This is a genomic window from Pseudomonas sp. B2M1-30 (assembly GCF_025447575.1).
In the GTDB taxonomy this organism is placed as follows: domain Bacteria; phylum Pseudomonadota; class Gammaproteobacteria; order Pseudomonadales; family Pseudomonadaceae; genus Aquipseudomonas; species Aquipseudomonas botevensis.
In genome coordinates, this window is the sequence record NZ_JAOEJT010000015.1 from 1 (window position 1) to 181,345 (window position 181,345).

124 protein-coding genes, 2 tRNA genes and 1 other RNA gene are annotated in these 181,345 nt (G+C 62.3%); 68 read left to right on the plus strand and 59 right to left on the minus strand.

Annotated features, from left to right (window positions below; all coding sequences use genetic code 11):
• Position 1: 1 nt before the first annotated feature.
• Together N8H74_RS24175 and gltX are read right to left on the minus strand one after the other, a co-directional pair.
• Positions 2–77: transfer RNA gene (locus N8H74_RS24175), tRNA-Ala, on the minus strand.
• A gap of 203 nt (positions 78–280) precedes the next feature.
• The gene (gltX, locus tag N8H74_RS24180) at positions 281–1,762 is read right to left on the minus strand and encodes a glutamate--tRNA ligase (RefSeq protein WP_262150882.1); all 1,482 of its coding nucleotides are present in this window, start codon (positions 1,760–1,762) and stop codon (positions 281–283) included.
• A 230-nt stretch (positions 1,763–1,992) separates the two neighbouring features.
• Between gltX and N8H74_RS24185 the strand changes: the two genes are divergently transcribed.
• Entirely contained in the window at positions 1,993–3,042 is a 1,050-nt protein-coding gene (locus tag N8H74_RS24185) for an HlyD family secretion protein (RefSeq protein WP_217830584.1), read from the plus strand.
• A gap of 49 nt (positions 3,043–3,091) precedes the next feature.
• The gene (locus tag N8H74_RS24190) at positions 3,092–4,582 is read left to right on the plus strand and encodes an MDR family MFS transporter (protein WP_217830631.1); all 1,491 of its coding nucleotides are present in this window, start codon (positions 3,092–3,094) and stop codon (positions 4,580–4,582) included.
• 59 nt (positions 4,583–4,641) lie between these two features.
• On the opposite strand, the gene uvrB is transcribed toward N8H74_RS24190, so the two are convergent.
• On the minus strand, positions 4,642–6,657 hold the full coding sequence (uvrB, locus tag N8H74_RS24195; RefSeq protein WP_262150884.1) for an excinuclease ABC subunit UvrB: 2,016 nt from the start codon (positions 6,655–6,657) through the stop codon (positions 4,642–4,644).
• Positions 6,658–6,995: 338 nt separating this feature from the next.
• Here uvrB and N8H74_RS24200 point away from each other — a divergent pair, with 338 nt between their 5' ends.
• The 3 genes from N8H74_RS24200 to N8H74_RS24210 all read left to right on the plus strand — a co-directional run bounded on the left by N8H74_RS24200 (position 6,996) and on the right by N8H74_RS24210 (position 8,647).
• A complete protein-coding gene (locus N8H74_RS24200; protein ID WP_217830586.1) occupies positions 6,996–8,192 on the plus strand; it encodes an amino acid aminotransferase in 1,197 nt (398 codons plus the stop codon).
• 108 nt (positions 8,193–8,300) lie between these two features.
• Positions 8,301–8,501 carry a hypothetical protein gene (locus tag N8H74_RS24205; RefSeq protein WP_217830587.1) on the plus strand — a complete coding sequence of 67 codons (201 nt, stop codon included), beginning with the start codon at positions 8,301–8,303 and terminating at the stop codon, positions 8,499–8,501.
• A gap of 70 nt (positions 8,502–8,571) precedes the next feature.
• Positions 8,572–8,647 (plus strand) — tRNA-Asn (locus N8H74_RS24210).
• Positions 8,648–8,766: 119 nt separating this feature from the next.
• Here N8H74_RS24210 and N8H74_RS24215 read toward each other — a convergent pair.
• A complete protein-coding gene (locus N8H74_RS24215) occupies positions 8,767–10,287 on the minus strand; it encodes a nucleobase:cation symporter-2 family protein (RefSeq protein ID WP_217830588.1) in 1,521 nt (506 codons plus the stop codon).
• Positions 10,288–10,543: 256 nt separating this feature from the next.
• Here N8H74_RS24215 and N8H74_RS24220 point away from each other — a divergent pair, with 256 nt between their 5' ends.
• Together N8H74_RS24220 and N8H74_RS24225 are read left to right on the plus strand one after the other, a co-directional pair.
• Entirely contained in the window at positions 10,544–10,828 is a 285-nt protein-coding gene (locus N8H74_RS24220; RefSeq protein ID WP_217830589.1) for a BrnT family toxin, read from the plus strand.
• Between the two features lie 3 nt (positions 10,829–10,831).
• Positions 10,832–11,167 (plus strand): BrnA antitoxin family protein, encoded by a 336-nt coding sequence (locus N8H74_RS24225; RefSeq protein WP_262150887.1) that lies wholly within the window; start codon positions 10,832–10,834, stop codon positions 11,165–11,167.
• Between the two features lie 3 nt (positions 11,168–11,170).
• Here the strand turns inward: N8H74_RS24225 and N8H74_RS24230 are convergent, their stop codons facing one another.
• Together N8H74_RS24230 and xth are read right to left on the minus strand one after the other, a co-directional pair.
• A complete protein-coding gene (locus tag N8H74_RS24230) occupies positions 11,171–11,998 on the minus strand; it encodes an arylamine N-acetyltransferase (RefSeq protein WP_262150889.1) in 828 nt (275 codons plus the stop codon).
• 99 nt (positions 11,999–12,097) lie between these two features.
• Positions 12,098–12,892, minus strand: a complete 795-nt coding sequence (gene xth, locus N8H74_RS24235; RefSeq protein WP_217830592.1) for an exodeoxyribonuclease III — start codon at positions 12,890–12,892, stop codon at positions 12,098–12,100.
• A 122-nt stretch (positions 12,893–13,014) separates the two neighbouring features.
• Between xth and N8H74_RS24240 the strand changes: the two genes are divergently transcribed.
• Positions 13,015–13,602 (plus strand): GNAT family protein, encoded by a 588-nt coding sequence (locus N8H74_RS24240; RefSeq protein WP_262150891.1) that lies wholly within the window; start codon positions 13,015–13,017, stop codon positions 13,600–13,602.
• A 5-nt stretch (positions 13,603–13,607) separates the two neighbouring features.
• Here N8H74_RS24240 and N8H74_RS24245 read toward each other — a convergent pair whose 3' ends face one another.
• Together N8H74_RS24245 and N8H74_RS24250 are read right to left on the minus strand one after the other, a co-directional pair.
• The gene (locus N8H74_RS24245; protein WP_217830594.1) at positions 13,608–15,050 is read right to left on the minus strand and encodes a mechanosensitive ion channel family protein; all 1,443 of its coding nucleotides are present in this window, start codon (positions 15,048–15,050) and stop codon (positions 13,608–13,610) included.
• Between the two features lie 138 nt (positions 15,051–15,188).
• The gene (locus tag N8H74_RS24250) at positions 15,189–16,055 is read right to left on the minus strand and encodes a pirin family protein (protein ID WP_262150894.1); all 867 of its coding nucleotides are present in this window, start codon (positions 16,053–16,055) and stop codon (positions 15,189–15,191) included.
• Between the two features lie 230 nt (positions 16,056–16,285).
• On the opposite strand from N8H74_RS24250, the gene dkgB reads away from it, so the two are divergent.
• Complete coding sequence (gene dkgB / locus N8H74_RS24255) at positions 16,286–17,089, plus strand: 2,5-didehydrogluconate reductase DkgB (protein ID WP_262150896.1); 804 nt, start codon at positions 16,286–16,288, stop codon at positions 17,087–17,089.
• Between the two features lie 4 nt (positions 17,090–17,093).
• On the opposite strand, the gene N8H74_RS24260 is transcribed toward dkgB, so the two are convergent.
• The 7 genes from N8H74_RS24260 to N8H74_RS24290 form a co-directional block, all read right to left on the minus strand.
• Complete coding sequence (locus N8H74_RS24260) at positions 17,094–20,306, minus strand: transporter substrate-binding domain-containing protein (protein ID WP_262150898.1); 3,213 nt, start codon at positions 20,304–20,306, stop codon at positions 17,094–17,096.
• 9 nt (positions 20,307–20,315) lie between these two features.
• Positions 20,316–20,942, minus strand: coding sequence for a response regulator transcription factor (locus N8H74_RS24265; RefSeq protein ID WP_262150900.1), 627 nt, complete (start codon positions 20,940–20,942; stop codon positions 20,316–20,318).
• 130 nt (positions 20,943–21,072) lie between these two features.
• Positions 21,073–21,492, minus strand: a complete 420-nt coding sequence (locus N8H74_RS24270; RefSeq protein ID WP_262150914.1) for a chemotaxis protein CheY — start codon at positions 21,490–21,492, stop codon at positions 21,073–21,075.
• A gap of 124 nt (positions 21,493–21,616) precedes the next feature.
• Positions 21,617–22,333, minus strand: a complete 717-nt coding sequence (locus N8H74_RS24275) for an MgtC/SapB family protein (RefSeq protein WP_262150916.1) — start codon at positions 22,331–22,333, stop codon at positions 21,617–21,619.
• Between the two features lie 81 nt (positions 22,334–22,414).
• On the minus strand, positions 22,415–25,114 hold the full coding sequence (mgtA, locus tag N8H74_RS24280; RefSeq protein WP_217830600.1) for a magnesium-translocating P-type ATPase: 2,700 nt from the start codon (positions 25,112–25,114) through the stop codon (positions 22,415–22,417).
• A 588-nt stretch (positions 25,115–25,702) separates the two neighbouring features.
• Entirely contained in the window at positions 25,703–27,040 is a 1,338-nt protein-coding gene (locus N8H74_RS24285) for a SidA/IucD/PvdA family monooxygenase (RefSeq protein ID WP_262150919.1), read from the minus strand.
• 134 nt (positions 27,041–27,174) lie between these two features.
• Entirely contained in the window at positions 27,175–27,657 is a 483-nt protein-coding gene (locus tag N8H74_RS24290; RefSeq protein ID WP_279309419.1) for a sigma-70 family RNA polymerase sigma factor, read from the minus strand.
• Between the two features lie 320 nt (positions 27,658–27,977).
• Between N8H74_RS24290 and N8H74_RS24295 the strand changes: the two genes are divergently transcribed.
• The 3 genes from N8H74_RS24295 to N8H74_RS24305 are packed head-to-tail and all read left to right on the plus strand — an operon-like array spanning position 27,978 to position 32,526.
• Positions 27,978–29,150 carry an efflux RND transporter periplasmic adaptor subunit gene (locus N8H74_RS24295; RefSeq protein ID WP_262150921.1) on the plus strand — a complete coding sequence of 391 codons (1,173 nt, stop codon included), beginning with the start codon at positions 27,978–27,980 and terminating at the stop codon, positions 29,148–29,150.
• Positions 29,151–31,124, plus strand: a complete 1,974-nt coding sequence (locus N8H74_RS24300; protein WP_217830603.1) for a MacB family efflux pump subunit — start codon at positions 29,151–29,153, stop codon at positions 31,122–31,124. It begins immediately after the preceding gene.
• A 7-nt stretch (positions 31,125–31,131) separates the two neighbouring features.
• Positions 31,132–32,526: an efflux transporter outer membrane subunit gene (locus tag N8H74_RS24305; RefSeq protein WP_262150923.1), complete on the plus strand. Its 1,395-nt coding sequence runs from the start codon at positions 31,132–31,134 to the stop codon at positions 32,524–32,526.
• Positions 32,527–32,648: 122 nt separating this feature from the next.
• Here N8H74_RS24305 and N8H74_RS24310 read toward each other — a convergent pair whose 3' ends face one another.
• Entirely contained in the window at positions 32,649–34,268 is a 1,620-nt protein-coding gene (locus N8H74_RS24310; protein WP_262150924.1) for a PvdJ/PvdD/PvdP-like protein, read from the minus strand.
• A gap of 184 nt (positions 34,269–34,452) precedes the next feature.
• Between N8H74_RS24310 and pvdM the strand changes: the two genes are divergently transcribed.
• The 5 genes from pvdM to N8H74_RS24335 all read left to right on the plus strand — a co-directional run bounded on the left by pvdM (position 34,453) and on the right by N8H74_RS24335 (position 42,422).
• Complete coding sequence (gene pvdM / locus N8H74_RS24315) at positions 34,453–35,823, plus strand: pyoverdine-tailoring dipeptidase-like protein PvdM (RefSeq protein ID WP_262150926.1); 1,371 nt, start codon at positions 34,453–34,455, stop codon at positions 35,821–35,823.
• The gene (locus N8H74_RS24320) at positions 35,820–37,100 is read left to right on the plus strand and encodes an aminotransferase class V-fold PLP-dependent enzyme (protein ID WP_262150928.1); all 1,281 of its coding nucleotides are present in this window, start codon (positions 35,820–35,822) and stop codon (positions 37,098–37,100) included. The genes pvdM and N8H74_RS24320 overlap by 4 nt, the downstream gene beginning before the upstream one ends.
• Before the next feature lie 39 nt (positions 37,101–37,139).
• Positions 37,140–38,048 (plus strand): formylglycine-generating enzyme family protein, encoded by a 909-nt coding sequence (locus tag N8H74_RS24325; protein ID WP_262150930.1) that lies wholly within the window; start codon positions 37,140–37,142, stop codon positions 38,046–38,048.
• A gap of 145 nt (positions 38,049–38,193) precedes the next feature.
• On the plus strand, positions 38,194–39,843 hold the full coding sequence (locus N8H74_RS24330) for a cyclic peptide export ABC transporter (protein ID WP_262150932.1): 1,650 nt from the start codon (positions 38,194–38,196) through the stop codon (positions 39,841–39,843).
• A 116-nt stretch (positions 39,844–39,959) separates the two neighbouring features.
• A complete protein-coding gene (locus N8H74_RS24335) occupies positions 39,960–42,422 on the plus strand; it encodes a TonB-dependent siderophore receptor (RefSeq protein ID WP_262150933.1) in 2,463 nt (820 codons plus the stop codon).
• Positions 42,423–42,576: 154 nt separating this feature from the next.
• On the opposite strand, the gene N8H74_RS24340 is transcribed toward N8H74_RS24335, so the two are convergent.
• The 4 genes from N8H74_RS24340 to N8H74_RS24360 form a co-directional block, all read right to left on the minus strand.
• Positions 42,577–43,536, minus strand: coding sequence for an alpha/beta hydrolase (locus tag N8H74_RS24340; RefSeq protein ID WP_262150935.1), 960 nt, complete (start codon positions 43,534–43,536; stop codon positions 42,577–42,579).
• A gap of 66 nt (positions 43,537–43,602) precedes the next feature.
• Positions 43,603–58,674 (minus strand): non-ribosomal peptide synthase/polyketide synthase, encoded by a 15,072-nt coding sequence (locus N8H74_RS29290; protein ID WP_279309420.1) that lies wholly within the window; start codon positions 58,672–58,674, stop codon positions 43,603–43,605.
• Complete coding sequence (locus N8H74_RS24355; protein WP_262150937.1) at positions 58,674–71,087, minus strand: non-ribosomal peptide synthase/polyketide synthase; 12,414 nt, start codon at positions 71,085–71,087, stop codon at positions 58,674–58,676. Before N8H74_RS24355 ends, N8H74_RS29290 begins: the two co-directional genes overlap by 1 nt.
• 187 nt (positions 71,088–71,274) lie before the next feature.
• Positions 71,275–72,012 carry an alpha/beta fold hydrolase gene (locus tag N8H74_RS24360; RefSeq protein ID WP_262150939.1) on the minus strand — a complete coding sequence of 246 codons (738 nt, stop codon included), beginning with the start codon at positions 72,010–72,012 and terminating at the stop codon, positions 71,275–71,277.
• A gap of 130 nt (positions 72,013–72,142) precedes the next feature.
• On the opposite strand from N8H74_RS24360, the gene N8H74_RS24365 reads away from it, so the two are divergent.
• The gene (locus N8H74_RS24365) at positions 72,143–73,279 is read left to right on the plus strand and encodes a cupin-like domain-containing protein (protein ID WP_262150940.1); all 1,137 of its coding nucleotides are present in this window, start codon (positions 72,143–72,145) and stop codon (positions 73,277–73,279) included.
• 27 nt (positions 73,280–73,306) lie between these two features.
• Here N8H74_RS24365 and N8H74_RS24370 read toward each other — a convergent pair whose 3' ends face one another.
• Positions 73,307–74,479, minus strand: coding sequence for an MFS transporter (locus tag N8H74_RS24370; protein ID WP_217830616.1), 1,173 nt, complete (start codon positions 74,477–74,479; stop codon positions 73,307–73,309).
• Between the two features lie 171 nt (positions 74,480–74,650).
• On the opposite strand from N8H74_RS24370, the gene N8H74_RS24375 reads away from it, so the two are divergent.
• The 4 genes from N8H74_RS24375 (at position 74,651) to N8H74_RS24390 (ending at position 78,700) form a co-directional block, all read left to right on the plus strand.
• Positions 74,651–75,451, plus strand: coding sequence for a glucose 1-dehydrogenase (locus N8H74_RS24375; RefSeq protein ID WP_262150942.1), 801 nt, complete (start codon positions 74,651–74,653; stop codon positions 75,449–75,451).
• Positions 75,444–77,270 (plus strand): glycoside hydrolase family 15 protein, encoded by a 1,827-nt coding sequence (locus N8H74_RS24380; protein ID WP_262150944.1) that lies wholly within the window; start codon positions 75,444–75,446, stop codon positions 77,268–77,270. Before N8H74_RS24375 ends, N8H74_RS24380 begins: the two co-directional genes overlap by 8 nt.
• Before the next feature lie 308 nt (positions 77,271–77,578).
• Entirely contained in the window at positions 77,579–77,968 is a 390-nt protein-coding gene (locus tag N8H74_RS24385; RefSeq protein WP_262150946.1) for a hypothetical protein, read from the plus strand.
• A 72-nt stretch (positions 77,969–78,040) separates the two neighbouring features.
• Positions 78,041–78,700 (plus strand): hypothetical protein, encoded by a 660-nt coding sequence (locus N8H74_RS24390; RefSeq protein WP_262150948.1) that lies wholly within the window; start codon positions 78,041–78,043, stop codon positions 78,698–78,700.
• Between the two features lie 18 nt (positions 78,701–78,718).
• On the opposite strand, the gene N8H74_RS24395 is transcribed toward N8H74_RS24390, so the two are convergent.
• Positions 78,719–79,702: a GlxA family transcriptional regulator gene (locus tag N8H74_RS24395; RefSeq protein ID WP_262150950.1), complete on the minus strand. Its 984-nt coding sequence runs from the start codon at positions 79,700–79,702 to the stop codon at positions 78,719–78,721.
• Positions 79,703–79,790: 88 nt separating this feature from the next.
• On the opposite strand from N8H74_RS24395, the gene inhA reads away from it, so the two are divergent.
• The 3 genes from inhA to N8H74_RS24410 all read left to right on the plus strand — a co-directional run bounded on the left by inhA (position 79,791) and on the right by N8H74_RS24410 (position 83,058).
• Complete coding sequence (gene inhA / locus N8H74_RS24400) at positions 79,791–80,477, plus strand: isonitrile hydratase (protein ID WP_262150952.1); 687 nt, start codon at positions 79,791–79,793, stop codon at positions 80,475–80,477.
• A 121-nt stretch (positions 80,478–80,598) separates the two neighbouring features.
• Positions 80,599–81,390, plus strand: a complete 792-nt coding sequence (locus N8H74_RS24405) for a CPBP family intramembrane glutamic endopeptidase (protein ID WP_262150954.1) — start codon at positions 80,599–80,601, stop codon at positions 81,388–81,390.
• 102 nt (positions 81,391–81,492) lie between these two features.
• On the plus strand, positions 81,493–83,058 hold the full coding sequence (locus N8H74_RS24410; protein ID WP_217830624.1) for a PAS domain-containing methyl-accepting chemotaxis protein: 1,566 nt from the start codon (positions 81,493–81,495) through the stop codon (positions 83,056–83,058).
• 76 nt (positions 83,059–83,134) lie between these two features.
• Here the strand turns inward: N8H74_RS24410 and N8H74_RS24415 are convergent, their stop codons facing one another.
• Positions 83,135–83,494 carry a DUF6124 family protein gene (locus N8H74_RS24415; protein ID WP_262150956.1) on the minus strand — a complete coding sequence of 120 codons (360 nt, stop codon included), beginning with the start codon at positions 83,492–83,494 and terminating at the stop codon, positions 83,135–83,137.
• Positions 83,495–84,504: 1,010 nt separating this feature from the next.
• Positions 84,505–85,206: an alpha/beta family hydrolase gene (locus N8H74_RS24420; RefSeq protein ID WP_262150958.1), complete on the minus strand. Its 702-nt coding sequence runs from the start codon at positions 85,204–85,206 to the stop codon at positions 84,505–84,507.
• Positions 85,207–85,301: 95 nt separating this feature from the next.
• Here N8H74_RS24420 and ccoN (N8H74_RS24425) point away from each other — a divergent pair, with 95 nt between their 5' ends.
• The 15 genes from ccoN (N8H74_RS24425) (at position 85,302) to hemN (ending at position 99,899) form a co-directional block, all read left to right on the plus strand.
• Complete coding sequence (gene ccoN, locus N8H74_RS24425; RefSeq protein ID WP_262150959.1) at positions 85,302–86,726, plus strand: cytochrome-c oxidase, cbb3-type subunit I; 1,425 nt, start codon at positions 85,302–85,304, stop codon at positions 86,724–86,726.
• 10 nt (positions 86,727–86,736) lie between these two features.
• A complete protein-coding gene (ccoO, locus tag N8H74_RS24430; protein WP_008082031.1) occupies positions 86,737–87,345 on the plus strand; it encodes a cytochrome-c oxidase, cbb3-type subunit II in 609 nt (202 codons plus the stop codon).
• 3 nt (positions 87,346–87,348) lie between these two features.
• Positions 87,349–87,546 (plus strand): CcoQ/FixQ family Cbb3-type cytochrome c oxidase assembly chaperone, encoded by a 198-nt coding sequence (locus N8H74_RS24435; protein ID WP_217830628.1) that lies wholly within the window; start codon positions 87,349–87,351, stop codon positions 87,544–87,546.
• The gene (ccoP, locus tag N8H74_RS24440; protein WP_262150963.1) at positions 87,543–88,496 is read left to right on the plus strand and encodes a cytochrome-c oxidase, cbb3-type subunit III; all 954 of its coding nucleotides are present in this window, start codon (positions 87,543–87,545) and stop codon (positions 88,494–88,496) included. Before N8H74_RS24435 ends, ccoP (N8H74_RS24440) begins: the two co-directional genes overlap by 4 nt.
• Positions 88,497–88,977: 481 nt before the next feature.
• Positions 88,978–90,420: a cytochrome-c oxidase, cbb3-type subunit I gene (ccoN, locus tag N8H74_RS24445; RefSeq protein WP_262150965.1), complete on the plus strand. Its 1,443-nt coding sequence runs from the start codon at positions 88,978–88,980 to the stop codon at positions 90,418–90,420.
• Positions 90,420–91,028: a cytochrome-c oxidase, cbb3-type subunit II gene (ccoO, locus tag N8H74_RS24450; protein ID WP_007905434.1), complete on the plus strand. Its 609-nt coding sequence runs from the start codon at positions 90,420–90,422 to the stop codon at positions 91,026–91,028. The genes ccoN (N8H74_RS24445) and ccoO (N8H74_RS24450) overlap by 1 nt, the downstream gene beginning before the upstream one ends.
• Positions 91,029–91,034: 6 nt before the next feature.
• Positions 91,035–91,220, plus strand: a complete 186-nt coding sequence (locus N8H74_RS24455) for a CcoQ/FixQ family Cbb3-type cytochrome c oxidase assembly chaperone (protein WP_003175465.1) — start codon at positions 91,035–91,037, stop codon at positions 91,218–91,220.
• On the plus strand, positions 91,217–92,200 hold the full coding sequence (gene ccoP, locus N8H74_RS24460; RefSeq protein ID WP_262150968.1) for a cytochrome-c oxidase, cbb3-type subunit III: 984 nt from the start codon (positions 91,217–91,219) through the stop codon (positions 92,198–92,200). Before N8H74_RS24455 ends, ccoP (N8H74_RS24460) begins: the two co-directional genes overlap by 4 nt.
• Positions 92,201–92,416: 216 nt before the next feature.
• Entirely contained in the window at positions 92,417–92,614 is a 198-nt protein-coding gene (locus N8H74_RS24465; protein ID WP_262150970.1) for a hypothetical protein, read from the plus strand.
• A gap of 267 nt (positions 92,615–92,881) precedes the next feature.
• On the plus strand, positions 92,882–94,297 hold the full coding sequence (gene ccoG / locus N8H74_RS24470; protein ID WP_217834823.1) for a cytochrome c oxidase accessory protein CcoG: 1,416 nt from the start codon (positions 92,882–92,884) through the stop codon (positions 94,295–94,297).
• Positions 94,298–94,308: 11 nt separating this feature from the next.
• The gene (locus N8H74_RS24475; RefSeq protein ID WP_217834822.1) at positions 94,309–94,848 is read left to right on the plus strand and encodes a FixH family protein; all 540 of its coding nucleotides are present in this window, start codon (positions 94,309–94,311) and stop codon (positions 94,846–94,848) included.
• 189 nt (positions 94,849–95,037) lie between these two features.
• Positions 95,038–97,488, plus strand: a complete 2,451-nt coding sequence (locus tag N8H74_RS24480; protein WP_262150973.1) for a heavy metal translocating P-type ATPase — start codon at positions 95,038–95,040, stop codon at positions 97,486–97,488.
• 22 nt (positions 97,489–97,510) lie between these two features.
• Complete coding sequence (gene ccoS / locus N8H74_RS24485; protein ID WP_217834041.1) at positions 97,511–97,723, plus strand: cbb3-type cytochrome oxidase assembly protein CcoS; 213 nt, start codon at positions 97,511–97,513, stop codon at positions 97,721–97,723.
• Entirely contained in the window at positions 97,716–98,399 is a 684-nt protein-coding gene (locus N8H74_RS24490; protein WP_262150974.1) for a sulfite exporter TauE/SafE family protein, read from the plus strand. Before ccoS ends, N8H74_RS24490 begins: the two co-directional genes overlap by 8 nt.
• Before the next feature lie 117 nt (positions 98,400–98,516).
• Positions 98,517–99,899, plus strand: a complete 1,383-nt coding sequence (gene hemN, locus N8H74_RS24495) for an oxygen-independent coproporphyrinogen III oxidase (RefSeq protein WP_262150975.1) — start codon at positions 98,517–98,519, stop codon at positions 99,897–99,899.
• On the opposite strand, the gene N8H74_RS24500 is transcribed toward hemN, so the two are convergent.
• On the minus strand, positions 99,896–100,378 hold the full coding sequence (locus N8H74_RS24500; protein WP_217834044.1) for a hypothetical protein: 483 nt from the start codon (positions 100,376–100,378) through the stop codon (positions 99,896–99,898). The two genes, hemN and N8H74_RS24500, sit on opposite strands and share 4 nt — an antisense overlap.
• 155 nt (positions 100,379–100,533) lie before the next feature.
• On the opposite strand from N8H74_RS24500, the gene fnr reads away from it, so the two are divergent.
• Together fnr and N8H74_RS24510 are read left to right on the plus strand one after the other, a co-directional pair.
• Positions 100,534–101,268 (plus strand): fumarate/nitrate reduction transcriptional regulator Fnr, encoded by a 735-nt coding sequence (gene fnr, locus N8H74_RS24505; protein WP_217834038.1) that lies wholly within the window; start codon positions 100,534–100,536, stop codon positions 101,266–101,268.
• Positions 101,269–101,346: 78 nt separating this feature from the next.
• The gene (locus N8H74_RS24510) at positions 101,347–101,895 is read left to right on the plus strand and encodes an adenine phosphoribosyltransferase (RefSeq protein WP_217834037.1); all 549 of its coding nucleotides are present in this window, start codon (positions 101,347–101,349) and stop codon (positions 101,893–101,895) included.
• 97 nt (positions 101,896–101,992) lie between these two features.
• On the opposite strand, the gene N8H74_RS24515 is transcribed toward N8H74_RS24510, so the two are convergent.
• From N8H74_RS24515 to dnaX, 5 genes are all read right to left on the minus strand, one after another.
• Positions 101,993–103,141, minus strand: coding sequence for an acyl-CoA dehydrogenase family protein (locus N8H74_RS24515; protein ID WP_262150976.1), 1,149 nt, complete (start codon positions 103,139–103,141; stop codon positions 101,993–101,995).
• A 97-nt stretch (positions 103,142–103,238) separates the two neighbouring features.
• The gene (gene recR / locus N8H74_RS24520; RefSeq protein WP_262150977.1) at positions 103,239–103,841 is read right to left on the minus strand and encodes a recombination mediator RecR; all 603 of its coding nucleotides are present in this window, start codon (positions 103,839–103,841) and stop codon (positions 103,239–103,241) included.
• Positions 103,842–103,907: 66 nt separating this feature from the next.
• Positions 103,908–104,942 carry an NADP-dependent oxidoreductase gene (locus N8H74_RS24525; protein ID WP_262150979.1) on the minus strand — a complete coding sequence of 345 codons (1,035 nt, stop codon included), beginning with the start codon at positions 104,940–104,942 and terminating at the stop codon, positions 103,908–103,910.
• Between the two features lie 232 nt (positions 104,943–105,174).
• Entirely contained in the window at positions 105,175–105,513 is a 339-nt protein-coding gene (locus N8H74_RS24530) for a YbaB/EbfC family nucleoid-associated protein (RefSeq protein WP_217834033.1), read from the minus strand.
• A gap of 68 nt (positions 105,514–105,581) precedes the next feature.
• Positions 105,582–107,666 (minus strand): DNA polymerase III subunit gamma/tau, encoded by a 2,085-nt coding sequence (dnaX, locus tag N8H74_RS24535; RefSeq protein ID WP_262150981.1) that lies wholly within the window; start codon positions 107,664–107,666, stop codon positions 105,582–105,584.
• Positions 107,667–107,811: 145 nt separating this feature from the next.
• Here dnaX and N8H74_RS24540 point away from each other — a divergent pair, with 145 nt between their 5' ends.
• Positions 107,812–108,561 carry a transporter substrate-binding domain-containing protein gene (locus tag N8H74_RS24540; protein ID WP_217834031.1) on the plus strand — a complete coding sequence of 250 codons (750 nt, stop codon included), beginning with the start codon at positions 107,812–107,814 and terminating at the stop codon, positions 108,559–108,561.
• Between the two features lie 13 nt (positions 108,562–108,574).
• On the opposite strand, the gene N8H74_RS24545 is transcribed toward N8H74_RS24540, so the two are convergent.
• The 7 genes from N8H74_RS24545 to N8H74_RS24575 all read right to left on the minus strand — a co-directional run bounded on the left by N8H74_RS24545 (position 108,575) and on the right by N8H74_RS24575 (position 120,049).
• Positions 108,575–110,545 carry a hypothetical protein gene (locus N8H74_RS24545; protein ID WP_262150983.1) on the minus strand — a complete coding sequence of 657 codons (1,971 nt, stop codon included), beginning with the start codon at positions 110,543–110,545 and terminating at the stop codon, positions 108,575–108,577.
• Positions 110,546–110,826: 281 nt separating this feature from the next.
• Positions 110,827–110,923: signal recognition particle sRNA small type (ffs, locus tag N8H74_RS24550), an RNA gene on the minus strand.
• A gap of 111 nt (positions 110,924–111,034) precedes the next feature.
• Positions 111,035–112,201 (minus strand): putative zinc-binding peptidase, encoded by a 1,167-nt coding sequence (locus N8H74_RS24555; protein WP_262150985.1) that lies wholly within the window; start codon positions 112,199–112,201, stop codon positions 111,035–111,037.
• A gap of 80 nt (positions 112,202–112,281) precedes the next feature.
• On the minus strand, positions 112,282–114,639 hold the full coding sequence (gene ligA, locus N8H74_RS24560; protein WP_262150987.1) for an NAD-dependent DNA ligase LigA: 2,358 nt from the start codon (positions 114,637–114,639) through the stop codon (positions 112,282–112,284).
• 128 nt (positions 114,640–114,767) lie between these two features.
• Complete coding sequence (zipA, locus tag N8H74_RS24565; RefSeq protein WP_217834027.1) at positions 114,768–115,640, minus strand: cell division protein ZipA; 873 nt, start codon at positions 115,638–115,640, stop codon at positions 114,768–114,770.
• Between the two features lie 258 nt (positions 115,641–115,898).
• The gene (smc, locus tag N8H74_RS24570; RefSeq protein WP_262150989.1) at positions 115,899–119,387 is read right to left on the minus strand and encodes a chromosome segregation protein SMC; all 3,489 of its coding nucleotides are present in this window, start codon (positions 119,385–119,387) and stop codon (positions 115,899–115,901) included.
• A 2-nt stretch (positions 119,388–119,389) separates the two neighbouring features.
• Positions 119,390–120,049, minus strand: coding sequence for a GntR family transcriptional regulator (locus N8H74_RS24575; RefSeq protein WP_217834025.1), 660 nt, complete (start codon positions 120,047–120,049; stop codon positions 119,390–119,392).
• A 266-nt stretch (positions 120,050–120,315) separates the two neighbouring features.
• Between N8H74_RS24575 and xdhA the strand changes: the two genes are divergently transcribed.
• The 4 genes from xdhA to guaD all read left to right on the plus strand — a co-directional run bounded on the left by xdhA (position 120,316) and on the right by guaD (position 126,449).
• Complete coding sequence (gene xdhA / locus N8H74_RS24580) at positions 120,316–121,770, plus strand: xanthine dehydrogenase small subunit (protein WP_262150991.1); 1,455 nt, start codon at positions 120,316–120,318, stop codon at positions 121,768–121,770.
• Positions 121,763–124,162, plus strand: a complete 2,400-nt coding sequence (gene xdhB / locus N8H74_RS24585; protein WP_262150993.1) for a xanthine dehydrogenase molybdopterin binding subunit — start codon at positions 121,763–121,765, stop codon at positions 124,160–124,162. Before xdhA ends, xdhB begins: the two co-directional genes overlap by 8 nt.
• Positions 124,163–124,261: 99 nt before the next feature.
• Positions 124,262–125,119: a xanthine dehydrogenase accessory protein XdhC gene (xdhC, locus tag N8H74_RS24590; protein ID WP_262150995.1), complete on the plus strand. Its 858-nt coding sequence runs from the start codon at positions 124,262–124,264 to the stop codon at positions 125,117–125,119.
• 25 nt (positions 125,120–125,144) lie between these two features.
• On the plus strand, positions 125,145–126,449 hold the full coding sequence (gene guaD, locus N8H74_RS24595; RefSeq protein WP_217834021.1) for a guanine deaminase: 1,305 nt from the start codon (positions 125,145–125,147) through the stop codon (positions 126,447–126,449).
• 94 nt (positions 126,450–126,543) lie between these two features.
• Here the strand turns inward: guaD and N8H74_RS24600 are convergent, their stop codons facing one another.
• Entirely contained in the window at positions 126,544–127,308 is a 765-nt protein-coding gene (locus N8H74_RS24600) for a GntR family transcriptional regulator (RefSeq protein WP_217834020.1), read from the minus strand.
• 257 nt (positions 127,309–127,565) lie between these two features.
• Between N8H74_RS24600 and N8H74_RS24605 the strand changes: the two genes are divergently transcribed.
• The gene (locus N8H74_RS24605; RefSeq protein ID WP_262151000.1) at positions 127,566–128,756 is read left to right on the plus strand and encodes a benzoate/H(+) symporter BenE family transporter; all 1,191 of its coding nucleotides are present in this window, start codon (positions 127,566–127,568) and stop codon (positions 128,754–128,756) included.
• A 69-nt stretch (positions 128,757–128,825) separates the two neighbouring features.
• Here the strand turns inward: N8H74_RS24605 and N8H74_RS24610 are convergent, their stop codons facing one another.
• On the minus strand, positions 128,826–129,167 hold the full coding sequence (locus N8H74_RS24610) for a YggL family protein (protein ID WP_217834018.1): 342 nt from the start codon (positions 129,165–129,167) through the stop codon (positions 128,826–128,828).
• A 234-nt stretch (positions 129,168–129,401) separates the two neighbouring features.
• Between N8H74_RS24610 and dacB the strand changes: the two genes are divergently transcribed.
• Entirely contained in the window at positions 129,402–130,862 is a 1,461-nt protein-coding gene (gene dacB / locus N8H74_RS24615; protein ID WP_217834017.1) for a D-alanyl-D-alanine carboxypeptidase/D-alanyl-D-alanine-endopeptidase, read from the plus strand.
• A 94-nt stretch (positions 130,863–130,956) separates the two neighbouring features.
• Here dacB and N8H74_RS24620 read toward each other — a convergent pair whose 3' ends face one another.
• Together N8H74_RS24620 and rlmKL are read right to left on the minus strand one after the other, a co-directional pair.
• Positions 130,957–133,341 (minus strand): diguanylate cyclase, encoded by a 2,385-nt coding sequence (locus tag N8H74_RS24620; protein WP_217834016.1) that lies wholly within the window; start codon positions 133,339–133,341, stop codon positions 130,957–130,959.
• Between the two features lie 145 nt (positions 133,342–133,486).
• Positions 133,487–135,757: a bifunctional 23S rRNA (guanine(2069)-N(7))-methyltransferase RlmK/23S rRNA (guanine(2445)-N(2))-methyltransferase RlmL gene (gene rlmKL / locus N8H74_RS24625; RefSeq protein ID WP_262151003.1), complete on the minus strand. Its 2,271-nt coding sequence runs from the start codon at positions 135,755–135,757 to the stop codon at positions 133,487–133,489.
• A 529-nt stretch (positions 135,758–136,286) separates the two neighbouring features.
• Here rlmKL and N8H74_RS24630 point away from each other — a divergent pair.
• A complete protein-coding gene (locus tag N8H74_RS24630; protein ID WP_003223300.1) occupies positions 136,287–136,502 on the plus strand; it encodes a ribosome modulation factor in 216 nt (71 codons plus the stop codon).
• A gap of 151 nt (positions 136,503–136,653) precedes the next feature.
• On the opposite strand, the gene N8H74_RS24635 is transcribed toward N8H74_RS24630, so the two are convergent.
• Positions 136,654–137,673, minus strand: a complete 1,020-nt coding sequence (locus N8H74_RS24635) for a quinone-dependent dihydroorotate dehydrogenase (protein ID WP_217834014.1) — start codon at positions 137,671–137,673, stop codon at positions 136,654–136,656.
• Positions 137,674–137,905: 232 nt separating this feature from the next.
• On the opposite strand from N8H74_RS24635, the gene N8H74_RS24640 reads away from it, so the two are divergent.
• The 8 genes from N8H74_RS24640 (at position 137,906) to cobA (ending at position 149,583) form a co-directional block, all read left to right on the plus strand.
• Positions 137,906–139,117, plus strand: coding sequence for a CmpA/NrtA family ABC transporter substrate-binding protein (locus N8H74_RS24640; RefSeq protein ID WP_262151005.1), 1,212 nt, complete (start codon positions 137,906–137,908; stop codon positions 139,115–139,117).
• 15 nt (positions 139,118–139,132) lie between these two features.
• Complete coding sequence (locus N8H74_RS24645) at positions 139,133–139,708, plus strand: ANTAR domain-containing protein (protein ID WP_217834012.1); 576 nt, start codon at positions 139,133–139,135, stop codon at positions 139,706–139,708.
• Positions 139,709–140,023: 315 nt separating this feature from the next.
• Positions 140,024–141,235 (plus strand): nitrate/nitrite transporter, encoded by a 1,212-nt coding sequence (locus N8H74_RS24650; protein WP_262151007.1) that lies wholly within the window; start codon positions 140,024–140,026, stop codon positions 141,233–141,235.
• A 7-nt stretch (positions 141,236–141,242) separates the two neighbouring features.
• Positions 141,243–142,913 (plus strand): bifunctional protein-serine/threonine kinase/phosphatase, encoded by a 1,671-nt coding sequence (locus N8H74_RS24655; protein ID WP_262151009.1) that lies wholly within the window; start codon positions 141,243–141,245, stop codon positions 142,911–142,913.
• Positions 142,914–143,327: 414 nt separating this feature from the next.
• Positions 143,328–145,781: a nitrite reductase large subunit NirB gene (gene nirB, locus N8H74_RS24660; RefSeq protein ID WP_217834009.1), complete on the plus strand. Its 2,454-nt coding sequence runs from the start codon at positions 143,328–143,330 to the stop codon at positions 145,779–145,781.
• Entirely contained in the window at positions 145,778–146,095 is a 318-nt protein-coding gene (gene nirD, locus N8H74_RS24665) for a nitrite reductase small subunit NirD (protein ID WP_262151011.1), read from the plus strand. The genes nirB and nirD overlap by 4 nt, the downstream gene beginning before the upstream one ends.
• Positions 146,095–148,806, plus strand: a complete 2,712-nt coding sequence (locus tag N8H74_RS24670; protein ID WP_262151012.1) for a nitrate reductase — start codon at positions 146,095–146,097, stop codon at positions 148,804–148,806. Before nirD ends, N8H74_RS24670 begins: the two co-directional genes overlap by 1 nt.
• Positions 148,807–148,818: 12 nt before the next feature.
• Positions 148,819–149,583, plus strand: coding sequence for a uroporphyrinogen-III C-methyltransferase (cobA, locus tag N8H74_RS24675; protein WP_217834006.1), 765 nt, complete (start codon positions 148,819–148,821; stop codon positions 149,581–149,583).
• Between the two features lie 76 nt (positions 149,584–149,659).
• Here the strand turns inward: cobA and N8H74_RS24680 are convergent, their stop codons facing one another.
• The 8 genes from N8H74_RS24680 to ppsA all read right to left on the minus strand — a co-directional run bounded on the left by N8H74_RS24680 (position 149,660) and on the right by ppsA (position 157,839).
• The gene (locus N8H74_RS24680) at positions 149,660–150,709 is read right to left on the minus strand and encodes an OmpA family protein (RefSeq protein WP_217834005.1); all 1,050 of its coding nucleotides are present in this window, start codon (positions 150,707–150,709) and stop codon (positions 149,660–149,662) included.
• A 107-nt stretch (positions 150,710–150,816) separates the two neighbouring features.
• Entirely contained in the window at positions 150,817–151,407 is a 591-nt protein-coding gene (sigX, locus tag N8H74_RS24685) for an RNA polymerase sigma factor SigX (protein WP_011333251.1), read from the minus strand.
• Positions 151,408–151,497: 90 nt separating this feature from the next.
• Positions 151,498–152,322: a mechanosensitive ion channel domain-containing protein gene (locus N8H74_RS24690; protein WP_065259736.1), complete on the minus strand. Its 825-nt coding sequence runs from the start codon at positions 152,320–152,322 to the stop codon at positions 151,498–151,500.
• Between the two features lie 2 nt (positions 152,323–152,324).
• Entirely contained in the window at positions 152,325–152,573 is a 249-nt protein-coding gene (locus N8H74_RS24695; protein ID WP_085700244.1) for a CrfX protein, read from the minus strand.
• A gap of 63 nt (positions 152,574–152,636) precedes the next feature.
• Positions 152,637–153,632: a zinc transporter ZntB gene (locus N8H74_RS24700; protein WP_217834004.1), complete on the minus strand. Its 996-nt coding sequence runs from the start codon at positions 153,630–153,632 to the stop codon at positions 152,637–152,639.
• Positions 153,633–153,656: 24 nt separating this feature from the next.
• Positions 153,657–154,148 carry a ribonuclease E activity regulator RraA gene (gene rraA / locus N8H74_RS24705; protein ID WP_217834003.1) on the minus strand — a complete coding sequence of 164 codons (492 nt, stop codon included), beginning with the start codon at positions 154,146–154,148 and terminating at the stop codon, positions 153,657–153,659.
• A gap of 226 nt (positions 154,149–154,374) precedes the next feature.
• Entirely contained in the window at positions 154,375–155,364 is a 990-nt protein-coding gene (locus tag N8H74_RS24710; RefSeq protein ID WP_262151022.1) for a lysophospholipase, read from the minus strand.
• A 99-nt stretch (positions 155,365–155,463) separates the two neighbouring features.
• Positions 155,464–157,839 (minus strand): phosphoenolpyruvate synthase, encoded by a 2,376-nt coding sequence (ppsA, locus tag N8H74_RS24715; RefSeq protein WP_217834001.1) that lies wholly within the window; start codon positions 157,837–157,839, stop codon positions 155,464–155,466.
• A 174-nt stretch (positions 157,840–158,013) separates the two neighbouring features.
• On the opposite strand from ppsA, the gene N8H74_RS24720 reads away from it, so the two are divergent.
• Entirely contained in the window at positions 158,014–158,832 is an 819-nt protein-coding gene (locus N8H74_RS24720) for a pyruvate, water dikinase regulatory protein (RefSeq protein ID WP_217834000.1), read from the plus strand.
• Between the two features lie 110 nt (positions 158,833–158,942).
• Here N8H74_RS24720 and prpD read toward each other — a convergent pair whose 3' ends face one another.
• From prpD to N8H74_RS24750, 6 genes are all read right to left on the minus strand, one after another.
• Positions 158,943–160,427, minus strand: coding sequence for a 2-methylcitrate dehydratase (gene prpD, locus N8H74_RS24725; RefSeq protein ID WP_262151024.1), 1,485 nt, complete (start codon positions 160,425–160,427; stop codon positions 158,943–158,945).
• Between the two features lie 294 nt (positions 160,428–160,721).
• Complete coding sequence (gene prpF / locus N8H74_RS24730; protein WP_262151026.1) at positions 160,722–161,912, minus strand: 2-methylaconitate cis-trans isomerase PrpF; 1,191 nt, start codon at positions 161,910–161,912, stop codon at positions 160,722–160,724.
• 54 nt (positions 161,913–161,966) lie between these two features.
• Positions 161,967–164,561, minus strand: a complete 2,595-nt coding sequence (acnD, locus tag N8H74_RS24735) for a Fe/S-dependent 2-methylisocitrate dehydratase AcnD (protein WP_262151028.1) — start codon at positions 164,559–164,561, stop codon at positions 161,967–161,969.
• A gap of 61 nt (positions 164,562–164,622) precedes the next feature.
• Entirely contained in the window at positions 164,623–165,750 is a 1,128-nt protein-coding gene (gene prpC, locus N8H74_RS24740; protein WP_262151030.1) for a 2-methylcitrate synthase, read from the minus strand.
• A gap of 70 nt (positions 165,751–165,820) precedes the next feature.
• Entirely contained in the window at positions 165,821–166,711 is an 891-nt protein-coding gene (prpB, locus tag N8H74_RS24745; RefSeq protein WP_217833995.1) for a methylisocitrate lyase, read from the minus strand.
• Positions 166,708–167,430, minus strand: a complete 723-nt coding sequence (locus tag N8H74_RS24750; RefSeq protein WP_217834043.1) for a GntR family transcriptional regulator — start codon at positions 167,428–167,430, stop codon at positions 166,708–166,710. Before N8H74_RS24750 ends, prpB begins: the two co-directional genes overlap by 4 nt.
• A 289-nt stretch (positions 167,431–167,719) precedes the next feature.
• Between N8H74_RS24750 and N8H74_RS24755 the strand changes: the two genes are divergently transcribed.
• The 4 genes from N8H74_RS24755 (at position 167,720) to pabB (ending at position 172,379) form a co-directional block, all read left to right on the plus strand.
• The gene (locus N8H74_RS24755) at positions 167,720–168,256 is read left to right on the plus strand and encodes an ATP-dependent zinc protease (RefSeq protein ID WP_011333239.1); all 537 of its coding nucleotides are present in this window, start codon (positions 167,720–167,722) and stop codon (positions 168,254–168,256) included.
• Positions 168,257–168,261: 5 nt separating this feature from the next.
• On the plus strand, positions 168,262–169,797 hold the full coding sequence (locus N8H74_RS24760; RefSeq protein ID WP_217833994.1) for an inactive transglutaminase family protein: 1,536 nt from the start codon (positions 168,262–168,264) through the stop codon (positions 169,795–169,797).
• Positions 169,797–170,783 (plus strand): alpha-L-glutamate ligase-like protein, encoded by a 987-nt coding sequence (locus tag N8H74_RS24765; protein WP_217833993.1) that lies wholly within the window; start codon positions 169,797–169,799, stop codon positions 170,781–170,783. The genes N8H74_RS24760 and N8H74_RS24765 overlap by 1 nt, the downstream gene beginning before the upstream one ends.
• A 252-nt stretch (positions 170,784–171,035) precedes the next feature.
• On the plus strand, positions 171,036–172,379 hold the full coding sequence (gene pabB / locus N8H74_RS24770) for an aminodeoxychorismate synthase component I (RefSeq protein WP_262151034.1): 1,344 nt from the start codon (positions 171,036–171,038) through the stop codon (positions 172,377–172,379).
• An 85-nt stretch (positions 172,380–172,464) separates the two neighbouring features.
• Here the strand turns inward: pabB and thrH are convergent, their stop codons facing one another.
• The gene (gene thrH, locus N8H74_RS24775; RefSeq protein ID WP_217833991.1) at positions 172,465–173,082 is read right to left on the minus strand and encodes a bifunctional phosphoserine phosphatase/homoserine phosphotransferase ThrH; all 618 of its coding nucleotides are present in this window, start codon (positions 173,080–173,082) and stop codon (positions 172,465–172,467) included.
• Between the two features lie 163 nt (positions 173,083–173,245).
• Between thrH and N8H74_RS24780 the strand changes: the two genes are divergently transcribed.
• The 3 genes from N8H74_RS24780 to N8H74_RS24790 all read left to right on the plus strand — a co-directional run bounded on the left by N8H74_RS24780 (position 173,246) and on the right by N8H74_RS24790 (position 176,805).
• Positions 173,246–173,980: a phosphoadenylyl-sulfate reductase gene (locus N8H74_RS24780; RefSeq protein WP_262151036.1), complete on the plus strand. Its 735-nt coding sequence runs from the start codon at positions 173,246–173,248 to the stop codon at positions 173,978–173,980.
• Positions 173,981–174,481: 501 nt separating this feature from the next.
• Complete coding sequence (locus tag N8H74_RS24785) at positions 174,482–176,023, plus strand: NCS1 family nucleobase:cation symporter-1 (RefSeq protein ID WP_262151038.1); 1,542 nt, start codon at positions 174,482–174,484, stop codon at positions 176,021–176,023.
• 53 nt (positions 176,024–176,076) lie between these two features.
• A complete protein-coding gene (locus tag N8H74_RS24790) occupies positions 176,077–176,805 on the plus strand; it encodes an aspartate/glutamate racemase family protein (protein WP_217833988.1) in 729 nt (242 codons plus the stop codon).
• A gap of 64 nt (positions 176,806–176,869) precedes the next feature.
• Here N8H74_RS24790 and N8H74_RS24795 read toward each other — a convergent pair whose 3' ends face one another.
• Positions 176,870–177,793 (minus strand): LysR family transcriptional regulator, encoded by a 924-nt coding sequence (locus N8H74_RS24795; RefSeq protein WP_262151041.1) that lies wholly within the window; start codon positions 177,791–177,793, stop codon positions 176,870–176,872.
• Between the two features lie 126 nt (positions 177,794–177,919).
• Between N8H74_RS24795 and N8H74_RS24800 the strand changes: the two genes are divergently transcribed.
• On the plus strand, positions 177,920–178,666 hold the full coding sequence (locus N8H74_RS24800) for a 3-oxoacyl-ACP reductase family protein (protein ID WP_262151042.1): 747 nt from the start codon (positions 177,920–177,922) through the stop codon (positions 178,664–178,666).
• Positions 178,667–178,750: 84 nt separating this feature from the next.
• Here N8H74_RS24800 and N8H74_RS24805 read toward each other — a convergent pair whose 3' ends face one another.
• Positions 178,751–179,446: an HAD-IA family hydrolase gene (locus tag N8H74_RS24805; RefSeq protein ID WP_217833985.1), complete on the minus strand. Its 696-nt coding sequence runs from the start codon at positions 179,444–179,446 to the stop codon at positions 178,751–178,753.
• Between the two features lie 248 nt (positions 179,447–179,694).
• Between N8H74_RS24805 and N8H74_RS24810 the strand changes: the two genes are divergently transcribed.
• On the plus strand, positions 179,695–181,345 hold a 1,651-nt coding region (locus N8H74_RS24810; protein ID WP_262151045.1), incomplete at its 3' end, for a DUF6531 domain-containing protein.

Below are 181,345 nucleotides of genomic sequence, written 5' to 3' on the forward strand. Positions count from 1 at the left end.
TTGGTGGAGCTAGACGGGATCGAACCGTCGACCTCTTGCATGCCATGCAAGCGCTCTCCCAGCTGAGCTATAGCCCCTCATCGTTGATGTCATCGCTGAGGACGGGGCGAATCTTAAGGGCGTATCGAAAGCCTGTCAAACTTATTTTTCAAAAAATTTAAAATTTTTTGTCGGCATAACAATCACTTACCACCCTCCCCCCGAAAATCCGGGGGGAAAACGCCGAAGGGCAGGATCAAAAGATCCTGCCCTTCGGTGCTTACTGCAGAGTCAGATGCAATCAGGCGATGTTGCCCAACAGCTTTTCCCACTCTTTGTTTTCTTTCTTCGACACGCCGCCCAGCAGGTCAATCGCCTGGCGCAGACGGAAACGGGTCAGGTCCGGGCCCAGGATTTCCATCGCATCGAGCACCGAAACGGAACTCGCCTGGCCGGTGATCGCCGCGAACATCAACGGCATCGCATCACGCAGTTTCAGCTCCAGGGATTCGACCACCGCCTGAATCGTCGCGGTGATGGTGTCCTTCTCCCACTGCCGCAGGCTTTCCAGCTTCCACAGGATCAACTGCATCAATTGCCGAACCTGATCGCCGGAGAGTTTCTTCGACTCGAACAGCTTGGCATCCGGGTTCACGCCCCCGGCGAAGAAGAACCCGGCCAGCGGTGCAACCTGGCTGAACGTTTCGACGCGACCCTGAACGTGCGGCGCGATCTTCATCATGTATTCGGCGTTGAACGCCCACTTCTGTACCCGCGCGGCGAACTCTTCCACCGGCAGGTCACGCAGCCACTGGCCGTTGAGCCACGACAGTTTCTCGATATCGAAAATCGGCCCGCCCAGGGACACGCGGCTGAGGTCGAAGTTGTCGACCATTTCCTGCAGCGAGAACTTCTCGCGCTCGTCCGGCATCGACCAGCCCATGCGGCCCAGGTAGTTGAGCATGGCTTCCGGCATGAAACCCATGCGCTCGTAGAACGTCACCGAGGTCGGGTTCTTGCGCTTGGACAGCTTGCTCTTGTCCGGGTTACGCAGCAGCGGCATGTAGCACAGGGTCGGTTTTTCCCAACCGAAGTACTCGTAGAGCAAGATCAGTTTCGGCGCCGACGGCAGCCATTCTTCGCCACGCAGCACATGGGTGATGCCCATCAGGTGGTCGTCGACCACGTTGGCCAGGAAGTACGTCGGCAGGCCGTCGGTCTTCATCAGCACTTGCATGTCCATGCGATCCCATGGGATCTCGACATCGCCACGCAGCATGTCCGGCACCACGCAGACGCCCTCGCTCGGCACTTTCATGCGGATCACATGCGGCTCGCCAGCGGCCAGGCGGCGCGCGACTTCTTCCTTGGACAGCAGCAGCGCACGACCGTCGTAACGCGGGGTTTCGCCGCGAGCCATTTGCTCGGCGCGCATCTGGTCCAGCTCTTCAGCGGTGCAGAAGCACGGGAAGGCGTGGCCCAGGTCGACCAGTTGCTGGCAATACTTCTGGTAGATATCGCCGCGCTCGCTCTGCCGGTACGGACCGTGCGGGCCGCCGACGTCCGGGCCTTCGCTCCAGTCGATGCCGAGCCAGCGCAGGGCGTCGAAGATCTGCTGTTCGGACTCGCGGGTCGAACGCAACTGGTCGGTGTCTTCGATCCGCAGGATGAACTCACCGCCATGCTGCTTGGCAAAGCAGTAGTTGAACAATGCGATGTAAGCGGTACCTACGTGGGGATCCCCGGTAGGCGATGGCGCGATGCGAGTGCGGACGGTGGTCATGGCATGTCTCGAAAAGAATGAAAAGCAAAGAACAATCAAGCGGCGAATGGTAACAGGCGACACCCGCCCCGCTCCAGCGGACAGGGCATTTAAGCCAAGTTTGCGTCTGTAACGCCCGTTGGCCGTGGTGAATGGCCGAATATCAGCGCATGGCATTTACCGCTTGTCGGCTGTATGCCAGATTCCCCGCCTGATAACTTTCCTTACAATTCCTCGACTACAGTTTGCCCATGCCTGCCCAACTCAAGCGTCGCCTGTCCATTTTCCTGCTGCTCGTCCTGCTGATTGCCGGGGGCTTTTTCGCGCATTGGTTTTTCAAGGGGCGCTTTTATGAAAGCACCGACAACGCCTATGTCCAGGGTGAAATCACCCGCGTGTCGAGCCAGTTGAGCGCGCGGATCGATGAAGTGCTGGTGCAGGACAACCAGCACGTCGAAAAGGGCCAGTTGCTGGTGCGTCTCGAAGGCAATGACTTCAGCCTGGCGGTAGATCGCGCCAATGCCGCCCTCGCCACCCGCGAGGCCGAGCGCCAGCAGGCGCAAAGCAAACTGACCCAGCAAGCCAGCCTGATCGCCGCCAGCGATGCGCAAGTGGCGACCACGCAAGCGACCCTCGGTCGCTCGCAGATCGACCTGTCCCGCGCCCAGACCCTGCGCAAGCCCGGCTATGTGTCCGAGGAGCGCGTGACCACCCTCTCTGCCGACGCCCATATTGCCCGCTCACAAGTCGCCAAGGCTCAGGCTGACGCGCAGAGCCAGCGCCAACAGGTCAACGCCCTGACCGCCGAAATCAAACGCCTCGACGCACAGATCGCCAACGCCCGCGCCGACCTCGCGCAAGCCCGACTGAACCTGACCCGCAGCGAAATCCACGCGCCGATCAGCGGCCTGATCGGCCAGCGCGCGGCGCGCAATGGTCAGGTGGTGCAAGCCGGCGCATACCTGCTGTCGATCGTTCCGGACGAAGATATCTGGGTGCAGGCCAACTTCAAGGAGACCCAGATCGGCCGCATGCAGCCAGGGCAAAAGGCCGAACTGGTGTTCGACGCCTATGGCGACACCCCGATCGAAGCTCGGGTCGACAGTCTGTTCGCCGCCTCCGGGGCGCAGTTCAGCCTGCTGCCGCCAGACAATGCCACCGGCAACTTCACCAAAGTCGTACAACGGATTCCGGTAAAACTGACGTTCAAGGCTGACAACCCGCTGCACGGCAAGATTCGTCCGGGCATGTCGGTCACCGCCACCGTGAATATCAAAGACGCCCCAGACAATGGCCGGTGATGCGCTGATCCGCCCGGTCGGCGAACCGACGCGGCGGGACTGGATCGCGGTGATGAGCGTGATGCTCGGCGCATTCATGGCAGTGCTCGACATTCAGATCACCAACTCCTCGCTCAAGGATATTCAGGGCGCGTTGTCGGCCACGCTGGAGGAAGGCTCGTGGATTTCCACCTCCTACCTGGTGGCGGAAATCATCATGATTCCGCTGACCGCGTGGCTGGTGCAGTTGCTGTCGGCGCGACGGCTGGCGGTGTGGGTGTCGCTGGGCTTCCTGATTTCCTCGCTGCTGTGTTCGATGGCCTGGAGCCTGGAGAGCATGATCGTGTTCCGCGCCATGCAGGGTTTCACCGGCGGCGCGCTGATCCCGCTGGCGTTCACCCTGACGCTGATCAAACTCCCCGAACACCACCGCGCCAAAGGCATGGCGATGTTTGCCATGACCGCCACCTTCGCCCCCTCCATCGGCCCCACGCTGGGCGGCTGGCTCACGGAAAACTGGGGCTGGGAGTACATCTTCTATATCAACATCCCGCCGGGCCTGATCATGATCGCCGGGCTGATGTACGGCCTGGAGAAGAAAGAAGCGCATTGGGAACTGCTGAAAAGCACCGACTACACCGGCATTCTCACTCTGGGCGTCGGCCTCGGATGCTTGCAGGTATTTCTTGAGGAGGGCCACCGCAAGGACTGGCTCGAATCCAACCTGATCGTGACGCTGGGCAGCATCGCGCTGCTGAGCCTGATCACCTTCGTGATCGTGCAGTTTTCCAAGCCCAATCCGCTGATCAATCTGGGCATCCTGCGCAATCGCAATTTCGGCCTGTCGAGCATTTCCAGCCTCGGCATGGGCGTCGGGCTGTACGGCTCGATCTACCTGCTGCCGCTTTATCTGGCGCAGATCCAGAACTACAACGCCCTGCAAATCGGCGAAGTGATCATGTGGATGGGCGTGCCGCAGTTGTTCCTGATTCCGCTGGTGCCGAAACTGATGAAATTCGTCTCGCCGAAATGGCTATGCACTATCGGCTTTGGTTTGTTCGGGCTGGCGAGTTTTTCTTCGGGGGTGCTCAACCCGGATTTCGCCGGGCCGCAGTTCAACCAGATCCAGATCATCCGCGCCCTGGGTCAGCCCTTGATCATGGTGACCATTTCGCTGATCGCCACCGCTTACATCCTGCCGCAGGACGCGGGTTCGGCGTCGAGCCTGTTCAACATTTTGCGCAACCTCGGCGGCGCCATCGGCATCGCCCTGCTCGCGACCTTGCTGGATGCGCGAACCAAGACCTACTTCGATTATCTGCGCGAGGCGGTGGTGCCGACCAATCCACAAGTGGCCGAGCGGCTGGCATCGATGGCGGACCGCTTTGGCAGCGAGAATGCGGCGCTGGGCAAACTCAGCGAGATCGTGCATCAGCAGGCGCTGATCATGGCCTACAACGATGCGTTTCATTTTGTCGGGATTGCGCTGGGGGTCAGCATGCTGGCGGTGTTGCTGACCAAGAAGCTGCCGGCGGGATTGAAGGCCGGGGAAGCGCACTGACCGAGATTGCGGCCTCTTCGCAGATTTACCCGCGAAGAGGCCCGCTCAGGCGCTGAAGATCAAACGTTCAACAACCGCTCGCGAAGTTTGGCAATCTCGTCGCGCATCTGCGCCGCCGCTTCGAACTCCAGATCCCGCGCCAACTGGTACATCTTCTCTTCCAGGGCGCGAATCCGTTTGGTGATCTCGCTGGGCGAGCGCAATTCGGCTTCGTATTTGGCGTTTTCCTCGGCAGCCTTGGCCATGCCTTTGCGCTTCTTGCTGCGCGAGCCAGGCACGGTGGCGCCTTCCATGATGTCGGTAACGTCTTTGACCACACCCTTGGGGACGATGCCGTTGGCTTCGTTGAAAGCGATCTGCTTCTCGCGGCGACGCTCGGTCTCGCCGATCGCCCGCTCCATCGAGCCGGTCATGTTGTCGGCATACAGAATCGCCCGGCCATTGAGGTTCCGCGCCGCACGGCCGATGGTCTGGATCAGCGAGCGCTCGGAACGCAGGAAACCTTCCTTGTCCGCGTCGAGAATCGCCACCAGCGACACCTCGGGCATGTCCAGGCCCTCACGCAGCAGGTTGATCCCGACCAGCACATCGAAAGTGCCCAGGCGCAGGTCGCGGATGATCTCGACCCGCTCCACGGTGTCGATGTCCGAGTGCAGATAGCGCACGCGCACGCCGTGGTCCGCCAGGTAATCGGTGAGGTCTTCGGCCATGCGCTTGGTCAGCGTGGTGACCAGCACCCGCTCCTCGACCGCCACCCGCTTGTTGATTTCCGAAAGCAGATCGTCGACCTGGGTCAGCGCCGGGCGCACCTCGACCTGCGGGTCGACCAGCCCGGTCGGGCGCACCACCTGCTCGATCACCCGTCCGGCGTGTTCGGCTTCGTAGTTGCCCGGCGTTGCCGAGACGAAAATCGTCTGCGGGCTGACCCCCTCCCACTCGTCGAAACGCATGGGCCGGTTGTCCAGCGCCGATGGCAGACGGAAGCCGTACTCCACCAGCGTTTCTTTGCGCGAGCGGTCGCCCTTATACATTGCGCCGACTTGCGGGACGCTGACGTGGGACTCGTCGATCACCAGCAAGGCGTCGGCCGGCAGGTAATCGTAGAGCGTCGGTGGCGCCGCGCCCGCCGGGCGTCCCGAAAGGTAGCGCGAGTAGTTTTCGATGCCGTTGCAGTAGCCGAGCTCGAGGATCATCTCCAGGTCGAAACGGGTGCGCTGCTCCAGACGCTGGGCCTCGACCAGTTTGTTGCTGTTGCGCAGGTATTCCAGGCGCTCCTGCAACTCGACCTTGATCCCTTCGATGGCATCGAGCAGGGTTTCCCGGGGTGTCACATAGTGACTCTTCGGATAGAACGTGAAACGCGGCAGTTTGCGGATGACCTCGCCGGTCAGCGGGTCGAACGCGGAAATGCTCTCCACCTCGTCATCGAACAGCTCGATGCGGATGGCTTCGAGGTCGGATTCGGCCGGATAGATGTCGATCACATCACCGCGCACCCGGAAGGTGGCGCGGGCGAAATCCATGTCGTTGCGAGTGTATTGCAGGTCGGCGAGGCGCCGCACCAGCGCACGCTGATCGAGTTTGTCGCCGCGATCGACGTGCAACACCATCTTCAGATAGGTTTCCGGACTGCCCAGGCCGTAGATGCACGACACCGTGGTGACGATGATTGCGTCCTTGCGCTCGAGCAACGCCTTGGTCGCGGACAGGCGCATCTGCTCGATGTGGTCGTTGATCGACGCATCCTTCTCGATGAAGGTGTCGGACGATGGCACATAGGCTTCGGGCTGATAGTAGTCGTAGTAGGAAACGAAGTATTCGACGGCGTTGTTCGGGAAGAACGACTTGAATTCGCCGTACAACTGCGCCGCCAGGGTCTTGTTCGGCGCCAGCACCAGCGTCGGCCGCTGCACCTGGGCGATCACGTTGGCAATGCTGAACGTCTTGCCCGAACCGGTCACGCCGAGCAGCGTCTGGTGCGCCAGACCGGCTTCAATGCCTTCGACCATCTGGCGAATGGCTTCCGGCTGATCGCCGGCGGGAGCGAAGCGGGTGACGAGCTGAAATTCGGACATAAATACCTCTGGGGGTCGCAACGCTCCGGTTCAACCGGCAGGCCACGGAAAAGACCGATAACGAGCGATGTCGCCCGAGGAAAAATCAGGATTGTGCTGAATGTGGAGCCGATTGCCTGCTCTTTCAAGGCAAACGTCCTACATCCGGTAAAGTCTCTGACATATTCAATCGACTAACGGTCGAGAAATAATCGGAAAAACTTACCGTAAAAGCCGATTCGCCTGTCGCCATGCGTCGCAGATGGCCTCTATACTAGCTCCCCGTTTGTGCACCGCTCTAGTGCATTCGGCTGGAGCGCGACACGTCCCTCCATACTCCATTCAGAGCCGCCGCAAAAATGAGCCTGTTCTCCGCTGTCGAAATGGCACCCCGCGATCCAATCCTGGGCCTCAACGAAGCATTCAACGCCGATACCCGTACCGACAAGGTCAACCTGGGTGTAGGTGTCTACTGCAACGAAGAGGGGCGAATTCCACTCCTGCGCGCCGTGATCGAGGCCGAAACCATTCGTGCCGCTCAGCACGCTTCCCGTGGCTACCTGCCGATCGACGGCATCGCCGCCTACGACCAGGCGGTGCAGAAGCTGCTGTTCGGCAATGATTCGCCGCTGCTGGCTGCCGGTCGTGTCGTCACCACTCAGGCGGTCGGCGGAACCGGCGCACTGAAGATCGGTGCAGACTTCCTCAAGCAACTGCTGCCGAACGCCGTTGTGGCGATCAGCGACCCGAGCTGGGAAAACCACCGCGCGCTGTTCGAAACCGCCGGTTTCCCGGTGCAGAACTATCGCTACTACGACGCCGCCACCCACGATGTGAACCGTGCCGGCCTGCTCGAAGACCTCAACGCCCTGCCGAACGGCTCGATCGTTGTGCTGCACGCCTGCTGCCACAACCCGACCGGTGTCGACCTGAGCCCGAGCGACTGGAAAAACGTTCTGGAAGCCGTGCGCGCCAAAGGTCATGTGCCGTTCCTCGACATGGCCTACCAGGGCTTTGGTGACGGCATCGCCGAGGACGCCGCTGCCGTGCGTCTGTTCGCCGAGTCGGGCCTGACCTTCTTTGTTTCCAGCTCGTTCTCCAAATCGTTCTCGCTGTACGGCGAACGCGTCGGTGCGCTGTCGATCATCAGCGAGTCGAAAGAAGAAAGCGCCCGTGTTCTGTCGCAAGTCAAACGCGTGATCCGCACCAACTACTCCAACCCGCCGACCCACGGTGCAAGCATCGTCGCCGCTGTGCTGAACAGCCCTGAACTGCGCGCGCAATGGGAAGCGGAACTGGCGGAAATGCGTCTGCGGATTCGCGGCATGCGCGAGCAAATGGTCGATCTGCTGGCGCAAAAAGCCCCGCAGCGTGACTTCAGCTTCGTCGGTCGTCAGCGCGGCATGTTCTCCTACTCCGGCCTGACCGTTGAACAGGTTCACCGCCTGCGCAACGAATTCGGCATCTACGCCCTGGACACCGGCCGCATCTGCGTCGCCGCACTGAACCAGAGCAACATCAAAGTGGTCACGGATGCGATCGTTCAGGTCATCTGATCCGCTGCAGTGATGAAAAACGGGAAGCCTTCGGGCTTCCCGTTTTTATTTGTCCTCTAGACTGCATGCATGCACCAATGCGTCAGCCCAAGAAATGGTGAGAACCCCATGAAAAACGATGACCTGCGCGCCGACCGCGATGAGCTGGACTATTATTCACCCCGCACCTCGGGCAAACGCGAAAAGAGCCTGGTGCTGCAAGTCGCGGCCGGGGTATTTCTCGGCGGCCTCGCCCTGTGGCTGGTGCAACTGGCCGCCACCGCGCTCTACGCCAAACTGCTGATGGGCACGTTCACCTTCGGTGGCTGAAGCGTTGCCTGCAAAAAGTTTCCCGGCAATGCTTGACTAGTCGTTTCAAATCAGTAAGATACGCACCAATTCCGCAATAGCTCAGTTGGTAGAGCAAGTGACTGTTAATCACTGGGTCCCTGGTTCGAGTCCAGGTTGTGGAGCCAAATAGCAAAGCCCCTGAATCGAAAGATTCAGGGGCTTTTTTGTGGGCGATCGAAAACCGGGCGCCCAACAAAAAGGCCGGTCTGTTTGCAGACCGGCCCTTTTTCATTCCATGCCGCGATCAGACATGCTCGCTGCTTTTCGCATGCGCCCTCGGCGCGCCATGTTCATGCTCGGAATCCACTTCGATCACCGGCACTTCATTACCGTCGCAGTCATGCAGTTTACCGTCGCTGAAGTAATCGCCCTCACGCAGCGCCGCCAGATCCCGATAACGCAGGGTCCGCTCCTCCGCCGCCGCGAAGACCGATTGCTGGTCCGAGTTGCCGGCAGTGAAATGGTTGAACGCCAGGTTCAGCAAGATCGCCATGATCGCCGAGGAACTGATGCCCGAATGGAAAATGGTCGCGAACCAGCTCGGGAAGTGATCGTAGAAATTCGGCGCCGCAATCGGAATCATGCCGAAACCGATGGAGGTGGCAACGATGATCAGGTTGACGTTGTTGCGGTAGTCGACCTTGGACAAGGTGCGAATTCCGCTCGCCGCCACGGTGCCGAACAGCACGATACCGGCGCCGCCGAGTACCGAAGTCGGCACTGCCGCGATCACCCGGCCCATGAAGGGCAGCAGGCCGAGGATCACCAGGAACAGGCCGCCGGTCGCCACCACATAGCGGCTCTTGATCCCGGTCACCGCCACCAGCCCGACGTTCTGGGCAAAGGCACTCTGGGTGAAGGAACCGAAGATCGGCGCGATCATGCTCGACAGCATGTCCGCCCGCAGGCCGTTGCCCAGGCGCTTGGAGTCGACCTTGGTGTCGATGATTTCACCGACCGCCAGAATGTCCGCCGAGGTTTCCACCAGGGTCACCATGACCACGATGCACATCGACAGGATCGCGGCGAAGTGGAAGGTCGGCGTACCGAAATGGAACGGTGTCGGGAAGCCGAACATCGGGCCTTGGGTGACGCTGGAGAAGTCCGCCATGCCAAGGAACACCGCCAGCACGGTGCCGATCACCATCGCCAGCAGAATCGACAGGCGCGAGATGGTCGCACTGCCGACCTTGCTCAACAGCAGCACCAGCACCAGCGTGACCGCTGCCAGACCGATGTTCTGCATGCTGCCAAAGTCGGGAGCGTGGCTGTTGCCGCCCATCGCCCAGCGCGCGGCCACCGGCATCAGCGTCAGGCCGATGGTGGTGATCACAATGCCGGTCACCAGCGGCGGGAAGAACTTGGTGATCCGCGAGAACACCGGGGTGATCAGCAAGCCGATCAGCGACGCGGCAATCACCGCGCCCAGCACCGACTGGAAGCCGCCCTCCCCGCCACTGCTGACAATCGCCACCATGGTCGCGACGCCGGAAAACGAAACGCCCTGTACCAGCGGCAACTGACAGCCGAAAAACGGTAGACCCAGGGTTTGCAGCAACGTGGCCAGTCCCCCCGCAAACAATGAAGCAGCAATCAACAGACCGATGTCCGCCGGCGACAAGCCGGCAGCCTGGCCGATGATCAGCGGCACCGCGACGATACCGCCATACATGGTCAAAACATGTTGCAGGCCGTAAGCCATATTCGCGCCGACCCCGAGGTTTTCGTCCTCGGGCCGTTGGTGTGAAACATGGGGCGTTTTCATGGTTGGGGGATTCCCTGGTTTTTGTTATGCGCACACTGTATTCAACAGTCGTGACAAATGTCTATAGAGTTGTATACAACTTGTCAGTCACATAATGGATAGGTAGCCACTCAAGCTTTCTATCCCGGCCCTTCCAGCCCCACAAATCCGGCAACACATCCCTGCCGGCCACTGCCGCATATCCCACTAGGCTGAAGTGCTCATAGCGACCAGCGGTCAAGTCGTCCTTCTTTTACATACATATAAAATATGCATAATGAAGTCATTCAACATTCAATACGACAGAAGCAAAAACGCGGCCAACAAGCTCAAGCACAAAGGCATCAGCCTCGCCGAGACAGAACCGGTGTTTCATGACGAACGTGCCCTCACCCTCGAGGACAACGATCACGACGAACAACGCTGGATCACCCTCGGCCTTGATGCCAAGGGTCGCTTGCTGGTGGTTGCCTACAGTTATCGGGATCCCAATGTCGTACGCATCATTTCCGCGCGCGCCGCTACCCCCAGCGAGCGGCGCCAGTACTATCTGGAGGCTTGATTCATGAAGGACGAGTTTGATTTCACCGACGCCAAACGCGGAGCCGTTGCCCCCGCCAAAGGCAAGACCCGCATCACCATCATGCTCGACGACGCCGTCATCGAGGCGGCCCGTACCGTGGCCGAAAGCGAGGGATATGGTTACCAGACGGTCATCAACAACACCCTGCGCCATGCCCTGCTCGACACCGGCGACCTGGCCGAGCAGGCTGATCAGGGCACTCATTTGGGGCAATTCAAGAAAGGCATCACCGCCACCGACCTCAAGAGCCTTGAGAAAAAACTGTCGGCGGCGATCAATGAAATCCGGCGGGTGCTGGAGCCGGATGTGAAGCCCTAGGCTTCAGGCAGGCTGGATCAGCCGGGCAAGCGCCGGTCGGGCTTGTGGCCGGTTTGGCACACGCAAATCGAACTCACGCTCGAGCAACTGGATCAACTCGTCGACATCCGTCACCTCACGCCGCTCGCTCTCGGCGCCCATGCGGTGGATCGCGAAACTGCCATTGTTCAACGTGCGCCGCCAGCCGTCGCCGGTGCGCGCGACCATCAAACGCTGGGTAAACGTTGAGTCCGCGTGGGTCGAGACGTACCAGTTGCCAAGGGTGTAGTCGATGTCTTCCTGGCGCTGCAGATCGAACAGGTACATCGGCCGCCATTCCCCCGCGACCCTGGCCCGCAGCATGTAGCCGTCCGGTTGCACCTCGATGCGATAGGGTTCATGCGGGGTTGACTGCTCGGCGTCGGTATCGAGCAGCAGCGGCGCGGTCGGCACCATGCCGCCGAAGCCGACGTCGGTGATGTAGCGCACGCCGTCGATGTTCACCAGGGTCAACCGATGGGTGCGGGCCGTCCAGCTGCCCTCGGGCTGGTTCATGACCACCCGACCGCTGATTCCCCGTGCCTCGAAACCCAGTTCCAGCAGCAACGCCAGAAACAGGTTGTTGAGTTCATAGCAGTAGCCCCCTCGCCCACCGTGCAGGACTTTCTGCTCCACGGACGGCAAGTCGATCAGCACCGCTTCACCGCTGATGGTCGACAGGTTCTCGAAGGGAAAGACGCCGGTGTGGCGCAACTGCAACCGGCGCAGGGTGTCGAGGGTCGGCGCGGGTGGTGCGTCGAATCCCAGGCGTTGCAGGTACAGGTGCAGATTCGTCAGGCGTGGCTCGCTCATTGCTCGGTCCTTATCCATGGGGCCGCGGATCACTCCGCCGATGATCGCCATGTATACGGGATCCGCCGCCCGGATCGACAATTGATTTCGCCAATCGTCCTAACGTTTCTTGCGCGAGCCGATGCGAATCCACGTCGGCGCATGGTCGCTGGCGTGCGGTTCATTGCGTACCCAGGCATCCACGCCCGCCTCATGCAGATACGGACTCAGCGCCGGATTGAGCAACAGATGGTCGATCCGCAGCCCGGAATTCTTCTGCCAATGCTGACGGAAATAGTCCCAGAACGTGTAGAGCCGGTCTTGCGGGTACAGATGCCGCAACGCATCCGTCCAGCCCTGATCCAGCAAGCGCTGATAACATGCGCGACTTTGCGGTTGCAGCAGCGCGTCCTTGAGCCAGGAGCGGGTGTTGTAGATGTCCAGATCGGTCGGCACCACGTTGTAATCGCCGGCCAGCACCACCGGATGGTCACTGCCTTGCAGATCCCTGGCGTAGGTGATCAGACGCTCGAACCAGGCCAGTTTGTAATCGAACTTCGGCCCCGGTTGCGGGTTGCCGTTGGGCAGATACAGACAGCCGACCAGAACCCCATGCACCGCTGCTTCCAGATAGCGGCTGTGGGTGTCGTCGGGATCGCCCGGCAGCCCCCGGCGACTTTCCAGCGGTTGCGCATCACGCGCCAGAATCGCCACGCCGTTCCACGACGCCTGGCCGTGCCAGAGGGCACCGTAGCCGGCCGCTTCCAGCTCGGCGACAGGAAAGGCGCTATCCACCGACTTGAGTTCTTGCAGACAGGCAATGTCCGGTTGCTCGCGCCCGAGCCATTCCAGCAGGTTCGGCAGACGGGCGCGCAAGCCGTTGACGTTGAAGGTGGCGATCCGCAGGTTTTTCATCGTCGAAGGCTCCTGCCCGTGGGATGTAAAAAATCTGACCTTGCGGTGGCGGCGCGGGTTGCATTGGATCCGCCCGTTACGGCGTAATGAGTCCTCGCCTGAATTGCCGAGAGCCACATCCCATGCAAACCACACTGGAAAGCCAGGGCATCCTCCTGCGTCCCCTGCAATATGCTGACGCCAGCGCCCTGCTCGACGCGGCCTCCGATGGTGAGCTGTGGAAGCTCACGGTCACCGTGGTGCCCTCCGCGACCACCCTCGACAGCTATTTGAAAAAGGCCCTGGACGGCCGCGAGGCGGGTACGGTGATGCCGTTTGTCATCGTGTTGAAAGACACTGGCGAAGTGATCGGTTCGACCCGCTTCTGGAAGATCGACCCACTCAACCGCAAGCTGGAAATCGGTAGCAGCTGGATCTCCGCGCGCTGGCAGAAAACCTTCGTCAACACCGAAGCCAAGTACCTGATGCTGCGCCATGCGTTCGACGTGCTCGACTGCGTGCGCGTGCAATTCACCACCGACGAAAACAACCAGAAATCGCGCAACGCCATCCTGCGTCTCGGCGCACAGCAGGAAGGCATCGTCCGGCATGAGCGGATCATGCCGGACGGCCGCAAGCGCAATTCCGTGCGCTTCAGCATCATCGATGACGAATGGCCGCAGGTGCGGCTTGAGCTGGAGCGCAAACTCGCGGGCTACCCGCGACGCTGAACGCCCTAGGCGCGATGACGCAGCCAGTGCAAAAAGCCTTTTTTCGCCACGACCACCGGCGCTTCCTGGGTCAGGGACTGGGCCTTTTGCAAGCGGAAGTCGAGCAACGCCTTCATCGCATCATTGATGTCGTGACGAGCATCCAGACACGGCTTGAGGTAGGACTTCTCGATGCGGTACAGGGCACAGAAGGTCTTGGCCGTGAAATCGGCGGGCACCGAGGAATCCGAAAGAATCCCGGCCTCGCCGATCACTTCACCCGGCCCCATGCGCCCGGACTCCAGCGGTTTGCCGTGGACCTTCAATGTCACCGAGATCACCCCGGACTCAATGATGAACAAATGATCGCTGACCTCCCCGCCCGCCAGGATGAGCTGGCCAGCGCGGAAGGTTTGCAGGGTCATGTTCTGGCTGAAGGTTTCCTTTTCTTCCTGACGCAGGGTGGAGAAAATCGGCGAGCTGTCCAGCAGCGCTCGTGGCCGCGAAAGGTTGCTCGAGGCGCCGGGTTCATCGCTCGACAGCAGGTTGACCCCGGACGCCTGCAAATGCCGGTAAGCCAGATCGAACAGTTGATTGCGCACCACACGCTTTTCGCCCATCGAGGCGACGAATCCGCTGATTTCATATTCCGCGCCGGCACTGCTGGAGTTTTTCAGTGCGACACTGGGCGCCGGGTGGTCGAGCAACTGGCGGCAGCCTTGCATCGCTCGCTCCAGCGCATCGATTACCGAATTTGGCCGCGTATGCGGACTGACCTGCACGCTGATGGCGACGCCAAACATATTGCTCGGCCGGCTGAAGTTGATGATCTTGGCCTTGGCCGCCAGCGAGTTGGGAATGACCGCCATGCTGCCCTGACTGGTTTGCAGGCGCGTGGCGCGCCAGTCGATATCGGTCACCCGGCCTTCGGTGCCATCGATGGAGATCCAGTCATCCAGCTGATAGGGCTTGGTGGTGTTCAGCACGATCCCGGAAAACACGTCGCTCAGCGTGCTCTGCAGCGCCAGACCCACGATAATCGCCAACGCCCCGGACGTCGCCAGCACGCCTTTGACCGGCAGTTCCAGCACATAGGCCAGCGCCGCGATGATCGCGATCAGGAAGATCACCGCACCGAGCAGGTCCTGCAACAGCCGCCCGGTATGCCCGACCCGCTGCATCATCACCGCGCCGATCAGCACCGTCAGGGTGCGCGCGCCGAACAGCCACCAGCCGATCTGCAGCCCGGTCGCCGCCAGGTGCAGCGGCACGTTGTCAGCCCACGGTGGCGCCTCCATCGGGTTGAGACCCTCGTTGAACAGCAAAACGCTGAACAGGATGAAGATCACCACCCGCACCAGGTGCTTCCATTTGCTGCCCTGGGCGCTGATCAGACGCCACAGAACGAGATCGACGAGGATCAGGATCATCGCGCAAATCAGCGGATGTTCGGTGAGAAAGGACAACATCAAACGACTCCGACAGAGGCCAATCGCGAGAAGATCGCACAGATTGGCTCAGTGTAGGAGCAATTGATTTCAGGAGATGAAGGGGCTCTCGAAAAGACCCGAAAAGCCCACTCTCACAAGGGAGTGGGCGTGACGCTATCAGACGGGCATGCGACCGAAGCGACCGGACTGAAAGTCCGCGAAAGCCTGGTGGATTTCCTGCTCGGTGTTCATCACGAACGGGCCATGCCCGACGATCGGCTCGTCAATCGGCTCGCCGCTGAGCAACAAGACCATCGCGTCCTCACTGGCTTCAAGGGTCAATTGACGGCCATCGCGTTCGAACAGCACCAGTTGGCCCACCTGCACCGACTCTGAACCATTGACCTGCACCGTCCCTTTCAACACCACCAGCGCGGTGTTGCGGCCTTCGTGCAGATCCAGGGTCAGCAACTTGCCGGCGTTGAGGCGCAGATCCCACACATCGATCGGTGTGAACGTCCTGGACGGGCCTTTGCGGCCGTCGAACTCACCCGCGATCAAACGCAGGCGACCGGCGCCACCCTTGAGCGCGATGCTCGGGATGTCGCGATCGAGAAGGGTCTGGTAACCGGGCGCGGCCATTTTGTCCCTGGCCGGCAGGTTGACCCACAACTGGACCATTTCCAGATTGCCGCCAGTCCGGGCGAAATCATCGGAGTGGAATTCCTCATGCAGGATCCCGGACGCCGCCGTCATCCACTGCACGTCACCCGGACCGATGGTGCCGCCACTGCCGGTGGAGTCGCGGTGCTGCACTTCGCCTTCGTAGACAATCGTCACGGTTTCGAAGCCGCGATGCGGATGCTGGCCCACGCCCCGTCGCTCGGTGGTCGGCGTGAACTGCGCAGGCCCGGCATGATCGAGCAGCAGGAACGGGCTGATGTGCTTGCCCATCGAATCGTAGGAAAACAGTGTGCGCACCGGAAAACCATCGCCGACCCAATGGCCGCGAGGGCTGGTGTAAATGCCAAGGATGTTTTTCATGCGGGCTCCTGGAATGAGTTTGGACATGCATTGATATTAAATCCGTAATCTATTCGACACTAGACCACTGAAACCGGCTTAATCGTCTCACCAGTAGAACGATCACCTGGCGCTCGCGCCCACCCGATTCGTGACTTGCACTCAACAGTGCTTTGCCCAACCAGCGGTTTTTCTCACGGAAACAGATGCGGATACTGCTGCCCATTCCCACTGCAATCCTGGAGTCACGCATGTCTGTTCCCGCTTTCGGTCTTGGTACGTTTCGACTGCAAGGCCAGGTGGTCATCGATTCGGTGAGCACCGCCCTCGAACTCGGCTACCGGGTCATCGACACCGCACAGATCTACGAAAACGAAGCCGAAGTCGGCCAGGCCATTGCGGCCAGCGGCATTGCCCGCGAAGAGTTGTTCATCACCAGCAAGATCTGGATCGCCAACTTCGCCGGGGACCAGTTGATTGAGAGCCTCAAGGAAAGCCTGCAAAAACTGCGCACCGACTATCTCGACCTGACCCTGATCCACTGGCCGTCGCCGGAAGATCAAGTGCCGGTGGCAGAATTCATGGGCGCCCTGCTGGAAGCCAAACGCCTGGGCCTGACCCGGCAGATCGGCATTTCCAACTTCACCATTGATCTGATGAAGCAGGCGATTGCCGCCGTTGGCGCCGAGAACATCGCCACCAATCAGATCGAGCTGCACCCGTACCTGCAAAACCGCAAGGTCGTCGAGTTTGCCCAGCGTCATGGCATCCAGATCACCTCGTACATGACCCTGGCTTACGGCGAAGTACTGAAGGATCCGCTGATCGAGCAAATCGCCCAGCGTCTGCAAGCAACCCCGGCGCAAGTCACGCTGGCGTGGGCCATGCAATCGGGCTACGCGGTGATCCCGTCGTCGACCCGGCGCGTCAACCTGCACAGCAACCTCGGCGCCACCGCCCTGACCCTGAGCGATGCCGACATGGCGCTGATCGCCACCCTCGAGCGCGGCCATCGCCTGACCAGCCCGAAAGGCATTGCGCCGGCGTGGGACTGATCGTCTAGCCCTGCAACCGCTGCGCGAGGTCGGACATGGCCACGCGCAGCCTCGCTGCCGCTGTCGCCAGCGCTCCGCCCTCGGCGTCACGGCACGCCACTTCAAGCTCCCGGCAGGCAGCCACCACCCGCGCCGCGCCGATCATCTGCGCACCGCCCATGACGTGATGGGCCAGTTCGCCCAACCCTGCCCGATCCTCTTGCTGATTAAATGCATCCAGTCGTTGCAGGTCGCGGTGCAAGTTGCTCAGCACCTCCTCCAGCAAACGCGGAATCAGTTCCGGGTCAGCGGTTGCCAGTTGCTCCAGTCCCCGAAGATCGAGATCGGCAAACGGCGGCTTTGGCTCGTTTGCGCCGTGGTGCGCGATGCCGTTCAAGGCCTGACGCAGATCCTCCAGGCGGATCGGTTTGAACAGGCAGCCATCCATGCCCGCCGCCAGGCAACGACTCTTTTCTTCGGCCTGGGCATTGGCGGTAAAACCGAGCATCAGGCAGCGCGCCCGCCCCGTCGCCGCCTCCTGCTCGCGCACCGCTTGCGCCAGTTGATAACCGTTGCGGCGCGGCATGTTGCTGTCCGTGATCAGCACATCGAACGAGCCCTCGCGCCACAGCGCCAGCGCCTCGTCACCATCGCCCGCCTCGACGGTGAGGTGGCCGAGTTCGTGCAACTGGCGGCACATCAGCAAACGGTTCACCGGGTGATCGTCCACCACCAGTACGTTCAGCGTCCGGGCCGAAGCAACCGGCTCAAGAACCGGTTCGGCATCACGTTCCAGTGCGGCCAGCACTGGCAGTTCGATGCCCATGACCACTTGAGTTCCACATCCCGGCTCGCTGTCCAGCGCCAGATGCCCGCCCATCATTTCCCACAACGTCCGGCTGATCGCCAGGCCCAGACCGGAGCCGCTGCGCACGGTCTGTGAGTCGCCGCCGACCTGGACGAACGGGCTGAACAACCGCTGACGGTCTTCGGCGCTGATGCCGATGCCGCTGTCCTGAACCGTGATCGTGACACCGATGTGCCCGGCCTTCAGCGCCGTCACCCGCAACAGCAGGCTCACTTCGCCCTCGTCGGTGAACTTGATGGCGTTGCTCAGCAGATTCGACAGAACCTGCTTGAACCGCGTCGGATCGAGCAACACATCGACGTCGCTGCGGGCATCCAGCTCGACGTACCACAACAGCAGTTTGTGCCGCGCCAGGCCCTCGAACACCCGCCCCACCGACGCCACCAGTTCCCGCAGATTGACCCGTTCGGGCGCGAGGGACAGATGCCCCGACTCGATCCGCGCGATGTCGAGAATGTCACCGATCAACCCCAGCAATTGCTGACCGGCCGAGGACGCCACCTCAATGGCCTGGCGATCGGTCACTCCTTCCCCGGCACGTTTGAGGGCCAGTTCGAGCATGCCGAGCAAGGCGTTCATCGGTGTGCGGATTTCATGGCTCATGGTCGCCAGGAATGTCGACTTGGCGCGATTGGCCTCGTCGGCCGCCTCCTTGGCCTCCTGCAATTTGCGCATCCATTGCTGGCGCTGACGGATCTGCCGGCGTTGAAAAGCGATCCAGCCCAGCGCCAGCAACAACAACCCCGCGGCACTGGCAAAACCCTGAAGGATTTGCCGGCGATGACGCTGCCAATAGCTGTCGTTGACGATCAACTGCTGGCTCCAGCGTGAGACCAGGTCGTCCATTTCCTGCGGGGCGATGCTCAACAACGCCTTGTTCAGGATCGAATGCAGTTGCGGCGCATCCAGCGACGTCGCCATCGCCACCCGCGCCGGTTGATCGCCCACGGTACTGACGATGCGCAGGCGATCGCGGTAATGCCGGTCGATCAGATAACGCGCCACCATCAGTGAACTCAAGGTTGCGTCCGCCTGGCCCTTGAGTACCCGCTCCGTGCCGTCCGCCGGACTCGGCACCTCGACCAACTGGAGGTGCGGCACCTGCTGCAACAGATAATCGCGCAACCCGTTGCCGCGATAGAGCGCCAGCCGCTTGCCTGCCATGTCGTCCAGGCTGCGCGGCGCCTGCGCTTTCGAATCGGTGACCAGCACGAACGGGGTATTGAGGTAGGTCCGGGTGAACCGCATTTCGAGTTCGCGCGCGCTGCTCGGCGTCAGCACCGGCAGCACATCGAGTGCCCCGGCCTTGAGCTGCTCGATCTGGCGATCCAGCGATTGCCCGCGCACCACCTCGAAGCGCAGCCCGCTGCGCTGGCTGATCAGGTTGAGCAGTTGCGCGGTCAGGCCACTGAACTGGCCATCGGCGTCATGGAAGGTCAGCGGCGCAAAGTCATCGATGGCCCCCACTCGCACCACCGGATGCCGCTCCAGCCACGCTTGCTCGCTGGCGCTCAGGCTGACTTGCGATTGCCCGAGGATGTCGGCGCGACCGGCGCTCCAGCGCAGCTCCATGGACAGCCGCTGCTGCATCGGAATCGCCAGCAGCGCCTTGTCGACCAGGCGTTTCAGGCGCTCATTGCTGCGAGCCAGGGCAAAGGCAAACGGATTGGCGTCCAGCCCGGAAGGTCCGGCCAGTTGCAGATCGTTGCGAAAATGGGTGTTGATCAGGTAGCTGGCGCTGATGAAGTCGCCGAGGTACAGGTCATTCGCGCCGAACGCCACGGCGCCGAGGGCATCGAGGATTGACGGGTAACGGACCCAGATCGCGCCGGGATACGCCTTCTGCACGGTTGCCGCCGGCAGGTAATCCTCGACCATGGCGATGTGTTTGCCTGTCAGGTCCGGGGGCAACGCTTCGTTGAGCCGGGTCACCCACATCGGCTGATCCTCGGCGTAGGCCCGGGACAGCATCAGCTCGGGATCGGCAATCTCGAAGTTGTTCGAGGTGCCGAGCAGATCCAGATTGCCGGTCTTGAGCGCGGCCATGGCGCTCTCGCGATCCGGGTAGTGCCAGACCTCGATCCCAACCTTCAATACCTGCGCCAGCGCTTCGGCGTATTCGGCGGTGAGGCCTTCCAGCTCATGCTGGTTGCGGGTCAATTCGAACGGTGGATAGTCAGGCCCCGAGACGCCGACGCGCAGTCGGGGATGGGCGCTCAACCACTGGCGATCCTGCTCGTCGAGACGGATCTGCACATTCTCCAGCGGAGCGCGGGTCATCACCTCCAGCCTCTGCACCGACCCGGCCGCCGGCACCCCAACACTGGCGAGCATCAGCAGCAACGAGAAAAGCAGCCCTGGCAGACTCATGCACGGCCCTCAGATCAGCTGGTTGCGCTTGGCCAGTTCTCGCAACAGCACCAACGAACCGATACCCAGCTTGATCATCAAGCGGGTTTTGTAGGTGCTGATGGTTTTGTGACTCAGGTGCATTTCTTCGGCGATGTCTTTATTGGCCTTGCCTTGAGCCAACTGCACCAGGATGTGCAATTCCCGATCGGAGAGCTGATCGATCAACTGCTGCTCGTTACTTTGCACGGCGTATTTTCCCGCGTGGGGCTCACTCGATTCGGGGAAATAGGTGTAACCGGCGCGAACGGCCTTGATCGCGTTCTGCAGTTGTTGCAGATCGGCGGACTTGGTGACGTAGGCCATCGCCCCGGCCCGTCGGCACCGCGCGAGGTAATGCGCGGAGTCCTTGGAAGTGAACACCACCACCTTGCAACTCAACCCGATGGCCCGGATACGCTCCAGCGAATCCAGCCCGCTGTTTGCGCCCAGCTCCAGGTCGAGCACAACCAGCGCCGGCGCATGCTGGCGGATCATCGGCACCACGTCGACACTGCTCGACACCATATGGACTTGCTTGTAACCGTGTGTTTTCAGAACCCCCTGGAGGGTGATGGCGACCACCGGATGATCTTCGACGATCATTGCAATTTCCATGACCACTCCCGAGGCGAATACATGACGAGGACGCCGCCGCTCGGGTTCGAACGGGGCGCGACAGTGGCTGCGCCACGACTGTTACACGGAAAACGAGGCAAAACACCTGTCAGATCTGACAGGTGCGCAATCAACCGAATTGTGCTTGGGTCCGCCATTGCGATAACGGCGCACAGGCGTCGGAGCTGGCCGAATGCTCGACCGCCGCCATCAACCGCTCGATCGCACACACCGATGGCAACGTCGCGCGGCTGGCGTGCACGTTGTCCTGGAGAGGCCCGCAAACAGGATCGTTGTAGATCAGGGCGTGACGGACGTGCAGGCTATCGAGCAGAAATTCATGCAGATTCAGCCTGTTCGCCGCCAGATCGGCGTTGACCACCACCCCGTCGAACGGCTCGCAGCTGTAATCGATCAGCATCAGAAACTCATCAAGACTCTGCACCGGCGCGATGCGGTAGTAGTCGAGGCGATTGAACATCCGTTCGATCTTCATTCGGTGAAAATGCTGCGGATCGGCGATAAGAATCCGCAGAGTTTTGTTGATCATCGTCGCTGTCCGTTGGGTGCTTGCCGAGTGCAGCAAGACTACCCAAGCGATGCCGCAGGCTCTGTAGGACAATTCCGAAAAATTGGGCCGCCTATCAGGATCAAGTACGTCACCCCACTACGTCTTACTCCGTCGTACTCGGACTCCAGAACGCCTGCATCACCAGCGCCGACGTGGAGATTCGCGCCACCAGTGCATCCAGCTCATCACCGTCCACCGACGTGGTCGCCAGCGTCGCTTCGATCTCCACTTCTTCGGCGCCGAAGGCATGCACATCGACATCGCTGGCCGGGTAGTTGCTGCGTTCCAGTTCGGCCTCAAGCAAGGCCAGCACGGCTTTCTGCTGCGAACGCCGGGCGATCACGTAGACGATATTGGTGACCTCCGCCGAAACCACATCCAGCGGCTGGCGGTTGATGTTGTTGACGATCGGTCGCAGCAAGGTATTCGCGGCGAGCACGAACAGCGTGCCGAGCACGGCTTCGGCCAGCAGGTCGGCACCGGCGCAGGCACCGACCGCCGCCGACGTCCAGAGCGTCGCGGCGGTGTTGAGGCCGCGCACGTTGCCTTCTTCGCGCATGATGACCCCGGCGCCGAGAAAGCCGATGCCGGACACCACGTAGGCGACCACTCGCACCGCGCCTTCGGCGCCGCCGAGCCGGTTGGCCATGTCGACGAAAATCGCCGCGCCGACCGCCACCAGCACATTGGTGCGAAGCCCCGCCGTGCGTTGTCGGTACTGGCGCTCGAAGCCGATCAGACCGCCGAGAATGAACGCCGCGCTGAGGCTGACCAGAGTGTCGAGCAGCGAGGCCAGGTTGAGGTTGTTGATGGCTTGCATGATCAACTCCTTGAAAATACCCCTCCGGTTGTGGGAGCGGGCCTGCCCGCCCCCACAGGGAAACAGCAATGTGCTGCGGTTTTATTGCCAGCCGAACCGGCGGATGTAGAACCCCTTCACCGCCTGGGTCAGCGCCATGTACGCCAGCAGGATCACCGGCAGGAACACGAAGTACAGCGACGGCAGCGCCTGCAGTTTGAAGTAGTGCGCCAGCGGCCCCATCGGCAGGAAGATGCCGATCGCCATGATGATTCCGGTCATCACCAGCAGCGGCATGGCTGCACGGCTTTGCAGGAACGGGATCTTCGGCGTGCGGATCATGTGCACGATCAGCGTCTGGGTCAGCAGCCCGACCACGAACCAGCCGGACTGGAACAGGGTCTGGTGATCCGGGGTGTTGGCGTCGAACACGTACCACATCAGAGCGAACGTGGTGATGTCGAAGATCGAGCTGATCGGCCCGAAAAACAGCATGAACCGGCCGACATCCCCTGGCTGCCAGCGTTGTGGCTGCTTGAGCATCTCGTCGTCGACGTTGTCGAACGGAATCGCGATCTGCGAGATGTCATACAGCAGGTTCTGCACCAGCAGATGCATCGGCAGCATCGGCAGGAACGGAATGAACGCACTGGCGACCAGCACCGAGAACACGTTGCCGAAGTTGGAACTGGCGGTCATCTTGATGTACTTGAGCATGTTGGCGAAGGTGCGCCGCCCTTCGAGCACGCCCTCCTCCAGCACCATCAGGCTCTTTTCCAGCAGGATGATGTCCGCCGCTTCCTTGGCAATGTCCACCGCGCTGTCCACCGAAATACCGATGTCGGCGGTGCGCAGCGCCGGTGCGTCGTTGATGCCGTCGCCCATGAACCCGACCACATGCCCGTTGCCCTTGAGCACCCGCACGATGCGCTCCTTGTGCGACGGCGTCAGTTTGGCGAACACGTTGGTGGTTTCCACCGCCACGGCCAGTTCCGCATCGCTCATGCGCTCGACGTCGTTGCCCAGCAGCAGGCCTTGTTGTGCGAGGCCGACTTCGCGGCAGATCTTCGCGGTCACCAGTTCGTTGTCGCCGGTCAGCACTTTCACCGCCACGCCATGCTCGGCCAAGGCCTTGAGCGCTGGCGCGGTGCTTTCTTTTGGTGGATCGAGAAACGCCACATAGCCGATCAGTGTCAGTTCCTGCTCATCGGCCAGGCTGTAGGTGTCGCGGCCCTCGGGCATCGACCGCGCCGCCACCGCCACCACACGCAAGCCTTCAGCGTTGAAGGCTGCGGTGACCTGACGGATCCGCGCCAGCAATTCATCGCTCAAGGCTTCATCGACTTCGCCATGACGGACCCGGCTGCACACCGCCAGCACTTCTTCCACCGCGCCTTTGCAGATCAATTGATGGGGCTGGCCGCTGCCTTCGACCACCACCGACATGCGCCGACGGTTGAAGTCGAACGGAATCTCGTCGACCTTGCGAAACGCCGTGCCGACTTTCAGTTCACGATGGATTTCCACGTGCTCCAGCACCGCCACGTCGAGCAGGTTTTTCAGGCCGGTCTGGTAGTAGCTGTTCAGGTAAGCCATTTCCAGCACGTCATCGGAGTCCTCACCCCAGACGTCGACGTTGCGCGCCAGGAAGATCTTGTCCTGAGTCAGGGTGCCGGTCTTGTCGGTGCAGAGCACGTCCATGGCGCCGAAGTTCTGGATCGCATCGAGGCGCTTGACGATGACTTTCTTGCGCGACAGGAACACCGCGCCTTTGGCCAGGGTCGAGGTGACGATCATCGGCAGCATTTCCGGGGTCAGGCCCACGGCAATCGACAGTGCGAACAGCAGCGCCTCGGTCCAGTCCCCTTTGGTGAAACCGTTGATGAACAACACCAGCGGCGCCATGACGAACATGAAGCGAATCAACAACCAGCTGACTTTGTTCACACCTTGCTGGAACGAAGTCACCGCGCGATCGGTCGCACCGACCCGCTGTGCCAGCGCACCAAAATAGGTGCTGTTGCCGGTGGTAAGAATCACCGCGACGGCGGTGCCCGAGACCACGTTGGTGCCCATGAACAGGATGTTTTCCAGCTCCAGCGGGTTGCGCGTGTCGCGATCCAGTTGGCGAGGGAATTTTTCCACCGGCATCGATTCGCCGGTCATCGCGGCCTGGCTGACGAACAGGTCCTTGGCGCTGAGTACCCGGCAATCGGCGGGAATCATGTCACCGGCCGACAGCACGATCAGGTCGCCCGGCACCAGTTGCTTGATCGGCAGTTCGGCACGCGGTACGTCCCGGCGCATCACAGTGGCGGTGTTGCTGACCATCGCCTTGAGTGCGTCGGCGGCCTGATTGGATTTGCTCTCCTGCCAGAACCGCAGCAGGGTCGAGAGCACCACCATCGAGAAAATCACCACGGCGGCCTTGAGGTCTTCGGTCAGCCAGGAGATCACCGCCAGCAGGGTCAGCAGCAGGTTGAACGGGTTCTTGTAGCAGTGCCACAGGTGGGTCCACCACGGCAGCGGCTGCTCGTGCTCGACTTCGTTGAAGCCGTATTGCGCACGCAGGGCTTCGACTTCGCTGTCGCTCAGGCCATCCGAATGCGTGCCGAGACTGGACAGCAGCACACCGCTGTCGCAATGGGCGGCGTCGACCAGAGTGTTGGCCAGTGATGGCGGCACTTCACGGCTGACCGTGGTGTCGCTGATGCTTTCCAGCAACGCCAACCGGCGAAAGTGCCGGGCGATGTGCCGGGTGCGCAGGAAGCCTGCGAAAAATTCCTTGAGCGTAAGTTTCATGGCTGCTACCCCTCTGGTCAGCCGGGAAACCGTCAAGCAGGTACGTCCGCGCCTGCGCCACCGGAGCAACCGGCAGGCCAAGGCTCGGCGCGCCGGTCAGAAAAGACAGGCGTGTCGACAGGCTGCGATCACGACGATGAAGTCGAGATCACGCTGTGTTTCAGTGTCGATGAGAAGGACGTCGGGACAGGGTCGTCATTGACCATGATCGGGATGCCGCTGCTCGCTGTTCGGCGAGACAACGGCACAAAGGAATGCGCGTTATCTTGCCGAGAATCTGCCGGTTACCGAGACCGGCCGACAACTGTCACTCGAACAAGTACCCACTGTGGGTCTCCGCTATTGATGAAAACGCGCGAAGCTTACGCCCCGGTATCAGGAGAGTAAACCCGCAAAAGGAAGTGTGACGGGGAATGTCGGGGTTCTTCAGGAAGGGTTCAGGTTCGGGATTTTTCGCGGCGTTTAATGGCTTCTTCGCAAGCAGGCTCGCTCCCGCAATGGGGCTCTGCTGAACATAAATTTCGTGTTCACCAGAGTCCCTGTGGGAGCGAGCTTGCTTGCGAAAGCGATGTATCAGGCGACGAATGTTTAGCTGGCCGTCGCCAGCAGCAGGTCCGCCACCGAACGGCTGTGCCCGCGCGGTTTGACATGCTCGTACAGCGAACCGGCGATTTCATCGGCACGGATCGGCAGGATCGACAGCAGCGTATCGCTCAGACCGTGGCTGGCCTGGCAGAAGCCCTGCATGTACAGACCGGCCTTGCAGCGCTCGTCGGTGATCAGTTTGTAGTTGCGGTCGACTTCGAAGTCGCCCAGGTACTCTTCCAGCGGCGCCAGCAGTTTGCGGTGAGTCTGACGCTCGTAACCGGTGGCCAGCACCACGGCGTCGTAGTGACGCACGCTGACTTCGCCGGTGGCGGTGTTGCGGATCGCCAGCTCGATGCCGCGTTCGGTGGCCGTGGCTTTCTCGACGGTGGTCAGGGTGCGGAACGCATGACGGGCCACGCCGGAAACCTTCTGGCGATAGAAAATGCCGTAGATGCGCTCAATCAGATCGATGTCCACCACCGAGTAGTTGGTGTTGTGGTACTCGTTGACCAGACGCTCACGCTCGCTGCTGTTCTGCTGGAAGATCAGGTCGGTGAATTCCGGCGAGAACACTTCGTTGACGAACGGGCTGTCGTCCGCCGGCTTCAGCGCCGAACCGCGCAGGATCATGTCGACCTGCACCGACGGGAACGAGTCGTTCAGGTCGATGAACGCTTCCGCCGCGCTCTGGCCGCCACCGATGATCGCGATGCTCATGGGCTGGTTGTTGACGCAAGGCTGCTTGGCCATCTCGGCCAGGTACTGCGAGTGGTGGAACACCCGGCCATCGTCCTTGAGCGCCTTGAACGCTTCCGGAATACGCGGCGTGCCGCCGGCGCTGACCACCACCGAACGGGCGGTACGGACGAATTGCTGGCCATCGCTGCCACGGGAAATCACCCGCAGCGCTTCGACCTGATGGTTGTGCAGCACCGGCTCGATGGTCAGCACGTCTTCGCCGTAACGGCTCTGCTCGGTGAACTGCCCGGCGACCCAGCGCAGGTAGTCGTTGTACTCCATGCGGCACGGGTAGAAGGTGCCGAGGTTGATGAAGTCCACCAGACGACCGTGCTGCTTGAGGTAGTTGACGAACGAGTACGGGCTGGTCGGATTACGCAGGGTCACCAGATCCTTGAGGAAGGAAATCTGCAGCTCGCTCTGGGTCGACAGCGTATTGCCGTGCCAGCTGTAGTTGGCCTGCTTGTCGAGGAACAGCACATCCAGTTCGCCCTGGCTCGGGCCGCGCTCTTGCAGCGCGATGGCCAGTGCCAGGTTCGAAGGGCCGAAACCGACGCCGATCAGGTCGTGAACGATGGGCGATGCAATTGCCTGTGTCATTTCCAGTGTCCTCTGGATGAACCCCCGAGCAGCGCGGAGGAAGAGCTTGGGTGACCGGCCGGCCCTGAAGCAGGACAGCAGGTCGTCTGTTGAGTAGGAACGAGGACAGTGAAATAAAATTTAACGATGACGGCTCAATGGGCATCCCATTGTTTGATACGCACGCGGCAATGCTTCATCGCATTGACGATGTGCTTTTCCACCAGCGCCTTGGAAATCCCCAGTTGCGCGGCGATCTCCGGGTGTGACAGGCCTTCGATCTTGCGCAGCAGAAAACTGTCGCGGCACAGCGGCGACAGTTCGGCCAGGGCACGCTGGAGCATGTCCAGGCGCTGACCGTGATCGAGGGTGCTGTGGGGTGACGGGGTGAAATAGCGCTCTTCATTGTCGAGCACTTCCAGGGATTCGGACTGACGCAGGGCGTTGCGCCGATGGTCGTCGATCACCAGGTTCAGGGCGGTGCGATACAGAAACGCGCGGGGTTGCTCGATCGGCGTTTCGCTGGAGCGCTCCAGCACACGCAGATAAGCGTCATGCACCACATCTTCGGCAACCTGACGGTTGCCGAGCTTGGCGTTCAGGAAGCACACCAGCTCGCGATAGTAGTTTTCCAACATGACTCCCGGCCGCATGGGTGCGGTTTCTGTCCTTGAGCCTGATATCCGGCCGCCTGTTGGGCAGTAGCAAGATAGTGGCAACTTGAGGTGCGTAATTTATAGTAATTCTCATATAGATTTAAAGTGGTGTTTGTCGTTGCCCGACAAATAGTGCTGCTCTATACCTGTAACATCGTGTGTCCCGGCTTAAATTCCCTTCTGTGTTCATCGTTTACAGGACAGCTCCCCGTGTCTGTCGCCCCCGCGACAGCGTTCAACGCTGCCCGATCCCCACACGCATCGCTGAATGACGGGCCGATTTCCACTGGCCGGAACCCTGCATGAAACGTCCCCGCCCCGCCCGACGCGCCCTGCTCGCCTCCCTTTGCGTGATCCCTGTCATTGCTGTTGCCGCCTGGCAAGTCATGCCGCCCGGCCGGGACAAGTTCGCCACCGTGCAGGTGAGTCGCGGCGACATAGAAAGCAGCGTCACCGCGCTGGGCACCCTGCAACCACGACGCTACGTGGACGTCGGCGCCCAGGCCTCCGGGCAGATTCGCAAGATCCACGTCGAAGTCGGCGACGTGGTCAAGGAAGGCCAGTTGCTGGTGGAGATCGACCCGTCCACGCAGAAGGCCAAACTCGATGCCGGGCAGTTCTCCATCGAGAACCTCAAGGCGCAGTTGCAGGAACAGCAGGCCCAGCACGAGCTCGCGAAACAGAAGTATCAGCGCCAGCAAAACCTGGCCGCCGGTGGCGCCACCCGCGAAGAAGACGTGCAGACCGCCCGCGCCGAACTCAAGGCGACGCAAGCGCGCATCGACATGTTCCGCGCACAGATCCGCCAGGCCGAAGCCAGCCTGCGCAGCGATCAGGCCGAACTCGGCTACACCCGCATTTATGCACCGATGGCCGGCACCGTGGTCGCTCTCGATGCCCGCGAAGGCCAGACCCTCAACGCCCAACAGCAAACCCCACTGATCCTGCGCATCGCCAAACTGTCGCCGATGACCGTGTGGGCCGAGGTTTCCGAAGCCGACATCGGCCACGTCAAACCGGGCATGACCGCTTACTTCACCACCCTCAGCGGTGGTAACCGGCGCTGGAGCAGCACCGTGCGGCAGATCCTGCCAGTGCCGCCCAAGCCGCTGGATCAGACCAGCCAGGGCGGCGGCAGCCCCGCCAGTTCGAGCAAAAGCGGCAGCGCCCGCGTGGTGCTGTACACCGTGTTGCTGGATGTCGACAACGCCGACAACGCACTGATGGCCGAGATGACCACCCAGGTGTTCTTCGTCGCCAACCAGGCGAAAAACGTGCTCACCGCTCCGGTCGCCGCCCTGCAAGGCACCGCCGTGGCGGATCGCCAGACCGCGCAGGTGATCGCCGCCAATGGCGACATCCAGTCACGCGAAGTGCAGACCGGCATCAGCGACCGCTTGAAGGTGCAGATTGTCGAGGGCCTGAACGAAGGCGATCACCTGTTGATCGGCCCGGCCGACGGCAGCGGAGGCTAAATGCAAACGCCCCTGATCGACCTGCACGACATCCGCAAATCCTACGGCGGTGGCGACGCGCCACAAGTGCATGTGCTGCGCGGCATCGACCTGTCGATTCACGCCGGGGAGTTCGTGGCGATTGTCGGCGCGTCCGGCTCCGGCAAATCGACGCTGATGAACATTCTCGGCTGCCTCGACCGGCCAACGTCCGGCGAGTACCGCTTTGCCGGCGAAAACGTCGCCGGCCTCGACAGCGACGAACTGGCCTGGCTGCGCCGCGAAGCGTTCGGGTTCGTGTTCCAGGGCTACCACCTGATCCCGTCCGGCTCGGCCCAGGAAAACGTCGAGATGCCGGCCATCTACGCCGGCACGCCCGCCGCCGAACGCCACGCCCGCGCCGCCGCGCTGCTTGAGCGCCTCGGCCTGGCCTCACGTACCGGCAACCGCCCGCATCAACTGTCCGGCGGTCAGCAGCAACGGGTGTCGATTGCCCGGGCGCTGATGAACGGCGGCCACATCATCCTCGCCGACGAACCCACCGGCGCCCTCGACAGCCACAGCGGCAAGGAAGTCATGGCGCTGCTCGACGAACTGGCGAGCCAGGGTCATGTGGTGATCCTGATCACCCACGACCGCGAAGTGGCGGCGCGGGCCAAACGCATCATCGAGATCCGCGACGGCCTGATCATCAGCGACAGCGCCCGGGACAATCCCGAGGCCCAGACCAGCGCCAACCCCGGCGCCCTGCAAGCGGTGGATCTGCGCAAGCGCCTGACCGACGGCGCGCAAGCCACCGGCGCCTGGAAAGGCGAGCTGGTGGACGCCCTGCACGCGGCGTGGCGAGTGATGTGGATCAACCGCTTCCGCACGGCCCTGACCCTGCTCGGCATCATCATCGGCGTGGCCTCGGTGGTGGTCATGCTCGCCGTCGGCGAAGGCAGCAAGCGCCAGGTCATGGCGCAGATGGGCGCCTTCGGCTCGAACATCATTTACCTCAGTGGCTCGGCCCCCAACCCGCGCACGCCGCCCGGTATCGTCACCCTCGATGACGTCGCGGCGCTCGCCAGCCTGCCGCAGGTCAAACGCATCATGCCGGTCAACGGCGCCGAGGCCGGCGTGCGTTTCGGCAACCTCGATCACCTGAGCTACGTCGGCGGCAACGACACCAATTTCCCGAGCATTTTCAACTGGCCCGTGGTGCAAGGCAGTTACTTCACCGAGGCCGACGAACAGAACGCCGCCGCCGTCGCGGTGATCGGCCACAAGGTGCGCACCAAACTGCTCAAGGACGTACCCAACCCCATCGGCCAATATGTGCTGATCGAAAACGTGCCGTTCCAGGTAGTCGGGGTGCTTGCGGAAAAAGGCGCCAGCTCCGGCGACTCCGACAGCGACAATCGCATCGCCGTGCCCTACTCCGCCGCCAGCGTGCGTCTGTTCGGCACGCGCAATCCGGAATACGTAGCGATCGCCGCCGCCGACGCGCGCAAGGTCAAGGAAGCCGAGCACGCCATCGAACAACTGATGCTGCGCCTGCACAACGGCAAGAAGGACTTCGAGCTGACCAACAACGCGGCGATGATCCAGGCCGAGGCACGCACGCAAAACACCCTGTCGCTGATGCTCGGTTCGATTGCGGCGATTTCGCTGCTGGTGGGCGGCATCGGCGTGATGAACATCATGCTCATGACCGTGCGCGAGCGCACTCGCGAGATCGGTATCCGCATGGCCACCGGCGCCCGTCAGCGCGACATCCTGCGTCAGTTCCTCACCGAAGCGGTGATGCTCTCGGTGGTCGGCGGGATCGCCGGGATCGCCCTGGCGCTGATCGTCGGCGGCGTGCTGATTCTCAGCGAAGTGGCCGTCGCGTTTTCCTTGATGGCGGTGCTCGGAGCCTTTGGCTGCGCCCTCGTCACCGGTGTTGTCTTCGGCTTCATGCCGGCCCGCAAAGCTGCCCGGCTCGACCCGGTCACGGCCCTTACCAGTGAATGATCGATCTATGAAACCGCGCCTCAGTTTGTTGACCGTGTGCCTGTTGCTCAGCGCCTGCGGCAGTCCCGTTCAGCGTCCCGACAGCGGCCTGCAACCGCCCGCCACCTGGCAATCGCCCCACGGCGCCAGCGTGGCCCGCATCGACCCGCAATGGTGGAAACAGTTCGGCAGCGCTGAGCTTGATCGCCTGATCGAACAGGCCAGGGTCGGCAGTTTCGACCTCGCCGCGGCCATGGCCCGAGTGCGTCAGGCCCAGGCCGGCACGGTGATTGCCGGCGGTTCGCAACTGCCGGAGGTCAAGGGCGGGGCCAATGCCAATCGGCAGAAACTGTTGCGCGGCAACGGCTACAGCCAACTCGACGCCGACAGCAGCAACAAGGCTGTTGATTATTTCGACGCCAACCTGAGCGCCAGCTACGAAATCGATTTCTGGGGCGGCAAACGCGCTTCCCGCGACAGCGCTCAGTTCGCCCTCCAAGCCAGCGAATTCGACCGCGCGACCGTGGAGCTGACCCTGCTCAGCAGCGTCGCCAATACCTATGCGCAAGCCCTGTCGCTGCGCGAGCAGAGCCGCATCGCCGAACTGAACCTGGCCAACGCGCAAAACGTGCTGACACTGGTGCAGACCCGTTTCGACTCAGGCTCGGCCACCGCGCTGGAACTGGCCCAGCAAAAAAGCCTGGTGGCCGCGCAGCAACGGCAGTTGCCGCTGGTGCAACAACAGGCGCAGGACGCCTTGATCAGCCTCGCCGCCCTGCTCGGCCGGCCGGTGCAGGAACTGGCGGCCAGCGCCGAACCGTTCGATCACTTGCAGTGGCCGACCATCGCCGCCGGCGTCCCCAGCGACCTGCTCAACCACCGCCCGGACATCGCCCGCGCCGAAGCCCAACTGGCGGCGGCCGAGGCTGACGTCAAAGTCGCCCGCGCCGCGATGCTGCCCAGCGTGACCCTGACCGCTCAGCTCGGCTCTGGCGCCAATCAGTTCGACGACATGCTGCGCAGCCCGTTCTACAACCTCACCGCCGGGCTGGTCGCGCCGATCTTCAACAACGGGCGCCTGGGTGCCGAGCGCGACAAGGCCACGGCCCGTCAGGAAGAACTGCTGGAAACCTATCGCGGCGCGATCATCAACGGTTTCGCCGATGTCGAAAAAGCCCTCAACGGCATTCGCGGACTCGACGCGCAACGGCAGTGGCAGAGCGAAGAGTTGCGTCAGGCGCAGACCGCTTTCGACATCGCCCAAAGCCGTTATCAGGCCGGCGCGGCGGACTTGCTGACCGTACTGGAAACCCAGCGCACGCTGTATTCAGCGCAGGATCTCAACGTGCAATTGCGCCTGTCGCGGTTGCAGGCGAGCGTGGCCCTGTACAAGGCGCTTGGCGGTGGGTGGCAGGCGTTGTAATCGCAGCGACCCGCTGTCCGCATTCGCGAGCAAGCCCGCTCCCACAATAGACCGCGTCCCTCCATGCGGGATGCAATCTTTTGTGGGAGCGGGCTTGCTCGCAAATCAACGATAACCCGGTATCAGGCCGGGCTCTGTTTGGCCTTCAGATTGCGCGCATACCAGGGCCGCTGTGGCACCCGACGGAACAGCGCCTCGAGCTTTTTCTCGTCCTCGCCGAAGGTGATGCGCAGCGCCAGTTTCATGGTTTCCGGGTCCATCTCCACCGACTTGCCGACCTGTAACCCCGGCGTGGTGCTGCACCCATGAGTGGTCGGCCCCAGCCACGGATCCGCCACCTCGACCCAACGCCCCGGCGCAAACCACTTCACGCCATTGACCTCAAGGCGCGTGACCTGGCCCGGATGGAAACGCTCGTGGGCGCGGAACCAGTCTTCCACGCGGTCGTCGATCCAGCCGTGGAAATGCCAGAACACCGGGTTCACATGGGAAGAGAACGGGTCGCCGAGGAAGTCGTTTTCCGGTGCGAACCAGCGCGCGGCGAAGTCGTCCAGGTCACGGGCCAGCGGCACCGGCTGGCCGTTGGACGGATCGCGCGGCACTGAGGCCCAGCGCATGTGCAGCCAGTCGTGCAGACCCAGCTCCACTTCCGAGCCGAACTGGCCCAGGGTCAGCTTCGACAGATACTGCGGATCGCGATACTGCGACTCCCAGACCTCGAAATTGCTCTGATAGGTTTCGGCAGTCTTGATGTCGCTGACCCACTGGGTGTATTCGTCATCGCCCTCGGCCAGCCAGGTCGGCGGCAGCGACGTGCCGTCGTGGTTGTCGAAATAACGGGCGAACCCCGCGCGGTCGCGCACCAGTTCCGGTTGCGGCAACGGGAAGAATTCCCAGGACGGCAGATCCTGCATCGAGCGCGCCGTGCCGAGCATGTGCCGGTGCATGAAAAAGAAGTCGATGCCCGAACCGTTGCGATCCTTGCGCGCGCCCCGGGCGTCACGTTCCTGATCGCGCGGGCCGGGTTGCCAGCCGAGGCCGCGCAAGGCGTTGCGCTTGTCTTCGGACAGGGTGTGCCATTTGTCCCGGGTCGCATGCCAGACCTGGTGAAACAGGCGATGCTCAGGCGAAACCAGCCACGCCAGCAACGTCGAGTTCAGCGGGGTACGCTGGCGCGCTTCCGGGAACAGGCATTTGACCGCGATGAAACGGTGATCCTGCGCCGGCAACGCCAGCGAGCGATCCAGACGCTGCACGGTGCCGCTGAGCGTACCGCTGCCGGCGTTGCCGAAATCGGCCCAGACCTCGTCGAGGATCATGTTCAGTTCATAGTCGACGCTGCCGCCGGCACCGAGCAGTCGCCAACTGAGTTTCGAAGCCTCGGCCGCGGCCAGATCGCCGAGAATTCGGTAACGAGGTGTTTCGTCAGAGCGCAAACGCTCCGGCGTGTCGAGAAAGCCGCACACGCCCCGGCCTTTCTGGCCGATGTCGATGAACACTTCCAGGCCCTGGGCCGGCAGCCCATCAAGGCCGGCGTCGCGGCCCACGAAGCGAATCTTCCAGACGCCACGCAACGCGTTCGCCAGGTGCTGCCCGGCCACGTCGGCGACGTCGAACGACGCCTCACCGGGGGTGATCGTCGGGTCGGGCTTCGTCCATTCGCGATGCCCGAAATACGCTGCAGGTACGGCAGCGCCGGTCAGCGCCAGGCCTGCCATGAACCATCGTCGAGAAATCCTCATTGCCCTACCTGTGTCAGCCCTGGAGCAGGCTTTATCCAAGCTAGAACGTTTGTTGCCGGGGCAAATTTAGCGATTTTCCGTGGCAATCGGGCGCGGCCTAAATTTCCTCGCCAATCACTCGTTCTTCCCAGATAGCAAAGGCCTCTGCGCCTGCACCTCGACGGCGAACCTGACTGAGATGGCAATGACAAAACCACGTTCGAAAAAGGCTCTTTTCATCGGCCTGCCACTGGCCCTGGCGATCAGCGCCGGTGTCGGTTTCGCAGTCTGGGATATCTGGTTCAAGGACAATCCCGGCTATCCGCTCAAAGTCATGCAACAGGCCGAAGAGCTGCACGAACACATGCTGTCGTTCGACAGCCACATCACCATCACCCAGAACTTCGGCACCACCGGCAATGAGATCGACAAGGACGGCAGCGACCAGTTCGACCTGGTCAAGGCCAATCGCGGACGGCTGTCGGGCGCGGCGCTGACGATCTTCGGCTGGCCGGAAATCTGGAACGGCGCCAACGCCCCGCACAAGCCCACCGCCGGTTTTGTCGACGAGGCACGCAACCAGCAGGAAGTCCGCTACAAGATCATCTCCGGCATGGTTCGCGACTTCCCCAATCAGGTCGGCATCGCCTACACCGCCAACGATTTCCGCCGCCTGCACGGTGAAGGCAAGTTCGCGATTTTCATCAGCATGCTCAACGCCTACCCGCTGGGGCATGACCTGAACCAACTGGACCTGTGGACCGCTCGCGGCATGCGCATGTTCGGCTTCAGCTACATCGGCAACAACGACTGGGCCGATTCGTCGCGTCCGCTGCCGTTCTTCAATGATTCGCCGGACGCCCTCGACGGCCTCTCGGACATAGGCAAGCAAGCGGTCAAGCGCCTGAACGATCTGGGCGTGATCATCGATGTGTCGCAGATGTCGACCAAGGCCCTCGAGCAGGTCGCGCAACTGAGCCGCACGCCGCTGGTGGCCTCGCACTCGGCGCCACGGGCCATGGTCGATATCCCGCGCAACCTTTCCGACAAGGAAATGCAGCTGATCAAGAACAGCGGCGGCGTGGTGCAGATCGTCGGCTTCTCGCAATACCTGCGGCCGCTGACCCAGGGCACCCAGGACAAACTCAACGAACTGCGCAAACGCTACGACCTGCCGCCACTGCCGAACCTCGCCGTGGCGTTGATGCCGGGCGACCCGATCATCTCCGCTTGGTCCGAGCAGAAGTTCGGCGAGTATGCCGGCCAGCTCTACGCGATCCTCGAAGGGGAACCGAAGGCCAGCCTCAAGGACCTGGGCGACGCCATCGATTACACGGTGCGCAAGATCGGCATCGACCATGTCGGCATCAGCTCGGACTTCAACGAAGGCGGCGGCGTCAAAGGCTGGGAGAACGTCGGCGAGATCCGTAACGTCACCGCCGAACTGCTGTCGCGCGGTTACTCCGAAGCGGACATCGCCAAGCTCTGGGGCGGCAACTTCCTGCGGGTCTGGGATCAGGTGGAAAAATCCGCGAAACCGGCGCTGGCCTCTAACCGGGATACCGCCAAGCCATGAGCAGCCGTCGCGACTTTCTGAAACAGGCGGGGATCCTCGCCGCTGCATTGCCGCTGGGCGCCAGCCTGCCGAACGTCGCCAGCGCTGCATCCGCCGCACCGTTGCCGCGCAACAAGTGGGCGCAATTGCAGCAGCTGTTCGATCAGGATCCGGCCTACCTGCATTTCTCCAACTTCCTGGTCACCACCCACCCCAAACCGGTGCGCGAGGCGATCGCGATGCACCGCGCGGCCCTCGACAAGAACCCCGGGCTGGCGATGGATTGGGACCTGGGCGTCACTGAAAAACGCGAAGAAGAGGTGCGCGTCTGGGCCGGCAAATACGTGCAGGCCGACGCCCGGCAGATCGCCCTGACCGGCAGCACCACCGAAGGCCTGGCGATGATCTACGGCGGCGTCCAGGTGCGCGCCGATCAGGAAATCCTCACCACCGAACACGAGCATTACGCGACCCACACCATCCTCGAACTGCGCACCCAGCGCGATGGCACCCAGGTGCGCAAGATCCGTCTGTTCAACGACCCGCAAAAAATCAGCAAGGATGAACTGCTGGCCAACATCGACCGCAGCATTCGCCCGCAAACCCGGGTGCTGGGCATGTGCTGGGTGCATTCGGGCAGCGGCGTGAAGCTGCCTCTGGCCGACATCGGCGCCATCGTCGACAAGCACAACCGTGGCCGCAGCGAGGCTGACCGGATCATTTATGTGGTGGACGGTGTACACGGTTTCGGCGTCGAGGACGTGAGCTTTCCGGCGATGAACTGCGACTTCTTCATCGCCGGCACCCACAAATGGCTGTTCGGCCCGCGCGGCACCGGGATCGTGGTCAGCCGCACGCCCGAGCTGAAATACGTCACGCCGATCATCCCGACCTTCTCCGAGGCCGAGCACTTCTCGACCACCATGACCCCCGGCGGCTATCACGCCTTCGAGCACCGCTGGGCGCTGACCGAAGCCTTTAAGTTGCACCTGCAACTGGGCAAGGCCGACGTACAGGCGCGGATTCACGAGCTCAACAGCTACCTGAAAAAACACCTGCAACAACGCCCGCAGATCGAAATGGTCACGCCGCTGAGCCCGGAGTTTTCCGCTGGTTTCACCTTCTTCCGGGTCAAGGGCAAGGACAGCGACAAAGTTGCCGCGCACTTGATGGCCAACAAGGTGGTGGCCGATGCGGTACACCGCGACGTCGGCCCCGTGATCCGCACCGCGCCGGGACTGCTCAACGACGAAGCGCAGATCGACCGCTTGCTGGCGGTGCTCGATCAGGCGCTGTGAGCCCCGGCGATTGCCTTTTTCCTTTTAACGAGACTCGAAATGAACAGTGAATTGCCTCGTTTTGCCCTGAAAACCCTGCCGGCACTGATGCTCGCCGCCCTCGCCGCCAGCCTGCTGCCAAGCGCCGCACAAGCGGCCACCCCGCCGGCACCGGGCAAGGTGTTCAAGGATTGCAAGGACTGCCCGGAAATGGTCGTGCTGCCCACCGGCACGTTCACCATGGGTACTCCGGAAGACGAAGTCGGCCGCGAGCCGGACGAAGGCCCGATGCATCCGGTGACCTTCGCCAAACCGCTGGCGATCAGCCGCTTCCAGGTACTCAAGGGTGAGTGGTTCGCCTACCTCAAGGACACCGGCTACCAGATGCCCGACGGCGATGACCGTCCGGGCCGCGCATGCAAGGCCGGAATTCCGGACTACGCCGGCAGCGACCCGCGCAAGCAGTACACCGACCGGCATCCGGCGGTGTGCATGGACTTCGCCGAAGCCAACGCCTACGTGGCGTGGCTGTCGAAAAAGACCGGCAAGCAATATCGCCTGGTGAGTGAATCCCTGCGTGAGTACGCAGCCCGTGGCGGCACCACCGGACCGTTTCCTTTCCCGTTCGACGAGGGCAAGGAATACAGCATCGCCAAGCACGCCAACACTTACGGCGCCGCCGACGGCTACAACTTCACCGCGCCGGCGGGCAGCTTCCCGCCCAACGCCTTTGGTGTGTACGACATGCACGGCAACATCTATGAATGGACGGCCGACTGCTACAACGAAAACTACGAAGGCGCCCCCAGCGACGGCAGTGCCTGGCTGACCGGCAAGTGCGAATTCAAGCGCATTCGCGGCAACGACTGGGGGGAAGCGCCGGTGTTCTCGCGCTCCGGCAACCGCAATGCGCTGGTGCCCGGCGATCGCGGTGACTGGATCGGCTTCCGGGTTGCCCGCGATCTGTAAGCCCCGCACGCGGTTAAATTAACCACCCCGCCAGTCGTTTTACAGAGGGCGCGATCCGTTGCGACGCGCCACCGCCCTCTACGTCACCCAGGCGAAGCCCGCGACCGATGCCGGGCTTCGCCGCTCTTTCAAGCAGGGAACCTCCATGAGCAAACCAACACGCGGGGTGATCAATGAATTGTTCGCCCTGCTCAAACCCTTTCGGCTGATCGTCGCCGGTTCGATCCTGCTCGGCATGGTCGGCGGTCTGAGCGTCACGGCGTTGCTGGCGACGATCAACAACGCGCTGCACGCCGAAGGCGACCTGACCAGCACCGTGGTCGCCGCGTTCGCCGGCCTGTGTCTGCTGGCCCTCGCCAGTTCGATCTTCTCCGACATCGGCACCAACTACGTCGGCCAGCACATCATCGCCAAGCTGCGCAAAGAGCTGGGCGAGAAAGTCCTGTCGGCGCCCATCGAACAGATCGAACGCTATCGCAGTCATCGGCTGATCCCGGTGCTGACCCATGACGTCGACACCATCAGTGACTTTGCTTTCGCCTTTGCGCCACTGGCCATCTCCATGACAGTGACCCTTGGCTGCATGGGCTATCTGGCGGTGCTGTCGTGGCCGATGTTCCTGATGATGGCGGTGGCGATTCTGATCGGCACGGTCATTCAGTACATCGCCCGAGGGCGCGGCATGCAGGGTTTTCTCAAGGCCCGTGACTACGAGGATGAACTGCAAAAGCACTACAACGCCGTTGCCGAAGGCTCCAAGGAACTGCGCATCCACCGCCCGCGCCGGCATCGGATGTTTGTGTCTGGCATCGAAGGCACCGCCGACAGAATCTGTGAGACTCAGGTGCGCTCGGTGAACATCTTCGTCGTCGCCAAAACCCTTGGCTCGATGCTGTTTTTCGTGGTGATCGGCCTGGCCCTGGGCTTGCAATCGTTATGGCCGAGCGCCGACAAAACCGTGATGAGCGGTTTCGTGCTGGTGCTGCTGTACATGAAGGGCCCGCTGGAACACATCATCGGTACGCTGCCAATCGTCAGCCGCGCGCAAATCGCCTTCCGCCGCATCGCCGACCTTTCCGAACAATTTTCCTCGCCCGAGCCGCACCTGCTGCTCAACGATCAAGGCAACCGGAAAACCCCGGTACAGAGCCTGGAACTGTCCAACGTTTCCTACAGCTTCCCGACCGTCGAAGGCGCCGTGCCGTTTCGCCTGGGGCCGGTGAACCTGAAGATCGAACAGGGCGACATCATCTTCATCGTCGGCGAAAACGGCTGCGGCAAGACCACCCTGATCAAACTGCTGCTGGGCCTGTACGCGCCACAACAGGGTGAAATCCGCCTCAACGAGCAACTGGTCGACGCCGCCAACCGCGATGACTATCGCCAGTTGTTCACCACGATCTTCGCCGACTATTACCTGTTCGACGATGTCGTGCAGGGCGACACGCACATCCCCGATGATGCCAACAAATACCTGGAACGCCTGGAGATCGCGCACAAGGTCAGCGTGCGCGACGGCACGTTCACCACCACCGATCTGTCCACCGGCCAGCGCAAGCGTCTGGCGTTGATCAATGCATGGCTGGAAGAGCGCCCGGTGCTGGTGTTCGACGAATGGGCAGCCGACCAGGACCCGACGTTCCGGCGGATCTTCTACACCGAGCTGCTGCCGGACCTGAAGCGTCTGGGCAAAACCATCATCGTCATTTCCCACGACGATCGTTACTTCGATGTTGCCGACCAACTGGTGCGCATGAACGCCGGCAAAGTGGTCACCGAGCTGCAACCCGCCTGATTGTGAAAAATTCGTAAAAAAGTGCGTTGAGTCTTTCCGGTTTTCGGAAGGCTCAACGTCTTACTTACAGTTAATAGAAATAGTTCTCAGTCAACACTTTGAAGAGTAGAAGAACAATGCCCGCACCGCACGGACTCCACCCGCTCGCCAAGGCTCTGCTGATCCGCCGTTCCCTTCGCACCACCCTTCCCGCTCTTTGCGCCATGGCCTTCACCTTGCCGATGATCGGTCAGGCGCAGGCTGCGGCCGTGGCGATCAATATTCCTGCTCAGTCGCTGGGGAGCGCCTTGCAGGAATTCGGCCGCCAGACCAACCTGCAAGTGCTGTACAGCACCGATGACGTCAGCGGCCTGCGCAGCAGCGCCGTCAGTGGCAACCTGGAACCGACTGCCGCCATCGCGCAGTTGCTGCAAGGCACCGACATCGCCTACAGCGTCCAGGGCAACAACGTCACCCTGCGTTCGCGCTCCGCCAGCGGCGCCGCGCTCGACCTGGCGCCGACCAATATTTCGGCGACCCAGGAATCGGCATGGGGTCCGGTTGACGGGATCGTCGCCAAGCGCAGCGCCACCGGTTCGAAAACCGACACCGCGCTGAAGGAAATCCCGCAGACCATCAACGTCGTCACTCAAGACGAAATCAAGATGCGCGGTTCGCAATCGGTCACCGAAGCCCTGCGCTACACCGCCGGCATGACCGGCGGCGGCTTCTCCGACCGGGTGAAGATCTTCGACGAACCGACCTCGCGCGGCTTCTCGCCCACTCCGCTGTACCTCGACGGCCTGCACCTGCCTTACGGCGGCGGCAGCACCGGCGGTTCGCTGCAGATCGACCCGTACAGCCTGGAGCGCATCGAAGTGCTCAAAGGCCCGGCGTCGGTGCTGTACGGCCAGAACCAGCCTGGCGGTATCGTCAACATGGTCGGCAAGCGTCCGACCGCCACGCCACTGCACGAAGTCATCATCGGCGGCGGCAGCTATGACCGCAAATACGGCGCCTTCGACCTCGGCGGCCCGCTCGACGACCAGGGCGAGTTTCTCTATCGCCTGACCGGTGTGGTCAGCGACAGCAACTCGCAGATCGACTACGCCGACCAGAACCGCATGATGCTCGCACCCAGCCTGACCTGGCTGCCGAACGACCGCACCAGCATCACCGTCTACGGCCAGTACCAGAAAGACCGCGACACCCCGGAAGCCCAGGGTCTGCCGGCTGACGGCACGGTTCACCGCAGCGCTTCCGGCCGCATCAGCCGCAGCCTGTTCATAGGCGAGCCGGGCGTGAACAAGTACGACCGCGAACAGTTCGTGGTCGGCTACGAGATCGCCCACGAACTCAACGACGTCTGGACCCTCAAGCAGAACGCGCGCTACGCCGACGTCAACGACCGTTACGTCGCGCCGCTGCACGGCTATTCGTTCGAGCCGAACCCGAACACCGGCATCGACGACGGCAGCTACCAGACCCGCTTCGGTGTGGACTGGGCGCAGCACAACTCGGTCTACGGCATCGATAACATCGCCCAGGCCAAGTTCAAGACCGGCGAGCTGGACCACACCCTGCTGCTGGGCGTGGACTACTACCACTTCAACTCCAAGTTCCTCGGCCGCTATGACCGCACCGGTCCGGCCATCGATCTGTACAACCCGGTGTATGGCAGCGAATTCAACTTCCGCCAGCCTTACAAGTGGGATAACACCGTCAAGCAGACCGGCCTGTACACCCAGGACCAGATGCGCTGGGACCAGTGGTTCCTGACCCTGGGCGGTCGTTATGACTTCGCCGAGACCATCAACAAGGAACCCCTGGGCGGCAACCACTCGAGCATCAAGGACGAGAAGTTCACCGGCCGCGCGGGCTTCGGCTACGAGTTCGAAAACGGCATGACGCCGTACGTGAGCTACGCCGAATCGTTCCTGCCGCAGACCGGCGCCGACACCAACGGCCGTCCGTTCGAGCCGACCGAGGGCAAGCAGTACGAAGTCGGTATCAAGTACGAGCCGAAATCCATCGACGGCTTCATCCAGCTGTCGGCGTATCAGATCGACCAGAGCAACATGCTCACCAACGACCTCACCAACCCGGGTTTCAGCAACCAGAGCGGTTCGGTGCGTTCGCGCGGCGTGGAGCTGGAAGGCAAGGTCAACGTCACCCAGAACCTGCGTGTGCTGGCAGCGGTGTCGCGTAACCAGATCAAATGGCGCAGCGTCAACGACGGTCGCGAGGGTCGCACCCTGGCCATGAGCCCGCCGCTGACCGCTTCGGCGTGGATCAACTACGACTTCGACATCTCCACCTCGCTGGCCGGTCTGGGCATGGGCCTGGGTGCACGCTACGTGCGCAGCAGCTACGGCTCGGACTACGAGGAAGATTCGTTCCAGATCCCGTCCTACACCGTGTATGACGCCATGGTCTCCTACGACCTGGAAAAATCGCCGTTGCACGTCAAAGGCGTGAAAGTGAAGATGAACCTGGAAAACCTCACCGACGAGAAATACGTCGCCAGCTGCAACAGCACCCTGGACTGCTACTACGGCGAAGGCCGGACCATGACCGCCGACGTGACCTACAACTGGTAACACGCTCAGCGTCAGACAAAACGCCGGCTTCTGCCGGCGTTTTGCTTTTCCCGCGATGGCGGGTGGTGCCTGATCCGACACCACGGCACTCAACACCCGCGCCCAATAAAAAAGGCCGCGATCAGCGGCCTCTTTCGTTCCCTCGACACACCCGTCACCCCGCCGCAAACACCTCCACCAATCGCTCGGCAATGTGCTGCTGCGCTTCTTCGGCTTCATCGACGATCGCGCCCATGCGCATGAAGTCGTGAGTCATGCCTTCATAGACCTTCAGCTCCACCGCCACTCCCGCTGCCTGCAAATGCCGGGCATACGCCACGCCCTCGTCGTGCAGCGGATCGCACTCGGCCAGCACCAGCAGCACTGGCGCCACATCGGCCGAAACCTCGGCCAGCAACGGCGAGAAACGCGGATCGAGACGATCGCCCGCCTCGCGCTGGTAGTGGTTGTAGAACCAGTTCAGCGATTCTTTCTCCAGCAGATACCCCTCGGCAAAACGCTCGATCGACGGCGTGCTGCGGCTGGCGTCGGTGACCGGATAAATCAGCACCTGCAAGCGCGGCTGCACTGGCGCATTCACCAGTTGCGCGGCCAGCACCGTTGCCAGGCTGCCGCCGACGCTGTCACCGGCAATCGCCAGGCGTGCGGCGTCGATACCCAGATCCGCCGCGCTGGCGACCAGCCAGTCCCAGGCGTCCTGTGCGTCGTCCGCCGCCGTCGGGAAGCGGAACTCCGGCGCCAGGCGATACGCCACCGACAGCACCACGCAGTCGGCCATCGAGGCCAGGGCGCGGCACAGCGAGTCGTGGGAATCGAGGCTGCCGACCACGTAGCCGCCGCCATGGAAATACAACAGCGCCGGACGCCCGGCGCCGGCCTGCAAGGCGTGGTTGCTGTAAATCCGCGCGTTGAGCAACGAGCCGTCGCGCACCGGCAGTTGCAACTCTTCGACCACTTCCAGCTCTTCACCACCGGCGTCCATCAGCAGCGACGACTGATCGAACTGCTCCCGCGCCTGTTCCGGGCTCAGCTCATGCATGCCCACGCGTTTACCGCTGGCCCGGCCGTTGCCGACCAGTTGCAGAAATGCGGCGATATCAGGATTCAACGACATTCAATTTCTCCAAACCATTCGGGCGCCTCAGGCGCCCGAATGGTGTTTCCGGTTACAGAACAGGTTTCAGGACATGACTACTGATTCAACGATCTCGCCGAGCATTTCTTCAGCCTCGGACAGGAAAGTTTCATCTCGCGGGATCTGGAAGTGCCCGCAATCGAGCCATTCGCCCCCCATGCCCGGCTGTTCGAGTTGCGCCGCCAGTTCGACAGCCTCCTCTTCACGGCCCAGGGTCCACCAGCAGATCGGCTCGACCGCCAGCGGCGGGCAACGGTCGAGTTGCAGCGACAGTTGCTTGAGCCGGCGTGCCACGCTGAACACATGGGCCAGTTCGTCGGCCCCCAAGGCAACGTAGGTCGAAGCCCCACGCTCGGCGCCCATCGCGGCGTTGAACACGGCACGCAGGTTCTGCGCGGTTTCCTCGCCCTCGATGGTCACGTGCGCAGCAGCCTCCGGCAGGGTCACCCGCAGGAAGTCGCGCAGGTCCGCTTGCCAGTCATCCACCGCCCCGGCGTTGATCGCAGCCGACGCCACGAAACTGTCCACCAGACCGACGAATTTCACCTGCTGACCGGCCTGTTCCAGTTGCGCGGCCATCAACATCGCCAGCGTACCGCCCAGCGACCAGCCCAGCAGGTGATACGGCCCCTGCGGCTGTTTCTCACGGATCTGCGCCACGTAGTCGCTCGCCATGCTTTCCAGCGAGGTATCGCTGAAAGCCGGGTCGAGCAACATCCGCGACTGGATCGCCAACACCTGGCGCCGCCCGCTCAAACGACGGGCCAACGGCTCGTAGTCGAACACCGTACCGAAGCCAGCATGAATGCAGAACAGCGGCGCCCGGCCCTTGACCTCGGCGTTCATCGCCAGCAACCCGGAGGACTTTTCAGCGCTGCCCTGTACGCTGGCGACCAGTTCGGCAATGCTCGGTTTCTGCATCAGGTCGCGCAGTTTCAGGCTCAGCCCCTGAGCCTTGAGCACACGGCTGCGGGCCACCACTTGCAGGCTGAGGATCGAATCACCGCCCAGCTCGAAGAAGTTGTCGGTGAGGCCGACGCGCTCGACTTTCAGCACGTCCTGCCAGATTTTCGCCACGGCTTTTTCCAGATCGGTGCGCGGCGCCACGTAATCCTGACGCTGTTCGGCGCCCGGATCCGGCAAGGCCTTGCGATCGAGTTTGCCGTTCGGGGTCAGCGGCATGCGCTCGAGCAACATCAGGTGCGCAGGCACCATGTAGTCCGGCAGGCTGGCCTTGAGTTGCTCGCGCAGGCGTTCGCACAAACCGTCCGTCACGGCGTCGGCGCTGGCCAGCACGTAGCCCAGCAGTTGCTTGCCGCTGACGCCTTCGCGGGCGACAACCGCCGCATCGCGCACGCCCGGTTGTTGCTTGAGGCGCGCTTCGACTTCACCCAGCTCGATACGGAAACCACGGATCTTCACTTGATGGTCGATCCGTCCCAGGTAGTCGACGGTGCCGTCGGCGCGCTGGCGCACCAGGTCGCCGGTACGGTACAGGCGACTGCCGTCGTTGCTGAACGGGTTCACCACAAAGCGCTCGGCGGTGCCGCCGGCGCGTCCCAGGTAACCACGGGCCAGCGCGCCACCCAGATACAGTTCACCGGCAATCCCCACCGGCAAGCGGTTGAGGTCGCTGTCGAGCACGTAACCGCTGCGCTCGCCGACCACGCTGCCGATCGGCGCATAGGCCGCGCCGCACTGATCGTCGGCACCGGCCTTCCAGATCAGCGGCGTGACTACAGTCTCGGTCGGGCCATAGCCGTTGATGATGTAGTGCGGCTTGAGCGCGCGTTTGGCCAGTTCGAAACTCGCCACCGGCACCGCGTCACCGCCGAAGCAGTAGATCCGCACCGGCGGCGGGTTGCCGTGCTGTTCGGCGTGCTCGGCCAGTTGCTGCAAGTAAACCGGCGGGAACGCGGCCACGGTCACGCCCTGTTCGTGCATGGCCTGATAGGTCTGCTCGGCGGTCCACAGGCTGTCGTCGCGGATCAACAGGCGTGCGCCGTGGGTCAGCGTGGTCAGCCAGCGTTCATGGGCGCCGTCGAAGGCGAACGACATGAAGTGCAATTCGCAGTCGGCCGCGCTCATTTCGTAACGCTGACCAATCGCCTGGCAGTGCATCGCCAGCGGCCCGTGAGCCACACCGACGCCTTTGGGCTGACCGGTGGAACCGGAGGTGTAGATGACATACGCAAGGTTGCCCGGCTGCACCGTGACATCCGGTGCACTGCCCGGCTGAGCGCGCAGATCCAGTTGATCCAGCTCCAGCACATGCAGATTGTCCTGCGCCGGCAGCACCTGGCGAAGGCTCGAATCGCTGAGCAACAAGGCGATACCGGAATCGCGCATGAGATAGCTCAGGCGCTCACGCGGATAGGTCGCGTCCAGTGGCACATAGGCACCGCCGGCCTTGAGCACCGCCAACAGCGCAACGATCATGTTTTCGCTGCGCGGCAGTGCCACGCCGACCCGCACTTCCGGGCCGACGCCTTCGGCGATCAGCGCATGGGCCAGGCGATTGGCCCGGGCGTCGATCTGCCCGTAGCTGAACGCCTCGCCATTGAAGATCAGCGCGGTTTGCTCGCTGGCCTGGGCGGCCCATTGGGCAATGCGCTGATGCACCATCGGCGCTGGCGATTGCACCGCGACCACGCTGGAATCCGCCACCTGCGCGGTCGGCAGGCCGATGCGCCCCAGCGGTTGAGCGGCGTCCTGCGCAAGCGCTTGCAGCAGCCCTTCCATGTTGCTGCGGATGCCTTCCACGGTCGCCCGGTCGAAGTGCTCGCGCAGGAACATGTACTCGATCACCAGCCCTTCTTCGAGCGTGACCATCAGGTCCATCGGGAAGTTGGTCAGACCGGCGCTGTTGCTCTCGCCGAACTTCAGCGAATCGTCGCGCCACTCGCGCAGCGCCTGATCGATCGGGTGGTTCTCGAACACAATGATGCTGTCGAACAGCGACTGCCCGGCGCGTCCGGCCCAGCGCTGCACGTCGGTCAGCGGCGTGTACTCACGCTCGCGCATCTCCAGGTTGAAGTCCTGCAAGTCACGCAGCCACTGGCCGACCGGTTGTTCGGCCGGCACGTCCTTGATCACCGGCAAGGTGTTGATGAACAGACCGAGGATCGATTCCGATGCCGGCAGGCTCGCCGGACGCCCGGCCACGGTGGCGCCGAACGCCACGCTGCGCTGGCCGCTGTAGCGGCTGAGCAACATCAGCCACGCGCCCTGCACCAGGGTGTTAAGGGTGATCTGCTGGGATTGCGCGAAAGCCTTGAGCTGTTCGGTGCGCGACTCGCCCAGACGGCTGTACAGCGCTTCATGACCGCGCCCTTCGCCCGTGCGGGCCACCGCGTCGGCCAGGTAAGTCGGCTCGTCGAGCAGGCTCAGATGCTGACGCCAGAAACCTTCGCTGGCGTTGGCATCCTGCTGTTGCAGCCAGTTGATGTAGCGACGGTACGGCACCGCCTCGGCAAGCGGCTGGCCGGAATACTGGCTGAGCACTTCACCGATCAACTGCGAACTGCTCCAGCCGTCGATCAGGATGTGGTGATAGGTCCAGATCAGTTGGTAGCTGTCCTCGCCCACACGCACCAGCGTCAGGCGTTGCAGCGGCGGACGATCCAGGTCAAAGCCCTTGGCTCGCTCGCCATCGGCCAATGCCTGCAAGGCTTGCTCGGAATGATCCTGCGCGCGCCAGTCGAGCAGGCTGATCGGCAGTTGCGGATCGGCAAGCACGAATTGCAGCGGCTCGGCCATGTCCTGCCAGAGGAAACCGGTGCGCAGGATGTCGTGGCGACGGCTCACCGCCTCCCACGCCGCCTTGAAGCGCAGCGGCTCCAGACCCTGCACCGGAATGCTCACCTGGTTGATGTACAGGTCGGCTTCCGGCGAGTTCAGGCCGAGGAACAACATGCCCTGCTGCATCGGCGACAAGCGGTACAAGCCGTCCAGTTGCCCTTCCGGCAATGGCAGCTCGGCGATTTGCGCTTCGCTCAGGCCGTGCAGCGGCATGTCGATCAATGCCGCCACCGGTGCCTGGGTGCCTTCGATGGCCTGGGCACGCTGGGCCAGTTGCTGGATGGTCGGTTGCTGGAACAGGTCTTTCGGACTCAGCTCGATGCCCTGATGACGGGCGCGGCTGACCACCTGAATCGAGATGATCGAGTCGCCACCCAAGGCGAAGAAGCTGTCGGTGGTGCTGATCCGCTCAAGGCCCAGCACCTCTTTCCAGATATCCACCAGCGTCTGCTCGGTGGCGTTGGCCGGTTCGACATGTTGCTGCGAAGTCGCGAATTCCAGGGCCGGCAGACGCTTGCGATCAAGCTTGCCGTTGGGGCTGAGCGGCATCTGCGCCAGCCACATCCGGTGTGCCGGCACCATGTAGTCTGGCAGGCTCGCGCCCAGCCAGGTCGAGAGACTGTCGTGCAGCTCATTGCGCAGCGACTCGGACGCCTCGAGGGTCGCCGGATCGCTCGGCACCAGGTAAGCCACCAGTTGCTGGCTGCCCAATACGTCGCGGGCCACCACCACCGCTTCACGGACGGTGGCGTGCTCCATCAGGCGTGCTTCGATTTCGCCCAGCTCGATGCGCAGGCCACGCAGCTTGACCTGATGGTCGATGCGTCCGACGTACTCGATCACGCCGTCAGCGCGATAGCGCGCCAGGTCGCCGGTGCGGTACAGGCGCTCGCCGGCACCGAACGGGCTGGCGACGAAACGCTCGGCGCTCAGCCCCGGACGGCGATGGTAACCACGGGCCAGACCGACGCCACCGAGGTACAGCTCGCCGGCCACGCCCACCGGCAGCGGATTGAGGCCGCTGTCGAGGATGAAGGTCGAGAGGTTGGCAATCGGCTGGCCGATCGGCACGCCATCACGACCTTCGTCACGGCAGGTCCAGTGGGTCACGTCGATGGCCGCTTCGGTCGGGCCGTACAGGTTGAACAGATCGGCCTGCGGCAGTTTGGCGAACACTTGCACCTGGGCATCCACCGGCAGCGCTTCACCGCTGCAGACGATGCGGGTCAGGCCGGTGCAGCTCGATACGTTGGCGTCTTGCAGAAAGGCCTGCAGCATCGACGGCACGAAGTGCAGCGTGGTGACGCGCTCGGCGTTGATCAGCGCAATCAGTTTCGCCGGATCGCGATGATCGCCCGGTGCCGCGACCACCAGTCGCGCCCCGGTCATCAGCGGCCAGAAGAACTCCCACACCGACACGTCGAAGCTGAACGGCGTCTTCTGCAACACCGTGTCGCCGGCCTCCAGACCGTAGGCCTGCTGCATCCACATCAGGCGGTTGGTCAGGGCACGATGGGCGTTGCCCGCGCCTTTCGGCATGCCGGTGGAACCGGAGGTGTAGATCACATAGGCAAGGTTGCCGGCGTCGTACTCGACTGACGGATTGTGTGTCGGCAAGCCAGCGAAATCAGCACCGGACGGCTCCAGGCACAAGGTCTGCACGCCCTCGGGAATCGGCAGGCTGTCCAGCAGGTGCGGCTGGGTCAGCAACTGGTCGATGCCGCTGTCGGCGATCATGTAGCTCAGGCGATCGCGCGGGTATTCCGGGTCCAGTGGCACGTAGGCGCCGCCGGCCTTGAGGATCGCCAGCAGGCCGATGACCATTTCCAGACTGCGCTCGACCGCGATCCCCACCAGCACATCCGGGCCGACCTGACGGGCAATCAGGCCATGGGCCAACTGGTTGGCGCGTGCATTGAGTTGCGCGTAGCTCAGGGTCTGACCGGCGAACACCAGCGCCGGAGCGTCCGGGGTGCGCAAGGCCTGGGCCTCGATCAGGCTGTGGACGCCCTGCTCCAGCGGGTAATCGATACCGGTGGCGTTCCACTGCTCGACCGTCAACTGGCGGTCGGCGGTGTCCAGCAAGTCCAGCGAACCGAGGGTGGCTTCGCCCGACTGCACGATTTGCTGCAACAGGTTGTTCAGTTGCGCGTTCAACTGCTCGATCACCGAATCGGTGAACTGCCCACGCTGATAGCTGAAGTGCAGCGACAACTCGTCGCTGACGTTCACCGCCAGGGTCAGCGGGTAGTTGGTCTGCTCGTGGTTGTTGACCTCGCCGAAGCGCAATTCCTGCGGCGCGCCCTCTTCCAGGGCCTGGGACACCGGGTAGTTCTCGAACACCAGGATGTTGTCGAACAGCGCTTCGCCGCTCTGCCCGGCCCAGCGCTGGATGTCGAACAACGGCGTGTGTTCGTGTTCACGCAGGGCAATGTTCTGCGCCTGCACGCTCTGCAACCACTGACCGACGCTGTGTTCCGAACGCGGGCTGGCGATCACCGGCAAGGTGTTGATGAACAGGCCGATCTGCTGCTCGACGCCTTTGAGATCGGTCGGACGCCCCGCCACCGTGGCACCGAACGCCACGCTTTCCTGACCGGTCAGGCGTTGCAACAGCAACAGCCAGGCGGCCTGGAGCAGGGTGTTGAGGGTGACTTTCTGCTGACGGGCAAAATCGCCCAGGCGTCGGGTCTGCTCGGCGTCGATGAAGCAATAGCGCTCGCCATGACCGTCGCGGGACTCGTTGCTGCGTTGGGCCTGAATCGCCTGGGCCAGACGCGTCGGCTCTTGCAGGTTCGCCAGTTGCGCGGTCCAGTAGTGTTCGCTGACCTTGCTGTCCTGGCGTTGCAGCCATTCGATGTAATCGCGATAACGCCCGGCCAGCGCCGGCAGGGTTTCCCCGGCATAACGCTGGAGGACTTCGCCGAGCAACTGCGAGTTGCTCCAGCCATCCATCAGAATGTGATGGTTGGTGTAGATCAAGTGGCAACGCTGGTCGTCGAGACGCACCACGACCATGCGCAGCAACGGGCCGTGGCTCAGATCGAAACCTTGCGCCTGCTGCTCGGCGGCCAATGCGTCGAGCGCCGTTTGCGCGTCGTTGCGCTCACGCCAGTCGAGCACGCTGAACGGCATTTCCAAGTGTTTGTGGACCACTTGCACCGGCCGCGCCACCTGGCCTTGCCAGACGAAACTGGTACGCAGGATATCGTGGTTATCCACCGCTGCCTGCCACGCCTGCTGGAAGCGCTGCGGATCGAGGCCTTCGACGTCGAGACGAACCTGGTTGATGTAATCGCCGGTCGCTTGTTCATAGAGGCTGTGGAACAGCATGCCCTGCTGCATCGCCGACAGCGGGTAGACATCGGCAATCTGCGCCGCCGCCATTGGCAGGCTGTCGAGTTGCGCCTGAGTCAGGCCGGCCAGCGGGAAGTCCGACGGGGTCAGGCCTTCGACGCCCGGCGTCAGGCAGTGGCCGATCAGCGCCGCGAGTTCCTCGGCGTAATCCTCGGCCAGCGCTTCAATCGTGGCGCTGTCGAAACGCTCGCTGCTGAAAGTCCAGCCGACGCTCAACTCGCCGCCGTAGACCTGACCGTTGAGGGTCAGCCAGTTGCCCAGCGGCGCGTCCGGGCTTTGTTCCAGACCGGCATTGTCCGGCGCTGGCGTAAACAACGCGCCGTCGTCGGCCTCGAAACTGCCGTCGAACTGGCCGAGGTAGTTGAAGGTGATGCGCGGGCTCGGCAAGGCACGCAGACTGCTTTGCGCCTGGGCATCGCCCAGGTGACGCAGCGCGCCGAAGCCAATGCCCTTGTTCGGAATCGAGCGCAGTTGTTCCTTGATCTGCTTGATCGAATCGCCCGCCTCTGCGGCCGAGGTCAGGCGTACCGGGAACAGGCTGGTGAACCAGCCGACGGTACGGGTCAGGTCGACGCCGTCGAACAGCTCTTCGCGGCCGTGGCCTTCGAGTTGAATCAGCGTCGACGACTGGCAGCTCCAGCGCCCGATCACCCGTGCCAGTGCGGTCAGCAGCAGGTCGTTGACCTGGGTGCGATACGCCGCCGGGGCTTCTTGCAGCAGTTGTCGGGTCAGCTCTGCGTCGAGACGCGTGGAAACGGTTTGCGCCAGACGATTCTGTTGGCCAGCGTCGACACGCTTGCACGGCAGATCGGTGCTGACATCGCTCAGGCAGGCCTGCCAATACGCCAGCTCAGCCTGCAACGCCGGGCCGTTGGCGTAACGCTGCAAATGCTCGCTCCAGTCCTTGAAAGCGCTGGTCTTGGCCGGCAGGTTCAGCGACTGACCGTTGACCGCCTGTTGATAAGCGGTTTGCAGGTCTTCCAGGAGAATCCGCCACGACACGCCGTCCACCGCCAGGTGATGGATCACCAGCAACAGACGCTGGCTGCCGTCGGCCATATTGGCCAGCACCGCGCGCAGCAACGGGCCGTTTTGCAGGTCGAGGCTGCGCTGGGCGCGATTGCCGAGGGCTTCGAGGGCGGCGGCATCGGCCACGTCTTCCTGCCAGAGCAAGGTGTGCGGCAGATCCTCGACGGCGCGGTGTTCGGCCTGCCAGACATTGCCGTTCTGGCTGAAACTCAGGCGCAGGGCGTCGTGATGAACCATCAGCGCCCGCAGCGCCTGCTCGACTTTTTCAGCGTCCAGCGGCTGGCGTGGCTGGAGCAATACCGACTGGTTCCAGTGGTGCCGCTCAGGGATTTCATCGTCGAAGAACTGCTGCTGGATCGGCAGCAGCAACGCCGCGCCGCTCACCGCTTGCTGGTCGATGCCCGACTCGTCCTCGCCGATCTGCGCTACCAGCGCCAGACGTTGCACGGTCTGGTGCTGGAACAGGTCTTTGGGGTTCAGGCGGATGCCGGCCTGACGGGCGCGGCTGACCACCTGGATGGAGATGATCGAATCGCCGCCCAACTCGAAGAAGTTGTCGTTGAGGCCCACTTGCGGCAGCTTCAGGACGTCTTGCCAGATCGCCGCCAGACGCTGTTCCAGATCGCTTTGCGGGGCCTGATAAGCCTGTTGTGCCTGACTCGCGTCCGGTGACGGCAAGGCGTTGCGGTTGAGCTTGCCGTTGGCGGTCAGCGGCAGTTGCGTGAGCAGCAACAGGTGCGCCGGGATCATGTGATCCGGCAGGTTTTCCTTGAGCGCGGCACGCACGCCGTCACGCCATTCGGTTTGCTGCGCGGCAGGGGTGTCGAGCAACGCAGCATCCGCCGGCACCAGATACGCCACCAATTGCTGGCCGCTGAGGCCCGGCTGTGCCAGCACCACGGCCTGACGCACGGTCGGCAGCTCCAGCAGTTGCGCTTCGATCTCGCCGAGCTCGATGCGGAAACCGCGAATCTTCACCTGATGGTCGATCCGCCCGATGTACTCGATCACGCCATCGGCGCGGTAGCGCGCCAGGTCACCGGTGCGGTACAGACGACCGCCATCGGCGGCGAACGGGTCGGGAATGAAGCGCAACGTGGTCAGGTCGGGACGGTTCAGATAACCCCGGGCCAGACCGGCGCGGCCGACGTACAACTCACCGATGCAACCCTTGGCGACCGGGTTCAGGTCACCGTCGAGCAGATACCACGACAGGTCCGGAATCGGCTCGCCGATCGGGCTGCTTGCCTCACGTTGCAGATCGGCCATCGACAGCGGCCGGTAGGTCACGTGGACCGTGGTTTCGGTAATGCCGTACATGTTGATCAGCTGTGGCGCGCGGTCGCCGAAGCGCTCGAACCACGGACGCAGGCTCTTGACCTCCAGTGCCTCACCACCGAACACCACGTAACGCAGGGCCGGTTGCGCCGCCGCGTGTTCCGCGGCGCACGCCACTTGCATCAGTTGCTTGAACGCCGACGGCGTCTGGTTCAGCACGGTGATGCCTTCACGGCAGAGCAAGGCGTAGAAGTCTTCCGGCGAGCGGCTGACCTCGTAGGGCACCACCACCAGTTTGCCGCCGTACAGCAGCGCACCGAAGATCTCCCAGACCGAGAAGTCGAACGCGTAAGAGTGGAACAGGCTCCAGACATCCTGCGGGCCGAAATCGAACCAGGCGTCGGAGGCCTTGAACAGCCGCAATACGTTGTGATGGGCGAGCAAGGTGCCTTTCGGCTGCCCGGTGGAGCCCGAGGTGTAGATCACGTAAGCCAGGTTGTCCGGGCTCATGCTCACTTGCGGGTTGCTGTCGCTGTAGCCTTCGAGGCCGTCGCCGTCCTGATCGAGCATCAGGCTGCGCACTGACTCCGGCACCGGCAGACGCCCGAGCAAATGACTCTGGGTCAGCAGCAGACCAATCCCGCTGTCGCCGATCATGTAGGCCAGGCGGTCTTGCGGGTAGGTCGGATCGAGCGGCACGTAGGCGCCGCCAGCCTTGAGAATGGCGAGCAGGCCGACGAGCATTTCCAGACTGCGCTCAACCGCGAGGCCGACGCGCACATCCGGGCCGACACCGCTGGCGATCAGTTGGTGAGCCAACTGGTTGGCGCGGCTGTTGAGCTCAAAGTAGCTCAGGGTCTGTTCGCCATAGGTCACGGCCAGCGCCTGAGGTGCGCGCGCGGCCTGCGCTTCGATCAACTGATGCAGGCACACTTCGCTCGGGAAATCGGCCACGGCCGGGTTCCACTGCAACAAGGTGGCCTGACGCTCGGCAGCGTCGTGCAACGGCAGTTCGGCGATGCGCTGCCCGCTGTCGGCCACGATGCCGTGCAGCAGGTTCGTCCAGTGCTGCGCCAGACGCTCCATGGTGGCGGCGTCGAACAGATCGGTGGCGTAGGTCAGCTCGGCCCAGACGTTGTCCGCCGATTCGAAGGTATCGAGGGTCAGGTCGAACTGCGCGGTGTGCGAAACCCAGCTCAGGCCTTCGATCTCGATCAGCGGCAGACGTGTTGCGCCACGGCTCTGACGGGCCTGGCTCTGGTGGTTGTGCAGCACCTGGAACAGCGGGCTGTGGCTCAGGCTGCGCTCCGGCTGCAAGGCATCGACCAGTTGCTCGAACGGCAGGTCCTGATGGGCCTGGGCGCCGAGCACGCTGTTCTGCACTTGCTGCAACAGGCTGCGGAACGTCTGCTGGCTGTCGAACTCGGCTTTCAGCACCTGGGTGTTGACGAAGAAGCCGATCAGGCCTTCGGTCTCGACCCGGTTGCGGTTGGCGACCGGTACGCCGACGCGAATGTCGGTCTGGCCGCTGTAGCGATGCAACAGGGTCTGGAACGAGGCCAGCAACAGCGCGAACAGCGTCACGCCTTCGCGCTGTGCAAGCTGCTTGAGGTCAGCGGCGAGTTCCGCACTCAGCCGGATGTCTTGACGCGCGCCACGGTAGCTTTGCTCCGGCGGACGCGGACGGTCGGTCGGCAGCTCGAGCAACGGCTGGTCGCCATCGCCCAGTTGCGCGGTCCAGTAGCTCAGTTGACGCTCGCGCTCACCGGCCTCCATCCATTGGCGTTGCCACACCGCGTAGTCGGCGTATTGCACCGGCAGCGCCGGCAAATCGACGCGCTGGCCCTGACTGAACGCGGCATACAGCGCCACCAGTTCATCGACCATGATCCCCATCGACCAGCCATCGGAAACGATGTGATGCAGGGTGATGACCAGCGCGTGGTCATCGGTCGCCAGACGCAGCAATTTCACCCGCAGCAGCGGGCCATGTTGCAGATCGAACAGGTGCAGGGTTTCAGCGGCAACCCGTGCTTGCAGCGCGGACTCGTCCAGCGCACCATCGACCGTTTCAACCGCCAGCTCCAGCGCCATTTCGGCCTGGATCACTTGCAGGGTCTGGCCCTGGTCTTCGACAAAGCAGGTACGCAGGGATTCGTGACGGGCGATCAGCGCATTGAAGCTGCGCTGCAAGGCCGGCAGATCCAGCTCGCCGCGCAGACGCAGAGCGGCCGGTACGTGATAAGCGGTGCTGGTCGGCTCCAGTTGCCAGAGGAACCACTGGCGTTCCTGAGCGTAGGACAGCGCCAGCGGTTGCAGACGCGGCAAGGCAACGATCGGCGGCTCGCGATGGGCCTGCTCGACGCCGAGGGCTGCGACGAAATCCGCCAGGGTGCTGTGTTCGAACAGGGTGCGCAGCGGCACCTGCACGTTCAGCGCCTGACGTACTCGCGAGACCACTTGGGTCACCAGCAGCGAGTGGCCGCCGAGTTCAAAGAAGTTGTCGCTCAGGCCGACCCGTTCCAGTTTCAGCACCGCTTGCCAGATCTCGGCGACGGTGTGCTGGGTGACGGTCTGCGGTGCGATGTAAGTGGACTGCAACTGGCTGGCGTCGGGTGCCGGCAAGGCCTTGCGATCGACTTTGCCGTTCGGCGTCAGCGGCAGTTGCGCGAGGAACAGCAGGTGCGCCGGCACCATGTATTCCGGCAGCTCGGCCTTGAGGCTGGCCTTGAGCGCGGCGCGCAATTCGGCTTCGCCGTCGGCATCGAGCGTTGCGTCATTGGCCGGCACCACATAGCCGACCAGTTGCGGGCCGGTCGGGCCGTCCTGGGCAACGACCACGGTTTCGCGCACGCTGTCGAGCGCCAGCAGGCGCGCTTCGATTTCCCCCAGTTCGATGCGGAAACCGCGAATTTTTACCTGATGGTCGATCCGCCCGATGTACTCGATCACGCCTTCGGCACGGTAACGAGTGAGGTCGCCGGTGCGGTACAGGCGCTCGCCGGTTGTCGAGAACGGGTCCGGCACGAAGCGCTCGGCGGTCAGCGACGGACGCTGGAAGTAACCACGGGCCAGGCCATCGCCACCGATCAGCAATTCGCCCGGCGCACCGAGCGGATTGAGTTCCAGGTCACTGCCAAGGATGTACAGCGCGGTGTTGTCGATCGGCTTGCCGAGGAACGGCCGGCTGTTGTCCACGCTCAACGGATGCAGCGCCGACCAGATGGTGGTTTCGGTCGGGCCATAGAGGTTCCAGACCTTTGGCGAGCGCGCCAGCATGCGTTGCGCCAGTTCCTGGGGCAGCGCTTCACCGCCGCAGAGGAAGGTACGACCGTCGAGGATCGCCGCGTGTTCGTTGTCGAGCAGCATGCGCCAGGTCGACGGTGTGGCTTGCAGCATGCTCACGGCATGGCGGGCGATCAGTTCGAGCACCGCTTGCGGGTCCTGATGCACGTCCTTGCCGGTCAGCACCACGGCAGCGCCGGCCAGCAGCGGGCCGTAGATTTCCAGGCCGAAAATGTCGAACGAGAACGTCGTCAGCGACAGCGTGCGATCGGCAGCGGCGATGCCCGGTTGCTCGACCATGCTCGCGACAAAGTTGCTCAGCGCCGCGTGGCGCACCATCACGCCTTTCGGCTTGCCGGTGGAGCCGGAGGTGTAAATCGTATAGGCCAGGTGTTCGCCGTTCAGCGCCACGTCCGGGGTGCTGGTCGGGTACGCCGTCAGCCAGTCGTGCGGCTGATCCAGCAACAGTGTGGCGAGGCTCGCCGGGATCGGCAGTTGTGCCTGCAAATGCGCTTGGGTCAGCAGCAGTTCGATGCCGCTGTCCTCGATCATGTAGGCCAGGCGATCTTCCGGATAAGCCGGGTCCAGCGGCACGTAGGCGCCGCCGGCCTTGAGGATCGCCAACAGGCCGACGATCATTTCCACGCTGCGCTCGACGGCGATGCCGACCAGCCGATCCGGGCCGACGCCCTGCTCGATCAGCTTGTGCGCGAGCTGGTTGGCGCGGGTGTCCAGGGCGGCGTAAGTCAGCACCTCGTCAGCGACGATCAGTGCGATGGCGTCCGGGGTCCGGGCGGCTTGCAGGGCAATGCGTTGCTGCACGCACGGCGCTGGGGCGGCGTGATCGACCACCCGGCGCCAGTCCTGCAACAACACTTGATGCTCGGTGTTTTCCAGCAGCGGCAATTCGCCGATACGCTGGGTCGGCGCGGCCACCAGACCGTGCAGCAGGTTCAGCCAGTGGCGCGCCAGACGCTCGATGGTTTCCGCCTTGAACAGGTCGGTGGCGTAGGTCAGTTCCGCCGCCACGCCATCACTGGATTCGTAAGTGCCAAGGGTCAGATCGAATTGCGCGGTACGGCCTTCCCAGACGATGTCCTCGACGCTCAGTTGCGGCAATTGCACCTGGCTCTGACGCTGGGTCTGGTCGTTGACCGCCTGGTGGTTGTACATCACCTGGAACACCGGGCTGTGGCTCAGGCTGCGCTCCGGTTGCAGGGCTTCGATCAGTTGCTCGAACGGCAGATCCTGATGCGCCTGGGCAGCCATCGCCGACTGCTTGACCTGGGCCAGCAACTGGTTGAACGGCAGTTGCCCGTGGACCTCGGCACTCAGCACCTGGGTGTTGACGAAGAAGCCGATCAGGCCCTCGGTTTCCACCCGGTTGCGGTTGGCCGTCGGCACGCCGACGCGGATCTGCGACTGACCGCTGTAGCGATGCAACAACGCCTGGAACGAGGCCAGCAGCACCATGAACAGACTGGCGCCTTCACGCTGGGCCAGTTGCTTGAGGCCTTCGGCCAATGCGCCTGGCAGCTCCAGATCCAGACGCGCGCCACGGAAACTCTGCACCGCCGGGCGCGGGTGATCGATCGGCAACTCCAGCACCGGTTGCTCACCGCCCAGGGTCTTGGTCCAGTACGCCAGTTGCCGCTCGCGCTCGCCGGCTTCCAGCCAGTGCCGCTGCCAGATCGCGTAGTCGGCGTATTGCACCTCCAGCGGCGGCAGGCTCAGGGTCTGACCGCTGGTGTCGGCGGCGTAATGCTGGATCAGCTCGCTCACCAGCACCTGCATCGACCAGCCATCGGAAATGATGTGGTGCTGGATCAGCGCCAGGACGTGATCGTCGTCCGCCACCTTGAGCAGCGACACGCGCAGCAGCGGGCCTTGTTGCAGGTTGAACGGCCGCGCGGTTTCGCCCTCCACGAAGGCCTTGATCGCGGCCTCCACGGCGGCGTCATCCAGACCCGGCGCCAGCGACTCGACCGCGATGCTCAACGGCATCTGCGGATGAATCAGCTGGCAGGTTTTCTCGTCCTGCTCGACGAACGTGGTGCGCAGGCTTTCGTGCCGCGCAACCAGGGCGTTGAAGCTGCGCTCCAGCGCCGCGACATCCAGCCGGCCCTTCAGGCGCAGGGCGCTGGGGATGTGGTACGCGGTGCTGTGCGGGTCCATCTGCCAGAGGAACAACTGGCGTTCCTGGGCGTAGGACAGCGGGATCGCCTCGAATCCGGAGCGAGTCTCTGGAATCGGCAGGTTGGCCGGCGAGACGCCCTCTTCGAGCATCTTTTCCAGGTAGAGCTTACGTTTGTCCAGCGGCAGAGTGATAAAGCGCTTGGCAATCCTCAAAGCAACACTCGTGTCCATCAGACTTCCTCCATATCGTCAAGCAGGGCTTCCAGCTTGTTCAGTTTCTGGTCATTGATTGCCCCGCCCTGCGTATCGAGATGAGCGACGAAATCGCCCAGGACGGGGTGCTGGAATAACAGTTGCGGCGTCAGTGTCAGGCCCAGCTCAAGCGCCATGCGCGACACGACATTGACCGCCAGCAACGAGTGCCCGCCCAATTCGAAGAAGTGATCATTCAGACCGACCTGTTCCACGGTAAGCACCTGTTGCCAGATCGCCGCGACCTGCTGCTCAAGCTCACTCTGCGGCGCGACGTACGCGGCCTGCATCTGGCTGGCATCCACCGCCGGCAGCGCCTTGCGGTCGAGCTTGCCGTTGGGAGTCAGGGGCAACTGCTCGAGGAACAACAGGTGCGCGGGAATCATGTAGTCAGGTAACGAAGACTTGAGGCCAGTCTTTAGTCCGTCGCGCAGTTGGCGCTGCGCCTCACCGTCAAACAGGTTCAGTTGCGGGGCGACCACATAGGCCACCAGTTGCGCGCCGCCCTCGGCCTCGACCGCCAGCACCGCCGCTTCGCTGACCGCCGGTTGCGCCAGCAGCCGCGCTTCGATTTCGCCCAGTTCGATACGGAACCCCCGGATCTTCACCTGATGGTCGATCCGCCCCATGTACTCCAGCTCACCGTCCTCGCGCTGACGGATCAGGTCGCCGGTGCGGTACAGCCGCTCGCCGTTGCCGGCAAACGGATTCGGCACAAACTTCTCGGCGGTCATCGCCGCCCGTCCGAGGTAGCCACGGGTGACCCCGGCGCCCGACAGGTACAGCTCGGCCGCAACGCCCTGGGGCACCGCTTGCAGATCAGCGTCCAGCAAGTGGCTGGCGCTGTGTTCGAGCGCCCGGCCGATGCGCGCCTGACCACCGGCGCGGCGGCGAGTCCAGGTCGAGTACGTGGTGTCTTCCGACGGGCCGTACAGGTCGTAGACGTGCTCGACGCTCGACTGCTGGTACAACGCCTCCACCAGGCCTTGCTTGAGCGGTTCGCCCGCCAGGTTGATGATCCGCACGCTCGGCGGAATCTGTCCGGCCCGTTGCAGCGCGGCAATCGCCGACGGCACGGTATTGATCAGGCGCACCTGATCCCGCGCCGGCAATTGCGGCAGTTCCAGGGCGTTGCGGGCGATGACCAGCGAGCCGCCGTTGGCGAGGGTGACGAACAGCTCCCACACCGACAGGTCGAAGCACACCGAAGTCGATGCCAGCACACCTTGAATGTCAGCACGGCTGTAGACCCGCGCCGACCAGTCGATCAGCGCCATGACGTTGCGATGAGCAATCGCCACGCCTTTCGGTTTGCCGGTGGAACCGGAGGTGTAGATCACGTAGGCGAGGTTGTCCGGGGTCACCGCCGTGTGTGGCGCGTCCAGCGGATAAGCGTCCAGCGCAACCTGATCCATCAACAGCACTTGAGTGTCGGCCGGAACCGTCAGGGTCGCGGCGACGGCCTGCTCGGTCAGCAACACCCGCGCGCGGCTGTCTTCGAGCATGTAGGCAACGCGATCGGCCGGGTAATCCGGATCCAGCGGCACGTAGGCACCACCGGCCTTGAGCACCGCCAGCAAAGCGATGAGCAGTTGCTCGGAACGCGGCATCGCCACGCCCACCCGCACTTCCGGGCCGACACCGAGAGCAATCAACTGGTGCGCCAGACGATTGGCCCGGGCATCCAGAGCGGTATAGCTCAGTTGTTTGTCCGCGAAGGTCACGGCCAGCGCCTCCGGGGTCGCGGCGACCTGACGGGCAATGCTCTGATGGATGCACAGCTCGGTGACGAAAGCGCTATCGACCGACGAGCGATCCGTTTCGATCAGGCTCAATTCGCTGAGCGAGCGCTCACCCGCGTCGCACATCTGCTCCAGCAGACGCTGCAAGTGCGCGCCCAGTTGCGCGACGCTGGCGTCGGCGAAACTGTCGCGCTGGTAGCTGAAATGCACCGACAGCTCGGCGCCCAGATGCACCAGCAGGGTCAACGGATAGTTGGTCTGCTCGTGATTGACCACCGGGCCGAATCGCAGGCCTTGTGGCGCGCCTTGTTCCAGCGCCTCGGCAATCGGGTAGTTCTCGAACACCATCAGGCTGTCGAACAGCGCGTCACCGCCCTGCCCGGCCCAGCGCTGGATGTCCGCCAGCGGCGTGTGTTCGAACTCGCGCAGCGCCAGGTTCTGCGCCTGCACGCCTTGCAGCCAACTGGCCAGACTCTGCTGCGCACGCGGCGCGGCGATCACCGGCAAGGTGTTGATGAACAACCCGATCTGCTGCTCCGCCCCCGGCAGGTCCGCCGGACGCCCGGCGACGGTGGCGCCGAACGCCACGCAGTCCTTGCCGGTATAACGCTGCAACAGCAGCAGCCACGCGGCTTGCACCAAGGTGTTGACCGTGACTTTCGAGGCACGGGCGAACTCGCCCAGACGTTGCGTCAGACCGCTGTCCAGCACCTGGAAGTGATCGCCATAACCGACACTCGGCAGCGCAATGCTCGGCCGTGCGATGGCATCGGCCAGACGGGTCGGCTCTTGCAGGTCACTCAACGCCGCCAGCCAGAACGCTTCGGCGACCGCCGCGTCCTGACCTTGCAGCCAGGCGATGTAATCGCGATAACGGCCCGCCGGACGCGGCACCGCTTCGCCGCTGTAGTGTTGCAACACTTCGCCGAGCAACTGCGCGCTGCTCCAGCCGTCCATCAGGATGTGGTGGTTGGTGTAGATCAGGTGATGCCGCTCGGCACCCGTGCGCACCAGCACCAGACGCAGCAACGGCGCACGGGTCAGGTCCAGGCCCTGCGCGCGCTCTTCGTCGGCGAGGGTTTGCAGGGCGGCATCGAGGTCGCTGCGCTCGCTCCAGTCAAGCACGCGGAACGGCACGTCGAGCTGACGCTGCACCACTTGCACCGGTTGCTCCAGATCGCCCTGCCAGACGAAACCGCTGCGCAGGATGTCATGGGCATCCACCACCGCTTGCCACGCCGCGCGGAAGCGCTGTGGATCGACGCCATCCACGTCGAGGCGCATCTGGTTGATGTAGTCGCCGTTGCCGTGTTCGAGCAGAGTGTGGAACAGCATGCCTTGCTGCATCGGCGACAGCGGGTAGATGTCATCGATGAGTTGCGGTTGCGGCGCCAGCACATCGAGCTGGGCCTGGGTCAGCTTCGCCAGCGGGAAGTCCGACGGGGTCACGCCACGGTGGGCACTGTCGCAGCAATGGGCGATCAGGGCAGTCAGCTCTTGCAGGTAATCGTCGGCCAGACGTTGAATGGTCGCCGGGTCGAACATCTCGCGGCTGAAGGTCCAGCTCAGATCGAGTTCGCCGTTGAACACCTTGCCGTCGAGGGCCAGCGGGCTGCCCAACGGGCCTTGCAGGTTGACCTCTTCACCGCCGGACTCACTGGTCGGCGCAAACAAGGCATCCGCCTCGCCAGCGAAACTGCCGTCGAACTGACCGAGGTAGTTGAAGGTCAGGCGTGGTTGCGGCAGCGCTTGCAGCGCGGCCCGCGTCGAATCATCGCCCAGATGCGCGAGCGCACCGAAGCCGATGCCTTTGTCTGGAATCGCCCGCAGTTGCTCCTTGATCTGTTTCAGCGAGTCAGCGAGGTCGGCGGCCGGGGTCAATTTTGCCGGGAACAGGCTGGTGAACCAGCCCACGGTGCGGGTCAGGTCGACGCTGTCGAAGAGGTCTTCGCGACCATGACCTTCGAGTTGCACCAGAACGCTGTCGTCACCGGTCCAGCGCACCATCACCCGCGCCAGCGCGGTCAGCAGCAGGTCATTGACCTGAGTGCGATAGGCCGCCGGGGCGTCCTGCAACAGTTGACGGGTCAGGGCCTTGTCCAGCGGCGTGCGGATCGCCTGGGCCTGGCAATGCTGCTGGCCGCCCTGTGGGTTGTCGCACGGCAACACGTTGGACGCGCCGTGCAATTGTTGCTGCCAGAAACCCAGCTCGGCTTGCAAAGGCGCACTGGCGGCGTAGTTCTGCAGAGCCTCGGTCCAGGCCTTGACCGCACTGGTTTTGGCCGGTAATTGCAGCGCCGCGCCGGCCTGAATCTGCCGATAAGCGCTTTGCAGGTCTTCGAACAGAATCCGCCACGACACGCCATCGACCACCAGGTGATGGACCACCAGCAACAGCCGCTGACTGCCATCGGCGAGGTTCGCCAGCACCGCACGGATCAGCGAGCCGCCGCTCAGTTGCAGGCTGCGCTGGGCCTTGTTGCCCAACGCCTCCAGCGCGGCGAGGTCGGCGACCTCGGCTTGCCACAGCACCACTTCGCCCGCTTGCGCGGCGACATCGCGGTACTGCGCCGACCAGCCTTGCGCCTGTTCGGTGAATTCCAGGCGCAGGCTGTCGTGATGAGCAATCAATGCATCCAGTGCCTGCTCCAGCACTTGTGGATCGAGCGGCTGATGGGTCTTGAGCATCACCGACTGGTTCCAGTGATGACGGTCAGGAATCGGCTGGGCGAAGAACCATTGATGGATCGGCAACAGCGCGGTTTCGCCCGTCACCGGCTGCTGATCGATCAACTGCAGCGGCGCGCCGGTCTGCACCACCTTGGCCAGCGCCTGGATGGTCTGGTGCTGGAACAGGTCTTTGGGGGTGAAGCGCAAACCGTGCTGACGAGCGCGGCTGACCACTTGAATCGAGATGATCGAATCGCCGCCCAGCTCGAAGAAGTTGTCGCTCAGACCCACGCGCTCAAGCTTCAGCACGTCCTGCCAGATCGTCGCCAGTTGCTGTTCCAGCGCGGTTTGTGGCGCCACGTAGCTTTGCTGCAACTGACTGACATCAGGCTTGGGCAGGTTCTTGCGATCCAGCTTGCCGTTCGGCGTCAGCGGCATGCGCTCCAGGGTCAGCACGTAGGCCGGGACCATGTGCGCCGGCAGCGTCGCCTTGAGTTGCTCGCGCAGTTGTTCGGCGAAATCGGCCTGTTGCGAGTCGCCGACCACATACGCCACCAGGCGTTTGCTGCCGGCGCTTTCCTGGGCGACGACCACCGCTTCGCGCACGCCGTCGAGGGCTTGCAGGCTGGCTTCGATTTCGCCCAGTTCGATACGGAAACCACGGATCTTCACCTGGTTGTCGATACGCTCCAGGTAATCGAAAGTGCCGTCGGCACGCTGACGCACCAGGTCGCCGGTGCGATACAGCACGCCACCGCTGCGGCTGAACGGATCGGCAACAAAACGCTCGGCCGTCAGCGCCGCGCGGTTCAGGTAACCACGGGCCACGCCGCTACCACCGAGGTACAGTTCACCGGCCATGCCTTGGGGCAACAGGTTCAGATCGGCGTCGAGAACGTAAGCGCTGCGATCACCGATGCGGCTGCCGATCGGCGCATAGGCCGCGCCGCACGGCACGTCACGCCCGGCCTTCCAGATCAGCGGGGTGACCACGGTTTCGGTCGGGCCGTAGCCGTTGATGATGTACTCGGGATTCAACGCCCGTTTCACCCGTTCGAAACTGGCATTCGGCACCGCATCACCGCCGAAGCAGTAGATGCGCACCTTCGGCGGATTGCCCACGCGCTCAGCGTGTTCGGCCAGTTGTTGCAGGTACACCGGCGGGAACGCGACCACGGTCACGCCATGTTCAAGCATGGCGTTGTAGGTCTGCTCCGGGGTCCACAGGCTGTCGTCGCGGATCAGCAGCGAGCCGCCGTGGGTCAGGCTGGTGAGCCAGCGCTCATGGGCGCCGTCGAAGGCGAACGACATGAAGTGGAATTCGCAATCGTCGGCGCGCATTTCGTAGCGCTCGCCGATAGCCTGGCAATGCATCGCCAGCGGCCCGTGGGTGACGCTGACGCCTTTCGGATTGCCGGTGGAACCGGAGGTGTAGATCACGTACGCCAGATTGTCCGGGTCCAGCGTCACCACTGGCGCCTGCGCCGGGTGGCCGCTGAGGTCGAGGTGATCGAGCTCCAGCACGGTCAGGCCAGCATCGATCGGCAGTTGTGCAGAAACGCGCGAATCGGTCAGCAACAGCGCCAGACCGGAGTCCTGCATCAGGTACGCCAGACGCTCGCGCGGGTAGCTGGTATCCAGCGGCACATAAGCACCGCCGGCCTTGAGCACCGCCAGCAGCGCGACGATCAGGCCTTCGCTGCGCGGCATCGCCACGCCGACCCGCACTTCCGCGCCAACACCACGGGCCACCAGTTCATGGGCCAGACGGTTGGCGCGGGCGTCGAGTTCACCGTAGCTGTAATGCTTGCCATCGAAGATCACCGCCGTGCGCTCCGGTTGCTGCGCCGCCAGGCGGGCGTAGCGCTGATGCACGGCGATGTCGGTGGCGTAAGCCTGTGGATGGTTTTGCGCCTGTTGTCGCGTATGTTCCTCAGCGCTGGCCAGGGCGATTTCACCCAGGCGACGCTCGGCGGATGCGGCGAACTGCTCCAGCAGGTGCAGCAACTGCGCACTCAGGCGCTCGACCGTGGCAAGGCTGAAATGCGCCTGATCGAAACTCATGTGCAGCGCCAGGGTGTCGCCCAGCGTCACGCCGAGAGTCAGCGGGTAGTGGGTCTGATCCTGGTTGGCGACCTCACCGAACACCACGCCCTCGGCGGTGCCGTGTTGCAGCGCTTCGGAAATCGGGAAGTTCTCGAACACCAGCAACGTGTCGAACAGCGACTCGCCGCCCTGCCCGGCCCAGCGCTGGATGTTCGCCAGCGGCGTGTGCTCGAACTCACGCAGGCTGAGGTTCTGCGCCTGCACGGCGGCCAGCCACGCGGCGACGGTCTGATCCGGACGGCTGCCGGCGATCACCGGCAAGGTGTTGATGAACAGGCCGACTTGCTGCTCGATGCCCACCAGCTCCGCCGGACGCCCGGCCACGGTGGTGCCGAACGCCACGCAAGCGCTGCCGGTGTAACGCTGCAACAGCAGCAGCCACGCGGCCTGCACCAGGGTGTTGACGGTGACTTTCTGCTCACGGGCAAACTCGTTCAAACGACGGGTACGCGGTGCATCGAGGTCGTAGTGCTTGAGGGCGTGCCCGCTTTCGACGCGCACCTCGCCACCGCCGGCAGCGGCTTGCGCCAGCACGGTCGGCTCGTGGAAGTCCGCCAATTGTTGCAGCCAGAACGCTTCGCTGACGGCGGCGTCCTGACGTTGCAGCCACTGAATGTAATCGGCGTAGCGACTCAGCGGACGCGGCGGCTGTTGCCCGGCATAACGCTGCAGGACTTCGCCAAGCATCTGCGCACTGCTCCAGCCGTCCATCAGGATGTGGTGGTTGGTGAAGATCAGGTGATGACGCTTGTCGGCGAGGCGGATCAGCGTCACCCGCAGCAGCCCGGCCTGGGTCAGATCGAAGCCCTCAGCCAGATCGGCAGCGGTGAACGCCTTCAGGGCCTGAGCGATGTCGTTGCGCTCGCGCCAGTCGAGCAGCGTGTACGGCAGCTCCAGGCGACGGTGGATGATTTGCAGTTGTTCCTGCAATTCACCCTGCCAGATGAAGCCGCTGCGCAGGATGTCATGGGCGTCCATGGTCGCTTGCCACGCCGCGCGGAAGCGCTCGGGATCGAGGCCGTCGACGTCGACGCACAACTGGTTGATGTAAGTGCCGGTGCCTTGTTCGTACAGAGTGTGGAACAACATGCCCTGCTGCATCGGCGACAGCGGATAGATGTCTTCGATGCTGGCGGCCGGCACCGGGATCGCGTCCAGTTGCGCCTGAGCGATGCGCGCCAACGGGAAGTCCGACGGCGTGACGCCCATCGACTCCGCCAGGCAGCAATGGCTGATCAGGGCCTGGAGTTCACGTTCGTACTCTTCGGCCAGACGGGCGATGGTCGCCTCGTTGAACTGCTCGCGGCTGAAGGTCCAGCGCAGATCCAGTTCACCGTCGTAGACCTGACCTTCGACACCCAGCCAGTTGTCCAGCGGCGCATCCAGGCTCTGTTCCAGGCCGGCGCTTTCGCCGGCCGGACTGAACAGCGCACCGTCCTCGGCAGCGAAACTGCCGTCGAACTGGCCGAGGTAGTTGAAGGTGATGCGCGGCATCGGCAGCGCCTTGAGGCTGTCCTGGGTCGCCGCGTCAGCGAGATGGCGCAGCACGCCGAAACCGATGCCCTTGTTCGGAATCGCCCGCAGTTGTTCCTTGACCTGTTTGAGGGTCGCCGCCACCGATTGCACCGGGGTCAGACGTACCGGGAACAGGCTGGTGAACCAGCCAACGGTGCGGGTCAGATCGATGTCGTCGAACAGGTCTTCGCGACCGTGACCTTCCAGTTGAATCAGGGTGTCGGCGTGGCCGGTCCAGCGGCAGATCACCCGCGCCAGTGCGGTCAGCAGCAGGTCGTTGACCTGGGTGCGATAGGCCGCCGGTGCCTGTTGCAACAGTTGCTGAGTGAAGGTCTTGTCGAGACGGCTGTGCAGCACCTGGGCGTGACGACTTTGCCGGCTGCCCTGCGGGTTGTCGCACGGCAATTCCAGCGCCGCGCCATCGAGTTGCTGCTGCCAGAACGTCAGTTCGGCGCGCAGCGCATCCGTTGCGGCATAGGCCTGCAGATGCTCGCCCCAGGCCTTGTAGGCACTGGTTTTCGCCGGCAGCTTGATTGCAGTTTTTTGCGAAGCCTGTTGATAAGCCAGTTGCAGGTCTTCCAGCAGAATCCGCCAGGACACACCGTCCACCACCAGGTGATGCACCGCCAGCAACAGCCGCTGACTGCCATCGGCAACGCTCGCCAATACCGCGCGCAACAGCGGGCCGGTTTGCAGGCTCAGGCTTTGCTGGGCCTTGGCGTACAGCGCTTGCAGTTCGCTGTCGGCCAGCTTGTCGGCGGTCCACAACAGTTCCGGATCGTGCGCAATTGGCGCGACTTCGGCACGCCAGCCCTCGATGCCTTCAACGAAGCGCGAACGCAGACTGTCGTGATGCGCAATCAAGCCGTTCAGCGCTTGCAACAGCGCCTCGGCGTTCAGGGTTTGATGACTGCGCAGCAGAACCGCCTGGTTCCAGTGATGGCGCTGGGGAATCTGGTCTTCGAAGAACACTTGCTGGATCGGCAGCAACGGCAGTTCGCCGGTGACCGGTCCCTGATCGATGCTCACACCGCCGGTGCCCTGCTGCGCCACGCCGGCCAGGCCTTGCACGGTCTGGTGCTGGAACAGGTCACGCGGGCTGAAATGAATCCCGGCCTGACGCGAACGGCTGACCACCTGGATCGAGATGATCGAGTCGCCGCCCAACTCGAAGAAGTTGTCGGTCAGACCGACCTGTTCGAGCTTGAGTACGTCCTGCCAGATCGCGGCGATTTTCTGCTCCAGCTCACTGCGCGGCGCAACGAACGCCTGCTGCATCTGGCTGGCGTCCGGGGCCGGCAAGGCCTTGCGATCCAGTTTGCCGTTGGGGCTCAGCGGCAGTTCGGCGAGGAACAGCAACTGCGTCGGCACCATGTAATCCGGCAGGCTGTCCTTGAGCTGCGCCTTGATTGCTTCACGCGCCGCGCCTTGTTCGTCAGCCGACGCTGCGACCAGCGCGGTATTGTTCGGCACCACGTAAGCCACCAGTTGCAGGCTGCTGCCGCCCTGCACGGCCAGCACCACGGCTTCGCGGACGTCGTTCAGTTCCAGCAGGCGCGCTTCGACTTCGCCCAGCTCGATACGGAAACCACGGATCTTCACTTGATGGTCGACCCGGCCGACGTATTCGATCTGGCCGAGGGCGTTGTAGCGTGCCAGGTCGCCGGTGCGGTACAGGCGCGCGCCGGTGGTGGAAAACGGATCGGGGATGAAGCGTTCGGCGGTCAGGTCAGCGCGCTGGAAGTAACCCCGCGCCAGCAACTCGCCGCCGATCAGCAATTCACCGACCACGCCAATCGGCGTTGGCTGGCCATCGGCGTCCAGCAGATAGGTGTGACGGCCCGGCAGCGGCTGGCCGATCGGCAGCGTCAGCGGCAACGGCTGGCGACCGAACACGTAGTCGCTGCAATCGAGGGTGGTGGCGGTGACCGTGGCTTCGGTCGGGCCGTAGGTGTTGAGCAGTTTGACCTGTTCGAGCCCGGCCTGACGCCAGGCCTGCACACCTTCCGGCGGCATCGCTTCACCACCGCTGTGTACCTGACGCAGTGCGGCGTAATCACGCGGGCCGGCGGCGGCGAATTCCTTGGCAATCATGTTCCAGTAGGCGGTGGTCAAGTCCATGACCGTAATGCCCTGCTCGACGATATGGCGGTACAGGGTTTCGCTGTCCCACACCTCATTGCCGCGCAGCACCACCGAGGCGCCGCAAGTCAGCGGGCCGAACAGTTGCTCGCCGAAGGCATCGAAGTTGAACGTGGCGAACTGCAACGCACAATCGGCGGCGGTCAGCCCGTAGTAATGCTGCGAGGCGAACGCGTGTTTGCTCAGCGCGCCGTGGCTGATGCCGACGCCTTTCGGGCGCCCGGTGGAGCCGGAGGTGAACATCACGTAAGCCAGGTTATCGGCCCACACCGGGCATTGCGGATTGCTTTCGTCAGCGTGCGCCCAGACCTCGGCCTGATCCAGGCACAGGCTGCGCACGTTCTGCGGCACCGGCAGGCGTTCGAGCAAATGGCTCTGGGTCAGCAACAGACGACTGCCGCTGTCTTCGATCATGCACAGCAGGCGATCACGCGGGTATTGCGGGTCCAGCGGCACATAGGCGCCGCCGGCCTTGAGCACGGCGAGAATCGCGACGATCAGCTCCAGCCCCCGGTCGACGGCAACGCCCACCAGCACTTCCGGGCCGACGCCCTCGGCCAGCAAGGTGCGCGCCAGACGATTGGCCCGCGCATTGAGCTGGGCGTAGGTCAGTTGCTGGCCGTCGAAAATCAGCGCGACGGCGTTCGGCGTCTGCTCGGTTTGAGCTTCGAACAGCTCATGCACCGGGCGCTCGCTCGGCCAGGTGGCGTCGTGTCGTCCCCAGGTCTGAGTCAGTTGCGCAAGCTGTGGCGCATCCAGCAAGGCGATTTCGCCGACGCGCTGCTGCGGGTCATTGACCAGGCTGTGCAGCAACTGCGTCCAGTGCCGCGCCATGCGCTCGATGGTCGCGGCGTCGAACAGGTCGCTGGCGTAGGTGAACGCGGCGTGCAGTTGCCCGCCCTTCTCGTAAGTGTCCAGGCTCAAATCGAACTGGGTGCTGCGGCTTTCCCACTCGATGACACCCAGCTCCAGACCGCTGCCGACCTTGAGCGTGGTGACGTCGGCGACTTCCGGCTGGTGGTTGTACATCACCTGGAACAGCGGGTTGTAACTCAGGCTGCGTTCCAGTTTCAGCGCTTCGACCAGACGCTCGAATGGCAGGTCCTGATGGGCCTGGGCGCCGAGGGCGGTTTCCTTGAGGTCACTCAGCAGATCGGCGATCGGCGTCTGGCCGTCCAGCTGCACGCGCAGCACCTGAGTGTTGACGAAGAAACCGATCAGCCCTTCGATTTCCCGGCGGTTGCGGTTGGCGATCGGCACGCCGACGCGCAAATCGGTCTGGCCGGTGTAGCGGTGCAGCAGAATATTGAAGGTGCCCAGCAACAGCATGAACAGGGTCACGCCGTGCTGACGGGCGATGCCGCGTAACTGCTCGACCAGCGTCGCGTCCACCACGCTTTCCAGACGCTGGCCCTGATTGCTCGGCAGCACCGGGCGCGGACGATCCAGCGGCAGCTCCAGCACCGGATGCTCGTCACCCATTTGCGCCAGCCAGTAATCGAGCTGCCGCTGCTGCTCACCCGCTTCCAGCCAGCGCCGCTGCCACAGCGCGTAGTCGCTGTATTGCACCGGCAATGGCGGCAGTTCAGCGGCGACGCACTGATCGTGGGCGTCGTAGAAGCGGCAGAACTCGTCGATCAGTACGTTCATCGACCAGCCATCGGAAACGATGTGGTGCAGGGTCAGCAGCAGCACGTGTTCCTGCTCGGCCAGTTGCAGCAGGACCACCCGCAGCAGCGGGCCGTTGGCCAGATCGAACGGCAGCAAGGACTGCTCCTGGGCTGCCGCCGCGACACGGCTTTCACGTTCGGCGGCCGGCAATGCACTGAGATCGACGCGCTGGATGTCCAGCGGTTGTTGCAACGGCACTTGCAGCAGGCTGTCGTCGGCCTGCTGCTGGAAAACGGTGCGCAGGGTTTCGTGACGTTCGATCAGACTGGCGAACGCCTGCTCCAGTGCCTGCTGATTCAGGCGACCGGTCAGGCGCACCGCCGCCGGCAGGTTGTAGGCGCCGCTCTGCGGGTCCAGATGCCAGAGAAACCACATGCGCTGCTGAGCGTAGGACGCCTGCCGATCCTCGGCCTCGACCCCGGCCGGAATCGGAAACCGGGAAAAATCCACGCCTTCCTTAGCCAGGGCGGCCAGGAACATCTGGCGTTTTTCCAGGGGCAGTCCGATAAACCGGCGAGCGAGTTTCAAGGAGTCTTCTGCATTCATTTCTAGGCATCCGGATCAGTAGGCAGGCAGCACAAAGGCGCGTCATCCCTATAAAACGAATGCAGACCGGAAAAATTAGCGATTGAGAAGAACTATCAGAAAGGACCTGAAGCGCAATTTTTCAGGCACTAAAAAACCCGATTGCGGGAGCGGGCAAGGCCGCTCCCACAGGATTTTCTACAACGGGTCAGGCTGTCGCGGCCATGGCGTGGCGCCGATGATGGGTTTCCAGTTGATCCTTGATCACCTTCAGCACCCTGGCCTCGTGCTCATGGATGAAGAAGTGCCCACCGGCGAGCATGTCCACCGAGAAACTGCCGGTGGTTTCCTTGCTCCAGCCAATCAACTGTTCGGTGGTGGCCTTGTCGGCCTTGCCGCCGAGCACGTGTACCGGGCAATTGAGCAACGGCCGCTGCAACGGCTGGAACTTGCCGCACAGCAGAAAATCGGCGCGCAGGATCGGCAGGGTCAGGCTCATCAACTCTTCATTGGCGAGCACTTCCTCACTGGTGCCGTTGAGCGTGCGCAGTTGCTCGATCAGCTCGGCATCGGTCTTCGGGTCGGCAAAACCCCGGTCATAGTCGGCGCGCATCGTCGGCGCGGCGGTGCCCGAGGCGAACAGCGCCACCGGCTCCGGGCAACCCAGCGCGCGCAACGCGTGAGCGATTTCGCAGGCCATCAGTGCGCCCAGGCTATGACCGAACAGCGCGTAAGGCGTCTTGAGCGTCGGGCGCAATTCTTTCGCCAGTTGCATCGCCAGCGCGCGCATGTCGGTGTGCAGCGGCTCGTCGAACCGCGCACCGCGTCCCGGCAACTCCACCGGTTGCAATTGCAGCCACTGCGGCAGCTTGGGCCGCCAGCGGCTGTAGACCATGGCACTGGCGCCGGAATACGGCAGGCACAGCAGGGTCAACTTGGTCACCACGCTTCCCTCGAAAAAATGTCTCTGCACAGGGTACGGATCAACGCCCCGGCAAATTAGTCGGCGGCCGGTAAATTTCCGCGTCAGAGCCTCGTTAACTGTTCAGGCCAAAAATCAATAACGAGGACTCACCGTGGATCTGCAGACCATCCTGGGCAAACTGTTCGCCAATGCCGGTGCCGTCGGCATCGAAGGCGTTTTCCAATTCGTCTTTGGTCCGCAGCAGGCGTACTGGTCCGAGGTCAAGGCCAGCAGCCGCACCGAAGCCGGGCGGCATGCCAGTCCCGACGTGACCATCGAAGTCGCGGAGAAGGACTTCCTCGGGATCATGGGCGGCATGGCCAACGTCGAGGAACTGTTCGCTAGCGGTCGCCTGAAGATCGGCGGCAACATGGGGCTGGCAACGCTGCTGCCCCAGATCATCGACCACGCCCGGCATGGCGGCGGTGCAGCGGTGGAAAAGGTCGACATGAACAAGCGCTACCCGACCCCGGCGCGCTTCAGCGAAAAACTCACCGCCAGCCTGCCGACCCAGGTCAGCGTCGAGCGCCGTCCGCGCAGCGAGCTGTCGGTGACTGAATTCAAGAGCCGCTACCTGCCCCACGGCGTTCCCGTGGTGATCAGCAATGCCTTGCACGACTGGCCACTGTTCAACCTCAGCCGCGAAGAATCGCTGGTGCATTTCGCCGAACTGCAAGGCATCACCCGCCACGGCGATTATGTGAAGAAGACCTTCTCCACCGAACGGGATTTCCGCTCGACCTCGATGGCCGATTTCATCGCTTCGCTGGACAGCCCGGCGGTCAAGGGTGCCGACGGCGAGCCACCGGCGTACATGGGCAACAACATTCTGCCGGCGCAATTGATGGAACAGATCAAGTACCCGGCCTACTTCGATGCCTCGCTGTTCATCCCGCCACGGATCTGGATCGGCCCAAAGGGCACCCTCACTCCGCTGCACCGCGACGACACCGACAACCTGTTCGCTCAGGTCTGGGGCCAGAAAAAATTCACCCTCGCCGCCCCCCATCACCGCGAAGCGCTGGGCACCTGGTCCACCGCGCCCGACGGAGGCCTGGACGGCTGCGACTTCAACCCCGATGCGCCGGACTACCAGCGCTTCCCCAAGGCCCGCGACGTGACGTTCATGCGCGTGACCCTGGAGGCCGGGGATTTGCTGTTTCTGCCGGAGGGCTGGTTCCATCAGGTGGAATCGGTGTCCACCTCACTGTCAGTGAATTTCTGGGTCAACTCGGGCCGGGGCTGGTAACCCCGGTTTGCTTTACCTGAGGGCGCCTCATTTCAAATGGCGATAGCTCTGCACGGCGGAGCCAAGTACCACGGCCCCCGCCGCTATCGCCAGCCAGAATCCGCTGCGCGCGCCAAAGGCATCCACCAGCGCGCCTGAGCCGGCAGCACCGATCGCCACGCCGATACTCAGACCGGTCACCAGCCAGGTCAGGCCTTCGGTGAGTTTGGCCGGCGGCACGATGCGCTCGACCAGCGCCATGGCGACAATCAGGGTCGGCGAGAAGAACAGCCCGGCCACGAACACCGCCACCGACAAGCCAAAAATATTGCTCGCCAGCAACAGCGGCAACGTGGTCACCGCCGTCGCCATGCCGCCATACATGAACAGTCGCGGCAGCGGCAGTTTCGAGCGCATTGCGCCAAACGCGATGCCCGCCAGACACGAGCCGATGGCGTACACCGACAACACGATACTGGCCGCTGCCGGTTGCCCTTGCTGCTGGGCGAACGCGACGCTGACCACATCCACCACGCCAACGATCACACCCATGGCGAGCATCAGCGCCAGCAGCCATTGCACGTCCGTCGAGCGAATGATCGAACCTTGATGATGGGATTCGTGCGGATGCACCGGCGGCTCGGTGCTGCGCTGGGCAACGAATGCGGTCACGCCAATCGCCAGCATCACCAGCGCGGCCAGCGGTCCAGCCTCGGGAAACACCGCCACGGACAACCCGACCGAGAGCGGCGGGCCGACGATGAAGCAGACTTCGTCGAGCACCGATTCCAGCGCATAGGCGGTCTGCAATTGCGGCTGGCCGCGATAGATCTCGGTCCAGCGCGCCCGCACCATCGCCGACATGCTCGGCAGGCAACCGGCCAAGGCGGCGAAGACAAACAGCGTCCAGTTCGGCGCCTGCAACCGGGTGCAGAGCAGCAACATCAACAATGCCCCGCCGCCGAGCAACGCCGCCACCGGTAAAACCCGCCCTTGGCCATACCGATCCACCAGCCGTGACACCTGCGGCGCACAGAACGCCGAGGCCAGCGCAAACGTCGCCGCAATCGCCCCCGCCAGCGCATAACCGCCCTTCAACTGCGAGAGCATGGTGATCACGCCGATGCCGGTCATGGAAATCGGCATGCGCGCAATCATCCCGGCCAGCACAAAGGCACGGGCGCCGGGAGCGTTGAACAATTCGCGGTAGGGGTTTGCCATCGGATACAGCCTCATCAGGGGCCGCCAAGTTGCCACAAAGCCCGACGGGCCGGGAAGCGTGCAATTGTTGGTGGAGTGTGAAGGCGGCGATCTTTTCATGTTCGCGGATGAACTCTCGGCTTCGACCGTCAGTCAGCTAAGTAAGCCCTCGACCGCAAGGTGCTGCACCGCATGCAAATCTCCCTCGCCCGCCAGGTCGCGCTGATCACCGGCGCCAGTTCCGGCATCGGTCACGCCAGCGCCAAAGCCCTGGCCGCTGCCGGCGCTGCCGTGGTCATCAACTACAACCGTCAGGCCGAACCCGCCGAAGCGCTGGCCCGGCAGATCATTGCCGACGGCGGCCAGGCATTGGCGATTGGCGCCGATGTGTCAAAGGAGGACGACGTCGAACGGCTGTTCCGGCAGACCCTCGATGCCTTCGGTTCGCTGGACATTCTCGTCGCCAATTCCGGCCTGCAAAAAGATGCGCCCGCCGTCGACATGACCCTGGACGAATGGAACACGGTGATCGGCGTCAACCTCACCGGCCAGTTCCTCTGCGCCCGTGCCGCGTTGCGGATTTTCAACCGCCAGGGCATCCGCGAAGGCGTATCCCGGGCGGCCGGCAAGATCATTCACATGAGTTCGGTGCACCAGCGCATTCCCTGGGCCGGGCATGTGAACTACGCGGCGTCCAAGGGCGGCGTCGACCTGTTGATGCAGAGCCTGGCTCAGGAAGTCAGCCAGCAGCGGATTCGCATCAACGGCATTGCGCCGGGGGCGATTAGCACCGCAATCAATACCCAGGCCACCGAGGGCGAGGCCGGGCAGGAGCTGCTCAAACTGATTCCCTACGGCCGCATCGGCGATGTCGAGGACGTGGCCAACGCGGTGGTGTTTCTCGCCTCCGATCTGGCCGACTACATCGTCGGCACCACCCTGTTCATCGACGGCGGCATGAGTCTTTATCCGGAGTTTCGTGGCAATGGCTGAGCATCCTTCCGAACGACAAAGCCCGATCGACGCCCACGGCATCATCGGCGACCTGCGCAGTGCGGCGCTGGTCAACGACAAGGGCAGCGTGGACTTTTTCTGCTGGCCGGAATTCGACAGCCCGTCGATCTTCTGTTCGCTGCTGGACACGCCCGATGCCGGGATTTTCCAGCTCGCCCCGGACCTGCCCGATGCCCGACGCGAGCAGATCTACCTGCCCGACACCAACGTCCTGCAAACCCGCTGGCTCAGCGAACGCGCGGTGGTGGAAATCACCGACCTGCTGCCGATCGGCGACAACGACGATGCCTTGCCGCTGTTGATGCGCCGGGTGCGGGTGGTCAGCGGTGAGGCGACATTCAATATGCGTTGCGCGGTGCGCCACGACTACGCCCGCGCCACCACCCACGCGCAGATGGACAAGCAGGACGTGACATTCAGCGCCAGCGGCCAGCCATCGTTGCGGCTGGCGTCGGATCAGCCGTTGCGGATTGACGCGCACGCAGCGGTCGCGAGTTTTACGCTCAAGCAGGATGAAACGGCGGCATTCATGCTCGGCGCCAGCGACGATCCGCGCTTTGCCGAAGGTGCCGGGGACTTGTGCCTGGAGCGCACCCTGAAGTTCTGGCGCGACTGGATCGGCCAATCGATCTATCGCGGACGCTGGCGGGAAATGGTTCATCGTTCAGCCCTCGCCCTGAAGCTGCTGACCTCACGCCAGCATGGTGCGATCCTCGCCGCCGCCACGTTCGGCCTGCCGGAAACCGTCGGCGGCGAGCGCAACTGGGACTACCGCTACACCTGGATCCGCGATGCCTCGTTCACCGTCTACGCCTTCATGCGCCTGGGCTTCGTCAACGAAGCCAACGATTACATGCGCTGGTTGCGCGGGCGGGTCAGCGACTGCACCGGCAAACCGATGAAACTGAACATCCTGTATGCCGTCGACGGACGCCAGGAACTGCCGGAGGTCGAGCTGACGCACCTGTCCGGCCACGGCGGCGCACAACCGGTACGGATCGGCAATGGCGCCTATGACCAGATCCAGCTCGACATCTTCGGCGAACTGATGGACGCGGTGTATCTGGTCAACAAATACGGCGATGCGATTTCCCACGAGGGCTGGCGCCATGTCGGGGAAGTCGTCAATCAAGTCTGTGAGACGTGGCAGACCCAGGATGTCGGCATCTGGGAAATGCGCGGTGAGCAACATGACTTCCTGCACTCGCGGCTGATGTGCTGGGTGGCGCTGGACCGAGCGATCCGCCTGGCCTCGAAGCGCTCGCTGCCCGCCCCGTTCGCCCGTTGGGACCAGACACGCCAGGCGATCTACGCCGACATCTGGGACAACTTCTGGAACGAGGAACGCGGGCATTTCGTGCAATACCAGGGCGGCACCGCTCTCGACGGTTCGATGCTGCTGATGCCGCTGGTGCGTTTCGTCAGCGCCAAGGACCCGCGCTGGCTCTCGACCCTGCAAGCCATCGAAAAACACCTGGTGCGCGACGGCATGGTCTACCGCTACCGCAACGACGACACCGGCATCGACGGCCTGAGCGGCACCGAAGGCGCCTTCGCCGCGTGTTCGTTCTGGTACGTCGAATGCCTGGCCCGCGCCGGCCAACTGGACAAGGCCCACCTGGAGTTCGAACAACTGCTGCGCTATGCCAACCCGCTGGGGCTGTATGCCGAAGAGTTCGACAGTCATGGCCGACATCTGGGCAACACGCCGCAAGCGCTGACGCACCTGGCGCTGATCAGTGCGGCGAGTTTTCTGGATCGCAAGTTGAGTGGGGAGAAGAATTACTGGCAGCCGTAGTCATCATTCTTCGCCAGAGCCTGTAAGAAAGATCCCCACCCCAACCGCCGTTTGTAGGATGGCAACCTACGAACGGTAAACACTCTCGCCCCTTGCGATTAAAGGGCTGGCCCACACAATCGATTACCTTCGATACAACTTGTTGATGGCGAGGCCTACAACAACCTGCCAGACCCCGTGTAACGCTTGGCTCACAACTCGCACTTACACGCCGAAATACCTTGTTGCCAGCTGTTACATCCCCCCCTACCATCCACCGCAACGGGCACAGCGGAGCTGTCCAATAAAACCCGATTCAAGGAACCAGAATGAGCCAACGCATCCACCGTCAGATCGACACCCCACTGCGCACCGGCCTGACCCGCGACGAATTGTGGGAAGCCGCCGACAAAGGCCTCATCAAATGCTGGGAGATCGGCCGCCAGCGCGCCGCCCGCTTCCCCGACCTCGCCCAACGCTGCTGTGCCGATGAACTGCCGGTACTCGGCTGGAAAGGCGGCGTGAGCCGCAGCCTGAAGAAAAACGAAAAATACGGCTCGCTGAAATACCTCGCCCAATGGCAGGGGTTGCGCGGAGAGGATCTGGATATCGATCTGAGTGCCGAGCGGGCGCTGACGTGCTCGCGGACGAAAATGGTGGTGACGTTTACGCCGGATCGCAGCAAGTATTTCAATCAGGTGGCGGAAGCCGAGGCTTAAAACCTCATAAACCAGACGGTTTCCTCAGTAGCAAACTCACCTACCCGTACCCTCCTAAAATCGAGAATCGAATTGAACAACTTATCGGCAAATGTCCATGTCGTAATGGATATCTACAAAAAGTACCGGCTTTGGGTTTTATGGATGTGTTCTATCGCAGGCGGTGTCGTCGGCTACTTTTTGATTGGGCCCTTTATCGTATCCGACGCTTATCAATGGATTGCCGAGCTCGTCAATACCAATAAGCTTGTAGCAGACCTTATCGATATCAATGGCATGGTGCGCGACAAGTTGCTTGCCAGTACCTTGCCGTTCTTTATCGTGTGGTCTTGCATGCTCGTCATCTACGTGTGGGATAAAGGTTCCGTAGACACCATCAATCAGGTTTCGAAAAACTTGACGTTCCTTACCGGTGGGACCGCTTTTTTTACGATAGTACTGGGGTTCACTTTACTCGGTACGTTCAGCTCCGCCCTACAAAGGGTCGCGTTCTCGGGGTACACCATCCTCCTGATCGGACTTTCGATTCTCCTCATAATAATGGGGTTCGTCCTTCGGCACGTCATGAAGCCCACCATCACCCCTGCCTCTTTTATTAACCAATTTGCTCCTTGTTTACTGGCGCTGTGCATGGCGATCAGCCTCGCTCTATACGTCTACGGAATCCTTAATGACCCGATCAAGTTGTATGGAACCATTCTGAAACATCACGCCCTTCTCAAACCCATTTAATGACCATGCAACAAACCCTCAAGGCATTGCTGGATCTGTTGCAGCACTAACCGAAAACCGCTCCCGATAAGCCTGCGGCGTCACCCCCATGGCCCGCAGGAAGCTGCGTCTTAACGTCTCTTCGCTGCCAAATCCACAATTGGCCGCGACCCGTTTGATCGGCAGGCCGGTGTCGCTGAGCAGACGGCGGGCGGTTTCGACGCGGATCAGTTCGATGGCCCGGGCCGGGGTCTGGCCGGTGTCGGCGCGGTAGTGACGCACGAAGCTGCGCTCGCTCATACCGGCCTGCTCGGCGAGGGTCGGGATGCCCAGGTCGCAGGTCAGGTTTTCCGCGATCCAGGCGTGCAGGTCGTCGAAACGGTTACCTTGTTTTTGCAGGGACAGGGTCACGCTGAACTGCGATTGCCCGCCGGGGCGCTTGAGGAACACCACCAGTTGCCGGGCAACGTCCAGGGCCATGTCGCGACCGAGGTCGTCTTCGACCATGGCCAGCGCCAGATCGATGCCGGCGGTGACACCTGCCGAGGTCCACACCGGACCGTCGTTGATGAAGATCGGGTTCGGCTCGACCTGCAAGCGCGGGTGTTTCTGCGCCAGTTGCTCGCAACGAGTCCAGTGAGTGACGACCCGGCGACCGTCGAGCCAACCGCTGGCCGCCAGCAGAAACGCGCCAGTGCAGACCGAGGCCACACGCCGGCAGCCGTTCGCGTGTTCACGCACCCAACTCACCAACTCGGCGTCTTCAGCAGCGGCATAGACGCCCCAACCGCCGGCGATGATCAGGGTATCGCTGGGCTGCTCCGGCAGCGGCCCGGCCAACATCGCCAATCCGGCGGACGAGTTCACCGCCCCGCCACCGCTGGCGATCACCGTTGGCGTGTAAGGCGCAGGCAAACCCTGCTGGCGGGCAATGTCGTTGGCCGAGGCGAAGACCTGCAACGGCCCGGTAACGTCGAGCAATTGCACATTGGCGAACGCAAGTACGTGGATGGTTTTCGGCATTTGGCGTAATTCGTGGGGTTATTGGCGTATACGCCAAAACCTACGCGCCTACAGTGAAGCCGTCCACCCCTTTTGACGGAGTAAAGCCATGACGTTGCAGATCGGTTTTCTGTTGTTTCCTCAGGTGCAGCAACTCGACCTCACCGGCCCATACGAGGTGCTGGCCTCGCTGCCGGGTGTGCAGACGCATCTGATCTGGAAGGACCTGGTGCCGGTCACCGCCAGCACCGGTCTGCTGCTGAAACCGACCACCAGCTTCGAGGATTGTCCGGCCCTGGATGTGATCTGCATCCCCGGCGGTGCGGGTGTCGGGGCGCTGATGGAAGACGCGCAGACCCTGGCGTTCATCAAGTCCCAGGCCGCGCAGGCAAAATACGTGACGTCGGTGTGCACCGGTTCGCTGGTGCTCGGCGCGGCGGGGCTGTTGCAGGGCAAGCGGGCGACCACGCACTGGGCCTACCACGATTTGCTGGCGACCCTCGGCGCGATCCCGGTCAAGGATCGGGTCGTGCGTGACGGCAATCTGTTTACCGGCGGCGGCATCACGGCCGGGATCGATTTTGCCCTGACCCTGGCAGCGGAGCTGTTCGACGCCGACACCGCACAACTGGTGCAACTGCAACTGGAATACGCCCCGGCGCCACCGTTCGATGCCGGCAGCCCGGACACCGCGCCGGGCCGGATCGTCGAACAAGCCCGGCTCAAGGCTGCGCCTTCGCTGAAGTTGCGGACCGAGATCACTGAGCGTGCGGCGGCGAAACTCAATCTGCGCTGAACCCTCGCCGAACAGAAACCGGGATTTGTGAGCCGTCCCGGTTTTCCCCGTCACCTTCACTTGTCCCCACGCGTTCAGCCGTGTAGAAAGCCCTCCCACAAATTGTGCTCAAGGACTTTCCATGACGGCTCTGCCATGGCTCTACCTCGCCCTTCTCGGCCTCGGTTACGGACTGGCGCTGAGCTTCGGCCAGCTCGGTTGGCTGGCGCTGATCTCCGTGGCCTTGCTGTTGTTCGCGGGTTTCGCCGTGCGCCAGCAGACATTGCCCGTCGCGCGCTTTCTCGGCCATGGCCTGTTCGTCGTGCTGGCCCTCGCGCTGGCCATGCATTGGCTGCCCGGCTTTTATAACGGGCGGGCCATCGAACCGCAGCGTTTCACCGACAACGCCGTGCCGTTTTCGATGTACCTGAATCTGGACAAGCCGCTGATCGGCTTCTGGCTGCTGCTGGTGTGCCCGTGGATCGTCGCGCGTCGCTCGTTGCGCCTGACGGTGTACGCCACCGCGCTGGCACTGACGTTGAGCGTGATTCTGGCGCTGGGCGGCGCTGTGTTGCTGGGCATGATTGCCTGGGCACCAAAATGGCCGGATCAGGCGTGGCTATGGGTGCTGAACAATCTGCTGCTGGTGACGCTGGTCGAGGAGGCGCTGTTTCGCGGCTATATACAGGGCGGCTTGAGCCGTAGCTTCAAACACTTGCCTTACGGCGACAACCTGGCGCTGCTGCTGGCCTCCCTGCTGTTCGGCCTGGTGCATCTGGGCGCGGGCTGGCAATGGGTACTGCTGGCGAGCCTGGCAGGCGTCGGCTATGGTCTGGCCTATCGTTTCGGCGGGCTCGGCGCGGCGATCGCCACGCATTTTGGCCTGAACCTGCTGCATTTCGGCCTGTTCACTTATCCGATGCTTGCTGGCTGAAGCAAGACCCGTTTTGCGACGCCGTACTTATTACTGAAAAAAAACTTCAATAATTTCCTGCGACCGCCGACAACCTTTCAAAGCCTTGCGGATTGAAAAACCATGCGTAATAACCAGCCCATTACACAACGCGAACGGACATTCCCGGCTCAACAGCGGTTGATTTCCACAACCGACGCCAAAGGCGTGATCACCTACTGCAACGACGCTTTCGTCGAGATCAGCGGGTTTTCGCGTGAGGAACTGATCCGTGCGCCGCACAACCTGGTCCGTCATCCCGACGTCCCGGCGGCGGTGTTTTCGCACATGTGGGGCACACTGAAACAAGGCTTGCCATGGATGGGCATTGTCAAGAACCGCTGCAAGACCGGTGACCATTATTGGGTCAACGCCTATGTGACACCGGTGTTCGAAGGCAGTCAGGTGGTCGGTTACGAGTCGGTGCGGGTCAAACCCACCGCCGAACAGATCCGCCGTGCCGAAGCGCTCTATCAACGCATCAACCAGGGCAAGTCGGCGATTCCAAAAGCAGACAAATGGCTACCGGTGCTGCAGGACTGGCTGCCGTTCATTCTGGTCAGCCAACTGAGCTTCATGATCGGCGCGACCCTGAACTCGCAGTGGGGCTTCGCCCTCGCCGCCGGTCTCTCGGTGCCGCTGGGCCTGATGGGCCTGCAATGGCAGCAACGCGGCCTCAAGCGCCTGCTGCGTCTGGCCGAGCAGACCACGTCCGACCCGCTGATCGCGCAGATGTACACCGACAGCCGTGGCGCGCAGGCGCGACTGGAGATGTCGATCCTCAGCCAGGAAGCGCGTCTGAAAACCTGCCTGACCCGTCTGCAGGACACCGCCGAGCACCTGACCGATCAGGCCAAGCAGTCCGATGCCCTGGCGCACAACAGCTCCAGCGGCCTGGAACGCCAGCGCGTGGAAACCGAACAGGTCGCCACCGCCGTCAACCAGATGGCCGCCACCACCCAGGAAGTCGCCAGCCACGTACAACGCACCGCCGACGCCACCCAGGAAGCCAATCGCCTGACCGGTCGCGGCCGCGACATCGCCGGGGAAACCCGCGAAGCCATCCAGCGCCTGTCGGTGGTGGTCGGTGAAACCGGCCTGACCGTCACCCAACTGGCCCGGGACAGCGACGAAATCGGCGGCGTGGTCGACGTGATCAAAGGCATCGCCGACCAGACCAACCTGCTGGCCCTGAACGCTGCGATTGAAGCAGCGCGTGCCGGCGAGATGGGCCGCGGCTTTGCCGTGGTGGCCGACGAAGTCCGCCAACTGGCGCAACGCACCAGCGAATCGACCGGGCAAATCCACGCCCTGATCGCCAAGCTGCAGCAAACCGCCACCAGCGCCGTACAGACCATGGAAGCCGGGCATCGCCAGGCCGAAGAAGGTGTGTCACGGGTTCTGGAAGCGGATCAGGCCCTGGTGGGGATCAGCGAAGCGGTGGCCAACATCACCGACATGACCACCCAGATCGCCGCTGCGACCGAAGAGCAAAGTGCGGTGGCTGAAGAAATCAGCCGCAACATCAGCAACATCTCGGAACTGGCGGACCAGACCTCGGAACAGGCGCACAACTCGGCGTTGCTGAGCGAAGAGCTGACCAAGACTGCCAATACGCAGTATTCGTTGGTGGAGCGGTTTAACCGCTGATTGGATTGGCAATAAACAAACCCCGGACAGCGAAAGCTTCCGGGGTTTTTTGTTTGTTATTTACGGCAATTGACGACTACTGCGGCAAACGAAGCCTATCCAGCAGTCGATTCACCAACAGCTCGTTCAGCATGATCAGCTGTTGCAGCGCCAGCAGCGGTTTGCGTTCCGGGCCGTTCACCGAGTTGGCGATATTGCCGGCCATGGCGTTGGCTGACGACAGTGATTCACTGGCTTCGACGAGCAGCGTTTCGTCATCGAGTGTGGGGTCGACCATGTAGATGGGACGGGGCTTGGGTGGGAAGTACTTCGGAGCTTCCGGCGCCAAGTAAAAGTCGAGTGCGCGGTCAACGGCGTCTTTTGTCTTTTGGGACTCGAGCTCGGGGTCTTGGGAAGTTGGATCGACTTCTGGCGGGTTAGGCGTGGCTTTGAACATATATGAAGCTCCGTATCGAAAAATAGGAGCCATCACCCTCGCTACCAAACGGCGGGTGGCGGCCATGCGCGGGTTGGTAGACCGGTCGAATACGGAACCCGGCGCTCACGAATGAGCCCCACGCATGCCCACCATATAAAACTGAGCCGCAAAAAAGAGGCTGCAGAAGGTGATGCCATACGACCGTAAACGAGCGGGCTACCAAACCCGATCACTGTTTTTCAGTGACAGGAAAACGATATAGCCCACCCCATAGCCGCGTAAGCCGGCGGATTCTGGCGTAGCCGTAGGCAACGACGCAAGGTGTTGTAGCCCTTATGGCGTAACGGTTCGTGTACTTTAAACATCGTCACGCATTGGTGTTTATGCGCTGAAAATGCTGGGCTGGAAGAGCTTTCAGTTTTTGTGGCGTGTCAGTGGAATCTTCCCCCCTCACCCTAGCCCTCTCCCCGTGGGAGAGGGAACTGACCGAGGTGTTCGGGCGAGGTACGCCGACGTGGGATACCGAGTTGAACTCACGCTTGAAAGCTACCCATTCGGCTCCCTCTCCTTGGGGGGAGGGGTAAGCTCGACACTGAAACCAAACCGTTCGCCAAACCACTCAACACGATGAGCGTTAGCTTGAGTACAGCTTTTGATCTTCGGGCGACGTCGGAAGGCTGAGTGGAGGGATTCGTCCGGGGGTGGGAGCGCAGCGACCGTTTGGCGCAGCCAAACACATCGAGAGGAGGTGCAGCGAAGCAAACCGTAGGCGATGCCCCCCGGATGAATCCCGGAGCGAAGGAACCCCGAGCCCCAGCGAGCGGGCCGAACGTAGGAGCAAGCGTTTTTTTGCTTACTTTTTTGAGGCGTTTGTCAAAAAAGTGAGTCGCCGTAAGGGCGAAACCCTAAGCAGCCATAACCGCAGCAACGGATATTCACCCGAAACAAAAATGGTGTTGCCCTTAAGATCGATCCCCCTCACCCCAACCCTCTCCCCCAAGGGGGCGAGGGGGAAAGGGAGCCGATCTTCATCTGGTTGAGAATTTCGGTACACCCTTGAGAAACACGGCTACCTTCTGTGCGGCGCTGGCCAAATGCTGTTCATGCGTAAACCCGGAAACCTTCAATGGCTTGAGGTCATGGTCGCCGGCCGCAAGCCAAGTCACCTCAATACTCGGTGACAAGGTGTAAGCCTCAACCGCCTCCCGATTGCCAAGCGCATCCCGCTCACCCTGCACAATCAACGTCCGAGTCTGCAAGGAAGCCAGATGTTCAACCCGTGGTTTCTCCGGTTTCCCAACCGCATAAAACGGATACCCCAGGCAAACCAACGCATCAGCACCAAGCTCATCCGCCAGCAAACTCGCCATCCGCCCCCCCATCGACTTGCCGCCAATCGCGAGTGGACCAGCGACATGAAGTCGCACCAAGCCATACACCTCACGCCAGCATTCCAGCAGTTTCGGCGCAGGATTCGGCGGGCGCTTGCCGCCATCAACCCGCCGCTGCGCCATGTACGGAAACTCAAACCGCAACACATTGACACCAAGCCCGGCAAGGCGCCCAGCCATATCCGTCATCCACTCGCTGTCCATCGGCGCACCCGCACCATGGGCGAGGATGAGGGTCGCTGAAGCCTCGCCAACAGCCGCATCCCACAGCCAGCCATGATCCCGCACGCACTGCGCCCATTGATCCCCGTCAATACTGGCCTTGTGCTGTTTGTCCATGCTTGCCTCGCTTTTAGTCTGCCTATAACTCCAGGCGAAGGGCGCGCTGCTTTTAGCGGGCGCGCTCGCTTCGGCTGAACCGTGGATGGGGAACCATGAACACTTCTATCAGTACCGCCTACAACTACAAGGTGGTCCGCCAATTCGCCATTATGACGGTGGTGTGGGGCATCGTCGGCATGGGGCTCGGGGTTTTTCTCGCGGCCCAATTGGTCTGGCCCGAACTCAACTTCAACTTGCCCTGGACCAGTTTCGGCCGCCTGCGCCCGCTGCACACCAACGCGGTGATCTTCGCGTTCGGCGGCTGCGCGCTGTTCGCCAGTTCGTTCTACTCGGTGCAGCGCACCTGCCAGACGCAATTGTTCGCGCCAAAAATCGCCGCGTTCTGCTTCTGGGGCTGGCAACTGGTGATCCTGCTGGCGGCCATCAGCCTGCCGCTGGGTTACACCAGCTCCAAGGAATACGCCGAGCTGGAATGGCCGATCGACATCCTGATCACCATCGTCTGGGTCGCCTACGCCATCGTGTTCTTCGGCACGATCATGCAGCGCAAGACCAAGCACATCTATGTGGGCAACTGGTTCTTCGGCGGGTTCATCATCACCGTGGCGATTCTGCACATCGTCAACAACCTTGAGTTGCCGGTGAGTTTCACCAAGTCCTACTCGCTGTACGCCGGCGCGACCGACGCGATGGTGCAATGGTGGTACGGCCACAACGCCGTAGGCTTTTTCCTCACTGCCGGTTTCCTCGGGATGATGTACTACTTCGTGCCGAAACAGGCCGAGCGTCCGGTGTATTCCTATCGCCTGTCGATCGTCCACTTCTGGGCACTGATCACCCTGTACATCTGGGCCGGCCCGCACCACTTGCACTACACCGCGCTGCCGGACTGGGCGCAGTCGCTGGGCATGGTGATGTCGCTGATCCTGCTGGCGCCAAGCTGGGGCGGGATGATCAACGGCATGATGACCCTCTCGGGCGCCTGGCATAAGTTGCGCAGCGACCCGATCCTGCGCTTCCTCGTGGTGTCGCTGGCGTTCTACGGCATGTCGACCTTCGAAGGCCCGATGATGGCGATCAAGACCGTCAACGCCCTCTCCCACTACACCGACTGGACCATCGGCCACGTCCACGCCGGCGCCCTCGGGTGGGTGGCGATGATTTCCATCGGCGCGCTGTACCACATGATCCCGAAAGTCTTCGGCCGCGAGCAGATGCACAGCATCGGCCTGATCAACGCGCACTTCTGGCTCGCCACCATCGGCACCGTGCTCTACATCGCCTCGATGTGGGTCAACGGCATCGCCCAGGGCCTGATGTGGCGTGCGGTGAACGAAGACGGCACGCTGACCTACTCCTTCGTCGAAACCCTGGTGGCCAGCCACCCAGGCTTCATCGTGCGGTTGATTGGCGGGGCGATCTTCCTCAGCGGCATGTTGCTGATGGCTTACAACACCTGGCGCACCGTGCGGGCCTCGCAGCCTGCTGATGTCGTCGCTGCCGCGCAGATGGCCTGAGGAGTCCGCCATGAAACACGAAACGATTGAAAAGAACGTCGGCCTGCTGATGCTGCTGATGGTGTTCGCCGTGAGCATCGGCGGCCTGACCCAGATCGTCCCGCTGTTCTTCCAGGACGTGACCAACAAGCCGGTGGAAGGCATGAAGCCCTACACCGCGCTGCAACTCGAAGGCCGCGACATCTACATCCGCGAAGGCTGCGTCGGTTGCCACTCGCAGATGATCCGGCCGTTCCGTGCCGAAACCGAGCGCTACGGGCACTACTCGGTGGCCGGTGAAAGCGTCTGGGATCACCCGTTCCTGTGGGGTTCCAAGCGTACCGGTCCGGACTTGGCCCGGGTTGGCGCGCGTTACTCCGATGACTGGCACCGCGCGCACTTGTACAACCCGCGCAACGTCGTCCCGGAATCGAAGATGCCGGCCTACCCGTGGCTGGTCACGCAAGCGGTCGACAGCAGCCACACCGAAACCAAGCTCAAGGTCATGCGCACCCTCGGTGTGCCGTACACCGACGACGACATCAGCGGCGCCGTGGCCAGCCTCAAGGGCAAGACCGAGATGGACGCCCTGGTCTCCTACCTGCAAGTGCTCGGCACTGCGATCAAGAGCAAGAGGTGAGCCATGGTCTTTGAAATGAGCGCGGGGCTGATTCGCGGCCTCGGCACGGTCGTGGTGTTCGTGGCCTTCGTCGGCCTGACCCTCTGGGTGTTCAACCGCAAGCGCACGCCGGAATTCGCCGAAGCGCGCCTGCTGCCGTTCGCCGACGAACCACAACCCGACACAACCCTAGCACCTGAACCAAGGAGTACCCGGCCATGACCACCTTCTGGAGTACGTGGATCTGCGTACTGACCATCGGCAGCCTGATCGGCCTGACCTGGCTGCTGATCGGCACCCGCCGGGGCGAAACCAAGGGCAGCGTCGACCAGACCATGGGCCACAGCTTCGACGGCATCGAGGAGTACGACAACCCGCTGCCGCAGTGGTGGTTCATGCTGTTCGCCGGCACGCTGGTGTTTTCCGTGGGCTACCTGATCCTGTATCCGGGCCTCGGAAACTGGAAAGGCATCCTGCCCGGCTACGAGGACGGCTGGACCGGCGTTCACGAGTGGGAAAAGGAGATGAGCAAGGCCGACGCCAAATTCGGGCCGATCTTCGCCAAATTCGCCGCCATGCCGGTGGAAGAAGTGGCGAAAGATCCGCAGGCGCTGAAAATGGGTGGCCGCCTGTTCGCCTCCAACTGCTCGGTGTGCCACGGCTCGGACGCCAAGGGTGCCTTCGGCTTCCCGAACCTGGCCGACAAGGACTGGCGCTGGGGCGGCAGTGCCGACACCATCAAGACCACCATCATGGGTGGCCGGATGGCGGCCATGCCGGCCTGGGGTGAAGTACTGGGCGAAGCCGGGGTGAAGAACGTGGCGGCCTATGTGCGTCACGAACTGGCCGGGTTGCCGTTGCCGGCTGACAGCAAGGCCGATGTGCAGGCCGGACAGCAAGCGTTCAGCACCACCTGCGTAGCCTGTCATGGGGCAAACGGCCAAGGCACTGAAGCCATGGGTGCGCCGAATCTGACGCACCCGGCCGGTTTCATTTACGGCACCAGCCTGACCCAACTCGAACAGACCATCCGCCATGGTCGTCAGGGCCACATGCCAGCACAGAGCGAACTGCTCGGCAACGATAAAGTGCAATTGCTGGCGGCTTATGTGTACAGCCTGTCGCACGGATTGAATACAGAAAATCTGCAAGCCGAAGGCCAGAAAGAGTAACCCTCCCGCGTTTCCCTGCCGCATTCGATCGAATGCGGCAGTCCCCTTCCCCTTTGCGACGCATTGTCGCACCCCCTCTGCAACCTGCCTTTCGTATCCCCGGATTCGGGTCTACGCTTGCCCGATGCGGACTGGCATGTGCCGGTTCCAGGTCGACCCCGGGCACCGTGATCGACGAATCGGCTGACCGATCAGGCTGCAAGCGCCGGTAGATACCGGCTGTCGCGCAAATGACCGTCCGTCTCCGATCTCGCCTTTCCCGCCCACCCGGTTGCATGCGATCCGGACCCTGCATTTTTTTCATCCGCCGAACGATTTTTTTCGAGGCCGATTTTGTCCTTACGCGGCGCATGGAAAGGCCGCAGAATCAGCGCTGGAACGCATTGACCCAGGTCATGGCGCGTTGCAATGACCCCCTGCTTTCTCCATACTTGCGGCCGATTTTAATCCTAATAAAACACCCAAACCGTGGAACCTTAGAATGAGCACAGCAATCAGTCCGACTGCTTATAACTATAAGGTAGTCCGCCAGTTCGCCATCATGACGGTGGTCTGGGGGATCCTTGGCATGGGGCTCGGTGTCTTCATCGCCTCGCAACTGGTCTGGCCGGAGTTGAACTTCGGTCTGCCGTGGACGAGCTTTGGACGCCTGCGCCCGTTGCACACAAACCTGGTGATTTTTGCCTTCGGTGGATGTGCACTGTTTGCCACTTCCTACTATGTCGTGCAGCGAACCTGCCAGACGCGACTGATTTCCGACAGCCTCGCGGCCTTCACCTTCTGGGGATGGCAAGCGGTGATCGTCGGCGCGATCATTACCTTGCCGCTGGGTTACACCACCACCAAGGAATACGCGGAACTGGAATGGCCCCTCGCCATTCTGCTGGCCATTGTCTGGGTCACCTACGGTCTGGTGTTCTTCGGCACCATCACCAAGCGCAAGACCAAGCACATCTACGTCGGCAACTGGTTCTACGGTGCGTTCATCGTGGTGACCGCGATGCTGCACATCGTCAACCACATGTCGCTGCCGGTCAGCCTGTTCAAGTCGTACTCCGCCTACTCGGGCGCGACCGACGCGATGATCCAGTGGTGGTACGGCCACAACGCCGTGGGCTTCTTCCTGACCACCGGCTTCCTGGGGATGATGTACTACTTCGTGCCGAAACAGGCCGAGCGTCCGATCTACTCCTATCGCCTGTCGATCGTGCACTTCTGGGCGCTGATCACCCTGTACATCTGGGCAGGTCCCCACCACCTGCACTACACCGCGCTGCCGGATTGGGCACAATCACTGGGCATGGCGATGTCGATCATCCTGCTGGCGCCAAGCTGGGGCGGCATGATCAACGGCATGATGACCCTCTCGGGCGCCTGGCATAAGCTGCGCACCGACCCGATCCTGCGCTTCCTCGTGGTATCGCTGGCGTTCTACGGCATGTCGACCTTCGAAGGTCCGATGATGGCGATCAAGACCGTCAACTCGCTCTCGCACTACACCGACTGGACCATCGGCCACGTACACGCCGGTGCCCTCGGTTGGGTGGCGATGATTTCGATCGGCGCGGTCTACCACATGATTCCGAAACTGTTCGGCCGCGCGCAGATGCACAGCACCGGTCTGATCAACGCGCACTTCTGGCTAGCCACCATCGGGACCGTGCTCTACATCGCCTCGATGTGGGTCAACGGCATCACCCAGGGCCTGATGTGGCGTGCAATCAACGATGACGGCACCCTCACCTACTCGTTCGTCGAAGCGCTGCAAGCCAGCCATCCGGGCTTCATCGTCCGCGCCCTCGGCGGAGCGTTCTTCGCCAGCGGCATGCTGCTGATGGCTTACAACGTATGGCGCACCGTTCGCGCCTCGAACCCGGCTGAAGCCGAAGCCGCCGCCACGATTGCCGTAGTTGGAGCTCACTGATGAAGCATGAAGCAGTCGAGAAGAACATTGGCCTGCTGGCCTTCTTCATGGTCATCGCCGTCAGCGTCGGTGGCCTGACCCAAATCGTTCCGCTGTTTTTCCAGGACGTCACCAACAAGCCGGTCGAAGGCATGAAGCCGCGCACCGCCCTTGAACTGGAAGGCCGCGACGTTTACATCGCCAACGGCTGTGTCGGCTGCCACTCGCAGATGATCCGTCCGTTCCGTGCCGAAACCGAACGCTACGGCCACTACTCGGTCGCCGGTGAAAGCGTCTGGGACCACCCGTTCCTGTGGGGTTCCAAGCGTACCGGCCCGGACCTGGCCCGTGTCGGCGGTCGCTACTCCGATGACTGGCAGCGTGCGCACTTGTACAACCCGCGCAACGTGGTGCCGGAATCGAAGATGCCGGCGTATCCGTTCCTCGTGGAAAACAAGCTCGACGGCAAAGACACTGCCAAGAAAATGGAAGTCCTGCGCACGCTCGGCGTCCCTTACACCGACGAAGACATCGCCGGTGCCAAGGATGCCGTGAAGGGCAAGACCGAAATGGACGCGCTGGTGGCCTATCTGCAAGGCCTGGGCACCATCATCAAAAGCAAACGGTGATTCTTAATGGATATCGGGATGATTCGTGGCCTGGGCACCGTTGTCGTGATGGTGGCCTTCATCGGTCTGGCGTTGTGGGTATTCAGCCCCAAGCGCAAGTCGGAGTTTGAAGACGCAACCTTGCTGCCCTTTGCGGATGATCCCGAAGCCATCAAGCACGTCGAGCAAGCTTCTAGGAGTAACAAAGAATGACTACATTCTGGAGTCTGTACGTCACAGTCCTCAGTCTCGGTACGATCTTTTCCCTGACCTGGCTGTTGCTGTCGACCCGCAAGGGGCAGCGCGCCGAGCAGACCGACGAGACGGTCGGCCACTCGTTCGACGGGATCGAAGAGTACGACAACCCCCTGCCGAAATGGTGGTTCATGCTGTTCGTGGGCACCATCGTCTTCGCCCTCGGCTATCTGGTCCTGTACCCGGGCCTGGGCAACTGGAAAGGCCTGCTGCCGGGCTACAACTACCTCGATAACGACAAGCAGACCGCGTTCGCCAACGGCCAGACCGGCTGGACCGGCGTTCACGAATGGGAAAAGGAAATGGCCCGTTCGGACGCCAAGTTCGGTCCGATCTTCGCCAAGTTCGCCGCCATGCCGATCGAGGAAGTCGCCAAGGACCCGCAAGCCCTGAAGATGGGTGGCCGCCTGTTCGCCTCCAACTGCTCGGTCTGCCACGGCTCCGACGCCAAAGGCGCCTATGGCTTCCCGAACCTGACCGACGCCGACTGGCGCTGGGGCGGCGAGCCGGAAACCATCAAGACCACCATCATGGGCGGTCGTCACGCCGTGATGCCGGCCTGGGCCGACGTGATTGGCGAGCAAGGCGTGGCCGACGTGGCCGCGTTCGTGGTCACCAACCTCGATGGCCGCAAGCTGCCGGAAGGCACCAAGGCAGATCCGGCCAACGGCCAGAAGCTGTTCGCCGCCAACTGCGTGGCCTGCCACGGCCCTGAAGGCAAAGGCACCCCGGCCATGGGCGCGCCCAACCTGACCCACCCGGCCGCGTTCATCTACGGTTCGAGCTTCGCCCAACTGCAGCAGACCATCCGTTACGGCCGCCAGGGCCAGATGCCTGCCCAGGAACAACTGCAAGGCAACGACAAGGTGCACCTGCTGGCAGCTTACGTGTACAGCCTGTCCCACGGTGAAAAAGCGCCGGAGGCGAACGCCGAATAAGGCCAACGCTGAAGTAACGAAAAAGGCCCCGTCACTCGACGGGGCCTTTTTCGTTTGAGTCGGATAAACATTCTGGATGAGAAGGTTCACAGCTAATCACATCCTGAAATCTTTGGTTGATCGACGCCCAAATCTCCAACCATTAGCCTCAGACCCAACTCATGACAAGCAGCCATGAGCAATCTTTAAAAATGCCAACAACACGGATGTGAAGCCATGTCAGAACTACCCGGTGATGATTTCCCGAACGAAGAAATTGAAGATCGGAGCGCTGAAGAATACGAGGAAGATCAATCAATCGACGATAGCACTGTATTGTCCCGCCACCCCCGCTCTGCCGAACGCCCGAAAAAACCGAAAAAGGAGCACTACACCGGCGGTCTGGACTCTCTGGGATGTGGACGCCTTCCCTGACATGCGGGCCATGCCGCGTCGATGCGCGGCATTCTCCAGTCCAGCGATCCTTACGCAGGAAGAAAGGATGAATCGTCTATAGTCAATTGATCTGGATCATGACTTGTTTCATCTGCTACACCATTCACGCTTTTCACCCAACGCGACCAAAGGTCGCACCCTTGAGCTAGAGCGACAGGCGTATCATTGCGCCACTGCAACACCCCTTCATGACCCCGGTCGGCACGTATCGATCGAGGCATTTTTCCACTGCCGTGGGATGCAATGATGAGTAATCAGATTCCGGTTCACGACGTCACACCACCCAGCAAGAACGCGAACAACAGCGTCGATCTTTACGCCTCTCGAGAAAAAATCTACACCCGTGCTTTTACCGGCCTGTTCCGCAATCTGCGGATGATGGGCGGCGCAGCGCTGTTCCTGTTGTATTTCGGTACGGTGTGGCTGAACTGGGGCGGCCATCAGGCGGTGTGGTGGAATTTGCCGGAGCGCAAGTTCTTCATTTTCGGTGCCACGTTCTGGCCGCAGGACTTCATTCTGCTCTCGGGCCTGCTGATCATCGCGGCGTTCGGCCTGTTCTTCATCACCGTGTACGCCGGCCGGGTCTGGTGCGGCTATACCTGTCCGCAAAGCGTGTGGACGTGGATTTTCATGTGGTGCGAAAAGGTCACCGAGGGCGATCGCAACCAGCGCATCAAGCTCGACAAGGCGCCGATGAGCGCCAACAAATTCCTGCGCAAATTCGCCAAGCATGCACTGTGGCTGCTGATCGGTTTTGTCACCGGCATGACCTTCGTCGGCTACTTCTCGCCGATCCGCGAACTGGTCATCGAGTTCTTCACCGGACAAGCCGATGGCTGGTCGTATTTCTGGGTCGGTTTCTTCACCCTCGCCACGTACGGCAACGCCGGCTGGCTGCGCGAGCAAGTGTGCATCTACATGTGTCCGTATGCGCGCTTCCAGAGCGTGATGTTCGACAAGGACACCCTGATCGTTTCCTACGATCCACGGCGCGGCGAAGGTCGTGGCCCGCGCAAGAAAGGCGCCGACTACAAGGCTCAGGGCCTGGGCGACTGCATCGACTGCACCATGTGCGTCCAGGTCTGTCCGACCGGCATCGACATCCGCGACGGCCTGCAGATCGAGTGCATCGGCTGCGCCGCCTGCATCGACGCCTGCGACAGCATCATGGACAAGATGGATTACCCGCGCGGGCTCATCAGCTACACCACCGAGCACAACCTGTCGGGGCAGAAAACCCATAAACTGCGTCCGCGCCTGATCGGCTACGCCGTGGTGCTGCTGGCGATGATCAGCCTGTTGGTCAGCGCGTTCTTCATGCGTTCGCTGGTGGGTTTCGACGTCAGCAAGGACCGCGTGCTGTACCGCGAGAACGCCGAAGGCCGGATCGAAAACGTCTACAGCCTGAAAATCATGAACAAGGATCAGCGCGACCATACCTACGTGCTGGAAGCCGCCGGCTTGCCGGATCTGCGCCTGCAAGGCCGGCGCGAGATCAAGGTGCCCGCCGGGGAAATCTTCAGCATGCCGGTCGAGTTGTCGAGCGCGCCGGAACAACTGCCATCGAGCACCAACGAGGTGAAATTCATCCTCAAGGACGCCGATGACAACAGCGTCCACGTTGAAGCCAAGAGCCGATTCATCGGCCCACAAAATCGTTGAGAGAACTGAACATGCCCGCAGCAAACGCCGCAAGTCCCTGGTACAAGCACCTTTGGCCATGGATCATCATCGGGATTCTGGCCTGTTCGGTGACCCTGACCCTGTCCATGGTGACCATTGCGGTGAACCACCCGGACAATCTGGTCAACGACAACTACTACGAGGCCGGCAAAGGCATCAACCGCTCGCTGGACCGCGAGCTGCTGGCCCAGACCCTGAAGATGCGCGCCGCCGTGCACCTGGATGACGTGACCGGCGAAGTCGATCTGCGCCTGAGCGGTGACAGCCAGCCGAAAACCCTGGAGCTGAACCTGATCTCGCCGACCCAGCCGGAGAAGGACCGCAAGATCGTCCTGGCCCGCAGCGAGACCGAACAGGGTCGTTACATCGGCCAGTTGAGCGACAAGATCGAAGGCCGGCGCTTCGTCGAGCTGCTTGGCACTCAGGACGATCACGTATGGCGCATGTTCGAGGAAGAACTGGTCAGCCATGACAAGGATCTGCTGCTGGGTGATGAGCCGTTGCAGGGTGCCGAGGATTTGAAGAAGTAAGCAACCTGCAAGTGCCCACTCACCCCAGGTTCCCGTGTGGTTGCACGCGCTATGCATGTCAGTGACGATGTCGGTGACTGAACCTATTTTTCCGGCTCACATCAATCGGCTCCCTCTCCCACCGGGAGAGGGCTGGGGTGAGGGCAAGCGGACCACTCGATTCCAAGGGTTTATCCCCTCGACAATGCCATGACCACCCCACTCCCCTGCTACCACTGCGCCCTGCCCGTCCCGCCCGGCAGTCGCTTCACCGCCGTCGTGCTCGGGGCGTCCCGCGAGTTCTGCTGCCCCGGCTGCCAGGCGGTGGCCGAAGCCATTGTCGCCGGCGGGCTGGAAAGCTATTACCAACACCGCAGTGAAGCCTCGGCCAACCCCGAAGCGCTGCCGGTGCAACTGGTGGACGAACTGGCGCTGTATGACCGCGCCGATGTCCAGCAACCCTTTGTGCGCCACGAAGGTGAACTGGCCGAAACCACCCTGCTGATGGAAGGCATCAGTTGCGCGGCCTGTGGCTGGCTGATCGAAAAGCACCTGCGCACCCTGCCAGCCGTGGCCGAAGCGCGGCTGAACCTGTCCAATCATCGCCTGCATGTACGCTGGGCCGACGCGCAATTGCCGCTGAGCCAGATTCTCGGCGAACTACGGCAGATCGGCTACGCCGCACACCCCTATCAAGCTGACCGCGCCAGCGAGCAACTGGCCAGTGAAAATCGCCGTGCCCTGCGTCAGCTCGGGGTCGCCGGGTTGCTGTGGTTCCAGGCGATGATGGCGACCATGGCCACCTGGCCGGAATTCAACATTGACCTCAGCCCTGAGCTGCACACGATCCTGCGCTGGGTCGCGCTGTTCCTGACCACCCCGATCGTGTTCTACAGCTGCGCGCCGTTCTTCAAGGGTGCGATGCGCGACCTGCGCACCCGCCACCTGACCATGGACGTGTCGGTTTCGCTGGCGATCGGCAGCGCCTACGTCGCCGGGATCTGGACTTCGATCACTGGCGTCGGCGAGCTGTATTTCGATGCGGTGGGCATGTTCGCCTTGTTCCTGCTCGCCGGGCGCTATCTGGAACGCCGCGCCCGGGAACGCACCGCCGCCGCCACCGCCCAGCTGGTGAATCTGTTGCCCGCCTCGTGCCTGCGCCTCGACAGCGCCGGCCAGAGTGAACGCATCCTGCTCAGCGAGCTGCGCCTCGGCGACCATGTGCTGGTGCAGCCCGGTTCGGTGCTGCCGGCGGACGGCAAGATCATCGACGGCCAGTCGAGCATCGATGAATCGCTGCTCACCGGCGAATACCTGCCACAACCGCGCACTCTGGGCGATGCCGTGACCGCCGGCACCCTGAATGTCGAGGGCGCGTTGACCGTCGAGGTGCAGGCGCTGGGCCAGGACACGCGGCTGTCAGCCATCGTCCGCCTGCTCGACCGTGCCCAGGCGGAAAAACCGCGACTGGCGGAAATCGCCGACCGCGCGGCGCAATGGTTCCTGCTGCTGTCGCTGATCGCCGCAGCGGCCATCGGCCTGTTGTGGTGGGAGCTGGATTCGTCGCGGGCGTTCTGGATCGTCCTAGCGATGCTGGTGGCGACCTGCCCTTGCGCGCTGTCCCTGGCGACGCCGACCGCGCTCACCGCCGCCACCGGCACTTTGCACAAGCTCGGCCTGTTGCTGACTCGCGGCCATGTACTCGAAGGCCTGAACCAGATCGACACGGTGATTTTCGACAAGACCGGCACCCTCACCGAAGGCCGGTTGGTACTGCGCTCGATTCGCCCGCTCGGCACCTTGGGCAGCGATCAGTGCCTGAGCCTGGCCGCCGCTCTGGAAAACCGTTCGGAACACCCGATCGCCCGCGCCTTCGGCCGTGCGCCACTGGCCGCTGAAGAAGTCCACAGCAGCCCGGGCCTGGGCCTCGAAGGCCTGGTCGGCGAGCAGCGTTTGCGCATCGGCCAGGCTGAATTTGTCTGCGCCCTCAGCGACACCGTCGCGCCGTCGATGCCGGATGAGCCCGGCCAATGGCTGCTGCTCGGTGACGCTCAAGGGCCGCTGGCGTGGTTCGTGCTCGATGACCGTCTGCGTGACGACGCCCCGGCCCTGCTCGCCGCGTGCCAGGCCCGTGGCTGGCGCACGCTGCTGCTGTCGGGTGACAGCTCGCCGATGGTCGCCAGTGTCGCCGCCGAACTGGGCATCGACGAGGCCCGTGGCGGCTTGCGCCCCGACGACAAGCTGCAAGTGCTGCAACAATTGCATAAGGATGGGCGCAAGGTGCTGATGCTCGGTGACGGGGTCAACGACGTGCCGGTACTCGCCGCCGCCGACATCAGTGTGGCGATGGGATCGGCCACCGATCTGGCGAAAACCAGTGCCGACGCGGTGCTGCTGTCCAACCGCCTCGACGCCTTGGTGCAGGCCTTCACACTGGCACGGCGCACGCGCCGGGTCATCATCGAGAACCTGCTGTGGGCCGCGCTGTACAATGGCCTCATGTTGCCGTTCGCCGCCCTCGGCTGGATCACTCCGGTGTGGGCGGCGGTCGGCATGTCGATCAGTTCGTTGACCGTGGTGCTCAACGCCCTGCGCCTGACCCGCCTGCCGGGTGCGCCGGTCGCCAGTGCCTCGTCAGAAACCCGCCCGCTGCCGGCCTGAGCCGCGCGGGCCTGGAGTACAGATGCCAGCTCTCTACGTGATGATCCCGGCCGCCCTGCTGATCGTGGCCATCGCCGTGTACATTTTCTTCTGGGCGGTGGACAGCGGTCAGTACGACGACCTCGACGGCCCGGCCCACAGCATCCTGTTCGACGATCAGGACCCGAACCACACCGCCGCCGTGGACGAAGCCAAGCCCGGCAAGCCGGACGACAAGGCGCCGCCCCATGCTTGAGTTGGCGCCCTTGCTGGTGTCGGCACTGATTCTCGGCCTGCTCGGCGGCGGTCATTGCCTGGGGATGTGCGGCGGCCTGATGGGCGCGCTGACTCTGGCGATTCCCAAGGAGCAACGCAGCCGACGCTTTCGCCTGCTGCTGGCCTACAACCTCGGACGCATCCTGAGCTATGCCGCTGCCGGCCTGTTGATCGGACTGGCCGGATGGGCCGTCGCCAATAGCCCGGGGGCGTTGTTCATGCGCGTGCTCGCCGGTTTGCTGCTGATTGCCATGGGCCTGTACCTGGCCGGCTGGTGGAGCGGCCTGACCCGCATCGAAAGCCTCGGTCGTGGTTTGTGGCGTTACATTCAGCCGGTCGCCAATCGCTTGCTGCCGGTGTCGAGCCTGCCCCGTGCGCTGCTGCTCGGCGCGCTGTGGGGCTGGCTGCCGTGCGGGCTGGTTTACAGCACGCTGCTGTGGTCGGCGAGCCAGGGCAATGCGCTGGACAGTGCCTTGCTGATGCTCGCCTTCGGGCTTGGCACCTGGCCAGTGCTGCTCGCCACGGGGCTCGCCGCCGAGCGGGTCACGGCACTGCTGCGCAAACGCAGCGTGCGCATGGCCGGTGGATTGCTGGTGATCCTGTTCGGCATCTGGACCCTGCCAGGGCCACATCAGCATTGGCTCATGGGCCATTAGCCTGCGGAGAGGCCCGCCCCGCCTGCGCCAATCCTCCCCGTTGATGCAAATCAAGATGCCCCGCAACCCCCACCCCTAGACTCGGCACACTGCCAGCCTATCCGGGGGAATGCCCGCATGCTCGACGCCATTCGTTGGGACACCGATTTGATCCGCCGCTACGACCTGGCGGGGCCGCGCTATACCTCGTACCCGACGGCCGTGCAATTCAACAGTCAGGTCGGCACCTTCGACCTGTTCCACGCCCTGCGCGACAGCCGCAAGGCCCTGCGACCGCTGTCGCTGTACGTGCATGTGCCGTTCTGCGCAAACATTTGCTACTACTGCGCCTGCAACAAGGTCATCACCAAGGATCGCGGCCGCGCGCTGCCGTACCTGCAACGGCTCGAGCAGGAAATCCAGTTGATCGCCTGCCACCTCGACCCGGCGCAAAAAGTCGAGCAACTGCACTTCGGCGGCGGCACCCCGACATTCCTCAGCCACGACGAATTGCGGCAACTGATGGCGCACCTGCGCAAGCATTTCAATCTGCTGGACGATGACTCCGGCGACTACGGCATCGAAATCGATCCCCGGGAAGCCGACTGGTCGACCATGGGCCTGCTGCGCGAACTGGGCTTCAACCGGGTCAGCATCGGCCTGCAAGACCTTGATCCGGCGGTGCAACGGGCGGTCAATCGCCTGCAAAGCCTGGAAGAAACCCGCGCAGTGATCGATGCGGCGCGCACGCTGCAATTTCGCTCGATCAACATCGACCTGATCTACGGTTTGCCCAAACAGACCCCGGACAACTTCGCCCGCACCGTCGAGGAAGTCATCAGCCTGCAACCGGACCGGCTCTCGGTGTTCAACTACGCGCACCTGCCGGAACGCTTCATGCCGCAGCGGCGAATCAACGGCAATGAACTGCCGAGTCCGACGCAGAAACTGGAAATGCTGCAACGCACCATCGAGCAACTGACCGCCGCCGGCTATCGCTACATCGGCATGGATCATTTCGCCCTGCCCGACGATGAACTGGCGATCGCCCAGGAAGAGTCGACGCTGCAACGCAACTTCCAGGGCTACACCACCCATGGGCATTGCGATCTGATTGGCCTGGGCGTGTCGGCGATCAGTCAGATCGGCGATTTGTACTGCCAGAACAGCAGCGACCTCAATCAATACCAGAACACCCTGGCCGCCGCGCAACTGGCGACCAGTCGCGGCTTGCTGTGCAACGCCGACGATCGCCTGCGCCGCGCGGTGATTCAGCAACTGATCTGCAATTTCAGCCTGGAATTCGCCGCCATCGAACGTGCGTTCAACATCGACTTCCAGGGCTATTTCGGCGGTCTGTGGCCGCAATTGAATGGCATGGCCAAGGATGGCCTGATCGAACTGGATCGCGAGCGGATCAATGTGCTGCCCGCCGGACGCCTGTTGGTACGCTCGGTGTGCATGGTGTTCGATGCCTATCTGGAACAGCAGAATCGCCAGCGCTTTTCCCGGGTGATCTAGATTTTTGTCAGCAGTTCGCCGGTTTTCATATTTTGATCGGGGGTCATGTTCGATTGCGTGACGACTTTGGCCAGCGACAGGTTGGCAGTGATCAGTCCGGTGTTGAGCGCGGCAATCGCGCTCCTGAAGGCTGCCACCTTGGCGAGTCGCTCTTCATTGGAGAGTTTGCTGTCGAGCATCACTTGGTTGATCAGCGCATTTTTCTCGGCAATCTGTTGCTGCAATTTGCGGATCATCTTCAGCAACTGCTGGACGTTCTCTGGCAAGTCGCTGGCTTCGATGTCCCGGTTGTTGCCACCCGCCCCGGCGGACCTGGCGATGGCAGCACCGGACAGCGACACTTTGACGCTATCGACCAAGGTCGGGCTTGCCATCGCCGACGCATCGGTGACGGGCTCAACTGCCGCGGAGGTGTCAGTCACCTCAACCAACGAGGCAATACCGCTGTTACCGGGGCCCGGCGTACCGATAATGGTCATCGAAACGGTTCCTTGTATGCATTCTGATACCGCTGTATCGGCCTTATCGACCGTGGCTTTATCCCCGAATGGCAATCTCGCCACAGGCTGGCCTGAATGTCCTCCCGTGGGTTACCCTTACGCCTTATGTGTGTTTTCCCACAAGGATTTAAGAAATGTCCGAGCCAGTTAAACTGCGCGCTCATAACCAGGCTAATTGCAAGGATTGCAGCCTGGCCCCTCTCTGCCTGCCACTTTCGCTGAATCTGGAAGACATGGATGCGCTGGACGAAATCGTCAAACGTGGCCGCCCGTTGAAGAAGGGTGAGTTCCTGTTCCGCCAGGGCGACACTTTCGATTCCGTTTATGCAGTACGCTCCGGCGCGCTGAAGACCTTCAGCCTGAGCGATACCGGCGAAGAACAACTCACCGGCTTCCACCTGCCGAGCGAACTGGTCGGCCTGTCCGGCATGGACACCGAAAAACACCCAGTCTCCGCCCAGGCCCTGGAAACCACCTCGGTGTGTGAAATCCCCTTCGAGCGCCTCGATGAACTGGCCCTGCAATTGCCGCAGTTGCGCCGTCAGTTGATGCGCGTGATGAGCCGCGAAATCCGCGATGACCAGCAAATGATGCTGCTGTTGTCGAAGAAGACCGCCGATGAACGGATCGCGACGTTCCTGGTCAACCTCTCCGCGCGCTTCCGCGCCCGTGGGTTCTCGGCCAATCAGTTCCGCCTGAGCATGTCGCGCAACGAAATCGGCAACTATCTGGGGCTGGCGGTGGAAACCGTGTCCCGGGTGTTCACCCGCTTCCAGCAGAACGAACTGATTGCCGCCGAGGGCAAGGAAATCCATATCCTCGACCCGATCCAGCTCTGCGCCCTGGCCGGCGGCTCGCTCGACGGCTGATCTCGACCCGCGGCCGAGCGAACCGTTTCAGCCGCGGGTATACTGCGCCGTTTGCAGCCCTGCCAGGACACCTCGACGATGGTCTTCGACTCCTTCGACATCAAATCCCTGATCCGCCCCGTGATCGACTTCCCGAAACCGGGCGTGATCTTTCGCGACATCACCCCGCTGTTTCAATCGCCCAAGGCCATGCGCCTGGTGATGGACAGCTTCGCCCACCGCTACGTGGAAGCCGACTTCACCCACATCGGTGCCATGGATGCGCGCGGTTTCCTGATCGGTTCGGTGCTGTCCTACCAGTTGAACAAGCCGCTGGTGCTGTTCCGCAAGCAAGGCAAACTGCCGGCCGACGTGCTGGCCGAGGGTTACGCGACCGAGTACGGCGAAGCGTTTCTCGAAGTGCACGCCGACAGCCTCTGCGAAGGCGATTCGGTGGTGATGTTCGATGACCTGATCGCCACCGGCGGCACGCTGATCGCGGCGGCCAACCTGATCCGCCGCATGGGCGCGCGGGTGCATGAAGCGGCGGCGATCATCGACCTGCCGGAGCTGGGTGGTTCGCAGCGTTTGCAGGACATGGGAATCCCGACCTTCTGCCTGACCCAGTTTGCCCTGACCGACAAGTAAGCGGCACCTGAAACGACGCCTTCGCAAGCAAGCCCGCTCCCCCTGCTTTTGTGGGAGCGGGCTTGCTCGCGAAGGACCAGCCGCTTCACCGCATCAGTCAAAGCCCCATCTGCTTGCTGATGATCTCGTTCATCACCTCCCGCGTCCCGCCGCCAATCGACAGAATGCGGTTATCCCGATACAGCCGCTCCACCCGACTCTCACGCATGTAACCCAACCCGCCCAGAATCTGCACCGCCTCGGTGGTAATCCGGTCCGAGGTGTCGGTGGCGAAATTCTTCGCCATGGAAATCTCCTTGATCACACTCTGCCCCGCCGCCATTTTCGCCGCCTGGCGATAGGTGAACTCCCGCGAGACTTCCAGCGCCGTGGCCATTTCCGCCAGGCGATGCTTGATCACCTGAAACTTGCCGATGGGTTTGCCGAACGCTTCACGCTCCCGCGCCCACTTCAGGCTCTCTTCCAGCGCCAGTTGCGCGGTCATGTTGGCCATCAGCGCCAGGGCCAGGCGTTCGCTCTGGAAGTTGCCCATGATGCAGGCGAAGCCCATGTTTTCCGCACCGATCAGATTTCCTACGGGCACCCGGCAGTCATCGAAGAACAATTCAGCGGTATCCGACGCCCACCAGCCCATTTTCTTCAGTTGCCGCCCGACGGTGAACCCCGGCGTGCCCTTCTCGATCAGCAACAGACTGATGCCGCCGAAACCCGGCGCACCGGTGCGCACCGCGACGGTGTAGAAGTCCGCGCGCACGCCGCTGGTGATGAAGGTTTTGCTGCCGCTGACCCGGTAGTGATCGCCGTCACGCACGGCGCGGGTCTGCAGATTGGCAACGTCAGAACCGCCGCCAGGCTCGGTGACCGCCAGGGCACTGATCTTTTCGCCACTGAGTACGGACGGCACCACGCGGTCGCGCACGTCGGGGCGTGCCCATTTGAGAATTGGAGGTAGACCGATGTCGAGCGAACCGAGCCCGGCCACCAGACCGCCCGAGCCGCAACGCATCAGTTCTTCACTGGCGGCAATCTTGGCGAACAGATCACCTTCGTGGCTGCCGCCCAGCGCCTCGGGATAACCGATGCCGAGAATGCCCGCGGCACCGGCCTTCAGGTACAGCTCGCGGGGGAAACGTTCGGCCTCCTCCCACTGATCGATGTCCGGCAGGATCTCGCGCTCGACGAAACGCCTGACGCTGTCGCGGACCATTTGGTGGCTGGGGTCGAAGTATTCCTGAAAGGCAGGCATCGGCGAACTCCACTGAAGGGTTCGCCGAACTTAACCGAGCGCTTGCTTGGTTTCAAGATCAAAGGAACGCAGCAAGATTGCGATCCTTTATTGTTGATCAGAGCGAAATCGGTTTGCGCCCGGCAAACGAATGCGCCAGCGTGCCGCCATCCACCAGCTCCAGCTCGCCGCCCAACGGCACGCCATGGGCGATCCGCGAAACGATCAGGCCTTTGTTGTGCAGCAACTGGGCGATGTAGTGCGCGGTGGCTTCACCCTCGACGGTCGGGTTGGTCGCGAGGATCACTTCAGTGAAGGTCCCCGCCTCTTCGATCCGCGCGATCAACTGCGGAATGCCGATCGCCTCCGGGCCGAGCCCGTCCAGCGGCGACAGGTGCCCCTTGAGCACGAAGTAACGGCCCCGGAAGCCGGTCTGCTCGACCGCATAGACGTCCATCGGCCCTTCCACCACGCACAGCAACGTGTCGTCGCGGCGCGGATCGGCGCATTGCGGGCACAAATCGTCTTCGGTCAGCGTCCGGCACTGACGGCAATGACCGACCCCTTCCATGGCCTGGCTCAAGGCCTGAGCCAGGCGTGTACCGCCGCTGCGATCACGTTCGAGCAACTGCAACGCCATGCGCTGGGCAGTTTTCTGACCCACGCCCGGCAAAGTTCGCAGGGCGTCGATCAGTTGGCGAATCAAAGGGCTGAAGCTCATGGGTAAAAAGTCCGACAAAACAACGAGACGCGGTTTATACCCGCGCCTCCGGCCAGCGTCAAATCCTCAGTCCCGGGCGACCCGCACCACCAGTTTGCCGAAGTTGCGCCCCTCCAGCAGACCGATAAAGGCCTGCGGTGCCTGCTCCAGGCCCTCGACCACATCTTCGCGAAATTTCACCTTGCCATCGCGCACCCACGGCACCATGGCGCTGATGAATTCCGGCTGACGGTCACCATAGTCATCGAACACGATGAAACCCTGGATGCGCACCCGCTTGGTCAGCAACGCCCGTTGCAACAGCGGCAGCCGATCCGGGCCTTTTGGTGCCTCCGAAGCGTTGTAGCCGGAAATCAGGCCGCACAACGGGATCCGCGCCTTGGGGTTAAGCAACGGCACCACCGCGTCGAACACCTGGCCACCGACGTTCTCGTAATAGATGTCGATACCGTTGGGGCAGGCCTTGGCCAGTTGCTCGGCGAAGTCGGCAGACTTGTGATCGATACAGGCATCGAAGCCCAGCTCCTCGACCACGTACTTGCACTTCTCCGCCCCGCCGGCAACGCCAACGGCCCGCAGCCCCTTGATTTTCGCCACTTGCCCGACCACCGAACCGACCGCACCGGAAGCGGCGGCCACCACCAGGGTTTCGCCCTCCTTCGGCTGGCCGATGTCCATCAGGCCCATGTAGGCGGTCATCCCCGGCATGCCCAGCACACCCAGGGCCATCGACGGTTTCGGCAGCCCGGACGGGATCGGGATGATGTTGCGCCCGTCGCTGATGCTGTGGCTTTGCCAACCGGTGGCACCGACCACCAGATCGCCGACGTGGAACTTTGGATGACGGGATTGCTCGACCCGGCTGACAGCACCGCCGGTCATCACCTCGCCGATTTGTACCGGCGCCGCGTAGGACCGCGCGTCGCTCATGCGCCCACGCATGTAGGGATCGAGTGACAGGTAAAGGGTCTTGAGCAGCAACTGGCCGTCTTCCAGATCCGCCAGCGCTTCGCGCTCCAGGCGGAAATTCTCAGGGGTCGGCGCGCCTGTCGGACGCGAGGCCAGAACGATACGTTGATTGAGCGTCAGAGGGTCGGACATGTCAGCGTCTCCTGTGAATGATGAATTCAGCGGTATAGGGAGCAGACCCTGGTAGGCGTTTTGCGTTCGATGTTTTGTCAGTTGGGTCGGGCTGCGCAGGGCTCAGCTCCTGTGGGAGCGGGCTTGCTCGCGCAAGCGACCCTGACCGCACCACCAGCACAAACAGCGGAAACAAAAATGCCAAGCGCAATGCCTGGCATTTTGTGTAGCTCATCTGCTGCCCAAAGGCGAATCAGAATGGCAGTTTCATACCGGCAGGCAGGTTCATGCCAGCGGTCATGCTGCCCATTTTTTCCTGACTGTTGGCTTCGATCTTGCGCACGGCGTCATTGACGGCGGCGGCGACCAGATCTTCGATCACTTCACGATCGTCTTCGTCCAGGCCCGGCAGCAGCGTCGGGTCGATGCTCACGCGCTTGAGGTCGTGACGACCGGTCATCACCACGGTGACCATATCGCCGCCGGCCTTGCCGGTGACTTCGGCGTTGGCCAGTTCTTCCTGCGCCTTGGCCATTTTTTCCTGCATCAGCTGTGCCTGCTTCATCAGGCCGGCCATGCCACCTTTCATCATGGGAATCACCTCAAAAGTACTGGGATCAAAACAGCGCCCGGCCGAGTGTAGCCGAGCGCCTTCAGTTATTAGCCCTGAGTGACCAGGGCGTCGACAGGTTCAATAGTATCGTGTCGCACGACCGCGCCGAACTGCTGCACCATCTGCTGGATGAACGGATCGCCATGGATCGACTCCTCCGCCTCGCGCTGACGGTTGGCACGGCGCCGGGACGCCGCCTGGGCCGGGGTTTCCTGCTCGGGCTTGATCAGCTCCATGCGCAGGTTCAACGTACGCCCGTGATATTGGTTCAATGCATCGTTGAGACGACGCTGCTGGGTCGCGTTGAACAAGGCGCTGTGGGCCGGGTCCAGGTGCATCAGCCAATCGTCGCCGTCGACCGCGATCAGCGTGCAGTTGGCGGCGATGCTGCCGGTCATGCCGGAAATCGGCAGTTTCGGGAACAGCTCCAGCCATTGCAGGGCCAGGCCGGTAGCCGGCGCCGCCGCAGGTTCCGGCTCGGGCTCCGGAGCAGGATCGACGGCGTGCTCGCTGGCCAGATCGTCGAGGTAACTGTAGGCCGAATCCATGTCCGGCTCGATGTAATCCTCGTCGAGCGGCGGTTCGTCGTCCATGTCCATGCCCGGCGTCGCGGCATCGACGTCGGCGACCGATGGCTCGGGAATCGGCGCGGCGGCCCACTCCGGGGCTTGCGGAACGACGCTGTCCGGGGTCGGCAGCGGCATCGGCGGCAGCTCGGGTTGCTCGGCGGCGATTTCCAGCACGGGTTCGACGGCCGGCTGCTGCACGGGCGCCGGTTCTACCGGATCGTTCCACGGCAGGTCGACGACGTCTTCCACAGCGGCGGGCTCGGGCTCGGGCACGGGTTCCGGCTCAGGCTCAGCCACCGCGGCAGGCGCAACCGGCGCGGGTGCTGGCTCAGGCGCCACCACGGGCGGCGGGGCCGGCGCAGTCACTGCAGCGATCACCGGCGCAGCCTTCGGCGCGGCAGCCACTGAGTTTGCGGAATCAACTGTGGCCTGGCTGATCCCCACTGGCTTTAGCGGTTGCCTTGGGGCGTCCGCGCTGTCGGCGGGCCGGAAGGCCAGCATCCGCAGCAAGACCATTTCGAAACCGCCGCGAGGATCCGGCGCCAGCGGCAAATCGCGGCGCCCGATCAGGCCCATCTGGTAATAGAACTGCACGTCTTCGGCCGGCAGTGCCTGAGCCAGCGCCAACACCCGGTCACGGTCGCCGTGGCCATTGTCGACACCGTCCGGCAGCGCCTGGGCGATAGCAACGCGGTGCAGCACGTTGAGAATTTCCGAGAGTACGCCGTTCCAGTCCGGCCCCTGTTCGGCCAAGTGGCGCACGGCTTCGAGCAGCGCCTTGGCATCGCCTTCGATCAGCGCATGCAGTACGTCGTAAACCTGGCCGTGATCCAGCGTGCCGAGCATCGCCCGCACATCGGCGGCCAACACCTTGCCTTCGCCAAAGGCGATGGCCTGGTCGGTCAGGCTCATGGCATCACGCATCGAGCCGTCCGCCGCGCGGCCCAGCAACCACAGCGCGTCGTCTTCGAAGGGTACGTTTTCAGCGCCGAGGACGTGGGTCAGATGCTCGACCACCCGCTCCGGCGTCATGTTCTTCAGGGAGAACTGCAGGCAGCGCGAGAGAATCGTTGCAGGAAGTTTCTGCGGGTCGGTGGTCGCCAGGATGAACTTGACGTAAGGCGGCGGCTCTTCGAGGGTTTTCAACAGCGCATTGAAGGAATGGCTGGAGAGCATGTGGACTTCGTCGATCAGGTAGACCTTGAAACGGCCCCGGCTCGGCGCGTACTGCACGTTGTCGAGCAGTTCGCGAGTGTCCTCGACCTTGGTGCGGCTCGCGGCGTCGATCTCGATCAGGTCGACAAAGCGCCCTTCATCGATTTCGCGGCAGACCGAACACTCGCCACAAGGGCTGGAAGTGATACCTGTCTCACAGTTCAGGCATTTGGCGATGATCCGCGCAATCGTGGTCTTGCCCACCCCCCGCGTACCGGTGAACAGGTACGCATGGTGCAGCCGCTGGCTGTCCAAGGCATTGATCAGAGCCTTGAGCACATGGGTCTGGCCGACCATTTCGCGGAACGAGCGCGGACGCCATTTACGTGCAAGAACCTGATAACTCATCGAAAACCGTCGCGGCAAAGGAAGCAGAAGCGGCTAATGCTAGCGGAGCAAGGGCAAAATTGCATCCGGTGTGCTCTTCTATTCTGGCTAAGCTGCGTGAGCGAGGGCTTTTGTCGACTCGGGATGGGGATTGAGCGGAGCATTTATGCGCTGGGCCTTGGGGGCAATACTGGGAATCAGCCTGAACGTGACGGCCTCGGAGCCGCCGCTGCGCTTCGCCGTGGCCGACAGCTGGGCCATGCCGATGGTGCAGATCGAACGCGGGCGCCCGACCCAGGGCATCCTCTACGACATGATGCTCAGCCTGGCGACCCAGGTCGGCGTCCCGGCACAATTTCACGTCCTGCCCCGCGCCCGGGTGCAAAGCGCCATGGAGCACGGCGAAGTCGACGTGCGCTGTTACGCCGCGCAATCGTGGCTGCCGAACCAGTCCGGCGACTACATCTGGAGCATCCCGGTGCTGTTCCAGCGCGACCTGCTGATCAGCCGCCCCGGCCCGCCCGTCGACCTCGACCCGGCCAGCCTTGCGCGTCAGCCGATCGGCACCGTGCTGGGCTACACCTACCCCACCCTGCAACCGCTGTTCGACGCCGATCAACTGCAACGCGAAGACGCCCGCAACCAGGAACAGGTGCTGGAAAAGCTCCTGGCCGGTCGCTACCGCTACGCCGTGAGCAATCAATGGACCCTGGACTGGTTCAACCAGCGCCTGCTGCCGGGACAACAATTGCAACGGGTGGCAGTGTTGCAGGAGCAGAACGTCGGTTGTTATGTGAGGAACGATCCGAACGTGCCGGTACAGCGGATTCTGCGGACGCTGTTGCGGATGAAAATGTCGGGGGAGATCGATGAGATCATCCGGCTATATACCGGAAGTTCGGAAAGCAGCCCGTAGGTGGATTCACCCCTCAATAGCCGTGCAACTCGCGGAATTTCTGATCGTCGTGGCCGACGTGATAATCGACCCACTCGACCACATCGTAAGGCAGGTAAAGCTGCCGCCTGGCTCGGGAGATCGCGATGTACACGGCGCAGATCCGCTGATCGAACTCGTAGGCGTCCTTGAATTTCACCGTGGTGAGCAGCTCGGTTGTCAGCAACACCCGGTCAAACTCCATTCCCCCGGCGTCCTCTGCAAGCATCAGCATGCAGCAGGTATCGGAGCGGCCAATCACCCGGTTCAAAGCGGTCACATCAGCGACCTTGAAACCGTTTTCCAGGCGGTTTTCGACCCAGAGAAACGCCTCATCAAACTGACTGGCCTCTCGCACCTGTCGCCAGTCCGCCATGTCGCTGAAATACGGATGCGGCCCCTTCTCGCTATTCGCGGCGCTGTAATAGGCGGACTTGAACATCTCGATCGCCGTGATCATGAAATGCTCGAGATCCCGCTGCGCCGCCGCGTCCTGGAAAATGAACGGGCAATTGGCATCGCGCAGTTCGATGGCCCATTTCACCGTGTCCCAGCGCGATGCGGTCAGCACCGCACAGCCTTCGGGCGGCACGAAACCCTGCGGATAGTGCTCGACGCCGACATCAGCATCGCGCGCGCCTTCAAAGGGGATCTTGCTCTTCTTCGAGTGGCGGGCGATCAACGGATTGACCAGACGCTCGACATTGCGCCCCGAACGCACCGAATAGCAGACATCGCTTTGCCGGACCTCGCGCTTGCGCCTGACCGGTTCGTCACCGGGCTGCTGATACTCGTCTCCCAGCGTGATCAACACCTGCCGCCCACGCTCGATGATTTGCAACAACGACTCGGGAATATCCTGGCTTTCATCAATCAGAATGTGCGTGTAGCGGGCAGGCACCGAACACCCCGCCAGACTCGCACGCTTGATCATCAGCAACGCCCCGAACCCGGTCTGGCCGGCCCATGCAGGGTTAGCCTCAAGATAGACCCACAGCCGGCTCGAGTACTCGAGCAGCGCCCTGGCATCCACCTCGGACAGCGCTTGCTTGAAATGCGGGAAGTGTCTGGCCGACAGACTGTGCTCCCTTGAGCGGCAATAGCGTTCAAGCACCTTGAGACAGACATCCAGAGTCGCTTGCCCGCTGCGGGCCTGAAAACCGTGGATGTTCAGTTCCTGTGCAACCGCCTGCCTGCTCGCCCCCCGGAGAGACGCACTGGCAGGTCTGGATCGAGGCCCCAGCAGAAGTTTTTGCGCAAAGGCGTCGAAAGTGGCGCTGGTGCTTCCGTCGCGGGCATTTCCCATGCGCTCGCGAAGAACCCTCAGTTTTTCAGCCGTGCGCGCCAGCACCAGGGTTCCTCCGGGGCGCAGGCACTCCATCAAGGTGCCCAGCAGGTGGCTTTTGCCGATCCCCGCATAGCCCTGAACATGCAGGTCTTCATCCAGATTGGCGCGGAAGGTTCTGACCAGTTTGTCTTGAGCGGCACTCAACCAGCGCTCGCGATGCCGGGGCGTGACCGTCTGCTGGCGGAACGGATTGTTGCGCGCATGGTGGCGGATTTTGTACTCGACATCCCATTTCCCGTCGGGCAACAGGTAGTCCCGCGCCGCCACTTCATCGTCCAGCAGGCAACGCAGGTTCAGACGCTTGATGGCATTGAGGCCGAAGTACAATTTGCGCGGATCGAACAGCCGCCGAGCCTCCGCAAGCAGCCCTGCGCCATCGGCCTGACGCTTCTCCACGGCCCACGCAATCAGCCTGGCCAGCACCCGCTCCGCCGCACCTGCCGTCAGGTCCTTTTCTGCCGCCTCCGCCAGATTCTGGATGACCAGTACCGCCGCCAGCTCCGCATCCGTCAGCGGGCCGAGCGTTGTTGCGCCGTCAGCCTCCAGCAAAGCCGCGCAGGCCTCGTGGGTGATGGGCAAAAACACAGGGCTGGAGAAATCAAAATGTTCCGGATGCATACAACCTCGCCGCCTGGGCAGGCGTTCTCACACGATCAATCCTGACCCGTGCTTATCGTTCATTTCGTGGCGAATCCGCCGGCCAAGGAGTATGCCACCGTTCACCTGCCGTGATTGAGCGGCGATGCGGGACGGGGCGAAAAAGGAAATGCCCGACGCCATCGCGCGCAACTTCGCACGAAAACCCGGCGCGGTGGAAAAATCACAGGCATAAAAAAACCGCAGTGGGCGAAACCCATGCAGTTCTGATTTGATTCGTTCGAGGTTCGTTAAGGTGGCGACCCCACCAGCCACACCCCGGCACACAATGTTCCCGCTGTGGCTGCTGCCTTCCGGCTCTGACCAGGTTCACGGGTAATCGTTGCGGGGGGACCGATGGGGTCACCATAACGACGCTTGCCTGTCGGCGAGCCGCGCCATTGTACCTATCTGAGACGAAGTTACAACCGCTGGTTGTAGATTAAAAATATGAAGAGGCTCAAGCACTTGCTATTGCGCCTGAAGCACTTCGTCCGCCCGGCCGCCCGCCTGCTGGATCACCAGATGAATGAAGTGCAGTTTGGCAATCGCCGGGGCCGGCAGCACGAACGGGTAGAAATCCGGCTGGCCCATGCTGCGTGACAGCTCGTTGAGCATCCCCGCCAGCTCGATCCACGCATTGACGAACGACAGGAACGCTGCGCCACCAGGGTGTTCCGGCTCGTACAGGGTGCTGGTCGGGAATGGCCGGTAGTCGAAATCCAGCTCCCGCGCGCTCATGCCGAAACCCAGCGCGGTGTCCACCGCGTCCATCATGTGCAGGTAGTGCGCCCAGGTTTCCGCCCAGTCTTCCCACGGGTGCATGGTCGCGTAGGCGCTGACGTAGTGTTGCGGCCAGTCCAGCGGCGCGCCGTGCTGGTAGTGGCGATCCAGTGCCTCGGCGTAACTGGCGCGTTCGTCGCCAAACAGATGGCGAAACCCTGTGAGCCACGGGCCGTTGGCGATCAAGCGATCCCAATAGTAATGCCCGACCTCGTGGCGAAAATGCCCGAGCAACGTGCGATAGGGTTCATGCATCTGCGCCCGCACCTGCTCGCGGTGGGCGTCGTCGGCCTCGGCGATGTCGAGGGTAATCAGGCCGTTGGCGTGGCCGGTCATCGGTGCGTTGCCCTCAAGGTCGACACCGATGAAATCGAACGCCAGCCCCGTTTCTTCGTCGACGGTTTTTGCCACGACCGGCAAACCGAGCGTAATCAGTTGCGCGATCAAGCGACGCTTGGCGATCTCGACCTTGCGCCAGCGTTCAGGATTTTGCGCAGCGGACAGGTCGGGAATGGTGCGATTGAGGCGGCAGGCGATACACAGGCTGTCGGCGGCGTCGGCCGGTAGCAGCCAGTTGCAGGCGGCGGGCGTGTCGAGGTTGGCACAGCGGCGGAACAGTCCGGCATCGGGATCGACGTCGAGCGTCCATGTGCCTTCCTGAGGCCCTGGTTGCAACGAACTGAGGCGACTGTGTTCCGGTTGATAACCCAGGAATGCCTCGCAGGCCAGGCACTGGCTGTTGCGAAAGAACAGCGACTGGCCGCAGCGGCACGGCCAGACTTTGCTGTTGCGCGAAGACTCGCCCATGAACGGCGCGACGATGCGGGAACTCAGCTGCTCGAAAAAGCGGTACATGGCGATCTCTCCCTGGGGCTTGCCAAGACTAGATCATCCTCGTGCGCCGATCGTTCCACGCACCGCGTCGCAACGATCGATCAGACCGCGAGACCATGCCCTTTCAGGAAGGCAATGAACGCCTCTTCATCCATGACCTTCACACCCAGCTCATTGGCCTTGGTCAGCTTCGAGCCGGCCCCCGGGCCTGCAACCACGCAATGGGTCTTGGCCGACACCGAGCCCGCCACCTTGGCTCCAAGGCTCTCCAGGTGCTCCTTGGCGACATCGCGGCTCATCAGTTCGACCTTGCCGGTCAGCACCCAGGTTTCCCCCGCCAGCGGCAGGCCTTCGACGACTTTTTTCTCGCTCTGCCAATGCATGCCGAAATCGATCAGTTGCTTCTCGGCGTCCTCGGCAAGTTGCCGATGCTCCGCCAAGGCAAAGAACTCGCGGACCGAATTGGCCTGCTTCTCCGGCAACGCCTGGCGCATATCGAGCCAGTCGGCGTCGAAAACGCCCTTCAGCGTAACGAATTTATCTGCCAGTTTCTGCGCCCCGCCAGGGCCGACCGACGGGATGTGCAGCTTGTCGAGGAAGCCACCGAGGGTGGTGCTGGCGGCGAACTCGGCACCCAATTCACCCTGATCCTGAATCTGCAAACCGTGCCCCAGCAACTCGGTAATCACCTGTTGGTTGTGGGCGTCCTCGAAGAAGCTGTGAATCTCGTGCGCCACTTCCAGGCCGACGTCCGGCAGGTAGGTCAGCACTTGCGGCAACGCGCGCTGCACACGCTCCAGCGAACCCAGCGAGCGCGCCAGCACCTTGGCGGTTTCCTCGCCAACATCGGGAATCCCCAGCGCATAAATGAAGCGCGCCAGACCCGGCGTCTTGCTGTCGGCGATCGCTGCCAGCAGTTTGTTGCTGGAGACTTCGGCAAAGCCTTCGAGGTCGACGATATCGTCGAACTTCAATGCATACAGATCCGCCGGAGAGCTGACCAGCCCCTCGTCCACCAGTTGCTCGACGCTCTTGTCGCCGAGGCCTTCGATGTCCATCGCGCGGCGGGAAACGAAGTGGATGATCGCCTGCTTCAGTTGCGCACCACAGGCCAGTCGACCGACGCAGCGATACACCGCGCCTTCGCTGATGGTTTCCTTGCCCTTGCTGCGTTTGACCAGTTGCGTGCGCTCGACATGGGAACCGCACACCGGACAACGCTCGGGAATCTGCACCGGCCGCGCATCTTCCGGGCGACGCTCGGTAACGACCTGCACAACCTGCGGGATCACGTCACCCGCGCGGCGGATGATCACCGTGTCGCCGATCATCAGGCCCAGACGCGCCACTTCGTCCATGTTGTGCAACGTCGCGTTGGCAACAGTGACACCGGCAACCTTGACCGGTTTCAACCGCGCCACCGGGGTGACCGCACCGGTGCGACCGACCTGGAATTCCACGTCGAGCAATTCGGTGAGTTCTTCCATGGCCGGGAATTTGTGGGCGATGGCCCAGCGTGGCTCGCGGGCGCGGAAGCCCAGTTCACGCTGGTCGGCGATGCTGTTGACCTTGAACACCACGCCGTCGATTTCATAGGCCAGGGCGTTACGCCGTTCGCCAATATCGCGGTAGTAATCCAGGCATTCGCCGATGCCTTTGGCCAGTTTCAGTTCGTGACTGATCGGCATGCCCCAGGCCTGGAGCTGCTTGAGGTTGCCGATGTGCGTGTCGGAAATATCGTGGGAAACCTGGCCGATGCCGTAGCAGCAGAACTCCAGCGGACGATTGGCCGTGATCTTCGAGTCCAGCTGGCGCAGACTGCCGGCGGCGGCGTTGCGCGGGTTGGCGAAGGTCTTGCCGCCGACTTCCAGTTGCGAAGCATTGAGGCGCTCGAAACCGGCCTTGGACATGAACACTTCGCCGCGCACTTCGAGCGTCGCCGGCCAGCCTTCACCGTGGAGCTTGAGCGGGATGTTGCGCACGGTGCGCACGTTGACGCTGATGTCCTCACCGGTGGTGCCATCACCGCGCGTGGCGCCGCGTACCAGCACGCCGTCCTGATACAGCAGGCTGACCGCCAGGCCATCGAGCTTCGGTTCGCAGCTGTATTCCACCGCCGCGCCACCGCCGAACAGATCGCCAGCCGGCAGATCCAGACCTTCGGTTACCCGACGGTCGAACTCGCGCATGTCGGTTTCTTCGAAGGCATTGCCGAGGCTGAGCATCGGCACCTCATGACGCACCTGAGTGAACGCCGTGAGCGCCACGCTGCCGACACGCTGGGTCGGCGAATCGCTGGTAACCAGCTCCGGGTTGGCCGCCTCAAGTGCCTTGAGCTCGTGGAACAACCGGTCGTACTCGGCGTCCGGAATACTCGGCTCGTCGAGGACGTGATACCGGTAGTTGTGCTGATCGAGTTCAGCGCGCAGCTCTAGAATGCGGGTATTGGCGGCGGTCATGGGTGTTCTCTCATAAAGCAAAAGAGCAGCCGAGGCTGCTCCTATCTCATTACATGTTTTGAATCAAAAAATCGCAGCCGGGTTCCACTCGACGACTCCTGTGAGGGCCACGGCTGCGATCTCTGATCTCAGCGCTTCTGGGTCAGGGCGCGACGTTCGAATTCGACGATGCGCTGGCGGTAGTGTTCGATGGTCTGCGCGGTCAGGACGCTGCGCTGGTCATCTTTCAGTTCGCCGTTCAGCTCCTGGGAGAGCTTGCGGGCCGCCGCCACCATCACGTCGAAGGCCTGCTTCGGATGACGCGGGCCTGGCAGGCCAAGGAAGAAGCTCACCGCCGGGGTGCTGAAGTGGTCGATGTCATCCAGGTCGAAGATGCCCGGCTTGACCGCATTGGCCATCGAGAACAGTACTTCGCCGTTGCCGGCCATGCTTTCGTGACGGTGGAAAATGTCCATCTCGCCAAAACGCAGACCGCTTTCCAGGATGTTCTGCAACAGCGCCGGGCCTTTGAAGCCGGCCGGATCGCGACAGATCACGCTGATTACCAGCACTTCTTCGGCTTGCGGCTGATCCTTGTCGCTGACCATTGGCGACGGCTTGGCATCCTCGACGAAATCATCGTCACGGCTGCTGAAGCTCGGGCCGCCGTCCAGATCCAGATCGAGGTTCAGGTCGCCCTGGGCCGGACCGTTGCCGCCACGCTTGCCACGTTTGGAGCCGGACTCGCGAGGCTCGCGCGCTTCCCGTGGCTCACGGGCCGGCATGCTCACCGACGGCAGATCGTGTTCGTCCAGCTGTGGTTCCTTGTGTGTATCCAGTACGCGGGACGGGCCCAGCAACTCGGCGTTGCTGTCCTCGTCGGGCAGGTTGGACAGACTTCGGTCAAGACGGAATTTCAGTTTTCCCTTGCCGCCGCGCATACGGCGCCAGCCATCGAAAAGAATACCGGCTATCACAATGATGCCGATGACGATCAGCCACTCGCGCAGACCGATTTCCATTAATCCCGTGCCTCTATAAAAAATGCTGAAAAATAAGGGGTTTACATTGTGCAAACCGCTTTAAAACGTGGCGCCAACTCTATGTTCTGACAGGCGTTTTGCCCACGTATACGAAAAATTGACATTAAACTAGCACGACCAAAGACAACTTTACACCGTCTGTCTCATTGGCTTGCGCGAATATGTCGATTGGCCAGCAAGTCGAAGCTGGTAAAACAGTCCTACAGACTACAAATACCTTTCCGACACCGCGCCGGCTCAGGCATCCACCATCGCCATCGCCTCCTCGACATCCACGGCCACCAGTCGCGAACAACCCGGTTCATGCATCGTTACCCCCATCAGCTGATCGGCCATTTCCATGGCGATCTTGTTGTGGGTGATGTAGATGAACTGCACGGTCTGCGACATCTCTTTGACCAAGCGTGCGTAGCGTCCAACGTTAGCGTCATCCAGTGGCGCGTCAACTTCATCGAGCATGCAGAACGGCGCCGGATTCAATTTGAAGATCGCGAAAACCAGTGCCAGTGCGGTCAGCGCTTTTTCGCCGCCGGAAAGCAAATGGATGGTGCTGTTCTTCTTTCCTGGCGGCCGCGCCATGATCGTCACCCCTGTATCGAGTAGATCTTCGCCCGTCAGTTCCAAATACGCGCTGCCACCACCGAAAACTTTCGGGAAAAGTGCCTGTAAACCGCCGTTGATCTGATCAAAGGTATCCTTGAAGCGGTTCCGTGTTTCCTTGTCGATCTTGCGGATGACGTTTTCCAGCGTCTCCAGCGCTTCCACCAGATCGGCGTCCTGAGCATCCAGATAACGTTTACGCTCGGATTGTTGCTGGTATTCGTCGATGGCCGCGAGGTTGATCGCGCCCAGGCGCTGAATCCGCGCGTTGATGCGTTCGAGTTCGTCTTCGGCTTCGCGTTCACTGGCCTCCGGGGTCAGCGTGGCGAGTACGCCGTGCAAGTCGTAGCCGTCTTCGAGCAACTGATCCTGCAAGGCCTTGCGGCGCACGGTCAGGGCTTGCCATTCCATGCGTTGCTGTTCGAGCTGACCACGGATCAGCTGCGATTGCTGCTCGGCCTGGGTCCGGCGTTTTTCCGCATCACGCAGTTCGCGGTCGGCATCTTCCAGGGCTATTTGCGCAGTCTTGAGTTCTTCGTCGACGCTCATGCGTTTGTCGAGCAACTCTTCAAGTTTGAGACGCAGCTCTTCCAGCGGCGCCTCGCCCTCCTCCAGATTGAGGTTCAACTGCTCGCGTTTTTCAGTCAGGCGTTCGGCCTGCATTTCCAGGCGCTCCAGCGCCTGACGGGTGGAGTCGTGCTGAGCGCGCAGCGAACCCAGGCGCACCGCCAACTGATGGGCGTGATCCTTGTGCTGTCGCGCTTCCTGACGCACGCGGTCGAGGCGTTCGCGCAGGCTGTCGCGCTGGGCCAGCAGCAACTCGCGCTGCTCGGTATCGACGGCCATGGCATCGAGAGCGTCCTGCAACTGCATCCGCGCTTCGCCGATGTGTTCGTGTTCCAGCTCACGCTGTTCGCCGAGTTCGACCATCTCTTCATCGAGACGGGTACGACGCAGGTTCAATTGCTCGGCCTTGGCCTTGCCGGCGGACAACTGGGCTTTCAACTCGCCCTGCTGACGCGCTTCATCCTGCAGCAGCCGGCGCAAATGTTCGCGGCCGTTTTCCTGCTGGCGCTGTTGCGCACGCAGGGTCTGCAAGCGGGTTTCCATGGCCTCGACGGTGGCTTCGCGCTCTTCGCGCTCCAGTTGCAGATCCTGGATTTCCTGGCCACGGGCGAGCATGCCGCTTTCGGCCTCGCTGGCGCGACGTGCCCGCAGGAAGTGCCGGCCGACCCAGTAACCGTCGCGGCTGATCAGGCTCTGCCCGGCGCTCAACTGACCGCGCAGGGCCAGTGCCTGCTCAAGGCTGTCGACCGGTTTGACCTGAGCGAGCCACGACGACAGGTCAACCTGCGCCTCGACCTTGTCCAGCAGACTGCCCGGCACCCGCACGCCATCACTGCCCGGACTGAGCAGGCGCAGATCGCCCTGGGAGAACCCGGACAGATCGAAGCCGGCAAAATCATCCACCAGCACCGCTTGCAGGTCGGCGCCGAGTACGGTTTCCACCGCCAGCTCCCAGCCCGCCTCGACCTTCAGGCCTTCGGCCAGACGCGGACGCTCGGCGAGGTTGTGTTCACGCAGCCACTCGGCGGTGCCGGTGCCCGGATCGAGCGCCGCTTGCTGCAAGGCTTCCAGCGACGCCAGGCGACCGTTGAGCCGCTGCAGATCGCCCTGCGCCTGCTGCTGCGCGGTCAGCGCCTGCTGCAACTCCTGACGCAGTTGTTCCAGTTTTTCGACCTGGGCCTCTTCGCTGGTCTGCAAATCCTCGAGCGTCGCTTCGGACTCGGCGAGCTGTTCGCTGAGTTCCATGATCGCCGCGTCTTCCGGATCCGCCGACAGCAACGCGCGCTCTTCACCCATCCGCCGCTGGCGCTCGGCCAGACGTTCCATGCTGGCTTCCAGTTGCTGGATGCGCGACTGCTGCACTTCGGCCTGACGACGCGGTTCGGCGGCGGTCAGGTTGAAGGTGTCCCACTGCTCCTGCCAGCCGTGCATGGTCAGCTCGGACTCTTCGAGGGCGGCGGCGGCTTCTTCGGCGGCGGCGCTGGTGACTTCCTGCTCGGGGGTGAGCATGTCCAGCTCTTCGCCGAGGGTCAGCAGCAGCGTGCGGTCGTGACCGAGATGGGACTCGGTTTCCAGGCGCGCGCGCTCGGCTTCTTTAAGATCGTCCTGCAACTGACGCAAACGTTGCTGGCCGTGCTGGATGCTTTGCTCGACCCGGGCGATGTCGCCACCAACCGAATAGAAGCGCCCCTGCACCAGATTGAAACGCTCGGACAGATCGTGGTGCCCGTCACGCAGACGCTCAATGGCCGCATCGGCGTTGCGTTGTTCGGCGACCAGCGCTTCGAAACTGATTTCCTGGGTGCCGATGATCGATTCGCGCTGGGCGACCTGCTCGTTCAGATCCTGCCAGCGCAGGGCCGACAGTTGCGCCTTGAGCTGACGCTCCTCGGCTTTGTATTCCTGATACTTCTCGGCAGCCTGGGCCTGGCGGTGCAGGCGTTCGAGCTGGCGTTCGAGTTCTTCGCGCAGGTCGGTCAGGCGGGCGAGGTTTTCGTGGGTTCGGCGGATACGGTTTTCCGTTTCGCGCCGACGCTCCTTGTACTTGGAGATCCCCGCCGCTTCTTCGATGAAGTTGCGCAGGTCTTCGGGCTTGGCTTCGATCAGCTTGGAGATCATCCCCTGCTCGATGATCGAGTAGCTGCGCGGGCCGAGGCCGGTGCCGAGGAAGATGTCGGTGATGTCCTTGCGGCGGCATTTGGCGCCGTTGAGGTAATAGCTGTTCTGGCTGTCGCGGGTGACTTTGCGGCGAATCGAGATTTCCGCGTAGGCCGCGTACTCGCCGATCAGTGTGCCGTCGGAGTTGTCGAACACCAGTTCGATGCTCGCCTGGCTCACCGGCTTGCGGCTGGTCGAGCCGTTGAAGATGACGTCGGTCATCGACTCGCCACGGAGGTTCTTCGCCGAACTTTCGCCCATCACCCAGCGTACGGCGTCGATGATGTTCGACTTGCCGCAACCGTTCGGCCCGACGACCGCCGCCATGTTACTGGGGAAGTTCACCGTGGTCGGGTCGACGAAGGATTTGAACCCCGCCAGTTTGATGCACTTTAGCCGCACGTTCAGGCCGCCGTCAGGGCGGACACCACCAGATCGCAACTGCGCTGGGCGTAAGCCGTCAGCACGATGCGGATCTGCGGCAGATCACGGGCGAGCACAGCGGCGAGCAGGCGTTCGAACAGTTCGAGGAACTCGCTCATCTCGGCCTTGCGCTGCTCCAGAGCGAGGAAATACGCGCGGCTCATGGCCGGTTGCAGGTTCTCGACGGTTTCTTGCAGATAAGGGTTGTTGGCGAACGGATACGCGGCGCGCATCACATTGAAGCTGTCGTCGACGAAGGTGCGGATGTCCTGGCGCTCGTAACTGGCGGTCAGGCGCTGCTGGATCTGCACGAACGGCGCCATGTCGGCCTGGGTCTGCCAGCCGTTGGCAACCGCGTTGCCGAGCAGGATGTACAGCTCGCTCATCAACGTACACAGGCTCTGAACCTTGTGCGCCGTCAGTTCGGTGACGTGGGCGCCACGACGCGGCAGGATCGCGATCAGGTGACGGCGTTCGAGAATCAGCAGGGCCTCGCGAACCGAACCCCGACTGACATTCAGCGCCAGCGTGACCTTCTGTTCCTGGATGCGCTCTCCCGGCTTCATTTCGCCGCGAATGATCCGCTCGGCGAGGTGGTGGGCGATTTGCTCGGCGAGGCTGTCCGGCGCCTTGAACGTCATGGTTGTCCTTCAAATTCTTTGATCTGCACAAGCGGCGCAGTGTAGCGCACTGCGCGTTCATGGCGGAGTGCCCGCACAGCGGTTTTTGGCACGAATCCCGCAAAAAAGCAGGAGTTCGATAGCGGGTCAATACTCAAGAGACGAGCTGTTGATCGACGAAACGAGTTTTCTTGACCTTTAAGTCAGAAAATCATTGACCGAAAAGTCAGAGCTGCTAAATTCGGCTCACGTCGGTTAACAACAATAATGAATCTGCGAGGCCTTCCGTGATCCAGTTTTTACTAAACCAGGAACTCCGTAGCGAGCACGCCCTGGACCCGAACCTGACCGTGCTCAATTACCTGCGCGAACACGTGGGCAAGTCCGGCACCAAAGAAGGTTGCGCCAGCGGCGACTGTGGCGCCTGCACCGTGGTGGTCGGCGAGTTGCAAACGGATGACGATGGCCGCGAACACATTCGCTATCGCAGCCTCAACTCGTGCCTGACGTTCGTCTCGTCGCTGCACGGCAAGCAATTGATCAGTGTCGAAGACCTCAAGCACAAAGGCGAGCTGCACAGCGTGCAGAAAGCCATGGTCGAGTGCCACGGCTCGCAGTGCGGCTTCTGCACCCCCGGTTTCGTCATGTCGCTGTTCGCCCTGCAAAAGAACAGCGACGCGCCGGATCACCAGAAAGCCCACGAAGCGCTGGCCGGCAACCTCTGCCGCTGCACCGGCTATCGGCCGATCCTCGCCGCCGCGGAACAATCCTGCTGCGGCAAACAGCCGGATCAGTTCGACGCCCGGGAAGCCGAAACCATCGCCCGCCTCAAGGCCATTGCGCCCACCGATATCGGCGAACTCAACAGCGGCGACAAACGTTGCCTCGTGCCGCTGACCGTGGCCGACCTGGCCGACCTCTACGACGCTTATCCACAGGCGCGGCTGCTGGCCGGCGGCACCGACCTGGCGCTGGAAGTCACCCAGTTCCATCGCACCCTGCCGGTGATGATCTACGTCGGCAACGTCGCCGAAATGAAGCGCATCGAACGCTTCGACGATCACCTGGAAATCGGCGCCGCCACCGCCCTCTCCGACTGCTACGAAGCGCTCAACGCCGAGTACCCGGACTTCGGCGAACTGCTGCACCGCTTCGCCTCCCTGCAAATCCGCAACCAAGGCACCCTCGGCGGCAACATCGGCAACGCCTCGCCGATCGGTGACTCGCCACCGCTGTTGATCGCCCTCGGCGCGCAGATCGTGCTGTGCAAGGGCGAAACCCGGCGCACCCTGGCTCTGGAGGATTACTTCATCGATTACCGGGTCACCGCGCGTCAGGAAAGCGAATTCATCGAAAAGATCATCGTCCCGCGCGCCAGCGCCGAGCAGCGTTTCCGCGCCTATAAGGTGTCGAAACGCCTGGACGACGACATCTCCGCCGTCTGCGCCGCGTTCAACCTGCGCGTGGAAAACGGCGTGATCCGCGACGCCCGCGTGGCCTTCGGCGGCATGGCCGCGATCCCGAAACGCGCGGCCCATTGCGAAGCCGTGCTGCTCGGCCAGCCGTTCAACAACGCCGTGGTCGAACGCGCCTGCGCCGCGCTGAGCGAAGACTTTACGCCGCTCTCGGACTTCCGCGCCAGCAAGGAATACCGCCTGCTCAGCGCGCAAAACCTGCTGCGCAAATACTTCATCGAACTGCAAACACCGCACATCGAGACTCGGGTGACCGCTTATGTCTAACCATCACGCCGTAGAGAAGACCCAGGCTGAATTGGCCGAGCTGTTCGCCAAGGATCTGACCACCGGTGTCGGCCGCAGCGTCAAGCACGACAGCGCCGCCAAGCATGTGTCCGGTGAAGCGCAGTACATCGATGACCGCCTGGAATTCCCCAACCAGTTGCACGTCTACGCGCGGCTGTCGGATCGCGCCCACGCGAAGATCATCAGCATCGACACCCGGCCGTGCTACGCCTTCGAAGGCGTGCGCATCGCCATCACCCACGAAGACGTACCGGGCCTGAAAGACATCGGCCCGCTGCTGCCGGGTGATCCGCTGCTGGCCATCGATGACGTGCAGTTCGTCGGCCAACCGGTACTGGCCGTGGCCGCGAAGGATCTGGAGACCGCACGCAAGGCCGCGATGGCCGCGATCATCGAATACGAAGATCTGGAGCCGGTGCTCGACGTGGTCGAAGCCCTGCGCAAACGCCATTTCGTCCTCGACAGCCATACCCATCAGCGCGGCGATTCGACGTCAGCGCTGGCCACTGCCGAACATCGCATCCAGGGCACGCTGCACATCGGCGGCCAGGAGCACTTCTATCTGGAGACCCAGATCTCCTCGGTGATGCCGACCGAAGACGGCGGCATGATCGTCTACTGCTCGACCCAGAACCCCACCGAAGTGCAAAAACTGGTGGCGGAAGTGCTCGACGTGTCGATGAACAAAATCGTCGTCGACATGCGCCGCATGGGCGGCGGTTTCGGCGGCAAGGAAACCCAGGCCGCCAGCCCGGCGTGCCTGTGCGCGGTGGTCGCGCACCTCACCGGCCAGCCGACCAAGATGCGCCTGCCACGGGTCGAAGACATGCTGATGACCGGCAAGCGTCACCCTTTCTATGTCGAGTACGACGTCGGCTTCGACAACACCGGGCGCCTGCACGGGATCGCCATGGACCTGGCCGGCAACTGTGGCTGCTCGCCGGACCTGTCGGCCTCGATCGTCGACCGGGCGATGTTCCACTCGGACAACTCGTACTACCTGGGCGACGCGACCATCAACGGTCACCGCTGCAAGACCAACACCGCGTCGAACACCGCTTACCGTGGTTTCGGCGGCCCGCAAGGCATGGTCGCCATCGAAGAAGTGATGGACGCCATCGCCCGTCACCTGAACCTCGATCCGCTGGCGGTGCGCAAGGCCAACTACTACGGCAAGACCGAGCGCAACGTCACCCACTACTACCAGACCGTCGAGCACAACATGCTCGAAGAAATGACGGCGGAACTGGAAGAAAGCAGCCAGTACGCCGAGCGTCGCGAAGCGATCCGCCGCTACAACGCCAACAGCCCGATCCTGAAAAAAGGCCTGGCGCTGACCCCGGTGAAATTCGGCATTTCCTTCACCGCCAGCTTCCTCAACCAGGCCGGCGCGCTGATTCACGTCTACACCGACGGCAGCATCCACCTGAACCACGGCGGCACGGAAATGGGCCAGGGCCTGAACACCAAGGTCGCGCAGGTGGTGGCCGAAGTGTTCCAGGTGGAAATGGACCGGGTGCAGATCACCGCGACCAACACCGACAAGGTGCCGAATACCTCGCCGACCGCCGCCTCCAGCGGTGCCGACCTCAACGGCAAGGCCGCGCAGAACGCCGCCGAAATCATCAAGCAGCGTCTGGTGGAATTCGCCGCGCGGCACTACAAGGTCAGTGACGAAGACGTCGAATTCCACAACGGTCACGTGCGGGTACGCGACCAGATCATGACCTTCGAAGCGTTGATTCAACTGGCGTATTTCAATCAGGTATCGCTGTCGAGCACCGGGTTCTACAAGACCCCGAAAATCTATTACGACCGGAGCCAGGCCCGTGGCCGGCCGTTCTACTACTTCGCCTTCGGCGCGGCGTGCTGCGAAGTGATCGTCGACACCCTCACCGGCGAGTACAAGATGCTGCGCACCGACATCCTCCACGACGTCGGCGCCTCGCTGAACCCGGCCATCGACATCGGCCAGGTCGAGGGCGGCTTCATCCAGGGCATGGGCTGGCTGACCATGGAAGAACTGGTGTGGAACAGCAAGGGCAAGCTGATGACCAACGGGCCGGCCAGCTACAAGATCCCGGCCGTGGCGGACATGCCGCTGGACCTGCGGGTGAAGTTGGTGGAGAACCGCAAGAACCCGGAAGACACGGTGTTCCACTCCAAGGCTGTCGGCGAGCCGCCGTTCATGCTCGGCATCGCCGCGTGGTGCGCGATCAAGGATGCGGTGGCCAGCATCGGCGATTACCGGCATCAACCGAAGATCGACGCCCCGGCGACCCCGGAGCGGGTGTTGTGGGGTTGTGAGCAGATGCGCCAGCTCAAGGTTGTGAAAGCGGTCGAGGCTGAAACCGAGCTGGCTCCGCTCTAGACCGAGGCGCGGCCTTCGCGGGCAAGCCCGTTCCCACAGGGGGAATGCGGGCTTGCCCACAAAGAGGCCCGAACAGACAACAACGATGTCGAGGTGAACATGTACAACTGGATCGACGCCCTCGCCGACCTGCAGAATCAGGGCGAACCCTGCGTTCTGGTGACGATCATCGAAGAGCTCGGCTCGACGCCGCGCAATGCCGGCTCGAAGATGGTCGTCAGCGCCCGCCAGACGTTCGACACCATCGGTGGCGGGCACCTGGAATACAAGGCCATGCAGATCGCCCGCGAAATGCTCGCCAGCGGCCGGCAGGACACCCATCTGGAGCGCTTCAGCCTCGGCGCCAGTCTGGGCCAGTGCTGCGGCGGCGCCACGGTGTTGCTGTTCGAACCGATGGGTCAGGTGCAGGCACAGATCGCCGTGTTCGGCGCCGGCCATGTCGGTCGCGCCCTCGTCCCCCTGCTCGCCAGCCTGCCCTGCCGGGTGCGCTGGATCGACTCGCGGGAAGAAGAATTCCCCGAGCAGATTCCCCACGGCGTACGCAAGATCGTCGCCGAAGAGCCTGTGGATGAAATCGACGACCTGCCCGCCGGCAGCTACTGCATCGTCATGACCCACAACCATCAGCTGGATCTGGAACTGACTGCCGCGATCCTCAAGCGCAACGACTTCACCTGGTTTGGCCTGATTGGTTCGAAGACCAAACGCGCCAAGTTCGAACACCGTTTGCGTGACCGGGGCTTCGACCCCGCCGTCGTGCAACGCATGCGCTGCCCGATGGGCATCGGCGAAGTCAAAGGCAAGTTGCCGGTGGAAATCGCCATCTCCATCGCCGGCGAAATCATTGCCACCTATAACGCCAATTTCGGCCAGCACACCGCCAGCGCCGAACCGATTGCCAAGCTGCTGCCCGTTTCCCGGCGCAATCAGGCCGTCAGCCTGAAAGCGTCAAACTGATTAGCCTCACAGATAGAGAACAACCATGCCTCTGACTCGCAAAGCCTACCGCGCCGCCATCCTGCACAGCATTGCCGACCCCGCCGAGGTCGGCATCGACGCCTCCTACGAATATTTCGAGGACGGCCTGCTGGTGGTCGATGACGGCAAGATCAGCGCCCTCGGCCACGCCAGTGAACTGCTGCCGACCCTGCCGGCGGACATCGAGATCAACCATTACCAGGATGCGCTGATCACACCGGGCTTCATCGACACCCACATCCACCTGCCGCAGACCGGCATGGTCGGCGCCTACGGCGAGCAATTGCTGGACTGGCTCAACACCTACACCTTCCCGTGCGAAAGCCAGTTCGGTGACAAGGCCCACGCCGACGAAGTGGCCGATATTTTCATCAAGGAGCTGCTGCGCAACGGCACCACCACCGCGCTGGTGTTCGGCAGCGTGCATCCGCAATCGGTGAACTCGTTCTTCGAGGCCGCCGAAAAACTCGACCTGCGGATGATCGCCGGCAAGGTGATGATGGACCGCAACGCGCCGGACTATCTGACCGACACCGCCGAATCCGGCTACCTCGACAGCAAGGCGCTGATCGAACGCTGGCACGGCAAGGGCCGCCTGCACTATGCGGTCACCCCGCGCTTCGCCCCGACCAGCACCCCGGAACAGTTGACGCTCGCCGGCCAGTTGCTCACCGAGTACCCGGATCTGTACATGCAGACCCACATCAGCGAGAACCTCAAGGAAATCGAGTGGGTCAAGGAGCTGTTCCCGGAGCGCAAGGGCTATCTGGACGTCTACGACCACTACCAACTGCTCGGCGAGCGCTCGGTGTTCGCCCACGGCGTACACCTGTGCGACGACGAATGTGCGCGTCTGGCCGAGACCGGTTCAGCGATTTCGTTCTGCCCGACTTCGAACTTCTTCCTCGGCAGCGGCCTGTTCAACCTGCCGATGGCCGAGAAGCACAAACTGAACGTCGGCCTGGGCACCGACGTCGGTGGCGGCACCAGTTTCTCGCTGCTGCAAACCCTGAACGAAGCCTACAAGGTGATGCAGTTGCAGGGCGCGCGGTTGAGTCCGTTCAAGTCGCTGTACCTCGCCACGCTCGGCGGCGCGCGGGCCCTGCGTCTGGAAGACAGGATCGGCAACCTGCAACCGGGCAGCGATGCCGACTTCCTGGTGCTGGACTACAACGCCACGCCGCTGCTGGGCTACCGTCTGAAACAGGCCAACAACATTGCCGAGACGCTGTTCGTGCTGATGACCCTGGGCGATGACCGGACCGTGGCGCAGACCTATGCGGCGGGTGCGCTGGTGCATCAGCGCTGAGTTTTTCCGAGGCATAAAAAATCCCCCGGTACTCTTCAGTCCGGGGGATTTTTGTTGCCTGTCGGATCGCATTGGTGGGCAAGCCCACCAGGGCTCAGAGCTTGGCTACCGGGCGTCCCGGTTTCTTGGTCTGCAACAAGTGCGAGAACACTGCGTGCAGATCGTCCGAAGCGCTTTCCTCGTCGAGGTTGAGCTTGCTGTCGATGTGGTCCATGTGATGCATCATCAGATCCACCGCCAGCTCGCCGTTGCGCGCCTCGATGGCGTCAATCAACTGGGTGTGCTCGTCGTAGGAACAGTGAGAACGGTTGCCGCTTTCATATTGGGCAATGATCAGCGAGGTCTGCGAGACCAGGCTGCGCTGGAAGCTGATCAACGGCGCGTTTTTCGCCGCTTCGGCCAGTTTCAGGTGGAATTCGCCCGACAGACGGATGCCGGCACCGCGATCACCACGGGAGAAGCTGTCGCGCTCGTCGTTGACCATCTGCCGCAATTCGGCGATCTGCTCGGCGGTGGCGTGCTGCACCGCGAGTTCAGTGATCGCACGCTCCACCAGACGGCGAGCGAGGAACACCTGACGCGCCTCCTCGACGCTCGGGCTGGCAACCACCGCGCCACGGTTCGGCCGCAACAGCACCACGCCTTCATGGGCCAGACGCGACAGCGCGCGGCGAATGATGGTGCGGCTGACCCCGAAGATTTCCCCCAGCGCTTCTTCGCTCAACTTGGTGCCGGGCGCCAGGCGCTGTTCGAGGATGGCCTCGAAGATGTGCGCATAGACGATATCGTCCTGGGTTCCGCTGCGGCCGGCTTTGCCTGCTCGCGGTTGTTTCTTGAGGGGTTGCAACTGTTCGTTCATGGGCACTCGAGTCGGGAGAACTGCGGCGAATTGACGGTGACTGTAATACGGCACAGTGGGTCGCTGGCAAGTATCGCGTAAAAAACAGCGCGATTGTACACAATGGATGGTGGCAACACGACTGTATGGCTGTTTGTGACTTCGGCTGTATCGCAACGATCCGTTACGTTTGAGTTTAGGCTTGTTCGCAAAATCCGCTCCCACAAGGGGTTTGTGTTGTTGCACATCTTTTCATTGTTATAAGGAACACCGCGGTCATGACCGACGCCACCCACACCCAACTGCGCCCCCTGGCCGACACCTCGCCCTCGGCCATCGTCGCCGGTTTCATTGCGATGATGACCGGCTACACCAGTTCGCTGGTGCTGATGTTCCAGGCCGGGCAAGCGGCGGGCCTGACCAGCGGGCAGATTTCCTCGTGGATCTGGGCGATTTCCATCGGCATGGCGGTGTGCTCCATCGGCCTGTCGCTGCGTTATCGCACGCCGATCACCATTGCCTGGTCGACCCCCGGTGCGGCGCTGTTGATCACCAGCCTGGGTGGCGTCAGTTATGGCGAGGCGATTGGCGCCTACATCACCTGCGCGGTGCTGGTGACTATCTGCGGCCTGACCGGCAGCTTCGAGCGGCTGGTGAAGAAGATCCCGGCGTCCCTCGCAGCGGCGTTGCTGGCGGGCATCCTGTTCAAGATCGGCAGCGAAATCTTCGTCGCCGCGCAACACCGTACCGGGCTGGTGCTGGGGATGTTCTTCACGTACCTGTTGGTCAAACGCCTGTCGCCGCGTTACGCGGTGCTCGCCGCGCTGCTGATCGGCACCGCGCTGTCGGGCCTCATGGGCCTGCTGGATTTCAGCGCTTTCCACCTGGAAGTGGCGACGCCGGTCTGGACCACCCCGCACTTCTCCCTCGCCGCGACCATCAGCATCGGCATTCCGCTGTTCGTGGTGGCGATGACGTCGCAGAACATGCCGGGCATCGCCGTCCTGCGTGCCGATGGCTACAACGTTCCGGCTTCGCCACTGATCACTACCACCGGCATCGCCTCGCTGCTGCTGGCGCCGTTCGGCTCCCACGGGATCAACCTCGCGGCGATCAGCGCGGCGATCTGCACCGGGCCGCACGCCCATGAAGATCGCAACAAGCGCTACACCGCTGCGGTGTGGTGCGGGATTTTCTACGGCATCGCCGGGGTCTTTGGCGCCACATTGGCGGCGTTGTTTGCCGCTCTGCCCAAGGAACTGGTGCTGTCGATTGCCGCACTGGCGCTGTTCGGCTCGATCATCAATGGCTTGAGCATTGCCATGACCGAGGTGAAGGAACGGGAAGCGGCGCTGATCACCTTCATGGTCACCGCGTCGGGGCTGACGCTGTTTTCCATCGGCTCGGCGTTCTGGGGGATTGTTGCGGGGGTGCTGACGCTGTTGATTCTGAATTGGCGCAAGGCTTGAGAAATCCCGAGCAGCCCTACAGGCAGGCATAAAAAAACGGCGACCCGAGGGTCGCCGTTTTTTCTGCAATCAAGCCTTGTTGATCGGCTTTTCCGGATACCACACGTCCAGCAGCGGGCTGATTTCGACGTTGGTCAGCTCGGTGCGGCCTTTGAGCCAGGCTTCAACGGCAGCGCGTTGCTCTTCGTTGACCGAGCCACGCTTCTGCAGGCATACCAGACCGAAGTCGTCGCCGCCGACGTAACCCAGACCGTTGGCTTCCATGGCTTCTTTGATGAATGCTTCGAGGAAAGCGTCAATGGCTTCTTCGGACAGATCTTCTTTGAAGCCCAGGTTCAGTTCGAAACCCAGCTCTTGAAATTCATCAACGCACAGTTTTTTGCGCAGACGCTGGGAACGGTTAGTCGCCATTGGAACAATCCTCTTAAGTAATAACGGCCGGCACTTTAGCAGTTTAAGCCGCCGATTGCCCGACTCTGTGGGGCTTGTGGCCAACCGCCGGTAAAAAAATAACAAATTGCTCATGTCCGGCACGGCACAAGCGGTAACACCTTGGGGCATAATGCCGACACTTTCATGACCACTGGGGGCCTTTTCATCCATGCCCTCGTCTTTTTCCCCCTCTTCTGCAGGGTTTTATTTCATATGATCAAATCGTTGCGTCCTCTGTTTCTCGCCGGCCTTCTTCTGCCCCTGGCCCTGCCCGTCTCCGCTGCCACCATCAACACCGCCCTGACTCCCAACGTCGAAAAAGCCCTCAAGGCCAGCAAGCTGCAACCAAGCGCCCTGTCTCTGGTGATGGTGCCGCTGGAAGGCCCGGGCACGCCGACCGTGTTCAACGCGGACGTCTCGGTCAACCCGGCCTCGACCATGAAACTGGTCACCACCTACGCCGCCCTGGAAATGCTCGGTCCCAACCACCAGTGGAAAACCGAGTTCTACACCGACGGCGACCTGAGCGGCGGCATTCTCAACGGCAACCTCTACCTCAAGGGTGGCGGCGATCCGAAGCTGAACATGGAAAAACTCTGGCTGCTGATGCGCGACCTGCGCGCCAACGGCGTGACCCAGGTCACCGGTGATCTGGTGCTCGATCGCAATTTCTTCGTCCAGCCGCAACTGCCGGAATTCAACGATGACGGCAATGACGAGAACAAGCCGTTCCTGGTCAAGCCGGACTCGCTGCTGGTCAACCTCAAGGCACTGCGCTTCGTCGCCCGCAATGACGGTGGCCGTGTGCTGATTTCGGTGGAACCGCCGATTGCCAGCATCCACATCGAAAACACCGTAAAAGCGCTCAACTCCAAGCAATGCACCGGTGGCGTGCGCTACAACCCGGTGCCGATGGCCGATGGCAGCGTGAACGTGACCGTCGCCGGCCAGTTGGGCGATGGCTGCAGCTCGCAGACCTATCTGTCGCTGCTCGACCACGCCACTTACACCGCCGGTGCCGTGCGGGCGATCTGGAAAGAACTGGGCGGCAGCATCCAGGGCAAGGATCGTCTGGCGCCGACGCCGAGCAACGCCAAGGTGCTGGCTCGCGCGTTCTCGCCGGATCTGGCGGAAATCATCCGCGACATTAACAAATACAGTAACAACACCATGGCGCAGCAACTGTTCCTGAGCCTGGGGCAGAAGTTCCGCAACGACGCCGACGGTGACGACGCCAAGGCTGCGCAACGCGTAGTACGTCAGTGGCTGGCGAAGAAAGGCATCACCGCGCCGCATCTGGTGATGGAGAACGGTTCCGGCCTGTCCCGTGCAGAACGCGTCAGCGCGCGTGAGATGGCGAGCATGCTGCAAGCCGCGTGGCACAGCCCGTACGCGGCCGAGTACATCAGCTCACTGCCGATCGCCGGCACCGACGGCACCATGCGCAAACGCCTGAAGACCACCGCGATGCGCGGTGAAGCCCACGTCAAGACCGGAACCCTGAACACCGTGCGGGCAATCGCCGGCTTCAGCCGCGACGTCAACGGCAACACCTGGGCGGTCGTGGCGATTCTCAACGACAAGGCACCGTTCGGCGCGTCGTCGGTGCTGGATCAGGTGCTGCTCGATCTGTACCGCCAGCCGAAGCTGCCGCAGACCGCCTCGGCTCTGTAAATCACACCGCAGCCCTGCTCCCACTGCTGATGTGGGAGTGGGCCTGCCCACGAATGGCATGGCCAGAACAGCGGCTTGCACAAGGCATCAGGGCCTAGACCACCTGCCCCTCGACCCGATCCCGCCCGCCTTGCTTCGCCGCGTAGACCCCTGAGTCGGCCCGCAGCAACAACGCATCCGCGCCCTCCCCCGGCCGCCAACTGGCGATGCCGAAGCTCGCCGTCACCACACCCACCACATCGATAGGCGCACTGCGCAGACTCTGCCACAACTCGATCGCCAGCATGTAGGCGTGATCTCCGTCGATGTCCGGGCACAGCACCATGAACTCTTCGCCGCCCAGACGGCAGAACACGTCGGTACGCCGCAGGCGATGCCCGATGCGCTCGCACACGGCCTGCAACACCCGATCGCCCACGGCATGGCCGAACTGATCGTTGATGCGCTTGAAGTGGTCAATGTCGAGCATGATCACCGACAGTTCGCCGCCACCGCGCTCGACCCGGGCCATTTCGGTGGTCAGGCGTTCCTGGAAGTAGCGGCGGTTGTGGATACCGGTCAGGGCGTCGGTCACCGACAGCGCGCGCAACTCTTCTTCCACCCGCTTCAGATCGGAGATGTCCGAGATATAGCCGTGCCACAGCACGCCACCGCCCGGCAACTCCTCCGGCGTCGCCTCGCCGCGAACCCAGCGCAGGCCGCGTTCGGGCAACTGCACGCGGTACTCTTCGCGCCAGGGGCTGAGGCTTTCCGCCGAGGCGCGGATCGAGGAGCGCACGCGTGTCGTGTCCTGGGGATGGATGCGGGTGAAGATCGCTTCGGCGTTGAGCAGCAGCACATCCGGGTCCAGTTCGTAGATCTCACGGATGCCATCGCTGGCGTAGATCACGCTGAAACGCCCGTCGAACTCCATCTTGAACTGATAGATGCCGCCAGGAACGTGTGCGCTGAGTTTCTTCAGCAGCACGTCCCGCGCCGCCAGCGCTTCGTGGACGCGCTTGCGTTCGGTGATGTCGATGCAGATCGCCAGGTGCCCGACCCACAGCCCTTGCTCGTCGAGTACCGGGGTCGCCAGCATGTTCACCGGCAGATGACTGCCGTCCTTGCGCACCAGGGTCCATTCCCGCGCCTGATGGCCACCGACCTCGCCGCCCTCGACCAACATCGCCTGGCAGGTCGGAATGGTTTTGCCGTAACGGGCGCTCAACTCCGACGCGCGGCTGATCAGCTCTCGGGGGAAATGCAGGTTCTCCAGGGTCATGTGGCCGACCACTTCGCTGCTGCGATAACCGAGCATCTGTTCGGCGCCGGGGTTGAACGTGTTGATCACGCCGCGCAGATCGGTGGCGATGATCGCCACCTGGGTCGCGGCGTTGAGCACACCGCGCAACTGGCCGTGGGTGCCGCGCAGCTCCTGTTCGCGCTCGTGCAATTCCTGAGTGCGCAATTCGACCATGCGCAACGCGCGCTGACGCTGACTGACCAGCACGTACAGCAGCGCGGCCAGCAGCAGGCTGAGCAGCGCGCCCAGAATCACCACGCTGCCAACCGACGAATGGTTGGCCTGCATGAAGGCATCGCTTGGCTGGATATCGACCTGATAATCGTGGTCAGCCATGCGCACCAGTTGCGTCGCCGACAGATCGCTCGGCGCCGGCGCGTTGGAAGACTCGTACAGCACCTCATGCTGATCGTTGGTCGACAGATCGAGAATGCGCACCGACAGATAGTCGTGCAGCGCATCCGGCAGACCGTCGGCCAGCAACTGGCGCATGCTGATCACCGCCATCACGTAGCCGAACGACTTCGCCGCGCCCTCGCGAATCACCGGAGCCACCAGCAGCACACCGCGCGCGTAGGCCGGCTCGATACTGACCAGATGCATCGGTTGCGACACCGCCAGGCCCGCGAGGTGGTCGGCGCGTTCCAGGGTCGAGCGACGCAGCGGCTGTGCCAGCAAGTCGTACCCCAACGGTGAACCGAGACGGCTCTGGGTCTGGCTGTAGATCACCACGACGTATTCGTCGCGGGCCGCCGCCAGTTGCAGTTCGCCGCGCGGGTTGAGCTCACGCACGCTGAAGGTGAGCAAGCCTTCTTCGCGCATCCGCTGTTCGAACCCGGCACGCTCGGCGCCACTCACCCGCAGGGCGAACGAATACGCCTGGGTACGCAGCAAAAGGGGTCGGGTGTAGCCGTCGAATTCGGCGCGGGACACCGATTCAGAGTTGGCGAAGAACCGGCGCAGGCCATCGAGGCGCTGCTCCTGATCCTGAAAACGTTCTTCGATGCGGCTGTAGCGCTCGTTGGCCAACAGCTGAAAGCGCTGGCGCAACTGGCTATGGAATTGGTTGAGGGTGGTCCAGGCCAGCAGCCCCGTGAGAATCCCGCCGGCGAGCAAAACCAGCAGCGCGACCAGCCAGGCCGAAACTTCTTCGCTGATAAAACCCAGGATCTTTGGGCGCACGGGGTGCAACGACATAAGGGCAACTCACTACGCCAGCATTTGCGGGAAAACCCCATTGGCCGTGTGTGAGTTATAGCTATTAGCCACTAATTTGGCTAGCGCCACTGGATCCACGGAGCCGTTAAAAATCAAAGCCCTGTGGATCCAATTTTGCAGAGTGTCAACGAGCCGTGATTTTCCAGGCGCGGTGGATCTTGCCGTTACGGGCGAAGTCCGGGTCGATGGTCGACGCGGTGATTTCCTCCACCGCGTAACGCTCGGCCAGGTTTTCTTCGAGCTGGAACTTGCGGAAGTTGTTGGAGAAGTACAACACGCCGCCGCTGGCCAGACGCGCCATGGCCAGGTCGATCAACTGTACCTGATCGCGCTGCACATCGAACACGCCTTCCATGCGCTTGGAGTTGGAGAAGGTCGGTGGGTCGATGAAGATCAGGTCGTACTCTTCACGGCTGTTCTCCAGCCACGCCATCACATCACCCTGCTCCAGGCGGTTCTTGTCGGAAAAACCGTTGAGCGACAGGTTGCGCCGCGCCCAGTCGAGGTAGGTTTTCGACAGGTCGACGCTGGTGGTGCTGCGCGCGCCGCCCTTGGCCGCGTGGACACTGGCGGTCGCGGTGTAGCAGAACAGGTTGAGGAAACGCTTGCCGGCAGCCTCCTTCTGAATCCGCATGCGCATCGGCCGGTGGTCGAGGAACAGCCCGGTATCGAGGTAGTCGGTGAGGTTCACCAGCAGCTTGATACCGCCTTCGCTGACCTCGTTGAACTTGCCCTGGGCGCTCTGGCGCTCGTACTGCTTGGTGCCGCTCTGCCGCTCGCGGCGCTTGACCACCACGCGGCTCTTGTCGATGTTCAGCGCCTGGGGAATCGCCGCCAGGGCATCGAACATGCGGATCGAGGCCTTTTCCGGATCGACGGACTTCGGCGCGGCGTATTCCTGAACGTGGACCCAGTCGTTGTACAGGTCGATGGCCATGGCGTATTCCGGCATGTCGGCATCGTAGACCCGGTAGCAATCAATGCCTTCGCGCTTGACCCACTTACTCATGGCCTTGAGATTTTTCTGCAGGCGGTTGGCGAACATCTGTCCGCCTTCGCTCAAGCGCGGCTGCTCGATCACGGGCGCCGGGGCTGGCGTTGGTTTGATCGGGTTGCCGTTCTTGTTGAACTTGCGCTCCTGCGGCTCGTTCGGCATCTGATCGTAAGCGGCTTGCTCGCGCTCGGCCTGACGCTGCTCCGGGGTACGACGCTCGCCGGTGACGAACTGATCCGGCAGCACTTTGATCAACAGCAGCTTGCACGGCAGCGCGCCGTTCCAGAACGAATACTGTTTGTGGCTGCGAATGCCCATGCGCTTGCCCAGGTCCGGCGCGCCGGTGAACACCGCCGCTTCCCAGTTCAGGCAAGCCTGACGCAGGCGTTCACCGAGGTTCTGGTAGAGATACAGCAGGCTGGCTTCGTCGCCCAGACGCTCGCCGTACGGCGGGTTGCAGATCACCAGGCCTTTCTGGTTCTGGTCCGGACGCGGCTCGAAGGTCGCGACTTCGCCCTGATAGATCTTGATCCACTCGCTCAAACCCGCGCGTTCGACGTTGTTGCGGCCCGGCTGAATCAGTCGCGGGTCGGCTTCGTAACCGCGAATCCACAGCGGCGGCCTGGCCAGACCGGCGGCGGCGCGCTCGACGGCTTCCTCATGGAGCTTTTTCCACAGCGCCGGCACGTGGCCCAGCCAGGCAGTGAAGCCCCATTGCTCGCGGCGCAGGTTCGGCGCCATGTCGGTGGCAATCATGCCCGCCTCGACCAGGAACGTACCGACACCGCACATCGGGTCGGCCAGCGCGCCGCCTTCGGCAGCAATGCGCGGCCAGCCGGAACGGATCAGAATCGCCGCCGCAAGGTTTTCCTTCAGCGGCGCGGCGCCCTGCTGCAAGCGATAACCGCGCTGGTGCAGGCTGTGCCCGGAGAGGTCGAGGGAGAGGATCGCTTCGCCGCGATCCAGACGCAGATGAATGCGCAGGTCCGGGTTGAGCTTGTCGATGGACGGACGGTCGCCCTGAGGGGTGCGCAGTTTATCGACGATGGCGTCTTTTACCTTCAAGGCACCGAAGTGGGTGTTGTCGATGCCCGAGCCGTGGCCGCTGAACTCGACGGCCAGGGTGCCGTCGGCGAGCATGTGATCCTGCCAGTCGACGTCGAGTACGCCGTGGTACAGATCCTCGGCGTTTTTCATCGAGAAGCGCTTGATCACCAGCAACACGCGGTTGGCCAGACGCGACCAGAGGCACAGACGATAAGCAGTTTCCATGGTCGCCATGCCACGCACGGCGGAAGTGTGCTCGCGGGCCTCTTCAAGGCCAAGCCCGACGGCTTCCTCGATGAGCAGGCCTTCAAGGCCTTTGGGGCAAGTGAGGAAGAGTTCGAAACGATCGGACATGGTTTTCCAGAGCCTTTGGCTAGTGAACCGGCAACGCATTGCCGATCCGGTTTTCAATCAGGCGCTTTTCTACAAGAGCGCCCGCGTGGCACGAAGGTGTGCCATTCCATCCCCGCTGCTCGGGTTAAAAGAGCTTAGATGCCGGGACAGATAAAAAAGTTGATGCAACAAAATGATTCAGGGCAACCCTTCGTCAGATAGTACCTGACCGCAATCGTGGGTCATTCTCACTAAAGGATTAACCCCATCATTCCGCGCGGGGCCGATCATACCGGGGTTTGCCCAATAAACATTGGATAAATACGCGGTTACTTATCGCCATAGCATCCTTTTCGTTACGTCCTTATGACAAAACGGTCATTCCCACGATGTGACTCATTGGTTAGAACTGAACACAGGTTGACGTCGCAACGGCGTCAACACCTTGGCTCGCCACGCCGGCAGCGGGCCGCCAACGGCAGAGTTTTTCTGCCAGACCTCGGTTGAGGTCATCGCGACAAAAACAGTCAACAAGTGAGGGAAACACCCTATGAGAAGACTTAAGCGTGATCCGTTGGAAAGAGCATTTTTGCGCGGATATCAATATGGCGTTGGTGGCAAATCCCGTGAGCTTTGCCCATTTACTCTACCGTCGGTACGTCAAGCCTGGATCAACGGCTGGCGAGAAGGACGCGGCGACAACTGGGACGGTATGACCGGCACTGCGGGAATCCACAGACTCAACGAACTTCACGCCGTCGGCTGACACACAGGGCACTTATTGCAACACGACAATCTGAATCTGCAATGAATTAACCACGCACGTCCTTCCCGGACGGCGGGCTACGGCCCAGGGGCTCCTTCGAGGAGCCCTTTTTTATGCCTGCCGCCCTGCATCACCACAGCCCGCAGGCGGATCAGCGCAATGCGGCGATCGCATCCACCGATTCGCGAATCAGCGCCGGACCTTTGTAGATGAAACCGGAGTAGATCTGCACCAGGCTCGCACCCGCCGTGATCTTCTCGGCGGCGTGCTTGCCCTCGGTGATGCCGCCCGCCGCAATGATCGGCAAACGTCCACCCAGCTCGGCGGCCAGCACCTTGACCGTGTGGGTACTCTTGTCCCGCACAGGCGCCCCGGACAGACCGCCCGCCTCGTCGCCATGCTCCATGCCTTCGACGCCGACCCGGCTCAGGGTGGTGTTGGTGGCGATCACCGCGTCCATCCCGGTTTCGATCAGCGCCTGCGCGACCTGCGCGGTTTCTTCGTCGCTCATGTCCGGTGCGATCTTGATCGCCAGCGGCACATGCTTGCCATGACGCAGGGCCAGTTCGGCGCGGCGCGTGGCCAGGTCCGCCAGCAATTGCTTGAGCGAATCGCCGAACTGCAGGCTGCGCAGGCCCGGGGTGTTCGGCGAGCTGACGTTGACCGTGACGTAGCTGGCCTGGGCATAGACCTTGTCCAGGCAGATCAGGTAGTCGTCCACCGCGCGCTCGACCGGGGTGTCGAAGTTCTTGCCGATGTTGATCCCCAGCACGCCCTTGTATTTGGCCGCCGCAACCCGCGCCAGCAGGTTATCCACACCCAGGTTGTTGAAGCCCATACGGTTGATGATCGCCTCGGCTTCCGGCAGGCGGAAGATCCGTGGTTTCGGGTTGCCCGGCTGCGGACGCGGGGTCACGGTGCCGATTTCGACAAAACCGAAACCCAGCTGGGCGAAGCCGTCGATGGCCGCGCCGTTCTTGTCCAGACCGGCCGCCAGACCCACCGGGTTCGGGAAATCCAGGCCCATGACGTTGACCGGCACTTTCGCCGCAGCCTTGCACAACAAGCCGTTGAGGCCCAAACGTCCGCCCGCGCCGATCAGATCCAGCGACAGATCGTGGGAGGTTTCCGGGGAAAGTTTGAACAACAGCTGACGGGCCAGGGTGTACATGGGCGGCTAGGACTCGGGCGGCGAAAAGAGGCGGCGATTATAGCCGGGCATCACCCCGGCGCGCGAGGCGCATTGGCAAATCGGCAGCGCTGGCATATGCCTTGCACCTGGCTTGTCATCAGCCCGCACGCCAATGGCGGCATGCGGGCAGGACAATGGCGTCGTCACCCGGTTTGGCCTCGACCAGGCCGGGGACGACGTTTTTTTTGAAGACGGCTTCAAGGTGCATCCCATGAATGAACCCTCCGTCGGGCCACTGGCCTGGGTCAACGGCAGCGATGCCCCGGAAAAAACCGTGATCGATCTCGGCTTCATGGCCCTGAGCGATTGCGCCTCGGTGGTGGTCGCCGCCACCCAGGGCTTTGCCCAGCCTTACGGGCTGACCCTGAACCTCAAGCGCCAGACGTCCTGGGCCAACCTGCGGGACAAACTGGTCAGCGGCGAACTCGATGCCGCCCACAGCCTCTACGGCTTGATCTACGCGGTGCATCTGGGCATCGGCGGCGTGGCGCCCACCGACATGGCGGTGTTGATGGGGCTGAACCAGAACGGCCAGAGCCTCAACCTGTCCCACGGCCTGCAAGGCCTGGGCGTGACCAGTCCTGAAGCGCTGGATCGGCATGTGCACCAAACCCGCGCAAAACTGACCTTCGCCCAGACCTTCCCCACCGGCACCCACGCGATGTGGCTGTATTACTGGCTGGCGAGCCAGGGCATCCATCCGTTGCAGGATGTCGACAGCGTGGTGGTGCCGCCACCACAAATGGTCGCGCACTTGCAGGCCGGACGGATCGACGGTCTGTGTGTCGGCGAGCCCTGGGCCGCCAGCGCGGTGCAGCAGAACCTCGGTTTCACCCTGGCGACCAGCCAGACCATCTGGCCCGATCACCCGGAAAAAGTCCTCGGCTGCACCCAGGCGTTCGTCGAGCAATACCCCAACACCGCCCGGGCACTGGTGATGGCGATCCTCGAAGCCAGCCGTTTCATCGAGCAAAGTCCGGAGAACCGTCGCAGCACCGCGCAACTGCTCAGCGCGGCGGAATACCTCGATGCTCCGGTGGCTTGCGTCGAACCGCGCTTTCTCGGTGCCTACGACGACGGCCTCGGCAACCGCTGGCAGGATCCCCACGCCCTGCGTTTCCACGGTGACGGTGAGGTCAACCTGCCGTACCTGTCCGACGGCATGTGGTTCATGACCCAGTTCCGCCGCTGGGGCTTGCTGCGCGACGACCCGGATTACCTCGGCGTCGCCCGGCAGGTGCAACAACTGGAGTTGTATCGCGAAGCCGCCACCGCCGTCGGCGTGGCGGCCCGGGGCAAGGAAATGCGCAGCAGCCAGTTGCTCGACGGCAAGGTCTGGGACGGCAGCGACCCGGCCGGCTACGCCCGCAGTTTCAAGCTGCACGCCCTGAGCGACAGCTCTGCCCTTCTCGCTCGCCGCTGACAGGAGACCGCGAACATGTTGCGCATTCTGCTGATCAATGACACCGCGAAAAAAGTCGGACGCCTGAAAGCCGCGCTGATCGAAGCCGGTTTCGAGGTGATCGACGAGTCCGGCCTGACCATCGACCTGCCCGCGCGCGTCGAAACGGTGCGTCCGGACGTGATCCTGATCGATACCGAGTCACCGGGCCGCGATGTGATGGAGCAAGTGGTGCTGGTCAGCCGCGACCAGCCACGGCCGATCGTGATGTTCACCGACGAGCACGACCCCGACGTGATGCGGCAGGCGATCAAGTCCGGGGTCAGTGCCTACATCGTCGAAGGCATTCACGCACAACGCTTGCAGCCGATTCTCGACGTTGCCATGGCGCGCTTCGAGAGCGACCAGGCGTTGCGCGCCCAGTTACAGGCCCGCGACCAGCAACTGGCCGAGCGCAAGCGCATCGAACTGGCCAAGGGGTTGCTGATGAAGATGAAGGACTGCAACGAGGAGGAGGCCTACACCCTGATGCGTCGCCAGGCCATGAGCCGCCAGCAGAAGCTGATTCAAGTGGCAGAGCAGATCATTGCCATGAGCGAGTTGCTGGGCTGAAAGCTCTGGCCGCTTGAAAAGCCCCTCACCATGGCCCTTTCCCAAAGGGAGAGGGCCATGGTGAGGGGCTTTTGATTTTGACTTGGCACAGATCTCGCTAAGCAATCGGCACAGGTAACCAACGGCGGTTGCCCCACCTACGACAAAGACGTCGCTCACTTGCCTCGCCCCCAACCGGCGATCCAGGTAGCGGCGTTTTTTGCGTTTTGGCCCCACAGCCTGGGGCCGGTGGTGCAGCCGTATGGCGCTCCACCTGCTGGCATGACTCCTTCTCGAGAGACCTTCGTCTCGAGCTACTCACAGCTGAGGTGCGCGATGAATTCAAGCTTCTGGAAATCCGGCCATACCCCGACCCTGTTCGCGGCCTTCCTGTATTTCGACCTGAGCTTCATGGTCTGGTATCTGCTCGGCCCACTGGCGGTGCAGATCGCCGCCGACCTGCACCTGACCACCCAGCAGCGCGGCCTCGTGGTCGCCACGCCGATTCTGGCCGGCGCCGTGCTGCGCTTCGCCATGGGCATGCTGGCGGATCGGCTGTCACCGAAAACCGCCGGGCTGATCGGCCAGGTGATCGTCATCTGTGCGTTGTTCGGTGCCTGGAAACTCGGTATCCACAGCTATGAACAAGCCTTGCTGCTGGGGCTGTTCCTGGGCATGGCCGGCGCTTCGTTCGCCGTGGCCCTGCCGCTGGCCTCGCAATGGTATCCACCCGAGCATCAAGGCAAGGCCATGGGCATTGCCGGCGCGGGCAACTCGGGCACGGTATTCGCCGCATTGATCGCTCCGGTGCTGGCCGCCTCGTTCGGCTGGAGCAACGTGTTCGGCTTCGCCCTGATCCCGCTGATCCTGACCCTGGTGCTGTTTGCCTGGCTGGCGAAGAACGCACCGGAACGACCGAAAGCCAAAGCCATGGCCGACTACTTCAAGGCCCTCGGCGACCGCGACAGCTGGTGGTTCATGTTTTTCTACAGCGTCACCTTCGGCGGCTTCATCGGCCTGGCGAGCGCCCTGCCCGGTTACTTCAACGACCAATACGGCCTGAGTCCGGTGACCGCCGGTTACTACACCGCTGCCTGCGTGTTCGGCGGCAGTCTGATGCGCCCGCTGGGCGGTGCGCTGGCCGACCGTTTCGGCGGCATCCGCACGTTGCTGGCGATGTACACCGTGGCCGCGACCTGCATTGCGGTGGTCGGTTTCAACTTGCCGAATTCCTACGCGGCACTGGCACTGTTCGTCTGCACCATGCTCGGTCTGGGTGCCGGCAATGGCGCGGTGTTCCAACTGGTGCCGCAGCGTTTTCGCCGCGAGATCGGGGTGATGACCGGGTTGATCGGCATGGCCGGCGGCATCGGCGGTTTTGCCCTCGCAGCGGGCATGGGCGCAATCAAACAGAGCACCGGCAGCTATCAACTGGCGCTGTGGTTGTTCGCCAGCCTGGGCGTGCTGGCGTGGTTCGGCTTGCACGGGGTCAAGCGTCGCTGGAGAACCACCTGGGGTTCGGCGGCCGTGACCGCTGCACGGGTCTGAGGCATCAATGGCTCTGCAACTGAGTTTTGCCGAAGCCAGCGCCACCGGTCCGCGCGCGGAGAACCAGGACGCCCTGCGCCTGGTGACCCCGGCACCGGATCTGGCGGCGAGCAAGGGTTTTCTGTTCGCCATTGCCGACGGGGTCAGCCAGTGCGCCGATGGCGGTCTGGCCGCGCGTTCGACCTTGCAGGCACTGGCGCTGGACTACTACGCCACACCGCAAACCTGGAGCGTGGCCCAAGCGCTGGATCGCTTGCTGCTCGCGCAGAACCGTTGGCTGCAGGCCAACGGTGGCGGCCAGCCGCTGCTGACCACGGTCAGCGCGCTGGTTCTGCGCGGGCGGCGCTTCACCCTCGCCCATGTCGGCGATTGCCGGGTCTATCGCTGGCACGCCGACGGCTTGCAGCGGCTCACCGAAGACCACGTCTGGGAGCAGCCGGGCATGCAGCATGTGCTCAAACGGGCACTGGGTCTGGATCAGCATCTGGTGCTGGATTTTCTCGACGGTGAACTGCGCGAAGGCGAGTGTTTCGTGCTGCTCAGCGACGGCATCTGGGCGACGCTGGGCGATACTGCGATCGCGGCGATTCTGCGTGATCAACCTGACCTGCACAGCGCGGCGCAAACCCTGGTGGCCGCCGCGCATCTGGCCGGCAGTCAGGACAATGCCAGCGCCCTGCTGGTGCGAGTGGACGGCGTTGGCGAGGCGAACATCGGCGATGCCTTGATCCACTTGCAGCAATGGCCCCTGCCGCCTGCCTTGAAGGCGGGCCAAGCCTTCGAAGGCTGGCAGGTGCAAGGCATCGTCGGCCAGAGCCAGCAATCGCTGCTGTACCGGGTGCTCGACGCACAGGGTCAAGCCTGGCTGCTGAAGACTCTGCCCACGCGCCTCGCCGATGCGCCCGAGGCCGGCCAGGCCCTGTTGGCGGAGGAATGGTTTCTCAAGCGCGTGGCCGGTCGGCACTTTCCTGAAGTCCATGCCGTCACTCAGCGTCAGCATTTGTACTACGTGATGCGCGAATATTCCGGGATGACCCTCGCGCAACTGTTCGAGCAGAACGGCCCGCTACCACTGGCGCAGTGGCGCGACCTGGCCGAGCGTCTGCTGCGTGCGGTGGGCCTGCTGCATCGGCGGCAGATTCTGCATCGCGACATCAAACCGGAAAACCTACACCTGGGTGATGACGGCGAATTGCGCCTGCTGGATTTCGGTCTGGCGTTCTGCCCCGGTTTATCGGAGGACGCGCCTTCCGAACTGCCCGGAACCCCGAGCTACATTGCCCCGGAAGCGTTCAGGGGTGACCTGCCCAGCACGCAACAGGACCTGTATGCCGTAGGTGTGAGCCTGTATTTTCTGCTGACCGGGCACTTTCCCCATGGCGAGATCGAAGCCTTTCAACGCCCGCGTTTCGGCACCCCGGTCAATGCCGGTCGCTACCGACCGGATCTGCCGGAATGGCTGGCGCAAAGTCTGGAACGCGGTGTCGAGACGGATCCCCGGCAGCGTTATGAAACCGCCGAAGAATGGTTGCTGGCCCTGGAACAAGGTGAGCGGCGCAACCTGACCGTGCGCCCACGTCCGCTGCTCGAACGTGAACCGCTGAAAGTCTGGCGGGGCTTGGCGCTGGCGGCATTGCTGGGGAATCTGGTGCTGCTGTTTCTGTTGTTCCATGGCTGAGCCCGTGGTGCGCCCTTCGCGGGCAAGTCCACAGGGATTACGCCGAATTCGTGGGAGCGGGCTTGCCCACGAAGGCGTCCTTCCAGTCTCCACAAAACCACCAGCCCGACGCTCCACGAACGAGCAACACGCTTCGATTCGGTGCAAGAAACCCTCCCTCCTGAACATCAACCCCACAAAACCCCAATAAATCCGGGCACTTCACCCAGTTGGCACAACCGCTGCATTACCCCTCTCAACATACATAAAGCCCGACCTTCAACGACGAAGGCCAGGCTTCCCGAGAGAACGGGACCAGGACAAAGGCGTCCTCGCTAGGCAACTAGCGGGACGCCTTTTTTTGTTTGCGCAAAATTTCTCGAGCAAGGCCTGACTGCCCACAAGAGGCAAGCCGCAAGCTCCCCGGAGAACCTGATGAAAAAACTCAAACTGGTGATGATCGGCAATGGCATGGCCGGGGTCCGGACCCTGGAAGAACTGCTCAAGCTGAGTAACGAGCTGTACGACATCACGGTCTTCGGCGCCGAACCGCATACCAACTACAACCGCATCCTGCTGTCGCCGGTGCTGGCCGGTGAACAGACGTTCGAAGAGATCGTCCTCAACGACCTGGACTGGTATCTGGAAAACAACATCAAGCTGCTGCTCAACCGCAAGGTGGTGCAGATCGACCGAGTCAAGCGTCGGGTGATCGCCGAGGACGGCACAGAGGCCGAATACGATCGCCTGCTGATCGCCACCGGCTCGACCCCGTTCATCCTGCCCATCCCCGGCAACACCTTGCAGGGCGTGATCGGCTATCGCGACATCGCCGACACCCAGGCGATGATCGACACCGCCAAGACCCACAAGCACGCCGTGGTGATCGGCGGCGGCCTGCTCGGCCTCGAAGCCGCCAACGGCCTGATGCTGCGCGGCATGCACGTCACCGTGGTGCACCTCGGTGAATGGCTGCTGGAGCGGCAACTGGACAAGACCAGCGGCCAACTGCTGCAAAGCGCCCTCGAATCCCGTGGCCTGCACTTCCGCCTGTGCGAACAGACCCAGGCCCTGCACGACGCCGGCAATGGCCGGGTCGGCTCGGTGCAATTCAAGAACGGCGACATCATCCCCGCCGATCTGGTGGTCATGGCCGCCGGCATCCGCCCCAACACCGAACTCGCGGAAAAGGCCGGTATCCCGTGCAATCGCGGGATTCTGGTCAACGACACCCTGCAAACCTACGACCCGCGCATCTATGCCATCGGTGAGTGCGCCAGCCATCGCGGCATCGCCTATGGTCTGGTCGCGCCATTGTTCGAACAGGCCAAGGTCTGCGCCAACCACCTCGCCCAACTGGGTTTCGCTCGTTATCAAGGCTCGGTGACCTCGACCAAACTGAAAGTCACCGGTATCGATCTGTTTTCCGCCGGCGACTTCATGGGTGGCGAAGGCACCGAGACCATCACCCTCTCCGACCCGATCGGCGGGGTGTATAAAAAACTGGTGATCAAGGATGACGTGCTGGTCGGCGCCTGTCTGTACGGCGATACAGCGGATGGCGGTTGGTATTTCCGGCAGATCCGTGAGAATCACGCCATCAGCGAGATCCGCGATCACCTGATGTTCGGCGAAAACGCCCTCGGCGACGTAGGACATCAGGGCCAGGACAAAGCCATGAGCATGGCCGACAACGCCGAAGTCTGCGGCTGCAACGGCGTGTGCAAGGGCACCATCGTCAAGGCGATTCAGGAGCACGGCCTGTTCAGCGTCGACGAAGTGAAAAAACACACCAAGGCCGCCAGCTCCTGCGGCTCGTGCTCGGGCCTGGTGGAACAGATCCTGATCAACACCGTCGGCGGTGCGGCGGACGTCAAACCGAAAAGCGAAAAAGCCATCTGCGGTTGCAGCGACCTCAACCACGGGCAGATTCGCCAGGCCATTCGCGAACAGCATCTGCTGACCATTGCCGGCACCATCAGCTACCTCAACTGGCGCACTCCGAACGGCTGCGCGACTTGCCGCCCGGCCCTCAACTATTACCTGATTTCCACCTGGCCCGGCGAAGCCAAGGACGATCCGCAATCGCGCCTGATCAACGAACGCGCCCACGCCAACATTCAGAAAGACGGCACCTACTCCGTCGTGCCCCGGATGTGGGGCGGCGTGACCAATCCGTCCGAGCTGCGCCGGATCGCCGACGTCGCCGACAAATACCAGGTGCCGATGGTCAAGGTCACCGGCGGCCAGCGTATCGACCTGCTGGGGATCAAGAAGCAGGATCTGCCGGGGGTCTGGAAGGATCTCGACATGCCGTCTGGCCACGCCTACGGCAAATCCATCCGCACCGTGAAAACCTGCGTCGGCAGCGAGTTCTGCCGCTTCGGCACGCAAAACTCGACACAGCTGGGTATCGACCTCGAACACGACCTGTTCAACATGTGGTCGCCGCACAAAGTGAAACTGGCGGTCTCCGGATGCCCGCGCAACTGCTCGGAAGCGGGGATCAAGGACGTCGGCATCATCGGCGTCGACTCCGGCTGGGAGATGTACATCGGCGGCAACGGCGGGATCAAGACCGAAGTCGCCGAGTTCTTCGTCAAGCTCAAGACCGCCGAAGAAGTACGCGAATACAACGGCGCTTTCCTGCAGCTGTACCGCGAAGAAGCCTTCTATCTCGAACGCACCGTGCACTACATGCAGCGGGTCGGCATGGAACACATCAAGAAAGCCGTGCTGGAAGATCCGGTGCGTCGCAAGGCGTTGAACGAACGCCTGCAATTCTCCCTGTCGTTCGAGCAGGACCCGTGGAAAGAGCGCCTGGCACAGCCGCAACTGAAGAAAGAATTCGACGTGATCCCCGTGAAAAACCTGGAGGTGCCGGCATGAACTGGCTGGATATCTGTGCCCTAGAAGAGATCAACGCCCTCGGTTCGCGGATCATTGCCGGGCCGAAAGGCGACATCGCGATTTTTCGTACAAGCGACGATGAGGTTTTCGCTCTCGATGATCGCTGCCCGCACAAGGGCGGCCCACTGTCACAGGGGCTGATCTACGGCAAACGCGTGGCCTGCCCGCTGCACAACTGGCAGATCGACCTGCAATCCGGCGAAGCCCAGGCGCCGGATGTGGGGTGCGCCCACCATCACGCAGCCAAGGTCGAAAATGGCCGGGTGCTGCTGGCCCTGCGGGACGCCGTCTGATGAACCGCCAGACGACCGCCTCGACCTGCTGCTACTGCGGGGTCGGCTGCGGCGTACTGATCGAGCATGACGGCGAGCGCATCCTTGGCGTCAGCGGCGATCCGGCGCATCCGGCCAACTTCGGCAAACTGTGCAGCAAAGGCTCGACGCTGCACTTGACCGGCGACCTGACGGCGCGCGCCTTGTACCCGGAATTGCGTCTGGGCAAGGCGCTCGCGCGCAGCCGCACCGACTGGGACAGCGCTCTGGAACATGCCGCCCATGTGTTCGCCGAAACCATCGCCGAACATGGCCCGGACAGCGTGGCGTTCTACATCTCGGGGCAGTTGCTCACCGAGGACTACTACGCCTTCAACAAACTGGCGCGGGCGCTGGTCGGCACCAACAACATCGACAGCAATTCCCGCCTGTGCATGTCCTCGGCGGTGGTCGGCTACAAGCGCAGCCTCGGCGCCGACTCGCCACCGTGCAGCTATGAAGATCTGGAACTGAGCGATTGCGTGATGATCGTCGGCAGTAACATGGCCTACGCCCACCCGGTGCTGTTTCGTCGGCTGGAAGAGGCCAAATCCCGCCGCCCACAGATGAAAGTCATCGTCATCGACCCACGACGCACCGACACCTGCGACCTGGCGGATCTGCATCTGGCAATCCTGCCGGGCACCGACGTCGCCTTGTTCCATGGGATTTTGCATCTGCTGCTGTGGGAAGACTGGATCGACCGCGACTTCATCAAGGCCCACACCGAAGGCCTCGCCGAACTGAAAAACCTGGTGCGCGATTACACCCCGCAAATGGTTTCGCAGCTGTGCGGCATCAGCCTCGAGCAATTGCAGGAGTGCGCAGAGTGGATCGGCACCTCCCCCAGTTTCCTGTCGCTGTGGTGCATGGGCCTCAACCAGTCCACCGCCGGCAGCGCCAAGAACAGCGCATTGATCAATCTGCACCTGGCCACCGGGCAAATCGGCCGGCCCGGCGCAGGACCTTTCTCCCTGACCGGTCAGCCGAATGCCATGGGCGGGCGGGAAACCGGCAGCCTCTCCAACCTCCTGCCCGGCCACCGTGAAGCCGCCAACCCCGAGCACCGCGCCGAAGTGGCCGCATACTGGGGCGTGGAGCAACTGCCGGAAAACCCCGGCCTGAGCGCCATCGAACTGTTTGAACAGGTGCGCAGCGGCAAGATCAAGGCGCTGTGGATTGCCTGCACCAACCCGGCGCAATCGATGCCGGACCAGAACGCGGTACGCACAGCACTCGAAGCTTGCCCGTTCGTGGTGTTGCAGGAAGCCTTTCGCACCACCGAAACCGCCGCGTTCGCCGACCTGCTGCTGCCGGCGGCGAGCTGGGGCGAGAAAGAAGGTTCGGTCACCAACTCCGAGCGGCGGATTTCCCACGTTCGCCGGGCCATTCCCGCACCGGGCGAGGCGCGACCGGACTGGGCGATCACGGTGGATTTCGCACAACGCCTGGAGAAACGTCTGCGGCCCCGCGCCCCCAGCCTGTTTGCCTTCGAGCAGCCGGCGCAACTGTTCGACGAGTACAAGGTTTTGACCCGAGGACGTGATCTGGATCTGTCCGGGATCAGCCACGCCTTGATCGACCGGATCGGCCCGCAGCAATGGCCCTTCCCCGCCGAGGCCAGCGAAGGCACGGCGCGTCTGTACGGCGACGGGGTTTTCCCTACGCCCAGCGGTCGCGCGCAATTTGTCGCCGATCCTTACCGCGCCGCCAAGGAGCAACGGGATGCACGCTTCCCGCTGACCCTGATCACCGGGCGCCTGCGCGATCAGTGGCACGGCATGAGCCGCACCGGCACTGCCGCGCAGTTGTTTGGCCATGTTGGCGAAGCCGTGTTGAGCCTGCACCCGGATGAATTGCGGCGGCATCGCTTGCAGCCGGGGGATCTGGTCAATCTGAAAAGCCGCCGGGGTGCGGTGATCGTCGCGGTCGGCAGCGATGACAGCGTGCGTCCGGGCCAGGCCTTTCTGCCGATGCACTGGGGGGATCGTTTTCTCAAGGGCGGCGTGAATAACCTCACCCAGCCCGCTTTCGATCCGCTGTCGAAACAACCGGAACTCAAGCACAGCGGTGTGCGCCTGGAACGGGTGGATTTGCCGTGGCAACTGTTCGCACTGATCGAGGGTGATGTTCAACGGCATTTCGAGACCCTACGACCGCTCTGCGAGGCATTTTCCTACGTAAGTTTCAGCCTTGTCGGACGTGAACGTCCGGCGTTGCTGATACGCGCGGCCAGCGCCGTGGCGCCGGACCCGCAATTGCTTAAGGAAATCGACCAATGCCTGGCGCTGATCGACGGCCCGGTACTCGCCTATGACGACCCGCGTCGGGCCATCGGCAAGCGCGTACGTATCGAAAACGGCGGGATCACTGCGATTCGCCTGGCTGGCGAAACCCTCGCCCAGCATTGGCTGCAAGGCCTGTGGCTGGAGGGCCGCGCAGACGAACAACTGCGGCGCTGGCTGTTGGCGCCAATGAGCGCACCACCGGGGAATGTCGGGGTGCAGGCTGTGGATAAAACCCTGTGCAACTGCAAGAACGTCAGCCAGAGCGCGGTCTGCGCCGGCATCAGCCAGGGCCTGGACCTGCAAGGGTTGAAACAGAAATTGGGCTGTGGAACGCAATGCGGCTCCTGCGTTCCGGAAATCAAGCGCCTGCTGGCCGCCAATGCGCAGCCGGCCGCCATCATCTGAAGAGGAAACACCATGAACGCAAAAGTCTGGCTGGTGGGCGCAGGTCCTGGCGATCCGGAACTGCTGACGCTCAAGGCCGTGCGCGCCCTGCGTGAGGCGGATGTGGTGTTGATCGATGATCTGGTCAACGTCGCGGTGCTGGAACACTGTCCGACCGCGCGGATCATTCCGGTCGGCAAACGCGGCGGCTGCCGCTCCACGCCTCAGGCCTTCATCCACCGGTTGATGCTGCGTTATGTCCGTCAGGGCAAATGCGTGGTGCGACTCAAGGGCGGCGATCCGTGCATCTTCGGCCGGGGTGGCGAAGAAGCGCAATGGCTGCGCCAATACGGGGTCGAGGTGGAACTGGTCAATGGCATCACCGCCGGCCTGGCGGGCGCGACGCGGTGCGATATCCCGTTGACGCTGCGAGGTGTGGCGCGCGGGGTGACGCTGGTCACCGCGCATACCCAGGACGACAGCCAATTGAACTGGCAGGCGCTGGCGCAAGGCGGGACGACGCTGGTGGTGTACATGGGCGTGGCCAAGCTCGGCGAGATTCGCGATCAACTGTTGGCCGGAGGGATGGCGGTGAATACGCCGGTGGCGATGATCGAAAACGCTTCATTGCCGCAACAGCGCGAATGCCGGAGCGATCTGCTGGGCATGGAAGACGAGGCCCACAGATTCCAGCTCAAAAGCCCGGCCATCCTGGTGATCGGCGCGGTGGCTGCGGCTGAGGCTCAAGCCGTTCTTGAGCGTGAATTGCCCGCGATGGCCGCCGGACAGTCCGCGTAAAAACTCGCTGTTTCCCTGAATCGCAGGCAAAGAAAAGCCCGGCCTGAGCCGGGCTTTTCTCAAAGCGGCGAGCTAATTACTTAGCTTGAGCTTCAACCTGCGCTTCTACGCGACGGTTAACAGCGCGACCAGCTTCGGTTTTGTTGTCAGCCACTGGGCGGGATTCGCCGTAGCCAACCGAACCAACGCGGGACGATTCAACACCGTACTGGTTAACCAGAACTTGTTTAACGGCGTTTGCACGACGCTCGGACAGTTTCTGGTTGTAAGCGTCAGGACCGACGTTGTCAGTGTGACCTTCAACAGTGGTGCGAGTCGATGGGTACTGCTTCATGAAGTCAGCCAGGTTTTTGATATCACCGTAGCTGTTTGGCTTGACGACCGACTTGTCGAAGTCGAATTTCACGTCCAGCTCAACACGTACAACTTCAGCAACTGCTGGGCAGCCATCAGCGTCAACGGTTACGTTGGCTGGGGTGTCCGGGCACTTGTCAACGTTGTCGCAAACGCCATCGTTGTCGCTGTCGGAGCAGACTTCAGCTGGTGCTGGAACTGGAGCAGCAGCAGGCTTGTTGCCGCCACCGAAGTTCACGCCCAGACCGATAACTGGAGCGTAGTTCCAGCGACCGTTGTCCAGTTTGTAGTCAGCGTCTACACCAGCACGGGCGTAGAAGTTTTCAGCGAAGTAGTACTTAACGCCAGCGCCAGCGTTCAGGTAGGTCGACTGGTCGCGACCGGTGTGGCCGTCAGCGGCTACGTTGGTCAGGCTGCCGTGCTTCACACCACCAGCGATGTAAGGACGCAGAGCGTCGCCAGCGTTGTTGAAGTGGTACTGAGCGATCAGACCGAAGTTGTCGCCGTCCAGCTTCTGGCTACCAGTACCGTCGTTCGAACGGGTGTGGTTGTTCTTGTCGTAGGTGAAGTTCAAGGACACGTCATCGGTCAAGAAGTAACCGATCGAGGCGCCTGGGTTGAAGCCGTCTTCGACATGGTTAACGCTGTCGTTGTACTGCTTCTTGTAGAACAGTTCGCCTTCAACTGCGCCTTGGCCCTGTGCCAGAGCGCCGAACGAAGTGGCGGCAATCAAAGAACCAATGGCCAAGCCCAAGGTGTTTTTCAGTTTCATCCGTTAAATCCCCATCTGGTGATTGTGAAGCAGTCCCGCAAACCGGGGGACAACTCGGCGGCAAGTCTATCAGAACTTGCCTACACGTAAGAGATATTTGCGCCGAACTAAGTTTCAGCAATGCCTGCAAATTTCTCACGCAATTTATCTAGAGCACGTTTGTACCGCATTTTTGTCGCACTCAAACCCATGTGCATGATGTCTGCGATCTCCTGAAACTCCAGCTCTGCGACAAAACGTAGCACCAGAATTTCACGGTCAATCGGGTTCACATACACCAGCCAGCGATCAAGTCCGCCCTTCTCCTCGGGTTTCGGCGCCTTTTCTTCGGACGCTTCCTCGAGGGGGTCAAGACTCAATGCGTCCATCAAGCGACGCTTTCGCCGTTCTTTCCGATACTGCGTGATGCATTCGTTGTAAGTGATGCTGTACAGCCACGTTTTGAACTTCGATTTCCCCTCGAAGTTCTTCAGGCCGTACAGCACCTTCAGCATCACTTCCTGACAGACATCGTCTGCGTCGCGATCGTTCCCAAGATATCGTGCACAAACGTTAAATAATGTTCGCTGGTAACGCCGCATCAGTTCTTCATAGGCGCGCGTCACGTGAAAAAGCTCGGTATGCGAGCGCGCGACCAACTCCTCATCGGAGAGCTCGCGGGGGTCGTAGCGCGTGGATAGCGTTTGGGCTTTATTCAAAACAAGTCGTGCCGACAGTCAGGTCAATGTCCACCGCAGCCAGCACCTGCTGGCATTTTGCGGCGGCATACATTAGCAGGGTTTGCCGGGTTAGCGGCTACTCACATGCTGTTCCAGCAGGATCCGATTGGAGAGTGAGACTAGCTCACCCTCATCGGTCAGCAATGTGGTCTTCACCGTGCCGATCTCCTCGATCTGCCCTTCGACCTCGCCAACACGCACTTGTTGCCCAACCTGATACAACTCACGCACATAGATTCCCGCAAGAATCTGACCGGCAATTTCCCGGCTTCCCAAACCCATGGCCAGCGCGACGGCCAGACCAACGGTAATCAATACGATGACGATCACATGGTTCAGCAGGTCGGTCTTGACTTCGAGCTGACTGATCGCGACCGAGATGCTGATGATGATCACCAGCCCCTGGGCAATGCGCCCCAATCCCGAAGCGTAGTCCAGACCGACGCCTTCTGCCGCGCCGCGCACCAGACCGTTCGCCAGTTGCGCCAGCAATACACCTACCAGCAGCACCAGCGCAGCGCCGAAAACTTTCGGCACATACAGCGCCAGCATGTCCAGCGTAGCTGAAACTCGCTCAAGGCCAAGGGATTCTGCTGCAGAAACCAGGAAAATCAGCAGAACGAACCAATAGACGATTTTGCCGATCAAGGTCGAAATCGGCACTTGCAACCCGGCGCGGGACATCAGTTTGGTCAGGCCGGTGCCGCCCATCAGGCGATCGAGGCCGAGTTTGGCGAGCAGTTTGGACAGCAAGGTGTCCAGCAGCTTGGCCACGACAAAACCCAACAACAGCACGACCAGCGCACCGAACAGGTTGGGAATGAAATTAGCGACTTTGGTCCACAACGCAGTCATTGCAGTGACGAGGCTCTGAGTCCAGAGATCAAGTTCCATATTCAATCAGCCTTATCAGCAGTGCGAGCGGTAGGTTTACGAAGACGGGAAACCGGAGCGACATGGGCCGATCCGTTGTTCAGGGCGATCATCAGCGCGGGCAGCCAGCGGCCCAGCAGGCTGAACAGATCACCGGCGCCGACCTGGCGGTTGGCGGTTTTGAGTACGCGGCCCAGGCACGCATCGTCGTCGCGGCCGGACGGCGAGGCGTTGAGCATGTCGCGCAAAGACTGTTCAAACGGATCGTGCATACGCACCTCTCGTGATGTCTGTGAAAGACGCGGGCAAATTTGGTCGGGTCACATGACGCATCTTCATACCCAGCGCAAACGGCGGAACAACCACCATTGCCCGAGCGCCACCGCCACCATCAGCAGGCACGCCACCAGGAAGCCATACGGGCTCCCGGAGAGTGGAATTCCACCGACATTGATACCCAGCAGGCCGGTGAGAAAACTCATCGGCAGGAAGATCCCGGTGATGATTCCGAAGCGATACATCGTGCGGTTCATGCGCACGCTCAGGCGCCGGTCTTCGGCCTCCAGCACAAGCCCCACGCGCTCTCGGGTCAATTCGAGCTCTTCGAGGTAACGGGTCAGGCTGTTGTTCAATTCGTTCCAGTAATCGGCATCGTCATCCACGAACCACGGCAACCGGATCCGGCTCAACTGGCCGAAAATATCCCGCTGTGGCGCGAGGAAACGTTTCAGTCCGGCCGCCCGTCGCCGAATGTGCAAAATGGCACCATGCTCGGGGGTATACCGTTCGTCGGCATCCAGCTTTTCTTCCTCTTCATCGACCACTTCGGAGAGGCAAGTGACCAGATCCTGTACCTTGTTGGTGAGGAACTGCGCCAGATAGAGGATCAGTTCGGAGGAGGTTTTCGGCCCCTTGCCTTCACCGAGCAATGCCAGCAGTTCATCCGTGGCCCGCAATGGCCGCAAACGCAGGGAAATCACCCGTTGCGCGGCGGCGAAGATCCGCACCGAGACCATGTCTTCCGGCTCGGCCCCGGGATTGAGGTTCACCCCGCGCAAAAACAGCAACAGCTCGGAGTCCGGCAACGGCAACAGGCGTGGACGGGTGTTTTCTTCCAGCAGCAGGTCGCAGGCGAACTCGTTGAGCCCACTGGATTTGCGCAACCAGGTCTGGGTCTGCGGGTGACTGCGATCCCAGTGCAGCCACAGGCTTTCATGGGCCTGGAGCTGCAAGTCATCGAGTTCAGTCCGGGCTATCGAACGCGCACCGCCTTTACCGTCCAGCACCAGGGCATGCACCAGCCCCCATTGCGCGTTTTCTTCCTCGAACATCCTCACCCCTGTGCGTACCGCGATTTATTCAGGCATTTTCAGCGGGCTTGGCGAAACGATCACGCCGTTGTTGTCCGCGTAAATGTATTGGCCCGGCTGGAAGGTCACACCGGCGAAGGTCACGGGAACGTTGAGGTCGCCGATACCGCGCTTGTCGGTCTTCATCGGGTGGCTGGCAAGGGCCTGAACCCCCAGGTCAGTCTGGGCAATGACGTCGACGTCGCGGATGCAGCCGTAGATCACCATCCCTTCCCAACCGTTTTTCGCGGCCTTCTCGGCGATCATGTCGCCCAGCAGCGCACGGCGCAAAGAACCGCCACCATCGACCACCAGCACCTTGCCATTGCCCTTGAGTTCGGCTTGTTCCTTGACCAGCGAGTTGTCTTCGAAGCACTTGATGGTCACGATTTCGCCGCCGAAGGAGTCGCGGCCGCCGAAATTGCTGAACATCGGTTCCAGCACCTGCACCAGCTCCGGATAGGCGTCGCACAGGTCAGGCGTGAGGTAATGGTTCATCGAAAAACTCCTGTAACAAGGAAGACGATCAAGAATGTCGCTCTCTGGGGAGACGAGTTCCGGCGGTCGCTGTTTACCTTAGTTCATGCCATGGTCGCTGAGCGAACCTGAACAAACGCTGAAACGTAATCGCTAAACAGCCACCAAATATGACCAGAATCGCTCAATGCGTCATATCTTAGCCGCATGCCGACCTGAACGAAATGCCCTTTTCAGAGCGCTTTGCTCACACCGCTGCCGCCAGATCCGCCTTCTCGCCCAGCAACGGCGTCTGTTGATCCGCCAGCCAGCGCGCCACCAGCGGCCAGACTTCGGCTTGCGCAGCCTTGCTCACCAGCATCTCGACATGGCCGAAATTGTCGTTGAAGCCCTGCTCACGTCCCAGATTGATGAACTGCTTGTGCTCGGAGCCGATCTGCTCGAACAGCTTGCGGCAGGCCCAGGCCGGATCCTGATGATCTCCGGCTGCCGTCACCGCCAGCACCGGCATCCGCACATCGGCCAGGCCCGCCCACCAATCCTTGTCCTTGTCGCCGAAACGGCCGAACAAGCCGTACCAGCGCATGCTTTCCAGCGCCAGACCGATCGGCTCGTCCTCGGGGCCACGCTTGAGGCGCGAGCCGGACAGTTGGGCAAAGCGCTTGAGAATGAAGCGGCTGCTCCACTCCACCGGCGGAATCTTCAGCGGCCAATAGGTACGACTCACCTGGGTGCCAAAGAACGCCGCCGACGCCACCGCCGGCTCGCCGAGGTATTCACCGCCCAGCGCAGCCGCCAGCGTGATGCCGCCCAGCGAATGGCCGATCCAGTGTGGAATCTGGCCGCTCTGCTCACGCACGAACGCGGCAATCGCCGGCAGATCGTAGCGGGCGTAGTCGGCGACGCGATTGCGCCGGTAGTCCTCGTTGCGCTGGGACAAGCCGTGGCCACGCATCTCCGGAATCCACACATCGAACCCCAGGCGCGTCAGGTAGGCGCCCAGCCCCAGGCCTTTGGGCGAAAACCAGAAGCGTCGGTTGGAAAAACTGCCGTGCAGCAGGATCACCGGCACGCCGCGTGTCGCCGGCTCGTCGGCCATCCCGAGACGGGTCACCGCGATTTCCACGGACCAGTCGGGGCTGTTGCCCGGTTTCAAACGATAAACGTCTTCGCTCAGATCGCCGCGCCGTTCGGCGCTGATCAGGGCGACAGGAAATAGGTTGCTGCTGCTTTGCATAATGCTCTTGCACAAAAAAGGGCGGCATCCACTGGAGCCCGCCCTACTTCAATCTCAAAGCCCCGACCTGCACAGGCAGATCAGGGCTTCATTCACGCCTTATTCCGCGCCCTGGCCTTCCGCCAGGAAGAACCAGGTTTCCAGCACGGTGTCCGGGTTCAGCGACACGCTTTCGATGCCCTGCTCCATCAGCCACTTGGCCAGATCCGGGTGGTCCGAAGGCCCCTGACCGCAGATACCGATGTATTTGCCGGCCTTGTTGCACGCGGCAATCGCGTTGGCCAACAGCTTCTTGACCGCCGGATTACGCTCGTCGAACAGGTGCGCGATGATCCCCGAGTCGCGATCCAGACCCAGGGTCAACTGGGTCAGGTCGTTGGAACCGATGGAGAAGCCGTCGAAGAACTCAAGGAACTCCTCGGCGAGAATCGCGTTGGACGGCAGTTCGCACATCATGATCACGCGCAGGCCGTTGTCGCCACGGGCCAGGCCGTTTTCAGCGAGCAGATCGACCACCTGGCTGGCTTCGCCGAGGGTACGCACGAACGGCACCATGATTTCGACGTTGGTCAGGCCCATCTCGTTGCGTACGCGTTTCAGCGCGCGGCATTCGAGTTCGAAGCAGTCACGGAACGATTCGCTGATGTAACGCGAAGCGCCACGGAAGCCCAGCATCGGGTTCTCTTCTTCCGGCTCGTACAGCTTGCCGCCGATCAGGTTGGCGTATTCGTTGGACTTGAAGTCCGACAGACGCACGATGACCTTCTTCGGTGCAAATGCTGCGGCCAGGGTGCTGATGCCTTCGACCAGTTTCTCGACGTAGAAACCGACCGGATCGTCGTAACCGGCGATGCGCTTGTCGACGCTTTCCTTGATGTCCTGCGGCAGGCCGTCGTAGTTCAGCAGCGCTTTAGGGTGTACGCCGATCATGCGGTTGATGATGAATTCCAGACGGGCCAGGCCCACACCGGCGTTCGGCAGTTGCGCGAAGTCGAATGCGCGGTCCGGGTTGCCGACGTTCATCATGATCTTGAACGGCAGCTCCGGCATCGCATCCACGGAGTTCTTCTTGATGTCGAAGCCCAGTTCGCCTTCGAAGATGTAACCGGTGTCGCCTTCGGCGCAGGACACGGTCACGCCCTGACCGTCCTTCAGCAGTTGAGTGGCGTTGCCGCAGCCGACGACTGCAGGAATCCCCAGCTCACGGGCAATGATCGCCGCGTGGCAGGTACGCCCGCCACGGTTGGTGACAATGGCGCTGGCGCGCTTCATCACCGGTTCCCAGTCCGGGTCGGTCATGTCGGAAACCAGCACGTCGCCCGGCTGGACCTTGTCCATCTCGGAGACGTCTTTGATGATGCGCACCTTGCCCGCGCCGATGCGCTGGCCGATCGCCCGGCCTTCCACCAGCACGGTGCCGGTTTCTTTCAACAGGTAACGTTCCATGACGTTGGCCTGGGTGCGGCTCTTCACGGTTTCCGGACGGGCCTGCACGATGTACAGCTTGCCGTCGTCACCGTCCTTGGCCCATTCGATGTCCATCGGGCACTGGTAGTGCTTCTCGATGATCATCGCCTGCTTGGCCAGTTCGCTGACTTCGGCGTCGGTCAGGCAGAAACGCGCACGCTCGGCCTTGTCGACATCGACGGTCTTGACCGAACGACCGGCCTTGGCCTCGTCGCCGTAGATCATCTTGATGGCCTTGCTGCCCAGGTTGCGGCGCAGGATCGCCGGACGACCGGCGGCCAGCGTCCCTTTGTGGACATAGAATTCGTCCGGGTTCACCGCGCCCTGCACGACGGTTTCGCCCAGGCCGTAGGCGCCGGTGATGAACACCACGTCACGGAAGCCGGATTCGGTATCGAGGGTGAACATCACGCCGGCGGTGCCGGTTTCCGAACGCACCATGCGCTGCACGCCGGCCGACAGGGCGACCAGTTTGTGGTCGAAGCCCTGGTGTACGCGGTAGGAAATCGCACGGTCGTTGAACAGCGACGCGAACACTTCTTTGGCAGCGCGGATGACGTTTTCCACGCCCCGGATGTTCAGGAAGGTTTCCTGCTGGCCGGCGAAGGACGCGTCCGGCAAATCTTCGGCGGTGGCGGAAGAACGCACGGCCACGGCCACATCAGGATTGCCGGCCGACAGCGCAGCGAATGCGGTGCGGATTTCGGCGTTCAGTTTTTCAGGGAATTCGGCTTCCATGATCCACTGGCGGATTTGCGCGCCGGTCTTGGCGAGGGCGTTGACATCGTCGACGTCCAGGGCGTCGAGGGCCTTGTGGATCTGGTCGTTCAGACCGCTCAGTTCCAGGAAATCACGATATGCCTGAGCTGTCGTGGCGAAGCCACCGGGCACCGAAACACCGGCGCCAGCCAGGTTGCTGATCATCTCGCCCAGGGATGCGTTCTTGCCCCCCACATGCTCAACATCGTGTTTGCCGAGCTTATCGAGGGAAACTACGTACTCTACCAAGGTGATCTCTCCACTAACTGTGTTGGAAAAGCTCAGAAACCGGCGGCTCGGGGGAGCATTGGCCGGTTGTATGGCCTGGACCTGGAAAATAAGTGAGAATGCCGACCAATGGCGGCCGACAAACCGCGCCTATCATATCCAGAAATACTCATTAGCTTAAGGCCCAAGGTGCAAATGAAACGATCTGCTTTCTTTATCTCCGATGGCACCGGCATCACTGCCGAAACCCTGGGTCAAAGCCTCCTGGCGCAGTTCGAAAACATTACCTTCAGCAAACTCACGCGGCCCTACATCGACAGCGTGGATAAAGCGCGGGCCATGGTACAACAAATCAACAAAGCCGCTGAAACCGATGGTTTCCGGCCGATCATCTTCGACACCATCGTCAATCAGGACATCCGTGAGATTCTCGCAACGTCCAATGGTTTCATGATCGACATTTTCTCGACCTTCCTCGCCCCTCTCGAGCAGGAACTGACCGAGCATTCTTCCTACACCGTCGGCAAGTCCCATTCGATCGGGCACAACTCCAATTACATGGAGCGCATCGAGGCGGTGAACTTCGCCCTCGACAACGACGACGGCGCCCGCACGCACTATTACGACAAGGCCGACCTGATACTAGTGGGCGTGTCGCGATGTGGTAAGACACCGACGTGCCTGTACATGGCGATGCAATTCGGCATCCGCGCGGCCAACTATCCGTTGACCGAAGACGACATGGAGCGCCTGCAACTGCCGGCCGCCCTGCGCGCGCACCAGCACAAGCTGTTCGGCCTGACCATCGACCCGGATCGCCTCACCGCTATCCGCAATGAGCGCAAGCCCAACAGCCGCTATTCGAGCTACGCCCAGTGCGAATTCGAAGTGCGCGAGGTGGAAAACCTGTTCCGCCGCGAGAACATCCCGCACATCAACTCCACGCATTTTTCGGTGGAAGAGATTTCGGCGAAGATCCTCGTGGAGAAAGGCGTGGAGCGGCGGTTCAAGTAAGGTTGTCGCGCCTGGACGGACGCTTTCGCGGGCAAGTCGCACTGCCGCTCCCACATTGGGATGTGTTGCGTGGGAGCAGGCTTGCTCGCGAAGAGCGCTAACGCGGTCCGTCAGATAACGAACAAATCGACGAACCGATTCACCGGCGTGGCCTCGAGCTGCGCCTGATCCTTGCACAGGACAAAAATCTCCCCGCACCGCTGCCCGACAAACCGGGTCGCCAGGTTCGCCTTGAACTTGTCCTCCAGCAACGGAATCCCCTCCGCCCGGCGCCGGCGATGGCCGATCGGGTACTCCACCACCACGTTATCGGTGCTGGAACCGTCCTTGAAAAACACCTGCACCGCGTTGGCAATCGAGCGTTTGTCGGCTTCCAGGTATTCGCGGGTGAAACGCGGCTCTTCGACGATGACCATTTTTTCGCGCAGCACATCGATGATCGGATGCGCCCTGTGGAAATCATCCTCGTACTGCTCGGCCACCAGATTGCCGAAGGCCAGCGGCACGGCGGTCATGTACTGGATGCAGTGATCGCGGTCGGCGGCATTGGCCAGCGGGCCGACCTTGGAAATGATGCGAATCGCCGATTCGTGGGTGGTGATGACGATCCGGTCGATTTCATGCAGGCGATTGCGCACCTGCGGGTGCAGGGTCACCGCCGCCTCGCACGCGGTCTGCGCGTGAAACTCGGCGGGGAAGCTGATCTTGAACAACACGTTTTCCATCACGTAACTGCCGAACGGGCGCGAGAAGCTGAACGCACGCTTGTCTTCAGGCTTGAGCGCCAGATCGTTGTTGGTGTGGCTGAACAACACGTCGTAGAAACCCCACTGCTTTGCCGTCAATACTCCGGGAATGCCCATCTCGCCGCGCATCGCGATGTCCGCCAGGCGCACGCCACGACTGGACGCATCCCCCGCCGCCCAGGATTTGCGCGACCCGGCGTTGGGCGCATGGCGATAGGTGCGCAATGCCTGACCATCGGCGAACGCGTGGGACAAAGCCGACAGCAGTTGCTCACGATTGGCGCCCATGAGTTTGGCGGTGACGGCGGTCGAGGCGACTTTCACCAGAATGACGTGATCGAGTCCTACGCGGTTGAAGGAGTTTTCCAGGGCGATCACGCCTTGAATCTCATGGGCCAGGATCATCGCTTCGAGCACATCACGTACGGTCAGCGGCGCTTCACCATTGGCCAGACGCTTTTGCGACAGATGGTCGGCCACCGCGAGAATTCCGCCGAGGTTGTCCGACGGATGCCCCCATTCGGCGGCGAGCCAGGTGTCGTTGTAATCGAGCCAACGGACGATGCAACCGATGTCCCACGCGGCTTTCACCGGATCGAGCCGATAAGCGGTGCCCGGCACCCGTGCACCGAACGGCACGACGGTGCCCTCGACGATCGGACCGAGGTGCTTGGTGCATTCCGGGAAACGCAGGGCCAGCAAGCCGCAGCCCAAGGTGTCCATCAGGCAGTTGCGGGCGGTGTCCAGGGCTTCGGCGGATTCGATGTTGAAATGGAGGACGTAATCGGCGATGTCCTGCAGGACAGCGTCGTAGTCGGGGCGGTTGTTCAGGTCGACGTTGGCGCTCATTGCGGTTCTCCTGATGGGGAATGATGAGTGGGGTGGTCTTCCTCAGGGGCTGGTTGGTTTTCTGTTTAGAGCAGATCGTGGGTGTCTGCTTTGGTGTGTTTCGTCAGTTGGATTGCTTCCCTCACCCTAGCCCTCTCACGAAGGGAGAGGGCACCGAATGGGGGATATTCAAAGGTGACGTCGACCTGAAAGCCCTTCTGTGAATCCATAATCGCCAAGATGCTTCACGTCGCAGGACATCTGATTACCATTCGGTCGGCCCCTCTCACTCCGGGTGAGGGCATCGATTCTGGATCAGAAGGAATCTCCAGGCACGCGGACGTAGCCTTCCATCAAGACGCGCGCACTACGGCTCATGATCGCTTTCTTCACAACCCACTCACCGTTTTCCAAACTGGCCTCGGCGCCCACGCGCAACGTCCCGGACGGATGCCCGAAGCGCACCGCGCTACGTTCCACGCCGCCAGCCGCCAGGTTTACCAAGGTGCCGGAGATGGCTGCCGCCGTGCCAATCGCCACCGCCGCCGTGCCCATCATCGCGTGGTGCAGCTTGCCCATGGACAGCGCGCGCACCAGCAGGTCGACATCCCCCGCCGCAATCGCCTTGCCGCTGGAGGCCACGTAATCCGCAGGTTTGGCGACGAACGCCACCTTCGGTGTGTGCTGCCGCTTGGCCGCTTCATCGAGGCTGGAAATCAGCCCCATGCGCAGCGCGCCATGAGCGCGGATGCTTTCAAACATCAGCAGCGCTTTCGGATCGCCGTTGATCGCACCTTGCAGTTCGGTGCCCTTGTAGCCGATGTCTTCGGCGTTGATAAAAATGGTCGGAATCCCGGCATTGATCAGGGTTGCCTGAAACGTGCCGACACCCGGCACCTGCAGCTCGTCGATCAGATTGCCCGTAGGGAACATCGAACCACCGGCGCCCTCTTCTTCCGCCGCCGGGTCCATGAACTCCAGCTGCACTTCAGCGGCCGGAAAGGTCACGCCGTCGAGTTCGAAATCACCGGTTTCCTGCACTTCACCGTGGGTGATCGGCACATGGGCGATGATGGTTTTGCCAATGTTGGCCTGCCACACGCGCACCACCGCCACGCCGTTGTGCGGAATGCGGCTGGCGTCCACCAGGCCATTGCTGACGGCAAACGAACCGACCGCCGCCGACAGGTTGCCGCAGTTGCCGCTCCAGTCCACGAACGGCTTGTCGATGGACACCTGACCGAACAGGTAATCGACGTCGTGATCGGCCTTGATGCTTTTCGACAGGATCACGGTTTTGCTGGTGCTCGACGTGGCGCCGCCCATGCCATCGATCTGCTTGTCGTAAGGGTCGGGGCTGCCGATCACCCGCAGTAGCAATGCGTCGCGGGCCGGACCGGGAACCTGGGCGGCTTCAGGCAGATCCTGCAGGCTGAAGAACACGCCTTTGCTGGTGCCGCCACGCATGTAGGTAGCGGGGATTTTTACTTGCGGTGCGTGAGCCATGGTGCTCCTTAACAAAGGCATGGGACTTGAAATCCCATGCCCACATTTGATGATTTAAACGGCAACCGCCGACTCTTCAAGGAAGTCCTGGGCGAAGCGCTGCAACACGCCGCCGGCCTCGTAGATCGAAACTTCTTCGGCGGTGTCGAGGCGGCAGGTCACCGGCACTTCGAGCCGTTCGCCGTTGCGCCGATGAATGACCAGCGTCAGGTCCGCGCGCGGCGTGCGGTCGCCGATCACGTCGTAGGTTTCGCTGCCATCGATGCCCAGGGTCTTGCGGTCGGTGCCTGGTTTGAACTCCAGCGGCAACACGCCCATGCCCACCAGGTTGGTGCGGTGAATGCGCTCGAAGCCTTCGGCGACGATCGCTTCCACACCCGCCAGACGCACACCCTTGGCCGCCCAGTCGCGGGACGAACCCTGACCGTAGTCGGCACCGGCGATGATGATCAGCGGCTGCTTGCGATCCATGTAGGTTTCGATGGCTTCCCACATGCGCATGACCTGGCCTTCCGGCTCCACGCGGGCCAGCGAGCCCTGCTTGACCTTGCCGTTTTCCTGAACCATTTCATTGAACAGTTTCGGGTTGGCGAAGGTGGCGCGCTGCGCGGTCAGGTGGTCGCCACGGTGGGTGGCGTAGGAGTTGAAGTCCTCTTCCGGCAGGCCCATTTTCGCCAGGTATTCGCCAGCGGCGCTGTCGAGCATGATCGCGTTGGACGGCGACAGGTGATCGGTGGTGATGTTGTCCGGCAGCACCGCCAACGGGCGCATGCCCTTGAGCGGCCGCGCCCCGGCCAGCGCGCCTTCCCAGTACGGCGGACGGCGGATGTAGGTGCTCATTTCGCGCCAGTCGTACAGCGGCGTGACTTTCGGGCCGGTGTCTTCATGGATGGCGAACATCGGGATGTACACCTGACGGAACTGCTCAGGCTTGACCGACGCCTTGACCACCGCTTCGATTTCTTCGTCGCTTGGCCAGATGTCTTTCAGGCGGATTTCCTTGCCATCGACCACGCCCAAAACATCCTTCTCGATATCGAAACGGATGGTGCCGGCAATGGCATAAGCGACCACCAGCGGCGGCGAGGCGAGGAACGCCTGTTTCGCGTACGGGTGAATCCGCCCGTCGAAGTTACGGTTGCCCGAGAGCACGGCGGTGGCGTACAGGTCGCGGTCGATGATTTCCTGCTGGATCACCGGATCGAGTGCGCCAGACATGCCGTTGCAAGTGGTACAGGCAAACGCGACGACGCCGAAACCGAGCTGCTCCAGCTCCTTGCCCAGCCCCGCTTCCTCAAGGTACAGCGCCACGGTTTTCGAGCCCGGCGCCAGCGACGACTTGACCCACGGTTTGCGGCTCAGCCCGAGCTTGTTGGCATTGCGCGCCAGCAGGCCGGCGGCGATCACGTTGCGCGGGTTGCTGGTGTTGGTGCAACTGGTGATCGCGGCGATGATCACCGCGCCATCGGGCATTTGCCCCGGTACGTCCTGCCATTGACCGGCGATGCCCTTCTGCGCCAGATCCGCCACGGCGACGCGGGCGTGCGGGTTGCTCGGCCCGGCCATGTTGCGCACCACCGACGACAGGTCGAAAGTCAGGCCACGCTCGTATTGCGCGTCCTTGAGGCTGTCGGCCCACAGGCCGGTGGTTTTTGCGTATTGCTCGACCAGTTGCACCTGCTGGTCTTCACGACCGGTGAGTTTCAGGTAATCGATGGTCTGCTGGTCGATGTAGAACATCGCAGCGGTGGCGCCGTACTCCGGGGCCATGTTGGAGATGGTCGCGCGGTCGCCGAGGGTCAGTGCCGACGCGCCTTCGCCGAAGAACTCCAGCCAGGCGCCGACGACTTTCTGTTTGCGCAGGTATTCGGTCAGCGCCAGCACCATGTCGGTGGCGGTGATGCCCGGTTGCAGTTTGCCGGTCAGTTCGACGCCGACGCTTTCCGGCAGGCGCATCCACGACGCGCGGCCGAGCATCACGCTCTCGGCTTCGAGGCCACCGACACCGATGGCGATCACGCCCAGTGCATCGACATGCGGGGTGTGGCTGTCGGTGCCGACGCAGGTGTCAGGGAACGCCACGCCGTCGCGCACCTGGATCACCGGGGACATTTTCTCCAGGTTGATCTGGTGCATGATGCCGTTGCCCGGCGGGATCACGTCGACGTTCTTGAAGGCCTTTTTGGTCCAGTTGATGAAGTGGAAACGGTCTTCGTTGCGACGGTCCTCGATGGCGCGGTTCTTCTCGAACGCCTGGGCATCGAAGCCGCCCGCTTCCACCGCCAGCGAGTGGTCGACGATCAACTGGGTCGGCACCACCGGGTTGACTTGCGCCGGGTCGCCACCCTGCTGGGCGATCGCATCGCGCAGACCGGCGAGGTCGACCAGCGCGGTCTGACCAAGAATGTCGTGGCACACCACCCGCGCCGGGAACCACGGGAAGTCCAGGTCGCGCTTGCGCTCGATCAACTGCTTCAGGGAATCGGTGAGCGTGGCCGGGTCGCAGCGACGCACGAGGTTTTCCGCCAGCACGCGCGAGGTGTACGGCAGGGTGTCGTAACTGCCTGGCTGAATCGCCTCGACCGCTGCGCGCACGTCGAAGTAGTCTAGGGAACTGCCGGGCAGGTTTTTGCGGAATTCTGTGTTCATCGGGTCAGGACTCGGGTCACGGTATTTTCAAGAGGTGGGGCCGGGATTCGGCCCCCACCATTCAGCGACGTTCGATTGGCACGAACTTGCGCTGTTCGACGCCGACATACTCGGCGCTTGGACGGATGATGCGGTTGTTGGCACGCTGCTCGAACACATGCGCCGCCCAGCCGGTCAGGCGCGAGCAGACGAAAATCGGCGTGAACAACTTGGTCGGGATGCCCATGAAGTGGTACGCCGAGGCATGGTAGAAGTCGGCGTTCGGGAACAGTTTCTTTTGCTCCCACATGGTCTTGTCGATGGCTTCGGAGACCGGGAACAACACCTTGTCGCCCACTTCGTCGGCGAGTTTTTTCGACCAGCCCTTGATCACCTCGTTGCGCGGATCGCTGTCCTTATAGATCGCATGGCCGAAGCCCATGATCTTGTCCTTGCGCTCAAGCATGCCGAGGGTGCCTTTGATCGCGTCTTCCGGCGACGCGAAGCGCTCGATCATTTCCATCGCCGCCTCGTTGGCGCCGCCGTGCAGCGGGCCGCGCAGCGAACCGATGGCGGCAGTGACGCAGGAATACAGGTCGGACAGGGTCGAAGCGCACACCCGCGCGGTGAAGGTCGAGGCGTTGAATTCATGCTCGGCATAGAGAATCAGCGAGACGTTCATCACTTTGACGTGCAACTCGCTCGGCTTCTTGTCGTGCAGCAGGTGCAGGAAGTGGCCGCCGATCGAAGGCTCGTCGCTCACGCAGTTGATGCGTTTGCCGTCGTGGCTGAAGCGATACCAGTAGCACATGATCGCCGGGAACGCGGCCAGCAGGCGATCGGTCTTGTCCTGTTGTTCGGAGAAGTCTTTCTCCGGTTCGATATTGCCCAGGAACGAGCAACCGGTGCGCATCACGTCCATCGGGTGGGCGTCGGCGGGGATGCGTTCCAGCACTTCTTTCAGCGCTTGCGGCAGGTCGCGCAGCTTGCCCAGTTTGCTTTGGTAAGCGTCGAGTTGCGCTTGGCTCGGCAGTTCTCCGTAAAGCAGCAGGTACGCCACTTCTTCGAATTGCGCGTCGGCGGCCAGTTCACGGACGTCGTAGCCACGATAGGTCAGGCCGGCACCGGCCTGGCCCACGGTGGACAGGGCGGTCTGCCCGGCAACCTGGCCCCGGAGCCCGGCGCCACTGAGTACTTTTGCTTCGGCCATTGCTGTCTCCAATCTTGAATTTTTTAGGGAATCGGCAAGTTGTGTCTGATCACGGTATCGGGGATGTTCTTTACTTCTTCGCCGCGAACAACGCGTCGAGCTTCTGCTCGAAGGTGTGGTAGTCGATGCGATCGTAGAGCTCCATGCGTGTCTGCATGGTGTCGATGACATTCTGCTGGGTGCCGTCGCGGCGGATCGCGGTGTAGACGTTTTCCGCCGCCTTGTTCATCGCGCGGAACGCCGACAGCGGGTACAGCACCAGCGACACATCTGCTCCCGCAAGCTGCTCGGTGGTGTACAGCGGCGTCGAGCCGAATTCGGTGATGTTGGCCAGGATCGGCGCCTTCACGCGGTTGGCGAACAGCTTGTACATGTCCAGTTCGGTGATGGCTTCCGGGAAGATCATGTCGGCGCCGGCCTCGATGCACGCGGCGGCGCGATCCAGTGCCGATTCCAGGCCTTCCACCGCCAGAGCGTCGGTACGGGCCATGATCACGAAGCTGTCGTCGGTGCGTGCATCGACCGCTGCCTTGATGCGGTCGACCATTTCCTGCTGAGTGACGATTTCTTTGTTCGGGCGGTGACCGCAGCGCTTGGCGCCGACCTGGTCTTCAATGTGGATCGCCGCCGCGCCGAACTTGATCATCGACTTGACGGTGCGCGCGACGTTGAACGCCGAAGCGCCGAAACCGGTGTCCACGTCCACCAGCAACGGCAAGTCGCAGACGTCGGTGATGCGACGCACGTCGGTCAGCACATCATCGAGGCCGGTGATGCCCAGGTCCGGCACGCCGAGGGAACCTGCGGCCACCCCGCCACCGGACAGGTAGATCGCCTTGAAACCGGCACGCTTGGCCAGCAGCGCGTGGTTGGCGTTGATCGCGCCGACCACTTGCAGCGGATGCTCGCTGGCGACCGCATCGCGGAAACGCTGGCCTGGAGTGTTCTGCTTGAAACTCATGACTCACCTCGTTCAGTGGCTGTCTTGTTGTGGGCGCCGTCCTGGTAATGACGGGCGATATTGCGTTTCGAGGCGCCGATGTGCCGGCGCATCAACAATTCGGCCAGCTCGCCGTCACGGTCGGCGATGGCATCGAGAATCCGGTGGTGCTCGGCAAAGGCCTGGCGCGGCCGGTTCGGCGTGGTGGAGAACTGGATGCGGTACATGCGCACCAGTTGATAAAGCTCGCCGCAGAGCATCTGGGTCAGGGTGCGGTTGCCGCTGCCCTGGATGATCCGGTAATGAAAGTCGAAGTCGCCTTCCTGCTGGTAGTAACCGACCCCGGCCTGGAACGCCGCATCGCGCTCGTGGGTTTCCAGAACCTGACGCAGCTCGTCGATTTCTTCGCTGCTCATACGTTCGGCCGCCAGACGGCAGGCCATGCCTTCGAGGGATTCGCGGATTTCGTAGAGTTCCAGCAATTCGGCGTGGCTCAGCGAAACCACCCGCGCGCCGACGTGCGGCACGCGCACCAGCAGCCGCTGGCCTTCCAGACGATGAATGGCTTCGCGCAGCGGCCCGCGACTGATGCCGTAAGTGCGCGCCAGTTCCGGCTCGGAGATCTTGCTGCCCGGGGCGATCTCGCCTTTGACGATAGCGGCCTGGATACGCCGGAAGACGTTTTCCGAGAGCGTTTCCGAATCGTCGCCGCCGATGACCGGGGGATCGAGTTGATCCAGCATATTGTCGACACCTTTAAATCCAATGCGGCAAAAACTAGCGAATCACACCGTACCCGTCAAAGGAAAAATCAAGATTGTCGACAATCGTCTAATAACGCTCATTATCAGCCCCAAGGGTTATAGACCGGCTCGGGCGCTGGCGCCATAAAACCACCGTGCTAGAATGCCGCGCGCATTTGCGAGTCATTTGCATGGCTTGTCATAAAAAACTGATAGGCGCCTGTGCGGACAGGATCACCTGACCCAGGCCCCCGAACCGAGAACGGACTGCTACTCGCCAGGATTTATGAGACTCAAGCCCTTCCCCACATTTTTCGCTCTGTTCTGCCTGCCCGGCCTCGCCGCCGCAGGGGAAAAGACCGTGTACGGCCTCAACGAATACGCTGCGCTCGACGGCATCAATCTGGAAGTCGCGGCCAAACTCGACACAGGGGCGAAAACCGCCTCGCTCAGTGCCCGCGACATCAAACGCTTCAAGCGCAACGGCGAGTCGTGGGTACGCTTTTACCTCGCCATCGACGCCGCACATTCGCACCCGATCGAACGACCGCTGGCGCGGGTCAGCAAGATCAAGCGCCGCGCCGGCGACTACGACCCGGAAGAAGGCAAGAAGTACACCGCCCGCCCGGTGATCGAACTGGATATCTGCATGGGTTCGGCGATGCGCAGCATCGAAGTGAACCTGACCGACCGCAGTGCGTTCCAATACCCGCTCTTGATTGGCTCCGAAGCGCTGAAACGCTTTGATGCGCTGGTCGACCCCAGTCTTAAATACGCTGCCGGCAAACCTGCCTGCGCCATCGCCGCTCATACCGCCGAGTAATTTCCATGCGTTCTCTAACCTTCCACCTGAAAATCCTGATCACCATCCTGGTGCTGTTGGGCGTTTCGGTTACGGCCTATCAGATTTTCGTGCTCGGCATTCCCGTGACAGAAGACGCCACCGACGACTTGTGGAACATCGACGCCAAGGTCGAGTTCGTCGCCAGCACCAAGGATCCGGTGAAGATCCAGATGTTCGTGCCGCCGCTGAGCCGCGACTACGTCAGCCTCAACGAGAGTTTCATCTCCAATAACTACGGGGTGGCGGTCAACCGCGTCGATGGCAACCGCAAGGTCACCTGGTCGGCGCGCCGGGCCAAGGGCAACCAGACCCTTTATTACCGCCTGGTGCTGACCAAGCGTTACACCGCCGAAAAATCCAAGATCAAAGGCCCGACCTTCCGCGACAGCATGGCCATCGAAGGCCCGGAAAAAATCGCCGCCGAAGCCCTGCTCGCGCCGATCCGCCAGCACTCGGCCGACGTCGAAACCTTCATCGGCGAGGCGATCAAACGGGTCAACAACGTCAACGACGACAACGTGAAACTGCTGCTGGCCGGCGATCCGTCCACCGCGCACAAGGCAAAAATCGTCGAGTTGCTGCTGTCGATCGCCCACGTCCCGGTCGAGAAAGTCCACACCATTCGCCTCGTCGCCGATCAGCCGCAGATGCCTGAACTGTGGTTGCGCAGCTTCAACGGCACCGACTGGCTGTACTTCAACCCGGAAACCGGCGAACAGGGCCTGCCGACCGACCGCCTGCTGTGGTGGACCGGCGACGAAAACCTGATCACCGTCGACGGCGGCAAGAAAGCCAACGTGACCTTCAGCCTGAACAACAGCGAGATGAACGCGATTCGTCTGGCCAAGCTGACCGACGAAAACACCGACGCCAACTTCCTCGAATACTCGCTGTATGGCCTGCCGCTGCAAACCCAGCAGACCTTCATGATCATGGTGATGATCCCGATCGGCGTGCTGGTGATTCTGATCCTGCGCAACCTGATCGGCCTGCAGACCCTCGGCACATTTACCCCGGTGCTGATCGCCCTGGCCTTCCGCGAGACGCAGCTGGGCTTCGGCATTCTGCTGTTTACCGTGATTACCGCGCTAGGGCTGTCGCTGCGTTCGTACCTGGAGCATTTGAAACTGCAAATGCTGCCGCGACTGTCGGTGGTGTTGACGTTCGTGGTGGTGCTGATTGCCGCCATCAGTCTGTTCAGCCACAAGCTGGGTCTGGAGCGCGGCTTGTCGGTGGCGCTGTTCCCGATGGTGATTCTGACCATGACCATCGAACGCCTGTCGATCACCTGGGAAGAACGCGGCGCCAGCCATGCGATGAAAGTGGCGATCGGCACGCTGTTCGCCGCCTCCCTGGCGCACCTGATCATGACCGTGCCGGAGCTGGTGTACTTCGTGTTCACCTTCCCGGCGATCCTGCTGATCCTGGTGGGTTTCATGCTGGCGATGGGGCGTTATCGCGGTTACCGCCTGACCGAACTGGTGCGTTTCAAGGCCTTCCTGAAGAAGGCTGACGCCTGATGTTCGGTTTCTGGAAGACCTGGAAAGCCCTTGAGGCCCGCGGGATCATGGGCATCAACCGGCGTAACGCGGACTACGTGCTCAAGTACAACAAGCGCAGTCTGTACCCGATCGTCGATGACAAGATCATCACCAAGGAACGCGCGATCAAGGCCGGCATTCATGTGCCGGAGCTGTATGGCGTGATTTCCACCGAGAAGGAAATCGACAAGCTCGGCGAGATCATCGGCGGGCGCAACGACTTCGTGATCAAACCGGCCCAGGGCGCCGGCGGCGACGGCATCATCGTGGTGGCCGACCGCTTCGAAGGCCGCTATCGCACGGTGTCGGGCAAGATCATCGCCCACGAAGAGCTTGAGCATCACATCTCCAGCATCCTCACCGGCCTCTACTCGCTGGGCGGGCATCGGGATCGGGCGCTGATCGAATACCGGGTCACCCCGGACCAGATCTTCAAGAGCATCAGCTACGAAGGCGTGCCGGACATCCGCATCATCGTGCTGATGGGTTATCCGGTGATGGCGATGCTGCGTCTGCCGACCCGTCAGTCCGGCGGCAAGGCCAACCTGCACCAGGGCGCCATCGGCGTCGGTGTCGACCTCGCAACCGGCCTGACCCTGCGTGGCACCTGGCTGAACAACATCATCGCCAAACACCCGGACACCACCAACGCGGTGGACGGCGTGCAACTGCCCTACTGGGACGGTTTCATGAAACTCGCCGCCGGCTGCTATGAGTTGTGCGGCCTGGGTTACATCGGCGTGGACATGGTGCTCGACCAGGAGAAAGGCCCGCTGATTCTCGAGCTGAATGCGCGGCCGGGGCTGAATATCCAGATTGCCAACGACTGCGGGCTGACCTTGCGCACCCACGCGGTTGAAGCGCATCTGGAAGAGCTGAAAGCCCGTGGCGTGACTGAGTCGGTTGAAGAGCGGGTGGCGTTTACCCAGGAGATGTTCGGGCATATCCCGGCGGTTGAGGGCTGAAGGCAAAAGCCCCTCACCCTGCCCCTCTTCCTGAGGGAGAGCGGATTGATCGGATCGCTCTTTTGAATTGCACCGACCTGAGAGACCGAGTCGTACTCAGGACTTGAAAAGCCTGCGATCTGCCCCCTTTCCCCCTCGCCCCTCTGGGGGAGAGGATTGGGGTGAGGGGGTTGCTCTTGATTTTGATCTAGGAGCAATCCAAGGAGCAGACTACAATCCCCACCCCGCCTCGATGGCCGATCTGCCCCGCCCATGCTGACCTGTTCCGTACACCCGCTCCCCTACCGCGCCAACCCCGCCGAGTATTTCGCGGCAGTCCGCCATGCGCCCGGCGCCGTGCTGCTCGACAGCGGCCGCCCCAGCGCCGACCGTGGCCGTCATGACATCCTCAGCGCCTGGCCGCTGGAGCAACTGGCGGTTCTGCCGGACGAAAGCGGCAGCCTTTTCCTGCAAAGGCTGCGGACCACGCTGAGCCACCTGGGTAACGCCGAACTGCCGCAAGGCTACGAACTGCCGTTTGCCGGCGGGCTGATCGGCTACCTGAGCTACGACTTCGGCCGGCATCTGGAAAACCTGCCCAGCCAGGCCCAAGACGATCTGCAACTGCCCGACGCGCGTTTCGGTCTGTATGACTGGGCCTTGATCAGCGATCACCAAGCGGCAACCAGCCAACTGGTGTTCCACCCGTCGGTCAATGGCGGCGAAAAGCAGCGGCTGATTACGCTGTTCACCCAGCCAACCGCGCCGTCACTGGTCCCGTTCAAACTGAACACACCCATGCGCGCCGACCTCTCGGCCGACGCCTATCGCCAGGCCTTCGAGCGCATTCAGCATTACATCCAGGCCGGCGACTGCTACCAGGTCAACTTCGCCCAGCGTTTCCGCGCGCCCTGCCAGGGCGACGCATGGCTGGCCTATTGCGCCCTGCGCGAGGCCTGCCCGACACCGTTTTCAGGTTTCCAGAGTCTGCCCGATGGCGGCGCGGTGCTGAGCCTGTCGCCGGAGCGCTTCGTCAAAGTCAGCGAACGTCAGGTGGAAACCCGCCCGATCAAAGGCACCCGCCCCCGTGGCCTGACCCCGGCCGAAGACGCGGCGAACGCCGCCGAACTGCTGGCCAGCCCCAAGGATCGTGCGGAAAACCTGATGATCGTCGACCTGCTGCGCAACGACCTCGGTCGCACCTGCCGCATCGGCTCGGTGCGCGTGCCGGAGCTGTTCAGCCTGGAAAGCTATCCGAACGTGCATCACCTGGTCAGCAGCGTCACCGGCGAACTGGCCCAGGATCGCGACGCCCTGGACTTGATCGCCGGCAGTTTCCCCGGCGGCTCGATCACTGGCGCACCGAAGATCCGCGCGATGCAGATCATCGACGAACTGGAACCGACCCGACGCGGTTTGTATTGCGGCTCGTTGCTGTATCTGGACGTGCGCGGCGAGATGGACAGCTCCATCGCCATTCGCAGTCTGCTGGTCAAGGATGGGCAGGTGTGTTGCTGGGGCGGCGGCGGGATCGTCGCCGACTCGGACTGGCAGGCTGAATATCAGGAATCGATCACCAAGGTGAAGGTCCTGCTCGACACCTTGCAGAACCTCTAAACGCTTCGCGGGCCAACCCGCTCCCACAGGGACATGCATGTCCGCGTGGGAGCGGGCAAGCCCGCGAGAGCGTCCGGCCAGTCGCTTACAAACTCAATTCCCGGTTCGAAGCCTTGAGAAACTCCTGCTTCAACTCGGCAAAGCTGTGCACCGCCGGGAACTGCGGGAACTCGCGGATCACATTGTCCGGTGCATGGAACAGAATCCCGGCGTCCGCCTCGCCAAGCATGCTGGTGTCGTTGTACGAATCACCGGCGGCAATCACCCGGTAATACAGGCTCTTGAAGGCCAGGACCGACTGGCGCTTGGGATCTTTCTGACGCAGTTGATAGCCAGTCACCCGCCCGCTTTCATCGGTGATCAGGCGATGGCAGAGCAAGGTCGGGAAGCCCAACTGACGCATCAGCGGTTGCGAGAACTCATAGAAGGTGTCCGACAGAATCACCACCTGGAAGCGCTCGCGCAGCCAGTTGACGAACTCCACCGCACCGTCCAGCGGCTTGAGGGTGGCGATCACTTCCTGAATGTCCGAGAGCTTGAGGCCGTGCTCGTCGAGAATGCGCAGGCGCTGCTTCATCAGAACGTCGTAATCGGGAATGTCCCGGGTGGTGGCCTTGAGCGATTCGATTCCGGTTTTTTCGGCGAAGGCGATCCAGATTTCCGGAACCAGCACCCCTTCAAGATCAAGACAGGCAATTTCCACAAGACACTCCCGTTTGTAATGTTTATCGAGTCGAGCGAGCCCGAACTCTAGCGGCTCCTCCCCGGCCACGCAACGCAGGCGGAACCCCGGCCGCCGCAGCTTTTTGTTACCATCGCCTCCATATAGAGCGCCCAGCGCCACTGACCTGTAGGAAGCCGCCCTGATGAGCCCAACGTTCGACGTCGTGGAACTCGCCACGACCTATGCCAACAAATCCGCACAGGACATCCTGAAGCTCGCCTTTGCCGAGTTCGGCGACGATCTGTGGATATCCTTCAGCGGCGCCGAGGATGTGGTGCTGGTGGACATGGCCTGGAAGCTGAACAAGAACGTCAAGGTCTTCAGTCTCGACACCGGTCGCCTGCACCCGGAGACCTACCGTTTCATCGAACAGGTACGCGAGCATTACAAGATCGACATCGAAATTGTCTCGCCGGACTACGCGAAACTTGAACCGTTCGTGAAGGAAAAAGGCCTGTTCAGCTTCTACAAGGACGGTCACGGCGAGTGCTGCGGGATTCGCAAGATCGAACCGCTGCGCCGCAAGCTGTCCGACGTCAAGGCCTGGGCCACCGGTCAGCGCCGCGATCAGAGCCCGGGCACTCGCAGTGCGGTGGCGGTGATGGAAGTCGACAGCGCGTTCTCGACGCCGGAGCGCACCCTGTACAAGTTCAACCCGCTGGCACAGATGACCAGCGAAGAGATCTGGGGCTACATCCGCATGCTCGAGTTGCCATACAACAGCCTGCACGAGCGCGGTTTCATCAGCATCGGCTGCGAACCCTGCACCCGCCCTGTCCTGCCGAACCAGCACGAACGCGAAGGCCGCTGGTGGTGGGAAGAAGCGACCCAAAAAGAATGCGGGCTGCACGCGGGCAATATCATCACCAAGGTGTAACACCTGGCCCTCCTCTGTGGGAGCGGGCAAGCCCGCTCCCACAGTCGTGTTCACCAGGCATAAAAATGTGTACACACAAATGTCACCATCGGTGCCATTTATGTGTGCACTTTTCATTTCGGCGCCCTGAAAAGTTACATTCTGCGTCCCTCACCGCTCCCCTCCGTTGCGCCAAATCCCTCCTGAAAAATAAATACCTGTTCGATCGGTCAATTTAAATCGTCCTGATTTCAGCACCTTATCGATCATCAATAACTTTTCGAAATGAGCGCCGATTTTCATAGATCGGTGACTGGCACAGTTCTGGCTTAAGTGCATGCATGTTTTGTATACAATAAATTCAAGACATACACACACTTTCGATCCGCATGCCTGAAGCGCCCTATCCCGTACAGGCTGCAGATGCCCCTAACCAGTGATGTTTCACCGCCGCGACGAAGATTTGTCGAGCCAACGCTCATGCACAGTCATCGCGGCCCCGAACATCAGGAGCCTGCCGGAATGCGTACAAGTCTCTCCAATAACAACATCGCGCTGAATCTGTCCGCCTCTTCACTCGACCCGTCAGTACCCGACGCCGGGCTGGCCGACCCCCTGCAACTGAGCCCGCGCCTGCACAACAGCGATCTGGCACCGACCAAGGCCGAAGGCCGGCGCTGGGGCAAATACAGCATCTTCGCCCTGTGGACCAACGATGTGCACAACATCGCCAACTACTCGTTTGCCATCGGCCTCTACGCCCTCGGTCTCGGTGGCTGGCAGATTCTGCTGTCGCTGGGGATCGGCGCGGCGCTGGTGTACTTCTTCATGAACCTGTCCGGCTACATGGGACAAAAGACCGGCGTGCCGTTCCCGGTCATCAGCCGAATCAGTTTCGGCATTCACGGAGCGCAGATTCCGGCGTTGATCCGCGCGGTGATCGCTATCGCCTGGTTCGGCATCCAGACCTATCTGGCGTCGGTGGTGTTTCGGGTGTTGCTTACAGCGGTCCACCCGGGTTTCGCCGAGTACGACCACGACTCGATCCTCGGCCTTTCGAGCCTGGGCTGGGTGTGTTTCGTGGCCATCTGGTTCGTGCAACTGGCGATTCTGGCCTACGGCATGGAAATGGTGCGGCGCTACGAAGCCTTCGCCGGGCCGGTGATTCTGCTGACCGTTGCCTGCCTCGCCGTGTGGATGTACACCCAGGCCAACGCGACCATTGCCTGGTCGATCCGCGAACCGCTGACCGGCGGCGAGATGTGGCGCAACATCTTTGCCGGTGGTGCGCTGTGGCTGGCGATCTACGGCACGCTGATCCTCAACTTCTGCGACTTCGCCCGCTCGTCGCCCTGCCGCAAGACGATCAAGGTCGGAAATTTCTGGGGCCTGCCAGTGAACATTCTGGTGTTCGCCGGGATCACCGTCCTGCTCTGCGGCGCGCAATTTCAGATCAACGGCCGGATCATCGAAAGCCCGACCGAGATCATCGCCTCGATTCCCAATACGTTTTTCCTGGTTCTCGGTTGCCTGGCGTTTCTGATCGTCACCGTGGCGGTGAACATCATGGCCAACTTCGTCGCGCCAGCCTTCGTGCTGAGCAACCTGGCGCCGAAATACCTGACCTTCCGCCGCGCCGGCCTGATCAGCGCGACCCTCGCCGTGCTGATCCTGCCGTGGAACCTCTACAACAGCCCGATGGTGATCGTGTACTTCCTGTCCGGCCTCGGCGCCCTGCTCGGCCCGTTGTACGGCGTGATCATGGTCGACTACTGGCTGATCCGCAAAGGCCGGATCAACGTGCCGCAGTTGTACAGCGAAAACCCCAACGGCGCGTATTACTACAGCCGTGGCGTCAACCTGCGCGCGGTGGCGGCATTCATTCCCGCCGCGCTGATCGCCATCGTGCTGGCGCTCGTGCCGGGGTTCCACAGCGTATCGCCCTTCTCGTGGCTGATCGGTGCGGGGATCGCCGGAATGCTCTACCTGATCATCGCCAGGCGCCAGCCGCACTACGCCGACGTGGATGGTGAAGCCATCGCTGTGGATAACGTCATTCACTGATTTTTTGGCGGCCCGTTCGCGGGCCGCAGAACCAACTGCAATAAGGACTTCTCATGCGAATTCTCGTGGTCAACGTCAACACCACCGAATCCATCACCCAGGCCATCGCCCGTTCGGCGCAGGCCGTCGCCTCGCCCGGCACGGAAATCATCGGCCTGACGCCGCATTTCGGTGCCGACTCGGTCGAGGGCAATTTCGAAAGTTACCTGGCGGCCATCGCCGTGATGGATCGGGTGATGTCCTACGACCAGCCGTTCGACGCGGTCATCCAGGCCGGCTACGGCGAACACGGCCGCGAAGGCTTGCAGGAACTGCTCAACGTGCCGGTGGTGGACATCACCGACGCGGCCGCCAGCACCGCAATGTTTCTCGGCCACGCCTATTCGGTGGTCACCACCCTGGATCGCACCGTGCCGCTGATCGAGGATCGCCTGAAGCTCTCGGGCCTGTGGGATCGCTGCGCCTCGGTACGCGCCAGCGGCCTGGCGGTGCTGGAACTGGAACACGAACCGCAACGCGCGCTGGAAGCCATCGTGCAACAGGCGGAACTGGCGGTGACGCAGGACAAGGCCGAAGTGATCTGCCTGGGCTGCGGCGGCATGGCCGGGCTCGATGAGCAGATCCGCCAACGCACCGGAGTGCCGGTGGTGGATGGCGTGACGGCGGCGGTGACCATCGCCGAATCACTGGTGCGGTTGGGATTGTCGACGTCCAAGGTGCGGACTTATGCGACACCTCGGCCGAAGAAAATCATTGGCTGGGCTGAGCGGTTTTCGCGCTGAATCCATTGCATTCCCCATGGGAACGGGCTGCTCGCGAAGGGAGCAACCCGATTCCCGATCAGACTCAAACCGCACTGAACCGCCGCGCCAACTCCCGCTCAGCAAACTGCTCGATGATGTAGTCGACAAACGCCCGGGTCTTGCCCGGCAACAATTTGTGCTCGGCGTAATAGATCGAAATATTGCCGTCATCGACATACCAGTCCGGCAACACCCGCTGCAAGGTGCCGGCCTCCAGAAACCCCACGGCAAACGGCATGCTCACCAGCGCAATCCCCAGCCCCTGCGCCGCCGTAATGCACGCGGCCTCGGAATCGCTCAGGGTCATCCGCGCGCGAAGTACCAACGGGCTGTGTTGTCGGATGCGATGGGTCAACTGCCACGAACGCACACGGCCGGTCTGTGGTGAACGGATCAGAATGCCGTCGTGGTGCTTGAGATCGTCCGGCTCGTTGATTGCCGCTCGTGAATCCAGATAGTCCTGCGACGCCACCAATATCCGATGGGCCGGGGTCAACCGGCGTGCGACCACGCCTTGGGGCAACTCGAATCCGCCGCCAATGGCGGCATCGAAGCCCTGGCCGATCAGATCGACCTGACGGTTATCGAAATGCCAGTCCGGGCTGATCGCCGGAAACCGCCGCAAAAACTCACCGAGCAACGGCACGATATACAAACGTCCGAACGCCGTGCCGACGCTGACTTTCAGGGTTCCCGCCGGTTGTCCTCCGGCGCTGGCCAGATTGGCCACGGCGTTCTGGATCGTGGTCAGGCTGGCGCTGACTTCGCTCAAGAACAGTTGCCCGGCCTCGGTCAGTGTCAGGCTGCGGGTACTGCGCTGAAACAGCCGCACACCGAGGCTCGCTTCCAGTTTCGCCACGCTCTTGCCGACGGCGGCGGGGGTCAGGCTCAAGCGCCGGGCAGCCTCGGCAAAGCTGCCGACTTCGGCGCTACGCACAAAGCATTCGATACTGCTGAAGGTTTCCATGGTCGCCACTATAAACTTTTGGTTTACACAGACTATAGCAATCATGGTCTACCCTGCTGTGGGTTCGGGGCAGATACTCGCCTCCAACAACAAGGCAACCCGCCTTGAATTCTCTGGAGTTCGACCATGACCACGCAAAACCTCAGCGGTAAAGTTGCTCTGATTCAAGGCGGTTCTCGCGGTATCGGCGCTGCCATCGTCAAGCGCCTGGCTGCCGAAGGCGCCGCTGTCGCCTTCACCTACGTAAGCTCCGCCGCCAAGGCTGAAGAGTTGCAGAACAGCATCACCGCCAACGGCGGCAAAGCCCTGGCGATCAAGGCCGACAGCGCCGACGCCAACGCCATTCGCCAGGCCGTGAACGCCACCGTCGAAACCTTTGGCCGCCTCGACATCCTCGTCAACAACGCTGGCATCCTGGCCATTGCGCCACTGGAAGATTTCAAACTGGAAGACTTCGACCAGACCCTGGCGATCAACGTACGCAGCGTATTCGTCGCGTCCCAGGAGGCTGCCAAACATATGGGCGAAGGCGCACGCATCATCAACATCGGCAGCACCAACGCCGACCGCATGCCCTTCGGCGGTGGCGGTGTGTACGCAATGAGCAAATCGGCACTGGTCGGCCTGACCAAAGGCCTGGCCCGCGACCTCGGCCCGCGCGGCATCACCATCAACAACGTGCAGCCCGGCCCGGTCGACACCGACATGAACCCGGCTCACGGCGACTTCGCCGACAGTCTGATCCCGCTGATGGCCGTCGGTCGCTACGGCAAAGCCGAAGAAATCGCCGCCTTCGTCGCCTATCTCGCAGGCCCTGAAGCCGGTTACATCACCGGTGCCAGCCTGACCATCGACGGTGGTTTCGGCGCCTGATCCAACGGGTGACCGCCAACAAAAACGCCGCCCCTCCTTGATAGGTGGGGCGGCGTTTTGTTGTGTGCGACCTTTATAAGTCGATCAAGCCCACTCCAGGCTCGGCAAACCACAGGCACTCGGGGTGAACGCCTTCAAGGTACGAAGAATCCCGTCGGCGTGTGCGTATTTTTCATCCGCCATGGCCGCATCGGGAATCGCGATGGCGGTCATACCCGCCGCTTTCGCCGCCGTGACACCGAAGGGCGAATCCTCGAACACCAGGCAATCCTCTGGCGCCACACCCAGGCGTCGGGCAGCCGTCAGGAAGATATCCGGCGCTGGTTTCGCGGCGCCTACTTCCGGGTCGTCGGCGGTCACGATGAAATCGAACAAGGCAAACCAGTCGCGGTGCAACGTGGTTTTCTGCCCGAACGACTGACGCGACGAACTGGTGCCAACCGCAATGGGAATGTTGTGTGCCTTGAGGTGACGGATCAGTTCCTCGGCCCCCGGCATCGCCTGCGCGGTGGGAAACCGCTCACGCATCAGCGGCTCGCGGATCACCAGAAACTCCTCGGCGGTGATTGGCAGATCCAGTGCTTCGACCACATAGCGCGCCAGATCGCCCGCGCCGCGCCCGATGATGTTCTGCTTGATGCTCCAGTCGAAAGTACGCCCGTAGCGCTCGGCAATGAGAGAAGTGACCTCGGTATAAATGCCCTCGGTATCCAGCAGCAAACCGTCCATATCGAAAATCACGGCCTTGATCGGGCCGAACGCCTTCAGCGGTGCATTCATCAGCGGATCCGTTATCAAAGGACATCCCGTCCGGCCTCGCGAGCGCCGTTTCCGGGATTTGATTAAAGGGTTCAGCAGCATAACGAGCGCGACGGACATTGGGCAACGGGCAATCTCCCGGGGTCGCCGAACGGCCGCTGTGCATTTAGCGAAATGCCCTACAAGCAAGGCTTACTTTCCCGACTTCTTTCCTTTTTGATCCCCCGCAAAGTTCCGCGCCTATCCATCGAAATGCGCGGTGATTGCCAATGTTCCAACCCGATCGGCTTCTGGCCCTGAACAACAGCATCGGTCTTCTGGTGGTCGCCGCGCTGAACCCCGAACACCCGGATATCGAAACCCTGTTCCGGGAGTTCCGCCTGAGCCTCAACAACTATGAAACCTGGGCCGAGCAGTTCTGGACCGGTTCGGCGCTGGATGTCGAACAGGTGTTCAAGGTCGGCAACGACGTGCGCCTCAGCGCGCCGCTGAACAGCCGCAAACCCATCAGCTCGTCAGTGGTCATGTGCCCCGCCGCCGGGTCGCTGACCCTGGTGCATATGTTCGAAGCCGCGCGCTTCGTACCGATCGGCGATACGCCGGTCACCCTGGAACCGCTCATTGCCGAAGCCGATGGCGTGCAGACCTTTGGTGAACCGCTGCACCACACCATCGGCCCCAGCGGCATTCTCGAAGTGAGCGATTGCGAGCGCGGCCAGCGTTATCGCATCACCTTTTTCCCCGACGTATCTCCCGCCCGGGTGAAAGCGCTGTACGCCTCCTACCAAGGCCTCATCGACAACCTGGAGGACTGGCTGCGTGCGGAATGGAGCGGATTTCAGCCGCTGTGGACGGAGTTTTCCAGCGCGGGTTTCAGCCAGCGATACGGCCAGTTGCAACAGGCTGACTGGCGCGGCTTCGAAACCGCACTGAACGGTGTCTGGGACAACGTGAAACAGCTGTTTTCGTTGCTGGCGGACTTGCAGGCCAATAGCGAAAAACTCCTGCAATACCTGTCCGAAGCGGATCTGGACGCCTTGCTGAAAGCGTCCACCGATGCCATTGCCAATGGCCTGCTGATCCTCGGCGACGAACCACTTCTGTTCATCCATCTCGCCGCGTTCACCAGTTGGCTCAAGATGTTGCCACCGCAATATCTGGCGGAGGTGGTCGCCGAGGTTCGCGCCGAACTCCTGATCGGTTTGCTGCTGACGCGGGTGGCCGGTGGCATCGGCGTGCCGCTGCAACTGAGCGTCAAAGTGCTGGACAAAATCAAATCGCCACGAGCCAGGGAGTGGCTGGCGGCGTCGGCGCTGCGCCTGAATTCGCTGACGCCCCCAGCCGGCCTGACGCCGCATGCGCAGGCGTTGAAACCGCTGATGGTCAATGCCCGACAGGCACCGTTGAAGCCGACACCTGCGGTTCCCCTGGAGATTCGCCAGGCGGACACTTCGACGTTGAAGATCGCGAATCCGGCGGCCATCGCGCGCGACAAATCCGGGCACATGACCCGACTGGAACGCCACGAACCCCGTGACGATGCTCCGGATCAGGCGAAAAACCCCAACGGCGACAGCGCCGATTGCGCCCCGCTGACCTGCACCAACGGTTGCCCGGTGTCGATGGTCACCGGCGAAGAACTGCTGACGTTGACTGACGGCGTGCTCGACGGATTGCTGCCGTTCGAGTTCACCCGCCTGTACCGCACCAGCGCCGCTGAAATCGATATCGGCCTCGGCCATGGCTGGAGCCATTCGCTGGCCCATCGGCTGGCGATCGAGGGCGACAGCGTGGTCTGGATCGACCACGAAAACCGGCGCACGCGGTTTCCGCTGCCGAGTGCCGAGCGCCCGGCGATTCACAACAGTCTGTCGCGGGCGGCGATTTTTCTCGGGGATGAAGCGGAGGAATTGATCCTCG

Excerpts from the sequence above, each read along its gene's own strand:
- N8H74_RS24415 (WP_262150956.1), bottom strand. The coding sequence starts at position 83,494 with ATGTTCAAAGCCACGCCTAACCCGCCAGAAGTCGATCCAACTTCCCAA.
- rlmKL (WP_262151003.1), bottom strand. The coding sequence starts at position 135,757 with ATGTCCGATCGTTTCGAACTCTTCCTCACTTGCCCCAAAGGCCTTGAA.
- N8H74_RS24640 (WP_262151005.1), top strand. The coding sequence starts at position 137,906 with ATGAATGAACCCTCCGTCGGGCCACTGGCCTGGGTCAACGGCAGCGAT.
- N8H74_RS24540 (WP_217834031.1), top strand. The coding sequence starts at position 107,812 with ATGCGCTGGGCCTTGGGGGCAATACTGGGAATCAGCCTGAACGTGACG.
- N8H74_RS24295 (WP_262150921.1), top strand. The coding sequence starts at position 27,978 with ATGAAACGTCCCCGCCCCGCCCGACGCGCCCTGCTCGCCTCCCTTTGC.
- ccoG (WP_217834823.1), top strand. The coding sequence starts at position 92,882 with ATGAGTAATCAGATTCCGGTTCACGACGTCACACCACCCAGCAAGAAC.
- N8H74_RS24410 (WP_217830624.1), top strand. The coding sequence starts at position 81,493 with ATGCGTAATAACCAGCCCATTACACAACGCGAACGGACATTCCCGGCT.
- N8H74_RS24300 (WP_217830603.1), top strand. The coding sequence starts at position 29,151 with ATGCAAACGCCCCTGATCGACCTGCACGACATCCGCAAATCCTACGGC.
- N8H74_RS24370 (WP_217830616.1), bottom strand. The coding sequence starts at position 74,479 with ATGGCAAACCCCTACCGCGAATTGTTCAACGCTCCCGGCGCCCGTGCC.
- N8H74_RS24790 (WP_217833988.1), top strand. The coding sequence starts at position 176,077 with ATGCGAATTCTCGTGGTCAACGTCAACACCACCGAATCCATCACCCAG.
- ccoP (WP_262150963.1), top strand. The coding sequence starts at position 87,543 with ATGACCACCTTCTGGAGTACGTGGATCTGCGTACTGACCATCGGCAGC.
- N8H74_RS29290 (WP_279309420.1), bottom strand. The coding sequence starts at position 58,674 with ATGGACACGAGTGTTGCTTTGAGGATTGCCAAGCGCTTTATCACTCTG.
- N8H74_RS24700 (WP_217834004.1), bottom strand. The coding sequence starts at position 153,632 with ATGTTCGAGGAAGAAAACGCGCAATGGGGGCTGGTGCATGCCCTGGTG.
- N8H74_RS24720 (WP_217834000.1), top strand. The coding sequence starts at position 158,014 with ATGAAACGATCTGCTTTCTTTATCTCCGATGGCACCGGCATCACTGCC.
- ccoO (WP_007905434.1), top strand. The coding sequence starts at position 90,420 with ATGAAGCATGAAGCAGTCGAGAAGAACATTGGCCTGCTGGCCTTCTTC.
- recR (WP_262150977.1), bottom strand. The coding sequence starts at position 103,841 with ATGAGCTTCAGCCCTTTGATTCGCCAACTGATCGACGCCCTGCGAACT.
- N8H74_RS24305 (WP_262150923.1), top strand. The coding sequence starts at position 31,132 with ATGAAACCGCGCCTCAGTTTGTTGACCGTGTGCCTGTTGCTCAGCGCC.
- N8H74_RS24525 (WP_262150979.1), bottom strand. The coding sequence starts at position 104,942 with ATGTCCGACCCTCTGACGCTCAATCAACGTATCGTTCTGGCCTCGCGT.
- N8H74_RS24490 (WP_262150974.1), top strand. The coding sequence starts at position 97,716 with ATGCTTGAGTTGGCGCCCTTGCTGGTGTCGGCACTGATTCTCGGCCTG.
- dnaX (WP_262150981.1), bottom strand. The coding sequence starts at position 107,666 with ATGAGTTATCAGGTTCTTGCACGTAAATGGCGTCCGCGCTCGTTCCGC.
- N8H74_RS24755 (WP_011333239.1), top strand. The coding sequence starts at position 167,720 with ATGAGACTCAAGCCCTTCCCCACATTTTTCGCTCTGTTCTGCCTGCCC.
- N8H74_RS24260 (WP_262150898.1), bottom strand. The coding sequence starts at position 20,306 with ATGAGTCTGCCAGGGCTGCTTTTCTCGTTGCTGCTGATGCTCGCCAGT.
- N8H74_RS24275 (WP_262150916.1), bottom strand. The coding sequence starts at position 22,333 with ATGCAAGCCATCAACAACCTCAACCTGGCCTCGCTGCTCGACACTCTG.
- N8H74_RS24455 (WP_003175465.1), top strand. The coding sequence starts at position 91,035 with ATGGATATCGGGATGATTCGTGGCCTGGGCACCGTTGTCGTGATGGTG.
- N8H74_RS24500 (WP_217834044.1), bottom strand. The coding sequence starts at position 100,378 with ATGACCATTATCGGTACGCCGGGCCCCGGTAACAGCGGTATTGCCTCG.
- N8H74_RS24655 (WP_262151009.1), top strand. The coding sequence starts at position 141,243 with ATGGCTCTGCAACTGAGTTTTGCCGAAGCCAGCGCCACCGGTCCGCGC.
- N8H74_RS24475 (WP_217834822.1), top strand. The coding sequence starts at position 94,309 with ATGCCCGCAGCAAACGCCGCAAGTCCCTGGTACAAGCACCTTTGGCCA.
- N8H74_RS24635 (WP_217834014.1), bottom strand. The coding sequence starts at position 137,673 with ATGTACACCCTGGCCCGTCAGCTGTTGTTCAAACTTTCCCCGGAAACC.
- zipA (WP_217834027.1), bottom strand. The coding sequence starts at position 115,640 with ATGGAAATCGGTCTGCGCGAGTGGCTGATCGTCATCGGCATCATTGTG.
- acnD (WP_262151028.1), bottom strand. The coding sequence starts at position 164,561 with ATGAACACAGAATTCCGCAAAAACCTGCCCGGCAGTTCCCTAGACTAC.
- N8H74_RS24220 (WP_217830589.1), top strand. The coding sequence starts at position 10,544 with ATGAAGTCATTCAACATTCAATACGACAGAAGCAAAAACGCGGCCAAC.
- xdhC (WP_262150995.1), top strand. The coding sequence starts at position 124,262 with ATGTACAACTGGATCGACGCCCTCGCCGACCTGCAGAATCAGGGCGAA.
- prpD (WP_262151024.1), bottom strand. The coding sequence starts at position 160,427 with ATGAGCGCCAACGTCGACCTGAACAACCGCCCCGACTACGACGCTGTC.
- N8H74_RS24185 (WP_217830584.1), top strand. The coding sequence starts at position 1,993 with ATGCCTGCCCAACTCAAGCGTCGCCTGTCCATTTTCCTGCTGCTCGTC.
- cobA (WP_217834006.1), top strand. The coding sequence starts at position 148,819 with ATGAACGCAAAAGTCTGGCTGGTGGGCGCAGGTCCTGGCGATCCGGAA.
- N8H74_RS24650 (WP_262151007.1), top strand. The coding sequence starts at position 140,024 with ATGAATTCAAGCTTCTGGAAATCCGGCCATACCCCGACCCTGTTCGCG.
- N8H74_RS24240 (WP_262150891.1), top strand. The coding sequence starts at position 13,015 with ATGCAAACCACACTGGAAAGCCAGGGCATCCTCCTGCGTCCCCTGCAA.
- N8H74_RS24335 (WP_262150933.1), top strand. The coding sequence starts at position 39,960 with ATGCCCGCACCGCACGGACTCCACCCGCTCGCCAAGGCTCTGCTGATC.
- N8H74_RS24250 (WP_262150894.1), bottom strand. The coding sequence starts at position 16,055 with ATGAAAAACATCCTTGGCATTTACACCAGCCCTCGCGGCCATTGGGTC.
- N8H74_RS24435 (WP_217830628.1), top strand. The coding sequence starts at position 87,349 with ATGGTCTTTGAAATGAGCGCGGGGCTGATTCGCGGCCTCGGCACGGTC.
- N8H74_RS24405 (WP_262150954.1), top strand. The coding sequence starts at position 80,599 with ATGACGGCTCTGCCATGGCTCTACCTCGCCCTTCTCGGCCTCGGTTAC.
- N8H74_RS24465 (WP_262150970.1), top strand. The coding sequence starts at position 92,417 with ATGTCAGAACTACCCGGTGATGATTTCCCGAACGAAGAAATTGAAGAT.
- prpF (WP_262151026.1), bottom strand. The coding sequence starts at position 161,912 with ATGGCTCACGCACCGCAAGTAAAAATCCCCGCTACCTACATGCGTGGC.
- ccoP (WP_262150968.1), top strand. The coding sequence starts at position 91,217 with ATGACTACATTCTGGAGTCTGTACGTCACAGTCCTCAGTCTCGGTACG.
- N8H74_RS24375 (WP_262150942.1), top strand. The coding sequence starts at position 74,651 with ATGCAAATCTCCCTCGCCCGCCAGGTCGCGCTGATCACCGGCGCCAGT.
- N8H74_RS24530 (WP_217834033.1), bottom strand. The coding sequence starts at position 105,513 with ATGATGAAAGGTGGCATGGCCGGCCTGATGAAGCAGGCACAGCTGATG.
- N8H74_RS24380 (WP_262150944.1), top strand. The coding sequence starts at position 75,444 with ATGGCTGAGCATCCTTCCGAACGACAAAGCCCGATCGACGCCCACGGC.
- N8H74_RS24395 (WP_262150950.1), bottom strand. The coding sequence starts at position 79,702 with ATGCCGAAAACCATCCACGTACTTGCGTTCGCCAATGTGCAATTGCTC.
- mgtA (WP_217830600.1), bottom strand. The coding sequence starts at position 25,114 with ATGAAACTTACGCTCAAGGAATTTTTCGCAGGCTTCCTGCGCACCCGG.
- N8H74_RS24285 (WP_262150919.1), bottom strand. The coding sequence starts at position 27,040 with ATGACACAGGCAATTGCATCGCCCATCGTTCACGACCTGATCGGCGTC.
- N8H74_RS24605 (WP_262151000.1), top strand. The coding sequence starts at position 127,566 with ATGACCGACGCCACCCACACCCAACTGCGCCCCCTGGCCGACACCTCG.
- dacB (WP_217834017.1), top strand. The coding sequence starts at position 129,402 with ATGATCAAATCGTTGCGTCCTCTGTTTCTCGCCGGCCTTCTTCTGCCC.
- ccoS (WP_217834041.1), top strand. The coding sequence starts at position 97,511 with ATGCCAGCTCTCTACGTGATGATCCCGGCCGCCCTGCTGATCGTGGCC.
- N8H74_RS24765 (WP_217833993.1), top strand. The coding sequence starts at position 169,797 with ATGTTCGGTTTCTGGAAGACCTGGAAAGCCCTTGAGGCCCGCGGGATC.
- N8H74_RS24225 (WP_262150887.1), top strand. The coding sequence starts at position 10,832 with ATGAAGGACGAGTTTGATTTCACCGACGCCAAACGCGGAGCCGTTGCC.
- N8H74_RS24795 (WP_262151041.1), bottom strand. The coding sequence starts at position 177,793 with ATGGAAACCTTCAGCAGTATCGAATGCTTTGTGCGTAGCGCCGAAGTC.
- N8H74_RS24610 (WP_217834018.1), bottom strand. The coding sequence starts at position 129,167 with ATGGCGACTAACCGTTCCCAGCGTCTGCGCAAAAAACTGTGCGTTGAT.
- ccoO (WP_008082031.1), top strand. The coding sequence starts at position 86,737 with ATGAAACACGAAACGATTGAAAAGAACGTCGGCCTGCTGATGCTGCTG.
- guaD (WP_217834021.1), top strand. The coding sequence starts at position 125,145 with ATGCCTCTGACTCGCAAAGCCTACCGCGCCGCCATCCTGCACAGCATT.
- hemN (WP_262150975.1), top strand. The coding sequence starts at position 98,517 with ATGCTCGACGCCATTCGTTGGGACACCGATTTGATCCGCCGCTACGAC.
- uvrB (WP_262150884.1), bottom strand. The coding sequence starts at position 6,657 with ATGTCCGAATTTCAGCTCGTCACCCGCTTCGCTCCCGCCGGCGATCAG.
- N8H74_RS24760 (WP_217833994.1), top strand. The coding sequence starts at position 168,262 with ATGCGTTCTCTAACCTTCCACCTGAAAATCCTGATCACCATCCTGGTG.
- N8H74_RS24265 (WP_262150900.1), bottom strand. The coding sequence starts at position 20,942 with ATGGAAATTGCAATGATCGTCGAAGATCATCCGGTGGTCGCCATCACC.
- pabB (WP_262151034.1), top strand. The coding sequence starts at position 171,036 with ATGCTGACCTGTTCCGTACACCCGCTCCCCTACCGCGCCAACCCCGCC.
- N8H74_RS24575 (WP_217834025.1), bottom strand. The coding sequence starts at position 120,049 with ATGACGTTCAAGGCGCCGGACAGCCTCGCCGAGCAAATCGCCCACCAC.
- N8H74_RS24805 (WP_217833985.1), bottom strand. The coding sequence starts at position 179,446 with ATGAATGCACCGCTGAAGGCGTTCGGCCCGATCAAGGCCGTGATTTTC.
- N8H74_RS24385 (WP_262150946.1), top strand. The coding sequence starts at position 77,579 with ATGAGCCAACGCATCCACCGTCAGATCGACACCCCACTGCGCACCGGC.
- N8H74_RS24785 (WP_262151038.1), top strand. The coding sequence starts at position 174,482 with ATGCGTACAAGTCTCTCCAATAACAACATCGCGCTGAATCTGTCCGCC.
- N8H74_RS24320 (WP_262150928.1), top strand. The coding sequence starts at position 35,820 with ATGAGCAGCCGTCGCGACTTTCTGAAACAGGCGGGGATCCTCGCCGCT.
- N8H74_RS24230 (WP_262150889.1), bottom strand. The coding sequence starts at position 11,998 with ATGAGCGAGCCACGCCTGACGAATCTGCACCTGTACCTGCAACGCCTG.
- N8H74_RS24290 (WP_279309419.1), bottom strand. The coding sequence starts at position 27,657 with ATGTTGGAAAACTACTATCGCGAGCTGGTGTGCTTCCTGAACGCCAAG.
- N8H74_RS24330 (WP_262150932.1), top strand. The coding sequence starts at position 38,194 with ATGAGCAAACCAACACGCGGGGTGATCAATGAATTGTTCGCCCTGCTC.
- N8H74_RS24645 (WP_217834012.1), top strand. The coding sequence starts at position 139,133 with ATGTTGCGCATTCTGCTGATCAATGACACCGCGAAAAAAGTCGGACGC.
- N8H74_RS24270 (WP_262150914.1), bottom strand. The coding sequence starts at position 21,492 with ATGATCAACAAAACTCTGCGGATTCTTATCGCCGATCCGCAGCATTTT.
- N8H74_RS24205 (WP_217830587.1), top strand. The coding sequence starts at position 8,301 with ATGAAAAACGATGACCTGCGCGCCGACCGCGATGAGCTGGACTATTAT.
- nirD (WP_262151011.1), top strand. The coding sequence starts at position 145,778 with ATGAACTGGCTGGATATCTGTGCCCTAGAAGAGATCAACGCCCTCGGT.
- prpB (WP_217833995.1), bottom strand. The coding sequence starts at position 166,711 with ATGAGTTTCAAGCAGAACACTCCAGGCCAGCGTTTCCGCGATGCGGTC.
- N8H74_RS24780 (WP_262151036.1), top strand. The coding sequence starts at position 173,246 with ATGAGCCCAACGTTCGACGTCGTGGAACTCGCCACGACCTATGCCAAC.
- nirB (WP_217834009.1), top strand. The coding sequence starts at position 143,328 with ATGAAAAAACTCAAACTGGTGATGATCGGCAATGGCATGGCCGGGGTC.
- pvdM (WP_262150926.1), top strand. The coding sequence starts at position 34,453 with ATGACAAAACCACGTTCGAAAAAGGCTCTTTTCATCGGCCTGCCACTG.
- ccoN (WP_262150959.1), top strand. The coding sequence starts at position 85,302 with ATGAACACTTCTATCAGTACCGCCTACAACTACAAGGTGGTCCGCCAA.
- N8H74_RS24555 (WP_262150985.1), bottom strand. The coding sequence starts at position 112,201 with ATGTACCGCTTTTTCGAGCAGCTGAGTTCCCGCATCGTCGCGCCGTTC.
- N8H74_RS24710 (WP_262151022.1), bottom strand. The coding sequence starts at position 155,364 with ATGCAAAGCAGCAGCAACCTATTTCCTGTCGCCCTGATCAGCGCCGAA.
- N8H74_RS24420 (WP_262150958.1), bottom strand. The coding sequence starts at position 85,206 with ATGGACAAACAGCACAAGGCCAGTATTGACGGGGATCAATGGGCGCAG.
- N8H74_RS24310 (WP_262150924.1), bottom strand. The coding sequence starts at position 34,268 with ATGAGGATTTCTCGACGATGGTTCATGGCAGGCCTGGCGCTGACCGGC.
- ligA (WP_262150987.1), bottom strand. The coding sequence starts at position 114,639 with ATGACCGCCGCCAATACCCGCATTCTAGAGCTGCGCGCTGAACTCGAT.
- N8H74_RS24200 (WP_217830586.1), top strand. The coding sequence starts at position 6,996 with ATGAGCCTGTTCTCCGCTGTCGAAATGGCACCCCGCGATCCAATCCTG.
- N8H74_RS24215 (WP_217830588.1), bottom strand. The coding sequence starts at position 10,287 with ATGAAAACGCCCCATGTTTCACACCAACGGCCCGAGGACGAAAACCTC.
- rraA (WP_217834003.1), bottom strand. The coding sequence starts at position 154,148 with ATGAACCATTACCTCACGCCTGACCTGTGCGACGCCTATCCGGAGCTG.
- N8H74_RS24670 (WP_262151012.1), top strand. The coding sequence starts at position 146,095 with ATGAACCGCCAGACGACCGCCTCGACCTGCTGCTACTGCGGGGTCGGC.
- N8H74_RS24480 (WP_262150973.1), top strand. The coding sequence starts at position 95,038 with ATGACCACCCCACTCCCCTGCTACCACTGCGCCCTGCCCGTCCCGCCC.
- gltX (WP_262150882.1), bottom strand. The coding sequence starts at position 1,762 with ATGACCACCGTCCGCACTCGCATCGCGCCATCGCCTACCGGGGATCCC.
- N8H74_RS24680 (WP_217834005.1), bottom strand. The coding sequence starts at position 150,709 with ATGAAACTGAAAAACACCTTGGGCTTGGCCATTGGTTCTTTGATTGCC.
- N8H74_RS24690 (WP_065259736.1), bottom strand. The coding sequence starts at position 152,322 with ATGGAACTTGATCTCTGGACTCAGAGCCTCGTCACTGCAATGACTGCG.
- N8H74_RS24695 (WP_085700244.1), bottom strand. The coding sequence starts at position 152,573 with ATGCACGATCCGTTTGAACAGTCTTTGCGCGACATGCTCAACGCCTCG.
- N8H74_RS24515 (WP_262150976.1), bottom strand. The coding sequence starts at position 103,141 with ATGCCTGCCTTTCAGGAATACTTCGACCCCAGCCACCAAATGGTCCGC.
- N8H74_RS24630 (WP_003223300.1), top strand. The coding sequence starts at position 136,287 with ATGAGAAGACTTAAGCGTGATCCGTTGGAAAGAGCATTTTTGCGCGGA.
- dkgB (WP_262150896.1), top strand. The coding sequence starts at position 16,286 with ATGTCTGTTCCCGCTTTCGGTCTTGGTACGTTTCGACTGCAAGGCCAG.
- N8H74_RS24510 (WP_217834037.1), top strand. The coding sequence starts at position 101,347 with ATGGTCTTCGACTCCTTCGACATCAAATCCCTGATCCGCCCCGTGATC.
- N8H74_RS24545 (WP_262150983.1), bottom strand. The coding sequence starts at position 110,545 with ATGCATCCGGAACATTTTGATTTCTCCAGCCCTGTGTTTTTGCCCATC.
- fnr (WP_217834038.1), top strand. The coding sequence starts at position 100,534 with ATGTCCGAGCCAGTTAAACTGCGCGCTCATAACCAGGCTAATTGCAAG.
- N8H74_RS24340 (WP_262150935.1), bottom strand. The coding sequence starts at position 43,536 with ATGTCGTTGAATCCTGATATCGCCGCATTTCTGCAACTGGTCGGCAAC.
- xdhB (WP_262150993.1), top strand. The coding sequence starts at position 121,763 with ATGTCTAACCATCACGCCGTAGAGAAGACCCAGGCTGAATTGGCCGAG.
- inhA (WP_262150952.1), top strand. The coding sequence starts at position 79,791 with ATGACGTTGCAGATCGGTTTTCTGTTGTTTCCTCAGGTGCAGCAACTC.
- prpC (WP_262151030.1), bottom strand. The coding sequence starts at position 165,750 with ATGGCCGAAGCAAAAGTACTCAGTGGCGCCGGGCTCCGGGGCCAGGTT.
- N8H74_RS24600 (WP_217834020.1), bottom strand. The coding sequence starts at position 127,308 with ATGAACGAACAGTTGCAACCCCTCAAGAAACAACCGCGAGCAGGCAAA.
- ccoN (WP_262150965.1), top strand. The coding sequence starts at position 88,978 with ATGAGCACAGCAATCAGTCCGACTGCTTATAACTATAAGGTAGTCCGC.
- N8H74_RS24800 (WP_262151042.1), top strand. The coding sequence starts at position 177,920 with ATGACCACGCAAAACCTCAGCGGTAAAGTTGCTCTGATTCAAGGCGGT.
- N8H74_RS24620 (WP_217834016.1), bottom strand. The coding sequence starts at position 133,341 with ATGTCGTTGCACCCCGTGCGCCCAAAGATCCTGGGTTTTATCAGCGAA.
- N8H74_RS24325 (WP_262150930.1), top strand. The coding sequence starts at position 37,140 with ATGAACAGTGAATTGCCTCGTTTTGCCCTGAAAACCCTGCCGGCACTG.
- N8H74_RS24355 (WP_262150937.1), bottom strand. The coding sequence starts at position 71,087 with ATGAATGCAGAAGACTCCTTGAAACTCGCTCGCCGGTTTATCGGACTG.
- xth (WP_217830592.1), bottom strand. The coding sequence starts at position 12,892 with ATGAAAAACCTGCGGATCGCCACCTTCAACGTCAACGGCTTGCGCGCC.
- N8H74_RS24245 (WP_217830594.1), bottom strand. The coding sequence starts at position 15,050 with ATGTTGTCCTTTCTCACCGAACATCCGCTGATTTGCGCGATGATCCTG.